The sequence below is a fragment of the Leifsonia sp. Y878 genome (genome assembly GCF_057669685.1).
The window spans coordinates 457,023-684,370 of sequence record NZ_JBYHFS010000001.1; the positions used below are offsets into that span (position 1 = coordinate 457,023).

Here is a 227,348-nt window from a genome sequence, read left to right on the forward strand (position 1 = left end):
GGCGGCAGGTTCTCCCGGTGTTTGGGAGCCGGGCACCTCACGGTATTGCACGACGAATGGCGAGACACGCACGCCGCTGATTTCGCTGTGCTGCACTCCAGAGAGATAGGCATCGACATCCGACTTTGGTGCGATACCGATGAAGATTTCCTGGTTTGGCTCGGTTGATGTTGCCTCGAGGCGCAGCGTGGCAATGTCGAACGGCGCTCCGGAGCCAGACTTCAGGTTTCCGGCAACGTCGAGATTCGGCGACGTGAGCGCATACGATCCCACGGAGAAGTTTGCCGATGGTGACCTGAAGAAGCCGTCGTCCCGCTGCAAAGCGCTGGCTGCCGTGAACACGACGCCCGCCGCGAAGAGTCCTGTTCCGATCAGCCCTAATATCGTGCCGATAATCAGCAGGACGATGCCTCCCGGCTTCAGCCGCACTGGCTGGCCGACGGGCGGCGGAGGGCTTCCGTCATATCCGGTTGTGGTCACAGTCGCACCATCCTCCGTTGCGTGTCCGGTCCCTTGTCGGCTGGGTGGCTCGCTTCACGCCACCCTCCTCGTGGTGGCGCCTGTGCGCAAGGGGGTGGGCGAAGTCCCGCTACACGGGATACGAGGCCGCGAAACGGCGGCACGGGGGCACACTGAGCTTTGACGGGCCGGCAGGTGTGGACCACGTCCGGCCAGACAACGAGAAGGAGGGCCATCATTGTGATCACTATCCGAAGCGCGATCGATGCGATCCGACCATGACAGCACACCGCACCGCTATCCGTCCCACCATGAAGGCGGCCGTCTACCGCAGATTCGGCTCTCCAGACGTCGTCCACGTCGAACAGATGACCAGACCCATTCCGAAAGCCGACGAAGTGCTCATCAAGGTTTACGCCAGCACGGTGAGCGTCGCAGACCATCGGGCTCGCAGCCGCAACGTCCCCCGTGGGTTGGGGATGCTCGCCGCACTCGGGCTCGGCTTCTTTCGACCCCGGCACCATATTCTCGGCATGGATGCCGCTGGCGTCGTTGACGCGGTGGGTGCAAACGTGACCGCATTCGCCCCCGGCGACGAGGTAATCGCACTACGCGGTGGCGACTTCGGCGGCCACGCGGAGTATGTCTGCACCCCGCAGGATGGCGCCATCACCGCTGCGCCCCGCACGATGACCTTGGAAGAGGCGGTGACTCTCGTATTCGGTGGCAGCACGGCGCGAGGTTTCCTGAATCAGGTCGCGATCAAGCCGGGGGACAGCATGCTCGTCAACGGTGCATCCGGTGCCGTGGGATGCGCGATGGTGCAGCTCGCAAAGCACCTGGGCGCCGACGTCACCGCAGTGACCAGCTCACCCAACCGGGAGTTGGTCGCCGCCCTCGGCGCCGACCGGATGATCGACTACACCGCGGAGGACTTCGCTGCTGAGGGTCGCACCTACGACGTCATCGTCGACTGTGTCGGCAACGCTCCATTCGAGCGGGTCGAGGCAATCATCAAGCCCGGCGGGGCACTCCTGCTGGTTATCAGTGATCTCAAGGGGATGATGCGGGCCTCGAGGCAGAGCAGGAAGAGCAAGAAGCTGGTCACGGCCAACGTCGGCAAGCATCGAGCCGAGGACCTGGCCTTCCTCGTCAGCCTTGCAGATTCCAGCAGGTATCAGGCAGTCATCGACCGCACGTACGACCTCGCGGAGATCGTCGAAGCGCACCGCTACGTCGACACCGGACGCAAGAAGGGCAACGTCGTGCTGCGCGTCAGGGCCCCGATGGACTCGCCGCCGGACGTCGAGCCGTAACAGCTGAAGGACCGGCGAAACGCTCAATGAAGGAGAATGTCATCGGGCAGATCGGGGTCATTGGACCGCGGGCTGTTTCAGTGCAGGCCCACCCTGCCGCCCCGGGCTGCTTCCGGCTGTCGACTCGCGCACGACGAGGCGATGGCCGGCTACGTAACCTGCCGCTGGCGCGTCTGGGTTGTCGATACGCCGCTGGATAGCCTCGACGGAGTGCCGGGCAATCGCCTGCATGTCAGGTGCGACTGTCGTGAGTGTGGGGGAGGAGAAGCCGCCTTCTGGAGTGTTGTCCCAGCCCACCACGGCCACATCCTCGGGAACGCGGATGCCGCTGAGATGGAATCGCCGGAGCACGCCGACGGCGAGCAGGTCGTTTGCGCAGACGATGGCGTCGATATCGTCGATGGTCGACAGCATCTGCTCGGCGCGAGCGAATCCCTCTTCGCGTGAGTAGTCGCTCTCAGCACCTACCGCGAATTCGAGGGGCGCGGCGTCGTCTGGGGAGCCCATGATCAGCCGTGATTCTTCTCGTAGGCCCGCGGCTTGAAGCGCTTGCCGGTATCCCTCGAGCCTCAGGTCTGCTGTTCCGAGAGACCCCTGCGACAGGTAGCCGAGGAAGGCGATCTTCTTATGGCCGAGATCAATCAAGTGCTGCGTCGCTTCGCGCGTCGAACCCACGTTGTCGACGGAGACGTGGTCGATTTTCGAGTTGAGGGTGTGCTCGCCCAGGAGCACGAGAGGCGTCGTGTCACGCATTGCGACTATCGCATCCACCCCGAGCGAGAGCGGGCTGAAGATGATCCCATCTGAGAGCACGTTGCGATACCCGCGCGCCACCTTCTCTTCCAGCTCGGGGAGACCTCGAGTCTCGTTCACCAAGACGGTGAACCCGCGCTCCTCTGCGGCCTCGACGACGGCATGGGCGAGACTGGCGAAGTACGGGTGCGCGAGATAGGGCACGGCAAGCGTCACCAGATTGCTGCGACCGCTCCGAAGCTGCCGCGCGGCAAGCTGCGGGCGATAGCCCAGCTCGGCGATCGCCGCCTCCACCTTCGCTTTCGTTTCAGCCTTGAGGTAGTGATGCCCGTGGATGACGTTGGACACCGTTCGCCATGACACGCCGGCGAGAGCGGCCACATCCTTGATGCTGGGCCGCTTGGACTTCCCTGCCGCCTCGCCGTCGCCCTCGCTCATGGCCCCAGTCTATAGACGAGATGACCCAAATGTTCCCACGTTGCAATTTTTCTGGGCGTCTGGTTTAGTACCTAACTAGCAGTTTGTTTCCACGTTGCAACATTGGGGCTGCCCTGTTGCGGACACGCAGCGTTTACGCGTGTCATGTGGCGACTTCGCACACGATGAACGTCTCAGAGAAGAGGATGCAATGACGCACACGTCCATGAGGGCACCCCGGCGGTATCGCCGGTCGATCGGCGCACTCGCCATGTCGACCGCGGCCGCGCTGGTGCTCGTAGGCTGCAGCGGCGGCGGAACCACGACCAGCACCGACGGCGGCGGAATCGGCACGGCCGAGAACCCCGTCGAGATTCGAGTTCTCGCAAACGAAGCGTTTGCGAAAGCGTGGCAAGACCAGCTCGTCCCAGAGTTCAACAAGGATTTTCCCTACATCAAGGTTGATGTCGACGGGGTTCCGTACTCAAATCTCCTGGCCAAAGGCGTACTCGACTTGACCGGTGCATCGCCTGAGCACGACATCCTGATCACCGACGACCCCTGGACTCCGCAACTTGCTGCGACGGGTGGCCTGCTCGACCTCGAGGCCGAAGCCGCAGACTGGACTGACGCGAACTACGACTGGGACGACTTCTACGACGCGGCGCTGGCTGCGAGCCAGTGGGACGACAAGCAGTACGGCGTTCCGCTGCGGTCGAATCTTCTCCTGATGTTCTACAACAAGACCCTGTACCAGGATGCCGGCGTGGCCGAACCGACCCCAGAGCTGTCGTGGGACACCTTCATCGAGCAGGCACCCCAGTTGGTGCAGGACACCGATGGGGACGGCGCGACCGACTCGTGGGCCAACGCAATGACGTGGGCGCGCGATCCGCTCTCGCCCACGATCTGGCAGACGATTCTCGACTCAAACGGTGGAGAACTCTTCGATGACGAAATGAACCCCACGTTCGACAACAAAGCCGGCATCGAGGCGCTGCAGACGCAGGTTGACCTGCTCGAATACGCCCCTGCCGGCGCGACGAACTATAACTACAACGAGCCGCTTGACGCCTTCCGCCAAGGGAAGGTCGCGAGTGTCTTCACCTGGGGGAGTGCGTTCAAGAGCGCAGCGGTAGACCCCGATGTGACGACTCTCACTCCAGATCAGGTCGGCATCCAGACCATGCCAGCCGGCAGCGAGTCCGCCAGCACGCACCGCGGCATCTGGAGCGGATCCGTCGTGAAGAAGAGCGAAAACCCGGAAGCGGCATGGGCATTGCTGCAGTGGATGAGCTCGAAGAAGGGTGAATCCTGGGCCGTCAACAACCTCGGCTCGTTCCCTGCTCGTGAATCAACCCTGTCCACCGCGCCAGAGCAGGAGTGGATGGTTCCCGTGTTCGCCGCTATTCAAGAGGGATTTGTGGCGGCGGAAGCTGGCGACATGTGGCGTCCGAGGTCACCACAGTCCAACGCGATCCAGGAGATTCTCGCCGACCAGACCAGCGCCGCTGTGAATGGCCAGGTCAGCGCAGAAGACGCGCTGAAGAAGGCAAGCGACCAAATCAAGAAGTTGCTGAAGTAGCGCCATGGGTTCACAGATCGTTCGCAATAAGGCTCCCGAACAGAGACGGGAGGAACGCGAAAGGCGCCGAGCGCTGAAACGGCCCTTCTCGGCCGGTCGCGCACGAGCGGCGGACTTCGGAAGTCGGTGGGCGTTCTTAACCCCCGCAACACTGCTTCTGGCCGCGGTTCTCGCGTACCCGTTGTTCTATACGATCCAGATCAGTTTCTCCGAACTGGATCTGGCCACCTTCACTCCGTCGGAGTGGGTCGGTGTAGACAACTACACGAGTGTGTTCGAGAACGAGAACTTCGGAAACTCTCTCGTGATCACCGGCATCTACCTGGTGCTCGCGCTTCCGCTCCAGATGGTGTTGGGCTTCGGCATCGCTTTCCTGATGAACGCAGCATGGAGAGGGCGCGGCGTCGTTCGCGCCCTCTTCCTCATCCCCATGGTGGTGGCACCAGTGGTGTCAGGCGGAATCTGGAAGATGATGCTCGACCCGCTGTGGGGCGTGATCAGCTGGTTCCTCGGTTTGTTCGGTATTCCCCCGTTGGATTGGTTCGGAGATCCGGCACTGGCAATGATCAGCATCGTCGGAATCGACACGTGGCGATCAACGCCGTTTGTCGCACTCATCGCGTCGGCGGCACTTCTCGGACTGCCGAAAGACATCTTCGAGGCGGCGAGGGTTGACGGGGCCAACTGGTGGCAGACGCTGCGGTCGGTCACGCTTCCGCTGCTCGCTCCCATCATCGCCGCCACCTTCGTCGTTCGCTGGCTCGGTGCGGTCAAGATGTTCGACATCGTGCTCACGACAACGAACGGCGGGCCAGGCCAAGCCACCAACGTGGTCAACCTGTACATCTACCAACAGGCATTCCAGTCACTGAAGTTCAGCGAGGCATCCGCAATGGCCGTCATTGTTCTCATTCTGACCATGGCGCTCACCTTTGTATTCCTGTCTGTAAGCAAGAAAATGGAGGATCGCCTGTGAGCGCTTCACTAGCCGCACCGCAGCGCCGCCGACGGAAGATCGGTCGGTCAGTTCACATCTGGTCCGGTGTCGTGGTGTGCGCACTGTTCCTCTTCCCGGTGTTCTGGATGGTGCTCACCTCGCTCAAGAAGCAGCGTGACATCTTCACCACGCCTCCGACCTTCTTCTTCGACGTCACGTTCCAGCAGTATTTTGCGCCGCTCGCCAATGCCGATATTCCAGAGCGGATGCTCAACACCGTCATCATTGCCGGCGGCGCGAGCATCATCTCGCTACTGGTCGGCTCGATGGCGGGGTACGCACTGGCACGGTTGAAGATCCGAGGTGCAGCCACGATCGGTGTGCTGATCCTCGCCTCGCGTGGTGTTCCGTCGATCGCCCTGGCGGTGCCGCTGTTCATCGTGGCCCGCAATCTCGGTGTGCTCGATCAGCACCTCACGCTGATCCTCGCTTACTGCACCTTCATGATTCCGTACGTGATGTGGCTGATGCGTGGCTTCTTCCTTGCGCTTCCGCGAGAACTCGAAGAGGCGGCCATGATCGACGGATGCTCGAGGCTGGGAACGTTCTTCAGGATCATCGTTCCCATTTCGGTTCCCGGGCTCATCTCGACGTTCATCTTCAGTCTCATTCTCGGCTGGGAAGAGCTGCTCTTCGCACTCGTTTTGACGGGGCAGAAGGCCTCGACGATTCCGGTGGCTGTCCTGGGTATGGCGGCAGATACCGACAACGGAGCGAACTGGGGAGCTCTGGCAGCCGCCGGAACCCTCACCGTCATTCCGATGGTGCTGTTCGCCTTGCTCGTTCAGAAGTGGTTGATCAGGGGCCTCGCCGAAGGCGCCACGAAAGGTTGATGTACGACGTGGTTTCACCCGAATTGAATCCGAATCCGTTTCGTCGAGAGCGCGAGATCACTGAGCCAGTGGACCTGTGTCTGTCAGACGGTTCGCTGAACCCCGCCGCTGTGGGGTGGACCCGCCGTCCACTCCATCGCACGAATCTGCGGGGCTGGGGGCGTAACAAAAGATTTGAGTACTGGGCGATCACGACGCCCGACCACATTCTGGCGCTCAACATCTCGCAGCATGACTATCGAGCGAATGTCTCTGTAACGGTGATGGATCGCGTGAGATTCGACGAAATACGTCAGGGAGGCAACCGTTGGCTCCCGCGCAGAGGCGGACTGCAGGATCCGAGCGGTGCATCGGTTGCGCGCGGACGACGCGGAAGTACCGTGGTTGAGCTGACCGCCAACAGTCGCGGCACAGCCCTGCATGCGAGATCCGAGCGAATCCAGGTGGACGTGCAGGTGCTCGAACCGAAGGACCACCAGTCAATGGGTGTCGTTGTGCCGTGGAGCAGGCGCACATTCCAGTACACGCGCAAGAACAATTGCCTGCGAGTGGAAGGCACCATGGTGATAGACGGCGTGAAATATCGGCTCGAGCCAGACACAACCAGTGCCACCCACGATCACGGGCGCGGTCGCTGGCCGTATCGCACGTTCTGGAACTGGGGCTCGGGGAGTGGCTCGAGCCTCGGCCACGACATCGGTCTCCAGTTCGGCGGTAAATGGACAGATGGCACGGGGTCGACCGAGAACTGGTTGCGGCGGGACGGCGAGCTCCACAAGATCAGTGACGACCTGGAATGGACCTACGATCCGTCACACTGGCTCGAACCCTGGAGCATCACCGGGCCGACGGTGAACGTGACGTTCACACCGGTCCACCACTTCAGGAACATGTTCAATCGCTGGATCATCATGGCCAGAGCGGATACCTGCTACGGACATTTCTCGGGCGACATCACGCTGGAGAGCGGAGAGGTCGTGTCGTTCGACAACGTCTACGGGCACGTGGAGGACGTCGCGCGTCGCTGGTGACCCGGCATCCGTCCGTTGATCTGGATGGCCAGGCAGATCTGGATGGCCAGGCTCACCTCGTGGCTTAACGCGAACGGGGAAGGCAACTTTCGGTTGCCCTCCCCCGTTCGCGTTCATGCTTTAGAGCGTGTCGTTCCGCTCGGCCGTCTCGACGCGGGCGCCCGTTGCCGGGTCAACGCCGCTCCGGTTGGTGACAACTGAGCGTCGCTTTCGGGTGAGGAGGGCCAGACCAATGATGACGACGACGAGGCCAGCACCCATGAGGATGTACCCGATCAAGTCGAGGTCCACCCATTCGACCGAGACATTGACGGCGAACGTGAGGATCGCGCCGACCGCGATCAGGAAGATTCCCAAACCAATACTCATCGTGTTACTCCTCTACTTCAGTGGGGTCATGCTGTGCGATGGGTCATGCTGTTGACTCAGGAATGGCCGGTCATCGCCCACTTTGTCCGCGTGAGCCCGTGACAGGAGTGGCGAGCCGATAATTCCCGTGCCGAGCATAGCCGAGTTGATGCAGCGGCCGTGGCTGACCTGCGCGATGGACGTGCGATGGGGGCAGTGCGACGGCATCTGTCGCCGGGCGTGCAGATGAGCGCCCCGACGCTGTTTACAGGTGTGTCGTCACGTGTTCTTGTTCGTGGGGCGATGAACGATCAGCACCGGACACGCGGAGTGTTCGGCAACCTGTGAGCTGACAGAACCAAGCAACAGGCCAGAAAATCCGCCCAGTCCTCGACTGCCGACGACCAGCAGGTCGGCGGTCGCGCTCCGCGCCACCAGCACATCGGCGGGGGACCCCTGAAGTACCCGCGCTGTGTACCAGCTTGGCCACTCGGGTCCGAGGACTGTGTCGCTGACTTCCTGCAGGGCATGTTGGGCGTCGCGGTCTGGGTGCCAGGTTGTGGGAAGCGGCGCATACGACACCGGAAAGTTCCACACGGACACCGCTTCAACGCTTGACCCGAATTTTTGTGCGATTTCGATGGCGTGCTGCAAGGCCCGCACCGACCCGTCCGATTCGTCGATCCCGACGACGATGCTGGCATACAGGTTCGGTACCTCGTTGGGCAGCTGGAAATCACTCATTGCGTCGCTCCTTCATAACTTGCGGGCGTTTTTTGATCCTACGAATCTCGGAGAGTGTCGCTCAGGGGCGAAAGTTCCGTCGGTCGCCGCGCAGCGGCAGTGGGAGGGGAGCACAGCGTGCGGCCTATCGCCCTGCGATGATTGCGCCGAGGTCGCGGCCCCACCGCTCGGCGCGATCGCGCTCTCCGTCGATGAGTGGACCCTCGTAGCCGTGCACGCGGAATGACTCCTGCTTGATGGCGATGATGAAGCCGAGTTCTCTGAGCTCCTTCTTGGCGGCCTTGGCTGCAGAACCAGGCATCCGGGGCTTGTCCACCCTGGTGTCGAAGGTGGCTGCCGGTATGGCACTGCTGGGCGGGGTCACGTCAACGAGCCACTCCCGGATGCCACGCGTCGGCGCGCGTGGGGCCCCCTGCTGGGCGACAGCGTTCTCTCTCGTAGTGGCTCGCGTCATTGAGAACGCATGGGTGGGCCCGCCAACGACCACGAGATCGTAGGTGTCCACATCCTTCGGCGCAGCATCGGAGTCGACGACTTCAACGTTCATCGCATCGCTCAAGCCGGTGGCGATCGCCCGCGCTACCTGCTCGGTGTTGCCCCACAGCGTTTCGTAGACCACGAGCGCGCGCATGTCTCTCCATTCGTCGGATGTTGCGGTAAGGCTAGGCGGTTGTTCGGCTACAGGGAACCTCTGCGACGCTCGCACCGGGAGCTTTCAGGCGAGACCTGCCACAATCAAAAGCTGGTGATCCGCCGCCAACACCCTCGACGAAAGCCACTTCTCTATGTTCACGAGCATTCCCGGACTTGAAATCCTCGACGCCGACTCGCTTATTCGCTGGTTTGGCCCGTTTGTGCTCCTCGGAGTGGCCAGCATCATCTTCATTGAGACCGGCTTCATCGTGTTGTCGTTCCTGCCTGGCGACTCGTTCCTGTTCACCGTTGGGCTTCTCACCGCGACCGGGTTCGTGGATGTTCCTATCTGGGTAACGGCAGCGGTCGTCTTCATCGCGGCATTTGCCGGCGACCAGCTTGCGTACTACATCGGACGCAAGGCCGGCCCTGCGGTCTTCAAACGCGAATCGGGCCGATTCTTCAACCCGGAGAACGTTGAGCGCACCAATGCCTTCTTCGAGAAGCACGGCGGGAAGGCGCTCATCATGGCGCGCTTCCTGCCGGTGTTCCGTGCCTTTGTGCCGGTTGCTGCCGGCGTGGGCCGGATGCGCTACCTCACCTTCGTCTCGTACAACGTCGTCGGCGCCTTCCTGTGGGGTGTCGGCCTGACTCTCGTCGGATTCTTCCTGGGCCAGATCGACTTCGTCGCCGAGTACGCCGAGTACTTCATCATCGCGATCGTGCTCCTTTCAGGCATCCCGATCCTGCTGGAACTCAGCAAGGCTGCCCTCGCGAGTGTCAAGCGCCGCAAGAACCCCGCCGCCGTTGCCGCAGATGCGGCCGAAGCGGATGCTGTTGCCGCCTCGATCCCTGACCGCGAGCCGGTAAGCTGACCGAAACGGGAGCGTTGTCTTTGCCGGTGTCTCTGGTCTCGCACCCGGCGTAGTGTTCGGCACAGCGCGGTCGTGAAAATCTGAAGTAGCGTTCGCGATCCGTGAAGGAGACATCATGGCATCCGACCGCACGCCGCCAGCTAAAGTCCGGATGACCTCGCTGCGAAAGACTGCGCTTGTCGCGGGCATCCTGTACCTGATCACCTTTGTCTCGATCCCGACTCTCTTTCTCTATGTTCCGGTGCACGACCCGAACTACATCGTCGGTCCGGGCCCTGACACGGCTACCGTTGTCGGGGCGCTTCTCGAAATCATTGTGGCGCTCGCCGGTATCGGCACAGCTGTGGTGCTGTTCCCCGTGGTCAAGAGGCAGAATGAGGCGGTCGCCCTCGGCTTCGTCGGATCACGAATCCTGGAAGCCAGCACCATTTTCGCCGGCGCCGTCAGCCTCCTGTCGCTGGTGACATTGCGGCGGGCAGGGGTCGGAGCGGATGCCCTGATCACCGGGCAATCGCTGGTCGCGCAGTATGAGCGGTTCTTCCTCGGGCAGAGTCTCATGCCGATCGTGAACGCCCTCTTGCTCGGCTCGTTGCTCTACCAGTCGCGCCTTGTGCCACGGTTTCTCCCGATACTGGGATTCGTCGGGGCGGGCGTGCTCTTCGTTGCCCTCATCGCAACGATATTCGGCGTCATCGACCGGGCCTCAGCGTTGGCAGGGCTCGCCGCGCTTCCGATCGCGGCGTGGGAGTTCTCGCTGGGCGTCTACCTGGTCGTCAAAGGCTTCAGGCCGTCCCCGATCACAGCCGGGATGATCGCTACTGGCGCACCACGCGCATTCCGTGACGGCGAGGCCTGACCGGGGATAGCGACCGCCTGAGCGGTCGCAGCGCCTGCGCAAGGAGCAACGACCGGAGTCGTGCTCGTTCTGCGGCGTGCGCCCGGGCGATCGTAGCCCTGGTGCGCACGCGTTGCTAGGCTCCGCGGCATGGACACGCCGCTGGACGACCCGAAAGATCAGCACGTTCCCGCCGCCGACGCCGGGCCGGGGGTGACAGAAAGCTTCCGCGACGAGCTCGACAGCACGCGCTACACAGCGGTCGACGAGGACTGGGCCGGGCATCTCCCTGCGCAATACGGGGTCGCACCTCGAGTGAGGATTGGGCAGGATAAATGGTTCAATCTGCTGTGGTTGATTCCGCTCGGACTGCTCCTCCTGGTCATCGGTATCGCGGTGGCCAGAGGCATCCGTGACCTCCCTGCCGTGCAGGACTTCATGCGGCAGTATCCGGGCGCGTCTCCGCTCCCGGCCGGCGCGCCGGTCGGCTTCCCCGCGTGGCTGGGCTGGCAGCACTTCCTCAACCTGTTCCTGATGATCTTCATCATCCGCTCGGGGGTCACGATCATCGCCGACCACCCGCGGTTCTATTGGACCAGGCACTCCACACCAGGCAAGGACTGGTTTCGCGTGCAGAAGCCTGTGCCGGCCGATCCCCTGTACACGGCGAAGCAGGACTCGATCACCCTCCTCGACGGTGTCGGACTTCCCGGGCGCCGCCACTCCATCGGTCTGGCCCGCTGGTGGCACCTCGGAATCGACACACTGTGGCTGCTCAACGGGATCGTCTTCTACATCCTCATTTTCACGACAGGGCAATGGATGCGACTGGTGCCGCTCAGTTGGGACGTCATCCCGAACTCACTGTCCGTCGCGATCCAGTACCTCTCCCTGGACTGGCCACTGGAATCGGGCTGGGTCAACTACAACAGTCTGCAGTTGATCGCCTATTTCGTGACCGTCTTCATCGCAGCTCCCGCAGCGCTGCTCACCGGGCTCGGAATGTCACCAGCCCTGTCCACCCGCTTCCGCGCGATCAGCTCGGTGTTCAGTATCCAGGTCGCGCGTTCGCTGCATTTCCTCGTGCTGTGCTGGTTCGTCCTGTTCATCGTCATCCACGTTGCCCTGGTGCTGACCACAGGTGCACTGCAGAACCTCAACCACATGTATGCGTCACGGGACGACGAGTCGTGGGTTGGGTTCTGGATATTCGCAGCGTCGATGGTGGTCGTCATCGTTGGTTGGGTAGCCGCAACTCCATTCACGTACCGCCATCCGCGCGTGGTGCAGAGGGCCGGCTCCGCCCTGATCGGGCCGTTCGAGAGGTTGTTTGAGCACATCGATTCCAAACCGGGCCAATACACAGAGAAAGACATCTCCCCGTACTTTTGGCACAACGGCAAATACCCCGAAACCGAAGAATACAAAGAGCTCGAGGCCGGGGCCTTCGCTGACTACACGGTGCGAGTGAACGGTCTGGTCGAGAACCCTGTCGAGCTCAGTCTGGAACAGCTGCGCGCACTTCCGTACCACGAGCAGATCACCCAGCACTTCTGTATCCAGGGCTGGTCGGGGGTCGCGAAGTGGGGAGGGGTTTCGATGCAGTCCATCCTCGATGTCGTCAAGCCCAAGCCAGAAGCCAAGTGGGTCATCTTCTATTCGTTCGCGGTCGGCCCGGATGGCGGCCTCTACTACGACGCGCAGCCCATCGAGCACATGAGCTATGAACTGACGATGCTTGCCTACGACATGAACGACGACGCGCTTTCCTTTGGCCACGGCGCCCCGCTTCGCCTGCGCAACGAGGTGGAGCTCGGGTTCAAAATGGTGAAATGGATCAAGGGCATCGAGTTCGTTGAGCACTTCTCTGAGGTGGGCGGAGGGCTGGGCGGCTACAACAACGACCATGAGTTCTTCGGCTATCGCCAGTCGATCTGACGGTCGGTATTTTTCAGGCCTAGGCCGAATGCGCGTGCGTGACTAGGGTCGCTGTCAGACGGCGTCACGCTCGGGGTTCGCCGATTCCTCGCGCCGTCGCCCGCACGGAAGGGACACGGATCATGACAGCATCCACGGGAAGCGGCGGCTTCGGAACCGACGACGAAACGCCGTCGTACGCACGGCCGGGCGAAGCCACCATCACGTCCAGGCACCGGCTCGAGGCTGAAGGCATGCTGCCGGAAACGGCGTACCAGGTCGTGCACGACCAAACGATGCTCGACGGCAACTCGCGCCTGAATCTCGCGACTTTTGTGACGACGTGGATGGACGACCAGGCCAACAAGCTCTACTCAGAGTCCTACGACAAGAACATGATCGACAAGGACGAGTATCCGCAGACAGCGGCGGTCGAAGAGAACTGTTGGCGCATGGTCGCGAACCTCTGGAACGCGCCAGACGCCGAAGCGGCGATCGGGACATCCACTATTGGATCGTCGGAGGCCTGCATGCTGGGCGGGCTCGCCCTGAAACGGCGTTGGCAGATTGCCAGGCGTGCAGCGGGAGCGTCAACGGACAAGCCCAACATCGTGATGAGTTCGGCCGTGCAGGTGGTCTGGGAGAAGTTCTGCAACTACTTCGAGATCGAGGCTCGCTATGTGCCGGTCAGCGCCGAGCACCAGATGCTCGACGGATTCGAGCTCGACAGGTACGTCGACGAGAACACCATCGGTGTCGTCGCCATCATGGGTGTCACATACACGGGCGTATACGAGCCAGTGCTGAAAATCGCCGCAGCGCTGGACGCCATTCAGAAGCAGACCGGCCTCGATATTCCAATTCATGTCGACGGGGCATCCGGTGCCATGATCGCGCCCTTCCTGCAGCCAGACCTGCTCTGGGACTTTCGCGTCGACCGCGTGCACTCCATCAGTACCTCCGGACACAAATACGGCCTGGTCTACCCGGGACTCGGCTGGGTGGTGTGGCGTGATCGCGCGTACCTCCCTGAGGAACTGATCTTCAACGTCAGCTATCTCGGCGGAACCATGCCGACGCTTGCCCTCAACTTCTCTCGCCCCGGCGCCCAGGTGCTGCTGCAGTATTACCTTTTCCTGCGGCTCGGCATGAAGGGGTTCACGGCCGTCCAGAAGGAGACGCAGGATGTTGCACTGTTCCTCTCCGCCGGCGTCGCGAAGATCGGCGCATTCACGCTGTGGAGCGACGGATCCGACATTCCGGTCTTCGCCTGGCAGCTGAAGCCCGGCCACACAGCCAACTGGAATCTCTACCACCTCTCCGACCGACTGCGGATGAAGGGATGGCAGGTTCCGGCGTATCCGCTGCCCGACAACCTGGCCGACCAGACGGTGCAGCGAATTGTCGTGCGCAACGGACTGAGCATGGACATTGCCGCCGAACTTCTTGCCGACATCGAGAAGGAGACCGCATTCCTCGACGCGTTGTCGAGCCCGATGCCGGCTGAGGGCCAGCGACCCGGGTTCCACCACTAGACAGGCGTTGACTGGTCAGGTGTTGACTGGGCAAGTTTTGACTGGTCAGTTATTGACTGGGCAGGTATCGACCCGTGCGGTCTAGGGTAAGGATGTGCCCGCCGTGAACCTCGGATTGCCCACCCAGCGCGTCAGTGATGCGCCGGCATCCGGTGTGGCTCCAGCCATGGTCGGCAGTGTGGCCCCAACCATGGTTGGCAGACCGGATACCGCGGGGCTGGTTGACCGTTTTGGTCGCGTGGCACGCGACCTGCGGATCTCCCTCACCGAGAAGTGCTCGTTGCGCTGCACGTACTGCATGCCGGCGGAAGGGTTGCCTGCGATTGCGCGCGACGACCTGCTGACCCCCGCCGAGATCGCCCGCCTCGTGAGCATCGGCGTACACGACCTGGGCGTGCGCGAAGTGCGCTTCACCGGCGGGGAGCCCTTGATGCGCGCAGACCTTGCCGAGATCATTCAGTTGTGTGCGGATGCCGCCCCAGGCATCGACCTGTCGCTCACGTCGAACGGCATCGGGCTCGACCACCGCGTCGCCGGACTCGTCGCTGCCGGTCTCACCCGGATCAATGTGTCGCTCGATACTGTCGACCGCGATCACTTCGCATCGCTGACCAGACGCGACCGCCTGCCCGCTGTGATGGCCGGCATCCGGGCCGCACACGCCGCAGGACTCACTCCACTCAAACTGAACGCCGTGCTGATGCGCGAAACGCTTCCCGGCGCCGTCGACCTGCTCGAATGGGCCCTCCTCGAGGGCTGCCAGCTGCGTTTCATCGAACAGATGCCGCTGGATGCCGACCAGAACTGGGCACGCGACAATATGGTCCCCGCGCAGGAACTGCTTGATGTGCTCGGGGAGCGATTCGCCCTGACTGAGGTGGGCAGGGACGACCCGTCGTCGCCCGCCGAGGAATGGCTCGTCGATGGCGGACCTGCAACCGTGGGGATCATCGCATCCGTCACCCGCTCTTTCTGTGCGGCGTGCGACCGCACCCGCATCACCGCTGAGGGCACCGTGCGCTCCTGCCTGTTCAGTGACGACGAGACCGACCTGCGCCCGCTCCTGCGCGGCGGCGGCGATGACGCCGAGATCGCGCGATACTGGCGGGGAGCGATGTGGGGCAAACAAGCCGGACACGGAATCAACGCCAGCGGTTTCGTACCGCCGGAACGGAGCATGGGGGCAATCGGTGGCTGAATCAACGACTGTCAGGGTGCGCTATTTCGCGGCTGCCGCTGAGGCTGCCGGCCGCGAAGAGGAGCAGCTGACGCTGACGGATGCCACGCTTGGCGCGCTCCGCGCTGACCTCGAAGATCGTTATGGCGCTGCAATGGCGCGCGTGATGCGCTCAGGATCGTTCCTCGTGGATACCGTCGTCTGCCGGGATCCATCCCGGGCCATTTCGGCCACGGTCGACGTGCTGCCGCCGTTTGCCGGCGGCTAAGTCTGCTGCGCCCACACCGTGCGACCTCCTGCGTGCAGGAGCCGCAAACAACGTGCCCAACAATCCCTGTCACATCAGCAGTACCAACCAAGCAGTACCAACCAGCACGACTAAGGAGTAGCCAATGAGGGCAACGCCCCCCACCGCTGCGTCACAGGACTTCGCCCTGGACGATTCACCAACGGGCGCACTCGAGTGGCCGACTCGCGTGCCGTGGCGAGCCGTCATCGTCTTCGCGATTCTCGCATGTGGGTTGGCTTGGCTGGTCGTGCTACCCCTCTGGGTCTCCGGAGACGGGCTCAGTAACCCGCTGGCCGGACTGCTGCTGCCGGCCATGATGTTCACACCGCTCCTGGCTACGCTCGTTGTCGTCTTTTTCGTGCAGAAGCCGCGGCCGCGGCCCACCGCCGAATATCTTGGGCTGTGGCCGTTGCGACCGGCCGGTCGCACCATCGGGATGACTGTGGTCGGCATTTTCGGGAGCATCCTTATAGTCGTAGCGGCCGTGTTCCTGGCTGGAGCACTCGGCCTCGTCCAGCTTGATCTCGTTGAGTTCTCCGGGTTCGCGGCATCGTTGGGTGCCGTGAGCGCAGACCCGCTCTCCGTCTCGGTGGGGACAGTGGTACTGCTGCAGCTCCTCCTGGTGCCAATCGCCGCGGTCTTCAATGGGTTGTTCGCACTGGGCGAGGAGATCGGTTGGCGAGGCTGGCTGTTGCCGAGCCTGCTGCCGCTCGGAACCTGGCCAGCCCTCGTGATAACGGGAGCGCTTTGGGGTATCTGGCACAGCCCGCTGATTTTGCTTGGGTACAACTTCAGCCAGCCGAATCTTCTGGGTGTCGCCATGATGATCACAGGGTGCATTTTCTACGGCGTGCTGCTCGGGTGGTTGCGCCTGCGTACGGCCTCCATCTGGCCAGCCGTGTTCGCGCACGGTGCATTCAACGCTGCCGCCGGATTCTTGGCGCTGGTCATTGCCGTGAATTCGAACGCTGACCCTGTCGTGCTCGGACCCCTCGGCTTGGTTGCGTGGATCGTGATGGCCGTCGCAATCGGCTTGTTGGTCGTCACCGGCCAGTTCAAGAAGCAGCCGCACCTCGTGCGAGGGCCGCGTGCGGCGGCGACCGTCGCTCGGTAGCGCACGTTTTTTGACGGGAAACCGGCCGAGCACCTAGAACGGCGGGAGGCTGGTGTCCGGTTCAACCGAGACCAGGGCCGGAACCGGGACCGGAACTGGAACCGGAACTGGAACCGGAACCGGAACCGGAACCAGGATCGGCGCCGAGACCGAAACCGTAGGCAGAGCGGTTGGCCCGATCTCGTTCTCAGGTTCGGTGTCGTACTTGTTACCGGTTGGTGATGTCCAGTGCAGGATTCCGTCGTCTGCCTGGCTGACCTGCCAGCCGATTTCGTGTTTGTCGCGGTGGTTCTTCGCGCAGAGGCAGGCCATATTCGTCAGCCTTGTCTCACCCTGCTGCCCGTTCTCAGCGAACGGCACCGTGTGATCGAAATCGCTCTGCCTGGCCGCCCGATTGCAGCCGGGGAACCGGCAGGTGCCGTCCCGCAACTGCAACACCGTGCGGAGGCCGGCGGGTGGCCGGTAGCGATCCCGCCCCACGGACAGGAACGCTCCTGTCTCGGGGTGGGTGAGGATGCGGAGGAAGCTCGTCGCGTCGCCGACGAGTTCTTTCGCGGTGTCGAGGTCGATCGGTCCGTAGCCTTCCAGCACAGCGGGTTCGTCGCTGCGGCCGAGGAGCGTTAGCGCCGGAACCAGGATGGCGACGTCAGCTTTGATGCCGCGGCTGCCGCCACCGTTACCGTTGCCGGCGTCGAGGACCAGGTCAACGAACACATCAGCCTTCAGCTGGGTGAGAGTGCGGGACTCATCCGAACCCTGCAGGCTCATCGCGAAGTTCGTGATCCGGCTCACGATTGCCTGTCCTTTCGCTGCCGGCAGGAACGCGCTGACCCAGCACATGCCGTCTTTAACGGGTTCGAAGAACACCGCTCGGTCTGCGACGCTGCGCTCATGCCGAGCGGTGATGGATTCTGCATCGAGTCGTTCCCGCACCCGCCGGGTCTTCTGGGCGAACTTCGCCACGGTGAGACGGCCGGCATCGGGCAACACCGCGGCCTCCAAGGCTGCCGTGTTCTCCGGGGACAGCCCGATGCTCTGGTCGACGAGGGTGGTGGCGTGCCGATAGCTGATGTCCCCGGTCTGCAACACGGCCAGTGTCGCGGGCAGTGTGTGCACAAGAGCTTTACTGACGGCGATCGTCGTTTCCATGGTGCGCTCTGGCACTCGGAGCGCGCAGGCCAGTTCGGTGACGAGCAGTCGCTCGTTCGCCCAGGCCTGTTCCGCCTGGGGCACGGTGACCGGGGCGGTGGTCATGGACTCGCTGGTCAGGCGGGCCCGGTCGATCGCGATGGCCTCTTCCGCGGCGATCGTCGCGAGGCTCCGATGTAATCGGGCGGCCTCCTCGACTTCTCTGCCGAGTTGTTTCATGAGGGGGTTCATACCCTGAATTATCCTCGGCACCACTGACATTCTTACTGGCCGGAAACAGGTTCTGATCTGGATATTTGGCTGTGGATAGCTGTCGCGACGGGTGGCCTGTTGAGGAGCCTCTCTGGCGCCGGCTGAGAGGTCTCGAGACGCTCGCTGGCGCTCGCTCCTCGACCGCCGGGGAGGTGGGTTCAGGAGGAGGAAATGTGACACGCCGCGTGCGGGTGGCGCGGGACATGGGTGTGACGCAAAAACGCCTCCTGACGTGACATCGGGCGGCGCGGCGCGGGCTGGGCTGCGGATAGTCGCGGTATCTCAACCTGCGGGGTAGAGCTCCACGTCGTCGGGTGAGAAGCTGAGCGCGATCGGCACTCCCGGTGCCAGGTCGAGGTCGGCAACACGGCTCGGTTGCAAGTCAGCGGACAGCCACTCCGTGCGCACCCGGATAAGGTCGCCGCGCGGCTCAAGATCATGCACCGTGCCGATGATTGTATTGCTGAGGGGATCCTGCTGATGCTCATCGCCGGCCTGATGCTCGGGTACCCGCTCCGCAGCACCACGTGGCTGCATTGAGGGCGGGAACGTTGCGGGTTGTAGCGTCGGTGCGGGCTGTAGCGCTACCGGGGGATTCAGCCTCGCAGGTTGCGGCCGCGACACCCGTACAGCGGTCGGCCGCAGCGCAGCCGCCACCGGTTCTCCCAGCGCTCCGGTGGTGCCGGCGGCCGCGGCGATCTCCACGCCGGCAGCGGTGACAAGACCTCGAGCGGTGCGCCGACCCGTGAGCAAGGTCAAGCCGACCAGCTCCGCGGTGAAGGATTGCTTCGGCCGTTCGAGGACATCGCGCGTGCGCCCCTCCTCGACGATGGCACCGTCGTTCAACACGATGACACGGTCGGCCAGCAGGAACGCATCGAGCGCGTCGTGAGTGACGATGATCGTGGTGCGGGAAGCGGTGACCTGGCGCAGCATCCGTCGCAGTGTCACAGTGGCCGTGACATCGAGCGCCGCGAACGGTTCGTCGAGGAGCAGCAGGCTCGGCTCCGCGGCGAGTGCCCTGGCGATGGCAACGCGCTGCGCCTGCCCGCCGGAGAGTTCGTGCGGACGCCGGTCGGCGAACTCCAGACTGTCGGTCTCCCTCAGCCACCGATCTGCGCTCACGGCCGTGGCAGCGCGGGACTGGCCCGCGCTACGTGGCCCGAACGCGACGTTGGCGTGCACGGAGAGATGCGGAAAGAGCAACGGTTCCTGGGCGAGCAGGGCGACTCCGCGTTTGTGCGGGGCCAGCCAGCGGGTCGCTCCCGCCTGCTGGTCGAAGAGAACGGTGCCGTTGAGGTCGGCTCGTCCCGAATCGGGCCGGAGCAACCCGGCGATGAGTCCGAGCAGCGTGGACTTGCCTGCTCCGTTCGGCCCGAGCACGGCGAGCGTTTCGCCGGGCTGGACCGCCAGGGACATATCGAAGCCGCGGGCGGCGAGGCTGGCTTCAAAGCTGAGACTCATAGCAGGGCGCCTGTTCGTGCTGGTCTGCCGGTGAGGCGCGACCTGCCGGGTTCGGTCGCGCCGTGGGCAACGACCACGACGACCAGGGCCACCACAACGAGCACCAGGGAAAGCGCGACGGCGGCATCCGGATCGGTCTCTCGCTGCAGGTAGATCTCAAGGGGCAGTGTGCGCGTGACGCCTTGCAAGCTGCCTGCGAACGTGAGGGTGGCGCCGAACTCGCCCAGCGCCCTGGCAAACGACAGCACGGCCCCCGACACGAGGGAGGGCATGACCAGGGGCAATGTCACCCGGCGAAGTACGGTGGTCGGGCGCGCGCCGAGCGTGGCCGCGACCGCCTCGTAGCGGGTGCCAGCGGTGCGGAGCGCGCTTTCGAGGCTGAGCACCAGGAACGGCAGCGCGACGAAGGTCTGCGCGAGGATCACGGCGGTCGTCGAAAAGGCGATCTGGATGCCGAGCACCTCGAACGCTCCGCCGAGCAGGCCGCGCCGTCCGAACAGGTACAACAGCGCAAGTCCGCTCACAACGGGCGGCAGCACGAGGGGGAGCAGCGCGAGGGAGCGCACGATGCGCTGGCCGGGGAACACGGTGCGGGCGAGCACCACCGCCATCGGCACGCCGAACACGATGCAGAGCGCGGTCGCCACGAGCGACGTGCGCAGGCTGAGCTGCAACGCGGCAACGGATGACTCAGACGTGATCAGAGGGATGAACTGGGTCCAGTCAACGCGGGTGACCAGAGCCACCAGGGGGAGCAGCACGAAGAGAGCGCCAACGATCGCAACGCCCATGATCCAGCGCGGAACGGTTCTTGGAGTGCTGAGCAGTGCGGTCATGTGTCAGGGCCCTCAGGGAGCGCCGAAGCCCGCCGCGGCGAGAACCGAGCGCCCGGCGGGGCTGGTGACGAAGTCCACGAAGGCGGTAGCAAGCTCGCTATCGACAGCGCCGGCCAGTGAGACGATCGGGTAGGAGTTGACTGCCGTCGACGCCTCGGGGAGATCGACGGAGTCAACGCTGGCGCCTGCAGAGGCGACGTCGGTGATGTAGACGAGGCCGGCATCCGCTTCACCGGACGTCACCTTGCCGAGCACCCCTGACACCGACGATTCTTCGCTGACAGGGGTGAGCGTGACGCCGGTGGCGGTCTCGATCTTCACGGTCGCGGCGCCACACGGAACCTGGGGCGCACAGATGACGGTCTTCACGCCGGGCGCTGCGAGGTCGGCGAAGCTGGTGATCTTCGCCGGATTGCCAGGGGGCACGGCAATGGTGAGCACGTTGGTGGCGAAATTCACTGGAGTGCCGTCGATTAGTGCGGCGTCGATGACCTTGGCCATGTTCGCTGTATCGGCAGACGCAAACACGTCGGCGGGTGCCCCTTCGACGAGCTGGGTGACGAGGTCGGAGGAACCCGCGAAGCTGAATGTGACGTGCGTGCCGGGGTTGGCTTCTTCGAACGCCTCACCCAGAATCGTGAAGGTCGCGGTGAGGGATGCCGCCGCGAAAACGGTGAGGGTGCCGCTGAGCGACGCGGCGGAGCTGGAGCTGGAGGGCGTGGCGCTGTGGGGCGCACCTGCATCGGCGGCGGCGTCGCCGGGATCTGCCGCGCACGCGCTTGCGCCCACGAGGAGCGCGCCGGCCAGGATCACTGCGCCGAGGGCGCGGAGTCGCCGTCCGGATGGCGCGAGAGACGTTGGCATCATGACAGTGTCTTTCCGGTGGGGGTTTCGACGATGACCGTCGTTGCCTTGACCACGGCAATTGCGACGCTGCCGAGTTCGAGGCCGAGTTCCCGCACGGCCTCGCTGCTCATGAGCGACACGACCCGATGCGGACCGCACTGCAGTTCAACCTGTGCCATGACGGTGTCCATCGTGATGCCGGTGACCAAGCCGACGAACTGGTTGCGCGCCGAACGGCCAACCGTTGACGGGTCGTCAGGAAGTGTGGCGTTCTTCTTGGCCAGCTGCGCGAGGGAGAGGCCGTCGACGACGGTGCGACCGGCGTCGTTCTGAGAGCTCTCCAGCAGGCCTGAATCGACCCACCGCCTCACGGTGTCATCGCTAACTCCGAGGTAACGTGCGGCATCCTTTATCCGTATCTGCGGCATAAAGCACATGCTAGGACACTGTTTGCGGTTGCAGGGGAACTTTCTTTGCGGCTAGAGCGCAACCCATTCTGACTGTCCGTCGGTGAAGTGCTGTCGTTTCCAGATTGGCACCTGGGCCTTGATCCGCTCGACGAGCTCGGCGCAGGCGGCGAACGCCTCTGCACGATGTGGAGCGGCGACGGCGGCAACCAAGGCGACATCACCGATGTGGAGCGGGCCAACGCGGTGCATGGCGGCCACGCGGAGACCGAACTCTGTGGCGATCTCGGTGCAGCAGTCGAGCAGGAACCGCTCGGCGTCCGGGTGCGCCTGGTAGTCGAGAGCCGTGACCGAGCGGTCGTCGTCATGGTTGCGCACGATGCCCTGGAAGGTGACGAGCGCACCGTTCTCTGGTGTGGTGACGAAGGTGTCGGCCACGGCCTGGTGGAGCGGCTCGCGTGAGATCTGAGCGAAAACGTCAGGCATGCGGGGCCTCCTCGGTGTGGTCGGTTCCCGCGTGCTGCGTTCCCATGTGCTGGGTTCCCATGTGCTGGGTGCCTGTGTGCTGGGCGGAGTCGGAGACGTGCGGGGCCGGGTCGGAGACGTGCTGGGCCGAGCCGGAGACCTGGTCGACAAGGTGCGGGAGCAGATTGGACAGAACGGCGAGGCCATCGGTGACCCCGCTGGGTGAGCCGGGGAGGTTCACGATCACGGTGCGTCCGGCAACGCCGGCAAGTCCACGGCTGAGGGCTGCCATCGGTGTGGAGTCGAGTCCCCGAGCGCGCAGTGCCTCCGCGACGCCGGGCAACAGTCGGTCGAGGAGAGGCGCGGTCGCCTCCGGGGTGGCGTCGGTGGACGAGACGCCCGTGCCGCCGGTGGTCAGGATGACGGCCGGCTGCGCACGGACGGCGGCCGACAGTGCTGTCTCGATGTCGGCATCTGCTACGACAAGCGCCGGTGCGGTGTCGAAGCCACGCTCGGCCAGCCACGCGGCGATCACCGGGCCGGTGGTATCCGGGCGTTCGCCGGCTGCGCCACGGGTGGATGCGACGATCACGCGGGCGCTGCGCGAGTGCGGCTGGGCTGGCTGCGCGGCAGGCGTGCTCTGTGTGGCGTCGTCCTGCGCCTGCGCCTGCACCGACGCCGACGCCCGCGCCTGGGCCTCGCGCTCAGCCATGGCATTCGCGCGCTGCCACTGCCCGCGCTTGCCACCGTTCTTCTCCTCCAGGCGGATGTCGGTGAGCATGGCTGCTGGGTCGACCGCCTTGACCATGTCGTGCAGGGTGAGCCCGGCAATCGCGACGGCGGTCAGCGCTTCCATCTCGACTCCCGTGCGGCCGGTGGTCTTGGCTGTCGCGGCGATCTCGATGGTCGATTCGCCCAGTTCGAAGTCCACAACGAGCGACGAGAGGGGCAGCGGATGGCACAGCGGGATGAGGTCTGAGGTCTTCTTGCCGCCGGTGATTCCCGCGATGCGGGCGGTGGCGAGCACATCGGCCTTGGGCAGGCCGTCCCCGCGCACCAGGTCGACGACCTCCCGCGTGGTGACGAACCGGCCGCGCGCGAGGGCAATCCGCGTCGTCTCGGCCTTGTCACTCACGTCGACCATGCGGGCGCGGCCGTCGCCGTCGATGTGCGTCAGTTCACTCATGATGTCCACTCACTCGGTGCCACGCGGATGCCACTCACTCGGGCTCGCTCAGGCTTACTCATTTACAAGGCCCACACTCTCACGTCGGCCCCGGCGTCCAGGCTCGTGACGCTGTCGGGGATCTCGATGAGGACATCCGCTCTCGCCATCGCAGCGACCAGGTGTGAGCTCGCCCCTGCCACCTGTTCGACGAGCACGTCATCAATGATGGCGCCGCGCAGGAACTGCCGCTTGCCTGCGATGGACACGATGGGTTTCGCGAGGCGGAAGGAGGCCAGCTGATCGACCGGCCGCCCAGCTGCGCGGTGCAGCAGCGGCCGCACAAACACGACGAATGAGACCTGCGTGCTGACGGGATTGCCGGGGAAGGAGATCACGGGAACGTCGTTGAGCACGGTCGTCGCCTGTGGGCCGCCCGGCTGCATATCGACGTGTCCAACGGATGCGCCGAGCGGCTCGAGCACGTCACGCACGACTTCATAGGCCCCCATCGAGATGCCGCCTGAGGTGAGCACCAGGTCGGATGCGGCGACCGCGTCATCGAGGATGCGCCGAAATGTGGCCGGGTCATCGGTACTTCGAGCCGCATACGAGACAACGGCGCCTGCCTCGGTGACGGCGGCGACAAGAGCTGTCTGGTTGGCGTCGAAGATCTGGCCCGGGGCGGGCTCTGCGCCGTCGCCGACGAGTTCTGCGCCCGTCGTGATGACCGCGACCCGCAGCGTGTGACGAACCAGCGCACTGCCGATTCCGGCGGCGGCCAGGGCGGCGAGGTGCCGGGGAGCCAGGAGCGTGCCAGCGGGCACGAGCTGTTCGCCGGCCTGCAGGTCGCTACCGCGTTCGCGGACGAACTCGCCGACGGTGCGAGAACGGGTGATGGTGATGCGGGGCGAAGGAGCCCGGACTGAATCGCTGGACTGGCCTGGCTCGCTGGACTGGCCTGGCCCGTTGTTCTGGTCTGCCTCGCTGAACTGGCCTGCCTCGGCGGCCCGGGTGTCTTCCACAGGGACGATGGCGTCAGCGCCCGCCGGGATCGGTGCTCCCGTCATGATGCGTGCGGCGGTACCCGGCAGCAACGCATTCGGCACCCCAGGGCCAGCCGGCACCTCGTCGCTGACGCTGAGGGTGACCGGCACGGTGGCGACGTCGGCCGCACGAACCGCAAAGCCGTCCATCTGAGAATTGCGAAACAGCGGCAGGTCGACAGCGGAGTGCACGTCTTCTGCGGCGACCCGCCCGAGGGCGTCACGCAGGGGGACGGACTCCGTGCCGAGGCCGGCCAGGCGAGGCGCCAGCATCCGCTCGACCAGGCGGGCGTGATCGTCAACGGTGGTCATGGACTCAGTATTGCGCGTTCGGGGCCGCTATTTCGGTATCGATACCGGTCAGTAGCGCGCGAGATTCTGGTCGATGTCCCTCGCCCAGACATCGATTCCGCCGGTCAGGGTCATCGTCTGCGGCAGCCCGGCCTGCGCGAGAAGCTGCTGGGCTCGCTCCGCGCGCGGTCCGTGGTGGCAGTACACGATGACCGTGGCGCCCTGGAGGGCCGTTGCGACGCCGGCTGGATCGTCGAAGACGTCTTGCTCGAGCTCGCCGAGAGGCACGAGCGCAGCGCCGTCGATGATGGCCAGCTGCGCTTCCCACGGCTCGCGAACGTCGATCAGGGTGATTGAATCGCCGCGCCTGAGCCGCGCCTGAAGGTCGGGTGCGCTGATGGCGCTCTGTGTGTGAGCGGATGCCACGCCGAATGCGACGCCGGATGCAACGCCGGAGTCCTCGATGGGCGTGATGCCGCAGAACGCGTCGTAGTCGATCAACGCGGTGATGGGTGCGGCAAGCGGATCCCGCGAGTATGCGACCTCGCGGAACGTGCCGCGCAGGCTGTCGTAGGTCGTGACCCGGCCGAGAAGGGGTTCGCCGACGCCTGTTACGAGTTTGATGGCCTCTGAGACCAGGATGCCGCCGATCACGGCGCAGACCGAGGGCAGCACCCCGGCCTCTGCGCAGCTCGGCACCGTGCCGGGTGCCGGCGGCTCGGGGAAGATGTCCCTGTACTGCGGCGCATGGGCAGCCCAGCTCACACCGGCCTGCCCGCCGAACTGGTGCACGGCACCCCACGCCACGGGCAGGCCGGTGAGTGCGGCCGCGTCGTTGGTGAGATAGCGGGTCGGAAAGTTGTCACTTCCGTCGATGATGAGGTCGAAGTCGGAGACGATCGCGAGGGCGTTGGCCGCGTCGAGCCGCGTGTCGAAGGTGATCACGGTGGTGTCGGCATCCAGCGCGCTGATTGTCTCGGCCGCTGATGCCACCTTGGGCCGGCCAAGGTCTGCCGGGGTGTGGATGATCTGGCGCGGCAGGTTGCTGGCCTCAACGCGGTCATCGTCGATGACCCCGATCGTGCCGAATCCCGCGGCCGCGAGGCCGGGAAGCACCGCGCTGCCGAGCCCGCCTGCGCCAACGACGAGCACGCGCGCTGCACGGAGGCGCTGCTGGGCTGCTGGTCCGAATCCAGGCAGCATCTGGGTGCGGGAATACCGCTCTTCGCGGTCAACGGACAGCGGCGCACCCGGTGCGACCAGTGGCGGGATGCTGCGTCGTTCGTCCATGCGAACAGCCTACGTTCGCGGGTGCTGCCTGTGCCGGTGCGTTCCGCGGATTCGTACTGCCGATTCGTGCTGCCGATTCGTGCTGCCGATTCGTGCTGCCAATTCCTCGTGCTGATTCGCGGTCCTGATTCGTGATGCCGATTCGGGCTCGATACGTTCCCCACGTGCGTGTGTACGATGCGTACGCATGACAGAGAAAACTGACTACTTCGCCGGTGACCCGCGTACGAATCGTGAGCGGATGCTGGCGGGCGACCTCTACGTCGCCGACGACCCCGTCAGCATCGCTGAGGCGCAGCGCGCTGTACGGCTGGCCAACCGGTACCTGGCCGTTTACGCCGAGGACCCTGTCGCCGCGCGGCCGATCCTGGCCGATCTGATCGGCAGTCTGGGGGCCGATGTCGAGATCAAGCCGCCGCTGTTCGTTGACTACGGCAGCTACATCACGATCGGCGCCGGCACCTTCATCAACTACAACTTCACCGCGCTCGATGTCGCTCCGATCACGATCGGTCGGGACTGCCAGATCGGCCCGAACGTGCAACTGCTCACGCCAACGCATCCGATTGCGCCCCAGCCCCGCCGCGACAAGCTCGAAGCGGCGCTGCCCATTGTCATCGGCGACAACGTCTGGCTTGGCGGGGGAGCGATCGTGCTTCCCGGTGTGACGATCGGCGACAACAGTGTTATCGGTGCTGGCGCTGTGGTGACGAGGGATGTGCCGGCCAAAGTGGTCGCCGTCGGAAACCCGGCGCGCGTCATCCGTTCGATCTCGTAGCCAGCGGATGCCGGAGGCTCGCCTTCTGCCCGTGCGTCGCCGATAGGTCACAGCTCGGTTACAGCGCTGGTGAGCCTGCCGGAGCGGCCGACGGGTACCGCTACCGTGTGCAGAAGGAACGGCAATGGGGGTTGGCATGTTGACAGGTGCAATTATCGCGTCGGGTGGTGGGCTCGTTGTTGTGATCGTCGTAGTGATTATTCTCGCGATGACTCTGACGCGGCGCCATCGCCTCGACCAGTCGCGTAAAACCGGGCCACAGAGCGCGGAGAGCGCGGAACAGGCTGAGGCGCTGCGCAACGTGCAGGAGCAGATCGAGCGCGGGAGTCGCCTGCTCTAAGCAGAGCGGCAGCGACAGCGAGCCAGCGTGGCGGCAGACGCAGTTCTTGCGTCGCTCTTGTATCTCAGTTGTATTTATCTCACGGTGATCGATCTGCTGTCCAGGCCGGTCGCGCCGTCTGGAACCACGTTGGTGACCTTGGCTGTCTGAACCAGCCCGTTGGCATCCGTCGCTCGAACTCGCAGGCTGTGTGTGCCGGCGGTCGCTGGCCAGACCCATTTCCACTGGCGCCAGGTATCGATGGAGAGCGCGTCGGCCAGGGTGGCGGTGTTCCAATCGCCGTCGTCGACCCGCACTTCGACGGTGCTGATGCCGGTGTGCTGTGACCACGCGACACCGGCGACGACCACGTCCCCGGCGTCGACGGTGCCCCCTGATGGCACGTCGATGCGAGACGACAACTTGATCGGCCCCTGTTCAGACCAGCCCCGATCGGTCCAGTACGACGTGGCGGCATCGAAACGCGTGACCTCGAGTTGCACGACCCACTTGGTGGCGGAGACGTAGCCGTAGAGGCCAGGCACGACCATTCGAACGGGATAACCGTGCTCGAGAGGAAGCGGGGCGCCATTCATGCCAATGGCCAGGATGGCGTTGCGATCGTCGGTGAGCGCCTCGATGGGAGTGCTGGCTGTCCAACCGTCCTGGCTGCGCGACAGGACCATGTCGGCGTCGGCCAGCGGCTTCGCCTGCGCCAGCAGATTCCGAATCGGATAGCCGAGCCAGGTTGCATTCCCAATGAGGTCGCCGCCCACCTCGTTCGACACGCACGTGAGGGTGGTCGTGCTCTCCTCGAGCGGCAGCTTCAGCAGGTCGTCGAACGTGAGCGTGACCTCGTTCTCCACCATGCCGGTGATCTTCAGAGTCCAGTTCGCCGGGTCAATGCCGGGGATCTGCAGCGCCGTGTCAATGCGATAGAAGTCAGCGTTCGGCGTGATGAGGGGAGTGAGGCCAGGCACGTCGAGGGACGCGGCCGGGGGGACAGGCGGAGCAGTGACCGCGGGTTGCGGGAGCGTGAAGATCGCACGGGTGGCGCTTGCCGCGCGGTACCCGGTCGAGATCACCTGTCCAGCGATGAGGGCAAGGATGCCGATTCCCGCGCCGGTCCCTGTCGCGGTGAGAAATCGGCGCCGGGTGAGCGCTTCACGGGGCGTGACTCCGGCGGATGAAACGGATGTCGCCGCCTCATGCTCGAGGTCCCGCAGGCGCCGAGTGAGAAGCTGCAGGAGATACGCGCCAACCAGCACAGCGACGACGGATGGCACGGCATCCATCACCGATGCGCCGGTACGGGTGAGTGCTGCGGCGACGCCGACAGCCCCGCCGAGCAGGATCAGCAGGCGACCAAACGGTGGCCGTCGATACTCCAGGAGGCCGGCGGCAGCCGCTCCGACGAGCAGCACGATTGCGAGTGACACGATGAGCACGGCCTTGTCTGCTGTGCCGAAAGCGGCAATGACGGCGTCCTTGAGCCAGCCCGGCACGAAGTCGATCACGAGAGCCCCGACGACGAGAATCGGGCTGCCGTTCTGCGCGACGAGTGCGCTGACCAGCTCAGCTGCGCCCACTCCGGCGAGTACGGCGGCGCAGCCGGCCGCGACCTGCCACCAGGCGCTGGATGACGGCCGGGCTGCGTCTCGGGGAACCATGTGGCGAGCATACGAACGGATGCTGTGATCCGGTCGAGCGTTGGCCGGTGTGTTCACGCAACGCGCGCTGTGGTCAGCGCGCGGCGGTGCCGGACTTCACGTGACCGAGGGCCGCGACCACGATAGTGATCGCGGCGGCGATGCCGAGGCCCAACGCCATGTCAACGTGCAGCGCTGCGGCGCCGACCAGCGCGCCGAGCCCGATCAGGACCACGGCCCCAGCGCGACGCTTCCACTGCTGGCCGGTATTGCCTGCAAATCGTGAATCCGCGGCCAATCCGGTGAGGGTCGACGTGACGACGACAGTCGTGACGTCCTTCACCGCGATGTGCCTGGCGGTGCCCGCCTGCATGCCCATCGCGAAACCAAGGGTGCCTGTGATCACGAACTGGAGTGCGAGCGGAATCTCACCGGCAAACGGAAGCACGACGACGGCGGCACCGGCGAGGATGGCGCCGACGACACCGAAGAGGGTGGTCGACCTGCCGGTCCAGCCGGAGGGAATCGGACGGAGCACGCGTCCTGCGACGGCGGCGCCGAGCATGAAGCACGCCAGCGCAACCACCGGACCGACGATCGGCAGGTCATCTGCACCGAGCAACCCCATGCCAAGGATGACGACGTTTCCGGTCATGTTGCCGGTGAAGACGCGGTCGAGCCCGAGGTAGCCGACTGCGTCGATCACACCCGTTGAGAACGTCAAAGCCAGCATGAGCATGAGGTGGAGCTTGTCCTGCTCTGCGGTCTTCGACATTGTTCTCCTTGGCGTTACGGCGGTCGGTTGCCGAAAGCAATCAAAGCGTATGTGGCTCGAGTGCGTAAATCCGCGGGTGGTGAGTAGCCCCCCGCTTCAGCTGTGCTTCAGCTGCTCCGGAGTATCGACGTCCCTGCCGTCGCCCAGGTCGCCGCACTCCACCAGAGCGGCCCCAGCCGCGCGGAGATACCCACGCCCGCCGGTGTCGCCAGACAACCCGGCACTGAACTCGGCCCAGTGGTCCCGTCCAACGACCACGGGGTGACCTGGCCGCGCGCCGAACGTCGCCTGGCGCAGGATGGTCGGCGTCACACCCTCGGTGAGGCGGGCCATGACATCGCTGGAGAGGCCCGGCAGGTCGACGAGGGTGATCACCACCGCCGGCGCGGATGGGGCGTGCTCTGACACGGCGGCCATCCCGTCTCGCAGCGATTCGCCCATGCCTGCGCTCCAGCGGGCGCTCACCACCGGCAGGACACGCTCATCATGGGGGAGCAGCTGCCGGGCGGCATCCGCTTCAGCGCCGAGGACCACCACGATCGGATCGCAGCCGGCACCCTGCAGGAGGGCAATCGCGCGGACAAGCCACGGCACGCCATCCGCTCCTCGCACCAGCGCCTTCGGGAGTCCCATGCGGGTCCCTGCACCGGCTGCCAGCAGCAAGCCGGCGCAGGATGGGCCGGCGCAGGATGGGTCAACGTCGCTGGGGCCAGCAGGCTTCGTCATGACCACAGTCAACCGCTAAAGCGCAGCGGATGCACTCACGTCGGCACACAGATGCCGTCGGCCTCTTCAGGTGCGAACAGCATGCGACCCGCCCGGTGCGACCCGCACGGTGCGTGAGCGGCTCCGCGAATCAGTAGCTGGTGCGCGCCGTGTCTGCCAGCCAGGCATCGAACGGCGCTGTGGCGCTCGGCAGCCGGTTGCTGACGAGCTCGGTCGGCCAGGTTGCCCGATCACGCGTGAACAGCTCGTAGAACTCGCGGTCATCGAACCCGCCACGTGCTGCGTCATCGCGATCGGCGGCGAAGACAATGCGGTCGACGCGCGCCCACAGGGCGGCGGACACGCACATCGGGCAGGGCTCGCATGACGTGTACAGCGTCGCTCCGGCCAGTGAGAACGCACCGAGGGCGGCGCACGCAGCGCGGATGGCCTGCACCTCAGCGTGAGCAGTCGGGTCGCTGTCGCGCGTCACGCGGTTCTGGCCGGTGGAGACCAGCTCTCCGTTCAGCGTGATGAGCGCGCCGAAGGGCCCTCCGCCGTCCGCGACATTGGCCACGGCCAAATCGACAGCCTGCTGCAGCCACTCGGCATCGGCTGGCGCAGCACCCCCGCGAACGGCGTCGACGGCGCTCATGCGAGACCTGCCCATACGAAACCTGCCCAAGCGCGAATGCCCACCACGTCGAATTCCTGGTTCATGTGTCCTCCGGAGGTCGACGGTAGCAGCCGCTGATGTCGGACATGTGTCAGGCCATCAGTGGCGCGCGCCCAGCTAGCCGGGAAGTATCGACGTCACCCAGGCCGTGCCGGAACGCTGGTATTCGACGCGAGTGCTCGGCCCCTCTGTATCGCCCCGCCAGAAGGTGATGCGAACGGGAACGACGCGATAACCGATCCAGGTTGCCGGTGCAGCGAGGGTGCCCTCAGGGTGTGCAGCGCTGAATTCCGCCCAGCGTGCGTGGCGGGCGTCTTCGGGCAACGCGGCGACCTCCGGCGTGTTGAGCCATGCGAGCAACTGGAGATACCGGGACGTGTCGGCATAGGCATCCGCTGCCTGTTCGCGGCTGGTCAGTTGGGCATCGCCCTGCAGCGTCACCTGTCGGCCGAGCTCCGGCCACGCGAGCACGAGGGCAACCCGGGGGTTCGCGGCGAGTTCTGTGGCCTTACGCGAGCGGATGTCGGTGTGAAAGTACACCGCAGAGCCATCGAACGCGCTCAGCAGCACACTGCGCGCGTCTGGGTAGCCGTCGTCACCGATTGTGCTGAGTGTCATCACGGGGCGTTGCTCGCTCTCGGAGCCTGGCAGCCACTGGCCGAGAAGCGCGAGGGGATCGACGGCCGTGTTCATGCTGAGGGTGCTGAACCGTGAGCGCCAGAAGCCGCCAAAGTCGTAACGAGAGCCACGAGGTCATCCATGCCGCTCTCGTCAGGCACGATGGTTCCGACGGCGGGGAGCAGCGCAGAGTTGTAATACAGCCCGTCGCAGAGAAGCATGACCGCGCGGGCGACGGTGGGGTCATGCACGTCGAGCTTGATGACCTCCAGATACTGGCTCTGCATAGCCTGCAGCGCCTCCTTGACCTTGGGGTGCGATCCCTGGGCCAGGTGGGTGGCGGCGATGATCCCGCGATCCAGCGGGCTGCCGATCGACACCGACGAGCGAACAAAATAGGCCACGATGCCTTCCGGCGCCGCTCGCATCCGCACAACGTCCTCGGCAACCGCGGCGAGGAGGCGATCGGTCATCCCGTTTGCGAGGGCATCCTTCGACGTGAAGTGGTAGAGCAGGCCGCCCTTGGAGACGCCGGCCTTCGCTGCAACGGCCTCGAGGGTTGCGGCGCGCTCGCCGTCTTGGATGAGGATGTCTTCGAATGCATCCAGCAGTCGATCACGGGTGGTAGGGGTCAATGTCACGTCCACATCGTATCCAGAGAGTCCGGGGCCTGCCGTGTTACTATACCGTCCAGCCGGTACAGTAACGAAATGTTCACCGGCACTGACATCGAGCTAGCTGTCATCGACCTAGCTGACATTGAACTAAGGGGAACCAGCGTGACGACGCCCATCGAAACGGATGCCACGACCACCGTTCGCGGTCGCGGCAGCGTGCCGACAACCGGGCGCGCCCAGCCGACAACAGAGCACGCCCAGCCACGAGCCGGTCGCAAGCAATGGATAGCCCTGGTCGTCCTGATGCTGCCGGTACTTCTGGTGTCCGTCGACAACACGGTGCTCAACGTCGCGCTGCCTGCCATCTCGAAGTCCCTCGAGCCCACTGGTGCCGGGCTGCTCTGGATCGTCGATATCTACCCGCTGGTGCTCGCGGGCCTGCTGGTGTCCATGGGCAGCCTCGCCGATCGCATCGGGCGCCGCCGCTTGCTCATGGTCGGCTCCATCGGGTTCGCGGCCGTGTCGGTGTTCGCCGCCTTCGCGCCCACCACTGAAATGCTGATTCTCGCTCGGGCGCTCCTTGGTGTGTTCGGCGCCATGTTGATGCCGTCAACGCTGTCGCTGCTGCGCAGTATCTTCGTCAACCGCGACCAGCGCCGATTGGCGATTGCCGTGTGGGCGTCTGCCTTTGGCGCAGGGTCCGCACTCGGACCGATCGTCGGGGGAGTGATGCTGGCCAACTGGTGGTGGGGCTCAGTCTTCCTGATTGCCGTTCCGGTGCTGGTGCCGCTTCTGATCCTCACGCCGATCCTCATTCCAGAGTCGAAGGACCCGAAGCCGGGCCGCATCGACGTTCCCAGCATCCTGCTGTCGTTCGCCACCATGGCCCCGGTCGTCTACGGCATCAAATCACTGGCGACTGAGGGGCTGAATCTTGTCGGTGGCCTCACCGTGGTGGCAGGACTTGCGGCTGGCACGTGGTTCGTCCGTCGCCAACTGCGCCGTCCAGATCCCATGCTTGATGTGCGCCTGTTCAGCCGCGCCGCGTTCAGTGGGGCTGTCATGGTCAACCTGCTCAGTGTCATCGCGCTCGTCGGCGGGCTCTTCTTCGTGGCGCAGCACCTCCAGCTGGTACTCGGGCAAGATCCGATCGACGCTGGTCTCACTCTGCTGCCCGGTTCGGTGGCCATGATCGTGGCCGGCCTCGTCATCGTGCCTATTGCCAGGCGGGTGCGGGCGAGCATTGTGGTGCCGGTCGGCCTCCTCATCTCGGCGAGCGGATACGCGGCAGTTGCGATGATGGCCGGCGACCTCAGCGCGGTCACGCTCATGGTCGCCTTCGTCGCCCTTGGTGTCGGCATCGGGGCCGCCGAGACCGTGTCGAACGAGATCATCCTGTCTGCTGCCCCGGCGAACAAGGCTGGGGCGGCATCCGCTATTTCCGAAACGGCCTATGAGTTCGGGGCTGTACTGGGAACGGCGATCCTCGGCACGATGATCACCGTTGCGTACCGCGCGGCGATCGTGCTGCCCTCCGGCTTGTCCGCTGACGAGGCGCGCGCGGCAGGGGAGACCATCGGTGGCGCCGCTGCGGTGGCAGACGGACTGCCGGCCGCCCAGGCCGAGGCGCTGATGGAGTCCGCGCGGCACGCCTTCGACAGTGGTGTGGGCGTGACGGCCTGGATCGGTGTTGCCCTGGTGCTGGCCGCGGCTGTCATTGCCGCGCTGACTCTCGGTCGCTCGAACGAGGACACGACTCAGGTCGAGTAGTCAGCCAGCTCGAGTAGTCGGCCAGCTCGGGTAGTCGGCCAGCTCGAGTAGTCGGCCAGGTCGGGCAACCAGCCCCGATCCAGGATTCGGCTAGATCGAGAGGCTCTCGCCGGGCTGCAGCGGGTGGTATTCGCCACCTGCGCCCTCCGTGGCACTCTTCAGGCGCACGTCCGCGAGATCTTTCCCGATCCGGGACAGCACGATGTCATGGGTGGGGAAGACGCGCTGGGCGCCGACCGCTGTCACAAAATCCATTGACTCACCGATCTTGAGCCAGGGAGCTCCGGCAGGAGCAGCGAGGGTGTTCACCTCGACGCCGTCCGGGATGGTAAAGGAGTCTCCTGGGTAGTACAGCGTGTCGTTGACGAGCACGCCCACGTTGTCGATCACCGGGATCGACGCGTGGATCACGGCGTGCTTCTCTCCGAAGAAGCGCAGGGTGAATGGGTCGATCTCGATGACGTCACCATGGGCGACCACCTCGATGTTGTAGTCGGGTGCGGCCGCAGCAACCCCGGCCGGACCGAAGATCCGAACGTCTGGATTCATCTCGATGACTCGGTCGAGCTGCTCTGGAGTCCAGTGGTCAGCGTGCTCGTGGGTGATGACGACTGCGTCAGTACCCGCCGTGTCTGTGAGGGGTGTGGTGACGTTTCCTGGATCGATTACCAGTTTGTGCGAGCCGATCTGCAGGAGAAGGGCTGCGTGCTCAAGCTTTGTCAGTTCCATAGGGCGAGCTAATACCCAATCGACCGGCGGCGCAACGTGACTAATTGTCACCGCACTCTTCCCTCAGTGCCTGTGCGCCAGATACTGTGGTGGCACCAGCCTCCCCGGCACGTGGAAATCTGCCACCGCGTGCCGCATTTTTACGTGGGTCTTCCTCAATTTGGAAAGCACGTGATCTGTGTGGCATACTCATTGAGTTGCAAAAACGGCCCCATCGTTTAGCGGCCTAGGACATCGCCCTCTCACGGCGGTAACGCGGGTTCGAATCCCGCTGGGGTCACAACTGCCCGATTCCCTTATTTTATAAGGGAATCGGGCTTTTTTCGTTAAGTGTCCTCAACTTCAGTTGACGAAGCGGCAGCGCCGCTCGATTCAGCGAATGCGAATGCGAATGCCGCTGTCAGCCAGCAGGCCCGAGAAGAATCGCGAGCAGTCCCAGCGCGCCCCCGACGATGAACAGCAGGGTGCCGAGCCGCATCGTCCACGTCTTGTTCCGGTCGGCGGTGGGAACGTCGACTTCCAGGATCGGGCAGCCAGACCAGCCGAGCAGTCCAACGCTCAGCGTGACCAGAGCGGATGCCACCCACCACGCGACTTGTCCACTCACTGACAAGACGGCTGGCCGCCACCCGGACGCCAGCAGGAGACCAAGCGCGACGGCGACGCTGCCAACAGCCGCCGCGAACCACACGGTGCCCGTCCACATGATGCGTCGCACATTCTGCTCGGCACTCATCAAGTCCTGAGTCACGGTGCCAGCTAACCACTCCTCAGACGGGATGGTCAGGCCTGTGCCGGCGTACAGTGCTGGTCGGGTAGGCTCTTACGGGTGAAGGGGAGTATCCCTCTGGACTCGATTCGGGTCCTATGCCGTGATCGTCAGTACGGGCCGCATCGTCGGGGTCCCGGGCACGGTGGCATCAGAATCTTGATGCGGGAGAGACTTTCAGATTCCGTGCTGCGTCCAGCACATCCCTTCCTTCGAAAGGTCCTCCGTGGAACTTCAGCTCCCCATCGCATTTGAAGTCGGATCCCTCGTCCTCTTGACGCTGATCCTGGTTGCGGATCTCCTGCTCGTTTTCAAACGCCCGCACATTCCATCGGTCAAAGAGTCAACGCTCTGGGTGGTCTTCTACATTGTGCTCGCGCTCATCTTCGCGGCCTGCATGCTGTACTTCGCCGATGCGGAACATGCCGGGCAATTCCTGGCCGGCTGGCTCACGGAGTACAGCCTGAGCATCGACAACCTGTTCGTGTTCGTGATCATCATGTCCAGGTTCAAGGTGCCGAGGAAGTACCAGCAGGAAGTGCTGATGGTGGGAATCATCATCGCCCTCGTCCTGCGCGGAATCTTCATCCTGCTCGGTGCATCGCTCATTGAGAACTTCAGCTGGATCTTCTACATCTTCGGCGCATTCCTGCTCTACACAGCCGTACACCAGGCTGTGGCCAAGGAAGACGACGGCGACGGCGAGAATGGCTTCATCCGCTTCCTGCGTCGCCACATGAAAATCTCTGAGGGCTACGACGGATCCAAGATTCGCACCGTCATCGACGGTAAGAAGTTCTTTACGCCGATGCTCATCGTCTTCATCGCAATCGGCACGACAGACCTGCTCTTCGCGCTGGATTCCATTCCGGCCATCTTCGGAATCACGACGAGTCCGTTCATCGTCTTCACGGCGAATATCTTCGCCCTGATGGGCCTCCGCCAGCTCTACTTCCTGCTTGGCGGGCTGTTGGAGCGCCTCGAGTACCTTAAGTACGGCATCGCGTTCATCCTCGCCTTTATCGGTGTGAAGCTCGTGCTCCACGCGCTGCACACCAATGAAGTGCCGTTCCTGAACGGTGGCGAAGGCTTCGAATGGGCGCCGGAGATCGGCACCTGGACGTCGCTCGCCGTCATCATCATTTCCATGGCGGTCGCCACAATCGCTAGCCTGATCAAGGCGAGTCATGATGCACGTAAGCGCGGTCACACTCTCGCAGAGGAAATTTCCCACCCGATCGAGGAGTAACCGCACGTGACGCGCACTGGAGAGAGCTACCTGACACTTCCGCTCTCGCGAATTCAGATCCTGTTCAGTGCGCGGAGCGATGTCGGCATGGTTCGCACCGCAAACGAAGACAGCATGATGACCCAGTCGCCGGTCTTCCTGGTGGCAGATGGCATGGGTGGTCACGCCAGGGGAGATGCGGCCAGCCAGACCGTCGTGCGCGTCTTCGATGAGCACATCGCGCAGGGCGAACCGTCAACCCCTGAGCGAATCCTCGACGCCATCCACTCGTCGAACGATGCGGTCAGAGACCTCAGCGCAACGGATGACTTCGGTACGGCAATCTCGGGCACCACGCTCACCGGCGTCGCATTCGTCGACGCCGGTGACGGGCTCGGCTACTTCTGGATGGCGTTCAACGTTGGCGATTCCCGCCTCTACCGCTGGGATGGCCGACACCTGCGGCAGATCAGCGTCGACCACTCTGCCGTGCAGGAACTCGTCGACGCCGGCCTCATCTCGCTCAGCGACGCAGAGCACCACCCTGAGCGGAACGTCATTACCAGGGCGATTGGGGCAGACGAGTTTGTCGATCCTGATGTGTGGATGCTGCCCGTCGGCGCGGAGGATTCCTTCTTGCTCTGTTCAGACGGCCTCACCAAAGAACTCGACGCGCACGACATCGAACGCATAGTTGCCCGGCGCGCTGCCACACCTGAGGCGCGCAGCACCATCGCGGATGCACTCGTCGAGGCCGCGATCTCCCGCGGTGCTCGCGACAATGTGAGCGTCATCTTCATTGACTCGTTCTCCACCACCAGCCTGCCCATCAGCACGCCGGATGAACCCAGCCCCACGCCAGATACTCCGCCAGTCGGTTAGCGCGTCGCACCGGTTGAAGGTGTTAGCCTGAAGCGTGCTGTTCGGTCGACTTCTTCTTCTGTGCCGCGACGAGCCCCAATTTTAAAGGCCATTCTCGTCGCGGAGTTCGTCGTTGGCTGACCACCAATCACTGAGGAAGACGCACCATGACTAACGCAGCATTTGCGAGTGATCGCCCCCGCACCCTGGCCGAGAAGGTCTGGGACAAACATCTGGTCGCCAAGGGCGAAAACGGCACGCCAGACCTGATCTACATTGACCTGCACCTCGTGCACGAGGTCACCAGCCCCCAGGCATTCGACGGCCTGCGCGTGGCCGGTCGCCCCGTTCGGCGTCCAGACCTCACCATCGCAACGGAAGACCACAACACGCCGACGCTGGCCATCGACCGGCCCATCGCCGACCTCACCAGCCGAACGCAGATCGAGACGCTGCGCCGCAACTGCGAGGAATTCGGCATCCGCCTGCACTCGCTGGGAGACATCGAGCAGGGCATCGTGCACGTCGTCGGCCCGCAGCTCGGCCTGACCCAGCCCGGCATCACCGTCGTCTGCGGCGACTCACACACCTCAACCCACGGCGCCTTCGGTGCCATGGCGTTCGGTATCGGTACCAGCGAGGTCGAGCACGTCATGGCCACGCAGACCCTGCCGCTGAAGCCGTTCAAGACCATGGCCATCACCGTTGATGGTGAGCTGCGCCCCGGTGTGACGGCCAAGGACATCATCCTGGCTGTGATCGCGAAGATCGGCACCGGCGGTGGACAGGGCTACGTGCTCGAATACCGTGGCAGCGCCATCCGCTCGCTCTCCATGGAGGGCCGCATGACGATCTGCAACATGTCGATCGAGGCCGGCGCCCGCGCCGGAATGGTCGCACCAGACCAGATCACCTACGACTACCTGCAGGGCCGTGCACACGCGCCGGCCGGCCAGGACTGGGACGACGCTGTCGCCTATTGGGACACGCTCGCCACCGATGAGGGCGCAACGTTCGATGCAGAGGTCATCCTCGACGCGAACACCCTCGAGCCTTTCGTCACCTGGGGGACCAACCCCGGCCAGGGTGTCTCGCTCTCAGAATCGGTTCCGAACCCGGCAGACATCCAGGACGCCAACGAGCGCTCGGCTGCAGAGCGCGCGCTGGAGTACATGGATATCGCCGCCGGAACGCCGATGAAGGATATTCGCGTTGACACCGTTTTCCTCGGCTCATGCACGAACAGCCGTGTCGAAGACCTGCGTGCCGCGGCCGAGATCGTCAAGGGCCAAAAAATGGCAGACGGCGTGCGGATGCTCGTTGTGCCCGGTTCTGCCCGCGTGCGTATCGAAGCAGAGGCTGAAGGCCTCGATAAGATCTTCACCGACTTCGGAGCAGAGTGGCGTTTCGCCGGTTGCTCCATGTGCCTCGGCATGAACCCAGACCAGCTGGCCCCAGGCGAGCGTTGCGCGTCGACCAGTAACCGAAACTTCGAGGGCAGGCAGGGCAAGGGCGGGCGCACGCACCTCGTTTCCCCGCTGGTGGCCGCGGCCACCGCAATCAGGGGTACGCTGTCGAGCCCCTGGGACCTCATCACAGCGTCAGCGTCCACGTCGACCTCGACAGAGCAGGAGGCTCAGTAGCCATGCAGAAATTCACCACTGTCACCGGCGTTGCCGTGCCGCTCCGTCGCTCGAATGTCGACACCGACCAGATCATTCCTGCTGTCTTCCTGAAGCGCGTCACCAAGACCGGCTTCGAAGACGCCCTGTTCTATGGCTGGCGCCAGGACCCAGACTTCATCCTGAACCAGCCCTCGTACCAGGGAGCCCGCGTCCTGGTCGCCGGCGCCGACTTCGGCACTGGTTCCTCCCGTGAGCACGCCGTGTGGGCACTCCGCGACTTCGGTTTCGATGTCGTACTGAGCCCGCGGTTCGGCGACATCTTCCGGGGCAACTCCGGCAAGCAGGGGCTGCTCGCCGGCACCATCAGCGAAGCGGATGCCGAGCTGCTGTGGACGGCAATTGAGGCAGAACCCGGAATAGAACTGACCGTCGATCTGGTTACTAAAACTGCTCGGCTGGGTACGCTCTCAGTTAGCTTCGACATCGACGATTACACTAGATGGCGGCTGCTGGAAGGACTCGATGACATCGGTCTTACCCTGCGTGATGAAGCGCGAATAGCAGAATTCGAATCCCAACGGGAGTCATGGCGACCCCAGACACTCCCCGCAAAGTAGGTAATTAGTGAGCACACTCGGCGAAGACGCGCAGAACCACGGTGCTGCCGTCGGTCTTCTCGGCGACAGGATCACCATCCGCGGCGGTATTCCGCTTGTCGGACGCATCGAACTCAAAGGGGCTAAAAACCTCGTTACGAAGGCGATGGTCGCAGCTCTCCTCGGAGAGAGCCCCAGCATCCTGAAGGATGTCCCCAACATCAGCGATGTGCGCATCGTGCGTGGACTCCTCGAGGTCCACGGTGTGAAGGTGACGGACGGCGCCGAAGAGGGCGACCTCATCCTCGACCCCGTCAACGTTGAGAGCGCGCACTTCGCCGACATCGACGCGCACGCTGGTTCGTCGCGCATCCCGATCCTCTTCTGCGGCCCGCTGCTGCACCGTCTCGGCGAAGCGTTCATTCCAGACCTCGGTGGCTGCCGCATCGGCGACCGCCCCATCGACTACCACCTGGAGGTGCTGCGCAAGTTCGGCGCCGTCGTCGAGAAGCAGCCCAACGGCATCCGCATGTCTGCACCCAACGGCCTCAAGGGCACCAAGGTCGACCTGCCGTACCCGAGCGTCGGAGCCACTGAGCAGGTCCTGCTCACGGCTGTGCGCGCAGAGGGCATCACGGAGCTCAAGGGCGCCGCGATCGAGCCAGAGATCATGGATCTCATCAACATCCTGCAGAAGATGGGCGCCATCATCACGGTCGACACCGACCGCGTGATTCGTATCGAGGGCGTCGAGCGCCTCGAGGGCTACCGTCACCGTGCACTCTTCGACCGCAACGAGGCAGCCAGCTGGGCTGCCGCAGCGCTGGCGACCGACGGCGATATCTTCGTCGGCGGAGCCAAGCAGGCCGAGATGCTCACCTTCCTCAACGTCTTCCGCAAGGTCGGCGGCGCATTCGAGATCCACGATGACGGCATCCGCTTCTACCACCCAGGTGGAGACCTGAAGCCCGTCATCATCGAAACGGATGTTCACCCCGGCTTCATGACCGACTGGCAGCAGCCGCTCGTTGTCGCGCTCACCAAGGCCAAGGGCATGTCGATCGTGCACGAGACCGTGTACGAGCAGCGCTTCGGTTTCACCGACGCCCTGGTCGAGATGGGTGCAACCATCCAGATCCACAAGGAATGCCTCGGCGGACATCCCTGCCGATTCGGCCAGCGCAACTTCAACCACTCGGCCGTCATCCTGGGCCCGGCGAAGCTGCACGGTGCCGACATTGAGGTCCCCGACCTGCGCGGTGGCTTCAGCCACCTGATTGCGGCGCTCTCTGCAGAGGGAACGTCGACGGTCAGTAACGTCGGAATCATCAGCCGCGGCTATGAGAACTTCATCACCAAGCTGGCGTTGCTCGGGGCGGACTTCGATCTCGAAGGATAATGAGTCTGTGACCGCACCGAATTCAGCGCCAGACTCAGCACCCGCTTCCCCTCACCGAACCAGTACCAAGAAAGTTCGCTCTGAGAAGAGCCGTCCGTCGGTGTTCTGGCTGTTGGCCGGTATCGCGCTACCCGTGATGAACCTGGCTGCCAGCTACGACATCAGGGACCGCGACAAGTTCCCGCGCACAGGGGCGTTCGTTTTCGCGCCCAACCACTACAGCGAGATCGATCCCGTTGTGATGGGCGTCGTCGCCTGGAAGCTTGGCCGGTTGCCGCGCTTCATGGCCAAGGGATCACTGTTCAAGATTCCGGTCGTCGGCTACCTCTTGAAGAAATCGGGACAGATTCCGGTTCAGCGTGGTGGGTCTGTGCGCGGCAGCGAGCCGGTGAAGGCCGCGGAGCTTCTGGTCGAAAAGGGCCAGATGGTTGTCGTGTACCCAGAAGGGTCGCTCACGCGCGACCCTGACCTGTGGCCGATGCGCGGCAAGACCGGCGCCGTGCGTGTCGCACTCGAGCAGGGGATTCCCATCATCCCCGCCGCTCACTGGGGCACGCAGGAGCTCATGCCCCGCTATTCCAAGAAGATCAGCATTTTTCCGCGTAAGCGCATCATTGTGAAGATCGGTGATCCTCTCGAACTCACGGAGTTCAGGGGCCGCCCTCTCGACAGCGCAACGCTCACCGAAGCGACGGCCGTTGTCATGGCAGCCATCACCGTGCTCCTGGAAGACATCCGCCAGGAAAAGGCACCCGCAGAGCGCTGGAACCCTGCAGCACACGACCAGAAAGAGACAGGCCGTTTTGAAGCCTAAAGTTCAGCCGCCGACACGAGTCGCAGTACTGGGAGCCGGCAGCTGGGGGACGACCTTCGCGAAAATTCTGGCAGACGGTGGAGCGGATGTCGTGCTGTGGGCCCGGCGTCCTGAGCTCGCCAAAGAGATCTCAGAGGCTCGTCGCAACAGCGACTACCTGCCAGGCATCAACCTGCCGGCAAACCTTCGGGCCACGTCGAGCCTCGAACTCGCGCTGCAGGGCGCAGAGCAGGTCTTCGTGTCTGTGCCGAGCCAGTCCCTGCGCGAAAACCTGATCGCCGCAGAGCCGTTCCTTGCGCCAGATGCCATCATCGTGTCGCTGATGAAGGGCGTCGAGCGCGCCACTGGCTTGCGCATGAGCGAGGTCATCGCCGAGATCCTCCCGATCTCGAGCGATAAGATCGCCGCGATCTCCGGCCCGAACCTGGCGCTGGAAATCGCCAAGGAGCAGCCGACGGCAGCCGTGGTCTCTTCCGCGAGCCTGGAGACCGCCCAGGCGGTTGCTTTGCTGGCCAGCAACCGGTATTTCAGGTCATACGTCAATACCGACGTCATCGGCACCGAGTTCGGCGGCGTGCTGAAGAACCTCATCGCCGTGGCGATCGGCATCGTCGACGGTGTCGGCTACGGCGAGAACACCAAGGCCTCGATCATCACCAGGGGACTCGTCGAAATGACGGACTTCGCCGTGGCATATGGTGCCCAGGCCGAAACACTTGCGGGACTTGCGGGTCTCGGCGACTTGATTGCGACCTGCCAGTCGCCCTTGTCGCGCAACAATACAGCTGGCCGTCTTCTCGGCCAGGGTTACAGCTACAACGACGTGGTGAAGCAGATGCAGCAGACGACAGAGGGACTCGCCTCTGTCGGACCAATTCTGGAGCTCGCCACGGCTCGCGGTGTTGAGATGCCGATCGTGGAGCAGGTGCGCCAGGTCCTGGCCGGCACGCTCGCTCCGCGGGATATCGCGCCTCACCTCACCACCGACTCTGGGCAGCCTCAGGGCGAAAGGACGATTGATGACGGACAAGCTCACGGTAGCGCTGCTCTTTGGGGGGCGTTCAAGCGAACATTCGATCAGCTGCGCCACGGCGGGCGGAGTGCTGGCGGCAATTGACCGCGAGCGTTACGACGTCATTCCCGTCGGGATCACGCGCGACGGCGCGTTCATCCTTGAGGACGACGATTCGGCCAAGTTCACGCTTGATGTCGACGCGTTGCCAGAGATTGTCGACAACGGCACCCGCGTGCGCTTCCCTGAGAGCTCTGCGACGCGCGAGCTGACCGTTGTGGGCGCCGACGGCGTCAGCCGGTCACTCGGTGCGGTCGACCTGGTGTTCCCGATCCTGCACGGACCGTTCGGCGAGGACGGCACGCTCCAGGGCATGCTCGAACTCGTCGGCCTGCCATACGTCGGATCAGGCGTGCTCGCCTCCGCGCTCGGCATGGACAAGCACTTCACCAAGACTGTCTTCGCGCAGGCCGGGATTCCGGTCGCGCCGTGGCGCACCATCACCGCGGCACAGTGGGCCTCCGACGAGGGGCTCGCATACGCGGCAGTGGCCACCCTTGGTCTCCCGGCATTCGTGAAGCCGGCCAGGGCCGGGTCCAGCGTCGGTGTGAGCAAGGTCTCGGCCGTCGAAGACCTCGCGGCCGCGATGGAACTCGCTCTCGCCGAAGACAGCAAGGTGCTCATCGAATCGACGCTCGTCGGCCGCGAAATCGAGGTCGCCGTGCTCCAGGGCCGCCCGGGGGAGCCGACACGGGCATCCGTGGCTGGCGAAGTGGTGGTCACCGGCCGCGACTTCTACGACTTCGAGGCCAAGTACCTCGACGCCCCAGGCATCGACCTGGTGTGCCCGGCGGCACTGACCGATGCAGAGCTCGCCGACATGCAGGCGCTGGCAATCAGGGCATTCGAGGCGATCGACGCGAGCGGACTTGCTCGCGTTGACTTCTTCCTCACGGCCGACGGCTGGGTGATCAACGAGATCAACACGATGCCTGGCTTCACGCCCATCTCCATGTTCCCGAGCTGCTGGCTGGCCAGCGGGTACACGTACCCGGCACTTATCGACGAACTCATCGAGGTTGCGCTGTCACACGCAGCCTGACCTGTTTTCCGGTGGTCGAGGAGGCCGTTCACGGCCGTCTGGTGGGCGATTGGCCTCGTGGATTTCAGTTGGGCGCGCGGAAACGCGTCTGGCGCGCGATAAAGCACGCGCCTGGCGCGTTTTCGCGCGCCAGAATTCGATTGCCGGGAGTGCACGGCCGTTCTCGGCCAGTGCCAGGCCACGCAGCGGAGGCCTCAGCTCGAGACCCGGGGCTTGGCTGACCTGTGCCGCCAGGCTCGTGCCGCCAGCGAGGTGTGGCTACGGGGTCGGAGCGGTGGAGGCGCCATCCGTTGGCAGAATGACGTCCTCTGCACCGACACACTGGCCAGTGGCCGGGATCGACGACACTGCGGAGGCCAGGTCGACGAGTGCTGTCGAGCCGGAGACCTTGTCCGAGTCGATCACGATTTCGACGGCTGGGTCGCGCCCGTACGTCGTGTAGCGGTATGTGGGTGCCTCTGAGTCGTCTTCCAGCCAGTCAATGCCGTTCACGTTCAGGCACGGTGTCGTTGTCGGGCCTGGCACGTCGACGCCGCAGTGCAGCAGGACGGCAGCCGGATCGCCCCATGCTCCGGTGGCCTGCGCGTTCGTTTCGCGTTCGGGCTGGTCAGCGACCGAATCGGGCAGGCGCACAATCACGTCTGCGCACGTGGGGTTGTTGGCATCCGCTGCAGGCTGCAGGGGCACTGCTGCGGTGCAACCGGTGAGGAAGAGGCTGGCGGCGGCAAGGCTGAGCGCGGCGGACAGGCGAATGCGGGCAGATCGGGGAGTCATCCCTTTCAGGCTACCGTTTGAAGCATGACACTTTCTGCGGGCGACGATTCCGTTCTCGATGACGACGAGCTGACCCTGGCCGATCTGAGCGAATCGGAGGTGCTCGCGCGCATCTTTCCTCGGCTGCCGTCGGCACGCGCTGAGCTGCTTGGCCCAGGGGATGACGCGGCAATGGTGGCGGCTCCTGACGGCCGCTACGTCGTCACGACCGACATGATGGTGCACGGCCCTGACTTCCGCCTGGCGTGGTCGAGCCCGACCGATCTCGGCTGGAAAGCCGCCGCCACGAACCTGTCGGATGTTGCCGCCATGGGCGCCACCCCGACCGCGCTGTTGATGGCGATTGCCGCTCCACCGTCCACGCCCGTTTCCGTGCTTGAAGGCATCGCAGACGGACTCAGGGAGTGCTGCGCTGCCCTCGCGCCGGCCTGCGGCGTCGTCGGGGGAGACCTGTCGGCATCCGCTGTCTTGACGCTGGCCGTCACCGCCATCGGCGATCTTGAGGGTCGCGCCCCCGTGCTGCGCTCAGGCGCACGCGCCGGTGACATGATTGCGCTCTCCGGGCGGATGGGCCAGGCGGCCAGGGGGCTCAACCTGCTGTTCACCCACGCTGTCGACGCCGATGGCGTGCCCAACGTGAACTTGGCAGCAGGAGTTTCGGCCAGCTACCCGGCCCTCATCGCCGCCCAGCTGCGGCCTGAACCGCCGGTCAGCGACGGCCCGCGGGCAGCGGATGCCGGTGCAACCTCGATGCTCGACGTCTCAGACGGCCTGGCCATTGACGCCGGCCGCATCGCCCGTGCGAGCGGCGTCGGCTTCGACTTCGATTCGGCGGCGCTCGGCGATGCCCCGGAGATCGCGCTGAACGGCGGCGAGGACCACGCCCTGCTCGCCACCTTCCCTGCAGGCACCGAGCTGCCGGGCGGTTTCGTCCGCATCGGAACGGTGACCGCCGACAGCGGCGTCATCGCTGTGGACGGCAGCCCGCACAGCCAGGGGGGCTGGGACCCGTACCGCGGCTGGGATGGCGCGGCCGCGGGCTAACCGCCTACCGCCCTGCCTGCAGCGCATCGTCCGTTGGTCGAGGAGGCCGCTCGCGGCCGTCTCGAGACCTCGCTGGCGCACCTTGTTTAATCAACGGATGGGTTTCGAGACGCGACCTCGTTCCTCGGGCGCTCCTCAACCAACGGGTCTTCGCGACAGGCGCTGTGACCGCAGCCTGCACCGAGCGCTAGAACGCGACAGGCTCCGCGTACCAGACGGTGGTGTCGCCGTAGTCCTTGCGCTTGGTCATCTGCAACGCTGTGCCCCAGTCTGGCTCCGTCGAGCGTGAGCTGCGCTCAACGACGACGACGGCATCCGGTTCAAGTCGCGGGGAGAGCGCGAGCAGGTTGCCGGCGAGTTCAGCGTCGCTGAGCTCGTATGGCGGGTCGAGGAAGACCAGGTCGAAGCTGGAGGTTCCTGCGGTGAGGAAGGCCTGCACGGCCTGGCTGGAGACCGTGATGGCGGGCGCATCGCGCTTGGGGGCGGCCTTGACCAGCGCGTCGGCGTTCTTCCGGCACATTTGCGCAGCCCCGAAGCTCTTCTCAACGAGGGTGACGGCCTTCGCACCGCGGCTGGCCGCTTCCAGGCCGAGTGCGCCAGACCCCGCATAGAGGTCAAGTACGCGGGTGCCGTGAACGGCATCCTGGGACTCGAGGGCCGAGAAGATCGCTTCCCGCACTCGATCACTGGTCGGCCTCGTACCTGACTTCGGGACGGCGAGGGGGAGGGAGCCGGCGAAACCGGCGACAATTCGAGTCATTATGCATCGAGCCTATCGCCGCGGGCGCAGGGGAGTGTCAGTATGCAAATGTGGACGACGGCGCCTCAATCAGTCAATCTGAACTGGATTCACTCTGGGACTTCAATGACCTGGAGGTGTCCGTCGAGCGTTTCAGGGCAGCAGCAGACGACCCAGAACTCAGCCCGGTGATCAGGGCTGAACTGCTCACACAGGTCGCACGCGCGCTCGGTGCGCAGGGAGAGCGCGAGCAAGCACTGGCGATGCTTGACACTGCGCACGCTGCGCTCACGGAGCCGTCAGACCTGGTCGAGGCCAGGATCGCACTCGAGCGAGCACGGGTTGACGTTGCCAACAAGCGCAACGCGGAGGCCGTGGCCGAACTCCTGACGGCCGTGCGTAAGGCGTCGGCCGCCGGCTCTGCGTTCATCGCACTTGACGCGCTGCACATGCTCGCGCTCGTTGACGAAGGGCACGAGGAGGAGTGGGCGCACGAGGGCATCGACGCCCTTGACTCAGTGACAGACCCACGCACCAGGCGCTGGGGCATCGCATTCCACAACAATCTGGGCTGGCGCCTGCTCTATGCGGGCAATCCAGAGGCGGCGCTCGACCACTTCGAGTCGGCGTGGCACTTCGCCACCGAGGTCGGCACCGAGAACCAACGCTTCATCACGCGCTGGGCAAAAGCCAAGTGCCTGCGGGCGCTCGGACGCACGGATGAGGCGATCGCCATCCAACGTGAGCTGGCCGCAGAACGTCCGTCAGAGTCATCCGTCGCCGTCGAACTCGCAGAAATGACGGGGGGCTCGCCTACCATCTAAGAATGACCGCAACACCCGCTGCCCCGCACTCTGATACCCCCCGCGACCCGGATTCCATCAGAGACGCACACCTCGACGACAAGCTGTCGTCGGTGCTCGGCGGTAAAACGGCCATCGCGCTGCAGAAGGCCTTCGGGTTCCTCACGATCAACGATCTGCTGAGCCACTACCCGCGGCGCTATGCGCGCAGGGGTGAGCTCACGGTGCTCAGCGAGCTGCCGCTCGACGAAGACGTCACGATCGTGGCCGAGGTGCGCCAGGTGGAGAAGCGCGAGATGAAGACCCGCAAGGGCACCATCGTCGAGGTGAAGATCACCGACGGCACCGGCATCCTCACCCTCACGTACTTCAACCAGGCGTGGCGAACCAACGAACTGGTGCCAGGCACACGCGGCATATTCTCCGGAAAGGTCTCTGACTACCGCGGCCACATGCAGCTGACCCATCCCCAGTACAAGCTGTTCACCAGTGCAGCGGATGAGGGCGCAGAGCTCGTTCCGGACGCCGCGGCTGCTGAGTGGGCCACGGCCCCCATCGCCATCTACCCGGCAACGAGCACCGTCAACAGCTGGGACCTGCACAAGTCGATTGACGTCGTCCTGGGCAGCGTCGGCGTCATCCCAGACCCCATTCCGCCGCAGGTGCGCAGGGCTCGCGGACTGCTGACGCACGGCAAGGCGCTCGAGATGCTGCACCGCCCACATACGGATGCCGATTGGCGGAATGCCAGAGACACGCTCCGGTTCACAGAGGCCTTCGTGTTGCAGACGGCGCTGTTGCAGCAGCGCGCCCGCGCACGGCGTACCTCCTCGACGCCGCGGGTTCCGGTTCCTGGCGGATACCTGGAGCGCTTCGACGCTGCCCTCCCGTTCACGCTCACCGGCGACCAGCAGCAGGTGGGCGCCGACATCGCCACCGACTTGGCCGAATCCTGGCCCATGAACCGCCTCGTGCAGGGGGAGGTCGGCTCTGGGAAGACACTCGTCGCCCTGCGCGCGATGCTGGCTGTTGCCGACAGCGGCGGACAGTCTGCGCTGCTCGCTCCCACCGAGGTACTGGCGGCCCAGCACATCCGCTCCATCGTGAAGGTGCTCGGACCAGACCTGGCCGCCGAACTCATGCCGACGCTGCTCACAGGGCAGCTGTCGACGGCCGAACGCCGGAAGGCACTGCTGCGCACGGTGTCCGGCCAGTCCAGGATCGTGATCGGCACGCATGCGCTGCTCGGTGCATCGGTGGAGTTCTTCGACCTTGGTCTGATCGTCGTCGACGAGCAGCACCGATTCGGCGTAGAACAGCGCGAGGCACTGCGAGTGAAGGGCACTACGCCGCCGCACGTGCTGGTGCTCACGGCAACGCCCATCCCTCGTACCGTCGCCATGACGGTCTTCGGAGATCTTGAGATCAGCACCATTGCCGAGCTGCCCGTCGGCCGTATCGGTATCGAGAGTTTCGTCGTCCCGCTCGCCGAGAAACCAATCTGGGAGAGACGCGTGTGGCTGCGTCTGGCCGAGGAGCTGGCGCTTGGCCGGCAGGCATTCGTTGTCGCCCCTGCCATCACGCCGCGCGAGGTGGAGGAGGGTGAATCGCTCGAACCGATTCCAGAGTCATCGGATGCCGCTGTGACCAGGCAGCCAACGGCCGTCGAGACCCTGCTCCCCGAACTCCGACGCAACCCTGCTCTGGCCGACGCCAGGATCGAAGCGCTCCACGGCCGGATGACGAGCGAGGAGAAAGACCGGGTCATGCGTTCGTTCGCGGCGGGTGAGATCGATGTGCTCGTGGCAACAACCGTCATCGAGGTCGGCGTTGACGTGCCGAACGCCTCAGCGATGGTGGTGATGGATGCCGAGCGGTTCGGCGTTTCCCAGCTGCACCAGCTGCGTGGTCGGGTGGGTCGTGGCTCTGTTCCCGGCATCTGCTTGTTGGTCACGAGCGCCGAGTTGGAGACCGTCGCCAGGGAGCGGGTCGAAGCCGTCGCGGCAACACTCGACGGTTTCGAGCTTGCCCAGGTCGACCTGGACCTCCGCAGGGAGGGCAACGTACTGGGGAACACCCAGTCAGGGGTCCGCTCTTCGCTTCGCCTGTTGCGCGTGGCCACCGACGCCGACCTGATCGCTGACGCCAGGGTGGCGGCGGGGGAAGTCCTGGACGACGATCCCCAGCTGTCTTCGATTCCCGCGCTCCATGAAGCCGTCCAGCGGCGGCTCAGCGTCGATGAGCGGGCATCGCTCACTCGCAACTAGGTTCACTGCACCACAGAACCTGCTGATCAACCCGATACCTTCCTGTGTAGTGTCCCTCCGACTTCCCTGTGGCGCTAGGGTGATCCTTATGCGCAGGATCGCCGTTGTCCCTGGTTCGTTCGACCCCGTCACCCTCGGACATCTCGATGTCATCGGGAGGGCTGCGGGGCTCTTCGACGAGCTTCACGTGCTTGTGGTGCACAACCCCGCAAAAACAGCCTTGCTCCCCATCGCCCAACGGGTGTCCCTGCTGGAGCAGGCGATACAGGATGCCGGGCTGCCCGGGAACATCGTGGTGTCGTCGTGGAACGTCGGCCTGCTGGTCGACTACTGCACGGATGTCGGTGCGAGTGTCCTGGTGAAGGGCATCCGCTCGCAGATTGACGTTGCGTACGAGACGCCGATGGCCATCGTCAACCGCAACCTTGCCGGTGTCGAAACCGTCTTCCTGCTTCCAGACCCTGCACACGCACACGTGTCCAGCTCGCTGGTGCGTCAGGTGGCCTCGCTCGGCGGAGACGTTGCGCCCTATGTGCCGGCCGCCGTGGCCACTTACCTCCAGGGAGCACGAGTATGAATGGAGCGCCGACGAAAATGGTTTCAGGACAATCTGTGCCAGGTACGGCGGCGGTCGCTGGAACTGCGCTGTCACCAGCCGACGTGCAGATGTATGGCCAGGCCATCGTCCGCAATATCGAGGCTGTGATCGACGGCAAGTTTGACGCCGTCTTCACCGCGCTGACCGTGCTGCTGGCCGAAGGCCACCTGCTCATCGAAGACGTGCCAGGGGTTGGCAAGACCATGCTGGCCAAGGCGCTGGCGAAATCGGTGGACTGCAGCGTGAGCCGCATCCAGTTCACCCCTGACCTGCTGCCCTCAGACGTCACCGGCGTGTCGATGTTCAACCAGGCGGAGGGCCGATTCGAGTTCAAGCCCGGCGCGGTGTTCGCGAACATCGTCATCGGTGATGAGATCAACCGGGCGAGCCCGAAGACCCAGTCCGCGTTGCTCGAGTGCATGGAAGAGCGCCAGGTCACTGTCGATGGCACCACATACCGTCTTGCATCGCCGTTCACCGTCGTTGCCACGCAGAACCCCATCGAGATGGAAGGCACGTACGCGCTTCCTGAGGCGCAGCGGGACCGCTTCATGGCCCGGATTTCGATGGGTTACCCCGACGCGGAGTCCGAACTCGCCATGCTCGACGCCAGGGATACCCGCAGCCCGCTGTCGGCGATCAACGCCGTCGTGTCCGGCGACCAACTCCGTGCCATGATGACTGCCGCCCGCGGTGTCTTCGCGTCCCCGGCGGTCAAGGAATATGCGGTGAATCTTGTCACGGCGACACGGGACGACAGGGACCTTCGCCTCGGCGCCAGCCCACGGGCGACGCTGCAGCTGGTGCGGGCCGCCAAAGCCCAGGCCGCGTTGCATGGCCGTGAGTACGTGCTGCCCGATGACGTCGACTCCCTGGCGATCCCGGTCCTCGGACACCGGTTGATGCCCACCAGTCGTGCGCTCGGCCATCACCACCAGGACAGCGCGCCCCTCGTCGAAGACATCGTCCGTCGCATCGTGGCAGCGACTCCCGTGCCGCTTGGTGTGCAGAACAGGACGTAATCTCATGAATTCGGGGGGTCGGCGAACGAGCGCATCACGGGCTCCACGACTGACCCTGCGGGGAATCAGCTTCCTTGCCCTCGGCATCGTGGTGTTCGCGGCGGCGTTCATCGCCAGTCGCGTCGACATGTTGTTCATCGCGTGGTTCCTGATGGGCGTGCCGATCGTTGCAATGTTCGCCGTGCTCGCGCATCCCGTCAGGCTACGCGTCACCCGGGTATTCCGACCGGCGATCGTCGTTGCTGGAACGGATGCCGTCGTCTCGATCACCATTCGAAACCTCAGTTCACGTCCGCTCTTCGGCACTCGCTGGCGAGATGTGGTCGACGACGGGCTGTCCAGCCCGCTTGGCACGGAGCTACCGACCCTCGACGGGTACTCTCAGGGCCCGGACGGCGGAGGAGACACCGCAACCCTTGACTACACACTCACGCCTCGTCAGCGCGGCGTCTACGGCGTCGGCCCCCTGGTGATCGTTCGCAGTGATCCGTTCGGGATGGCATCCAGTGAGCGCAGGATTGGCGAGCCGCACGACCTCATCGTCACCCCGAGGATTTCCGCACTGCCAGGCAATGGAATCAGCCTGGCCAGCGGCGATGGGGTCATGCACGAACTTCTGCGCCACATCAACCCGAACTCAGACGAATTGATCGCCAGGGAGTACCGCCCAGGAGATCCGCTGCGACGCGTGAACTGGCCGGCGACGGCCAGGCATGGCGAGATCATGGTGCGGCAGGAGGAGCAGCGGAGCAACCCAGAGGCCCGCATCATCATCGATACAACCCTCAGCGGCTATCAGCCGCAGGGGGAAATGGGATTTGCCCCAGACCCTCTGCACGTTCAGTCCTTCGAAGCGGTGATCGAGATGGTCGCCTCTGTCGGCGTGCACCTGATGTCTGCCGGCTTTGAACTCCAGGTCATTGAAACCGGACGGACGCAGCTTTCCGCTGGCGCTCACGAGCAGGGCGGATTGCGGGGGGCGCCGCCGAGCGTCTTCCAGGCCCCAGGCGGAGACCGGATGCTCCTCGAAGGGCTGGCAAGCGTCGTTCCGGTTGGCAATCCTGCCGATGACGCGACGGGGAACGAATCGGCAGGTGCCGGCGCACGCGGGTCGTCCCGGCCGCTGCCGACCTTCGCGATGCTCGTCGACCTATCGGATGAGGAGGCCGTGCTTCTCGCGTCATTCCGCGTACGCGCAAAGCCAGCGATCGCATTCGTACTCAGCACCATGAAGCCGTCGGCGATCAACATTCTGGAGAATGCCGGCTGGGCCTGCATTCCCCTGCGAACCTTCAGGGACATCCCTGAGGCGTGGGAACGAGTGCAACGGGAGCGGGGTGGCATCGGTGTCTCGTGACACGCTGAGCTCCCGCCAGGCCACTGGTTCGTTCACCGACACTGGCAGTCGCACGATGCCAGCCGCACCGCCAGCCCCGCCGACTCGGCGTCGGCGCCGACCGAGGATGCCTGCGCAGGCATGGTGGCCGATGACCATCGCCCTCATCGTGCTGAGCGCGACCAGCAACGCCGCACTCGGAGCACTGCTGCGCGGCTCCGGGTGGTGGTGGGCGATGACGTTGATCGCTGCGATCGTGCTCGGTGCTGCCGCCTTGTTCCGTCGAGCCGGGTTGTCCAGGGTGCTGACGCCTCTCGCATCCGCTGGCGTGCTTTTGGTGCTCATGACCGTGCTGTTCGGCGGCGGGACCGGCCTCTTGTGGCTGATCCCCATGCCAGGCACGCTCGCTCACTTCGCCGAGCTGGTCGCCGCCGGCACGAATTCCATCGTGCAACAGAGCACCCCTGCCGAACCGATCACCGGCATCATTTTCCTTCTTGTCGGCGGGGCGGGCCTGCTGGCGATCGTGATGGACGTTGCGGCCATCTCCTTGCGGAGCCCGGCCATCGCCGCTATTCCCGCGCTCGTTCCCCTCCTGATTCCCGGGTTCATCATCGACGAGGGCGCCGGACTGGTGCCGCTCGTTGCCACCGCGTGCGCCTACCTGTTCCTGCTCCGCACTGATGCCAGGCTGCGCCGCATAGCCGATCTGCCCCAGGCCAGCTCTGGCACGTCTCCCAGCGGACCGGGCGCGAGGCCCAGGGTCAGCGTCTCCCGTGCGAGTCGGCCGGCCGGCCCGATGTGGAGCGCCCTCTCCGTGGGGGCCGTCTCGGTGACGGTGGCCCTTGTGTTGTCGCTGAGCACGCCGTTGTTATCGACAGGGGACTCGCCGAATGCGCGAAGCAGCGGCCTGCTGTTCGGCGCCGGCGTGAGCCCCATGATCGACCTTGGCCAGGATCTGCGGCGCCCGAAATCGTCGAAGGCGTTGCACTACCGCACGACGGCAGAGTCACCGCCGTACCTGAAGCTCCTGACGCTCGACACGCTCGACGGCACGACGTGGGTGTCCAGCGATGCTGAAGAGGCAGGGAACAGCCTTACATCCATCGCGCCGCCCGACGGGCTGTCCCCGGATATCGCGACATCGGAAAGCCAGACGTCGATCGTGATCGACAACGTGCGCAGCAAGTGGCTGCCGGCACCGGCACAGCCGACACAGGTCGAGGGGCTGGGCGAAGACTGGACGTGGCTGAGCGGCAATCGAACGATCGTCGGAGACAACCCGACTACCCGGGGAGAGTCCTACCAGGTGACGGCGCTTGAGCTGCACCCGACTGAGGCGCAGCTGCGCTCGTCGGGTACTGACTATCCCACTAACATCCTGTTCAACCTGACCCTGCCAGCAGAGATCCCCGACATCGTGACCACGACGGCAGCAGACGTGACAGCCAACGCCGCCTCACGATACGACGCCGCCGTCGCAATCCAGGACTACCTGCGGGGGAGTGAGTTCACCTACGACACGGAATCACCGGTCGAGGCGGGCTATGACGGCGGCAGCCTCGAGGTCATCGCCGCGTTCCTTGACGTCAAGCGCGGTTATTGCGTGCACTTCGCGGCGACGATGGCCGTCATGGCGAGGGATCTCGGCATACCGGCCCGAATTGCCGTCGGCTACCTGCCGGGTGGCAGGGTCACCGACGTCACCCAGGGCTACGGCCAGTACATTGTCGACTCCCACGATCTCCACGCCTGGCCTGAGCTGTATTTCGCCGGCATCGGCTGGCTTCCCTTCGAGCCGACACCCGGTCGCGGTTCGGTTCCCGATTACGCGCGGCCGGAGGACAGCTCGGTCGTTGATCCGACCAGCGCTCCAGTGCAGCCAACGGATGCCGCCGTGCCGACAGATTCCGCGGCCAGGCCGGACTCTGGTGGCGCGGCCGCTGGCCAGAGCGACGCCACAGACAGCGGGTATGCGACCAGGGGAGTCCTCGCCCTGATCGGCGTGTTGTGTCTCCTGCTGCTTCCGGCACTCATTCGATGGATCAGACGGCGTGTGCGCGTGTCGCAGATCCGTGCTGGCCGCGCAGGGCCGAGTACGGCGTGGGCCGAGCTGACCGACACCATTCGCGACCATGGGATGGTCGTGAGTGAGACGTCGACCCTGCGGGAGCAGGCATCCGCTCTCTGTGCGTTGCTTGGTGCCTCGCTGCCGCGTGAGGGGCGCGTGGGTGAGGGGCAAGGGGCGTGGGAGGTCGGAACGGCCGTAGATCGGCTCCTGGTGGCGGAGGAACAGCTGCGGTACAGCCAATCACAGCAACTTCTCAGCCGTGGTTCCGCCGCTGACGGCACCCCGATCGCTGACGACCTGACCCTGTTGCTTCGACGGATCGAGGCCGCTTCGCGGCCGGTAGAGCGAGTGCGGGCGATCCTGGTTCCGGCGTCGCTCTGGCCCACCATGCTCAGCTGGCGGAATAAGGCACGCACGGGCGCGTAGAATTTGGCAACGTGAGCAAGTTCATCAAGACCCCGTACAAGATCGACGTACGCGATGTCATCAATCGACCAGGAATGATGCGAGACGTAAATCTCGACATCGTGGTTCCTGAAGACCTCGGCGAAGCCCTGGTAGCTGTGAAGGCCGGATCTGTTCTAGAGGCAGATGTGCGCCTGGAGTCCATGCACGAGGGCATTTTGGCCTCGGTAGACGTCAATGGAATCGCCCGCGGAGTATGCGGTCGATGCCTGATTGACATCGAGTTGCCTGTCCAAGTCGAGTTTCAGGAGCTTTTCGCGTATTCTCTAGACGAAGCTTTTGAGTTTGAAGTTCAAGATGATCACGTGGATCTTGAACCTCTGATCAGGGATGCGGTTGTGCTTGCACTTCCGTTCCAGCCGGTTTGCCGGCCGGATTGTCCAGGTCTCGACCCGGAGACCGGGGAGAGGCTTGCCGAATTCCCGGAGCTCAAACCGAGAGAAGTGCGTGATCCCCGTTGGTCAGCACTCGCGGAATTTCAAGCTTCCGAAGACAGCAGCTCGGATGAAGACATCCACGTTGAATTAGATAGAGAAGAGAAGTAGTCATGGCAGTTCCGAAGCGGAAGCAGTCACGAAGCAACACCCACGCGCGTCGTTCACAGTGGAAGGCCGAAGCGCCAACCCTGGTCAAGACCGTTGAAAACGGCAAGGTTACATACAGCCTCCCGCACCGCGCCAAGGTCGTTGAGGATTCAGCCGGTACTCCGTTGTTCATGGAGTACAAGGGCCGCAAGGTAGCAGACGTTTAGTCGACGCATCCAGCCAGTCGCGATTTCATGACAGGCCTGGGGACCGACCGGTCGTCATTGCAAACCATTCTCGGCGTCGATATTGACGACGAGCTTCTTGAGCTTGCACTGACGCACCGGTCGTATGCGTACGAACACGGCGGCATTCCCACGAATGAGCGCCTTGAATTTCTCGGTGATTCGATCCTGGGGCAGGCCGTTACGGTCATGCTCTACCGTGAGAATCCCGATCTCGAAGAAGGCGACCTTGCCAAGCGCAGGGCCAGTCTGGTCTCCAGTGCTGCGTTAGCGCAGATTGCACGCGGGATCGGTCTTGGTGATTACCTTCGTCTCGGTCGTGGTGAACTCCTCACAGGAGGCCGCGAAAAGGCGTCGATTCTCGCAGACACGGTCGAAGCGCTCATTGGCGCTGTGTACCTGGATGCGGGCGGCGACGTCGCTACCGACTTCGTGATGCGGTTGATCAGTCCGCTGCTCGCCGATCCGACACGCTTTGGTGCCGCTATGGACCCGAAGACGTCGTTGCAGGAGCTTGCCGCCCACCGTGGCGCCGGCGTACCCGTTTACGCGGTGTCTGAGAGTGGACCTGATCACGCGAAGGTCTTTGTCGCGACGGTCACCGTTGGTACTGCAGTGACGGCATCCGGTGATGGCACGAGCAAGAAACACGCCGAGATGGCAGCTGCTCTCCTCGCGTGGACCGAGCTCTCGGCCCGGTAACCAGATTCGGGTTGTGATGACGCTGGTCGTGATGCATGCCTGAACTTCCTGAGGTTGAGGTCGTCAGAGGCGGTATCGAGCCTGCCGTCGTTGGCGCGACCGTTGCCGGGGTCGAGGTCTTTGATGAGCGATCCCTCAAGCGGCACGACCGCACCAGGGGATCATTCGTCGACCTCTTGGAGGGCCAGCGGATGCTCGGCGCTGTGCGGCGCGGAAAATTCCTCTGGATACCTTTGTCGAGCGGCAATGCCCTCGTCACGCATCTGGGAATGAGCGGACAGGTGCTGCTCCGCGCGCCCGGTGCCGCCGCCGAGAAGCAGCTCCGCATTCGCATCCATCTGGATCAGCCCACATTCGGTGAAGTGTGGCTGAACTTCGTCGACCAACGAATCTTCGGCAGCATGGCCATCGACTCCATGGCACCAACGGCAGACGGCGAAGTCGCCGGGTACTCAGGTGTCGCGCAGACGGCCGGCGGTATCGGAGGTGCCGGAGCAGCAGCAGCGGCGGTCGGAACGGCAGGCGGCAGTGTTCTGCTGCCGACGTGGGCCTACTCGCTTCCCTCGCAGGTCGCCCACATTGCCAGGGATCCGCTCGATCCCGCGTTCTCGGACGCCTCGTTCGCTGACGCGTTGACGCGGAGGAACAGCGGAATCAAGCGAGTGCTGCTGGATCAGTCACTGATCAGCGGCATTGGGAACATCTACGCAGACGAAGCGCTCTTTGCGGCCGGCCTGCACTACAACCAGCCGGCGAACTCACTGTCGGCGGCCGAGGTGTCGACAGTGCTGAGGGCCGTGCGCCTCATCCTGAACAAGGCGCTTGCCGAGGGCGGAACCAGTTTCGACGCCCAGTACGTCAACGTGAATGGTGAGTCTGGCTACTTCTCGCACAGCCTCACGGCGTATGGGCAGCACGGCAAGCCTTGTCAGCGCTGCGGAGCCACCATGGTCAGGGAGCAGTTCATGAACCGGGGTTCACACTTCTGCCCCGTCTGCCAGCAACTGCGCCCGTAGCGCCGCCCGTAGCGCCGCCCGTTGGTCGAGGAGCGAGCGCTAGCGAGCGTCTCGAGACCTCTCAGCCGGCGTCAGACAGGCTCCTCAACAGGCCACCCCTCGCGGCAGTTATCCACAGTGAAATACCCAGATCATGGCATATTTCTGACCCATAAGAATGTCGGTGGTGCCGAGGATAATTCAGGGTATGAACCCCCTCATGAAACAACTCGGCAGAGAAGTCGAGGAGGCCGCCCGATTACATCGGAGCCTCGCGACGATCGCGGCGGAAGAGGCCGTTGCGATCGACCGGGCCCGCCTGACAAGCGAGTCCATGACCACCGCCCCGATCACCGCCCCGCTAGTCGAACAGGCCTGGGCGAACGAGCGCCTGCTCGTCACCGAACTGGCCTGCGCGTTCCGCGTGCCAGAGCGCACCATGGAGACGACGATCGCCGTCAGCAAGATCCTCGTGCACCAGTTGCCCACCACCCTGGCCGTGCTGCAGGCCGGGGACATCAGTTACCGGCACGCCACCACCCTCGTCGACCAGAGCATCGGGCTGTCCCCGGAAAACACGGCAGCCTTGGAGGCCGCGGTGTTGCCCGATGCCGGCCGGCTCACCGTGGCGAAGTTCGCCCAGAAGACCCGGCGAGTGCGGGAACGACTCGATGCAGAATCCATCACCGCTCGGCATGAGCGCAGCGTCGCGGACCGGGCGGTGTTCTTCGAACCCGCCCACGACGGTATGTGCTGGGTCAGCGCATTCCTCCCGGCAGCGAAAGGACAGGCAATCGTGAACCGGGTGACGAACTTCGCGATGAGCCTGCAGGGTTCGGATGAGTCCCGCACGCTGACGCAGTTGAAGGCGGATGTGTTCGTCGACCTGGTCCTCGACGCCGACGGCAGCGGGGACAGCGACGGTGCTGACCCTGGTGCTGGTGGCACAGGCCGCCGGGGCATCAAAGCCGATGTTGTCATCTTGGTTCCGGCCTTGACGCTCCTCGGCCGCAGCGACGAACCCGCCATCCTCGAAGGCTACGGGCCGATCGACCTCGACACCGCCAAGGAAATCGTGGGCACCGCGACGAGCTTTCTGCGCATCCTGACCCACCCAGAGACAGGAGCATTCCTCTCGGTGGGACGCGACCGCTACCGACCACCAGCCGACCTCCGCACAGTGTTGCAGTTGCGGGACGGCACCTGCCGGTTCCCCGGCTGCAACCGGGCGGCCAGGCAGAGCGATATCGATCACACGGTTCCATTCGCGGAGAACGGTTACCAGGGTGAGACGAGGCTGACGAACATGGCCTGCCTCTGCGCGAAGAACCACCGCGACAAACACGAAATCGGCTGGCAGGTCAGCCAGGCAGACGACGGAACCCTCCACTGGACATCACCAACCGGCAACAAGTACGACACCGAACCTGAGAACGAGATCGGGCAACTGATCCCGGCCAGAGTTGCCGCGGTTATCCCTGGACCAGCCGTGGGCTCAGAAGCGGACACCAGCGCCCCGCCGTTCTAGTTGCACGTTCATTCTCAGGACCGCGCGCTCATCTGTGCGCGGTGTGTGCGGCCTGGGCGCGAGATTTCAAGCTTCGCTGATACTGAACAACCGCACGCCAACATGCACGCAACGTGCATATCGCGTCGGATGTGGTCGATAGGCTGCGGGCATGTCCCAGTATGTCAAAGTCCCATTGCCGTCCCCGCGGATGACCGGAGAGTGCTGGCACTACACCAATAGTGCTGGCCTGCTCGGGATAGTGCAGCACGGTGCGTTCTGGGCGTCATCTGCTGCGACAGCGTTGAATGATTTGTCGGAGCTGGAGTACGGCCTCGGGTTGATTCGAAACGTACTTGATGAGTTGACGGAGCAAGAGGGGGTCGAGCGTACCAATCGGCTCCGCTTGGCGCTTTCCCCAATTGCTTTTGGGAACTCGCTGGAGACGGTGTTTGTCTTGTCTGCGAGCAATGATGCCGACTCAGTAAACCAGTGGATGCACTATGGGCGACCGGGTGGCTTTGCGATCGGCCTCGACATGTCGAAACGGCTAAACACGGCTCCAAAACATTCTCTGAAAGAGGGCTTGAACTTGGCCACCGATGTGCTTCCGCGTGCTATTTGGACGGACGTGGTGTACGACGTGGTTGCACAACGTGAAAATGTCAGAACGCTGCTCCTTTCGGAGATTGAGTCAGTGAATACGGACGAGGGGTTCCACGCCATGAGCCTTATTGCGCTTGAGCTGATTTCGAGGATGAAACATCCTTCGTTTCACTCGGAGCGAGAGGTGCGCAACTTATTCGGCGTTCAACCAAAGGATGCGAAATTCAGAGAAGCAGGTGGCCGGCTGGTCATGTACGTAGAGGCCCTATTGGCTGAGGAAGTCCAACCGAGATTACCGATCACGCATGTCCGCTGTGGCCCAGGAGCCGACGAGCGGACCGTTTCTACCGTGAAGGCGTTGCTGCGTGCGCACGGATACGATGTCACGGTTTCCGTCTCGGCCGTACCTCTCGCGTAACAACGTAGCCGTCGGTGGGCGAGTTACTTTCGAGGAAGGACGCGCCTCCAGCCCCCTTCGTAGCCCATCGGCACGAAACCAAGCGCTTCGTTCACGTCGAGCATGTAGCGGTTCTCCTCTGCGTTGAACGTGACGACAGACGGATGCCCAGGCGCGACATCCGCCAGATAACGCAGGTTGGCGAGTTTCACCAGCATGCCAAGGCGGTGCCCCCGGTGTTCGCGAAGAACAAGGGTGTCCTCCTGGGCGACCGCACGCGTGAGTTCGGCAGGCACCGACAACTCTGAGAAGCCGGCGAGGTGCCCGCTCGCCACATGCTCCGCAGCGGCGACCAGGGTGGTTCGCGGCGCCGTCGCGTGCAGGTCCTCGCTCACCAGAAGGCGTTCGACGGTCCAGACGTCTTCTGGCTCCTGAAGGCCGGCCGTCGGAGCATCCGTTGACATGCGCGTATAGAGGGTCGCCATGTCGTCCAGCCACTGGGGCGGAGTCCGATCCGTCCAGAGATGAACGCGATACTCATCACCGGCACACGCCGTGGTCTCTGAGTAGAGAGAATCGAGCATGTCGGGATCTGTGGGAAGAGTCAGCCTGCTGCCCCGCTCCACCTGCTCGAGGCGGTAACCCCGTTTCACCAGGAACGCCGCTCCTGGATCGGCGGCAGGGATCGAGCCGTATCCCGTTGGTGCCGGGATCCGTTCGCCGGGCATCTCCGCCGCCGCTGCGTACACGAGCACGATGCTTCGACCCTCGTAGCGCGCGATTGACTCCACAGCGTCAGTAAGCGCGCTGCCGATCCCGCGGCGCCGATACTCGGGGCGAACCTCCACCGATACCCACGCGACCTCAGCGGATTCCTCTGGTTGCGTCTCGTAGACAGCCCGCGCCACCACGCGCCCGGCGATCCGGGCAACGAGCAACTGCCTCGGCTCGTGCTCCTGGTCCAGCCACCCCGGCAATAATTCCTCTGCCGTGAGCGACAGTTCGTCGCTGCCGTACGCTGCGGCTTCGACCGCATTACGCACGTCAACGGATGCCGCAAAGTCCGCCCAACCTGCAGCGTGGGGTGCAGCGGGAATCGGAATACGGGCGACGGCAAACGCGGGAGCTGTCATCGTCAGAGCGTAGCCGGGGGCCTGTGGCTTCCGATAGGGCGAATCGTCGGCCCCGATCCCTGATTTTCGGCGGAAATCCGGTACCGTTGACCCAGCGTGGCAGCCATAGTCCGCATCGGATCGCGCCACAGCATCCGCCATTTTTCGCCACCCGTTTCGCCACCGACCAGCTGAGAGGGCGGGCCCGTTGTACCTGAAGAGCCTCACCCTGAAGGGCTTCAAGTCGTTCGCGCGCCCGACGACATTCGCATTCGAGCCGGGGGTCACCTGCGTGGTGGGGCCGAACGGGTCCGGCAAGTCGAACGTCGTCGACGCCCTCGCCTGGGTGATGGGTGAACAGGGTGCTAAGACGCTCCGCGGCGGCAAGATGGAAGACGTCATCTTCGCCGGCACCACGACGAAGGGTCCGCTCGGCCGGGCAGAAGTCATCCTGACCATCGACAATTCAGATGGCGCGCTGCCGATCGAGTACTCAGAGGTCACCATCTCGCGCACGTTGTTCCGCAACGGCGGGAGCGAGTATGCGATCAACGGGCAGGCCTGTCGCCTTCTCGATGTGCAGGAATTGCTCAGCGATTCCGGTCTCGGCCGGGAGATGCACGTCATTGTCGGCCAGGGCCAGTTGGATGCCGTCCTGCGCGCTAGCCCTGAAGATCGTCGCGGCTTCATCGAAGAAGCCGCCGGAATCCTGAAGCATCGCAGACGCAAGGAAAAGACGCTGCGGAAGCTCGACGCGATGCAGGCCAACCTCACGCGGCTCAGTGACCTGGCCGGTGAGCTCAGGCGCCAGCTGAAGCCCCTCAGCCGACAGGCGGAGATCGCCCGCGAAGCCCAAACCATAGCCGCCGTCGTGCGCGATGCGCGTGCCCGTCTGCTGGCTGACGAGGTTGTCACGCTCCGACGCGCGCTCGACGTGCACTCTCGTTCAGAAGGCGAGCGCCACGCGGAACGCATGGTGCTGCAGGAACAGCTGGAGCAGAAGCAACTCCGCATCGAGCGCCTTGAGCAGGCGCAGGTCGGGGACGCGGTGGATGTCGCCAGGCAGACCAGCTTCGGCCTTGAGTCAGTGCAGGAACGGCTGCGCGGCCTGTACACGCTCGCCAATCAGCGGCTGGCACTGCTCGGCTCCCAGGCCGACAACATTGAGACCGGCCCGAGCGTCACCCCACAGATGCTGACGGATGCCGCGGACGAGATCGAACGCTTGCGCGCCGCCATCACGACTGCCGAGACTGCCTGGACACACGCGCACGCGGTGACCGTTGCCACGCGAAGCCAGCTCGACGCCATCGACGAAGAGATCGCAGCGCAGGCCGCGCTCGTCTCATCACACGACCTTGAGGTTTCCCAACTTGCCGGCCGAGCAGAAACGGCCGCATCGCGGCTGGCCATGCTGCGCGGCGAAGTGCTTCGCCAGCAGAACGCCATCGATGCCGCCCGCGAACGACGTGACGTGCACGCAGCACGCTTCGCCGAGCTCGAGACGGCGGGCGCTCCGAACGGCGACGAGGCAAGCGCCGACGACGCAGGCGCCGACGATGGCCTCGATCTCGACCAGATCCTGGAACAGGCAGAGGCTCATATCCGCGACACGGAGACAGAGATCGAACGTCTGCGCGACGAGCTGCACACCGCAGAGCGGGAACGCGACGCGCTGGCCGCGAAGTCGGGTGCGCTCTCACTCGCCCTCGACCAGCGTGATGGGTCCAGTGCGCTGGTCGCAGCGGGGATCCCCGGTGTCACCGGTTTGCTCGCAGAACATGTGCGGGTGCAGCCAGGCTACGAGGCGGCTATCGCCGCGGCGCTCGGTTCACTGGCCGACGCTGTACTTGCCGATGACCGCGACGCCGCGTTTGCCGCCATTGAACAGGCGAAGTCAGCCGATCTAGGCCGGGTCGACGTCATCGTGGCCACGCCGGCAACACGCGCAGCCGACGCTCGCACAGCCGATGCCCGTACAGAGCAGGGCGCGGCGTGGGGATCACCACCCGACCTCCCGGGAGTCGTGCCTGCCCACACCGTGGTCGACGCGCCAGGCGGGGTCATCGGGATCCTGCGGCACACCCTCATCGCCGACGATCTGGAAACGGCAAGAAGCGCGTTCCAGGCGCTGGCCGCGCGCGAGAATATTCCGCAGCCCACGCTGATCACGCTGGCCGGGGAAGTGCTGACCGAGTACGTGCTGCGTGGCGGATCTGGGGCCAAGCAGAGCAGGCTCGAGCTCGTCGCAGAACGCGACAGCGCCGCTGAGCGTCTGATTGAGGTCACATCCGTGATCGAACGGGCGCGCTTCGTGCTCGCAGAGCATCGCGCAGACCTGCACACATCGAAAGAGCAGGCGACGAAGGCGAGAGCCGAGATTCGCGCGCAGGAATCCCAACGCGCCAGCCACGCAGAGCAGCTCAACAGGGCGAAGGTGCAGCTGGAAGCATCCGTTGCAGAGTACGACAGGCTCACCGCCGGTCTTGAGCAGGCCACAGACGCCGTGCTCCCAGCGGAACGTGCCGTCGCCGAGTCCGTGGCAGAGCTGGAGACCGCGCGATCCCGGCCACGCCCCCTCCTCGACGTCAGCACCAGGGACGCCGTGTACGCCGAACTCGAATCCGCTCGCGAGGGGGAGATCGAGGCCAGGCTCAGGGTCGAGACGGCCAAAGAGCGCGTTCGCGCCGAGGAGAGCCGCGCTGCAGCGCTGGCAACTCGACAGGAAGCCGAGCGCGCCGCCGCAGAAGAGGCAGCCCGCCTGGCCGTCATCCGCCGCAGGCAGATTGATGCCGCCAGCTCGGTTGCCGAGACGCTTCCCGCAGTGCTGAGCTCCGTGGATGCCTCTGTTGCGGAGGCCAGGCAGCGTCTCGCGGCGGCCGAGGCGGAGCGCGCGACCCAGAACGAAGAACTCCTCGCACTCCGCCGAGAGGAATCTGCGGCCAGACTACGGCTCCAGACCATCACGGAGAGCGTCCACGGACTCGAACTCCAGATCTACGAGAAGCGACTGCACCTGTCGAACCTCCTGGAGCGGGTCGGGAGCGAACTCGGCCTCGTCGAGGAGGTCCTGGTCGCCGAATACGGTCCTGACCAACTCATCCCTCTCGATGTCGTGACCACGGCCGGTGGCCGGAATCAGGATGCCGTGACGGGTGACGCTGCGACCCAGGGCCCCGAATCGGCTGCCGGCATCCCGTTCGACCGTGACGAACAGAAGCTGCGCCTAGCGGCCGCCGAACGAAAGCTCGGGCAGCTGGGCCGTGTCAACCCGCTCGCCCTTGAGGAGTTCGCGGCGTTGGAGCAACGCCATAAATTCCTGACGGAACAGCTGACAGACCTCACGAAGACCCGCTCCGACCTGTTGACGATCATCGAGGAGATCGACGGCAAGATGGAGACGATCTTCTCCAGCGCATTCGCCGATACCCAGGAAGCGTTCGGCAAGGTCTTCCCGGTGCTGTTCCCCGGCGGAACAGGCAGCATCCAGCTCACCAACCCCGACGACATGCTCACAACAGGCATTGAGGTCACGGTGAAGCCGGCCGGCAAGAAGATCGAACGGCTGTCGCTGCTCTCTGGCGGCGAACGGTCGCTGGCCGCCGTTGCGTTGCTCATCGCCATTTTCAAGGCGCGACCGAGCCCGTTCTACATCATGGACGAGGTCGAGGCGGCGCTCGACGACGCCAACCTTGGCCGCCTGCTCACCATCTTCGAAGACCTGCGCGAAACCAGCCAATTGATCGTGATCACTCACCAGAAGCGCACCATGGAGATCGCCGACGCGCTCTACGGTGTGTCCATGCGCCAGGACGGCGTGTCTGCCGTCGTCGGTCAACGGATCGCCGCAGCAGAGGAGAAGGCCTCGTAGGAGGCCTTCTCCCCGGTGCTGGCGCAGCCTACGCGCGGGGGAGCGGCCGGTTGCTGTGCAGGAGGCGCTCAGGGTCGACCGCGATTGAGAGCAGCGAGAGCCGCTCAAGAACCTCAATGCTGTACGCGTCCGACAGGTCCTGCCCGCGGGAGAGCAGCGACGGCACGGAGCGCGGGCTGGTGAGGCCTGCCGTTGCGGCTTCGAGGGGAGCGAAGATCTGCGCCACGTCGAGTTCGATGCCGGGGCCGCCAAAGATGGCCGCAGCGAAGACGAGATAGCCGGCGTCCAGGTGTCCGACGGCGCCCGTGTCATCCAGGCTCGGGTCGGCTTGCGCTCCGCCGAGCGGACGCACCTGCACAAGCGTGAGTCCGTGCTGGCTCCCTGCCTTGAATGCAGCAATAAAGCCGGCAAACCCCGCGTCGCCGAAATCGGTGAGCGCACACGACCAGTCGTGCGTGGCCGACGGCTCCGTCGGTTCCGCAGACACCTCGCCGATCGAGCCAATGCTGAACGGATGCGTGAGATCCATCAGCACCGGCGCCGACGCGAGAATGGGGGCCAGTAACGCCGTGCCGTCCGCGGGCGTCCCGACATAGACCACATCCACGGTGGCGAAGGTGCCTCCCCTGAGTGGTTCAGGAACGAATTCGACGTCGGGCATGTTGATCATGCCGAAGAAGATGCTGAATTCATCAGGCGCGTCCGTCATCACCGCATCGACGCTGGTGAAGACCGCTTCAGCCGCGTCGCCAGGGAAGATGATCTTTCCGCCGAAGAGTTCCGGTGCCGGGTAGAGGTCGATTTCGAGTGTGGTCACGATGCCAAACAGCCCGCAGCCTCCGCGCAGCGCCCACAACAGGTCAGGATCCGAGTCAGCGGTGACTCGGCGGAACGTCCCTGATGCGTCGACCAGTTCGACCGCACGAATCGAGTGGGCGGCCAGCCCTTTCCAGCGGCTGAACCAGGAGTGACCCCCAGAGAGCAGGTAGCCGGCAACGGTGACGTCCGGGTTGGTACCTGAGAGCGGAACGAGTCCCGTGCCATCGAGGAGGGGGAGGACACTGCCCCATTTCACACCAGCGCCGATGCGAGCGATCCGCTTCTCAACGTCGATGCTGATCTCGTCGAAAGCATTCATCCGAACCAGGATGCAGTCGGTCAGTGGATCGTTGGCCCCGTGCCCCCTCGGCTGCACCGCAACCTCGAACTCGCCGGCGAGGGCGGTGGCCAGGATCAGCAGCAGGTCATCGGTCGTGTGTGGCGAAGCCACGGCAACCGGATGCTGGTCGACGGCACGGTTCCAGCCCATGCGTTCCACATCCCAGTCGGTGTCTCCTGGGAGAAGCAACGAGCCGGTCAACGCCGATGCCAACCTCTCAAGCGCTTCCGTGGCTGCATCAGCCCTGGTATCAGGGGAAGCGCTGTGATCGGGGGAGAGTGTCACGGGAGTCGTCCTTTCGAAAGGGTGATGGCGCGCCGGTGACGCGACATCGTCGGGTTGGGACAGAGGGTATCCGGCATATAGGCGCTCTGCCAGCCCCCTCTGGCCGACAGGCGATCGCCCCCGACCGGCCCTAGGCTAGAGGTATGGCTGAACGCACCCCCTGGTCCTTGTCTGGCGCACTGCGCGGCATGTTCACGAAGAAACTCATTGACGACCAGAGCTGGGAAGACCTCGAAGACGCGCTGATACAAGCCGATTTCGGACCCGACCTCACCGACGCCGTCGTCTCTGACCTGCGCGCGAAGGTGGCGAAGTACAACACCACCGATCCGGCAGACCTGCAGCGGATGCTTCGCGAGGGCATCGAAGAACGCCTGGCGGCATACGATCCAACCCTCAAGCTCAGCGAACGCCCGGCCATCGTTCTGGTCGTCGGTGTGAACGGTGTGGGCAAGACCACCACCATCGGCAAATTCGCGAAGTTCCTGCGCACCTACGACCGCACGGTGCTCATCGGCGCGGCTGACACGTTCCGCGCTGCGGCCGTTGAGCAGCTCGCGACCTGGGCAGAGCGCGCTGGGGCCGACATCGTGCGTCCGCAGGCGCACGGCCAGGATCCGGCATCCGTCGCATTCCAGACCGTGGAAAAGGCGATGGCGACGGGCACGGAAATCGTGATCATCGACACCGCCGGGCGTTTGCAGACCAAGGGCGGCCTGATGGACGAACTCACGAAGATTCGTCGTGTCGTCGAAAAGCAGGCGCCGATCTCTGAGGTCCTCCTCGTGCTGGATGCCACAACAGGCCAAAACGGGCTCGCCCAGGCCGAGGCGTTCATCGAGCACGCCGGGGTCACCGGGCTCGTGTTGACGAAACTCGACGGGTCAGCCAAGGGTGGTTTCGTGCTCGCCGTGCAGGAAAAGACGGGCATCCCGATCAAGCTGATCGGGCAGGGTGAGGGAATCAACGACCTCACCGGCTTCACGCCACACGTATTTGCACAGAAGCTCGTGGGCTGAGGCCCGTGAGACATCGATTATTGAGGACAGTATGACCATCGAACACGACTACTTCGGCATTCTCGGCAGCGACGACGACGGCGAGATCTACTGGTCTGACACGACGGAACTCGGTGACCAGAGCGTCGACATTGACGTGACCGCGCCCGACGAGGCTGCCGTTCTCGTCGAATCCCTCGACATTGTCGCCGGCATGATCAACGCCATTGAAGAGCTCGACTCCCAGGTGAGGGAGTCCCTCGTGGCCGACCTCAGCGCCGAAGGCTCGAAGACAATCGAGTACATCACCGCTGTAGTTGACGACATGGATTCCAGCGCACTGGATGACGCAATCATCTGGGACTCAGGCGACAGGCAGATTGACTTCCTGCGCTCGATCCAGGTGCAGCGCGTGACGTTCATGCCGCACAATGCTGGAAACGAAGAGCGCTTCGCGCTGCTGGAGTATTCGATCAGCCCTGAGGACACGGACTACGTACTCATGGTCACAATTGACGTGCACGGCGACACCATCGCCGTGCAGATGGAAAACTAACCGGTTTCACCGGGTTAAACTGGAGCCACAATGGCAACTTTTGGGAACCTTTCAGATCGCCTGGCCGAGACTTTCAAGAATCTCCGCACCAAGGGCAAGCTCTCCGCAGCGGATGTCGATGGCACCGTTCGCGAAATCCGTCGCGCTCTGCTCGATGCAGACGTCTCGCTCGACGTCGTCAAGGAGTTCACGGGCAAGGTCCGTGAGCGCGCGCTCGGCGACGAGGTCAACAAGGCGCTGAACCCTGCCCAGCAGGTCGTTCAGATCGTCAACGAAGAGCTCGTGCAGATCCTTGGTGGGTCGCAGCGTCGACTTGAGTTCGCCAAGAAGCCGCCGACCATCATCATGCTGGCCGGCCTCCAGGGTGCCGGTAAGACCACGCTGGCCGGAAAACTTGCCAAGTGGCTCGCCAAAGACGGCCACACTCCACTTCTCGTCGCTGCCGACTTGCAGCGTCCGAACGCCGTCACCCAGCTGCAGGTTGTCGGTAACCAGGCCGGCGTTCCCGTGTTCGCCCCGGAGCCAGGCAACGGCGTTGGCAACCCGGTCAAGGTCGCCAAGGACGCCATTAAGTTCGCAGAGACGAAGCTCTACGACACCGTGATCGTCGACACCGCTGGTCGCCTCGGTGTGGATGCCGAGCTCATGAAGCAGGCATCAGACATCCGCAAGGCCATCAATCCAGACGAGGTTCTCTTCGTCATCGACGCCATGATCGGGCAAGACGCGGTCGCGACGGCCAAGGCCTTCCAGGAGGGCGTCGACTTCACCGGAGTCGTGCTCACCAAGCTCGACGGCGACGCGCGCGGTGGTGCCGCCCTGTCAGTGGCGTCCATGACCGGTCGCCCGATCATGTTCGCCTCAACCGGTGAATCCCTCGACGACTTCGAGCCGTTCCACCCCGACCGCATGGCCAGCCGCATCCTCGACCTCGGTGACATCCTCACCCTGATCGAGCAGGCACAGTCCTCGTTCGACGAGGAAGAGGCACGGAAGGTCGCGGAGAAGTTCGCGACAGACACCTTCACGCTCGACGACTTCCTCGGCCAGATGCAGCAGCTGCGCAACATGGGTTCGATCAAGAAGATGATGGGCATGCTGCCAGGCGCCGGCGCCATGAAGCAGCAGCTCGAGAACTTCGACGAACGCGAGATTGTGCGTACAGAAGCGATCATCCAGTCGATGACCAAGGCAGAGCGCGTCAACCCCAAGCTCTTGAACGGATCCAGGCGCCTTCGTATCGCCAAGGGCTCCGGCTCGAGTGTCACAGAGGTGAACTCACTGGTGGCACGCTTCGAGCAGGCCGCCAAGATGATGAAGACCGTCGCAAAGGGCGGCATGCCGAACATCCCAGGAATGGGTCCGATCCCCGGAGCCGGCTTCGGCGGTGGCCGCGGCAAGCAGGTCGCGAAGAAGAAGGGCTCCAAGTCGGGCAACCCCGCCAAGCGCGCTGCTGAGAACGCGGCGCTGGCCTCTGGTGTGAAGGCAGCTGGCGATGGTGCAGCAGGCGGCTCAGGGTTCGGTCTCGGTGGCAATAAGGGTGGCGCGCCGACCGAAGAGGAAATGGCGGCGCTCCAGAAGATGCTGGGGCGCTAGAGGCGCGAACCGCTAGGCTCGGGTCAATTCAACTGACTCGTGAGGGGTTTTCAATGCGTCGATTTGTGGCACTCGCCGGTAGCTGTGCTCTTGCTCTCACCCTGCTGTCCGGCTGTGCCGGAACGGCGGGTACCGGCTCGTCTGGTTCAGATCCTGCTGCCGATGACCTCATCGGCACCTGGGTCGTCGACGAGACGTTCGATGTGGATACGCAGCCATACCTGACAATCGACGACGGCGGAGACTGGACGTCATCCGACGGCTGTAACACCGTCAAGGGCACGTGGGAGCTCGGCTCAGACGGTGCGTTGACCACGACGGCCGGCCCGTCGACGTTGATCTACTGCGAGGGAAAGCCCCTGCCAACACTGATGGCAACGGCCAAGTCGGTCTCCGGTGACGGTGACTCACTTGAGCTCAAGGACGCCTCCGGCGATGTCCTGGTTTCGTTGATCCCCGGCACGGCACCCACCCCAGCGAGCTGAGTCGTGGCATCCGCAGACGCACGCCCTGTCCGGCTTGGCGTGCAACTCGCACCCCAACACGCTTCATACGAGAAGATCAGGGAAACTGTTGGCGCGGTCGAGGCGCTCGGCGCTGACATCGCCTTCAATTGGGACCACTTCTTCCCGCTCAGCGGTGACCGAGACGGAATGCACTTCGAGTCGTGGACGATGCTGGCTGCCTGGGCAGAGCAGACGTCGACGATTGAAATCGGGGCGCTCGTCAACTGCAACAGCTATCGGAATGCCGACCTGCAGGCCGACATGGCTCGTACGATCGATCACATCAGTGGCGGCCGCTTCCTGTTCGGAACCGGCTCCGGTTGGTTCGAACGTGACTACGACGAGTACGGCTATGAATTCGGTACGCCGGGTTCTCGGCTCGATGCCCTGGCGGATGCCCTCCCTCGCATCGAGGCACGGTGGGCGAAGCTGAACCCGCCGCCCGTTCGCGACATCCCGATCCTGATCGGCGGGGGAGGCGAGAAGAAGACGCTGCGGATCGTTGCCACCCATGCGGATATCTGGCACTCCTTCTCGAGCCCATCCGTGCTCGAGCACAAGCTGGGCGTGTTGGGCTCGTGGTGTGACCGGGTAGGGCGTGACCTCTCGGCCATCGAGATTTCAACGGAACTCCGGTCGCGTTCCGTGAGCGAAGCCGACGATCTCTACGAGCTAGGAACCCGGTTGTTCACGATCGGTATTTCGGGCCCAGACTACGATCTGGCCGCGGTGAGGGACTGGCTGGCCTGGCGCGATTCGAAGAACGAGGCAACGCCCTAGCTATCGGGTGTGACAGCCGCCCTGCCGGTCTTCAGCTCGTTGCGAAGTGCGGCAACGACGTGAACCAGATCACCGTCATTCAACGCAGCCACTGCCCGCTGGCGCTGGTAACTGGCGCCGGAGTCGAGAATCACAATGAGGTACTCGAGTTCGGCGAGGCAGCCGAGTGTGATGGCGATGGGTGTCAGCGTCTCGACGAGTTCGCGCACGTCATCCGTCACGAGGCGCTCGGTGCCCGCCGCGTCCAGGATGATTTCCGCGTCGAGTCCGTAGCGCGCCGCACGCCATTTGTTCTCGCGTACAAACCACGGCTGCATGGTCGGAATCGTTTCCCCGGCATCGATCCTGCTCGACATCCATTCGACCAGGCACTGGATGAGTGCGGCGATCGCGCCGAGTTCCAGGGCGGTTGAGACGCCGTCGCACACCCGCACCTCGATCGTGCCCCAGCGTGGTGCGGGGCGGATGTCCCAGCGCACCTCCGTGGCATCGGTGATGATTCCGGTCTTGGTCATGTCTGCGACGTACTCTTCCCACGCCGCCCAGTCGGCGAGGCCCCACGGTGCGCCTGCCGTGGGGAGCTGCTGGAACATGAGGGCGCGATTGGACGCATAACCGGTGTCGACGCCGGCCCAGTACGGGCTGGAGGCCGACAGGGCCTGGAGGTGGGGCAGGTAGCAGAGCAGGCCGTTCAGGATCGGCATGACCTTGTTGACGTCTTCAATCCCGACATGAACGTGAATGCCCCAGATCATCATGTTTCGCCCCCACCACTGGGTGCGATCGATGAGACGGTGGTAGCGCTCGTTGTCGGTCACCTGTTGGTCGAACCATTGGCCGAACGGATGCGAGCCACTGCACATAGGGTCGACGCCGAACGGCGCAGCCACCTCGCGAACTTCGTCGAGCTGGCCGGTGATGTCGGTGACGGCGTCAGCCACCGTGTGATGGACGCCGGACACCAATTCAACGGTGTTCAGCAGCAGCTCGCCGGTGATGTGGGCGTGCGGAGAGCCGTCAGGGGAGCGCAGGCCATCGAGAACCTCCGTCGCGATCGACACGAGGTCGCCACTGGTTTGATCGACGAGGGCAAGCTCCCATTCGATGCCGATGGTGGATCGCTCTGAGCGGCTGAAATCGATTTTCACGTAGATTCTCCTGCTGCGGTTGTCCGACGGCGATATTCGATTATCACAATCTTCACCAAGTCTGACAGAATGGTTAGTCGAGTTCTGTTTCGCCCGACCCTCTAATCCGGCGTTCAGAACCCCATTGAGCTTGTGCCGAGTGTGCCCCCACGCTCACGGCCCTCAGTTCGCCAAAAATAAAGAACACACAGGAGAATTGTGGCTGTCAAAATCCGTCTGAAGCGCCTGGGCAAGATCCGCGCGCCGTACTACCGCATCGTTGTCGCTGACGCGCGCACCAAGCGCGATGGTCGCGTCATCGAAGAAATCGGCCAGTACCACCCGACCGAAGAGCCTTCGGTCATCAAGGTCGACTCCGAACGTGCCCTCTACTGGCTGGGCGTTGGCGCTCAGCCGACCGAGCAGGTTGAGGCTCTCCTCAAGCTGACCGGCGACTGGGGCAAGTTCAAGGGCGACAAGAACGCTGTCAGCACCGTCCGCGTCAAGGAGCCGAAGGCTGCTTTCGTCGCTGACGAGAAGAAGAAGCCTGTTCTCAAGCCGAAGGCTGAGAAGGTCGTTGTCAAGGAAGAAGCAGCAGTCGAGGCTCCGGCCGATGACGCTTCGACCGATGCAGCAGCAGAGGACCAGGCGTAATTTTGCTCGCTCCCGCGCTTGAGCACCTCGTCAAGGGGATCGTTGATCACCCTGAGGATGTGCATGTTGCAGCTAAGAACTCACCCCGCGGCGATGTTCTCGAGGTTCGTGTGAACCCCGAGGACCTCGGTCGGGTGATCGGTCGCGCAGGTCGCACCGCCAAGGCATTGCGTACCCTCGTGGCCGCTCTCGCTGACGGCAAGCGCGTGCGTGTCGATGTCGTTGACACTGATTTCTGAGTTGGCAATGAGCTCGGAGAATAACGCAACACCGCCGCACACCCAACTTCGGGTGGGGCGCCTGACGAAGGCTCATGGCCTCAAGGGTGCTATCAAGCTTGAGCTGTTCACGGATGACCCGGGGCGTCGTTTCGTCCCTGGCGCCGTGTTCACGCTTCAGGTTCCATCGGGCTCGGCCTGGCACGGCAAGACGCTTGAACTCGTCGAACTTCGCTGGTACAACGAGCACGCAGTCGGATTCTTCAAGGGCGTGTCAGACCGCACGACCGCAGAAACGCTTGCAAAGGCGATCCTGTGGATCGAGCAGGATGCCGCCGAGCAGTCCGACGAAGAAGATGCCTGGTTCGACCACCAGTTGGTCGGGCTCGACGTCGTCCGTGATGGGGTCACGGTGGGAACGATCTCCCGCCTTGACCACTTCCCGGCGCAAGACCTGCTGATCGTCAAGACCCCGAACGGTGACGTCATGGTCCCGTTCGTCAAGGCCATCGTGCCGACGGTTGACGTGAAGGCCGGCATCGTCACTGTCACTCCGCCGCTGGGGCTCTTTGAAGAGCTTCCTGCTGAGGAAGCAGACGAGTCTGCCGAGGTCGCTGAAACGCCAGCTGAGGAAACTCGCCCGGCCGAATAGCGTTCTCGCTCAGTGCACTCTGGCCCGCCACATCCTGAACAGGGATGAGGCGGGCCACAGTCGTATCTGGGCACAAACTCACATCGCGTCGCGGACGTGCTGAGGCGGAATTTACGGCGGAGAGATCGGAGCGAAACCGGCGGGGACCGTGTCGCTTCTACGCTCGGATTACTGGTTCGAATCGGGGATTACTGGTTCGAATCGGGCCATATTCGTCCGCTGTATTCATCTGGAGGCGCCACGCCATGTCCTATGTGAAACCCGATCAATTCATCGACAGCATCGTGCAGGCCGGCGTTGACAAGTCATCACTCAGCATCGGCCAGCTTCTCGCACGCGGAACCCTCGCAGGGGCGATCCTCGCCTGCGCGACAACGCTCGCGTTTACCGCGACCTCTCAGTCTCAGCTGGGCATCGTCGGGGCCATCATCTTCCCGGTGGGCTTCGTGATGATTGTGTTGCTCGGCCTGGAACTCGTCACTGGGAGTTTTGCACTGATTCCCCTGGCAGTGCTTGAGGGAAAGACCACAGTCAGACGGATGCTCAGGAACTTCCTGTTCGTCATCATCGGACACCTCATCGGGTGCGGACTGTACGCGGCGCTGTATCTGGCCGCCATCACCAAGATGGGCACCGACCAGTCAGATCCTCTCGTCGCCATGATCATCAAGATCGCAGAAACCAAGACCATCGGTTACGAGGCGCTCGGAATATCTGGCCTCGCTCTGGTCTTCATCAAGGCCGTGCTCTGCAACTGGATGGTGACGCTCGGCGCTGTGCTGGCGTTCACATCGACCACCACCGGCGGAAAGATCCTGGCCATGTGGCTTCCCGTCACGATGTTCTTCGCGCTCGGGTTCGAGCATGCCGTCGTAAACATGTTCGTCATCCCCGCCGGCATGCTGCTTGGTGCGCACGTGAGCGTGCTCGACTGGTGGGGCTGGAACCAACTGCCGGTTCTGCTCGGCAACTTTGTCGGGGGAGTCACGCTGACGGCCGCTCTGCTCTACTTCTCGCACCGAACGAAGATTGAACGGGACATCACCCCCGTTCCAGCAATGGACGGGATCCGACAGTAAGCGCGTTCAGACGGTGATTCGGTATCCCCGCTTCACGACGGTGGACACGAGGCCGGGGATGCCGATGATGTTTCTGAGGCGCCCAAGCGACACTTCCATGGCGTGATCATCTGGTGCCTGGCCGAGCGTTGCACTGCCGAGCGCTGCAACTAGCTCGTCCCGTGACACGACAGACCCCTTGGCGGAAACGAGCGTCCTGAGGATCGCAAGGGCAGAGGGCGGCAGTTGAATGCGCTTCTGCGGTCCATCGTTCGGGCTGACGTCCAACACCTGCCCACGGAGTGAGAGCGGTCCAAACGCCGTGTCGAGGCGCACCGCGCCATCCTCGTCGAGGTATTCGCATACCAGTCGGATCAGCGCACCCATCCGGAAGCGTGTCGGCTGGAGCGGGACAATCCCGGCGAGCACCAGGGGAGCTGCAGTGACAGGTCCGACTGCAGCCGCAACCACAGAGGTGCCAAGGGCAGAGATGAGCTGCGGGTAGAGGCCCATACCCTCCGCTGCGGCGAAGAGTGCATGAACGGAAGGGGCGCTGGTGAACGTGACACAGTCGAGCTGCCTGGTGCAGACGGCTTCGATGAGCCCCTGCACCTTTTCGTCAGTGTCGTCGATGGCGATCCACCGGTATGGAGCGACGGTGATCACCTCGCGATGAACTGCCCTGAGTCGATCCAACTGCTGCTCGTCGGTATAGCCGTGCACCTGGATGGCGATCGTGAGATCAGGGGGGTACTCAGCGAGAACTTTGGAAATCAATGACGATGTCGTTTCCTCGTCGCTCATCCCGCGGTCGTTCAGGCCCGCAGCACGGATGCTGCCCCTCGCCTTCGGGCCGCGCACCAGAACGTCGGTGTCGGCCAGCGAATCAATGAGGTCCTGCCCGAGGCCGGCAGCATCTGCTACTTCGAACCAGCGACGAACGCCATACCCGGTGGTGGCGAGCAGAATATCGGGCTTCGCTCTGATCAGGCGTGTGGTGTCTTCAACGAGTGGACCCTCCTGCTGAGAGTTCGCGATGCGAAGTGTGGGAGCGTGAGTGACCTTCGCTCCGCGCCGTTCGAAAGCATCGATGAGATCCCCAGAGCGACGGTCGCTCGTCACTCCGATCCGGAATCCCTCCAACTGGGTGGGATTGAAATGGAGGGTCGGCTGTTCACTCAGATCCATGTGCAGCCATCCCTGTGGCTGAGGCGATATCCGTGTATCGGCTTGCACGCGCCATCAGCTCTTCAGCGGATGCATCAGCGCTGTACGCGAGTGCCACGACCTCTCCGATCACGAGGACCGCCGGTGCAGACACCTTCGCTGCTGCAGCCTCCGCCAAAACGGTGCCCAGGGTAGCGATCGTGGTGCGCTGGTTCTGGCTGAATCCATTCTCAATGATCGCGACGGACATCATCCCAGTCATACCGTGCCTGATCAGTCCCTGGGTCAAGGTCGGCAGTGTCCCGACACCCATGAGTACCACGATGGTGCCGCCAAGCAGGCAGAGAGCCTCCAGCTCGTTGTCGCCCAACGGCGCATGCCCGGAGATGACGGTGAACGCGTGGCTGAGCCCGCGATGGGTCAGCGGAATGCCGGCAGCAGCGGGAACGGAAATGGCACTCGTCACCCCGGAGAGCACCGTGACGGCGATTCCGTGTGCATGACAGGCCATGACCTCTTCGCTGCCGCGACCGAACACATAAGGGTCGCCGCCCTTCAACCGCACAACGTGAGCACCCGTGAGTGCGTGCTTCACAATGAGTGCCTCAATATCCGTTTGGCTGATGGGATGGTTTCCCGGCTGTTTGCCGACGTTGATGAGCTCCGCCGTGGGCGAGAGCTCACCGAGATTGGCGTGGGGGGAGAGGCGATCGTAGAGTACGACGTCTGCTGCCACCAGTGCGTCACGGGCGGCGACGGTGAGCAGCCCGACATCGCCCGGGCCTCCACCGACGAGTGTCACGCGGCCGACCTCTGATTCTTTCTGGTCAGTCATGTGCCCTCATTCTCATTCGCCCCTGATTTCTCATTCGCCCCTGATGGGAATTCGACTCCCACTTAGAAGAACGGTACCGGTATTCGCGCGTTCCTCCGACGTGGCTGGGCGCACTTGATCGCGTTCAGCGACGTGCGCAATGCTCGGGTCTGGCACCGTCGGCGCGTTGACGAACGACCGGAATCGACGCAACCGTTCAGGGTCCGCAAGCGTTGCGGCCCATTCGTCTTCATAGGTGTCGACGTGCTTGTTCATCGCCTCTTCAAGTTCGGTGGCCAGGCCGAGCGAATCCTCGACGACGACCTCTCGCACATGATCAAGCCCGCCCGGCAGGTCTTCGATCCAACGGGCTGTGCGCTGAAGCCGGTCGGCCGTGCGGATGTAGTACATCATGTAGCGATCGATATAGCGGATGAGCGTTTCTTCGTCGAGGTCGGCCGCTAACAGCTGGCCATGGGTCGGCTGGAAACCCCCGTTGCCGCCGACGTAGAGGTTCCAGCCAGACTCCGATGCGATGATGCCGACATCCTTGCCCCTGGCCTCTGCACATTCCCTGGCGCACCCTGACACGCCGAACTTGAACTTGTGTGGGGCGCGCAGTCCCCGAAAACGCAGCTCGAGGCGGATGGCCAGGCCCACGGAATCCTGCACACCGAAGCGGCACCAGGTGGAGCCGACGCACGATTTCACGTTGCGCAGCGCCTTCCCATACGCCTGGCCCGATTCGAAGCCCGCATCGACGAGGATCCGCCAGATGTCGGGAAGCTGCTCAAGCCTGGCGCCGAACATGTCGATGCGCTGCCCTCCGGTGATCTTGGTGTAGAGCCCGTAGTCTGTCGCAACCTGGGCAATGACGGCGAGCTTTGCCGGCGTGATCTCTCCGCCTGGGATCCGAGGAACGACGGAATACGTGCCGTCCTTTTGCATGTTGGCCATGGCCCTGTCGTTGGTGTCCTGCAGGGTGCCCCGGCCGGCGTCGAGGATGTACGCGCCCTGCTGGCTGGCCAGGATGGACGCGACGGCCGGCTTGCACACGTCACAGCCGCGCCCACTGCCGAACCGGGCGAAAATCTCCTCGGCGGAGGCCAACTCCAGCACCCGAACCGATTCGAACAGTTCCTGGCGGCTGAGACTGAAGTGCTCGCACAACGCGCGGGAGACGGCAATGCCCGACTTGGTGAGCTCACTCTCCAGGATCTTCTTGACCAGCGGAACGCACGATCCGCACTGGGTTCCGGCGCGCGTGCATGCCTTGAGCGGACCGAGCTGGGTGCAGGCTTCGGCATGGTCCCCTCGAACAGCGGCACGCACGTCACCGACCGATACGTTGCTGCAGGAGCAGAGGACAGCATCATCGGGGAGTTCGTCACCGCTGGGCGCCTCAGCCCCGGCCGCTGAGAGGTAGCTGGCCGGCTCGTTTGCAAGCTCACGTCCGACGAGCGGGCGAAGGGAGGAATAGGGGCTCGCGTCGCCGACAAAGATTCCGCCGAGGAGTGTTTTCGCGTCATCCGTCACCACGAGCTTTTGGTAGAGGCCCCGTGCAGGGTCAGCGTAGACGATCTCCAATGCACCCGGCGTCGTGGCCAGCGCATCGCCGAAGCTCGCGACGTCGACTCCCGACAACTTGAGCTTTGTCGCGTCGTCAATTGTCGTGAAGGTGGCGTGCCCGCCGTGCAGGCGATCGGCCACGACTTCAGCCATGGCGTTGGCCGGAGCGACCAGGCCGACGCACTGGTCCTCAAAGCTGGCGACCTCGCCGATGGCCCAGATGGACGGGTCGCTGCTTCGGCAGTCAGCGCCGATGGCGATTCCGCCGCGCGCACCGAGTGTGATGCCGGCGGCAGCGGCCAGTTCATCCCTCGGCCGGATGCCGATGGCGAAGACCACTACATCAGCGGGAATCTTCTGTCCATTGCTGAGCCGAACACCGACGACCTGCGTGCCGTCGTCTGTGGTGAGGATGTCCCGCGGCCGTGTCCCCGTATGCAATGTGATCCCCTGGGCGGCAATCAGTCGGCCGAGCGCCTGGCCGCTGCCCTCATCCAGTTGGGCGCTCATCAGCCACGAGCCGGAATGCACGACGGCAGGCTCGGCTCCGAGTACGGCGACTCCGCCGGCCGCTTCCAGGCCGAGAAGACCCCCGCCGGCCACCACGACGCGCGGAGGTCGTCCGAGCGTGCCCGTCAGAGCGGCGATCTCTGCAGCCAGATTCTGGACGTCGTCGATGGTGCGATAGACCCTGGCCAGGCCGGCACCCGGAATCTCAGGCACAGGGGCGCTAGAGCCTGTTGCGAAGACCAACTCGTCGTAGTGGATCTCGTCGCCTCCGGCGAGCGTGACAGAGCGCCGGACCGGATCGACCGCGCTCGCACGTGTTCCGGTGAGCAACGTGATGCGTTCGTCGTCCCAGATCGACGCAGGCTGCAGAGTCAGATCGACGTCGCTGATGAGTCGTTGGCTGAGGGCAACCCTGTCATATGGTTTGTGCGTCTCCTCCGTGATGACGGTGACCGTGAGCATCCCGTCTGCTCTGGAGTTGATCGCATCCGTCAGCCGATGTGCGGCAGGCCCGCCTCCGATGACGACGACGTGCCTCTTCGGTTCACGAGAGGAAGAGAGTGACGGCATCAGGGGTCCTGTTCGTTAGGCATGCGGTGATGCATCCGAGCGTACGAGGAGGCAATTACCCCGGTGTTTCCCCGGCGTATCCCTCGATTACGAAACACGCACAGTCGCACAGAGCCGTTGTGAGGTCGGATTCACGCAGACGAAACACCAGCAGCCATTGGGCGAAACGTGGCCCTCGTACGGTGGCAAGTACCCACCAATCACCCGCCACACCAGGGAGTGCGACATGACTATGACAGCGAATGCAGCAGCAACCGCACCGGCAGGGATCGTGTGGGAACGCGCCTGTGCTGTGACAGATTTGGAGCCGTCGTGGGGTGAGGCCGCCCTGGTGCGCATGAAACAAATCGCGTTGTTCCTCATTTCTCCGCGAGAGATCTACGCCGTTGCGCACCGCGATCCGCACACGGATTCCTACGTCATGGCCAGGGGCATCGTCGGGTCACGGGGAGACCGGCCCACAGTGGCATCGCCGCTCCACAAAGAGGTGTACGACCTGGGAACGGGGGAGTGCTTCACCGATCCATCCCTGTTCCTGCGCACATACAGCACGCGTGTGGTTGGCGGATTTATTGAGGTCGCAGTCGACGCATGACCCTGAACCTCACGACCACAGCTCCCGCGCTCGTGGCCATCTCCCATGGGACCTCGTCGCCTCTCGGTCAGGCTGCCGTCGCCGCCCTGGTCAACGCCGTGGCGCTGCGTCGCCCTGACCTCGATATCGCCGGTGGATTCGTCGACGTGCAACAGCCAGACGTCGCCGCAACACTCGGCGCGCTCGACCCAGGGACGCCAGCCGTGATCGTTCCGCTCCTGCTCTCGGCTGGGTACCACGTGCACGTCGACCTGGCCGTTGAATCAGGACGGCACGAGCGCGAGAGTACGATCTCGGCAGCCCTTGGTCCCGACGCCAGGTTAATCGACATACTCGAGATGCGCCTTCGACGGGCTGGTTACCGGCAGGGCGATTCTGTCGTCCTGGCCGCAGCAGGATCCAGCGATTCCCGTGCAGTTGACGACTGCGTCACGGTCGGGCGGATGCTGTCGGCTCGCCTTTCGGCGTCAGTGACAGTCGGATTCATCTCAGCAGCCTCCCCTCGCCTCGTCGACGCGGTGCACGCAGCGCGAGCCGCGAATCCGACACAGCGGGTGGTCGTAAGCACCTATCTCCTTGCGCCCGGCTACTTCTCGTCCCTCTGCCAGGACGTGGGAGCAGATCTGGTGACCGACCCCATACTGCTTTCGACGGAGCATCCGCCTGAACTGCTCGTCGAACTCGTTCTCGACCGCTATCTGGCCGCGCGCGACGTGCTGTCGCGAGCCGAGGCGTTTCTGCTCTCGTAGAATTCTCTGTATGCGCATTGATATCGTCACGATTTTCCCCGAGTTCTTCGATGTGCTGGACATCTCGCTCCTCGGCAAGGCCCGCCAGTCGGGAATCATCGAGTTGGGCGTGCACAATCTGCGCGACTACACGCACGACAGGCACCGCACGGTCGACGACACGCCATACGGTGGGGGCGCTGGCATGGTCATGAAACCAGAGCCATGGGGCGAGGCCCTCGACGCGATTCTCGAGACGGATGCCGGCGCAGACGATGGTGCCGACGACGCCGGCCCTGTGCTGATCTTCCCCTCGCCTGCTGGGGAGCAGTTCACCCAGGCGATCGCCCGCGAGCTGGCCGACGAGCAGCACCTCGTCTTCGGTTGCGGCCGCTACGAAGGCATCGACCAGCGGGTGTTCGACCACTATGCCTCCCGTGGTCGTGTGCGCCTGCTCAGCCTCGGCGACTACGTCCTGAACGGGGGAGAGGTGGCCGTCATGGCCATGATCGAGGCCGTCGGACGGCTGATCCCCGGTGTCGTTGGCAACCCGCAGAGCCTGGTCGAGGAATCCCACGAGGATGGGCTGCTCGAGTACCCGAGCTACACCAAGCCGGCCGCGTGGCGAGACCTGACGGTTCCCCCTGTCCTGTTGAGCGGAAACCACGGCGCTATCGCTACGTGGCGACACGAACAGCAGGTGGAGCGCACCAGACGCGTGCGTCCTGACCTTCTGGAGCGCACCACCGACGCGTGAGCCCCACAGCGTGAGCCCCACAATGTGATGGGCGAAGCGTGCCGCTCGACACAGGGCGCGCTTCTGCCCCCAGCGAACTCCCGGCCCATTCGCTGGTGCCACGGATATTCTGATTCCGTGGCCCTCCGAAAACTCTTCTTCTACTGGCAGTTCATCGCTGCCGTTGCCCTGCCCCTCTGGCTTGTCGTCGGCTGGCCCATCTTCGGTGCAGGCGGCTGGCAGGTGTTGGGCGTCTTCCTCGGTGCCGTGGTGCTCGGAATCGCGTTGCTCGTGGTTGCACTGCTGATCTACGCCAGGAAGGACGTGCGCGACACCAGGGCGGTGTCGTGGCCGGATGTCGGAGTCCTGACTCTCTGGCACGTCCTGATCATCGGTCTGGGGTTCTATGCCGCAGCGTCTCCGTGGCTCACCGCTCTCGTGATCGCCGTCGGAATCGGCGCCTTCTGGTTCGCGATCTGGGAATTGTTCGACACCGCACGCCGTCGGATGCGGGATGCGCTCGACCAGTTCGACGCAGCTGCGCGCCCCGTCACACCATCGTTCGAAGACCTTCGCGATCCGACGCAGGGTCCCGGATTCACCCGCACCCCCGACCCGACCGTCATCGTCGTGCAGGAAAAGCCCAACGAAAAGTAAGCACCGTTTTGCGGCGCACACCCGTTTAGTGGCAGAATAGGCGTTTGTGCCGCTGCATGCCTCTGCCACAGGGGAGCCAGCAAAACGCGGCCTTTCAATCACACTTACATCCGTAGTCGACCTGTGGCGGTTACAGAGAGCGAATAACCATGCATATTCTCGATCACGTGGACGCCCCATCGCTGAAGAAGGATCTTCCCGACTTCCGCGCCGGCGACACCGTCAAGGTTCACGTCAACATCGTTGAGGGCTCCCGCTCTCGTGTCCAGGTCTTCCAGGGCGTCGTTATCGGCCGCTCCGGCGAAGGCGTGCGCGAAACGTTCTGCGTTCGCAAGGTCAGCTTCCAGGTCGGCGTCGAGCGTACCTTCCCGGTACACTCCCCGGTCATCGAGCAGATCGAAGTTGTCACCCGTGGTGACGTTCGTCGCGCGAAGCTCTACTACCTGCGCAACCTGCGCGGCAAGAAGGCCAAGATCAAGGAAAAGCGCTAGTCAGACATTGCGTCTGATTCAGGCCATCTGTGCCTGAATGCGATTTGACTGAGCTCCTCATCCCATAAGCTGGGTGAGGAGCTCAGGCGGTTAAATGATAGAAAACACCTTGCCAACGCGAACGGATCGCCCGGCAGCAGAACCCCCAAGCAAAAAGCGCGGTGTGGTTCTGTTTTTACGCGACCTCTTGATCATTTTCGTCGTCGCGCTTCTTGTCTCGTTTCTCATCAAGACGTTCCTCATCCGGTCGTTCTACATTCCGTCCGGTTCCATGGAAGAAACGCTCCTGAAGAACGATCGCATCATCGTGAATCAGCTTGAGCCATCGCTCATGCCGATCACGCGCGGAGACGTCGTCGTCTTCGAAGATCCGGGCGGATGGCTGCAGGCCACGATTCCCCCTGAGCAGAACCCCTTCGTCGCGGGCATCGACTGGTTGCTCTCCGTCGTTGGCCTCTCTGCCCCAGACAGCAACGACCACCTCATCAAGCGCGTCATCGGATTGCCGGGCGATCACGTGGAGTGCTGCAACGCCCTCGGGCAGATGAGCGTGAACGGCGTCCCGCTCGACGAGCCATACGTGAAGCTTCCCCCTGGATCAACGAGCGTCTCGAAGGACGACTTCGATGTCATCGTGCCAGAGGACTCGCTCTGGGTGATGGGTGACAACCGCTACAACTCGAAGGACTCGCGCTACAACGGCGACACTCCTGGAACGGGCTTCGTGCCGATCGAGGATGTCGTCGGACGCGCGTTCGTCATTTCCTGGCCTGCCAGCCGATGGTCTTTGCTCGACAACTACCCTGAGGTGTTCCGCGGCGTCGAGGAGGCAGCGGAGTAGTGGCTGTGAGCGATCCGACACTCGATGTCGAACGGGCGATGCTTGCTGCCGGTGCAACCTGCGTCATCGGCTGTGACGAGGTAGGCCGTGGGGCGCTGGCCGGCCCCGTGGCCGTCGGCGTCGCCGTCTTCACCGCATCCACTCAGGCGTTGCCCGCCGGTATCAGGGACTCGAAGATGCTGAGCGAGGTGCGCAGGGAGGCGCTCGCCCCCATCGCGGCCGCGTGGGCACCGCACTCAGCAGTTGGCCTCGCCTCTGCCGCCGAAGTAGACGCGCTCGGCATCATGGCTTCCCTCGGGTTGGCCGGAAAACGTGCTCTCGGGGCACTCTTCGCGGCCGGCGTCGACATCACCTCCAGCGTCGTCCTCCTCGATGGCAGCGACGACTGGCTGAACCGCGCGCTCGACACCCCGCTGAACGTGGTGACCAGGGTCAAGGCCGACCGCGATTGCGGGTCGGTCGCGGCAGCATCCGTTATTGCAAAGGTGCACCGTGATCGCCTGATGATCGAAGCGGATGGCCACGAGCCAGGCTATGGCTGGTCTTCGAACAAGGGATATGGCAGCGCTGGACACATGAGCGCCATCGCTGAACTCGGGCCGAGTGTCCACCATCGCAAGACCTGGCTCAAGTTGACAGCGTAAGATTGGCTCACCATGGAAGAAGACGAATTCGAGGACTACGACCGCGAGGTTGAGCTTGCCCTGTACCGCGAATACCGCGATGTTGTCGGGCAGTTCCAGTATGTGATCGAAACCGAGAGACGCTTCTATCTGGCCAACGAGGTAGAACTCGTACGGCGCGACACCGAGCACGACTTCTACTTCGAATTGACGATGAAGGATGTCTGGGTCTGGGACGTCTACCGCTCAGATCGCTTCGTGAAGTCGGTTCGGGTGTTGACGTTCAAAGACGTCAACGTCGAGGAATTGGCCTCCAAGGAATTCGAGCTGCCCAAGGAACTCGCGCTCGACGAGTAGCGCTTTCTATTTCGAGGTTCCCGCTTCGAGGATCGACACGATCGAGAAGAGCGTGAAGCACACCGCTCCGAGGCCGGTAAGCACGTGCGCGCCGACGAAGAATGAGGGATCTGTTCCGGCAGCTTCGTAGAGGAAAGCGGCGAGGAACAGGCAGGTCAGCGCCGTTCCGATGGGCAGCAGCGGGATGCGATTGGCCAGCGCGAATGTGCGGCGCCAGACGAGCGCGAGCAACAGGACCTTCGACAGGATGCTGAAGCACACGAGTCCGAGGCCCATGAGGACGAACCCAGGGGCTATCCGGTATGGCTCGTCAGAGCTGAGCAGCACGAACAGCCCAAGCAGCAGGTTGATGGTGCCCATCGCGACGACGAGCCAGACCCAGGCGAAACGCTCGCTGTTGCCGTATTCGTTGCGCACCTGGCGCACGATGCTCGCGACGAGCGCGATCAGCGAGGCGCAGATCGCCGACAGGCCGATCATGACGTGTCCTGCAACGAATCCCGGCGTGTCTCCGCGCACCAACAGGCCGATCGCGAGGCAAAAGCCGACGATGGCGACCACGAGAGGAATAGCTATCAGCACAGCTCCAGTGGCGCGAGAGTACGCGCTGGCGGGCGGGCCGCCCTGGGGCTCTAGTTTCTGGGAGGCCTCGATCAAGGTGAACTTGGTGGATGCCGTCGCGACGGTGCTGACGCACGCGGCGATAAAGCCGACGCCAATCACGATGAAGCCCGCCGTGAGGTTCTCAGGGGTGTTGTCCATGTTGGCCAGGACGATGCCCCAAATGATGGCGGCGGCGGCAACCACATAACCGGAGAGCGGCAGAATGATCTGCCAGACGCGCCCGTACTTGTTGATGAGCTGCCGGATGATGGTGGCCGCAGTGGTGAACAGTGCATAACAGATCGCGGTCAGCCCCACATTGACGTGGCCAGCGACGAAGTGATTGGCGTTGGCTGGCCCGGCCAGGATGTAGAGGCCGAAGGCGAGACAGACAGCCCCCATGAGGAGCGGAATCGCCCGGAAAATGATACTCACTGTATGGTTCATGATGCCTCCCCGATCGCGGATCGCGTGGTCATCAACTGCGTGGCCGATCCAGGGTTTTGCCCCCAGTTTGCCCCCGTAGTGCGCAGAGAACAATCGCCGGGCGGATCATGCTGCGGGCGACAGTAGCTCCCTAACAGGGCGGCGAACCGACGTGGATCCCGCACATCCCCGGCGGCTCGGTGCCAACGGCACACCCTGACCCACAGTGGGAGTCGGAGGTGCTCGTGGCACGCAAAGACGAACTCGGCAAGCGGGGCGAGGAATGGGCGGCTGACTACCTGATCCGCGGCGGTTACGCGGTGATCGAACGCAATTGGCGGTGCCGCGAAGGCGAGGTCGATCTCATCGTTGGACGCGGAGACGAAGTGGTGTTTGTGGAGGTGAAGACGCGCTCAGGACTGAGCTTCGGGCATCCGTTCGAAGCCATCACCGTGGCCAAACTGGCCAGGCTGAGGCGGCTGGCCGTTGCGTGGTGTGAACAGAGTGAGCTGCATCCCGGCCGGATCCGCATCGACGTGATCGGAGTGGTGGCGCCCGGTGGCGTCGACCCCGTCATCGAGCACCTGACCGGGGTCTTCTGATGGGACTGGCCCGCACATTCTCGGTTGCCCTGCTCGGCGTCACAGGTTCGCTGGTCGAAGTTGAGGCCGATATCTCTGGCCAGCTTCCCGGCATGTACCTCATCGGCTTGCCAGATGCGGCGCTCTCCGAGGCCACCCAGCGTGTGCGACTCGCGGCCAAGAACTCCGGATGCCCGCTGACCCGCAACCGGCTGACCATCAACCTCTCCCCGGCATCACTGCCCAAGCGTGGGTCGGCCTTCGACCTCGCCATTGCTGTGGCCTGCCTCGCAGCAGACCAGGTCATCTCTGCGACCTCGGTCGCTGCGGTGGTGCACCTCGGCGAGTTGGCACTCGACGGCAGGCTGCGACCGGTTCCTGGCATTCTGCCGGCGGTGGTCGCCGCTGCCCAGCTCGGCCATAAGACGGTGATGGTTCCGACCGGGAACGCGGCCGAAGCCGCCCTGGTGCCGGGCATCAGGGTCGTGGGTATCGCATCGCTTCGTGACGCAGCCATCTGGCATGGTGCAGAACTGGAGGCGATTGTGGTGTCGCCGATCGAGGTACCCACCCTCGGTGCCGATGCGGTTGACGACCTCGACCTGTCCGACGTCATCGGCAACGACGAAGCAGTCACAGCACTGCAGATTGCGGCGGCTGGCAGCCACCACCTGTTCATGCTCGGCCCGCCCGGCGCGGGAAAGACCATGCTCGCGGGCAGGTTGCCTGGGCTCCTGCCTGATCTCGGGCCTGAGGAATCCCTGGCGGTCAGCTCTGTGCGATCGGTGGCCGGGTACGGCATCGGATCGTCGCTCGTGACCCGACCGCCGCTGGAAGCGCCGCACCACACGGCGACGGCCGCAGCGATGGTGGGCGGCGGAAGCGGCATCATCCGGCCGGGTGCCGCAGCCAGGGCGGCGCACGGCGTCCTTTTTCTCGATGAAGCTCCGGAGTTCGCTGCAGCGGTGCTCGACGCGCTGCGGCAACCGCTTGAGTCGGGGCAGATCAGCGTTCATCGCGCCAATGGAGTGGCGCACTTCCCCGGGCGCTTCCAATTGGTGATGGCAGCGAATCCCTGCCCGTGTGGTCAATACGGGGCACGCGATCAGGAGTGCACCTGTCCACCGAATTCGCGGCGCCGCTACTTGGGACGCCTATCAGGTCCATTGCTCGACCGGATCGATATCCAGCTCTCCGTGCGGCGGATCACGGCAGCACAGCTGCAGCTCTCCCAGGATGAACCACGCCTGACCAGCGCTGAAGCCAGAGCGCGGGTTGTCAGCGCCCGCGCCGCTGCGCGCGAGCGCCTGGCCGCGACACCCTGGTCGCTCAACTCCCAGGTGCCAGGCAGCTGGTTGCGAAGCCGCACGGCGAGGCTGCCGCGAGCGGCCACGGTCAGCCTCGACCGCGCTCTGGAACGCGGGGGCCTGACCATGCGTGGTTACGACAAGGTCTTGCGCGTTGCCTGGTCAATCGTTGATTTGTCAGGGGCATCCGTCCCTTCTGCCGATGATGTCGGACAAGCGCTGTACTTGCGGAGAGGAATTGCATCATGACCATATTCGACCTGCCGGAGCGCGATGTCGTGCGGCTGGTGACCAGCATCCGTGGGAGCCTGGTCGACGCGAGACACAGCGATACCAGGGAGAGAGATGACTCAGCTGAGCTCGATGACACAGTGCCCGGTGACACAGTGCCCGGTGACACAGTGCCCGGTGACACAGAGCCAGCTGGCACAGAGCCAGCTGGCACAGAGGGAACTGCCGTGGAGAGTGATATTGCGGAGACGTTTGCCCGTGCGGCCTGGACGTGCATCGCAGAACCGGGTGATGGCGTTGCAGGGGTGTTGATCGGGGCGATCGGCGCAGGGGCTGCCCTCGAATTGGTGATCGGTCACGGCGGCCCTGCTCGGGTGCGAGATGCGCTTGCGTCGCACGGACTGGCCAGCGAGGACGACGATTCGCACACCGTCGACAACATTGTGGGCGGCCTTGAGCGGTGGCGACCGCGGCTGAGGTCGCCAGACATCATCAGGGCCATTGAACAGGCGGCGCGAGTGTCTGCTCGTCTCTTGATACCGGGCGATGAGCTGTGGCCGCGCCAGCTCGATGACCTGGGCGTGCACGGTCCTACCGCGCTGTGGTGGCGGGGGAGCCAGGACTCGCTTCGGATGCTCGACCACTCTGTTGCGCTCGTCGGGGCGCGAGCTGCAACCGGATACGGAGAGCACGTGGCGATGGAGGCTGCGGCAGGACTCGTCGACCGAGGCTTCGCAATAGTGTCAGGAGCCGCGTACGGGATCGACGGCATGGCGCACAGGGCCGCGCTGGCGAGCGGTGGTGTGACCGTCGCCTTTCTGGCCGGGGGAGTCGACAGGTTCTACCCCAGTGGCCACGACGCCCTGCTCACCCGGATCAGTGAGGTCGGCGCCGTCATGTCAGAACTGCCGTGCGGTCAGGCCCCCACCAAATGGCGCTTTTTGCAACGCAACAGATTGATAGCAGCATCGGGAGAGGCGACCGTGGTTGTTGAAGCGGGATGGCGTTCTGGTTCGCTCAACACCGCCGGCCACGCCGCAACGCTCGGCCGACCACTCGGTGCCGTGCCTGGGCCGGTGACGAGTCCATCGTCAGCTGGTTGTCACCGACTCATCAGGGAATACGATGCCGTCTGCGTCACATCTGCTGAAGAGATGGCGGGGCTGGCCAGAGGCGAGGTCGCGGGGGAGTCTGCCGCTCCTCGCGACGCGGAACGCACCAGCGATGAGACTCGGCTGATCGACGCCCTGTCCGCCAGGTCTGCACGGGCCCCCGCTGACGTCGCGCGCCGGTCGGGGCTCTCTGTGCACACAGTCACAAGCACGCTCGGCTCACTCGAACTCGACGGCGTCGTCAGGGAGCGAGACACGGGGTGGGTGCTTGCCCCTGTCGGTGGGGCGAGGTCGGCTCGGTGACGACCGCGAGCCTGTTGACTGTGCGCGCAGTGCGCGGGTATTTGCAAAGGTGAGACGCTCGCGTGTCGACACGTCGATGAGGCTGCAGCCGTTCCGGGGGACGGAATGACGGTGGCAGGTCATAGTGTGGATGCTTGTCGACGAAAGGCGCTTCATGGCAGGGATTCAACTGGGGACTCACGCACCAGCCGTGCGGATCATCGCCCATCTCAGTGACACACATTTCCTGGCAGACGATGCCCTGCTGCACGGGCGCGTAGAAACCGATGGCACCGTGCATCGGGCGATGGAGCAGCTGGAGCGCTCTGGCCTCCGACCCGACGCCCTCGTCATCACCGGTGACATCGCCGACAGGGGTGAGCCTGCCGCTTACCGCAGGGTGAGGGGCATCGTGGAGGCGGCAGCGCACCGCATGGGATCACAGCTCGTGTGGGTGATGGGCAACCACGACGTCAGGGCGGCATTACGGGCAGAGCTGCTCGATGAAGCGCCATCCGCTGGCAATGCTCGGAGCGACCAGGCGGATGCCGAGATGGATGCTCCTGTCGACAGGGTCATCGACTGCGCTGGGCTGCGTATTGTCTCGATCGACACGAGCGTGCCCGGCTACCACCATGGGGCGCTGTCCCAGGAACAACTCGACTGGTTGAGCGGCGTGCTGGCAACGCCTGCCCCACTCGGGACGTTGCTCGCGCTGCACCACCCGCCGATACCGACAGCGCTCCCGCTCATGGGCATCCTGGAGCTGCAGGAGCAGGGCGCGCTCGCCGACGTCGTGCGAGGCAGCGACATTCGAGCGATCCTGGGCGGCCACCTGCACCATGCCTCGACCGGTATGTTCGCCGGCATCCCCGTCTCGGTAGCCGCCGCCACCTGCTACACCATGGACGCCACCGCACCGGTCAGGGAACTCACCGGACTGATCGGCGGACAATCGATCAACCTGGTGCACGTCTACGACGATCAGATCGTGCACTCGGTCGTTCCCCTTGGTCGATTCGACACCGCCAGTCACTTCGACGACGCGTATCTGGCCCGCATGGAAGCGCTGAGCCCGGCGGCCCGCCTCGACGCATTCTCCCGACAGCCGTGAGTGGCCGATGAACGTTGATGCAGCGGTCGACGCGTTTGTCGACGCCCTCGCTCTTGAGCGTGGATTCTCGGAGAACACCATCAGGGCGTATCGCACCGATCTGGGCCAGCTCAGCGCATTCCTCGCCGAACGTTCCATCGACAGCACTAGCCTGCTCACTCTCGATGTGCTGCGCGACTGGCTCTGGGTCGGTACACAGGCGGGGTTGGCGAGAGCCACGCTCGCGCGGCGCTCGTCGTCGGTTCGCGGATTCACGGCCTGGTTGGAACGGACGGGTGTCTCGCCGACAGACCCGGGCGCACGACTGCGCTCGCCGAAGCCAGGGCGCAGTTTGCCGAGGGTCATCAGCCGGGCGCAGATGGATGAGCTCCTGCACTCCTTGAGCGCCCGCGCCGCCACGGCCGACCCGGTCGCACTGCGCGACCTGGCAGTCGTCGAGTTGCTCTACGCCTCCGCGCTTCGAGTGTCGGAGTTGGTCGGATTGGATATCGCCGACGTCGATCTCGATCGCTTGACGGTCAAGGTCCTCGGTAAGGGATCGAAGGAACGCGTCGTCCCCTTCGGCGTACCAGCCCAGTCAGCGATTGTGGACTACGTACGGATCGCCAGACCACAACTCGAACCGACGGCGGATTCCCGCGCGCTATTCGTGGGAGGCAACCACCAGCGACTGGGGGTGCGGTCCGTCTATCGGCTGGTCGCCGGCATCCTGGGCGAGATTCCAGGGAACGGGCCGGCCGGTCCACACGCGCTACGGCACACCGCGGCGACCCACCTCCTCGATGGAGGCGCCGACCTGCGTGCCGTGCAGGAAATGCTCGGTCACGCGAGTCTTGGCACCACACAGATCTACACCCACGTCTCCGCAGAACGGCTCAAGGAGAGCTACCAGCTCTCGCATCCGCGCGCCTGACGTCGCATGGAGTGAGGTGTCGTGTGCCTGCCCGGTGTCAGTCTCATTCGCAGTGCTCTCGTCGGAGCTGCTTCACTCCTGATCGACGGGCAGCAGTATGGCCAACGGAACGCCGCCGAGAAAACGGAGCGGAGAGACGTAACCCCCGTGCAGACGTACGCCGAGATGCAGACAGCGTGCCGAGCAGTGCCCGCCTGATTCGAGTCCACCCGAATCGACCGTGGCGATCACCTGCCCGGCCACGACTCGCTCTCCAGCGGTGACCAGGGGAGTGATGGGCTCCACGCTGGCCAGAAGATCTCCGTCGATTGCCAGTGTGAGCACTCCGCGATCAACCACCCTGCCCGCGAACGAGACCACCCCGGTCGAGGGGGCATAGACGGCTTCGCCTGGCTGGCTCGCGATATCGATCCCTCGATGCCCGGTGGCGTAGGCGGTGAGCGGAGCTTCGAAGCCGCTGACAACGGTGTGGGGTGGCGTCAGCGGCCACACCCACACGGGATTCTGTGTGGTCGATGAGCGGATGGCCGACGCCGATGCAGTTGCAGTTGCAGATGCAGATGCCGATGTATCCCCGGGCGGAACTGCCGGAACTGCCGGAACTGCCGGAACTGCCGGAACTGCCGGAGCTGCCGGGGCAGCCGCGGACGTAGTAGCGGTAACGGTTGCACCAACGGCAACGAGGACAGAAACCAGGACAGGGATCACCTTCATGGCATCAGGGTGCCCTGGCAGGCGTGCCCGACATTGCCAGGGGAGAGACCGGGGGACACTCCGACCGGACGGGCCGATGTGGAGGGGCTGCTGTCGTGGTGCGTCGCACGCGCAGAGTGGCAGCAGAATGGTCTGCGGGGATGCTAAGATTTTCCCTGCAGCGCTCATGCGCTGACTACGCGCGCCCGTTCGTGCACACTTCCATCGGTCCGAGCCTCCCAGGGGCAAGGCGGGGGTGTGTTGGGCGCCAGGTGTGGTGGTCGCTCGATCATCGCAGAAACCGATTGGTGTTTTGCCTGCCATGCAGGAACACCGGATAAGGAGTACGGCTCATGGCCGTCGTAACAATCCGCCAGCTGCTCGACAGCGGCGTCCACTTCGGACACCAGACTCGTCGTTGGAACCCGAAGATGAAGCGCTTCATCCTGACCGAGCGCTCGGGCAGCCACATCATCGACCTGCAGCAGTCCCTCGTGCACATCGACCGCACGTACGACTACGTCAAGGAGACCGTCGCACACGGCGGAACCATCCTCTTCGTTGGTACCAAGAAGCAGGCTCAGGGCGCTATCGCCGAGCAGGCAACCCGCGTGGGCCAGCCCTACGTCAACCAGCGTTGGCTCGGTGGCCTCCTCACGAACTTCCAGACCGTTTCAAAGCGTCTGGCTCGCATGAAGGAACTCGAAGAGGTCGACTTCGACGACACGACTCGCGGTTACACCAAGAAGGAACTCCTCATTCAGAAGCGTGAGCTTGTGAAGCTGCAGAAGAGCCTCGGTGGTATCCGTAACCTGACGAAGACCCCGTCGGCAATCTGGATCGTTGACACCAAGAAGGAGCACCTCGCCATTGACGAGGCGCACAAGCTCGGCATCCCCGTCATTGCAATCCTCGACACGAACTGCGACCCCGACGACGTTCAGTACCCGATCCCGGGCAACGACGACGCCATCCGCTCGGTCGGCCTGCTGACCCGCATCATCGCAGACGCAGCAGCTGAGGGCCTCATCCAGCGCCACCAGAAGCCCGAAGAAGGCGTCGAAGTTGAGCCGCTGGCTGCATGGGAAGCAGAGCTTCTCCAGGCTTCAGAGACCGCAGACGCTGACGCAACTCCTGCACAGTCCTCCGCTGAGACTGAGAAGGTTGCCGACGCAACCGTTGCAGCCGCAGAAGCTGATTTCATTGAGGGCGAAGTTGCTGCAGTAGTTGCAGAGACCGTCGCCGCAGAAGAGACCAAGTAAGGAATCCCGGTATGGCAAACTTCAGCCTCGAAGACGTCAAGGCTCTCCGTGAGCGTCTTGGCACTGGAATGGTCGACACCAAGAACGCTCTCGTCGAAGCCGAGGGCGACATGGAGAAGGCCGTCGAAATCCTTCGCCTCAAGGGTGCAAAGGGCAACGCCAAGCGCGCTGACCGTTCAACCTCTGAAGGACTCGTCGCAGCAAAGCAGAACGGCAACACCGCCACGCTGATCGAACTCGCTTGCGAGACCGACTTCGTTGCAAAGGGTGACAAGTTCGTTGCACTGAGCGAGAAGGTTCTGGATGCGGTTTCCGCAGCCGGCGCCACCACGCTCGACGAAGCACTTGCTGCTCCGGCCGGATCGCAGACTGTTGCAGACCTCATCAACGATGAGGCAGCAATCCTCGGCGAGAAGATCGAACTCCGTCGCGTTGCCTCCGTCACCGGAGAGAACTTCGCGATCTACCTGCACAAGACCAGCAAGGACCTGCCCCCGCAGGTCGGCGTTGTTCTGGGCTACTCAGGTGACGACGCAGAGACCGCTCGCAGCATTGCGCAGCACATCTCGTTCGCAAATCCGGAGTACCTGGCTCGCGAAGACGTTCCTGCTGAGGCCGTTGAGTCTGAGCGCAAGATCGTCACCGAGATCTCGAAGAACGAAGGCAAGCCTGAGGCTGCCCTTCCGAAGATCGTTGAAGGCCGCGTCAACGCGTTCTTCAAGCAGGTCGCACTCCTCGAGCAGGACTACGCAAAGGACAACAAGTTGTCCGTCAGCAAGGTCCTTGCAGACGCAGGCCTGACCGTATCGGGCTTCGCCCGCTTCAAGGTCGGCGCCTAAGTTTCACAATGAAGGAGATCGGATTGCCTCGGCGATCCGGTCTCCTTTTCTGTGCGCGTCACCACTTTTGATCCGGCCACGCCGGTAGTTTGAGCATCAGCAGAACACAGCACCATAGGCAATACACGGACGACAGCCGTACGGGCAGGTCGCAATGGAAGGTTTCGCACCGCATGAATGATTCACCAAAAAAGCGCAGGGTACTTCTCAAACTTTCCGGAGAGGCATTCGGGGGCGGCTCCCTCGGTGTCAACCCAGACGTCGTCGGTGCTCTCGCCCGTGAAATCGCTGAGGCTGCCAAGGTCGTCGAGATCGCAATCGTTGTCGGCGGCGGTAACTTCTTCCGCGGGGCTGAATTGTCGCAGCGCGGCATGGACCGTGGACGTGCCGACTACATGGGAATGCTCGGCACGGTCATGAACGCCCTTGCCCTGCAGGACTTCCTTGAGCAGGCAGGCGCCGAAACGCGTGTGCAGTCTGCCATTGCCATGACCCAGGTCGCCGAGCCGTACATTCCTCGCCGCGCCGAGCGTCACCTTGAGAAGGGCCGCGTCGTCATTTTTGGTGCCGGCGCCGGTCTCCCGTACTTCTCGACCGACACCGTTGCCGCGCAGCGCGCACTCGAGATCGATGCCGATGTCGTGCTCGTTGCCAAGAATGGTGTTGACGGGGTCTACTCAGATGACCCCCGCACCAACCCGGATGCGCACAAGATCGACACGATCACCTACCAGGAAGCGTTGCAGCGCGGCTTGAAGGTCGTCGATTCCACCGCATTCAGCCTGTGCATGGACAACGGCATGCCGATGCAGGTCTTCGGAATGGCGCCCGACGGAAACGTCACGGCCGCGATCCTCGGGTCTGAACTCGGCACTCTCGTCTCCAACTAGAATTAGACACGTCCCAAAACCTAAGGAGTCACCGTGATCGCGGATGTCCTGTCAGACACCAGCACCCGTATGAGCAAAGCGCTCGACGCAGCCAAAGAAGACTTTGGGAGCGTGCGCACGGGTCGTGCAAACCCCCAGATGTTCCAGAAGATCCTGGTGAGCTACTACGGAACGCCCACTCCGCTCGGCCAGCTCGCTTCGCTGCACAACCAGGAAGCACGCACCCTGCTCATCACCCCGTATGACAAGGGTGCGCTGCGCGACATTGAGCAGGCCATTCGCGACACCCCGAACCTGGGTGCGAATGTCGGCAACGATGGAACTGTCATCCGCGCCTCGCTGCCTGAGCTGACCACGGAGCGCCGCAAGGAGTTCGTCAAGATCGTGCGCGGCAAGGCCGAAGACGCCAAGGTGTCTGTCCGTAACATCCGCCGCAAGGCCAAGGATGAACTCGACGCACTCAAGAGCGATGTCGGCGACGACGAGGTTGCTCGCGCCGAGAAGGAGCTGGAGCAGCTGACCAAGAGCAACGTCGACGCAATCGACGATGCTCTGAAGCGCAAGGAAACTGAACTCCTCGAGATCTAGGGGAGTCGAGACACCATGACGCCCACCCCAGAGGAAGATCCGCCGCAGTCTCGCGGCCGAGGTGTCAGTCGCGCCGAATTTCGGGCGCAGGTCAAAACTGCGCGTGCCGATATCGAGCGGCAGATGCAGGCGACGCGTGCCCAGATCGATGCCACAAACGAGCGCATCGTGGCCAAGACAGGCAGGAACCTGATCCTGGCCACCCTGATCGGCCTTGTGCTTGGGCTGGCGATGTTGTTCAGCCTGATCTACATCAAAGAGCTGTTCATGATCGTGGCGGTGGTTGCCGCTGGCTTCACGTCGTTCGAGTTGGCTGAAGCGCTGCGGCGGGCGGGGCGCACGGTGCCGCGCATACCTGTGGTCATCTCTGCGGTGGCCGTGGTGCCGAGTGCGTTCTACCTCGGCGCGACCGGCCAGCTGGTTGCGACATTCGCCGGAATCCTGCTGATTGCCCTTTGGCGCCTCGTGCTGCTCATCTGGCCGCGGCACAGGGGCAGCGTTGCGTCCGTCTGGGGCGACGTTGGCGCCGGCATCCTGACAGAGGTCTACGTCGTCTTCCTGGCCAGCTTCTCAGTTCTGCTGGTTGCCCAGGATGACGGCCAGTGGTGGACGCTCGCGTTCCTGATCCTGGTGATCGCCTCAGACACAGGTGCTTATGCGGCCGGGTTGTCGTTCGGCAAACACCCGATGGCACCCAGCATCTCGCCGAAGAAAACGTGGGAAGGCTTTGCGGGAGCAGCTGCAGCCTGCGTGGTCGCCGGAATCTTGTTGGCCATTTTCATGCTCCAGCAGCCCTGGTGGTTCGGCGTTATCTTCGGCCTCGTGATGCTGCTTACCGCCACCTTCGGTGACCTTGCAGAATCCCTGATCAAGCGGGATATCGGCATCAAGGATATGAGTTCATGGCTGCCGGGTCACGGCGGGTTCCTTGATCGACTTGACTCGATCCTGCCGTCGGCTGCTGCCGCATATGCACTATTCCTGATTTTTGCGTAAGCCGCCCGGCTTTCGACAAGTCGCGTCCCAGTGGGAGAGAATAACTCAGTGAGCACAACGTTTCCCCGATCGGGCAAAAAAGCACTCGGATACGACACCGAGCAGGTTGAGGCTTTCCTCGCCGGCGCGAGACGCGCATATGACGGAGAGGGAGACCTCACCGCGCTGAGCATCAGGCACACCGCATTCTCGATGAAGAAGGGCGGCTACGCGCCTGAACTCGTCGATGCTGCGCTGGAGCGCCTCGAAGACGCCTTCGCCGCCAAAGAGCGTGAGCGCGCCGCGGGCACGATCGGTGAGGCAGCATGGCTCGATGAGGCACGTGCGACGGCCCAGGTTGTGATCAACAGGCTCAGTCGCGAGCCCGGACAGCGTTTCGCCCGCACGAGCTTCCTGACCGTCGGCTACAACAAGGCCGATGTCGACCGATTCGCCAACCGGCTCATCAAGTACTTTCAGGATGGGTTCCCCATCACCGTCGACGACGTTCGTACTGTCGTCTTCCGGCCGGCGCGTGGCGGATATCGCGAGAACCAGGTTGATGCCGTGATGGATGCCGTCGTTGACGTCATGCTGGCGGTGCGTTGAGCAGCGATTTGATGACCACCGGCCCGTTATCGTGCTGTTATGCAATATCTGGGCTAGGGTCTTTCTATCGTGGGTAGACATGCGAACGAAATCCAGCCGGCCAGGGCAGCCTTTGTGCCCGCACGACTGGAGCAGCACGTACCCAAACCAGCCAAGCTCCGAATGCGTCGGCCTGCCTCGCGCAGCAAGACGGTACTCTCCATGTTCGGTTTCACGGCTGCGTTCGCCTTTGTGATGGTCACCGTGGTCGATCCGTACTCCGGTGCCACTGCCTCTCCGTATTTCCAGGTCGCCGGCGATCGCTTTGGTGGCCAGGCTGTGCAGCAGGTGACCGTTGCCGGTGCGTTCACGAACACCGTGACCCGCGACAACTTCACTGTGACAGAGAAGCCGAAGCCCGTCGTGGTTGCGCCCGCAGCCAAGAGCTATGCCGTTGGCGCCGCCGCAATCCCCGATCCGGGATCTGCCCAGGCATACGCGTACTCTGCCGTCGCATCCCGTGGCTGGGGAGAAGAGCAGTACAGCTGCCTCGTGTCGCTGTGGAACCGTGAATCCGGATGGCGCGTCAACGCGGCAAACCCGTCTGGCGCCTATGGCATCCCGCAGGCACTGCCTGGGTCGAAGATGTCCTCTGCGGGAGCTGACTGGGAAACCAACGCCAACACCCAGATCGAATGGGGTCTTGGTTACATCACCGGCCGCTACGGCACGCCATGCGGCGCGTGGGCACACTCCGAAGACGCCGGCTGGTACTAGCCCTAGACTTGACGGATGCCACGCAGTAATCGTCCCCACGGTCGCCGATCCGATGGCTCACGTGACGACGACGAAGACGGCCTGTCACGCATGATTGCCGGCTGGAAGCGCACCGAAAGCCGACGCGATGGAGCGTGGAACGTGCAGCCCATCTCGGCGAAGCAGGCGATCAAGAGCTACTCATGTCCCGGCTGCAACCTGCAGATCGCTCCGGGTGTTGCGCATGTCGTCGCGTGGAAAGCGGATGGCCTGATGGGCGATTCGGCAGACCTCGCCGCGCGTCGGCACTGGCACTCACACTGCTGGAAACTGAAATGACCCAGCCAGAAGCAGGAGTTGTCGTGACCGATACCGTCGAAATCCGAAGCGGGATCGAGCTTGCCGCCGTACGGGAGAACATCGAGCTGGTCACCAGCGATGGCTTGACCCTCGTTGGAGAGCTCGCGCTTCCGGTGAATCGCACCCCGGTCGCCACGCTGGTGACGCTGCATCCGCTGCCCACTCACGGCGGGTATATGGACTCGCACATTCTGCGCAAGGCGTCGAGCCGACTGCCTGCGCTGGCCGATCTCGCGGTCTTGCGGTTCAACACCCGCGGCACGTCCTCGCCACGAGGGACGAGCGAGGGTGAGTTCGGTGACGGCGTCACCGAAGCAGCAGATGTCGAGGCCGCGATGGCCTTCATCGAATCGAGGGGCCTGCCGCGCCCGTGGCTGCTTGGCTGGTCATTTGGAACCGAACTCGCCCTGAAGTACGGTCGCCGCTATCCCATTGAAGGCGTCATCCTGTTGTCGCCCCCGCTGAGACGAACCACGGCCGCTGAGTTGGCTGCGTGGCACGGTGATGAGCGTCGTATGATCGCGCTCATCCCGGAGTTCGACGATTTCCTGCGGCCGGAGGAAGCCGCGATGAAGTTCGCCGCGGTTCCTCACGCCCAGGTCATTGCCGTCGAAGATGGCAAGCACCTGTGGGTGGGGGAGAAGCAGAGCAGGCGGGTCTTGAACGATATCGTCGCCATCGTGAATCCGACAGCCGCGCCGCTACCCACAGAGCTGGCGGCTGACGACCCACGCCTTGCCGTGAGCTGACACGGCACCGCAGGCTGTCGCATCCGCTCGCTGAGTGGTGGCGACAGCCCGAGGTGGAACGGCTGTTACAGCTCGTTCTGGCGCGGTATGACGACTTGCTTGATGATCATGAGGATTGACGCGGCCACCGGAATGGCGACCAGGGCGCCGAGCAGCCCCAGCAGCGAACCGCCGGCAAGCGCGGCGATGACGACGACGGCTCCCGGTACCTGGACGGCCCGGTTCATGATGTTCGGGCTCAGCACATACGCCTCGACCTGCATGTAGATCAGGTAGTAAATCGCGGCGACGAACGCGGTGAGCGTTGAGCTCCCGATTCCGGGAATCAGGCAGGTCAGCACGATGATCACAGAGCCCGTGATCGTTCCGACCAACGGAATGAGCGAGAGGGCGAACGCGAGGAAGGCGAGTACCGCGGGGAACGGTGCCCCGATGATCGTCAGGAAGATGAAGCTCAGGATGCCGTTGCAGGAGGCCAGCGCGGCCTGCCCGACGACGTAGCGCCCGACAGACGTGGTGATCTGTTCGGCGATGTCAGCGAACCGTGCACGCTTTGAGGCGGGAACCAGCTGGTACAGACCACGCTTGATCGAACCGAGCGACGCCGTGAAATACAGGGTGAGGATCAGGATGATCAAACCGCCGAAGATGCCGCTGACCACAGCGATACCCGACTGGATCACCGTTGAGGTGATGTTGGTCAGGTTCTCGCCCAGGAAGTCGGTGACCGACGTCGTGATCTTCGGGACGTCAAGGCCGGGGAACTGCTTCTGGATGTCGTCGAGGATTGTCGACGTATTCACCGCATCCATCAGGCGGGGGATGCTCTCGGCCAACTTGGACACCTGGTCGACGATGATCGGCACAATCGCGAAGACGATGCCGGTCAGCACACCAACGACGGCGACGAGGACGCTCAGTATTGCCGCCCATCGCGGGAACTTCTTCTTCTCCAGCCACGACACAGCTGGATCGAGACCGAGTGAGAGGAACAGGGCGGCGCCGACGTAGGTGATGATCGTCTGCAGCGTGATCACCGATGAGATGATCAGCACGCCGAGGCCTGCGCCCAGCGTTGCAATCAGGCCGAACCGGAACGCATTCTGAATCTTCACTGGAACTCCCCGCGTATTGTGCGATTGCCGCGTGTACGACTACTCCGTGACCCGAGACTACTCATCTATCGATGTCACGCGCTCCGCCTGGGTGAGAACGCCTCGCAGGCTTTCAAAGTATCCCGCGACCGCATCGCGCTCAATCCTAATCTGCGCGAGGCGATCTTCGGCGTCTGCCACCAGGATGTGGGTGCGCTCCTCTGCTTCGTCGAGAAGGTCCTTGGCTGCTGCTCGTGCGTCGTGCACAATCTGCTCTGCCTCGTTCTCCGACTGCGCCTTCAACGTCTTGGCTTCTTCACGGGCACCGAAGTCGAGCGTGTCGTTGAGCTCACGAAGCTCAGCCGTGCGCTTGGTCGTTGCCGTGAGCTGCGCTGTGGCCTCGTCCAGGTACTTCTGGGTTTGCGACACGGCCTCCTGGTGACGGCCCAGCTGGTCCTGCTCTGATTCGTCGCGTCGAGCCTTGAGCTCGACCTCAAGGTCGGCGCGGGTCTGGTCGATCTCGCGCTTCTGCTTGGCTGCCTCATGGGCGCCCCGCTTGCGGGCGGCGGTGAGGTCGTTCTCCAGGTCGATGCGAAGCTGCTCGCTTTCGGCGGCGAAGTCGGCCTTGGCCTGTTCGTTCTCGCGGTCGAGGTCGGCCTTGGTCTGCTCGCGCTCTGCCTCGAGGGCAGCGGCGGCACGTTCGGCCTCCCTGGCAAGTGCCGCACGCTTCTTGGCGATCTCGCGGGCGAGATCGGTTCTCGTCTGCTCGCTCTCGACGGCCAGCTCGCTGCGCGCCTGGTCGAGTTCGCGAGCGAGGTCTGTGCGACCCTGCTCAATTTCCTCGGTCAGCGCTGCGCGGGCCTCTTCGATCTCTGCGGCGAGGTCGATGCGGGCATTCTCGGTTTCGGTGGCGAGGTCAATGCGCGCTTGTTCGGTCTCTGCGGCGAGGTCGATGCGGGCCTGCTCTGTCTCCATGGTGAGATCGGCGCGCTGTTGGTCAAGCTCGTGAGCGACCTCAGCGCGCGTCAGCTCGGTCTCGCTGGTCAGCCCGGCAGCGATCTCGCGTGCCTCAGTGGCTTCTCGCTGTGCGACAACGCGCACCTCTGCGGCTTCACGCTCAGCTTCTGAACGGATGGCTGCGGCTTCACGCTTGACAGTGGCACGCAGCTCAGCGGCCTCCGTGGCGACGGCGCCGCGAATGGCTGCTGCCTCCAGAACGGCTTCCTGGGTGAGGATGGCGTGCTGTTCCTGGGCGCGAACGACATAGTCATCCGCTTCTGCACGTGCGTCGTCAAGAATGCGCGCTGCCTTGATGCTCGCATCGGAGAGGGAGCGCTCTGCGTGCTCTGCTGCGTCCCTCTTAACACGCTGTGCATCGTCGGATGCCGATGCGCGGAGCTTCTCAGCGTCGATGTCGGCCTGGGCTATGACGCGGGTGGACTGCTCTTCTGCCACGCGAAGCGTGTTCTCGAGCTTGGTGCCGAGGCCGGAGAAGGTGGGGCTGCCGACCTCTTCGATCTCAGCGCTCAGGTCGTCGATGCGCGCGTTCAGGCGCTTGACTTCCTTCGTCGCTTCGACGCCCTGGTTGTTCGCCTGGATCAGGTCGCGGCGCAGGCCCTGGATGGCCTTGTCGACCTCATCCTTGTCGTAGCCACGGAATACCTGGGTGAATTCAGCCTCGTCGTTCGGCACAGTCTCTCCTCGTCAATGGGGCGCAGCCCTCGTCAACATGACGGAATGCGATGCGGCGCCACGGTAATTTTAGTCTGCTTGCCGGGGGGTACACCTCACCTCCCTTTCAGGGGGTTTCCGGTGCACGTTCAGCCCGATCGGGTATCGTGGCACATCCGTGTCTGTTGTCCCGTGGGCCAGATGGGGTCCAGATAGAGGCAGGTCTCCAAATCTGCAGTTGCTACGGGCGACGCAGGAGGGTTTATAAGTGCGTTTTGTTTTAGCCATTGTGGCGTTTGTTCTCGCCGCAGTCATGCTGGTATTCGGCATCGCCCAGCGAACCATTTTCCTTGAGCCGTCATCGACGCCGCTCTCAGCGACCATTGAAGACAGTGCACCGTACGCCGTGCTGACCCCTGACGCCCTCAGCGCCCATGAAGGTGCGCAAACCATCACGCTGCATGGTGAGGGAACGGTGTTCATGGCCTACGGGCGAACAGCGGATGTCGAAGCCTGGCTTGGTTCGTCTTCACACGCAGTCGTCTCATACTCGTCAGACGACGGGGAATTCGCGACCACTGTCTCGGAGACCGCGCCGAGCGGAGCTGCTGGCGCGATGACTGACGCCGCAGCCACGCCGGCGGCCACGATCACCGACCCTGCCGGATCTGACCTGTGGCTCGAAGAATTCACGGCAGAAAAGACACTGACCACCACGATCAACGTGCCGGACGATATTTCAGTGATCATCGCAGCAGACGGCACAGCCCCTGCACCAACCGATGTGTCGGTGTCGTGGCCTGTCGACAATTCAACGCCATGGGCCGGACCGCTCATCGTCGGCGGCGCCGCACTGCTGGTTATCGGCCTCGCTCTCTATGCGTTGGCACTCCTGCACATGCGTCGCTCCCGCGGACCTCGTCGTAACCTGCCGCGCGGCCCTCGCATGCCGAAGCTGCCCCGCGCACCCCGGCCGAAGACCATCAAGGCCAGCGAGATCACTCGCGGCCCGAAGTCAATTTCGAAGTCGATGGCCGCGCTCGTGCCTGTGGTCGTGGTTTCCAGCCTCGTTCTCAGCGGATGCTCCGCCGAGTTCTGGCCGCAGGGCAGCGATCCGTCTGACAGTGCAACCAGTTCGTCTGGCGCTGTCGGGGACGCAGATTCTGACCTCAGCACGGCGACGCCTGACCCTGCCGCTGCCGTGGTGGAGCCGGCCGTGACCGTGCCGCAGCTCGAACGCATCGTTGACAAGATCTCCACGCTGACGACGGACGCTGACGCGACGTTGAACGCCGACGCGATCAAAACCCGTTTCACGGGCCCCGCCCTTGAACAGCGCCTCGCCAACTACAAGATTCGCGCCGTTACGCCAGCGTACGCGGCACCCGTCGCGCTCCCAGGCTCGCCGCTCAACCTCACGCTGCCACAGCAGGCGTCTGGCTGGCCGCGCGTTGTCATGACGATGATCATCGACGAGGACGACGCGACGGTTCCGCCGACGGCACTCGTGCTGAGGCAGGAAACCGCTCGGTCCAACTACCAGGTGCAGAGCGCCGTGCAGTTGGAGGCATCCGCTGAAATCACCGGCGGTGTTGCGCCGGCGACCATCGGTGCACCGGTTGTGGCCCCGGAGTCCAAACTGCAGCTGATGGCCCCTGACCAGCTCGCATCCTCGTATGCCGACATCCTGATGAACGGGGAGGCGAGCCAGTTCTACAGCCTCTTCGAGGGTGAAGGCGACTCGCTGCGTGCCCAGATCGGTGTCGACAAGATGAACGAGTGGCGCGCTGCGCTGCCGTCGACCGCGTCGATCGAATTCTCGCGGGCCGCAGGCACCGGTACTCCGGTTGCTCTCGGCACCAACGATGCCGGCGCGATCGTCGCGGTGAGCATGACAGAGACCGAGGTCGTCAAACCCGTTGATAGCGGGGCTACGGTGAGTCCTGAGGGTGGAAGCAAGGCGCTGTCCGGCGTCTCGGCTACGGCCAAGGGCATCCAGAGTAACTATGAAGACCAGCTGCTGTTCCTCGTGCCGCCGGCTGGGTCAACCGACAAAATCGTACTCCTGGGATTCTCCAGGGGACTGATCTCATCTGCGGAGCTGCAATGACCAATATGACCCCTCCTGGCGGCAACCTGCGCGGAGCCGTTGACCTGTCCTCTCTCGTGAACCGGCCGGCCGCTGGCGGCGCGCCGACCGCGGCAGCAGGGGATACCGCAGCAGCTGCGGCCGGTCCCATTCCGGTGCCCAGCCTGATCCTCGATGGCACGGACGCGAACTTCGGTGAGCTCCTTGAGCTATCGAACTTCGTCCCGGTGATCGTTGACCTGTGGGCGGAGTGGAGCGAGCCGTGCAAGCAGCTCACCCCCGTGCTGGAGAAGTTGATCACCGAATACGGTGGGCGTTTCGTGCTTGCGAAGGTCGATGTCGACGGGAACCCGCAGCTCACCCAGGCGTTCCAGGCGCAGTCGATTCCGACAGTTGCCGCCGTCATCAACGGGCAGCCGGTGCAGTTGTTCGCCGGCGCCCTGCCAGAAGGCGAGGTGCGCGACGTGTTCGAGCGTGTGCTCGAGCTGGCAGCCCAGCACGGCGTGACGGGCACCGCGTTCGTGCCTGCGGGTGACAATAGCGCTGAGAACACCTCAGATGCCCCTTCGGAGCCGGTGGAGCCCGAACTGCCCCCGCACCACCGAGAGGCATACGACGCCATCGAGCGCGGCGACTACCCGGCGGCTATCGCTGAGTACAAGTTGGCCATTGCCCAGGACCCGCGCGACACCATGGCCGTTGCCGGTCTTGCCCAGGTCAGCCTGTTGCACCGCCTGCAGGGCAAGACGCTCGACGAGATCCGCTCAGGCGCCGCCGCCGCACCGGACGATCTCGATGCCCAGTTGCTCGTGGCAGACCTCGATCTGTCTGGTGGGCACGTCGAGGACGCATTCGATCGGTTACTCACGCTCTTCCCGAAGCAGGACGCTGCGGGCAAGAACGCGATCCGTGAGCGCATCCTTGAACTCTTCGAGGTCATCGGCCTCGACGACCCGCGCGTTGCACCGACTCGCGCCAGGCTCACCGCGCTGCTCTACTAGCCGTACGGCACTGCTGACGAGCTGCTCGACCCCAGGCCGCACAGCTCTAGGAGCTGAACGGCACTGCGTGTAGCGTCGGGGCATGACTGACCGGCGCGACTTCACGATTGACGTCCCGACCGAGACTCTGGTCAATTTGCGCGAGCGCCTGGAGGGGACGCGTTTCTCGCGTCCGGTCGGTGAGGGCTGGGAAGCGGGCACTGACCCGGACTACCTCGCCGACTTCGTGACGTCCTGGGCGCACGACTTCGACTGGCGTGTCACCGAAGTGTCCGTGAACCAGCTGCCGCAGAAGCTTGTGCGCGTGTCTGGGACCGATATTCATGTGATCCACGTTTCGGCCCAAGCGGATGCAGGTCAACCGCCCGCGATTCCCCTCGTGCTGACGCACGGCTGGCCGAGCTCGTTTTTCGAGTTTCTTCCCGTGATCGGACCGTTGACCGATCCAGCGCGCCACGGTGGCGATGCCGCTGACGCATTCGATGTCGTCATTCCCTCCCTCCCTGGCTTCGGGTTCTCCTCTCGACTAGCGGATGGCCCGACAGAGCCGTCCCGGATCGCCGACCTCTGGGTGGAGCTGATGGACACACTCGGCTACGGACGCTTCGGTGCGTATGGCGGCGACATCGGATCGCATGTCACTAACTTTCTCGGGGCACGGCACGCTGACCGTCTAGTGGGGGTGTTCACCCACCATCCGAATCTGCACCCCGATCTTGACCCTGACGTTCCGCTCTCCGCGGCCGAGCAGCTCTACGTCCAGCAGCGGAGTGCCGATGCCGGTGGCAGGGATGACAGCTACGCAGCGGTACAGGCTGCCAGGCCTAATTCCCTCGCGCCAGGACTGTCAGATTCCCCAGCAGGCCTCGCCGCCTGGCTGATCGAGAAATACCGGGAATGGAGTGATTGCGATGGTCGTCTCGAGTCGGCACTCGACCGCCAGACGTTGATGAACATCGCCACGTTGTACTGGGTCACCAACTCGATCGGCACGTCGTTCCTGCCGTACTACGACGAGGAAGCGACCCCGCCCCTACCACCGGTCACCGCTCCTGCTGGACTGATACTCACCCCGGAGGACGCAAACTACCCGCGCGAGTTCGCAGCCAGAGCCTATCGCGACATCCGTCTCTGGCGAGGTCCTGAGCCCGGCGGCCATTTCCTCGCGCTTGAACAGCCTGAACGTCTCGTTCGCGACCTTCGCGACTTCTACCGGCCATTCCGTGCTCGGTCCGCTCAGGGGTCGAGTGAGTCTTCCGGCGTGTGACTCCCGCTCTTAGCGACGCAGCTTCAACCAGAGGCCACCGAGCGGAGGAAGCGACACACTCGCCGACGCAGGGCGCCCGGCCCACGGCTCGTCTGTAGCGTGCACCACGCCCAGGTTGCCGACGCCAGAACCGCCGTATTCGACGGCATCCGTGTTCAGGATTTCATCCCATTCACCGGCGAACGGCAGGCCGATCCGGTAGTTGAGGTGGGGGTTCCCCGAGAAGTTGAACAGGCAGGCCAGCACTGTGCCGTCATCGTCCTTGCGGAGGAATGTCACGACGTTCTGGCCGGCAGCCCCGCCATCCAGCCATTCGAAGCCGCGCGAATCGTTGTCGAGCTGCCACAGCGCCGGCGTCTCCACGTAGACGCGGTTGAGGCGGCCAACCAGGGTGAAGAGGCCACGATGGGCCGGCTGGTCGAGCATCCACCAGTCGAGGCCGCGCTGCTCGCTCCACTCTGAGCGCTGGCCGAACTCCTGGCCCATGAACAGGAGCTGCTTTCCGGGGTGCGCCCACATAAAGGCCAGGTACACGCGAGTGTTGGCAAGCTGTTGCCAGGAGTCACCCGGCATCTTCGACACCAGCGAGCCCTTGCCGTGCACGACCTCGTCGTGGCTGATGGGCAGCAGGAAGCTCTCGCTGAAGGCGTATGCAAACGAGAACGTGATGTCGTTGTGGTGGTACGAGCGATACATCGGGTCTTGCTGCATGTACTGCAGCGAGTCGTGCATCCAGCCCATGTTCCACTTCAGGCCGAAGCCGAGTCCGCCGCTGTGCGTCGGCGCCGTGACGCCCGGCCAGCTCGTCGACTCTTCCGCGATCATCACCGTCCCTGGGTTGCGCTTGTACGCGGTGGCCGTGACCTCCTGCAACAACGCGATGGCTTCGAGGTTCTCCCGGCCGCCGCGGATATTAGGCTCCCAGCCACCTTCCTCCCGCGAATAGTCGAGGTACAGCATGGAGGCGACGGCGTCGACGCGGAGACCGTCGATGTGAAACTCCTCCAGCCAGTAGAGGGCGTTGGCGACCAGGAAGTTGCGCACCTGGGACTGGCCGAAGTCGAAGACGTACGTGCCCCAGTCCAGCTGTTCGCCGCGCTTGGGGTCTGGATGTTCGTACAGCGGCTGGCCGTCGAAGCGGGCCAGCGCCCACTCGTCCTTGGGGAAGTGGCCAGGCACCCAGTCCATGATCACGCCGATGCCGGCCTGGTGCAGGCGGTCGATCAGGTAGCGCAGGTCGTCAGGGTGCCCGAACCGGCTGGTCGGGGCGTAGTACCCGGTGACCTGGTAGCCCCACGACCCGCCAAACGGATGCTCGGCCAGCGGCATGAACTCGACATGCGTATACGCCAGCTCACCCAGGTACGCGATGAGCTCGTCGGCGAGATCGCGGTAGCCAAGTCCTGGGCGCCAGGACCCGACGTGCATCTCGTACACGCTCATCGGGCGATTGTGCGGATCGGTGTTGCCGCGCTGCTCCAGCCAAGCCGCATCGTCCCAGCTGTACGACGAGGTGCCAATGACGGATGCCGTCGCCGGCGAGACCTCCGTGTAGCGGGCCATCGGGTCGGCACGGCGCACCCACTCGCCCGACTGGGCGAGGATCTCGAACTTATAGTTGCTGCCGGGTTGCAGCCCAGGCACGAACAGTTCCCACACCCCTGTGCTGCCCATATTGCGCATGGCGTGGGTCGCGCCGGCCCAGCCGTTGAAGTCACCGATGACTCGGACGGCCTGTGCGTGCGGCGCCCAGACGGTGAATGATGTGCCGAGTGTCGTGCCGAGAACCCCGGCGTGCTCCCGATAGTGCGCACCGAGCGCGTCCCAGAGGCGCTCGTGCCTGCCCTCTCCGATGAGGTGCAGGTCGAGTTCGCCGATCGATGGCGTGTAGCGGTACGGATCGTCAGCGATCCATGCCGGACCGTTGGCGTAGGTGGTCTCCAGCGTGTAGTCCTGCATGCCGAGTGTGCTGTAGCCCTGCCAGATGCCGTGGCCGATGTGGGCGAGCTCCACCCTGGCACCGGTCGGGAGCACCGCGAAGACCTCAGCCGCCAACGGACGCAGGGCACGGATCACCGTGACGGGGTCGCTGACGCCGGGCATCTCGACGAGATGCTGGCCGAGCACCGCGTGCGGGTTGAAATAGCTGCCGGCGGCAACGGCCTCCACAACTGCGGTCGGCGGAACCGGGATCTGCAGGCGGTCGTCCTTCGCGGGTTGCTTCATCGGCCGATTTCCTTTCGTGGTGCGGCGACTCGCTGGTGGGTGGCTTTCGGTGCGGTGCGTGGGAGGACCTGAAGGATGTGCACGGGCTCCGTGAAGGCATCCAGGCGCACGTAATTGTCGGCGAACCAGGTCCACACAGACCCCGTGACCAGGTCGCGCACCTCGAATGCCTCGCCGGGCTCAATGCCGAACGCCGCCACGTCGAGGTGCACGACGGTTTCGCGCACGGAATGCGGGTCGACGTTCGCAACGATGATGAGGGCATCCGCGTGGCCTGATGGCGTGAACTGTGCGGCCAGGTACTTGCTGTAGACGAGGATGGAGTCGTCTTCGCTTTCGTGCAGGGTGAGATTGCGCAGCTGCCGGAGCGCTGGGTGTTCTGCCCTGATGTGGTTGAGCAGTGTGATGAACGGTGCGAGCGACTGGCCGCGCGCCTCAGCCTTCGCGAAATCACGCGGCCGATACTCGTACTTCTCATTGTCGATGTTCTCTTCTGCACCGGGTCTGGCCACGCTCTCGTACAGCTCGAAGCCGGAGTACACGCCCCAGATCGGGCTGGCCGTCGCGGCCAGGGCTGCCCGGATCTTGAACGCGGCAGGGCCACCGAACTGCAGGTACTCGCTGAGGATGTCCGGCGTGTTCACGAACAGGTTTGGCCGCAGGAAGTCGGCGGTGTCATGGGCAAGCGAATCGAAGAACTCCTCGAGTTCCTCCTTCGTGTTGCGCCACGTGAAGTAGGTGTACGACTGCTGGAAGCCGACCTTGGCGAGCGCGTGCAGCAGTGCTGGCCTGGTGAAGGCCTCTGCGAGGAAGACGACATCGGGGAACTCTGCGTTGACCGTGCCGATCAGCCATTCCCAGAAGTCGAGCGGCTTCGTGTGCGGGTTGTCGACCCGGAAGATCCGAACGCCGGCGACGATCCAGTGCCGCACGATGCGGAGCACCTCTGCCCGGATGCCCTCCGGATCGTTGTCGAAGTTGACCGGGTAGATGTCCTGGTACTTTTTCGGCGGGTTCTCTGCGTATGCGATGGTGCCGTCTGGCAGGGTCGTGAACCACTCAGGGTGCTCGGCGACCCATGGGTGGTCTGGCGAGGCCTGCAGGGCCAGGTCGATGGCCACCTCGATGCCGAGTGACTCTGCCTTGCCGACGAAGTACGTGAAGTCCTTCAGCGTGCCGAGGTCGGGGTGGATGGCGTCGTGCCCGCCGGCCGACGATCCGATCGCCCAAGGCGACCCTGGGTCGTTCGGCCCGGCATCCAGCGAGTTGTTCGGTCCCTTGCGGTATGCCCGGCCGATCGGGTGGATGGGCGGCAGGTAGAGCACGTCGAATCCCATGGCCGCGACGGCCGGCAGTCGGCGAGCGGCAGTGCGGAACGTTCCGCTCGACCAGGTGCCGTCCGGGCCGCGCCTGGCGCCCTCAGAGCGGGGAAAGAACTCGTACCAGGCGCCGACGCCGGCCCTCGTGCGTTCCACGATGACCGTGCGGCTCTCTGACTCGGTGCTGAGGCTGGCGAGCGGATGCCGCGCAATCCACGCCGCGAGCTTCGGGTTCTCCGCGGCGGCCAGTCGTTCGGTGTTGGTCAGTGTCACATCGGCCAGCGTCGCGGCCGCAGCGGCGAATGCGCGCCGTTCTGCTGGTGTGCGTGACGCGTCGTGCGCCGCCCCTGACAGCAGCTCCTCGCCGATGGTGAACATCAGCGGGGCGTCGACACCGGCCGCGATCTTGACCGTGGCGTTGTGCTGCCAGGTGGCGAAGTCATCCGCGTATGCCCGCACTCGATAGGTCCACGCGCCCTGTTCGTGCAACTGCACGTCTGTGCCGAACCTGTCGGTGCCTGGCGCGAGGAGTGACATGGGGTGCGTGGTCGTTGCACCGTTCGGTGCGGTGAGCAGCAGCGTGACACCGATCTGGTCGTGGCCCTCGCGAAACGCCGTCGCGGCGAATGGCACGACCTCCGTGGCGAACGCACGCGCTGGCCAGCGGTTATCGCCGAGCTGCGGCGACAGGTCAAGGATGGGGATGCGCCCGACCTGCGCGGGCGGAACCGGTGGCAGCGGTGTGTGGCTGCGCCCGGAGCCCGTGTGCTCGGTGTGCGTGTGGACATCCGCTGCCGCGAGGGAGCTGCCGGGAACGTTGGTGAGATTCGCTGTCTTAGCCACACCATGACCGTAGCGTGAAACGCCACAAAATCCGGAGTGCCGACGTGTACACATTCCTCCCGCGCCGCCCATAGTGTTAGCACCGTGAAGGCGATCCGGAAATTTACTGTCCGTGCAGTGTTGCCAGAGCCGTTGCTGGCTCTCGAAGAGTTGTGCGGCAATCTTCGATGGTCATGGCATGAGCCGACCAGGCAGCTCTTCGAGCACATCGCCCCAGACCTGTGGCGCGACCTCGGCCACGACCCTGTTGCGCTGCTCGGCGCCGTCGATCCAGCCAGGCTGGCACTTCTGGCGACAGACGCTGACTTCGTCGCTGGGGCCAACGCCGAGCGCGATGAGCTGCGCTCATACCTGAACGAACCGCGTTGGTACCAGGGCCTTGAGGGCCAGAAGCCAGAGCGAATCGCATACTTCTCGCCCGAGTTCGGCATCGCCGCAGCGTTGCCTCAGTACTCCGGCGGTCTCGGCATCCTGGCCGGTGACCATCTGAAGAGCGCCTCAGACCTCGGCGTTCCGCTGGTCGGCGTCGGCCTGTTCTACCGGGCCGGCTACTTCAGCCAGTCGATTTCATCTGACGGCTGGCAGATGGAGAGTTACCCGCTGCTTGACCCGGATGGCCTGCCGTTGTCGGTGCTCCGTCGCCCGGACGGCTCAGATGTTCAGGTGGCCCTTGCCCTGCCCGACGGTCGCACCCTGCACGCCAGGGTCTGGCAGGCGCTGGTTGGCCGGGTAAGCCTGCTGCTGCTCGACACCGACATTCCGGAGAACGACGACGAGCTGCGCCTGGTCACCGACCGCCTGTACGGAGGCGGGGGAGAGCACCGGCTGCTACAGGAGATCCTGCTCGGCATCGGGGGAGCGCGGGCCGTCAAGCTGTGGAGCAAGCTGAACGACCTGCCAGAACCAGAGGTGTTCCACACCAACGAGGGGCACGCAGGATTCCTCGGCCTGGAGCGCATCGGCAGTCTGATCGGGGAAGGCCTCAGCTTCCCGGAGGCACTCCAGGTGGCCAGGGCCGGCACCGTGTTCACCACCCACACTCCCGTCGCCGCCGGGATCGACAGGTTCGACCGGTCTCTCATCCGGCGCTATTTCGAGACCGACCTGCTGCCTGGCGTTGAGGTGGATGACATCCTCGCCCTCGGAGCGGAGGCCGGGCAGGGCGCCTCCCCAGATGTCTTCAACATGGCGACCATGGGGCTGCGCCTCGGTCAGCACGCCAATGGCGTGTCGAAGCTGCACGGCGAAGTCAGCCGGGAGATGTTCAAGGGCCTGTGGCCGGGCTTCGACCCCAGCGAGGTGCCGATCACGTCGATCACCAACGGGGTGCATGCGCCAACGTGGACAGATCCTGCACTGCTGCGCCTCGCCCACAGCCGGCTCGGCGCCGTCGACACCACGACGGCCGACTGGAACTCGCCGAGCATCACAGACGCCGACCTCTGGGCGGTGCGCGGATTCATGCGCCTGCAGTTCGTTGAAGACGCGCGGCGTCGCATCCGCTCTGCCTGGGTTCAGCAGAACCAGGGCGGGGTGCCGCCGGTGTGGATGAGCCATGTTTTCAGCCCTGACGTGCTCACGATCGGCTTCGCCAGGCGCGTGCCGACGTACAAGCGACTGACCCTGATGTTGCACGACCCCGAGCGCCTGCGCGCCCTGCTCACGCACCCGGAACGCCCGATTCAGATCGTCATCGCGGGTAAGTCGCACCCGGCCGACGAAGAGGGCAAGCGGCTCATCCAGCAGATCGTGCACTTCGCGGAGGACCCTGAGCTTCGCACCCGCATCGCGTTCCTGCCCGACTACAACATCGCCATGGCGCAGCTGATGTACCCGGGAACGGATGTCTGGCTGAACAACCCGCTCCGCCCGCTTGAGGCGTGTGGAACATCGGGCATGAAGGCCGCACTGAACGGTGTGCTCAACCTCTCGATCCTCGATGGCTGGTGGCCGGAGTACTACGACGGCAAGAACGGCTGGGCGATTCCCTCTGCCGACTCTGCCGGCGATTCAGCCGAGCGAGACAAGTTGGAGGCTGAGGCGCTCTACGACCTCATCGAGCACCAGGTAGCCCCCAGCTTTTATGAGCGCGACGCTGACGGCATCCCAGAGCGCTGGGTGGGTGCTGTGCGGCACACGCTTTCAGGGCTGTCGCCTGAGCTCAGCTCCGACCGCATGGTTCGGCAGTACGTCGAAGAGCTCTATGTGCCCGCGAGTCGTTACGAAGCCCTACTCAGCGAGGAACACTATCTCGCGGCCAGGGATCTCGCGGCGTGGAAGGACACCGTGCAGTCGGCGTGGCCAGGCGTCGCGGTGAGCCATGTCGAATCCGGAGGAGTCGGCCCTGTGCCGCAGGTGGGCGATGAGCTGCACCTGCGCGCTCACGTGCAGCTGAACGGATTGACGGCCGACGACGTCTCCGTCGAGGTCGTCTACGGGCGCAGCTCAAGCGCAGAGGACCTCTCCGACGTCGAGACCCAGGCGCTGTCACTCGTGGACAACGAGAAGGCAGGGGGAGCGGTGCCTCGCACCGGTGCGCTCTACACGGGAACCGTCAGGCTGAAGCGTGCTGGGAGCTTCGGCTACACCGTGCGGATCGTGCCGAACAACCCGCTGCTGGCCAGTCACGCAGAGATGGGACTGGTGGCGCTCGCCGGGTAGGTGAGGCCTCGCGGGTCTCGCTGGTATCGCGGGCCACGCGCCGTTCGCCGCGCCCGCTGTGGTTCACCGCTACCGCTATAGCGGGCGCGACGAACCACAACGGGCGCGGCCATAAGGAAAATGACCCATGCCACTCGTTGAGGAGCGCCCGAGGAACGAGGACAGGTCAGGGGCGCGCTATGTCCGCGAAGACCGCGTTCGTGGCGCGCTGCAGGTCGGCGGGTGCCAGTTCGATGTCGAAGCCGCGCCGGCCCCCGGAGACGAAGATGGTGTCGTAGAGCAATGCCGTCTCGTCCACCACTGTGGCCAGCGGGGTCTTCTGGCCGATCGGGCTGATGCCGCCGACGATGTAGCCGGTCTTCCGCTCAGCAAGCTTCGGATCGGCCATGACGGCCTTCTTGGCACCGACCGCCGTGGCGAGCGCCTTGAGATCGAGCTGGCCGGTGACGGGAACGACGCCGACGACGAGCGCGGCATCCGCTTCAACCAGCAGCGTCTTGAACACCTGGGCCGGATCGAGACCCAGCTTGTCCGCGGCCTCCTGTCCGTAGTTCACGGCGTTGGACTCATGCGCGTACAGGTGCGGGGTGAACGGGATGCCGGCGGTCGCCAATGCAAGCGTCGCAGGGGTGCCAGCGCCCAGGTCGGGTTTCTTGCCCGCAGCTGTCTTGTTCGCCATCATCCCCGCCTCACTCGCCTGCGCTACTCGCCTGCGTCTCGATATGTCTGCCTCAGTGTGCCCTGAACAGCTGCATCGAGGTACCTGACATGGCAACGGTACCGCCGGGGAGCAACGGCTCCCGATCGGCCCCTAGCTCATCGTGGCTGGAGTCCCAGAGCAGCTCGTACGAGGTGACGCCCTCGTGCGCAGGCAGGGTCACCAGGGTGTCGCTCTCGACAGCATGCACGATCAATAGCACTCGGTTGAATTCCTCGTGCTCAGGCGTGCTCGCAACCAGGTACTGCAGCGTGCGTTGTGTGGGGGAGTTCCAGTCCTCTGGTGACATCGAACTGCCGTCAGTGTCGTACCAGTCCATCTGGCTGGCACCCGGGATGGTCTCGCCGAACCGGCCGTACCGCACCGGGCGGAGCGCCGGGTTCTCGCGGCGCAGCTGGAGCAGGCGCTTGCTCACTCTGAGGAGGTCCTTCTGCCAGTCGTCGAGCGACCAGCCCAGCCAGGTGAGTTCACTGTCGTGGCAATACGGGTTGTTGTTCCCGCGCTGGCTGCGACCGAATTCGTCGCCGGCTGTGATCATCGGAATGCCGGCCGACAGCAACAGGGTCCCAAGCAGGTTGCGCATGGCCTTCCGCCGCGTGGTCAGGATGGAGGCGTCCCTGGTCGGGCCCTCAACGCCGTGATTGTACGAGTTGTTGTTGCTGCTCCCGTCGCGGTTCGACTCCCCGTTGCCGAGGTTGTGCTTCACGTTGTACGCGGTGAGGTCCGCGAGCGTGAACCCGTCGTGCGCCGTGATGAAGTTGAGGGAGGCCAGCGGGCCGCGCTCCTCAGCGAAGGTGTTCGACGAGCCGGCAAGCCGGGTGGCGAACCGACCGATGCCGCTCCCAGCTGAGCCCGTTTCCCTGGCCACCTGGATGTCGGTGAGCCAGAAGTCACGCATCCGGTCGCGGTACCTGTCGTTCCACTCCGACCAGCCGTCCCGGAAGTTGCCGGTCTGCCAGCCGCCCATGCCAACATCCCACGGTTCGGCGATCAGCTTCACGTTCTGCAACTCTGGGTCATCCTGGATGGCCACGAGCAGCGGATGGTCGCGCCGGTAGGTGACGGTCTCATCGCGACCGAGGGCAACGGCGAGGTCAAAGCGGAACCCGTCGATCTGCACCTCGTTGGCCCAGTACTTCAGCGAGTCGAGCACGAGACGGCTGGGCTCAGCCCGACTGAAGTCGAGAGTATTGCCGCAGCCGGTGACGTCGATGTACGCCCCGTTCTCGTCTTGCCGATAGTAGGCGGCGTTGTCGATGCCGCGGAAGCTGTACACCGGGCCGTTGGGGCCCTCCTCAGCTGTGTGGTTGTACACCACATCGAGGATGACCTCGAGGCCCGCCTCGTGCAGCATCTTGACCATGCCCTTGAATTCCCGGAGCACGGCCTCTGGGCCGGCCTGCTGCGCAGCCTTCGTCGCGTAGTCGGCGTGCGGGGTGAAGAAGTTGAGGGTGTTGTACCCCCAGTAGTTGGTCCTGCCCTGCTTGATCAGGCGGTCCTCAGAGGCGAACGCATGCACGGGGAGCAGCTCGATGCTCGTCACGCCGAGCTCTCTGAGGTAGTCAGTGACAGCGGGGTGGGCGAGCCCGGCATACGTGCCGCGCAGCTCCGTCGGTACGTTCTGGTTCTGCATGCTCAGCCCGCGCACATGGGCTTCGTACACCACGGTGTGGTCGAGCGGAATGGCGGGCTTGGCCGAGTCGCCCCAGTCGAAGGTGCCGTCGACGACGACGGACTGCCACTGGCTGGTACCGACACGCACCAGGCCACGCGCATAGGGCTCCACCAGCGTCTTCTCGGGGTGGAACGCGTTCTTGGGCCCAGCGGCGCCATACACGCGGATGCCATACCGGCGCCCGGGGGAGAGCGTGCGGCTCTTGCCGCTCCAGACGTTGTCGGCATCTCTGGTCATCGCCACGGTCTTGATGACCCAGTTGGGGTCGGTGTCGTCAAAGATGCACAACTCCATGGCGTCTGCCGCTTCAGACCAGACGCGAAGCTCCCCTCCGTTGGAGGTCACCCTCACGCCAAGGTTGCGCAGGGAATCAGCCGCTGTCATGCGTTCTAGAGTAGTGAATGTGACGGTTTACCTTGACCATGCAGCAACCACCCCCATGCTCCCCGCAGCAATCTCGGCCTACGCGGAGGCGATGGGCGTCGTCGGAAACCCGGCATCCATCCACAGCCTTGGCCAGAACGCGAAGCGGATGCTGGAAGAAGCCAGAGAGATCGTGGCGGCCAGTGTCGGTTCAGATCCCATCGAGATCGTCTTCACCGGCGGTGGCACAGAGTCTGTGAACCTGGCTATCAAGGGCCTCTGGTGGGCGCGAAGCCCCCGCACACGCATCCTGGTTCCCGGCGGCGAGCACCACGCCACCATGGACACCGTCGAATGGCTGGAGCGACACGAGGGCGCCACCATCGAGTGGATCCCGCTTGACTCCCTCGGACGCATCGACCTGGGCGCCCTTGAACGCGCCATCGAATCCGATCCTGACAGTGTTGCCCTCGTCACCCTGCTGGCCGCAAACAACGAGGTCGGCACCATCCAGCCCATCGAGCAGGTGGCCGCGCTCGCCGCAGCACACGGCATCCCTGTGCACGTCGACGCCATCTCTGCCTACGGCCATGTTCCCATCGACTTCGCCTCCCTGAGCGCCCTCGGCGTCTCGGCCATCAGCATCTCGGCCCACAAGATCGGCGGCCCCGTCGGCATCGGCGCACTCGTACTGTCGCGCACGGCCACGGTCGTGCCGCTCATCCACGGCGGCGGGCAGCAGCGGCAGGTACGAAGCGGAACACAGGATGTCGCAGCTGCCGTCTCGTTCGCTGTGGCGGCATCCGCTGCAATGCAGGCCATGCCCAGCGAAGTCGAGCGGCTGGGCGCGCTTCGTGACCGCCTGGTCGACGGTGTGCTCGCCGCGGTGCCGTCCGCCGTGCTGAACGGCGACCCAGAGCCAGCAGGGCGGATCGCCAGCAACGCGCACTTCACCTTCGCCGGCTGCGAGGGCGACTCACTGCTGTTCCTGCTCGATGCCGCCGGCGTCTCCGTGTCGACGGGCTCAGCCTGCCAGGCCGGTATTCCAGAGCCGTCGCACGTGCTGCGGGCAATGGGCCGCACCGAGATCGAGGCCCGCGGCGCGCTGCGGATCACGCTTGGCCGCACGTCGACCGACGCCGACGTCGACGCCTTCCTCGCTGCCCTGCCTGTGGCCTACGCGCAAGCCTCGCGCGCCGGTCTTGCCGATCGACTGCCAGGAACCGGCGCTTACACTTAAGCCATGAAGGTTTTGGCAGCAATGAGCGGTGGGGTGGATTCCGCCGTCGCCGCAGCACGCGCGGTAGAGGCAGGGCACGAGGTGGTCGGGGTTCACCTGGCACTCAGTCGAATGCCGGGAACACTCCGCACCGGCAGCCGCGGCTGCTGCACCATCGAAGACTCCATGGATGCCCAACGCGCGGCCAACATCATCGGCATCCCGTACTACGTGTGGGACTTCTCAGAGCGATTCAAGCTCGACGTCGTTGACGACTTCATCGCCGAGTACTCGGCCGGACGCACACCGAACCCCTGCATGCGCTGCAACGAGCGCATCAAGTTCGCCGCCTTGCTTGAGAAGGCCATCGCCCTCGGCTTCGACGCTGTCGTGACCGGCCACTACGCGAGCATCGAGACGGATGCCGACGGCAACAAAGAACTGCACCGCGCTGCGGCCTGGGCCAAGGACCAGTCCTACGTGCTCGGTGTGCTCACCGCAGAGCAGATCAATCACTCGATGTTCCCGCTCGGCGCGACGCCGTCCAAGGCCGAGGTGCGCGCTGAGGCCGCAGAACGCGGTTTCTCTGTGGCCAACAAGCCCGACTCCCACGACATCTGCTTCATCCCTGACGGCGACACCCGTGGCTGGCTGGCCGACCGCGTCGGTGCAGAGCAGGGCGCAGTGCTCGACCGCGCAGGCGAGGTCATCGGCAAGCACGAAGGCGCCCACGCCTTCACCGTCGGACAGCGCAAGGGCATCAACATCGGCTACCCGGCAGAAGACGGCAAGCCCCGCTTCGTGCTCGAGGTGCGACCCAAGACCAACGAGGTCGTCGTCGGTCCGCGTGAGGCACTCGACATCGTCGAGATCGCCGGGCAGAAGTTCACCTGGGCAGGGGTCGCTCCGCTGCACCCGGATGTCGCCTTCGACTGCGAGGTTCAGATTCGCGCCCACGCTGACCCGGTTCCCGCCGTCGCACAGGTGGTGCAGGGTGCCGATGGCGTGCTCGAACTGAAGATCATCCCGAACAACCCCCTGAACGGCGTCGCCCCAGGGCAGACGGCCGTGGTGTACGTCGGCACGCGCGTGCTCGGCCAGTGCACCATCGATCGCACGGTGTCTGCGGTACCCGTTCCGCTTCCGGCCCCCGTGCCGGTTACTGCTTAGCAGCGTCGCTTCTTCCCCTGTCGGTGCCCCTGCCTAAACTGGGGGCGTGACAGATATGTACTCCGCAGCAGAACGTGACGCCGCCAGCGAAGAGGTCGCGCAGCTCACCACCCGAATTCTTGAGCTTCGCGACGCCTATTACGAGCAGAACGCGCTCGTCGCCTCCGACGAGGAATACGACGGCCTCATGCACCGGCTCGAAGAGCTGGAGCGCTTGTTCCCAGAGCTGGCCAGCCAGGACAGCCCAACGCAAACCGTCGGCGGGCGTGCGCAGAGCCTGTTCGATCCCGTCGAACACGCAGAGCGGATGCTCAGCCTCGACAACGTGTTCAGCATCGACGAGTTCGAAGCCTGGGCTGCCAAGGCACGGCGTGACGCCGGCCGTCCAGTGCACTATCTCTGCGAGCTCAAGATCGACGGGCTGGCCATCAACCTGCGCTACGAGAACGGCGTGCTCATCACGGCCGCCACTCGCGGAGACGGAGTCGTCGGCGAAGACGTCACGGAGAACATCGCGTTGGTCCCCGGCATACCCCGCCGCCTGCTCGGCACCGGGCATCCGCCGCTCGTCGAAGTGCGCGGAGAGATCTTCTTCCCCGTTGAGTCGTTCGCAGAACTGAATGCACTGCAGAGCGCGTCGGGGGAGCGCGTCTTCGCCAACGCCCGCAACGCGGCCAGCGGATCGCTCCGCCAGAAGTCAGAGAATAAGACCGACGCGCAGTTGAAGCTCATGCGCGCGCGTCTCGGCCGGCTGCGCATGCTCGTGCACGGTATCGGCGCCTGGCCCAATCCGCCCGTGGCCGCGCAGTCTGAGGTGTACGAACTGCTCGCAGGCTGGGGTCTGCCGACCAGCACCCACTACCGGGTGGTTGAGACTGTCGACGCCGTCGATGAGTACATTCGCTACTACGGCGAGCACCGAAACAGCGTCGAGCACGAGCTCGATGGCATCGTGATCAAGCTCGACGAACTCGAACTGCACGCCGAACTCGGTGCGACCAGCCGGGCGCCGCGGTGGGCGATCGCATACAAGTACCCGCCTGAGCAGGTGAACACCAAGTTGCTCGACATCGTGGTGAGCGTCGGTCGCACCGGAAGGGCAACCCCGTTTGCCGTGATGGAAAAGGTGCGCGTTGCCGGCTCAGAGGTGCGCCAGGCCACGCTGCACAACCAGGACGTCGTCAAGGCCAAGGGTGTCATGATCGGTGACACCATCGTGCTGCGGAAGGCCGGAGACGTCATCCCAGAGGTCCTCGGCCCCGTCGTCGAACTGCGCGACGGCAGCGAGCGGGAGTTCGTCATGCCCACTCTCTGCCCGGAGTGCGGCACGCCCCTGGCCCCTGCCAAGGAAGGCGACATCGACCTGCGCTGCCCCAACGCGAAAAGTTGCCCCGCGCAGGTGCGCGGCAGGGTCGAGCACGCCGGTTCACGCGGAGGACTCGACATTGAGGCTCTCGGCGAGGTAGCCGCTGCTGCATTGACCCAGCCGCTTGCGCCCGTTGACCCGCCGCTTCCCACGGAGGCAGGCCTGTTCTCGCTGCGGCTGGAAGACATCTTCCCGGTCACCGTGATTGTGCGGGACAACGAGACCGGGCTGCCGAAACTGACCGAGGATGGTGTCCCCAAGGAAGTCACGCCCTTCCGTCGCAAACGGAAGAAGACCGGCAAGGACGCCGACGCTGCATTCGATCCGGCGGCGCTTGAGTTCGACGGCGATGAAGACTTCGTGCCATCGAAGAACGCCAGGGAGCTGCTCGCGAACCTGGAGCTGGCCAAGACCAAGCCGCTCTGGCGCATCCTGGTGGCGCTCAACATCCGCCATGTCGGGCCGGTAGCCGCTCGTGCGCTGGCCAACCACTTCGGCTCTCTTGACCTGATTCGTGCCGCGAGCCGTGACGAACTGGCCGAGGTTGATGGTGTCGGAGGCATCATCGCCGACGCTGTCATCGACTGGTTCACCGTCGACTGGCACCAGGACATCGTGTCGCAGTGGACAGACGCCGGCGTGCAGTTCTCGACACCCGACCACCCAGGACCTGGCGCCGCGGCGGCCGCAGGCGGTGTCTTGAGCGGACTGACGGTTGTTGCCACTGGATCACTTGAGGGCTTCTCGCGCGAAGGCGCCCAGGAGGCGATCATCGCGGCGGGCGGCAAGGCGGCATCCAGCGTGTCCAAGAACACCGACTTCGTCGCCGCGGGACCCGGTGCCGGCTCAAAACTGGCCAAGGCAGAACAACTGGGCGTTCGGGTGATAGACGCCGATGGCTTCCGACTTCTGCTCGCTGAGGGTCCCTCAGCGCTCCCGGTCTTATAAGCCGTCACGAAAGCCGTCTGGTAAGTGCAGCTGGCCCTTGTCGAACCTCGTTTCGTTTCCGGCTCGTTTCCGCCTGGCTACGCCGGCGTGCCAATTGGGTAATTGACCCCACAAACCCCCCGTAACGGGGGTGGACTGGCCGCCTTTTGGGGTTGCTCCGCCGATAAGCTGAAACCACCAGACAGGTGTTTGGCGCGAGACCACATGTGGTCTTTCGTACGTGAGGGGACGTGCCCTGCTTGCTGTTGGACGTTGCAACAGTTCTCACCGCCTCGCTCGCTCTCATGGGAGTGCGTGAGGACATTGGCGCGCATGCGCAGGTAACAGGGACCGTCGCGGCGTCGGTTGAGGCGCGTGTTTCCGATCGCCCCGGCGATGGTGTGCAGACGGCTCTCTGGCTCAACGTTTCTCCTGGTCTGGGGTCGTCTGTTGAAGTCGATCTGGCGGCCCTTCGCAACGTCTCTGGGCTCACGCTTTTGGCCGGCATGTCGAAGCTGCCACAGAGCGAAATGGCCAGCTTCGTCGGCAAATACCCCGCGCAGGTCGACGCCCTCCTGACGAATCCGCCGGTCGCCGTGCGCGTGAGTGCGCTGTGGAACTCCTTCTCAGCGCGGGAGCGGGCAACGTTGCTCTCGGCGAGCCCTCGCCTGGTCGGCAATCTCGACGGCATCCCGTTGAAAGCACGCGGCGAAGCAAACCTGCGCTACCTCAACGAGAGCATGGCTGGGCTGCAAACCCAGCTGAACGGAACGTTGTCATCGGTAGACCGCTCCAAGGCGACAGGCACGCTGGCTGTCCTGACGCAGGTCCGGCTGGCGCTCACGCCCAGGGAAGACGGTGCCGTTCGCACGTTGGTTCTCCTCGACATCGCTGACGGCGGTCGCGCTGCCATTGCCATCGGCAACCCCGACACTGCGTCGCACGTGAGCTATCTGATTCCCGGAATGAACTTCGGCGTCTACGAGCAGATGGTCAACTGGACGAACATGGCCGAAGACCTCTACGACGAGCAACGCTCTGTTTTGAAAGCGGCAAACGACAAGAAGACCGCAGACCCGGGCAGGAAGAGCGTGTCCACCGTGGCCTGGATCGGCTATGAGACGCCATCACTTTTCACCGTCGGCGGTCTGGACAAGGCCACGAAGGGCGCATCCCTTCTCGAGAATGACTGGCTCGGCCTGCAGGCCTCACGCGGACTCGACCGGCCATTCCTCACCGTCATCGGCCACTCGTACGGGTCGACCGTGTCGCTCGCTGCCCTGGCACAGGGCTCTGTGCGCGCAGATGCCCTGGTTCTTGTCGGCTCACCGGGCAGCCCGGTGCAGAGCGTCGACAGTCTCGACGTGCCGGCCAATAAAGTCTTCGTCGGCGAAGCCGACTGGGACCCAGCGGTCGACAGTGCCTTCTTCGGTGCCGATCCTGGCGATGCCTCCTTCGGCGCCCGCACGCTCGGTGTCTCTGGCGCCACTGACAGGGTGACGGGGGAATACCTCGCCGGTTCCTTCGGCCACAACGACTATTTCACCCCCGGCAGCGAGTCCTTGCACAACATGGCGTTGATCGGAACCGACAACGCGGAACTGGTGACGGCCGGCGACGAATAGAATTGAAGCATCCACCTCGACGAACCGTATGGAGCTTCATGTCTGAAATCACGGCTGAGCAGGTAGCCCACCTGGCCAACCTCGCCCGAATCGACCTCAGTCCAGAGGAAATTCTGGGCATCACCGCAGAACTCGGCCAGATCGTCGACTCCGTGGCCAAAGTAAGCGCTGTTGCCACGCCGGATGTTCCGGCCACCAGCCACCCGGTGCCACTCACCAACGTTTTCAGGGAAGACGTCGTCGTTCCCTCGCTCACCGTTGAGCAGGCCCTGTCGGGCGCTCCTGAGCGCGATGGCGACAAATTCCGTGTTCCCGCAATTCTGGACGAGGACTAACAATGACCGAACTGATCAAGCACTCCGCCTCCGCACTGGCCGGGCTCCTCTCCTCAGGTGAGGTCAGCTCCGTTGAGGCGACCAAGGCACACCTCGACCACATCGAGGCCGTCGACACCGACGTGCACGCTTTCCTGCACATCGCAGGCGACGCAGCCCTCGCCACCGCAGCCCTCGTTGACGCACGCCGTGCCGCTGGTGAGAAGCTCGGCCCGCTCGCGGGCGTGCCGATCGCCATCAAGGACGTCCTGGCGACCAAGGACATGCCGACCACCTCTGGGTCGAAGATCCTTGAAGGCTGGATTCCGCCCTACGACGCCACGGTCGTCGCGCGCCTGCGTGCCGCAAACCTGATTCCCCTCGGCAAGACCAACATGGACGAGTTCGCCATGGGGTCATCCACAGAGCACTCCGCATACGGCCCCACCAGGAACCCCTGGAACCTTGAGCGCATCCCCGGCGGCTCCGGTGGCGGTTCCGCCGCTGCCGTCAGCGCGTTCGAAGCTCCGCTTGCCCTCGGCAGCGACACCGGTGGATCGATCAGGCAGCCCGCAGCCGTCACCGGTTCCGTCGGCGTCAAGCCCAGCTACGGCGGGGTGTCCCGCTACGGCGCCATCGCGCTGGCGTCATCACTCGACCAGGTCGGCCCCGTCTCCCGCACCGTCCTCGACGCTGCCATGCTGCACGATGTCATCGGCGGCCACGACCCGCTCGACTCGACCTCCCTCACCGACGCCTGGCCATCCATGACGGATGCCGCCCTCGCCGGTCTGAAGGACGGCGCGCTGAAGGGCGTGCGCGTCGGTGTCATCAAAGAACTCTCCGGTGCTGGCTTCCAGCCCGGTGTCACCCAGCGCTTCAACGAGACGCTGGCCATGCTGGCCGCTGCAGGCGCAGAGATCACCGAGGTCAGCACCCCTCACGTCGAGTATGCGGTTGCCGCGTACTACCTGATTCTCCCGGCTGAAGCCTCCAGCAACCTGGCGCGCTTCGACTCCGTCAGGTTCGGCATTCGGGTGAACCCCGAAGAGGGCTCACTCACGAGCGAGCGCGTCATGGCTGCGACCCGTGAGGCCGGCTTCGGTCCAGAGGTCAAGCGCCGCATCATCCTCGGTACATACGCACTTTCTGCGGGCTACTACGACGCGTACTACGGCAGCGCCCAGAAGGTTCGCACGCTCATCCAGCGCGACTTCGACGCAGCGTTCGAGAAGGTCGACGTCCTGGTGTCCCCGAGCGCGCCGACGACGGCATTCAAGTTCGGCGAGAAGCTCGAAGACCCGATGGCGATGTACCTGAACGACATCACGACGATTCCCGCGAACCTGGCCGGTATCCCCGGAATGGGACTTCCCATGGGCCTCGCGCCGGAGGACGGCCTGCCCGTCGGCCTGCAGGTCATGGCACCGGTTCGCCAGGACGCGCGTCTCTACACGTTCGGAGCCGCTGTCGAAGCACTGCTTGAGGCGAACTGGGGTCACACCCTGCTCAGCCAGGCGCCGTCACTGACGTCCATTGAAATGTTTGCCAGCGAAGAAGGGGCCCTCTAATGGCGAAGGCTGAATTGATGGACTACGACAAGGCCATCGAGCTGTACGAACCGGTACTCGGGTTCGAAGTACACGTCGAACTCAACACCAAGACCAAGATGTTCTGCGGCTGCGCAAACGAATTCGGCCAGGGTGCGAACACGAACACCTGCCCGACCTGCCTCGGCCTCCCCGGCGGCCTGCCCCAGGTGAACCAGAAGGCCATCGAGTCCAGCATCCGCCTCGGCCTCGCCCTTGGTTGCGAGATCGCGGAGAGCTCGCGGTTCGCACGCAAGAACTACTTCTACCCGGACACCGCGAAGAACTTCCAGACCTCGCAGTACGACGAGCCCATCGCCTTCAACGGATCGCTCACCATCGAACTGGCCAACGGCCGCCAGGTCACCGTCGACATCGAGCGCGCCCACATGGAGGACGACGCAGGCAAGCTCACCCACAAGGGTGGCGCGACGGGTCGCATCCAGGGTGCTGACTACTCGCTCGTCGACTACAACCGCGGCGGCGTTCCGCTCGTTGAGATCGTCACGCGCATGATCGAGGGCGGCGAGGCTGACTCCCCGGAGATCGGCAAGACCTACGTCGCCGCCGTGCGCGAGATCGTCAAGGCACTCGGCGTGTCGAACGCCCGCATGGAAGAGGGAAACGTGCGTTGCGACGCCAACGTCTCCCTGCGCCCGCGCGGTTCCAACGTGCTCGGCACGCGCACGGAGACCAAGAACGTCAACTCGCTTCGTTCCGTCGAGCGTGCGGTTCGCTACGAGATCCAGCGTCAGGCTGCCGTGCTCTCCGCCGGTGGCACCATCACGCAGGAGACCAGGCACTGGCACGAAGACACCGGACGCACGTCGGCCGGTCGTCCGAAGTCGGATGCCGATGACTACCGTTACTTCCCGGAACCAGACCTGCTGCCCGTCGCGCCGTCGCGCGAATGGGTCGAGGAACTGCGCCTGACCCTGCCGGAGCCCCCTGCGGAACGCCGCAAGCGCCTGCAGGCCGACTGGGGCTTCGCAGCACTCGAGTTCCAGGACGTCGTCAACTCCGACCTCCTCGACGTCGTCGAGGCCACCGTCGCCGCTGGTGCCCCAGCGCAGTCCGCACGCAAGTGGTGGACCGGCGAGATCGCCAGGCTCGCCAACGCGCAGGGCGTTACCCCTGATTCCCTCGTCGAGCCGGCGCAGGTTGCCGCGCTCATCGAACTCGTTGAGGCCGGCACGCTGACCGACCGCCTCGCCCGTCAGGTGCTGGAGGGCGTCATCGCCGGAGAGGGCACCCCGACAGAGGTCGTCGCCTCTCGTGGTCTCGCTGTTGTTTCAGACGATGGCGCGTTGATCGCCGCCATTGACGAGGCTCTCGCGAGCCAGCCCGACGTGCTTGCGAAGATCCAGGATGGCAAGGTGCAGGCCGCCGGCGCCGTCATCGGCGCTGTCATGAAGGCTATGAAGGGTCAGGCAGATGCCGCTCGCGTGCGCGAGCTGGTGCTTGAGCGCGCTTCGGCCGCCGTCTAATCATGATCAGGAAGCGCGACAAGTCGGCAGGGTCCGCCGCTGAACCGAACCCCGCAGCAGACGGACAGGAATCGGCATCCGCTGTGGTGTTCGGTGTTGGCGCCCAGGTGATCGTGCGGCTGGACCGGAGTGTATATCCGGATTCGACCGTGCAGGACCCGAGCGCTGTCATCGTGGCTTCGGGCGACATGACCGGCGGTGGGCTGTTCGCTCCGACGTCCATTCGCGACGCTGTCTGGGTGGTTGAATTCGACGAGCCGTTTTACGCGCTCGACGGGTCAGGACCGTTCGAGACGGCACGCGTGGCGTCCAGCTCTCTGTCGGCTGCACCGGAATGGCACGCGCCGTGAATGCAATGTCTGCGCGGTCTCCCTCGAAGTCTGAGATCAGGCGCTGGCGCCGCTACCTGGCCGATGAGCAGGCAGAGGCCGCCGTGTATCGCGATCTTGCCGGTCGCCGCTCAGGTGAAGAACGCGAGATCTTGCTCGCCCTCGCCGAGGCGGAGGGTCGACACGAGGCGCACTGGCGTGAACTGCTCGGCGACCAGGTAGGACCAGAGCGCCCAGGCGCGCTTCGTACCCGCATGCTGGGGTTCCTCGCGCGTCGATTCGGGTCGGTGTTCGTACTGGCTCTTGCCCAGTCGGCAGAATCCCGGTCGCCGTACACGGCTGACGTCGATGCAACGGATGCCATGGCTGCCGACGAGCGCATCCACGAAGAGGTCGTGCGCAGCCTGGCTGCGCGCGGCCGAATGCGGCTCTCAGGCACGTTCCGTGCGGCTGTCTTCGGCGTCAACGACGGACTCGTCAGCAACCTGGCGCTCGTTCTCGGTATTGGGGCGACCGGCGTGCCTGCTGCGACGATCCTGTTCACCGGCATCGCCGGCCTGCTGGCCGGTGCGCTGTCGATGGGTGCGGGGGAGTACGTTTCCGTGCGATCGCAGCGGGAACTTCTGGAGGCATCCACTCCGAACCCAGCGACGAGGGAGATCCTGCCGCACCTCGACCTGGAAGCCAACGAACTCACGCTGGTTTACCGCGCCAGGGGCATGGCCCCAGATGAAGCAGCGAAGCATGCTCGTGAAGTATTGCTCGCGGTCGCCATCCAGACTGGGCCGATCAGCACTGCCGGCCTCGCCTCGCCCGATGAAGATCCCATCGATGAGCACGAAGCGATCGGCAACGGGCTGAGCGCTGCCATCTCCAGCTTCTGCTTCTTCGCCTCCGGCGCCCTGCTGCCCGTGCTGCCGTACCTGTTCGGTCTTGACGGACTCGCAGCCATCGTCGTGGCATCCGTGCTGGTGGGTCTCGCCCTGCTCGCCACCGGTGCTGTCGTCGGAGTGCTCTCCGGTGCCCCGCCGCTCAAGCGCGCCATCCGGCAGTTGCTGATCGGATTTGGTGCAGCGGCCGTCACCTACGTTCTCGGCCTGTTGTTCGGAACGACCGGCATCTAGCGACTGCAGCCCCTGGGTTTCGTGCTCGTCGAGCGTGACGCCCAGGGGCTGTTCATCACCCAGCTGTTTCCATATGCTGTGGCCAGGATGCTTTTGGCCTGCGGCAGAGAGGCAACACTGGTGACAGTTGAGACGCCGGCACTCCGGTTGACGGGACTCACGAAGGCGTTCGGCGCGCTGCAGGCCGTCGATCACCTCGACCTCGACATCGCGGCCGGTGAGTTCTTCTCGATGCTCGGCCCCTCAGGGTCTGGCAAGACCACCGTGCTGCGCCTGATCGCCGGGTTCGAGCAACCGACCAGCGGCACCATCGAGCTGTTCGGCCAGGATGTGACGTCGAACGCGCCGTTTGACCGTGATGTGAACACGGTCTTCCAGGACTATGCGCTTTTCCCACATATGAACGTCGTGGACAACGTTGCCTATGGGCTGCGGGTGCGCGGCGTTGGGAAGAAAGAGCGCAGGGCGCGTGCCATGGAAGCCCTGGAGAAGGTGCGGCTGGGCACATTCGGCGACCGCAAGCCGTCGCAGCTTTCCGGCGGACAGCGCCAGCGGGTCGCCCTGGCGAGGGCAACCGTCGTCGCCCCCAAAGTGCTGTTGCTCGACGAGCCGCTGGGCGCACTTGACCTGAAGCTGCGTGAACAGATGCAGGTCGAGCTCAAGGAGATTCAGCGCGACCTGGGGATCACCTTCGTCTTCGTCACCCATGACCAGGAGGAAGCGCTGACGCTCAGCGACCGGATCGCCGTGTTCAACGACGGGAAGATCGAGCAGCTTGGTACCCCCGCAGAGATCTATGATCGTCCGGCGTCTCCGTTCGTCGCCAGGTTCGTCGGCACGTCAAACATCTTCACCGATGTGATGTCGCAGCAGCTGCTCGGGCGCGCTGGCACTCACTCGGTGCGACCGGAGAAGGTGACCGTCGGCCGGGCTGGGGCAGCCCAGGTGACTGATCGGAGCGCGGCAGGGACCCTCGCAGAAGTCATCTACGTGGGAAGCGGCACGCGGCTCATCATCGACCTCGATGCGGGGCAACGGGTGACCGCTCTTGAGCAGAACGATACCCACCGGGTGGGGGAAGACCAGCGCGGAGAGCGCGTGAATGTGGGGTGGAACGATCGTGACGTCGTGGTCCTGGTGGCCGCCGACATCTCCGAACCTCATTCTGCAACCGAAGCCGTCCCTCCTCCTGCACTGACCCATCAAGAGAACTGACCCATCAAGAGAACTGACCCATCAAGAGAACTGCTGCATCACGAAAACTGACCCATCGAACAATGGAGAACGCAATGAAACGGCACACAGCACACCGCACGTCATCTGCACTCATGAGCGGCCTTGCACTGGCGTCCGTCGCAGCGCTTCTCACCGCCTGCGGTACGTCAGGCGGAACATCGAGCGAAACTGCGGCGATGACGGAGCTCGGCGAGAACGAAGAGTCCGTCTCCATCCTCGCCTGGCCCGGCTACGTCGAAGACGGCAGCAACGATCCCAGCGTCGACTGGGTGAGCGCGTTCGAGGAAGACACGGGATGCGCGGTCACCACCAAGACGTACGGTACCTCCGACGAGGCGTTCAACCTGATGAAGACCGGCGAGTACGACGTTGTCGCCGCATCGGGCGACGCGTCGCTCCGGCTGGTGGCCGCTGGCGACGTCGCACCCGTCAACACCGACCTCATCCCGAACTACGAGGGCATCTACGACTTCCTGAAGATGCAGTCGTGGAACAGTGTTGACGGCGTCTCATACGGCATCCCGCATGGCTACGGAGCCAACCTCCTCATGTACAACACGGAAGTGGTGAGCCCGGCCCCCACCTCGTGGGACGTCGTCTTCGACAAGTCGTCCGACTATGCAGGCAAAGTCACCGCCTATGACTCACCTATCTACATAGCGGATGCCGCCGTCTACCTCATGGCTCACCAGCCAGACCTCGGCATCGAGAACCCGTATGCCCTTGACGAGACGCAGCTCGCCGCAGCAGTTGACCTGCTCAAGCAGCAGCGCCCGAATGTCAGCGAGTACTGGTCTGACTACCTCAAGGCGATCCAGGCATTCGAGACCGGCGATTCCGTCGTCGGCACCACCTGGCAGGTCATCAAGAACTCACTCGCCGAGGGAACGCCGGCTGACGTCGTCCTCCCAGACGAGGGAGTGACGGGGTGGTCTGACACCTGGATGATCGCATCGAAGGCGAAGAGTCCCAACTGCGCCTACGCGTGGCTGAACTACATGGCTAGCCCGGAGGCGAACGCGCAGGCGACGGAGTACTTCGGTGAGGCACCGTCGAACCAGGCGGCCTGCGACTTCACGACGAACCCAGACCAGTGCGAGCTCTTCCACGCCGGCGATGAAGAGTACGCCTCGAAGATCTGGTACTGGTCAACACCCATCGCGGAGTGCCTGGATGGACGAACGGATGTCACGTGCACCGACTACTCCGCATGGACGACGGCCTGGCAGGAGATCAAGGGCTAGCGGGCCAGGCGAGCACAGGCTCATGAGTGCCGATCGGTCCTCCGCCCTGGTCGCGGTTCCTGTGCCACGGGATTCGCTGGCCAGACGGGGATCGATTTTCCTGAGCAAACACCCGCGGGTGCGGTTGACGCTGCTGATCACCGCGCCGCTGTTCTGGCTCGGCCTGGTCTACGTCGTCGCTCTGGCAGCGTTGCTCATCACAGCGCTCTGGACGGTCGACAGTTTCACCGGGCAGATCTCACAGACCTGGACACTCGACAACATCATCACCGTGCTGACCGGGCAGCTGTACCAGGTGGTGACAGTTCGCACGGTGGGTGTCGCGCTCCTCGTGACGCTCATCGACGTGGCGATCGCCCTGCCCATCGCGTTCTTCATGGCGAAGGTGGCCAGTTCGCGCATGCAGCGCATCCTGGTGGTCGCGGTGCTGATGCCGCTCTGGGCCAGCTATCTCGTCAAGGCCTACGCGTGGCGCTCCGTGCTCTCCCAGGACGGCATCTTCGAATGGCTGGTCGCGCCGTTTGGCGGAGAGACCCCTGGCTACGGCCTGACCGCCACCATCATCACGCTGTCGTACCTGTGGCTGCCGTACGTCATTCTGCCGATCTATGCCGGACTGGAACGCGTGCCTGACTCACTGCTTGAGGCGTCGGGCGACCTGGGCGGCAAGACGTGGTCGACGCTCAGGCTGATCGTGCTGCCGATGATCTGGCCGGCCATCATTGCTGGCTCGATCTTCAGTTTCTCGCTGTCGCTCGGCGACTACATCACCGTTAATATCGTCGGCGGCGCCAACCAGATGCTGGGCAATCTCGTCTACTCGAATGTCGGTGCGGCCAACAACCTGCCCCTCGCTGCAGCAATCGCCCTCATCCCGATCGTGATCATCTTCGGGTACCTGGCCCTGGTTCGCCGCACCGGTGCCCTCAACAACCTCTAGGAGACTCTCGTGCGACTCAGCCGTCCGTCCAGGGTCATCCTGGGCGCTGTCACCGTGGTGATCCTCTTAGTCATCTACCTGCCGCTGGCCGTGGTCCTGATCAACTCGTTCAGCACCAGCCAGAACCTCACCTGGCCGCCCCCAGGCCTGACCCTTGAATGGTGGGGCAAGGCGTTCCAGAGCCAGGGTGCACTGGATGCCGTGGTGACGAGCCTGCAGGTCGCGGTGTTGGCGACGGCAGTGTCGCTGGTGCTTGGCACCCTCATCTCCCTCGGCCTGCAACGATTCGAGTTCTTCGGTCGTGATGCCATCAGCCTGCTGGTCATCCTGCCGATCGCGTTGCCGGGAATCATCACTGGTCTCGCGCTCAACAACGGATTTCGTACGATCCTCGGGATTCAGCTGTCGGTCGTCACGGTCGTCATCGCTCACGCCACCTTCTGCATCGTGACGGTGTTCAACAATGTGATCGCGCGCCTTCGCCGGCTGGGTACCAATTTCGAAGACGCCAGCGCCGATTTGGGCGCTGGCCTGTGGACCACGTTCAGGCTGGTGACGTTCCCGCAGCTACGGTCGGCGCTTTTAGCCGGGGGACTGTTGGCGTTCGCCCTCAGCTTCGACGAGATCATCGTGACGACGTTCACCGCCGGTTCAGGGGTCACCACATTGCCAATCTGGATCCTGAACAACCTGTTCAGGCCCAACCAGGCGCCGATCGTGAACGTCATAGCCGTCGTGATGGTCCTGGTCTCCATCATTCCGATCTATGTCGCCCAGCGCCTGGCCGGTGCTGAACGGATGACGCGCTAGCGCTGGCGGTCGTCTAACGCTGGCGGTCGTCTAACTCCGGCGGTCGTCGCGCCCCGTCAGGGCGAGCAGGCGTGACTGGAGCGGGGCATCGTCTGGCAGTGGAATCGGAGAATCGAACAGGCCACTGGCCTCCAGGGTGTCCTTCTGTGGCACGAACACCGACCACACGGCCTCGACGAGCGCGTGGTCGAGCTGTTCATCCGCCCCGCTGGCGCGCGCCAGGTCCCAGCTGTGGATGGTGACATCCGACACCTGTTCGCTCAGGTAGTCCGCAACGCTCACGGTCCCGTATGAGAGCTGAACGTCCGCTTTTAATGGCGTTGACTGCCAGGCCTCCGTGGCCAGCGCAGAGTAGGTGTGCCATTCGGCGCTGAGGTCCGGGCCGAGCGGGCGCAGCTGACGGCGGGCCTCGATGATCGAGGCTCCCGCCAGGAGCGGCGGAATCCACTGTTGCTCCTGCACGACGTGCCGCACCAGGTCGCGCACGGTCCACAGGGTGTCGGGAGTGGGAGCATCCCAGTCGGTTATTGCCGCTACCCGTTTGCTGAACTCTGCGTGGGCCTTCTTCTGCAGTTCGAGCCAGTTGAAATCGGTGATGACGGTCATGTGCTGCTCCTCGTACTCATTCACTGCTGGTGATCCAAAGCTGGTGATGAAGAATGCAAGCGACCGGGCACCCGCACTATTCCGTCAGCATTGCCCATTAAGGTCGGAATGTGAGCAAACAAGACGGCAGAGGCAGACAGGTCTCAGATTCAGCCGTCGACGACAGCACGGCGACGGTTCTCCACATCGATATGGATGCCTTTTTCGCCTCAGTCGAGTTGCTCGCGTACCCAGAGCTTCGAGATAAGCCGGTCATCGTCGGCCACCGTGGCGGTCGTTCCGTTGTCACTGCCGCGAACTACGTGGCCAGGCGATATGGCGTGAACTCCGCCATGCCGATGTCGATGGCGCTCCGTCGCTGCCCGGCCGCTGTCGTGCTCGAACCGCACATGGAGCGGTACAAGGATTACTCCAACCGCGTCATGAAGATCTTCGGCGACATCACCCCGCTCGTCGAACCGCTCAGCATCGACGAGGCATTTCTCAGCGTTGCCGGCTCCCGGCTGGTGCACGGGTCTCCGGCTGAGATCGGTGCGCTCATCCGTCGTCGAGTCGAAGCTGAGACGGGACTGACCTGTTCGGTTGGCGCGGCATCCACTAAATTCGTCGCGAAGCTGGCCTCGAGTATGGCCAAACCCAACGGCTTGCTCGTCGTTCCTCACGACGACACCGTCGCCTTCCTGCATCCGTTGCCTGTTTCAGCGCTGTGGGGAGTCGGGGCTGCAACGGAGCAGTCGCTGACGCGCCTCGGACTCCGCACCGTCGGGGACCTCGCCCAGACGCCGTTGTCAGTGTTGACGTCTGCGGTGGGTGAGGCCTCCGGCAGGAAGCTTCACGACCTGGCGTGGGGGAGGGACCCCCGGTCTGTGACGGTGGAACGCGAAGAGAAGAGCATCGGGCACGAGATCACCTTCGAACACGACGTGACCGACACGGCACGGCTGCGCAGCGAGATTCTGCGCCAGTCCGATGAGGTTGCCGCTCGGCTGCGGCGAGGTGGACTTGTGGCAAGGACGGTCGTGCTCAAACTGCGCTACGCCGATTTCAGTACCGTCACGCGGTCGCGCACGTTGGCGGAGTCGACGAATGTTGGGCGCCGCATCTCTGAGGAAGCGCAGGCCAGCTTCGAGACGCTCGCCGCTCGCGGAATTCGGGTTCGATTGATTGGCGTGCGCGTCGAGCAGCTGTCCGAAGAGGGCAGCCAGGGGTTCAGCCTGTGGGACCCTGATGATGATTGGCGTGAAGCAGAGCTGGCCGTCGATTCGGTCACCGAACGGTTCGGCCGCGGCATGATTCGCCCAGCGTCACAGCTCGGCGGCGGCAACCCCAGAAAAACACCCCCTTCACCGGGGCCTTAGTCGGGGTACCCTTGCCTCATGACGAATCTCGCCTTGAAGCTAGCTGAAAACGCACGCTCGATCGGTGTCTCATCCGCGTATGGAGAGGCCGTGCAGATTGAGGGCGTCACCGTGGTCCCTGTTGCTCTTGTCCAGTACGGATTTGGTGCTGGCGGCCAGGACGCTGGGGACCAGAACTCCGAGAAGGCTGACGGTTTCGGGGGCGGCGGCGGTGGCGGAGTGTCGATCCCGCTCGGTGTCTACATCAAGCACGGTACGTCGGTACGATTCGACCCGAACATCATCGCGTTGCTGGCCGTCGGTATTCCCTTTGTCTGGGTCGCCGGCCGCGGGCTCGCTCGCGTGATCCGCGCTATCAAGCGCTAGCCAGGCGCGTCAGGTCTCCCTGGGCTTGAACATCCGCTGCCGGCGCTGACGGAGCTGTCTTTCGACGAGAACGACCAGAAAACTGGTCGCACCGTCAGAAGGGAAAGCGTCGTGTCCTTCGACTCAACCCGGTCGTCACAGGGCGCGCCAGAGCCTGAGGTTCGCACGACGGCTGGGGTGCTGCGCGGAAGGCGCGAGGCTGGACTGGCTGTCTTCCGCGGCGTCGCGTATGCACAGCCGCCGGTTGGTGCACTTCGATTTGCCGCCCCGCAGCCGGTACGAGGCTGGGCGGGGGTGCGGGCGGCTGTCGAGTACGGTCCACCGCCGCCGCAGCCCGGCGGCCTGTTCGGGACGGACGGGCTCGCGCAATCGGCTGCGGGCGATGACTGGCTTTCGGTCAACGTCTGGTCGCCAGATCCTGGCCGCAATGCTGCCCTGCCCGTGATGGTGTGGATCCCCGGCGGCGGCTACGTGATCGGAGCGTCCAGGTTGCCGGAGTTCGATGGCGCACGGCTGGCCGCTGCCGGCGTCGTCGTGGTGACGCTCAACTATCGCTTGGGTATGGAGGGCTTCGCGCAGATTGACGGTGCGCCGGCCAATCGCGGCCTGCTCGACCAGGTCGCCGCGTTGCAGTGGGTGCACGACAACATCTTCGCCTTCGGCGGGGACCCGGATCGGATAACCATCTTCGGCCAGTCGGCAGGCGGCGGATCGGTCGCCGCCCTGCTGGCTATGCCGCGAGCGGCAGGGCTCTTTCGCCGCGCAATCGCCCAGAGCGTGCCTGGGACGTTCTTCTCGCCGGAACTCGCCGCCGATATCACTGGCGCCTGCGCAGCTGAGCTTGGAGTGCCTCCCACGGTGGCCGGCCTGTCCGCGGTTGCCCCGTCGCGGCTGCCCGCCGCGGGCGAGGCCGTCGCGGCGAAGATCGGCCGATGGCGGGATCGCTGGGGTCCGATCGCCCTCCGGCCCATCCCGTTCGCACCCGTCGTCGACGGCGACGTGCTGCCGGCTACGCCATGGGAGGCGTTGGTCAGCGGTGCCAGCCGGGATGAAGACCTGCTCGTCGGCCACGTCCGCGACGAGCATCGGCTGTTCAGCCTGATTGACGGCGTGCTCGGCCAGGTGACTGAGGAGCAAGCTGAGACTGCCCTGCGCACGCTGGCCCCCGACCCTGACGGCGCCCGCCGCTACCGTGAGGCTTTCCCAGACGCCGGGCCTGAGGAGCTGTATGAACTGGTCAACGGTGACTGGTTGTTCCGCATGCCGACGCTTCACCTCGCCACTGCTCACGCCGTCGCCGGCGGCCGGACCTATCTCTACGAACTGACGTGGGCTTCCCCGGGGATGGGCGCCCTCGGCGCCTGCCATGGCCTCGACGTTCCGCTGGTCTTCGGCAACCTGAGCAGCGGCCAGCCGGCCATGCTGATTGGGGATGCCCCCTCAGTGCAGGTGGAGGCGGAGGCGCTGTCTGCTCGAATCCGCGCCGCCTGGACGGCGTTCGCCACCAATGGCGACTCAGGCTGGCCCACGTACGACACTGAGCATCGGCTCGTTCAACTCCTCGATACCAGCCCGGCCGTCACCGCCTACCCTGAGGAGGCCTCCCGGCTGCTGTGGGAGCATCACAGCTTCCCGGCGCTACCGCTAATCGATCGGTAGCACGTCACAGCGGATGTCTGCTGCTCTCTCGTCACGCGGCACGCCATAACCCCGCGCGGTTACCGGTTTCGGGTTCGTGGGCCGAAGCGTGCCCAGAGGCGACCACGCCATCCGGGTCGTGGCGTCAGGAAGCGTGGCCAGCGCCATGGTCCGCGTACCGGCAGTCCCTTGAGGATTCGACGTCGCCTCAAGGTGAACGCGCGCAGCAGCAGCACCATGAGTCCGGCAAGAACCAGCAGGATCACGGTCACTCGGCAGGCCTCGATCGACGGGCACACTGCTCCACTGCCCGGATTTGTCCCATAGCTCGATTCTAGGCGGGGCTATAATCGAGGTGAACACGGGAGTCCGGTGAGCCGGGCTGAGAGGAAGCTTCTCAAGCTTCGACCGTCGAACCTGATCTGGATCATGCCAGCGCAGGAAGGCTTCTCTAACCCGTGCCCTGTATTAATCTACGGAAAGGGCACGATCAGTGCATTCATCACCCACCCTCCCGGCTGTCCCCGGCGCTAACAAGCCGACGAGAAGCTATCGATGGCGCGTCGTCGACATCGTCGTAGCCAGTGTGATCGGCGTCGCCAGTGGTCTCATCTTCGTGATCTGGAACCAGGCATCCAACCCACTCAGCGGACTCTTGCAACCGGTGCTTCCCGGCCTCCAGGCACTCCTCGGTGGCGGCTGGCTCTTCGCCGGCGTGCTCGGCGGCCTCGTGATTCGCAAACCGGGCGCGGCCATCTACACCGAGCTGCTCGCTGCAGTGGTGTCGACACTCGTCGGCAACCAATGGGCGGCTCTCACGCTCGTCTCCGGCGTCGTGCAGGGACTGGGTGCGGAGCTCGTCTTCGCCCTGTTCCTGTATGCCAACTACCGGGTCTATGTCGCCGTTCTCGCGGGAGCAGGCGCAGGGCTCGCACTCGCCATCAATGACCTGGTGCTGTGGTACCCAGGATCTGCGTCTATCTTCGCCACCATCTACACGGTGTCTGCGATCGTGTCCGGCGCGGTGATCGCCGGCTTCCTGTCCTGGCTGGCCGCCAGAGGCCTGGCTCGCACCGGCGCCCTGAGCCGCTTCGCTTCCGGCAGGGAGGCCGGGAAGTTGGTGTGATGACGAGGTTGAATCACCCCACTGTCAGCGGCGCTGGCGTCTCCGTGCAGGCTAGTGGCTGGGGCTGGCGCCATGCCGGTCGTTCGGCCTGGGCGCTGTCAGGGGTCGACTTCCGCATCGAGCCCGGAGAGAAGGTGCTGCTGCTCGGCACATCCGGTGCCGGTAAGTCGACGCTCATGCAGGCCATGGCCGGTGTGCTGGGCGGCGATGAGGAGGGCGAGGAGCGCGGAGAGCTTCGCCTCGACGGCCTCGACCCTCGGGCACGGCGCGGAGTCGCAGGCCTGGTGCTCCAGGATCCTGATTCCCAGGTGATCCTCGCCCGCGTTGGCGACGACGTTGCGTTCGGCTGCGAGAACCTCGGCGTGGAACGCGACGAGATCTGGCGCAGGGTCAACGACGCCGTAGAGCTGGTCGGGCTCGACCTGCCCTTGTCCCATCCGACGTCACGGCTGTCAGGGGGACAGAAGCAGCGCCTGGCCTTGGCCGGGGTACTCGCCATGCAACCGGGACTCGTCCTGCTCGATGAACCAACGGCCAATCTCGATCCGTCTGGCGTACGTGAGGTGCGTGATTCTGTCGCGCGTGTCGTGGAGCGCACGAACGCCACGCTCATCGTGATCGAGCACAGGGTCTCGGTCTGGCAGGACCTCGTCGACCGGGTGATCGTGCTGGATGCCGGGGCCGGCGTCGTGGCTGATGGCACGCCGGGCGACGTGTTGGGCGCAGAGGGCCAACGCCTCGCGGCCAGCGGCGTCTGGGTGCCCGGCATCCCGCATGCGCGTCTCACCCGTAGTCCTCTCGCAGAACGCGCACGCCGCGAGCCGTTGATGACGTGCGAATCCCTGTCGATCGCGCGCACGAAAGACGCGATCGTTCAAGGCGGAATCGACCTGAGCGTCACCGCCGGTGAAGTGCAGCTGATCACCGGGGAGAACGGCGTCGGCAAGTCGACGCTTGCCCTGACCATTGCCGGACTTTTGAAGCCGGCCGCCGGCCGGGTGCGCGCTTCGTCGTCCTTTGCGGACGGGGCGGGCGCCGAACCGATCAGGTGGTCCTCCACGCAACTGCTCCCGCGGATCGGCACGGTGTTTCAGGATCCGGAACACCAGTTCGTGGCCAGCACGGTGCGTGCGGAGCTCGCCGTCGGTCCGCGCCGGCTGAAGCTCAGCCAGGCACTCATCGACTCACGTGCCGGTGAGCTGTTGGAACGGCTCCGGCTGTCGCACCTCGCGGAGGCGAATCCGTTCACGCTCTCCGGAGGAGAGAAGCGACGGCTTTCTGTCGCGACAGTGCTGGCCAGCCAGCCCCAGCTGCTGGTGCTCGATGAGCCGACCTTCGGGCAGGACTTCCGCACCTGGCAGGAAATCGTGGCGCTGTTGGCCGGCCTGGCCGACGAGGGAACCGGGATCATCGCGGTCTCGCACGACGCCGACCTCATCGAGGCGCTGGCCGATCGCGTCTTCACCCTGGAGAGCACCAGCCCTGCGGCGCGGCCGGACACTGGATCGCCGTTCCCCCTGCGCACTGCGAGGTCGGCGACATGACGGACATCCTCACGCCGGAACGAACTGACCTGGCCATCACCCGGATCAACCCTGTCGCCAAGCTCGCCGCGTCACTGCTTTTGGCCGGTGTGCTCGTGCTGACCATTGATTGGGTCTCCGCCGCGGTCGCACTGGCCTGCGAGGCCGTGCTCTTCTTCTTCGCTGGTGTTTCATTCAAGACATTCATGCTGCGCACGCTGCCCATCTGGATCGCAGCTCCGGCCGCAGCGGTGACGACGCTGCTCTACGGGCAGGCATCCGGCACGCTGTATTGGTCATTCGGATTCGTGCAGGTCACCGACGGCTCGATCGACCTGGCCATCGCGACGCTGCTTCGCATCCTGGCCATCGGCTTGCCCGCTGTCGTGCTCTTCATCACGGTCGACCCAACGGACCTGGCCGACGGCCTTGGCCAGGTCGTCAAGCTCCCCGCCCGATTCGTGCTCGGTGGCCTCGCCGGTCTTCGCCTTGTTGGCCTGTTCCTCGAAGACTGGCGTGCGCTTGAACTGGCCAGGCGGGCACGTGGCGTGGCTGACGGGTGGGCGCTTGCCCGCCTCGGCAGCCAGGCATTTGCCCTGCTGGTGCTCTCGATCAGGCGCGGCAGCAAGCTCGCAACGGCGATGGAAGCGCGCGGGTTCGGGGGAGACACCCCCCGCAGCTGGGCACGTGAATCGACGTTCGGGGCCAGGGAATGGGGCCTGGTCGGAATCGGTGGGCTGGTCGCGGCCATCGCCGTGACGGCCGCAGTCGCGAGCGGAAGCTGGAACTTTGTTCTCGGTTAGAAGTGAGGCTGCCCCGCCCCTGTGGCTCACGCCGTCGGCAACTGTCCGTCGGATTCAGCACGACATTTCGGAGGCAGGGGCGAGTGCCGTCGTTCTCATCGACGGACCAAGCGGGGCAGGCAAGAGCACTCTGGCCGACTATCTGGTCGCGACCTGGCGGGGTGCTGCGGTACCCCAGCTGGTGCGGCTCGATGACATCTACCCTGGCTGGAACGGCCTGGATGCAGCCGCCGAACAGGTGACTGCAAGACTCCTGCGCCCGCGGCGTGCGGGCGAGCCTGCGGGCTGGCAGCGCTGGGACTGGACGACGGGAACCGCAGCGGAGTGGCATCCGGTCGATGCTGCACGGCCGCTGATCGTCGAAGGCTGTGGAGCACTGGCCCGCGCGAATGCGCCTGTCAGCGACATCCGAATTTGGCTCGATGCCGATGAACGCTCACGCAAGGAGCGCGCGTTACTGCGCGACGGGGGCGCTTTCGACGCCTACTGGGACCAGTGGCAGGCAGAGTGGGACACGTACTGCCGCCGCGAGAACCCCACTGATGTGGCGACAGCTCGCCTGTACTCAACGGGTGCAGTCGAGGCCGCTCGGGACTAGGTTGGTGCCATGACAAGTCCTGACTCAGAAGCCACTCGCTACATTGCAGAGTTCATCGACGGTCCGCTTGAAGGGCAGGTTGACTCGCGCGTCTTCCTGCACGGGAAGCACCAACCACGCATCAGCATGATCGCTGCCGTTGAAGGCCTGGAATCCGTGTTCTGGTACGACGAAGTCGACAGCAGGGATGTGCAGGGAGAGCTGCACGTGCGTTACTCCTTCGATGCCAGCGACAGTGACCCTGTGGCCGCTGACGAAGACGAAGAGCTCGAATACCCGTAACGGTGTGCGTAGGCCGCTGTGTGGGCTGCTGTGTGGGCTGACCCCGGCCGGCTCGCCCTAGTTCGAGCGCGAGTCGATGAGCGCACCGATCATCGGGATCGGGTTCAGCAGTCGCCAGCCCAGACCCGGATCGGTCAATGACCCGTCGAGAACCAGGGGAGACGAGACAGTCGTCTCGCCAACGGCGACAGCAATGCGCCCGACACGAGCCCCCGACCGTCCCGTCGCAATCGCATCGACGGCGATATCGGGTGCCGGAGTCGCTGCTGCGAGCCACCCCACCTCGGTCTTGGGCGTTGCGACGACGCCAGACGCCGTTTGGCCCCATGGGGTGTCGAAGGTGACGTATGTCTCGCCCTCCGCGAGGATCGGCAGGGCGCCGACCCCGGCGCGGGCACTGGCCATCAGCGCCGTCAGGTCAGCCGTGAGCGTGTCGTAATCCGGTTCGCCGATGATCGCCCCAGCAAAACTGTACATGGCATCTCCAGCGCCATCAGTGCCAGAGCCGGCCGTCGCCGTGAGGTCGACCGTTCCCGTGAGATCCACCGTGCCGGTGAACAGGAAACAGACGCCGGCGGCATCCGTATAACTGCGTGAAATGCCGGTCACCCCTTCGTCTGCGAGGAATGAGGTGGTGTTCTCCACACCACGCACGCCGGCGAGGGTGGATGCCGGGTTCGCGAGGATGTCGTTGATGAGCGGTTGGGAGGCCGCGAGGGCGGCCAGCCGCGCGAGGTCGGTTCCGGTGCCTGCGCTGTCGTCGTGCAGGCCGTTGGTGTCGACGACGGTGATGCCGGTGAGATCGTGCTCAGCGAGCCAGTCAGCGGCGGCGGCGAGGTATGCGTCGACAGAGCCGAACGCCCACCGTGCGAGCGTGTCGGCGTGGTTGTTGCTAGACCCGAGGATCATGGCCTCAAGAACCTCACGCTCGGTCCAGGTCTCGCCGATGAACAGCGAGACGGTTCTGGCGCCGTCCCTGTTGTACGCGACGTAGTCGGCGAAGTCATCTGGGGTGATCGTGACGGCTGGCCCGTCGTCGCCGACGGTGAGCGGATGGGCGTCCAGCACGACGAGTGCCGTGACGATCTTCGTAGCGGATGCCATGGGCAGCGGCTCACTCTGGCCTCCGACAGCGATGGGCGTCGTCGCGCCAGGAGCGATGACGGCGCTGGTTCCGTTGACAGGTAGTACCGGCGGCGATGGATTGGCCGCTGTCGACGCGGGGGAAACCATGGTCGCGGTGGCTGCGGGCAGCGGGCCGATCAGGGTCGCAGGACCGTAGACACCGAGTGCGAGGATCAGGACTGTTCCGCCCAGGATGCCGAAGAATCGGCCAGGACGGAAGTTGCTCATGGCCTCAGGCTAACAAGGTGCAGGTCAGGCCCGGCCGAGCTCGTGCAGCCTGTCGTCAATGACTCCGGAGAAATGTGACGGCTGAGTGACCCGCGAGTGTTGGTCCCCGCAGACTCAGTCCCTGCGCGAGTCGATGAGCGCACCGACAACCGGGAGCGGGTTCGTCACTCTCCAGCCCAGTCCCGGATCGGTGAGCGTGCTGTCGAGGATCAGGGGGGAGGAGATCTCGTCGTCCCCAATGGTGACGGTCACGCTTCCTACCGGGTCCCCCGGACCGCCGGTGGCGATGTCGTCAAGGGTCACCTCCGGCCTCGGTAACCGGCCCGTGAACCATCCCAGCCGACTTTTGGTCGTGGCCACTACGCCAGAGGCGGTGTCGCCCCATGGGGTGTCGAACGTGACGTAACTGTCGCCCTCGGTGAGAATCGGCACTGTGCCGACCCCGGCGCGCGCGCTGGCCATCAGGGCCGTCAGGTCCACGGTGAGCGCGTCGTAATCCGGTTGGCCGATGATCGCTCCAGCGAAGCTGTACACGCCGTCTCCGTCGCCCACGGGGGTGGTGGATACCGTGGCGGTGAACAGGAAACAGACGCCAGCGGCATCCGTTCGACTGAGTGAAATGCCCGTGACGCCTTCGTTCGCGAGGAACGAGGTCGTGTTCGTCACTCCTGGCATATCGGCGAGGGCTGCCGCCGGGTCCGCGAGCATCTCGGTGATGGCTGGTTCGGATGCGGCGAGACTGGCGAGCCGAGCGAGGTTGGGTGCCGTGCCTGCGCTCTGGTCGTGCAAGCCGTTGGTGTCAACAACGGTGATACCCGTGAGGTCGTGCGCGGCGAGCCACGCTGCCGCCGCGGTGAGATAACCGTCTACGGAGCCGAAAGCCCACCGGGCGAGGAGATCGGCGTGGTTGTTGCTTGAGCCGAGGATCATGGCCTGGAGCATGTCACGCTCGCTCCAGGTTTCGCCGACGATCACGGCGACATTTCTGGCTCCGTCAGCTGCGTAGTAGGCGTAGTCGGCGAAATCCTCTTCGGTGATTGTGATGGCAGGGCCGTCTTCGTCTGGCTCCAGTGGGTGTGCGTCAAGCACGACGAGCGCCGTGACGACCTTTGTGGCGGATGCCATCGGCAGCGGCCCAGGCTGGCCAGCGGATGCGATGGGCGCGAAGGCGCCTGGCGCTATGACAGCGCTGGCTCCCGCGGTCGGCAGCGCGGGCGGCGAGGGGTTGGATGCGGCTGGCACGGGGGACTCCATCGTTGCCGTGGCAGCCGGGAGCGGGCCGATCAGGATGGCCGACCCATAGATGCTGACGGCCAGGACGAGGGTCGAGACGCACAGGATTCCCACGACCCGGCCAAGGTGAAAGCTGCTCATGGCGTCAGGGTAACCCTCAGGGCGACCAGGGGGTCAGGCCCAGCCGAGCTCGTGCAATCTATCGTCATTTATTCCGTAGAAATGACCGATTTCGTGCACCAGGGTGATGTGAATCTGATCGCGCAGTTCACCCAGATCGGCGGACACGTCGAGCAGCGGTTCCCGATAGAGGATGATGCGGTCTGGCATCTCGCCGAACCCATACTGGCCGCGCTCCGTGAGCGCGACACCGTCGTACAGTCCGAGCGTGTCGAGTGTGCCGTCTTCTGGCCGATCCTCGACGACGAAGATGAGGTTGTCGAGTCCGTCGACCATCTCGTCTGGAAGAAGATCGAGCTCATCTACGACGAGTCGTTCGAATTCTTCTGAATCGATCTGCAGCATCCGTTGTCGCCTCCTGATTTATTTCTAAACTTTGGAGACGCTGGACTTCATTGGGGTGAGTAACGGGGATTGAACCCGCGACCTCCTGGACCACAACCAGGCGCTCTGCCAACTGAGCTATACCCACCATGTTTGCTTTCTTCCTCTCGGTCGAAGGCAACTCAAGAATACTATTACAGTTTTTGACCGTACGTGGACACAACCTCGGCTGAGATGGCCTTTGCCTGGTCGCTTGTGGGCCCAGGATCCGCGACAAATACGGCTTTTCGGTAGTAAGCGAGCTCGCGAATTGATTCCAAAATATCTGCGAGAGCTCGGTGTCCGCCGTCTTTTGCGGGCGAGTTGAAGTACGCGCGGGGGTACCAGCGACGCGAAAGTTCTTTGATCGACGACACGTCGACGTTGCGGTAGTGCAGGTGCGAATCAAGGCGCGGCATGTACTGCGCGATGAATCCACGGTCGGTGCCGATCGTGTTCCCGGCCAGGGGAGCCTTCTGCTCTGCAGGAACGAACTTGAGGATGTACTCAATCACGCTGTATTCGGCTTCCGCGACGCTGACGCCATTCGGGATCTCCGTGATCAATCCCGACGTGGTGTGCATGTTGCGCACGAAGTCGCCCATGTTCTCCAGTGCCGAGTCATCCGGCTTGATCACGATGTTGATGCCGGGGTCGAGGATGTTGAGGTCGTAGTCGGTGATGACCACCGCAATCTCCACGAGTTCGTCAGATTTCAGGTCAAGCCCGGTCATCTCACAGTCGATCCAAACCAACCGGTCACTGCTATTTGTCATGGTTGGAGTCTACCGGGGGCCCATGACGCGCCAGCTTCCCGAGCGTATCTAGACTGGAAGGGCCGGTTCATCTTGATCGGTGAAAGCGGATGCGTTGAAAGGATTTCCCGTGGAGCTCACCCTATTTTCGTCGTCGTTCTGCGACCCGTGCATCCAAACGAGGACCGTGCTCGCCGAGGTTGAGCGCCTGGTGCCGAGCGCCCGTGTGCGCGTTGTCGATGTGGCCCTGAATAGCGAGGAATCCGAAGCTGCTGCCATCCGCTCGACGCCGACGGTGATCGTCACGAGCGACGACGGCAGCGAGGTTTTCAGGGCGGTTGGCGTACCGACGCTCGCCCAGGTGCTGGTTGCGGCGGCAAAGGCCGTTTGAGGCCTGCTGAAGTCGTTTCAGGCTGCACCCCCGTGCCTGACTGAGCAATCGGCGGCAGAATGCAGCTCATGGGTGACGTACCGCTCAATCCCGCGCTTCAGCTGACCGCTTCCGACTTTGTCGCAGCGCTCTGGCGGGAACAGTCCGACGCGGAGCGCGCGAAGTACGACAGGTACTTCAAGTTCGGAGCCGGAGAGTATGCAGAGGGTGACGTGTTCATCGGCGTGCGGATGGGCACAGTGTTCGCCCTGGCCACCGAGTATGCCGCGCTGCCTCTCGAGCAGATCGAAGCGTTGCTCGATGAGGACATCCATGAGGCGCGGGCAGGGGCACTGCGCATCATGGCGAACAAAGCCAAGGTGAAGAAGGTCGACGAGGAGACGCGCCTGCATCTCTATGAGCTCTATCTGCGCCGACACGATCGCATCAACAATTGGGATCTCGTCGACCTCGGTGCGTGGGACGTCGTCGGCGGCTGGCTGCGCGATCACCCCCGCGACGTGTTGTACCGCCTGGCCGAATCGGAGTCGCTCTGGGAGCGCCGAACCGCGATGCTCGCCACGCTCGCCTTCGTGCGCGGGGGAGACCTCGACGATGCGTACGCGATAGCCGAGCTGCTGCTTGGCGATTCGCAAGACATGGTGCAGAAGCCCATCGGCGCCGTGCTGCGCGCGGCCGGTGACCACGACAGGCCCCGCCTGCTCGCCTTTCTTGACGACCATGCGGCCACCATGCCGCGCGTGTCGCTGCGCTTTGCCATGGAGCACCTTGACGAGCAGACGCGCACGCACTACCTCGCGGCGCGAACCGGCTGAGGCGCTGGCGCGCGCCAACGAGGTGTGGCGGTGGGACATTCACCGGCATCCGTCTGCATGCGGCGGCCGCACGGTGGAACGACGGTGGAACGCTTGATTGGGTGCCCCCGGCAGGATTCGAACCTGCGACCAAGAGATTAGAAGGCTCCTGCTCTATCCCCTGAGCTACGGAGGCGGCAGGCCAATTCTATTACGAGCGGCCAGTGCGTCTCGCGCAGGGTCGTCCTCGACGGCCGGGGGAGTTTCCGGAGACGCCTGTAACCCGGGCGAGGCAACGGATTGATAGATTCGAGACATGCGAGAACTCCAGGCGCGAATCATCGCGGACCTCAACGTTGCCCCGACCATCGACCCAGCCGCGGAAATCCGTCGCCGGATCGATTTCCTGAAGGACTACGTCGTCACGACGGGCGCCAAGGGGCTCGTGCTGGGGATCAGCGGCGGACAGGACTCCTCGCTGGCTGGGCGGCTGTGCCAGCTGGCCACGGAAGAACTCACTCTTGCAGGCACGCCATGCACGTTCATCGCGGTGCGGCTGCCGTACAACACCCAACACGACGAAGACGACGCGCAGTTGGCGCTGTCGTTCATTCGCCCAGAGCGTTCGATCACGTTCAACATCCAACGCGGCGTCGACGGTATCGACGCCGAGTTCGCTGACGCCACCGGTGAGGAGTTGAGCGACTTCAACAAGGGAAACGTCAAGGCGCGCGCCCGGATGGTCGCCCAGTATGCGATCGCCGGCCAGTACGGCCTGCTCGTGGTCGGCACCGATCATGCCGCAGAAGCCGTGACGGGATTCTTCACCAAGTTCGGTGATGGCGGCGCAGACATCTTGCCGCTGTCCGGTCTGACGAAGCGCCAGGGCAAGCAGCTGTTGATGGAATTGGACTCGCCGGAGCGCCTCTACGTGAAGGTGCCGACGGCCGACCTGCTCGACGGCAACCCTGGCCAGACGGATGAGGCGAACCTCGGCATCACGTACAGCAACATCGACGCCTTCCTCGAGGGGCACGAGATCGACGCCGAGGTGGCGAAGGCCATCGAGCAGCGCTACCTCGCGACCGAACACAAACGCCGCACCCCAGCATCCCCAGCAGATTCCTGGTGGCGCTGACGTACGGCGTCTGTCGTTCGGTCGTACCGTTCGGCAGATGCCGACCGGTACGGCCGCTTCGTTAGTTGCTGGTGAGGGGCGTCGGCTGGGCGTCGGTCTCGGGAGCGGCTGTGGCCACCGGACGAACCTCGAGTGCCTGCACGTCGTCGAGGAGGCGCTGGGTCTCCGTCGATGGGTAGGCAGGGTCACGGGTGAATGCCACCGGTGCGGCGCCAGAGGCCAGCGGAGTCGCGAACTGGTCATGGTGCTGCTTGGCAACCCACGCGTCCTGCTCGGCAACGACCTTGGATTCGGGGATGGCGCTCTGCATCTTCCAGCGGTCAAGGTCGGCCTGGAAGATCTTGCGGGCGCGAGAGGGCTTCAGCTGCCAGTCGAGCAGGCGATCGCGGAATTCGAGCACGGCCGGCTCCAGCTGGTAACCGAAGGTGGCCGAGGTGCGCTTGAACTCCGTGAGCTGGTGGGCAGCCCAGTTGGCGGCAATGCTTGAGCCCTTGATCGGGAGCAGTCGCACCTGGATGTCGGCCTGGCCGACAGCGCGATCGGCCATGACCTGTTCCTGCGGGGTCAGCGAGTTCCACACGGATGCCTCGGTTGCGGCATCGACAAGGGCGCCAATGGCCGCTGCCCGCTGCTCGCGATCGCGCTGGTTGATGAGGCGACGGATCGCTCCGCCCGCGATCCACGCAGACAGGACGCTGGCGACCACGATGGCGATCACAACGATGATCGCGCCATAAAAGACCGGAAGTGTGCTGGCTGCTGTGAGCCAGTCAACGAAATTATTCCACCACTGCATGTGCGGAACTTTACCGGCGTCCACCCCCGTTCACGGGGAGTTTGGGCGGCGCGCCTCCAGACACGAAATTGGCGTGTTGATCAGGAGCGGAAACAGTCGGTGGCGTCGTCAATGCGCCAGAAAGCGCCGAGCTCCATCGTGCGTGCCGCGGTGGTGACGCGCCTGGCGAGGAATCGGTCGCCCCTGGCATCCGCTTGCCGTTCGATGTGGCCGAGGATTGCGCCGGTCGCGTCTGCGACTCGCCATAGACCGTCTTTGACGCGAATCAGCTCGGGGGACGCCGGGTAGCCTCGGCGGGCAGGCGTGCGTGCGCGTGTGGGTGAAACTCTCATGTGGAACCTCCCAATGTCAGCCGGCCGAGTGAATGTGAGTTCAGGCTACGGGCAGCCACTGACAGTGAGAGCGGCGTGTTGCACCGGGGGAGATCCGGTTACGGGAGGGGGCTGTCGTGGGCGCGCCTGTCGTGCAGTGCGAGGTGCTGGCTGGCCAGGTCGAGGTCGACCACTTTGTTGGTCCTGGCCGTCTGCGCGACCACGATGCCGATGAGCACGAGGACGGCCCCGATGGCCTGGACGGAGTTGAGAGTTTCGCCGAGCCACAGAAACGCAAAAGCGAACGCGAAGATCACTTCAGACGCAGAGACGATCCCTGCCGCCGTCGCGGTCAGCCTGCCGAGTGCCATGAACGACAGCAGGTATGGCGCGAACGAGCCGAACACTCCGTTCCAGAGCAGCAGCCCCCAGAGCGGCGCCGTCAGCTCATCAAGGGACCCGCCGAGGGCGATGGGGTGGCCGAGAAGCGCGGGGTCAATCTTCCACCACGAGCTGAAGAGCAACCAGAACCCGCTGGCAAACAGCATCGACCAGAACGACACGACGAGGGGTGATGTCGTGGTGACCTGTCGCTCTCCGACCAGGAAATACACCGCGAGGCACAGCGCCGCCAGGATGCCGAACACCACGCCGAGTCCGTTGAGCGTGCTTGCCCAGACCTGGGCGACGACCGCCATGCCAACGAGCACGGCCGCGATCGCCACCCAGATTCGCGGCTTGACCCGCTCCTTGAACAGGAACCGGGCGGCGATAGCAACCAGCAGGATGCCGGAATACTCGAACATCAGGGCGATGCCAACCGGCAAAAGGCTGATAGCGAGCGCGTAGAACCACTGGATGAGCGCGACCCCGGCAATGCCGAGGAAGGCCATCACCAGGAGCTGCCTGCGGCTGATCCGAAACGCCTGTCGGTTGGTGAACAGCAGGATCGCACCAGACAGGATGGCAATCGTCGTGACCCGCACAAACGTCAACTGGGCAGGAGAGATCCCGGATTCGACAATGAGTTTGGTGGTACTGCCGTTCAGCCCGAACAGGAGAGACGCGAGCAGCGCGTAGAGGTAGCCCACTCGTCAGACTCAGGCCGTGCCGTGCACGGCAAAAGGCTCGATGGCTGTGATCTCATCCACGCTCAGGGCTGGCGAGTTCAGGGCGGCGACGTTCTGCTCGAGCTGGGAGACGCTGCTGGCGCCGATGAGCACAGAGGTGACGGCGCTCTGGCGCAGAATCCAGGTGAGGGCGAGCTGCGCGAGGGACTGGCCGCGCCCTGCCGCGATCTCATTCAGCGCGTTCGCACGCTCCATGTACTCGTCGGTGAGTGCGTTCTCCGACAGGAAGCGGCTGGTCGCGGCACGCGAGTCCGTCGGCACAGAACCGCCGAGGTACCGGTCGGTGAGCAGGCCCTGGGCAAGCGGGGAAAAGACGATGCTGCCGATGCCCAGCTCTTCGAGAACAGCGAAGAGCCCGTCCTCTGGCTGACGCTGGAACATCGAGTAACGCGGCTGGTGAATGAGCAGCGGAATCTTGTGCTCGGCGAGTGCGGCTGCCGCGGCACGTGTCTGCTCAGGGCTGTAGTTCGAGACACCGACATAGAGCGCCTTGCCCTGCTTGACGGCGGTCGCCAGGGCGCCCATGGTCTCTTCGATGGGCGTTTCAGGGTCTGGCCGGTGAGAGTAGAAGATGTCAACGTAGTCAAGGCCGAGGCGGTTCAGACTGGCATCGAGGGACGACAGCACGTGCTTGCGCGAACCCCACTCGCCGTAGGGGCCAGACCACATGTCGTAGCCGGCTTTGCTCGACACGATGATCTCGTCACGGTACGGACGGAAATCTTCGGCGAAGATGCGACCGAAGTTGGTCTCAGCCGATCCGGGAGGGGGACCGTAGTTGTTGGCCAGGTCGAAGTGGGTGACGCCAAGGTCGAAGGCCCTGCGCAGGATGGCGCGCTGGGTTTCGCTGGGTCGTTCGTGGCCGAAGTTGTGCCACAGCCCCAGTGAGAGGGCTGGCAATTTCAGTCCACTACGACCAGTGCGGCGGTACGTCATTGAGTCATAGCGATCTGATGCAGCTTCAAATGTCATGGGGTTACTCTATGACGGTGGAAACTTTTGTCGTTGCAGGCGGGTGCTTCTGGTGTCTCGACGCGGTCTACCGCGTTCTTCGCGGGGTCAGCGATGTCGTCTCCGGGTATACGGGCGGCACCGATCCGAATCCCAGCTACGAGGCGGTGTGCACGGGCCACACCGGCCATGCAGAAGCGGTTGCCGTGACGTTTGATCCGACTGTGATCCCGCCGCGCGTCATCCTCGATGTCTTCTTCACGCTGCACGATCCCACCCAGTTGAATCGACAGGGAGCGGATGTCGGCACGCAGTACCGCTCAGCGATGTTCTACGCCACCGACGAGCAGAGAGAACTCTTCGAGGCTGCGAAGGAACGTGCCGCATCGTGGTGGGACAAGCCCATCGTGACGACCATTGAACCGCTCGGCGAGTTCTATGTTGCCGAGGACTATCACCAGGACTTCTTCGCGAAGAACCCTGGTCAGGGCTACTGCATGGCCGTCGCTGTTCCCAAGGTGAACAAGATCCGTAAGTCGTACTCCGACTACATCGTCGCCTGACGCCGAAACGCTGACCGGCTCCTCAACAGGTGCTCTAATGCGGTCAATTCCACGGATCACCGAGCCGCGAGATTGCGTGCCAACGCGTTGATCGAGACTGCTTGCACGCAGCCCGGGACGACGAAACTGGCACGAGTGGTCGATCCCGGGCTGTGCGCGTGGACATCCGTTTTGCGCGAGGGCGCCGGGTCGAACGATCCGGCAGACACCAGTGCCGGGAGACGCAATGAACGACATGATCACCCTCCGGGGAATAGTGGGTACGCAGCCGGATCACCGGGTGACCGGTGCGGGATTGGCGGTCACCGATTTCAGGCTGGCCTCTGGGCAACGCAGGTTTGATCGCACGACAGGCACCTGGGAGTCGACCGACACGAACTGGTACACCGTCTCGGCATACCGAGACCTGGCGCTCAACATCGTCAATTCCCTCAACAGGGGCGAGCACGTCGTTGTGACCGGCAGAATTCGAATCAAGACCTGGGAGAAAGACGGCCGCAAAGGCACAACTGTCGAAGTGGATGCCGACGCCGTCGGTCACGACCTTCGCTGGTGCACCACGGCCGCGGTGCCCTCCGTGCGGAGCGAACTCGGCTTTGGGAACGGGGCCTCCTCCAATCGCGATGCCGCGGACGCCGCACGGGGAGATTTCGCCGAGTCCCGCGGGTTCGCCGAGTCGCACGAGGTCGGCGGACCACCTGAGTTCGGTGTCGCCGGGGATCCTGATGAGGCGGCCGAGTTCGATGAGACCGCCGCGTTCGATGAGGCTGACGAGGAGACCGATTCAGGCACGCGAGTGGATGGCTTCCTGCCGTCAGGAGCCGGAGGGTTTGCCACCCTAGACTCGTAGGCAGGCTGCAGGGTGTGGCCAGGGGAGGACAAGCGTGCGCCTGCTTCGGAGAGAGAGTCGTCGCCCTCGCACTGGCGCGGGCGGTATAGCCGCCATTGCCATCGCAGCGGCGATCATGCTGACCGGATGCTCGGCCTCCCCAGAGCCGCACGTGCCGACATCCGCCTCGCCATCCGCGACGAAGACACCCGCACCGGTGAAGACTCCGCTGGCGTTTGCCCCCGACAAGAGTGCCGCCGACAACCTGGCGTATTTCACCTCACTCGCCGCACAGGTGGCGGCGGATGATTCGAACGCGGGTGGCCGTGCATTCGTCGATGCGTTGGTCGCAGGCGGATTCGACAAGGCCGCTATGCAGGTCACGCCCGATCGGACCTCCATCGACCTGGCCGCGGACTCGGTGCAATTCTCCGTTCAGCTCAACGGCGAATGCCTCATCGGCCAGTTTGGACCGGCCAGCGACGGCCTGCACACCATGGTTGCGCCCCTCCTCGGAACCGGAACGTGTCTCGTAGGGGCGACGCGCCAAATAGACTGGTAGGCACTATGGCCGAATACATTTATCAGATGGTCCGCGCCCGCAAAGCGGTCGGCGACAAACTCATCCTCGACGACGTCACAATGTCGTTCTTCCCCGGTGCCAAGATCGGCATCGTCGGCCCCAACGGCGCCGGAAAGTCGACCATTCTCAAGATCATGGCCGGCCTTGACACTCCGAGCAACGGTGAGGCAAAACTCACGCCGGGGTTCAGCGTCGGCATCCTGATGCAGGAACCGGAACTCGACGAGACCAAGACCGTGCTCGAGAACGTGCAGGAAGGCGTTGGCCCCATCAAGGCCAAGCTTGACCGGTTCAACGAGATCTCCGCCGCGATGGCAGAGCCCGACGCTGATTTCGACACCCTGCTCGCCGAAATGGGCGTGCTGCAGGAAGAGATCGACCACGCAGACGCATGGGACCTCGACTCGCAGCTTGAGCAGGCCATGGACGCACTTCGTACTCCGCCGGGCGACTACCAGGTGGCAAACCTGTCTGGTGGTGAGAAGCGTCGCGTCGCACTGACCAAGCTCCTCCTGCAGAAGCCCGACCTCCTGCTCCTCGATGAGCCCACTAACCACCTCGACGCCGAAAGCGTGCTGTGGCTCGAGCAGCACCTCTCCAAGTACCCGGGCGCTGTGCTCGCCGTTACTCACGACCGGTACTTCCTCGACCACGTCGCCGAATGGATCGCAGAGGTCGACCGCGGCCACCTGTACCCATACGAGGGCAACTACTCGACGTACCTCGAGAAGAAGCAGGAACGTCTGCAGGTCCAGGGCAAGAAGGACGCCAAGCTGTCCAAGCGCCTCGCAGAGGAACTCGACTGGGTGCGTTCAAACACCAAGGGCCGCCAGGCAAAGTCGAAGGCCCGTCTGGCCCGCTACGAAGAGATGGTCACCGAAGCAGAGCGCACCAGGAAGCTCGACTTCGAAGAGATCGTCATTCCCGTCGGCCCGCGCCTCGGTGCGCAGGTCATCGACGCGAAGAAGCTCAAGAAGCAGTTCGATGACCGCGTGCTCATCGACGGACTCAGCTTCACCCTGCCCCGCAACGGCATCGTGGGCGTCATCGGCCCGAACGGTGTGGGTAAGACCACGCTGTTCAAGTCGATCGTCGGACTCGAACCGCTCGACGGCGGTGAGCTCAAGATCGGTGAAACGGTCGAGATCTCCTATGTCGACCAGAGTCGTGGCGGCATCGACCCGAACAAGTCCCTGTGGGAAGTCGTGTCAGACGGCCAGGACTACATCCAGGTCGGCCGCACCGAGATCCCGTCGCGTGCCTACGTCTCGACCTTCGGCTTCAAGGGCCCAGACCAGCAGAAGAAGGCTGGCGTCCTCTCCGGTGGAGAGCGCAACCGACTGAACCTGGCCCTCACCCTGAAGCAGGGCGGCAACCTGTTGCTGCTCGACGAACCGACTAACGACCTCGACGTCGAAACCCTGGGCTCGCTGGAAAACGCGCTTCTTGAGTTCCCCGGTTGTGCCGTGGTCATCACTCACGACCGGTGGTTCCTCGACCGCATCGCGACGCACATCCTCTCGTACGAAGGCACCGAAGAAAACCCGGGCAACTGGTACTGGTTCGAGGGCAACTTCGAGGCGTACGAGGAGAACAAGATCGAACGCCTCGGTCCGGATGCAGCAAAGCCGAGCCGTTCCACGTACCGCAAGCTGACGCGCGACTAAGCAGCCTGCCGATGAAACTGCACGTGCCCATTCGGCTTCGCTGGTCTGACCTCGATGCCTATGGGCACGTCAACAATGCTGAGATGCTGCGCCTCCTCGAGGAGGCGCGCATCCAGGCATTCTGGTTGACGGACGAAGAGAACGGTTCTGTTTTCTTCGACACCGGTGACCGCCCAGGAATCGCTGAGAGAACGGCCGTCGGCGCCAGCACTGCTGTGCTCGACGGCCGTCCGGGCGCCGATACGCTCACGCTGATCGCACGCCAGGAGATCGAGTACCTGGCGCCGGTGCCCTATCTTCGGCAGCCGATCGACATCCGGTTGTGGCTCGGCAAGCTGGGCGGTGCCAGCCTCGATGTTTGCTACGAGGTCTGGTCGCCGGTTGGTGTTGAACCTGCCGTGAAATACGCCAGGGCAAACACCACGATCGTGCTGGTCGATGCCGCCAGTGCGCGTCCGCGCAGGATCAGCGAGACGGAACGGGCGGCTTGGACGCCGTACCTTGACGAACCGATCGAGTTCAAGCGGCACTAGTAGGGCTGCGCTTGCGCCTGCATTCGTGGTCGATACTCGCCGACATCGCAAGCGACACCGATCAGCCGGCGACGACGTCCTCACCGTTGACGCTGACAGGCACGGCCGGCAGCGGAGACGTGGCAGGGCCGTTGATGACTTCTCCGGTCATCGCATTGAAGCGCGAACCGTGGCACGGGCAGTCGAGCCCCTTCGCGGCGGGCGCCACCTTGCAGCCCAGATGCGTGCAGATGGCGCTGAAGGCAACGACGGTGCCCGCGGTGGGCTGCGAGATGATGATGGGTTCCCGGTCGAGCTCTGCAGCAACGGAACCCCCAACCGGAATGTCGGAGAGTTTCGCGATGGCGGCGCCGGAAGGCTCGCCCGTTGCGCTGTCTGAGGCGCTGGGCGGTGTCGTGGCTGTGGCGGTTTCCGAGCCAGCGTTACTACCGGCACCGCTGCCAGTACCTGACCCGGGGCTCGTCCCTGGACTCGGCTCAGGGCTCGCGCAGGCGGCCAGAGCAATGGCCGCCCCGACGCCGGTGCCGAGCAGGACGGTGCGTCGATGAATCTGTGTCGCGTCGGTCATGGCTTCTCCTGATTGGTCGGCACCCTGATCATGCCCTCCTGGGCGACCGAGGCGAGCAGAACGCCATCCTTGCTGTAGATGCGTCCCGTCGCAAGACCGCGGCCACCCTGGGCCGACGGCGAATCCTGCACGTAGAGCATCCACTCATCAACCCGGCCGAACCTGTGCCACCACATGGCGTGGTCGAGACTCGCGACCTTGAGGCCGCGCGCGGCCCACGGCACACCGTGGCGGCGCATGATCGGCTCCATGATCGAGTAATCGCTCGCATAGGCGAGGGCAGCACGGTGCAGGTCGGGGTCGTCCGGCATGGGGCCGATGGTCTTCATCCACACGGCCTGGCGAGCAGTGCGCTCACCATCGACAGCCAGGTAGATCGGCGACGGCACGTGACGGATGTCGAAGGGACGTTCCGTTGCCCAATACCGGGCGATGGAGTGGTCCACCTGCGACAGGGTCTCTGCGGCGGTCGGCAGGGATTCTGGATCGGGAAGGTCTGCGGGCATCTCGATCTGGTGCTCGAGGCCTTCGTCGTCATCCTGGAATGACGCGATCATCGACAGGATCGGCACACCGTTTTGGTACGCCTGGGTGCGACGAGTGGCGAACGAACGACCGTCGTGAATGCGATCCACCGAAAATGTGATCGGGTGGTTGACGTCGCCAGGACGCAGGAAATAGCCGTGCATGGAGTGAACGTGCCGGTCGTCTGGCACCGTTCGCATGGCTGCGATGAGCGACTGGGCGAGCACCTGGCCGCCGAAAACGCGCCCCAGAGGCATCCACTGGGAGGGCCCGGTGAAGATATCCTCGCTGGTTCGGGCGCCGGTATCCGTGAGGTCAAGGGCGGCAAGCAGGGCGTCGAGCGGTTCGTGCATGGTGTCTCCTCAGGCGTGCGCAGTCGACGCTGCGCGAACGCCAACTTTACCTTGGTAGTTTAGAACCAGATGAGCCAGTCATTTTCTCTTACAGATTCCCTCTCCCTCCGTGACCTTCAGGTATACCTGTCGCGTGCCAGCCGAGTCGAGGACGGTTCGGTGCGCCTGATTTCGGCCGCCGGCGTGCTCGCCGTCTACACGGCGATCCTGTATCCGCGCGGCCTGCTCGACACGAGCCCCACCGTTCTCGGCCTGCGCACCTTCGCGCTGAGCGAGCCGGTTGACCTCGACGTCGTTGTACCGGTGCGGTCCCTGCTCGACAGGGTCGCCCGTCTGCAGACCATCGACGGCGAGGAATCGAACGAGCCTGTCACCATCTCCGTTCCCCTGCAGGTGAACACGGTGACCTGGGCCGGCATCTCGCCGCCCAGGGGCGGCTGGAAGCCACTCGGCCAAGCGGATGCCGCGACGCTCGAAGCCGCAGCACGCGCTGGAATCGACGAGGTCGCCAACGCGATCCCCGCCGGAACGGGCGAGCAGCTCGTGCAGCGGGTGCGCTCAGACGTGTGGAGCCGGCCCATCGACACGCTCGACCACGTTCCGGCCGGCGCAGGGTTTGCCGCATTCAGCCTGGGATTCCTGGCGGACGACGACCCCGTTCAACTTTTCGACACCGGTACCTGGACCAGGCTCAGCACGAGTCGCGGCCACATCCTGGTGAAGCGTAAGGCGTGGTCGCTGAACTCCTAGCGTGCCGTGGTGCTGACGCGCTCAGGCGCGTCAGCACGCACGCCGCTCGCGTGCACCGCCGCTTTGCCTACACCGCCGCGGCGACGGCTCGACCTGCCGTGCGGCCCGAGAACAGGCATCCGCCGAGGAATGTGCCCTCCAGCGACCGGTAGCCGTGGACACCGCCGCCGCCGAAGCCGCTCGCTTCTCCCGCCGCGTAGAGACCGGGAACCGGACGGCCGTCAGCGCCGAGTGCGCGCGCTGACAGGTCGGTCTGAATGCCGCCGAGGCTCTTCCGGGTGAGGATGTGCAGCTTGACGGCGATGAGCGGACCGGCCTTCGGATCGAGCAATTTGTGCGGGGTCGCCACACGAATGAGCTTGTCGCCGCGATAGTGCCTGGCCTGCCTGATCGCATTGATCTGGGCATCCTTGCAGAAGTCGTTGTCGAGCTCACGATCACGCCCGCGAATCTCCTGTTCGACCCGTGCGGCATCGATTACGACGTCGGGGGAGAGACGCTGCATGCCAGCCAGGAGCTCTGGGAGGGTGTCGGCCACCACGAAGTCCGCACCGTTGCGCTTGAAGGCTTCTACCGGCCCTGGAGCGCCAGGGGTGACCCGTTTGGCGAGCAGCTTCAGGTCCTTGCCGGTCAGATCGGGGTTCTGCTCGCTGCCCGAGAGCGCGAACTCCTTCTCGATGATCTTCTGCGTCAGCACGAACCAGCTGTAATCGTGCCCGGTCTGCTGGATGTGCTCAAGCGTGCCGAGGGTGTCGAACCCTGGAAAGAGCGGCACCGGCAGTCGCTTACCGGTCGCATCCAGCCACAGCGACGACGGGCCGGGCAAGATACGGATACCGTGTGCGGCCCACACCGGATCCCAGTTCGTGATGCCCTCCGTGTAGTGCCACATCCGGTCGCCGTTGATGAGGCGAGCGCCCGCTCCCTCCGCTATGCCGAGCATGCGGCCGTCGACATGGGCTGGAACGCCGGAGAGCATGGTTTTCGGGGGAGTGCCCAGCCGTTCCGGCCACTGCTTCCGCACGAGATCGTGGTTGCCGCCGATACCGCCACTGGTGACGATCGTGGCCGCCGCGCGGAGCTCGAAGTCGGCGATGACATCGCGGGAACTCGCGGCTCCCCGCACCGCAGTGCTCGGCGCGAGGACGCTGCCGCGCACACCCACAACGGTGCCGTCGTCGACGAGGAGTCCATCGACGCGGTGGCGGTGCCGGATGGTGACGAGCCCGGCCGTGACGCCGTCGCGCACCTCGGCGATGAACGGTGCAAGGACGCCGGGACCGGTGCCCCAGGTGATGTGGAAGCGCGGGACTGAATTGCCGTGCTCGAGGGCAGAGTAGCCGCCCCGCTCGGCCCAGCCGACGACCGGAAAGAACCGGACGCCTTTCTCGTGCAGCCAGGCGCGCTTCTCTCCGGCGGCGAAGTTGAGGTAGGCCTCCGCCCAGCGCTTGGGCCATGCATCCTCTTCGCGATCGAAGCCGGCGCTGGCGAACCAGTCCTGGGTGGCCAGTGCCAGCGAGTCGCGAACATTCATGCGGCGCTGCTCTGGTGAATCGATCAGGAAGAGCCCGCCGAACGACCACCAGGCCTGACCGCCGAGTGAGGCTGCCGGTTCCTGTTCCACCACGATCACGCGTTTGCCGGCTCGAATGAGTTCGGCTGTCGCGACAAGGCCGGCCAGGCCTGCGCCAACGACGATGACATCTGCTTCGGTTACGGGTGTACTCAATGCGACTCCTTTGTCGGCAATGGTTGGTGCGTGCGGTGGTGGGCGGTGCGGTGGTGCGGCGCCCTTGCGGTGCTCTAGCTCTCGAACGAATTCAACATGGCGTGTGCAGCCCTGTCGAGATAATCCCACAAGACTTCACGTTGCAGTGGAGGGAGGTCCATCGTGTCGAGAGCGTTCTTCATGTGTCCGAGCCAGCGGTCGCGGGCATCGGGGTTCACCGTGAACGGTTGGTGACGCATCCGCAGCCTGGGGTGCCCGCGCTGTTCGCTGTACGTGCCTGGGCCGCCCCAGTACTGTTCGAGGAACATCGTGAAGCGCTCAGCCGCCGGACCGAGGTCGTCTTCCGGATACATCGGCTTCAGGACGGGATCGCCGGCGACACCCTCGTAGAAGCGAGCGACGAGCTGTTCGAAGAACGCTCGACCGCCTACCTGCTCGTAGAAGCTCGGCGTGACGGCCGCGCCGTTCTCACCGTCTCGAAGGTGAACTCCGGATTTCTCACTCATCGCTGGCCTTCGTGTTTCGTGGGGTGGATTCGGCATCGCTCGGCGTCGCCGTGGTGCGTGGCGGGTTCGTCGGAGATGCTGTCGTGGGTGACGCCGTTGTCTGACGCGATGAGGGTGCCGCGCCGGAGTTCTTGATCGTGGTGATGCTGCGGGCATCCTTCGGAGGCGTGGTGGCAGCTTTGGCAGGCGTGGCAGGCGTGGCAGGCGTGGCAGGGGCCGCGCGCGTGGCGGGGGCGGCAGCCTGGCCAGGCGTGGCGGCCTTGCGGGGCGTTACAGGGGCAGCGGATACCGCAGCGGCCTTCGCGGCTCGCGAGTTCGCGCGCGCCTTCTTGCCGGTGGCGACAGGCTCTTCGGCGACGGGAATCGGGCGGGTGCGCGGCGGCTTGGCGCCCATGACGCTGCCGGCATTGTCGAAGCCGCTGAGCACGACGGTATTGAGCGACGGCAGCTGGATGCCCAGCTCGTCCAACCCCTTCTTGAGCCGGAGGCGCAGTTCGCGGCTCACGTCGTCCTTGGCAGACGTGCGGGTCTTGACGACGAGACGGATGACCAGCGCCTCAGCCGAGATTGATTCCAGGCCCCAGACCTCCGGGCGTTCGAGGATGCGGGAGCGCCACTTGGAGCTGGATGCCATCTCAAGGGCGATGCGCGAGATCGCGTCCTGCACCTCGTCGACATCGGAGTCGTACGGCACGGCGAGGTCGATGATGACGCGAGCCCATCCCTGCGACATGTTGCCGACGCGGAGGATCTCACCGTTCCGAACGAACCAGAGCGTGCCATTCACATCGCGCACCTGCGTGATGCGGATACCCACGGATTCGACGACACCGGTTGCGGGTCCGAGGTCGACGACGTCACCGACACCGACCTGGTCCTCCATCACCATGAACAGCCCGTTCAGGACGTCTTTGACGATGTTCTGGGCGCCGAAACCGAGACCGGCACCGATTGCGGCCGTGAGGAGCGCCAGTGAACCCAGGATGCTCGGGTCGATTGTGTTGACGATCAGAATAAGCGTGACGACCAGCAGGATGACGTTGACGATGTTGCTGAGCACCGTGCCGAGCGTGCGTGTGCGCTGCACCAGGCGGACTGCGGCCAGTGGGGAGACCAACAGCGATTGGGTGTCCTGGACGTTCTGCTTCTTCTTGGCGCCGGACACGATCTGTTTGACGACGCGGTCGATCGCCAGGTGCAGTATCCACCGCAGGGCAAAGGCGATGACCACGATGATGACGATGCTGACGAGGGGGCCGAGAACGGGTGTGTCGAAGAAGGCGTCGACAGATTTCCAGAATGAGGTCCAGTCCATAACTCCGCCAGTCTACTGAGCGTGGTTTGTGCGAAGGCTGAACTGATCAGACCTCAGCACTTCGGGCGTGAGGTCGGAGCGTGAGGTCGGCTGAGTGGCAGGGCAGCGCATCCGCTCGCCGAGAATCGCCGTTACGGCCGAGAATCGCCGTTGTAACGGCGACTCTCGGCACAAACGGCGACACTCGACGGATGCCGTGAGCAGCGCGGTGCCGGATCCTGGCGGGCAGAGAACACAGGTGAAACCAGACAGGCCAGCCGCCGGACGGGGTCCGAGGGCTGGCCTGTGTGTGGTTTCGAGACGGCCCTAGCGGGCCTCCTCAACCACCGGGGTGGGGGTGGTGTTACGTGCTACTTCGCGTCGCGCTCCTGTGCGGCCAGTGCGCGCTCGACGCCGGCCAGGTTCTCCACGATCAGGCGGCGGAGTGCTGCGGGCTCAGCAGCGTTCGCGTCGAGCCAGGTGCGCGTCGCGTCGACGAGCTCCTGGTTCACCAGCGGCGACGGGTAGAGGCCGTCGATGAGCTTCTCAGCGATCGAGTAGCTGCGGTTCTCCCAGACGGTCTGCACCATTGCGAAGTACTTCTCCACGTACGGGGAGAGCAACGCGGTGTCATTCGCGCGCAGGAAGCCTGCTGCGGTGACACGCACGATGGTGTTCGGCGCGGTGTCGACATCGATGAGCGACGACCAGGCGGCGAGCTTGCCCTCCGCGGTGGGAATCGCGGCACGAGCCTGCGCCGCCGCCTGCGCACCGGTTGCGGTGTTGTCCGCCGCCAGTGCAGCATCGATCTCAGCGGCCCCTGCAACGCCACCGGCGACGAGGGCGATGAGAAGCTCCCAGGCCAGGTCGGTGTCGATCTCGAGTCCATCGAGCTTCTCTGCACCACTCAGCAGGGCTGACACGGCGGCCAGCTGCGAAGGGGTTGAGGCAACGGATGCGAAGAACTTGACGAACTGGAACTGCGCGTCGCTGCCGGCCTCTGCGCCGCGTGCCAGCGCGAGAAGCGCATCGCCGACCTCGGTCACGGTCGCGTCGCGGTGCTCAGGCGTCACGTAGCTCGTCGCGGTCAGGATCAGCTGGCCGAGCACGGTGCGCAGGGTCGTCGACTCTGATTCTGTGGCGATGTTGTTCAGCACCAGGCGAACGAAGTCGCGCGGGGCCGTCTCTGCATCGCGGGTCGAGTCCCAGACCGAACCCCACACGAGCGAGCGCGCGAGCGGGCTCTCGATAGCGGCAAGGTTCTCGATGGCAACGTACAGCGACGTCTCGTCGAGACGGATCTTGGCGTATGCCAGGTCGTCGTCGTTGAGGAGTACGAGTGCCGGACGAGCGAGACCGAGGAGCTCCGCGACATTCGTTCGCTCGCCGTCGACGTCAAGCTCGACGCGGTTGGTGCGAACGAGCTTGCCGTCGAGCAGCTCGTACAGGCCGATGGCCAGACGGTGCGGGCGGATTGTCGGGTAGTCGGCAGCTGCGGTCTGCAGTACGGAGAAACCGGTGATGATTCCGGCGTCGTCGATGGTGATCTCGGGGCGCAGCGTGTTGACGCCGGCCGTCTCGAGCCACAGCTTGGTCCATTCAGACAGGTCGCGTCCGCTGGCAGCCTCGAGCTCGACCATCAGGTCGGAAAGCTCGGTGTTGCCCCAGGCGTGCTTCTTGAAGTACGCGCCTACACCGGCGAAGAATGCGTCGATGCCGACCCAGGCGACGAGCTGCTTGAGGACGGAGCCACCCTTGGCGTACGTGATGCCGTCGAAGTTGACGAGAACGTCTTCCAGGTCGTTGATCGTGGCAACGATGGGGTGGGTTGAGGGCAGCTGGTCCTGCTTGTATGCCCAGCTCTTCTCCATGGAGGCGAAGGTGGTCCAGGCTTCGGTCCACTCGGTGGCCTCAGCCGTCGCGATGGTCGATGCCCATTCGGCAAAAGACTCGTTCAGCCACAGGTCGTTCCACCACTTCATGGTGACGAGGTCGCCGAACCACATGTGTGCCAGCTCGTGCAGGATCGTGACGACGCGGCGTTCCTTGATGGCATCCGTCACCTTGGAGCGGAAGACGTAGGTCTCCGTGAACGTCACGGCTCCGGCGTTCTCCATGGCTCCGGCGTTGAACTCCGGTACGAACAGCTGGTCGTACTTGTCGAACGGGTACGCGAAGTCGAACTTCTCCTCGAAGTACGCGAAGCCCTGGCGGGTCTTCTCGAAGATGTAGTCGGCGTCGAGGAACTCAGACAGGCTCTTGCGGCTGAAGACACCGAGCGGGATGGTGCGGCCATCGCGTGAGGTGAGCTCACTGCGAACCACGGCGTACGGGCCGGCGACGAGCGCGGTGATGTAGCTGGACATGGTGTGCGTTGGAGCGAACACCCAGGTCTTGCGAGCTGCGCCGTCGGCCGTTGGGGTTGCGTCGGTGGGCACGGGGGTCGGCGAGTTGGACACGACCTCCCACTCGGCAGGTGCAGTCACGGTGAACGCGAAGGTGGCCTTGAGGTCAGGCTGCTCGAAGACCGCGAACATGCGACGCGAGTCTGGCACCTCGAACTGGCTGTAGAGGTAGACCTCCTGGTCGACGGGGTCGACGAAGCGGTGCAGTCCCTCACCGGTGTTCGTGTACAGCGCGTCGGCGACGACGGTGAGCATGTTCTCAGCGGCGAGGTCGTTCAGCTGAATACGGATGCCATCGCTCACGACGGCGGGGTCGAGGGCAATTCCGTTCAGGGTGACTGAGTGCACAGTCTTGGTGATGGCGTCGATGAAGGTCGATGCGCCGGGGGTGGCGGTGAATGTCACCGTGGTGGTGCTGGCGAACGACTCAGGCCCGGTGGTCAGGTCAAGGGTTACGTCATAATTCTGGACGGCGACGAGCGCGGCACGCTCTTGGGCTTCGACCCTGGTCAGGTTTTCTCCGGGCAACGATTTCTCCAATTCGATCAACGACTCACCAGCGCTCGTGGCGTCAGTGCACGAGTGTCAAGCCTAGCCATGATCGACGGCGTAGAACGGGTGCTCAGTGATACCGGTTGTTCGCTCTCCGCGCTCTGCACTCTGACGCGCCTGTGCACTGATGATCCGCATGGCGGAGCGCAGCGCAGCACGCAGCCCCGCAGGGTTACTCTGCTGGCAGGGAGGGTGCTCCGGATGAAGGTCAGCATGGATCCACGCGTCGCGACAGCAGAGCGGTATCGCGTCTTCGCGGAGGTGGAGGCTCGCGGGATGAGCGAGTGTTACGAAGCCTGGGCGCGTGGAGTCGCGTCAGACCCGGCAACACTCGAATTGATCAATCGGTTGCCCGCCGCCAAACGCCAGCCCAACCTCGTTTTCAGTGCCGCCCGCCTGCATGGCGCTGAAGCCGGCGGGTACGCGGACTTCGCAGCCTGGCTCGCCGAGCACTGGGATGCAGTCGAGGAGACATGCCTGTCCCATTCCACCCAGACCAATGAGGCAGGGCGGTGTGCCCCGCTGCTGCCAGCGCTCGCCGGGCTCCCCGGGCCGCTTGCGCTGATCGAGGTGGGGGCATCCGCTGGTCTCTGCCTCTACCCCGACCGATACAGCTACCGCTATCGGGATGCCAGAGGCGGGGTGCGCACGATCGATCCCGCAGACGGTCCCAGCCCCGTGCTGCTGGAGTGCGAGGTCAGCGGCCCTGTTCCCCTCCCAGACCGACTGCCGGAGGTGGTGTGGCGTGCCGGAATCGACCTCAACCCGCTCGATGTGCACAGTGAAGCGGATGTCGCCTGGCTGAACGCCCTCATCTGGCCTGAGCACGAGGACCGTCGGGTGAGGCTGGCGGCTGCAGTGCAGGTGGCCAGGCGAGAGCCGGTGCAGATCGTGCGGGGCGACCTGAACCAGTTGATCGAGGAATGTGTGGGGCAGGCACCCAGCGGCGCCACCGTCGTGGTCTTCCACACTGTGGTGCTTGCCTACCTCGATGATGCTGCCAGGGCGCGATTTGCCGCGACGATGGCGCGGCTCCCGGTGACCTGGCTGGCCAACGAGGGGCGGAAGGTCGTGCCGGGCGTCGTGGAGCAGCTGCGTGAACTGCCAACGGTGACGAGCGACTTCGTGCTGTCGCAGGATGGCACGCCCGTGGCCTTCACGCAGCCGCATGGTCGGACGGTGCGCTGGTTGCTGAGCTAGTGGGTGCTCAGCAATAGACGGGACGCTCGCTAGTCGACGAACTCGGTCTGGGTCGAGATGAAGTGCTGGTCCTCTGGTGTCAGCACGATGGTGTCGTCATCGATGGCGTCCACATCACACAGCGTGGTGATCTCCGTGACGATCCGCACCGGAACAGGCTCATCGAGATGGGCGACCAGCCATTGCTTGGCCGGGATATCGAGGTGCGGCCACCACCGTTCGACGGAGGGAAGGGCAGATGGGTTGGGCATGACGACTCCTTGGCTGAGGCCTCTGGTGTGCAATCTCAACGATACGCGCCCCGCCCGATGAAGGGCAGGGGTAGCGGGCAGGGGCAGCGGGCAAGGCCAGCGTGCAGGGTCGCGCGGCGCTACCAGGTGCCTGGCTTGTAGTCCTTGAGGAAGACGCCTGAGAGGTCTTCGCCCGCTTCGCCGCGCACGATCGGGTCGTACACGCGGGCCGCGCCATCGACGAGGTCGAGGGGGGCGTGGAAGCCCTCTTCGGCCAGGCGCACCTTGGTGGGGTGGGGGCGCTCGTCGGTGATCCAGCCGGTGTCAACGCTGGTCATGAGGATGCCGTCAGACAGCATCTCCTTCGCGCTCGTGCGGGTGAGCATGTTGACGGCGGCCTTGGCCATGTTCGTGTGCGGGTGCCCTGGTCCCTTGTAGCCGCGACCGAAAACGCCTTCCATGGCCGACACGTTCACGATATAGGTGCGGCGCGCACTGGACGACGCCATCGAGGCACGGAGGCGGCTCACGAGGAGGAACGGCGCTGTGGTGTTGCAGAGCTGCACCTCCAGCATCTCCAGCGGATCGACGTCTTCGACGTTGGCCGTCCAGCTGTTCTCCTTGTGCAGGTCTGGCACGAGGCCACCGGCGTCGATGGCTGTTCCGGCCGCGAGTCGCTCAAGCGACGAGGAGCCGGGCGCAAGGGCAAGGGCCGTGAGGTCGTCTGCCGTGAGTGCGCCGGTCCCCGAGATAGCCGCAGCGGCCAGGATCGGGTGGCTGGCCACCGATGCGGCAAGGGCAAGCGGATGCGCGTCGTTCGTGTGCCCGAAGCTCACGATCTCCGGCATCGGGCCGTCAGGCAGCGGAGAGGACTCAGCTTCGACGAGGGGCGAGTACGACCCAGCGGAGCGGCGAACCGTCTGCGCAGCGTTGTTGATCAGGATGTCGAGGGGCCCCTGGGCTGCGACATCGTCAGCGAGGCCGATGACCTGGGCGGGGTCGCGGAGGTCGATGCCGACCACGCGCAGGCGGTGCAGCCAGTCGGCTGAATCCGGCATGGCGGAAAAGCGGCGCACAGCGTCGCGGGGGAAGCGCGTGGTGATGGTGGTGTGTGCGCCATCGCGCAGGAGGCGAAGCGCAATGTACATGCCGATCTTCGCGCGACCGCCGGTGAGCAGGGCGCGCTTACCGGTGAGGTCGGTTCGGGCGTCGCGCTTTTCGTGGCTGAGGGTTGCGCAGCTGGGGCAGAGCTGGTGGTAGAAGGCGTCGACGAGCGTGTAGCGCTGCTTACAGATGTAGCAGGGGCGTGCGACGAGCAATTCGCCGGCTGTGGGGGCATCCGTTCCCCGAGTGAGCTGTGCGCCGCGGGTCTCGTCGTCGATACGAGTGGGGGCGCCTGTAGCCGTCGCGGCGATGACGTCGCGGTCGGCCTCTGCGATGGCGTGGCGCTTCTCTGCCCGGCGAACGACCTTTACCGACTTGAACATCTTGGCCGTGGCCTGTCGAACTGTTGTGTAGTCAGGGTCATCTGGGTCAATGGTGCTGAGCGAGGCCAGGACGCGGAGTGTGACCTCGAGATCATTCGGGTCAATGCGCGGCGCCGATTCAGGGGAGGAAAGCTCAGAGGTCATCAGAGAATTCTACGCTGAGCAGCCTGAAGGCCTGCCGAGATGGGACGCGCGGCGCATTTAGGGTGGGGGAATGACTGATTCTGTTGACTTCTGGTTTGACCCGTCGTGCCCCTGGGCCTGGATGACCTCCCGGTGGGTGGATGAGGTAGCACGCCAGCGTGACCTCGACGTCACCTGGCACGTGATGAGCCTGGCCGTGCTCAACGAGGACAAGGACGTGAGCGACGAATACAAGGCATTCTTCCCGCGCGCCCTGAAGTACACCCGCCTGGTGACTGCGGCCAACGAACTGCACGGCCAGGAAGTCGTCAAGCCGCTCTATGACGCACTGGGCACGCGCATTCACCCCGGTGGCAACCTGAACCCGGACGAGGTGATTCCCGCGGCGCTCGCCGAAGCAGGTTTGCCGGAGGGCCTGGCCGCCTATGCAGACAGCGACGAATTCGATGCTGAGATGCGGGCAAGCCACAACGACGGCATCAACCGCGTTGGCCAGGAGGTCGGCACCCCGGTTATCTCGGTCAACGGCGTGGCCTTCTTCGGCCCTGTCATCTCGCCGGCCCCGACCGGCGAAGAAGCCGTCAAACTGTGGGACGGCGTTGTGGCCGTCGCCAGCTACGACGGATTCTTCGAGATCAAGCGCACCAGAACCCGAGGACCTGTCTTCAACTAGGGATGCCAGGTCGCCCGTCAGTGACGACAGCTGACCGACGACAGCTGACCGACGACAGCTGACCAGTGGCATGTGCGGGGCCTCGAGCGCGGGGCCCTGCACATCCTCAATAGACTGTTTTCATGCGCATCCATATCGCCACCGACCACGCGGGGCTGGATTTCAGCCAGCACCTCATCTCTCACCTCACCGCAGGCGGTCACGACGTGATCGACCACGGACCGACGAGCTATGACGCGCTCGACGATTACCCGGCGTTCTGCATCAACGCGGCGCAGGCTGTCGTCAATGACCAGGCAGCGGGCATCCAGGCGCTCGGCGTCGTCTTCGGTGGCTCTGGCAATGGGGAGCAGATCGCGGCCAACAAGGTGACCGGTGTTCGCGCAGCCCTCGTCTGGAACCTGAGCACCGCGAAGCTGGCCCGCGAGCACAACGATGCCAACGTCATTTCGATCGGTGCGCGCCAGCACTCGATCGAGGAAGCCACAAGCTTCATCGACGCATTCATCGCAGAGCCGTTCTCCGGCGATGAGCGCCACGCCCGCCGCATCGCGCAGCTCGCCGAGTACGAACGCACCGGCGACATCGCCGGCAAAGGCATCGACCACTAGCCGTGCCTGAGGGACATTCCGTTCATCGAATCGCCCGGCAATTCGCCCGCAACTTTGTGGGCAAGCGGGTTTCGCTGTCGTCGCCGCAGGGCAGGTTCGCCGCGGGCGCGGCCGAACTTGACGGTCATGTCATGACCGATGCCAAGGCTGTCGGCAAGCAGATGTTCCTCGAATTCGACAACGGCCTCTGGCTGCGCGTGCATCTCGGCCTCTACGGGGCATGGGACTTCGCCGGTGAGATCCAGATGGATGCCACGATCGCCTCTGCGAACGGCCGAATGGGTCAGACGAACCAGCGCGGGACGGTGCTGGATGCGGCATCCGCTTCCCAGGGTGTTGCTGCTGGCGCTGGTGATACTCGCGCTGCCATTTTCGACGCGGACGGCGAGAACTCGCTGCACAGCATCGGGGCGCCCAGGCGCACCAGGGTGCGGATGTCTGAGCAGGAGAAGGAAACGGGCGAGATCGACACCTTCCCGCCTGAGCCGGTCGGCCAGGTGCGGGTGCGGCTGCTGACCGACACCGTGTGCGCAGACCTGCGCGGCCCGACAGCGTGCGAGGTGCTGCAGCCGGAAGAGGTTGAGGCCGTGTTGGCGCGGCTCGGACCCGATCCGCTGCTCGACTCCAGCAAGGCTGCCGAAGACAGGTTCACCGCCGTCGTGCGGAAGAAGGCCACATCGATCGGCTTGTTGCTGATGGACCAGTCTGTGGTCAGCGGCATCGGCAATGTGTACAGGGCAGAGATGCTCTACCGGGCCAGGGTCGATCCGCACACGCCCGGCAAGCTCGTGCCAGAAGAGATCGTCAGGGGACTGTGGCGCGATTGGGCGCACCTGCTCGAGATCGGCGTCACCACCGGCCAGATGATGACCATGGACCAGCTGTCGCCGGAGGACTACGTGAAGGCGATGGGCAGTCGCGCCGACCGACACTGGGTCTACAAGCGCGAGGGGCTGCCGTGTCGTGTCTGCGGCGTGCACATCACGCTGGAAGACATGGGCGCCAGAAAGCTCTACTGGTGCCCGAATTGCCAGCGGTAGCGGGAGGCGCCGTGAGCCTGATCCTGCGCGACGCCCGCCTGCCGGGTAGCGACGATGTCGTCGATATTGAGATTCTTAAGACAGCGGATGGCACGGCCACCGTTGGGCGCATGGGTTACATCGGCCGCGCCGAGGGCCGGGCTGCTGCAGACGAGCTCGACCTCGGTGGACGTTTCGTGGTGCCGGGGCTCTGGGACAACCACGTGCACTTCACGCAGTGGGCGCAGACGTCCAGGCGCCTTGACGTGTCGCACGCGGCATCCGCTCTCGGCGTTGCAGGGCTTGTTGCGCATCGCCTCAGCAGGTCGCTGCCGGGGGAGACCCTGGTCGGTTTCGGGTTCAGAGACGGGCTTTGGCCAGACGCGCCGTCGCGAGCGACGCTCGATGCGGCATCCGGCACGGTTCCCGTGGTGCTGGTCAGCGGTGACCTGCATTGCTGCTGGCTGAACTCGGCGGCGCTGGCCGTGCACGGCCACGGTGACCACCCGACGGGCCTGTTGCGCGAGGACGACGCGTTCGCGGTGCTGGTGGCCATCGGGATGGTCGACGACGATGTGATGGACGTCTGGGCTGCCGACGCCGCGCGACAGGCCGCCGCGCGCGGAGTCGTCGGCATCGTCGACCTGGAGATGGACTGGAATTTGGACGTCTGGATGCGTCGCATTGCCGCAGGGGCCACAGACCTCCGGGTTGACTTCGGTATCTACACACACGATCTCGATCGCGCGATCGGACTCGGCCTCCGCACCGACCAGATCGTTGACGGTACGCAAGGCCTGCTATCCGTCGGGCCGTACAAGGTCATCACCGACGGCTCGCTCAACACGCGCACGGCGTTCTGCTTCGCCGAGTATCCCGACCTTGCCGGCCAGCCGAACGCACACGGGCTGTTGACCGTGCCGCAAGGGGAACTGGTCGAGTGGATGCGGAAAGCGGATGCCGCCGGCCTCCGCCCCGCCGTGCATGCCATCGGCGATCACGCCAACAGCCTCGCACTCGATGCATTCGCCGAGGTCGGCTGCCGCGGCAGCATCGAACACGCCCAACTGCTCACCGATCGCGACATCGCCCGGTTCGCAGAGCTCGGCGTGGTGGCGAGCATGCAGCCGGAACACGCCATGGACGACCGCGATGTCGCCGAACGATTCTGGGCTGGGCGCACCGACCACGCATTCATGCTGGCCAGCCTGCGCGCAGCCGGTGTCGAGCTGGCCCTCGGATCCGATGCTCCCGTCGCGCCCCTCGACCCGTGGGTGAGTATGGCCGCAGCTGTCGGCCGCACCAGGGATGGCCGGGAGCCGTGGCACCTCGAACAGGCGATCTCACGCCAGGCGGCTCTGGCCGCCAGCGCGCGCGGCAGACACACGGTTGCCAGTGGTGATGTCGCAGACCTAACGGTGTGCGAGATCGACCCGTTCGTGGCATCCGTTGCAGACCTCAGGCGGATGCCGGTGGCCGCGACGATGCTGAACGGCCGGTTCACGCACCTCGCGCTGTAGCGACCGCACCTGGCTGCCCTCTCATGGCGCGCATCGCGTATTCGCGACAATCCCGCTGGTCGAGGAGCGAGCGCCAGCGAGTGTCTCGAGACCACCTCACCGGTTTCTGCAGGCCTGGCGGAGGGGTCTCGAGACGGCCGTGAGCGGCCTCCTCGACCAACGGGGGCGTGGTTAGTCGCGCTGCGTCTCCGAGTCTGTCCCGTGTTCCGGCTCTGCCGGCTGCAGGGGCTCCACCGGCGCTGCCGCGTCTGCCATGTGACGCTCCTCCCGGTGCGAGATCACCTTCTTCACGACGAAGACGAGCAGCAGGAAAACCGCGATGATTCCCACGAAGATGTAGCCGGCGAAGTGCAGGCGCTCTGACATCTCCCGGTAGCTGCCAGCGGCGGCAGATGCCACAGACACGTAGGCGATCGCCCAGATCACGCACGCCGGGATAGTCCAGGCGATGAACCGGCGATAGCGCATCGGGCTCATACCAACGGTCAAGGGGATCAGTGAGTGCAACACGGGCAGGAACCGCGAGATGAATACGGCGATGCCCCCGCGCTTACGCAGGTAATTCTCAGCCCTGTGCCAGTTCTTCTCGCCGATCTTGCGACCGAACCAGCTGCGTCGGATCACCGGCCCGAACGCCCGACCGAGGGCGAAGCCGATGGTCTCACCGATCAGCGCCCCGAGGATCGCGGCGACGATGAGCGCGACGTACTCGACCGGGTTCGCCACGGCGGTGCTTGCCACGATGAGGACTGTGTCCCCAGGGACGACCAGACCAATCAGGATTGACGTCTCGAGCATGATTGCGACGCCGGCGAGCACCGTGCGCAGCACTGGATCGACACTTGAGACGGTGTCGAGTATCCAGCTGAGAATGTCATTCATCCGACTCAGCCTAAACGGTCAGAGCGGTGCACCCTAGGCTGGGCAGGTGCCCTCCTCCATTCGACGTATTCCACTCCGGGAATGGAGCGATCCAGAGCGTGCATTCGTGGCACTTTTCGGCCAGTCGGGACACGCATTCTGGCTCGACGCAGGCGTCAACGCCACGACAGGGATGAGTTACCTCGGGGCCGCGAGCCTCGGCACCCGGTGTGTGACGGCATCCGTCGACCCTGCTTCTGACCGCGAAACCCTCACCGTGACCCGGCCGGCAGACCCGACGGTCGGTGATGAGCGTTTCGAGGGCTCGATCTTCGAGTTCCTGGCGCGTGAGCTGCCGCGTGTCGACGCGGTCAACGCGGTCAACGGGGTCAACCGGGACGCAGCAGCAGCCCACTCGTTGCAGCAGAGTGAGCGGATGCCAAAGCTGACGCTCGGCTGGGTGGGCTGGTTCGGCTACGAGCTCGGCGCCAGAACGCTCGGGCTCCCAGCCCACCGGTCTCGGTTTCCGGATGCCGCCTGGCTGCAGGCCGATCGCGTTCTCGCCTTCGATCACGCTGCACGCACCGTCACGCTGATCGTCGATGCCGGACAGACGCAGGATCCTACAGAACTCGACGACTGGGTCACCTGGGCGGCGGCGCAGCTGCGCGCCATGAATGCCCACGCCGATGCCGATGCCGATGTCAATGCCGCTGACGCCCACCCTGCGGTGCCACCGGCATCCACTCCCACTCCCACATCCACACCCACCCCCACCCTGGCCTGGCGCCACAGCGCCACCGAATACGCCGAACTCCTCCGTCGCTGCCAGGAGGAGATTCGGGCCGGCAACGCCTACCAGCTGTGCCTGACCAACGAAATCCGGGTGGATGCCACCCCAGACCCGGTGGCGGCGTACCTGACACTGCGGCGGGGGAGTCCGAGCCATCACGGCGGACTCCTCAGGTTCGGCGACCACTCGCTGCTCAGCGCGACGCCGGAGCAGTTCCTCACGGTGACACCGGAGGGCCGGATGCGAACCAAGCCGATCAAGGGCACCCGGCCGCGGTCGGCGAATCCCGCTGAGGACGCGCGACTGGCTGCCGAACTCCTGGCCAGCGACAAGGAGCGGGCAGAGAACCTGATGATCGTCGATCTGATGCGTAACGACCTGGGGAGGGTTGCCGCGCTCGGGTCTGTGCAGGTCACTGATCTGCTGGCCGTCGAAAGCTATGAACATGTGCACCAGCTGGTGAGCACGGTCAGCGCCACCCTGGCCGACGGCCTCAGTGCGCTCGATGCCATCGCATCCGCTTTCCCGGCAGGGTCTATGACGGGGGCTCCCAAGATGCGCGCCATGAGTATCCTCGACGAACTGGAGGCCGGGCCGCGCGGCGTGTACGCAGGGGCCTTCGGCTACCTCGGCGTTGACGGCTCTGTAGACCTGGCCATGGTCATTCGCAGCATCCTGCTTGACCCGAGCGGGGCATCCGTTGGCACGGGCGGGGGAATCACGGCGCTGTCGGATCCAGCCGATGAAATCGAGGAGACTCTCGTGAAGGCGCGAGCCCTGGCGGTCGTGCTTGGGGTACCCGAATCAGACTTAGCCGCGGCATTGGGTCAGGGTTTAGTAACCTAGGAGCTTGGATGGCGCCACGCTGGCGCTGCATTGGGGTGCTTTCCCCATCACCGCACTGAATGAGAGTCACGTGGCACACGAGCACGACACCGCATCGAACGGACCTGAGAGCGACGAAGAGGTCTACGACTTCGCTGCCATCCAGGCCAAGTGGCAGCCGATCTGGGAGGAGCTTGACCCGTTCAATACGAACAACCCAGACGACACCCGCCCGCGCAAGTACGTGCTCGACATGTTCCCGTACCCCTCAGGCGACCTGCACATGGGCCACGCAGAGGTCTACGCGCTCGGTGACATCGTGGCCCGTTACTGGCGCCACCAGGGCTTCAACGTGCTGCACCCCATTGGCTGGGACTCCTTCGGCCTGCCGGCTGAGAACGCCGCCATCAAGCGCGGCATCGACCCGCGCGGCTGGACCTACGACAACATCGCGCAGCAGAAGAAGAGCATGAAGCTCTACGCGGCCTCCTTCGACTGGTCGCGAGAGATTCACACCAGCGACCCTGAGTACTACAAGTGGAACCAGTGGCTGTTCCTGCAGATGTACAAGAAGGGCCTGGCGTACCGCAAGGACAGCTGGGTCAACTGGGACCCGGTAGACCAGACCGTGCTCGCCAACGAGCAGGTGCTGGCCGACGGCACGAGTGAGCGCAGCGGCGCCGTTGTCGTGAAGAAGAAGCTCACGCAGTGGTACTTCAAGATCACCGACTACGCCGACCGCCTGCTCGACGACCTCAACCAGCTTGAGGGCAGCTGGCCGACCAAGGTGCTGCAGATGCAGCGCAACTGGATCGGCCGTTCCATCGGAGCCGACGTCGACTTCGTCATCGAAGGCCGCGACGAGCCCGTCAGCGTCTTCACCACCCGCCCAGACACCCTGCACGGCGCCACGTTCATGGTCGTTGCACCGGATGCCGACCTCGCGGCTGAGCTCGTCGCCGACTCGTCAGACGAGATCAAGACGGCATTCGCCAGCTACCTCGTCCAGGTGCAGAACAGCACCGAGATCGAGCGCCAGGCCACCGACCGTGAGAAGACCGGTGTCTTCCTCGGCCGCTATGCCATCAACCCGGTCAACGGCGAACGCCTGCCGATCTGGGCCGCAGACTACGTGCTGGCCGACTACGGTCACGGCGCCGTCATGGCCGTGCCTGCGCACGACCAGCGCGACCTCGACTTCGCCCGTAAGTTCGACCTCCCCGTTCGCGTCGTCGTCGACACGCTGGCTCCGGTCACCGGGGTCATCCCCGTTGTCACCGAGGCCATGCTGTCCGGCGACGAAGAACTGCCGCCGCTCGACCCGGCATCCACCGGCATCGCCTTGGCCGGCGAAGGCCGCCTGATCAACTCAGGCGCGCTCAACGGCATGAGCAAGAACACCGCGATCAAGCGCATCATTGAGCAGCTTGAGGCAGCCGGAACCGGCCGCGCAGCCAAGAACTACCGTCTGCGCGACTGGTTGATCTCCCGCCAGCGTTACTGGGGCACCCCGATCCCGATCATCCACGGCGAAGACGGCACCGAGATTCCGGTTCCAGAAGACCAGCTGCCCGTGCTGCTGCCGCCGACCGAAGGTCTCGACCTCAAGCCGAAGGGTACATCGCCGCTCGGTGGCGCGACCGACTGGGTCAACGTCACCAACCCGATCGATGGCACCCCGGCCAAGCGCGACGCCGACACGATGGACACCTTCGTCGACAGCTCGTGGTACTTCCTGCGCTTCCTGAACCCGACGGACGACACCAAGGCGTTCGACCCGAAGGAAGCCGAGAAGTGGGCGCCCGTCGACCAGTACGTGGGCGGCGTTGAACACGCAATCCTGCACCTGCTCTACGCGCGCTTCATCACAAAGGTGCTGTTCGACCTCGGCTACGTCTCCTTCACCGAGCCGTTCACCGCCCTGCTCAACCAGGGCATGGTCATCCTCGACGGCGCCAAGATGTCGAAGAGCAAGGGCAACCTCGTGTACTTCACCGAGGAAGTCGACCGTCACGGTGTTGACGCCATCCGCCTCACCATGGCGTTCGCCGGCCCGCCTGAGGACGACATCGACTGGGCTGACGTGTCCCCGGTTGGCTCTGCGAAGTTCCTCGCCCGCGCTTGGCGCGTTGCGCGTGACGTGACAAGCGCTCCCGACGTCGAGTGGAAGACCGGAGATGTGTCGCTTCGCCGCGTCACCCACCGCTTCCTCGCTGACGCGCCGAGCCTCGTAGAGTCCTTCAAGTTCAACGTGGTGGTTGCCCGTCTCATGGAGCTCGTCAACGCGACCCGCAAGGTCATCGACACCGGTGCAGGTGCTGCGGATGCCGCGGTGCGCGAAGCCGCTGAGGTCACGGCCATGACCCTCAACCTGTTCGCGCCGTACGCGGCTGAAGACATGTGGGAGCACCTCGGCTACGAGGCGACGGTGGCACTCGTGCCGTGGCGGAAGCCAGACCAGACCCTGCTCGTCGAAGAATCCGTGACCGCAGTGGTCCAGGTTGACGGCAAGGTTCGTGACCGCCTGGAGGTCTCCCCGAAGATCTCCGGCGACGAGCTGGAGAAGCTGGCCCGTGAGTCGGCATCCGTCATCCGCTCTGTCGGCGACCGCAGCATCGTGAAGGTGATTGTGCGGGAGCCCCGCATGGTCAGTATCGTGACGGCGCCCGCCGCCTAGTCACCCGCTCCCAGCGATAACGCGCCCGCCCGGCTGCTGTCATGCAGTCGGGCGGGCGCGTTTGTGTTGGGGCGTTCACCCGCTCGAACGGCCTAGCACCCCTTCATCGCTGCGACGTTCTCGCTGAGTGCGTTGGGGCCACCGAGCAGCGTCACGGCCGGCGTGCTGTACGCCACCAGGTCGGCGCGAATCGCCGGCGGAATGCAGCCGGGCTGCACAACGTAGAGCGGTGATTTCCGTGCGCCGGCGAGTGCCGCGCCAGCGAGTGCGTCGGGGAATGCAATCCCGGTGGCGAGATACACGTGGCTGGCGCTGGAGAACGCAGCCTTGTTCAGCTTCTGCGACGTGTCGAATCTGTCGGTTCCACTGATGCGGGCAACCGTCCCAACGGCAGACAGCGACCGGGAGACTCCGTCTGACACGGCATTCGGGCCGCCGACGATGGTGAGTGAGGTGATCTTCCGGGCGGCCAGCATGGTCGTGGTGGCGCTGTCAACGGATGCTGCGCCTCCATCAACGAGGACGACGGGAATTCCCGCTGTGCCTGCTGCAGCAGAGGCAGACAGCGCATCGGGGAAGTTCAATCCCGTGGCAACGTAGGCTGCGCCGACGGCGCCAGGGAAGGCGTGCCCGACGACAAGCCGTGAGGTCTCGAAGCGGTCGGCACCTGACAGCCGGATCGTGTTCGGTACCAGCGCTTTGATCTGGGACAGGGCGACGTCTGACACTGCGTTCGGTCCACCGACCACGACGATCTTTCCCGGCTTCAGTCGTCGGATCTCGGTGGCCACGACGTCGGGGAGCTTGCCTGGCTGGACCAGCAGCAGCGGGCCGCCCTCCTTCGTTGCTGCCGGTGCCGCTCCGAGAGCGTCAGGATAGTTCTCACCCGTCGCGATGTAGACGACAGACGCGGTGCCGGGATATGCGGCTTTCGAAATGCTCACGGCCGTTGTGTAGCGGTCGTCGCCCCAGAGCCGATCGACCGACGGCTTCCAGGCGCCGAACGAGAGCGTCACCGCCGCGGTTGCCCCGAGCGACGTGACACTGATTGACAGGCCACCGGATGCCATCGTCAGGGATTCGGACGCGCGAAGCGCGAAGTGGCGACCGCCCACGCCCGCGCTGTTTGGCACCGTCAGCACCGCCGACGAGGTGTCAGCGCGCAGGCGGAGCACTCGAACGCCGGTGTGCAGCGTCGGAATGGTTCTGGATGACGCATAGATCGAGCCGGCGTCAATCCCGGTGCCTGAGCGATACTCGATGAAGTAGGCCTCTCCGGTGCGTGGATCGATCACGCGCAGCCCGCGCAGGCCGGAGGTCGCAGAGGCGGGGTTCACCGCGAAGGACTGCGTGCTCGTCCCTGTGCCGACCGCACTGGTCACCGTCGGCAGCTCGCTGGGGCTGAGCGCACCCAGCTGGCTCTTCTGGGTGACGTTCAACGCCGTTATCTGGGCGTTGAAGAGCGCCGGGGTACCGAAGGTTGCACCCATGACGTCGTATGGGTCGAAGTACTCCTCGTCGAAGCATCCGTTGGAGAACGTGCCGTTGCCCAGGTTGGCGCCTTCAACGGTCATGTCGGGGCAGAAGTGGCCGTTGGAGTGGTTCAGCCCGAGGTTGTGGCCGAATTCGTGAGCCAGGAGCTCTGCTGCCGCGTAGTCGACATATGTGCCCCAGATGACTCCGCCAGAGTTCAGCGTTCCGACCGTGCCCCAGCCGATACCGTCTCCGTTTGCGCAGGAATCCGGCACGATCACCATGAGGTGCCGACCTGTGTCGGCGAAGTAGCTGTCCTGGCTGGGGTCGCCGAATGCGGTTGCGGCCACCTCCCACGCCAGATCGGGGTCGCAGGCGTCGGCATCGACAAGTCGCTTGACGGGGAGTGGCTTCGCAATGCTCGCAACCTGACCGGCTGACTGTGTCGCCCAGTAGCCGCTCAGCGTCTGGAGGAGCGTGGAGACGACGGAGTCTGCAACTACGATGTCTCCGCCGGCTTCGGTGACGATTGCGACGTCGACGGTGTGGGCAAGCGGAGCAACAAGGGCCGCGGCCAGCGGGGCTGTAATGCTGCCGGCCGTAACGGTGAGAGTGGTCTCCAGGCTTTCTGCTGCGGCCAGGATCTCCTGGCCGAGGTCTGAGGTGCTCTCGACGGGAGCCTCACTCAGCTCTGCATCGGGAAGTTCAAGGCGCACTGCGTCTGCGATCTCCGGTGCGTCGCTGGCGGGGATCGCCACGGTGCCGACGAATGTGCTGCCGCTGACGACGCCATCGGTCAGCGCGCCGTCAATCAAGACGGACTGACCGTCTGTGGTGCGCAGCCTGATGATGTCGGGCAGCAGGGATTCTGCTCCTGCACCTGGCGTCAGGTCACGACCGGAGTAGATGACAATTGTGCCTTCAACGTCCACCGATGTTGAGGAGTCCACGGCCGGGGAGTCGGCGGGTACATCGAGCGTCGCGGCCGAAGCTGGAGTAAGCGATGTGCCGATGAGAACCAGCGCCAGCGAGAGCGCGGCAACCCCTCCGCCTGCTGCTAACCTGCGCGGTGACGTGAATGCGTCGTTCTGCATGAATTCCCCCGAATACCGGCCATGTGACGTGCGCAGGTTCGGCGACGGCGCCGATACGCACACTCCGCATCGGCTAAATGAGTGAGTGCCCCTGGAATGTACTGAGCCCCTTGAATGTACTGAGGAGCACGGGCTGGCGCGAGGAATCGGTCACCCCCCAATCGGGGAGCGTGCCCTCGCCCCTCCACAGAATGTGCCCGGTGACGGCAGTCCACAGGCGCGACGACCGGCGCGGGGACCGGGTTCGGCGACCGTAGCCTGCTGGAATGGAGCACCCCGCGGCACCGGAAGATCCATTCGCCCGTCTGGCGCCCGGCCGGGGTGCCAGCCATGGTGCACGGTGGCGCTGGGGCATCGGCGCGGCGATCGTGGTGTTGGTGGTCGCTCTCGCTGCGTCAGTGGTGATCTCTGCCGTCGGTGCGCAGAGCAATCGTTCAACGATCATGCCGGCGACCGACGAGTCGACGGCGCAGGCGGAAGCGGATGCGACGGGTCAGGCTGGCGAAGATGGCGGGCGCACGGATGCCGGTGGCCAGCCGCAGGTATTCGTGCACATCCTCGGCGCGGTGGCGAACCCGGGCCTCTTCGAACTGGGCGAGGGCGCTCGGGTGATCGATGTCATCGCGGCGGCAGGCGGCCTCGCCGGGAACGCGGACCCGGCTGGCGTCAACCTCGCCCGCCTGGTGTCCGACGGCGAACAACTGTACGTCCCGGCAGTCGGGGAAGTAGTGGCCGGCCAGGCCGGGGGAGCCGGCGGGTCGGGTGCAGCGGGCGCAGCAGGCACGGGCGGCGCGAGTGGCGGCAAGGTCAATCTCAACACTGCGACGAGTACTGAACTGCAGACGTTGCCGCGCATCGGTGAAGCCATGGCGCAACGCATCATCGACTATCGGGATGCCAACGGCCGCTTCTCCAGCATCGACGACCTGCGGAACATCACGGGTATCGGCGACAAGACCTTCGAAGCGCTGAAAGACCTGGTCATGCTGTGACGCGCTGCGACGACGCGAGGTCGGCTTGACTTGGAGCGCACTCCAAGTCTTAGGCTCGCGGCATGACAGCAAATGAAACGCTCGGACGACATGAAGCGAGCCTGACCATCGCACAGGTCTCTGAGCTCACTCGGCTCTCGGCAGACACGCTGCGCTACTACGAGAAGGCGGGCCTGATTGAGCGCGTCGGACGGACGACGGGCAATCAGCGCCGATACTCATCCGCAGATCTAGCGTGGCTGGAATTCTTGCTGCGCCTCCGCGAGACCGGAATGTCCATCGCTGATATGCAACGTTTCGCTCGTCTGAGAGCGGCGGGCGACCCGTCGATCCCCGAGCGGATTGCGATGCTCCGAACTCATGCGGACGGGCTTGCCGACCACATCCGAATCCTCCAACAGAACGCGCTCGCTCTCGGCGAGAAGATCGCCCACTACGAGCAACTGCAGAACGCAGAGCAAGTGCAGAACGCACAGCAACTGCAGAACGCACAGGGAGCAGAGGACCGATCATGAATCAAGACCACGGCACGACAGCAGCTCGAACCGCCCGCGAGGCGGCGTTCGCCCGCGGAATGCGAACGTTGACGGCAATCGACGGCGCAGCCGGGCAGAACGTCATCGATTCGTTGCAAGATATTTCACCCGAACTCGGTCATCAGGTCGTGGCGTGGGCGTTTGGCGAGATGTACGAGCGACCGGCTCTTGCCCCACGTGACCGTCAACTGGTGACACTCGGAATGCTGACTGCACTCGGCGGATGCGAACCCCAGCTCGAGGTGCACATCAACGCAGCGCTCAATGTCGGGCTCAGCCCAGATGAGATCGTCGAAGCGCTGCTTCACTCGTCCGTCTATTGCGGCATGCCCAAAGCGTTGAACGCCACTTTCGTCGCCAAGAAGGTCTTCGGCGAACGCGGCCTGCTCCGATCCCAGGGGTCGGACTGAGTTGTAGCCGAGCTGGGTCGTACCTGCACTCAGCGGTAGCTGAACCGCAGAGTCCCCCGGTTCCCGCCTCCTGCTTCTCCGCAGGCGGAGTTCGACGCGAGGTCTGCACAGGTCTCTGGCGGTCGGGGGTGAGTATGCGCCCCGACTTAGCCTGCGGGGATGGAGCATCCGGCATCGCAAGGTCTCGCCAAAAGACCCAATGTCGCTGTGTCCGCCAGGGTTGACGCGCGGCTGGCTCTCCCGGCGTGTGCATGCTGGCTGGTCGCGGCGCTGTTGGTTGGCCTCCCTGACTGGGCGGCGCCCGCTGCGCTCCCCGGCAGAATCCCCGAGGATTGGCCAGCGGGTTAGAGGTCGATCCACTGGCCCGCATTGTGGATCCCAATGCCTATCGCTGCCTCAACCAACGCGCGCAGCCCTGAGGGTTCGGTCTCGAGCGCCTTGAGCCTTTGTACAAGCGCTTCGAGCTGATACGCGACGTGCCAATCCGCGCTCGTTGTTCGAACGGTGCGATCTGTCACGACGCTGGCAATGAGATTCGAGTTCTCTCTGACCTGCTCGTCAGAGAGGTCGCGAAACGTAGTCTTCGGACCAAGGGGTCCGGGAATGGCAGCGGTTAGTGCAAGGACGTCTCGAAGAACCGGTCCGGACCTTAACGCTAAGTCTCCCCAGGAGGACTTTTCGGTGTCTGACAGGGCTCCCGGAAGGAGTCGAGACCGTTGGATGAGCGTGTCGCGAAGCCAGCCGTCCCAGACCCGTCGTACTTCTACGGGTTCGACTTGCTCAAGGTTGTAGGCCAGCGCGTCAAAAAAACTCGCCAATCCACAATTCGCGTCGCTGGCTAATCTTGCGATGAGGCCTGGTTTGTTGACTGAGCTAGCTGTGGAATGAACGACAATCGAAGCAAGAACGTTCCAATGTTGGCCGTCGACCATCGATCCGGCGCGGCCTTGAACGGTGACGTCTGCGTTGACCAACAGGTCCCAAAAGCCGTCATCAAGCATGCGGTCGTCAAGGCGTGGCCGGTAAAGGAAGCTGGTCCAAGCTTGAGACGCGCGTTCGTCGATCTCGCTGTTGAAACGAGGGAATACGTCCTTGATCGCGTATCCAGGATCTGCCGCGTGTAGAAAATAGACCTCTCCTGCAAGGACGGCGAGTGGACCTTGGCCGGCGGTGGACGTCGTGTGGAGCATGACGCTGAGCGTTCTCTGCTCGTTCCCCGTAAGCCCCTGCCAATCGTCCCGACTGGCGCGCCACCGGAGACGGATACGGTTTATCCAGTACTGCGCAATGAATCCGGGCCAAGTGTTCAGAGCCAGGAATGTCCAGTCGTCTGACTCCGGGTGCTTGAACTCGGGAGCGTGGCGATCCCATATCTGTTGTGCCATGCCGTCAAGTTGTGCGAGTTGCTCGGGTGTTCGGGAATCGACTTTCCGATGCACGGCGCCCAACATAAGCTCGGCAAGTGCCCGCACGAGGTTGGGGTCCTCCACCAGGTGCACAACGTGGTCGGTTATCGTCGAGAGCAGTGAGTCACTAAGAGTGCTTTGAGCCCATCCTCGAAGGACGGCAGAGACGATGTCGGTCTGTCCATCGCCATCGGCCACCACCAGAAGTCCCTCGCCCAACTCTGGGTTAGCCTCGACCACCTGGCGGATCAGGGACAAGGCATCGTCCCAGACGGGCTGATCGAAGTCTCGCTCTGAGTAGTCTCGATTGTTCAGATCGCTGAGTGCTCTGCCTGCGCCTTGAGCCCGGATTAATTCGGCGAACTCCTCGACCTCGAATGGCAACTTGCTGCCCCACACTCCTGATGTCATGTATACGTCAAAATCCGGGTGTGGACGCGTGCCCATATCCGATTCCTGGGCGCGGATTTTGTCCAGTGCAGTATCGAGATCCGGCCAGTCTTTGACGAACCGAGACATCCATTCCAGGATGTCGAATATGCACCGGCGGTGAAGACGTTGTTCCGTGACGATGTCAAAATCCGGTGGACCTTCAAGCACGCGCTGGAGCAGTCGTGCTCGACGGTTGACGTCCAGCTCGGCCGCAGTCTGGCCGAGGAGCCTGAACACCTCGTGTTTGGTGCGGTGGTCGTAGATGTGCCCGGTTGAAAGCAGCAGGTCAATCTTCAAGTTTGCCCCGCGTTCTGTGTCCTCTGTCAGGCCGTGAATTGCCAGGCGTCTGAACAGTGCGAATGGGTCCGCTAGCCACCGATGCGTGTCAGACGGATCGCTGGAGTTGAGCAAGACGCTAGCGTCCCGTAGCCCATCAACTAGGGTGCTTTCAAAGGTGCGAGATTTGTCCTGCTCGTGTTCTTCGATGGCGGACCGCCCAAACGACCAGCTGTCCCACTTCGAATCAGGATTGAAGCGATGAAGGATTTCGTACGCGTCGCGAAGCGCTTGCTCGAAGGTATGAAGGACGCTGACGGCAATCGAAGCTAAGCCGGTTTGCGCGGTCTTCCACATCATCTCGAGATCAGATTCACTGCCCGACCAAGCAATTTTGGCGTCGATTTTCGGCGGGATCTCTGCGTCCTCTTCTGCGAACCAGGGCTTGCTTGCGCTTAGTACGAGGCGAGGCCGAACAACACGACGTAGAAATGGCATCACCGAGGCAGCATCAATCGCCGAGCCATGCAGGATCATCCACCCCTCTTCCGGTTCGACGGCATCGGATCGCAAACAAGCCGCTATGAGCGTCGCCAGTTTGATTGAGAGTTCTCGGTTGGAGGATCGGAGACGATAGGCTCCCCGCGCTAGCGCCCGCATCAAATCGTGGCTCGCCACGGGTCCAAGTCTGGCAATGACGCCCAGGGCGAGATCCGCAGAATCGTCGTCTAGGAGATAGAACTCGGCGAACCACTGGACAAGCTGGATTGACGAGTCGGAGTTGAGGCTTCCCGCCGTGAACATCGCGATGAACGCGGGCTGTTGTTCAGCCCACGCGAGCCACTCTCGGTCGCGAGCTACTTCCGCGAATGCGCGCACGCCAACTGGCGTTGTTATTGCATGACGAATGTAGTCATCGTCGACGGGGGTCTTCGGGGGTCCGCCCTGCACAATGGACTTCACGCGCGCGCCGTGGCCAAGCTGTCCCATAGCGAGACGGTTCGCCCATTCGTCAAGAACCTCAGTAAGCGCAGCGTGGCTATTGTCTGGCGGATAGCTCACAGGTGTGATGTGAAGGTCAGACCACTTCGTCTCGTCGGGCATATGAGTCAAAACGAACCGATTTGTGGAGGTTGGAAGGCCCCGGGCAAGGTATTTCATTACGGTGTCGTCGTGTGAGTAGCCGACGAACAGCACGACGCTATTTAGAAAGAGTTCCTGAACGAATCGGCGCGCCCAACCATCGGTGAGATAGGCCCGCCCAAAATCACCGTCGGTCAGAACTAGTTCAGTTGCTGGGCGAGAGGTAGAGCCGTGCAGGTGGACCAATCCCGAGAAATCTCTGGCTAGTGGCACAGCGGGTCCATTGAAGCGATCGCCGAGTGTGATGCCAGCGAGAGCGGCGGCGGCGGTGAGGTGCTCATCGAAGTTGGTTGTTACAAGCCTTGTCGTGGCGGAATGACGGGCAAGGCGCACGATCGCATTGTGGTTCGCGTTGGGCAGTGAGCCGGGTGATCCAATGATGTTCTTAGCCTGTTCGCGAACCACTGGCACTCGGTCTATGAGTCGGCCGAGGTACGCGTCCGCTGGCTCTTTCTCGAAGTAGGTTTCGCCGTTCAAGCGTGCGAGTTTCTCTGCAAGCCCGTTGAAGAGCGGAAGGTTCGACGGCGCGTTCAAGGAGACTCCGGCGCCCACAAAGAGCACAAGCGTGCCATCAAGCGCGGCTGAAATGAGCAGTTCTGGCACGTCAACATCTGGGGTGAGTCTCACATGTCCATTCCACACCACGAATGTTTGAGTCAATGGCTCGGCGCTCGTCTCATGCGAGCGGTCTTGGCTTCGTCCTCCCCCCAAAGGAGGGCACACGCTGAGCCGGAGCGCTCACACTAACCAAGCCAACTGAAATCGAATCATCACCAATATCGGCGTAAAACTGCAGCTGCATCCCTTGAGATGCCGTAGGTTCAGGAGAATGTCCTGATAGCGGCTTAGCCGCGTCGTGTATCTGTAGGTTGTGGGCCTTCGTCAGGATCTTCATTGAACATCCGATACCTTCAGAATCATGCTCACTCACAACGTCGCCAGTTTCGCCGGAGGACTGAGCGCGAAGCTCGCCACACGATCGCGGCACGTATGCACGTTCTTCGGAGCTGGCACTTCTAAAGCGTGCGGCCTGCCCGATGTCGTCCTGCTGACGGCGAACATCTCGGCCGGGCTGGAAGGCGAACAGCTCGAATCCTTCGAGCGCCTCACATCGTCCCGCAATCTTGAGCAGGCCCTTAGCCGGCTGAGACGGATCCAGGCGGTCGTTGACGAAGACGACGTGGTTGACGGCCTCACTTTGGAGCAAGCGAAAGAGCTCGATCTGGCAATTTGCAGACTGATCATCGAAGAGTTATCCGCGGTCGATGCTGATATGGAACCCGTCAACAAGCTGGCGGCTTGGGTCGCTCGTGCGGACTACTTGCGGCCAATCGAGCTGTTCACCGTCAACTACGACTGCGTGCTAGAGGCAGCGTTGGAAGCGAGAGGCGTTCCTTACTTCGACGGGTTTGTTGGGACGTGGAAAGCACGGTTCCGGACAGACATGGTCGAGGCAACCCAGAGCGACTCAGAAGTCCTCTTGCCGCCCTTCTTCGCAAGACTCTGGAAGCTGCATGGTTCGGTGAACTGGACCTGGGATCAGACTCATCCAGCGGGTGAGGTCCTGCGGCTGGGTGCCACCGTTCCCCACGATGAGGTCGCTGCCATTTTTCCCTCAGACGCAAAATACGAGGAATCCCGCCGCATGCCCTTCGTCGTGCTTCAGGACCGACTCCGGCGCGCACTCAACGAACCCGAAAGTCTGTTCCTCGTATCGGGCTATTCGTGGGCTGATGATCACCTGAACGAGCTCTTCTTCGATGCAGCGGCTCGCCGACCGCGTTCGGAGTTCATTGCATTCTGTTATTCGGCTATCCCAGGCAACCTTGCAGAAAAGGCGATGCAGACGCCGAATCTTCAGGTGATCACCCAAACTGAGGCCATCATCGGTGGTCTTCGTGCCCCCTGGGAAGGTCCCGGTGAGGGCGTGACTCTTCCCGATGACATCTGGAACGGGACTGCTTGCGGGCTTGGAGACTTCCGCAACCTGGCCAGCTTCTTGTCGCGTAGTTCCTCGGACTCCAGCTTGGACAGCCAGAGTCGACAAGTTGGGGTCTCGAATGCCGGATAGGGACGAGACCTATGTCGGTCGCGTGAGACACGTTCTTGGCTCGCAAATAACAGTGGAACTGGATCCTGGCCTTGCCGGAATCGCGCCCATCTACCGCGGGCAGCTGCAGCAAATCGGACAAATCGGTTCTCTTGTTCGAATGCCTCAGGGAATGGTAGATCTCATCGCCACCGTCACCCTCGTAGGCATATCAGAGCTGACTGCTGGCCTAGGACCTCGCGAGAGTTCCTCGGCGGGCGAGAGATGGCTGCAAGTGCAACTCCTCGGTGAGGTCGATAGGGGAACGAGGCAATTTCGACGCGGCGTAGGTTCCTATCCAGGTCTTGACGATCCCGTCCATTTCGCCCGGAGGGAGGAGCTGGAAGCCGTTTATCCTCCTGCATCGACCTCGCACATTCGCATTGGTCGGTTGTCAGCTGCGGAGACAGTTCCTATCGCCCTCGATGTCAACAAACTCGTCGTTCGCCATTCGGCCGTCGTTGGCTCTACAGGTTCTGGAAAGACAAGCGCAGTCGCGTCACTCCTGCAGAGCTTTGCCAATGGGCACTGGCCTGCAGCCAACATCGTGGTCATCGACAGCCATGGCGAATACTCTCATGCGCTGTATGGACATGCGTCCGTTAGATCAGTCCTTGGCCCAGAAAATGGCCGGCTACACGTACCGTACTGGGCGCTCCCAGCGGAGGACATCTTGCGGGCCTTCACCGGGTCCACCGGAGGTCCGACGACGCAGAAAACGTGGGCGACCCTGGTCGCTGAAGAGCGACGCAAATTCGTGAATGCGGCTTCTTGGCTCCACCTCGATCCACACGCCATTACTGCAGACACACCAGTGCCGTTTGATATCCGCGAGGCATGGCTGCAGCTGGACTCTGAGAACAAAGAAACTCGGCAAGCCAAAGCAAATCCAGATTCAATCTGCTTGGAAGTCGCGGGAGACGCGTCAACCCTGACGTCGGCGACTTACACCCCCCACGGGCCCGCCGGAAGTCCTCCCATGCAGGGTCCTTTTTTCGGTGTACACGGGAGCACCCCGGAACTCCTCCGCCTCGGTCTCCTTGACCCTCGCTTGGCATTCATGTTGGAGCCAGCTGGGACTGTCGACGGGCCCGACCCACTCGTCGACGCTGTCAACTCCTGGATCGGGGGGACAATGCCAGTATCAGTCCTCGACTTCAATGGCGTACCTGATTCGGCCGCCGAATTGGCCATCGGCGTCATTCTAAAACTGCTTTTCGACGTCGCGATACGAACGCCAAGTGGAATCGAGGGTATCGGTCGCCCAAGTCCTATTCTCATCGTGCTTGAGGAAGCCCACCGTTACTTAGGCGACAAGGCGGCACCCATTGCACGAGATGCCGCCAATCGAATAGCTCGGGAAGGCCGAAAGTACGGTGTCGGACTTATGCTCGTGACTCAGCGGCCGTCCGACCTGCCAGACACGGCATTGGCGCAGTGTGGGACCATCATTGCCCTGCGTCTGAGTAACAGCGCTGACCAAGGCAGAATTCGGACAGCTCTACCCGACAGTGTCGCCGGGCTTGCGGAAACACTCCCTTCCCTTAGAACGGGCGAGGCAATCATCAGTGGCGAAGCACTCGTATTACCAACTCGCGTTGTCCTCGACCGACCGAATCCCCTCCCACTGGCCGAGGATCCTTCTCTCGAGCCGTGGCGCACCAACGCTGGAACGCGAGACGTGAGTGGTGCGTTGGCTCGGTGGCGGGGCATTTATGAACAGGAGAGAAAATGACAATTGACTGGCGACCAGTTGCATCAGCCCGTATCGTCGCTGAAGCGTACGACGCGGAAACAGAAACTATTTACGTGGAGTTCCCGAAGGGCGGCGTCCAGTGGTGGTATACCGCTTGCCCGCCTGACGTCTGGGAACAATTCACAGCAGCTGGGCAGTCTAGAGGCCAGTTCATCCATCAGGTCCTTGATGGAAAACCGAACGGTCGGTTGGCTTAGCATCGAGTGCGGAAAGCGACCGAAGCGAGCAAAGTCCGGATGTCGGCGTTTAGGTGTCGTTAAAGTGAAAGGTGGCGCTGTGAGCGAGGATGGCAGTTTCGACTTCGGGCCAGCGAGCTACGCGTATCGCACGTGCCCCGAGTGCGGCCGCGCCCGAGCCTTTCTCGACTGACCGAGGCGAGATGTACGAGCGACCTGTCCTTGCCCCACGTGACCGTCAACTGGTGACAATCGGAATACTCACCGCGCACGGCGGATGCGAACCCCAACTCGAGGTGCACCTCAACGCAGCGCTCAATGTCGGGCTCAGCCCAGATCAGATCGTCGAAGCGGTGCTTCACGCTTCCGTTTATTGCGGCATGCCGAAGGCTCTGAACGCTACTTTCGTCGCCAAGAAGGTCTTCGGCGAACGCGGCCTGCTTCTGTCCCAGCCGTCAGAGTGAGCGGAAGCTGAACTGCAGCGGTTTGGGATCCACCACCCTCGAACCCTCCTGCTTCTCCACATGCGGTGTTCGACGCGAGGTCTACACAGGTGTCTGCGCGGTCGAGGGCCGGTACCCGCCTCGACTTAGCCTGCTGAGATGGTGCACCCAGCACGTCACAAGGTCCATTCGCTGAAAGCCCCGGGGTCCCTGTGACGGCCAGGGTCGACGCGCGGCTTGCTGTCCCGGCGGCAGCGTGCTGGCTGGTGGCGGCGCTGTTGATTGGCTTCCCCGGCGGGGCGGCGTCTGCTGCGATCGCGTTCGGGACTGCGGCCGCAGTGACTGCCACGCTGCTCGCAGTCTCGGCGCGCGGACCCCGGCGCGCCCTCCCGCGGCCATCCCGCCGTCACCGCCACTCGGGTACGCGGTCAGCTCGCGGACTCGCCATGATCGCTGTACTCGGCGTGAGCCTCGCGGGAGCGGGGCTCGTGGCGTCCGTTGTTGCTGTGAGAGGACCCACTCGTATGCCGGCCGTGGTGGCCCAGGTGATCGAGACTCATGGCAGCCCGAGCGTGGAGATCGTACTTCAGTCGGTGCCCGTGGCGAGTGGCACGATGGGTGGCGGCCAGTTTGGCGCAGGTGGCGTCCAACTCAGAGCTCGGGGCACGATCGTCAGCCTGACACGGAACGGTGGTCACGGCGCGGGCGGCGACGGTCACAGCGTGCACGCAGTCGCCGTGCCGGCGGTGATCTTCTTCGAAGCGGGCGAACCGGCTTCCCGCTACGAGCTCGGGGCAACCCTCTCGCTGACCGGCACCCTGAAGGCGACCACGCCGGGCGATGCAGCCGCTGTGTTGCTTTTCGGTACGAACCCGCCAGAGGCGCGCGCGCCGCCAGCCTGGTGGCTCGCGTGGGCCAACGGCCTGCGCTCCGGGTTCTCCGCGGCCGCCGCAACGCTGGGCGGTGACGGTAGCGCGCTGTTGCCCGGTCTGTCGATCGGGGATACATCGGCGGTGACGGATGACCTCGACGCGGCCATGAAGCAGAGTTCACTCAGTCATTTAACGGCTGTATCCGGTGCGAATTGCGCATTGGTGATCGCCATCATCATGGTCTGCGGGGGCTACCTGCGCCTGCGTCGGGGGCTGCGCATCGCGCTCTCGTTGCTGGTGCTGGTTGGGTTCGTTGTCCTCGTCACACCGGAGGCGAGTGTGTTGCGGGCTGCGGTCATGGCGACGATCGTGATGCTCTCACTGGGTGCCGGCCGGCCGGGCAGAGGAGTGCCTGCCCTGCTCCTGGCCGTCATCATCCTGCTCATCTCAGACCCCTGGCTCAGCCGCAACTACGGCTTTGCGCTGTCGGTGCTGGCGACCGCGGGTCTGTTGGTGCTCGCAGCGCCGCTGGCACACGCGCTCGGGCGCTGGATGCCGCAGGGACTGGCAGCACTCCTTGCGCTGCCTCTGGCGGCGCAGCTGGCGTGCCAGCCGGTGCTCGTTCTTCTCAGCCCCACCGTCGCCCTGTATGGGGTTCCGGCGAATCTGCTCGCGGCGCCGGCCGCTCCAGTGGCCACAATGCTCGGTCTCCTCGCCTGTCTGCTCCTGCCGTTCCTGCCCGGTGTGGCCAACGCGGTGTTGCATGTTGCGTGGTGGCCGTCGTCGTGGATTGCGGCGACGGCCAGGTTCACGGCAGAGCTTCCGGGCAGCAGGCTGCCGTGGGTGGGCGGCGTGGTTGGTGTCATATCGCTGATAGTTCTGACGGCGTTGGCGCTGGCGCTCCTCCTGACACGGACTGCCGGTGTCGGGCGTCGGACGACGCAGATAGCGAGGGCGGCGGGGTTCTGCGTGCTGGCCGCCTTCGTCGCCGGGTACGCAGGAACCGGCATCGGCTCGCTCATCGGGCGCACGACGAGTTTCCCCGCTGACTGGCAGATCGCTGCGTGCGACATCGGGCAGGGCGATGCCGTACTCGTGCGTGACGGAAGCCAGATCGCGCTCGTCGACGTTGGACCAGACCCTGCGCTGCTCGACGACTGCCTGGTCGAACTTGGTATCACGCGCATCGACCTCCTGGTGCTGACCCACTACGACCAGGACCACGTCGGCGGGCTCGACGCCGTGCTCGGGATGGTCGACACGGCGCTGGTGGGCGAGCCGGCCTCAGCCACCGACGAGCGCGTGCAAGCCCGCCTGCGCGCCGGTGCGGCTGACGTGCGGGAGGCGGCGAAGGGTGACGCCGGCCAACTCGGCGAACTGTGGTGGGAGGTGCTCTGGCCGCTGCCTGATTCGTCGTTTGAGACGGGGAACGACGGAAGCGTTGTTGTCACGTTCGAGGGGCGCGGCATCCGCTCAATCTTTCTTGGCGACCTGGGAGAGGAGGCTCAGGATGCGCTCTGGACGGCGTCGCACCCGGCCCCTGTTGATGTGGTCAAGGTCGCCCACCACGGTTCCGGCGACCAGAGTGCCCTGCTCTACCAGCGGCTGCGCGCGCGAGTCGGGGTGATCTCGGTTGGTCGTGATAACGGATACGGGCATCCGACGCCGCGCCTGCTTGACCTGCTGGAGAGCACGCGCACCACCGAGTTCCGCACGGACGAGCGGGGGTTGGTCGTGATCGCGCCCGCCGACGATCCCGATCCCGATCCCGATCCCGATCCCGACTCTGATCCCGACGAGGACGGCGATGCCCTCACCATCTGGACGGAGCGGTTGGCAGGTAGCAGCAGCAGCGGTCGCTAGCTGGGCGGGGCTGGCTGTGCACGGCAAGCTGGGAATGGATGACAGTGGTCACGGCTAGGCTGGAAAGCACGAGAAAGAGGAGCCGAGTGGCGACACGACCTGCAGCATCAAGCCGCGCAAAGTCCTCAGTGGCAATCCCGCAGCTCAGCTGGAATCAGGTGCGCCCAGCCCCGATCGTGCTTGTATCGGGTACGGAGGCCTTCCTGGCCGAGCGTGCGACGCGTCAACTGCGCGACTTCCTAAAGCTCGAAGACCCCAGCATTGAAGTCAGCGATATCCAGGCCGACAGCTATGCGCCTGGCGAACTCCTGACTCTCGCGAGCCCGTCGCTGTTCAATGAGCCCCGGCTCATTCGCGTGGCATCCGTTGAGAAGTGCAGCGACACGTTCCTTGCGGAAATCCTCGAGTACATCACGAACCCGGCTGAAGACACCTACGTGATTCTTCGGCACGGCGGGGGAGTGCGTGGCAAGAAGTTGCTCGACACCCTGCGGAGCGGCGTCGGCGGCGCTGTCGAGGTCGTCTGCGCCGAACTGAAGAAAGACGCCGAGAAGTACGAGTTCGCGTCGACGGAGTTCAAGGTCGCCGGCAAGCGGGTCACGGCCAGCGCGCTGCGCTCCCTCGTCGCTGCCTTCTCCGACGACCTCGCCGAGTTGTCTGCCGCCTGCCAGCAGCTGATTGCGGATGCAACGTCAGAGATCACCGAGACCACAGTCGACCGGTACTACGGCGGTCGCATCGAAACGAACGCGTTCAAGGTGGCAGATTCGGCGATCGCGGGCCGCCGCGGCGAGGCACTCATCACCCTGCGTCACGCCCTGTCGTCCGGTGCCGATCCCGTTCCGATCGTCGCTGCGTTCGCGAGCAAGATCCGCACCATGGCGAAGCTCTACGGCGTGCGCGGCGGCAGCGGGCAGCTCGCCTCGCAATTCGGGCTCGCGCCGTGGCAGGTCGAACGAGCCCAGCGCGACCTGCGCGGCTGGACCGACGAAGGTCTCGCCCGCTCCATCCAGGTCCTGGCCGAAACGGATGCCAGCATCAAGGGTGCAGGACGCGACCCGGTCTTCGCACTCGAGCGTCTGATCGGCGTCATCGCCCAGCGCGGCGACAGCTAACTCCTACCCGCCCCCTGCGCGCTTTGCTAGGGCCCCGGCCGCACCCCGCCGCATCCCGGTCTGTGGTCGAACCGGTTCCCGTAGGCCTGCGCGATTCACCACCTCGGTGGTCGAGGAGCGAGCGCCAGCGAGCGTCTCGAGACCTCGCAGGCCGTCCTTCAGAACCCCTGGGCCACGCATCCGCTTCGCTGAGATCGCCGTTACGACCGAGAATCGCCGTTGCAACAGCGATTCTCGGCGGAAACGGCGACTCTCGGCGGGAATGAGGCGGAAAGAGGGCCGTGACCGACCATATGGTTGCCCCGCGGTTGAGGCGTCACGTGCTCGACTAGGCATGCGGAGCGTCGCGAAGCAGCGGATGCCGAGAGGCGACCTGTCACGGATGCCGCGCGGTCGCGAGAACAGGACGAATCGTCCTCGTGTCATCGAAAACAGGACGGATCGCGCTCTCTGGGAGAGGACTTCCTGTTTTGGCGACGGTCGTACGCAAAAATCCGCGTGGCAAAACCCGCCGCACCGAACCCCGCCCGTTTACGCACCGACCGCCGCGTCAAAGCCCCGCCCCATAACGCACAAAACCCCCGCCTCGAAAGACGGGGGTATTGAAATCGCCCGAAGGCGAGAGTGCTATTTAGAGGGAAGCAACTGCCTTGGCAATTGCCGACTTCTTGTTAGCAGCCTGGTTCTTGTGAATGACGCCCTTGCTGACGGCCTTGTCAAGCTTCTTCGAAGCGAGGGCCAGGCTGGCTACAGCCTTGTCCTTGTCGCCTGCGGTTACAGCTGCGCGGGTCGTGCGGACGGCGGTCCTGACCTCGCTCTTGACGGCCTTGTTGCGGTCCTGGGCCTTCTTGTTGGTGCCAATACGCTTGATCTGCGACTTGATGTTTGCCACGTTTATACGCTCTCGTTCGGTTCTAATTGGATGTGCCGCTAGACGGTAGAGGGGCGTTTCGCGGCGAAAGTCGTGTGGGGTGGGACCCATCACGCAAGTCAACAAGCAACGTTATCAGTTATTTGGCCTTGCCGACAATCGAGGGCGCCGGATCCTGACGGATCGACACGTCGAGTTCCGCCGCGATGCGGCGCAGGGCTGCCGTGAAGCGTTCCGGCTGCGACAGGCTGGCCAGGTGAGACGCCCCGTCGACGATCACCAGGCGCGCGCGGGGGTTGGCCGCCAGGAAGCGTCGCTCGTGCAGCCGGAAGTGGTCGAATTGCCCGTTGAGCAGCCACACCGGCCCTGGATACGCGGCAAGATCACCCAGCGGATCGAGCGCTCCGGTCGCCGACAGCCCTGCAGCCATCACGTCGAGGGCCACCCCGCCGGCCAGCACATCGGCCGCGGCTTCGGCGGGCAGCGTGCGTTTCACGATCGTGGTGTGCAGCCAGAGCCCCTTATCCGGCATCCGGTGAATGAGATCGGCCAGCGCGAGGTAACCCCGGAGCGGCAACCCAAGGGGCAACGCGGCGCAGTCCGCGGCGACGAGCCCGCGTACGCGCTCAGGGTGGGTGGCGGCGTACGCCGTGGAGAAGTATCCGCCGAGTGAGAGGCCCACCAGCATCACGGGTTCGCCTGGCTCTGCGACGGCGTCGATGCCGGCATCGATGGCGTCAAGGGCGGCATCCACTGAGAACTCAGCCTCGAGGTTGATGCCGTGGCCCGGCAGGTCGATTGCCAGCACGCGATAGCCGGCCTTGTGCAGCGCGTCGACCTGGTGCCGCCACATGGTCGAAGAGGCACGGATGCCGTGCACGAGCACAATCGGAATGCTGTCTGTCATCTGCACACCTTTCAGCCGGTGGTCATGAGGTGCCGGCGAGGTGGCACCCTCTGTGCAGGCTACTGCGGGTTCCTGATCGTGCCGAGGGCCCTGGCCTGCACGACGGCGGCCGTGCGCGAGCTCACGCCGAGCTTGGTGAAAATGTGTACGAGGTGCGACTTGACGGTGGCTTCGGAGAGGAACAGTTCCTGCCCGATCTGTCGGTTTGAAAGCCCGCCCGCCACCAGCGTCAGCACCTCCGTTTCGCGCAGGGTCAGCTGCGTCTCCGGCTCCCTGGTGCTCGGATCGAGCCGGGAGGCGATGGCGGGCGCGAGTGCGCTCTCGCCGGCAGCGGCAGCGCGAACGGCTGCGACGAGTTCGGCAGGGGGCGCGTCCTTCAGCAGGTATCCGCTGGCACCGGCCTCGACGGCGCCCAGGATGTCGGCGTCCGTGTCGTAGTTGGTCAGCACGAGCACGTGCGGTGGTTGGGGGAGTGCCCGCACGCGCCGGGTGGCTTCAGCGCCCTGTAGGGTTCCGCCGAACTGTAGGTCCATCAGCACGACGTCGATGTCGAGCTCTGCGGCCAGTTCGACGGCATGTTCTGCTGTCGATGCCTCGGCGACGATGTCCATGTCGGGCTCGGCGGAGAACAGCGCCCGCAGGCCGGCGCGCACGACAGGGTGATCATCGGCGATGAGCAGGCGGATCATGAGGGCTCCGTGTTGAGTGGGGTGGCGGCTGGTGGCGCGTCGACAGGTGGCATGGACAGGTCGGCCGGCGCGTCAGTGAGCGGCGCGTCAGTGAGCGGCGCGTCAGCGAGTGGCGTGTGGATCGACTCGTCGAGCGGGAACGTGACGGCGATGGCGGTTCCGCTGCCCGGTGCCGACTCCAGCACGAAGGTGCCGCCGAGCTGTTCGACCCTGGCGCGAATCGCGCGCAGGCCGAATGAGTCCGGCCGCCCGGCCAGTTGCGGCCCTGCCGGATCGAACCCGACGCCGTTGTCGACGATGTCGAGGGCGATGGAGTCAGGCATATAGCTGAGCGTGAGCTCGGCCCTGTCTGCACGGGCATGCTGGGCCACATTGGCGAGCGAGCCCTGGGCAATGCGCAGCAGCGTGGCTTCGAGGCGCATCGGCAACGGCACCGGTTCGCCGGTGACGTGGACGATGACCGACACCCGGGCTGCTCCAGGCTCGCCGCTCACGGTTGCAGCGGATGCCGACACCCCCTCAGCCAGCCGCGCCAGGGCGGCGGGCAGCGTCTGGGCGTCGAGGGCTGGCGGCGTGAGTTCCCGGATGAAGCGGCGGGCCTCCCGCAAGTTGATCGCCGCGGTCTCCCGCGCAAGTCGCAGGTGTTCGAGCGCCGTGGCATCCGTCACCGTACGCTCAGCGGCGTGCAACAGCAGCTGGATGCTCGACAGACCCTGGGCCACCGTGTCGTGGATCTCCCGCGCCAGGCGCTCCCGCTCTGCGGCGGTGCCTGATGCCCTGGCCGTCGCGGCCAGCTCCGCCCGTGTATCGATGAGGTCGGCAATGAGCGCTTGCCGCTCGACGGCCTCGTGCAGGAGGGCGCGATAGCCGAGGCCAACCGCCACCGCGGCACCGGCGCCAATGAGAGGCCCGAGCGTTGCACCGAGGTTCCAGCCCAGGTGCCAGGTGAGCGCCCAGATCGCCAGGATCACGCTGACGCCAACGGCCGGGATCGCCCAGCGCAGCGGAAGAACGTGGAGTTGCAGGAAGAAGAGGGGGAAGACGATGTACGCGGCATCGGAGGCCAGCAACGTGAGCGCCAGCCATTCGATCATCAAAACCAGCAGCCACACCGGTACGATCCAGCGGTCGGCGCGCACCGTGAGGAGGACATTGCCACCGACATACGTGGCGAGGAAGACAACTGCGAGCGTGATGACGAGCGCTGGATACGGCCAGACGCCGAACGCCGCGCGCAGAATCACGAATGCGGTGAGCCCAACGATCAGCATGTGCAGCGCAATGCGCAGGCCCGTCAAGACGGGAGTCAAGGCGGAATGCGGCAGCCTGCTGATGAGCATGGCATCTGAGGTGGACATCGCGATCAGCCTAACCAGCGCACGTGTGAGCGAGCATCCATCAAAAGAGTGAAACCCTGTTGCCGGACGCACGTGCAAAGTTCGAAGTGAGGTGCGGCACCGGGAGCCGCCCTCTCATGGGACAATTGGCAGATCATGTCACCGAGAGCTCACACAGCGCTTGAACCGGCCGCAACTGCCCCCGAGTTCATCCGTAACTTCTGCATCATTGCCCACATCGACCACGGCAAGTCCACCCTTGCCGACCGGATGCTGCAGATCACGGGTGTCGTCGACGACCGTTCCATGCGTGCCCAGTACCTGGACCGCATGGACATCGAGCGCGAGCGCGGCATCACGATCAAGAGCCAGGCCGTTCGCATGCCCTGGGAGCTCGACGGCAAGACCTACGCGCTCAACATGATCGACACCCCTGGTCACGTCGACTTCAGCTACGAGGTCTCGCGGAGCCTTGCGGCCTGCGAGGGTGCCATCCTGCTCGTTGACGCAGCGCAGGGCATCGAAGCCCAGACGCTGGCCAACCTGTACCTGGCACTCGAGAACGACCTCACGATCATCCCGGTGCTGAACAAGATCGACCTGCCGGCTGCCGACCCTGAGAAGTACGCCAAAGAGCTGGCCAGCCTCATCGGTGGCAAGCCAGAAGACGTGCTGCGCGTGTCAGGCAAGACCGGCATGGGCGTCAGCGAGCTACTCGACCTGGCCGTCAGCCAGATCCCGGCTCCCGTCGGCGACCCTGACGCACCGGCTCGCGCCATGATTTTCGACTCGGTGTACGACAGCTACCGCGGCGTGGTGACGTATGTGCGCATGATCGACGGTGAACTGAAGCCGCGCGAGAAGATCCAGATGATGTCGACGCGTTCCACGCATGAGATCCTGGAGATCGGTGTGAGCTCGCCTGAGCCCACCCAGAGCAACGGACTCGGCGTCGGCGAGGTCGGCTACCTGATCACCGGTGTGAAGGACGTGCGCCTGTCGAAGGTCGGTGACACCGTCACGACGGCGGCCAGGCCCGCGACCGTTGCCCTTCCCGGCTATACCGAACCGCAGCCCATGGTCTTCTCCGGTCTTTACCCGATCGAGGGCAGTGACTTCCCCGTCCTGCGCGAGGCGCTTGACAAGCTCAAGCTGTCTGATGCGTCTCTCGTCTACGAGCCCGAGACATCCGTTGCCCTCGGGTTCGGATTCCGCTGCGGCTTCCTCGGTCTGCTGCACCTCGAGATCATCACGGAGCGTCTTGAGCGCGAGTTCGACCTCGACTTGATCGCCACGGCGCCGAGCGTGCCGTACGAGGTCACCACCGACGACAAGCGCACCGTCACGGTCACCAACCCGAGCGAGTTCCCGAGCGGCAAGATTTCCAAGGTTGAGGAGCCGGTCGTCAAGGCCGCTATTCTCGCGCCGAAGGACTACGTCGGCGTCATCATGGAGCTCTGCCAGAGCCGCCGAGGCGTTCTGCTCGGCATGGAGTTTCTCGGTGAGGACCGCGTCGAGATTCGCTACACGATGCCGCTCGGTGAAATCGTCTTCGACTTCTTCGACCAGCTGAAGAGCCGTACCGCTGGCTACGCTTCGCTCGACTACGAGCCCACCGGCCAGCAGGAAGCCGACCTGGTCAAGGTCGACATTCTGCTGCAGGGCGAGCAGGTCGACGCGTTTAGCGCCATCGTGCACCGCGACAAGGCATACGCATACGGCGTGCTGATGACTACGCGCCTGCGCGAACTCATCCCTCGCCAGCAGTTCGAGGTTCCGATCCAGGCTGCCATCGGCGCACGCATCATCGCGCGCGAGAGCATTCGCGCCATCCGCAAGGACGTCCTTGCCAAGTGCTACGGCGGCGACATCAGCCGTAAGCGCAAGCTGCTTGAAAAGCAGAAGGAAGGCAAGAAGCGCATGAAGATGGTCGGCCGCGTGGAAGTTCCGCAGGAGGCCTTCGTGGCAGCTCTTACCGGAGACACGGAGAAGAAGGACAAGAAGTAGCAGCTGGTTTTCGGCGGGCTGTCTGGACTGGGTCCAGGCAGCCCATTGTGCTGCGTGCCGGCACACGCGACCAACGCCAAGGGTTCGTCGCATACCCTTGACGTAGTAGTTCAAGCGCAAGCGGGAGTTTTTTCATGAATCAGCAGTTGTCGTTCGTCACGCAGTCGGGCCTCGCCCGTACAGACGGTCGGGACGTACTCTGATGCGCCGCGCAACCTTCACCGATGCATCTGTTACCTACGGTGCGATCGGCGGAACGCTGGCTGCCGACCTCATGACGTTCCCGCCAGCCGGGTACCGTCCGGCCGAAAGCACGGTGAAGCTCGGTAGCGGTAGCGACCGATTCAGGGCGGCAGCGACGTCGCTCATGACCTGGGGCGTGCAGCGCGGAAGCGGCATGGAGGTCACCGACCTTGAAGTCGGCACCGGCGTGCAGTATGCGGGTATCGCGTTCAACGAAGATGGCTCTCCCTCGCGCGACCAGCGGCATCCGGTCAATGAAGCGACCTTTGCCGATGACGGCACCCCATACATCGCCAACGGCATGACGGCGAAGCTGTCCATCAAGGCAGGCCCGTTCAATGTCGTCGCACCGGTTCGCGTGGTCTACGTCATCGACGAGGCCAACAAGATCGGCTTTGCGTACGGAACCATGGCCGGGCACCCGGAGAGCGGCGAAGAGTCATTCGTCGTTGAGAAGCTCGAAGACGACTCCGTCTGGCTGACCATCCGGTCGTTCTCGCAGCCCAGCACGCTGAAGTACAAGCTGGTGGCGCCGATCCTCCGGTACCAGCAGGCAAAAATCACCAAGCAGTACTTGCGGGCGTTGCACCCCGCGTCTGGAGCGTAAACCACGTGCCAAGTGCACTTCCCCTCGGCGACCCCGCACCTCTCGACGGACTCCTTCCGGCATCCGCCGCGGTTGGATCCGCTGAACGCGATTTCGGCGTCTACCTGCACGTGCCGTTCTGCCGGGTGCGCTGTGGCTACTGCGATTTCAACACCTACACGGCCACCGAGCTGCGCGGCGTCAAGCAGAGCGATTATGCCAGCCAGGCCGTGATCGAAGTCGAGTCAGGTGCCCGGATTCTCGCCGAGTCCGGTGTCGCCCCTCGGGAGGCCGCGACCGTTTTCTTCGGCGGTGGCACGCCGACGCTGCTGCCGGTCACTGACCTGGTCAAGATGTTCAACGCCATCCGTTCCAATTTCGGAATCGCCGACGGCGCAGAGGTGACGACAGAAGCCAACCCAGACTCAGTGGATGCCGCCTACCTCGCTTCCCTCGCTGAGGCCGGCTTCACCCGTGTCTCGTTCGGCATGCAGTCTGCGGTGCCGCGCGTGCTCGCCACGCTGGAGCGCACCCACGATCCAGAGCGCATTCCACTCGTCGTGCAGTGGGCCAGGGATGTCGGCCTCGATGTGAGTCTCGACCTCATTTATGGCACGCCGGGGGAGGCGCTCGACGACTGGCGCACGAGTCTTACGCACGCCATCGCGCAGCGCCCAGACCACATCAGCGCATATTCGCTCATCGTCGAGGACGGCACCAAGCTCGCCCGGCAGATCAAGCGCGGCGAAATCGCTCCCGTCGACGAAGATCACCAGGCCGACCTGTACGAAATGGCCGACAGGATGCTTGAGGAGGCCGGCTACGGCTGGTACGAAGTGAGCAACTGGGCAACGGATGTCGACCACAGGTCACGCCACAATCTCTCGTACTGGCGCAGCCAGGACTGGTGGGGCGTTGGCCCCGGCGCCCACAGCCACGTCGGTGGACTGCGCTGGTGGAACGTCAAGCACCCGGCAGCGTACGCAGACCGGGTGCTCGCCGGACACTCGCCAGCTGCCGGCCGTGAGACCCTCGACGACGCAACCCGCGAGGTCGAGCGGGTTCTCCTGACCAGCCGCATCCGTGAGGGTATTCGCATCGACTCGCTGTCGGAGCGAGGCAGGCTCGAGGTCGCAGGACTCATCGCAGACCAGCTGGTCGATCCGCGTGCTGCACTCTCTGGCACGGTTGAGCTGACGCTCACCGGTCGCTTGCTCGCGGATGCCGTGGTGCGCCGCCTGCTCGCTGACGACTAGGGCATCCGGTTCCCGCCAGGGTCTGGTCTGAGTCTGGTCTGCGTCTGGTCTGAGAACCAAAGACGTGACAGTCGGCATCCCTGTCACCGATCCGTGAGTCGACCGACCTGGGCGGCAACAAGATCGGTTTCGTGAGCGAACCGAGCTGAATCCGTACAGCCAAAGCTCACCGCAGACGAGGCACAATAGCCAGAAAGCACCTCTAGTCCCGAAGCAGCTCTCTGATCGGAGGACGCATGACGAACCGCGACAACACCCAGGACGAACCAATTCAGGCCCAGCATTCTCAGCCGGAAGGCGCCAAAGTGGCGGGCATTATCAGGCAGCAGGAGGCTGATTTGGCCGGCCACGACGAGGCCAAAGTCTTGGAAGCGCTGCGTGAGAGATTCGCGAACGGCGGGCACCAGATCAGCGAAGCGGATCTCCAGGAGCACGCGCATCGCATTGCCGGGCTCGAACCGAATAAGTTCTCAGGGGCGTGAGTCACTCCGCAGGCGGCTGGTCCGGGTGAAATCCCACGAGCTTGTGTGAGCCATCGCAGAACGGTTTGATGGTCGATTCGCCGCACCGGCAGAGGGCGATGGTCTTGCGTGTGATGGGCACAGGAGCTCCCCCAGCTCCAACGATGTCGACGCTGCCGCGGATGAGAAGGGGGCCATCGGCGCACACAGTGATGAGCGGATGCAGGCTCTCCCGTCGCTCGTCGCCCGTCGGTTCTGCAGCGGCGTCCTGCATCTCGTCGTTCACGTCAGTGTCCCTGCTGTATGTGTCCCTGCTGTATGTGTGGCAACGCGTTCCCGCAGCTGCCGCAGCGGGGTAGCGGCGCGGCGAAGCCGTCCGGCTCCGTACCGGGGCCCGCCGAGCACGCGAAGGCCAACGGCCAGCCACACGCAGATGGCGCGCTCCAGCATCCAGAGGGGAACCCAGACGGCGCTCGTCCAGGGAAAGACGGATGCTCCGTTGGCTCGCCGCCGGCCCCACTCACCCACGGCACACGCCAGGACGACGCCAACGAGCATCCGCTGGGGTCGTCTGAGCGCCCACAGCGTCAGCGGTAGCAGGGACAACTCTGCAACGAGACGCAGCGGCTGGGCGAAGTCGTCATAGGCCTGGCGGATACGTTGGCCGGCGAAGTGGCCAACGGTGGGCGGAATCCTGCCGACGAACAGGTCGGCAACCTGCGCCTCCCGGCCGCCTGCTGCGGTCACAGTGCGGATCAGTTCCAGGTTCTCGAAGAGGACGTCACCGGCGTATCCGCCGACTGACAGAATGCGGTCGCGCCGCACGGCGAGGGTGCCAGGGTAGTCGGCGCCGAGCGCGCGGTTCACGAGAGTGCGCCCCGTATCCCAGCGGGCGTGCCAGGGGAGGCTGGTGAAGAAGTTCTGCGGTCGCACCACGTCGGCGTGATCCAACGCCGTGACGATTCGGGTGAGGCCAGGCAGGTCGTAGCGAACATCGTCGTCGGCGATGACGACGCGATTGTCGTCGGCCAGATTGGTGTCGGCGAGGCCGAGGCCGGTCATGACGCCGGCGACCTTGCCATTGTTGCCTGGCCACGGATCCGGACGAACGTGCCGAACGAACCCAGACCACCGGTCGTGGTGGGCGTCGAACATGCCGCCGGGCGACCCGTCAACGACGGTGACGTCGATCCACCCGCTGAGTGTGTGCAGGTAGTCGGTGAGCTCGTCTATGCCGCGATCATCTCGCCAGAGAAGCGGCAGTACGTAGTCGGCCGGCAGGGGCGAGCTCATGATGCCGAGGGTGCGGGACGTGCTTGCGGGGCGAGCGGAGTGCGCAGGGAGGACCGCCCAGAGGTCCATGCGTCGAGAACTTCTTGCCCAGCCAATCCGTCTACCGTCAGGCAGGCGCTCGCACCGAAGAAGATGTCCGCCAGCAGTGCCGGCTGGTCCTCTGCGAGGCCACCGGCGAGTTCGCGACCGGCGATTTGTTCGTGCACGGCATCCGCTTCAACGTGCTCGTCGAAATAGTCCGTGACGTTCTTCTCGAAACCCAATCGGCGGAATCCATTGCCGATGAGCCGGTTCGGGATTGACGAGGTCATCTCGAACGCAGCCAGGTGGCCAGCGATGGCGCCACGCAGTCGACGGTTGAGGCCGAACATCGACATCATGTTCATCGACGCCAGGGTGAGCGCGGAAACCTGGTCGACGTACGCGCCGTAGCGAGCATCGAGCCCAAGCTCTGTCATCGTGCGGGCGAAGATTGCGGAGTGCATCCGCTCCGGGCGCCCGCCTCCGTACTCGTCGGCCTGAATCTCGACCAAGGCAGCCTTCGCCTTGCCGGTGAGGCGGGGAATGGCCCACGAGTGCGGGTCGGCCTCCTTGAGTGTGTAGATGGAGCGGTAGATCACGAACTCCACGAGCTGGTCTGCCGATGCGCGCTGCGCAACGAATCGCGCGAGGCTGGGCCCGGATTCCTTGCCCGTCAGCCGAAACAGTGCGGCAGCAACGGACTCGGCGTCCGCCGGCGGCAACGGCGGTATGACCACGGAATTCCGCAGTTGCCGCTCGAACGTCGCCTCGATGCTGGCGCGGGCGGCGAGTGTTGCCGGATGCCATTCCCAGGCATCGTCGACAGCGCCGACGTCTCCATAAAACAGGCCGTAGAGCACGAAGAGCGTCAGCTGCAGGTCGTCGTCGCGGAGGAGGTCGGTGCTGTCCGCCAGCGCGCGTTCCAGCTCCGTCTGGAAATCCGCTAGATCGTCAGTGACGGATGGCGGTTCGGCGAGAGCGACCGCAAGCCGCCCACTGAGTGGGCCGCGTGGTGCGAAGGGGAAGGGGACCGCAGTGGGTAGGGTCTCTGTGGTCTGGCTGCCTGGGGTGTCCATGGGCCCAGAATCCATCCGGCGTCAGCAATGGTCAAGCCCGGCGTTTGCCGTCGTGCCCTGCTTCACGTTGATCGTGCCCTGCTTCACGTCGATCGTGGCCTGCTTCACGTTGATCGTGGCTTGTGGCGCCACTCGACGCGTTGCATGTCAGCTCACTGCGCGCTTCACGAGGGCGCCGATCTTCTTTTCGTCTGCCGCGGTCAGCTCCGCAAGGGCGAAGGCCGTTGGCCACATTGTGCCGTCGTCGAGGGTGGCCACATCATTGAAGCCGAGGGTCGCATACCGCGTCTTGAACTTCTCTGCCGGCTGGAGGAAGCAGACGATCTTGCCGTCTATGGCATACGCGGGCATCCCGTACCAGAGCTTGGGTGCGAGGTCTGGTGCGTTCTCCGTGATGACGGCATGGACTCGCTCTGCGAGGGCACGGTCTGCGTCCGGCATGTCCGCGATCGCTGCGAGAACGGCCTTCTCGTCTTGCGCCTTCTTGTCGGAGTCCTTGCTGCGACGTTTCTCTGCTCTGAGCTCAGCGGCACGCTCCTTGATGGCAGCCCGTTCCTCCTCAGAGAATCCCTCGGCCGGCTCACTTTTCGCCGTGGATGTTGCAGTGGACTTCTGCTTCTCAGCCATCGCGGTGCACTCCTTTTGTTGACACTGTTCTGCGGGTTGATTCGGTTCTGCGTGTTGAACCGGTTCTGCGTGTTGAACCGGTTCTGGGTGGGGCTGCGGGTGCCCCCTGGCTCCACTCGACCACACCGCGGGCCGAACGTAAAGCGTTAGTGGTGGTGCGCAGCGGCATCCGCTAATTTCTGTCTGGAGCGCGATACCGTGTGACCACACAGTCGCCAGCGAGAGGATCGCCTCATGCAGTTCGTTCCCGGACCGATCGAATGGCCGCCGGCACCGTTGTCGTTTGACGACGCTGTTGCAGAGTTCGGCGGCCACGTGTTCACTTTTGCCCCGCAACGTCACTTCGAACATGCGGGTGTCAACGTGGAACGCACGAATAGCGGGATTTCCGCGATCGCGGTGCACTACAGCGTCCTTGTCAATCCGGACGATCGGGATGATCCCGCCAACTTTCTTCGACGCGATGACGCACACAACGGCGGGCATCTGCTGTCTGCCGAGCGCGCGGATGGGCTGCCTGATTGGGTGCGAGAGCGAATGCTGCGCTCCAGGTACCCGATGCTGTGGGAAGCCGTGCGCACCTCGACGACCACGGATGCGCTGTCGTGGGGTTCCTATGCCGCGGCGCTCGCGCAGCACCTCGATCACGTCGGGCGGAATGCCTCTGCTAATGGTTTGGTAGCGGATCCATTTTCGGCTCAGGATGCGACCGATCCGAGCCTCGCTCTGGAGCACTCGATCGAGATCGACGGCAGCCCCGTTGCCGGAATCCGAATTGAGCACCGTGGATACCGGGCGTACGGCGCAGTGCTCGGTGACCGCGTGCTGAGCGTCGTGCTCCCGGATACGCTGCTCATCGAGCCGGACATGCGCTTCGTCTCGGCAGGTTAAGTGAGTCTTCGCGCTTGGTCCCGGTGGTCGAGGAGCGAGGTCTCCGTCGTCCGAGGTCTCCGTCGTCCGAGGTCTCCGTTGGTCGAATCCGTTGGTCGAGGAGCGAGCGCCAGCGAGTGTCTCGAGACCCTTCTCGCCGAATCAGGAGCGGCACGGCGGACTCAGACGACCGCGCAGCCCAATGGGGCATCGGCATCGGCACCGGCACCGGCACCGGCATCGGCATCGGCATCGGGGTACGCGGGTCGAACGCAGCAATGCGCATGTTGTAGCTACCGCGCCGCTGCGTTCGACCCGCGCGGCGGGTCCCACCGGTCACCTCGGCACGTAGCGCGGCCCACGACAGTCAACTGGGCGACGGGCCGTCGTGATTTCATCGGGGCGCGCGAAAACGCGGCTGGCGCGCGATAAACCGCGCGCCAGGCGGGAAAACGCGCGCCAGAGTTCGGCGCGGTGACCGAACGCCTATTCTCGCTCGCACCTCGCACCTCGCACCTCGCACCTCGCGCCTCGCGCCTCGCGCCTCGCGCCTCGCGCCTCGCGCCTCGCACCTCGCACCTCGCACCTCGCACCTCGCACCTCGCACCTCAAGGCCGATAGCGGCCCGCCCTCCGGAAAATCTACCCGAACATACTTCCGACTAATGTCTAGATGCGACTGAGAAAAGCTCGCCTTTCAGTTCTAACGCTGGTAGTATTGAGGCATGCTCACAGTTGAGGAATCCCGCACGGTGAAGAACCTGCTGCAGGATTTCACGGCGGAGTTTTCGGAGGCCAGGCCCTGCGCCACGGTGCGCGTCGACAGTGATGATGACCTGATCGAACGTGCCATCCAGGCGGAGCAGGCCGGGCGGATCATCGACGCGTACCGAGTGTCGTTGGCCGCCGAGATTGACGAGCGGTCGCGGAAGACTCTGGAGGTCTCGGATCGGCTGTCGTCTAAGCGCGGATGCCGCAGCGGCACCGAACTGTTGGAGCGGCTCACAGGCGTGTCGGCGAAGACCATCGCCAAGCGCATCCGGTTGGGCGACCACGTCCGCACCCAGTACGGGTTGGACGGGGCGGCGTTCCCGGCGAAGTTCCCGGCCGTGGCGGTCGGGCTGGCCAGTGGGCTGCTCGGTCGGGACAGTGCCGAAGTGATCATTGCGGCACTTAGCCCGTTGCGTGGCCGGATCGCGGTCGGTGAGATCCAACTCGCCGAGGAAGCCCTCGTCTCAGCGGCGACGGGGCAACCGATCGGGCCGGGCGACGAGGCCACGACCCCGGTGGCTGCGGATGAAACGCTGCTGCAAGCGCAGGTGTGGAAGGCGTTCATTGACCCGGATGGTCTGGAGCCCGATGAGAAGCGGGCGATGTTGAACCGCGGGTTCCGGCTTGGGACCGAGCGCGACGGACTCATCCCCGTGTCGGGAGCGTTGATGCCGGAGACGGCGGCGAAGTTCCAACGGTTGATGGATGCATACATGTCGCCGCGGACCGCGCAGGTCAAGTTCCTGACTGTGGAGGAGCAGGAGCAAGAGATCGACCGGGACGTGCTCGAGCACGACGATCGGACCCGCGACCAGCTGCGCCACGACCTCTTCACGATGATCGTTGACACTGCCGCGCGAAGTGCCGAAGCACCCTCGATTGGCGGGGCCGCCCCGACCGTGCTGGTCAGCGTGCGGCAGGAAGACTTCCTGGCCGGCACGGGTGCCGGTCACATTGATGGGCAGGTGGCACCCATCTCAATGCTGACGGTGGAGCAGATGGCGTGTGCCGGGGGAGTGCAACCGGTGACGATCAATGCGAAGGGCAAGATCATTGAGTTGGGGGTCACCGACCGGTGCTTCACTGGCCAGCAGCGCCGGGCGATCACCCTCCGTGACGGCGGCTGCATCATCCCCGGTTGCCAAAGCCCCGCGGCGTGGGCCGAGATTCACCATGTGATCCCGGATGCGCTCGGTGGGCCGACCGAGGTGAGCAACGGCGTGACACTCTGTTGGTTCCATCACCGCACGATTCACCGATCCGGCTGGCAGATCCGGATGGTCGGTGGCGTCCCGCAGGTGAAAGCCCCGATCTGGATGGACGGGCAGCAACGCTGGCATGTGGCCACGAAGTCACCGACGCGGATGGCAGATCAACTCGCCAATAGACGTGATCAACGTGATCAACGTGATCAACGGCGAACAGGCTGAACCGAACCGTTTGAACCGACCCGGTTGAACCGACGGAGCACACTAGCGCGCCGACGGTTCGCATTGATCTCCGACATCCGCTTAACGGAAGAAGCCGCTCACCAGATCGTGACCTGGTGAGCGGCTTCTTTCGCGTGACCGCCGGTGCGGCCTCACACGAGAGTGCGAGCTAGCTGACGAACTTGATCGACAGCGGGTACACGTACGCCTCGCCCTTGTTGGCAGCGACTGCGGCCATGATGCTGAAGACAATCGTCACGACCCAGACGGCGAAGACGATCAGGATGCCGATGAAGACAGCCGTCAAGATGGCGCCGATGATGTACGCGATCAGCATGGTGAGCTGGAAGTTCAATGCCGCAGCGGTGTGCTGGCGAATGAACGGGCCGCGATCCTTGAGGACCAGGTAACCGATCAGTGCGGGCAGCAGCTCGAAGAAGATTCCGCCGATGTGGATGAGCGTCGCCCAGAGCTTTTCGTCAGCAGGGCTGAGCTGGCTGGGGGACTGGTACGGGTTGGCGGGAGGGGGTGGAGGTGCATCAGACATGGTGTCTCCTTTGGCGCTGGGATCGTATGGCGCTGGATCGCGCACGGGGCGGGCAATGATGACGTGAGGTGAAACGCGGACATGCGGAAAACGCGGTGATGTCCAGTCAATACAGTACAGACAGAGCGAGACGCAATTGGGGACGAATACGCGTGTCTGGCGTGGCTACGTCATCCGCGGGCTCCGTGACCACTGTTTGGTCAAGCCCGTATTGGTCAAGCCCGTATTGGTCAAGCCCGTATTTGGTAAAGCCGGCTATCCGATGAAGCGGATGGCGTACGGGTAGCGATAGTGGTACCCATCCTTCGCCTTCATGAAGCCGAGGATGGAAAAGATGACACCGAGGATCCAGAGCACCCAGAACAACAGGCCGATGAACGAGATCAGGCCGAAGGTCACGACGGTGACGATGAAGCTGACGACGTAGATCACCACGTACCCGATCGACAGGGTGATCTGGAAGTTGAGTGCTTCCTTGGCTTCCACGTTGGTGAACGGACCGCGCTGTCTGAAGACAAGCCAGATGATAAGCGAGGGAAGGAACCCGAAAATACCGCCCAGATGGGCCAGCGAGGCCCACTGCCGGTCGTCCATTGTCGACAGGGTGGCATTCGGGTTCGGCGGAACGTAAGACTGCCGGAAGCCGGGCGGCGGCTGTTCCTCGCCGTCTGGCGGTTCTGGGGGAGTCTGTGCATCCGGATCAGTCATGATCGCGCCTTTCAGACGATTGCACGCTCCAGGCGGTCATGCCAATCTCGCGCGCCGTTCTGTATGCCAACGCTACTGCGGTGAAACTCCGGTTGGCAATCAATGAAGGCACAGGTAGACGCGATATGATTGGCACTCAGTCAATGCGAGTGCTAACGCGAAGAGTATGCGGGCGCCGACCTAAACGCCGAGTGAAGAGGGGACTGTAACTGCATGGTTTCCGAACGCAGCCTTGAAGTCTTGCGCGTCATCGTTCAGGACTACGTCGCCTCTCGCGAGCCGGTCGGATCGAAATCGATCGTTGACAGGCATTCCTTTGGTGTGTCGGCCGCGACGATTCGCAATGACATGGCGCTGCTCGAAGAAGAAGAGCTGATCGCCGCCCCGCACACCTCGTCGGGGCGCATCCCCACCGACAAGGGCTACCGGCTTTTCGTCGATCACCTCGCCAATGTGCGCCCGCTGACTCCGGCTGCGCGCCAGGCGATCGAAACCTTCCTCGGTCAGTCCTCCGACCTCGACGAGGTGCTGGCTCGCAGCGTACGACTTTTGTCACAGCTGACGAAGCAGGTTGCCCTCGTGCAGTACCCGTCACTGTCCCGAGCCCGCGTTCGCCACGTCGAACTCGTGCCGCTGACTGATCACCGAGTGTTGTCCGTGCTGATCACCGACTCCGGTCGGGTTGAACAGCGCGTCATCGACCTGCCCCGTGCTGTCGATGAGCAGCAGCTTGCCTCGATCCGTGCCCGGCTCAACCAGTCTGTCGGTGGGTCGACCATGACAGAGGCAGCCAAAACGCTGACGGATGCCGGCGACTTCGGCCCTGCCGTCGAAGCCGATCTGCTCGGCGTGATCGTGTCCACCCTCATCGAACAGGTCGGGGCGAACCGCCACGACCGCCTGGTGATGGCAGGAGCTGCGAACCTGGTGCGCACTGAGGAAGACTTCAGTGGCAGTATCTACCCCGTGCTCGAAGCGATTGAGGAGCAGGTTGTCCTGCTTCGCCTCTTCGGTGAGATGGTGGCCGACCAGCACGGTGTCTCGGTGAGCATCGGACGTGAGAATGCGTCATTCGGGCTGGGGGAGACATCCGTTCTCACCAGTGGATACACCTCAGCCGGCGGCGACCTGGCCAGGCTGGGTGTGCTCGGTCCGACTCGCATGGACTACTCGAACAACATGGCTGCGGTACGCGCTGTTGCCAGATACCTCTCCCGTCATCTCGGTGAGAACTAGCTTTTATATCCACTTTCCCGCACACAGATCAACAAGGAGAGCCGCTTTTGGCTGACCACTACGAAGTCCTGGGCGTTTCCAAAGACGCAACGATCGATGAGATCAAGAAGGCGTACCGTCGCCTTGCCAGGCAGCTCCACCCCGATGTGAATCCTGGTGCTGAAGCATCGGAACAGTTCAAACTCGTCACGCACGCCTACGACGTCCTGAGCGACCCGAAGCAGCGCCAGCAATATGACATGGGCGGCCAGGGCGGTGGCGGATTCGACGGCGGCAACTTCGGAAACTTCGGCGACATCTTCGAGACGTTCTTCGGTGGCGGCGGTGGCGGCGGCAGTCGCGGACCCCGCTCACGTCGTGAACGCGGCCAGGATGCACTCATCCGCGTCGAGGTTGACCTCGAAGAGGTCATCTTCGGCACGCACCGCGACCTCGAGGTCGACACGGCCATCGTCTGTGAGACCTGCAACGGCAGCTGCTGCCAGCCGGGCACGTCGCCCGTCACCTGCGACATCTGCCACGGCACCGGAAGCATCCAGCGCGCAGTGCGCTCCCTGCTCGGCAACGTGATGACGTCAAGCCCCTGTGGCACCTGCCGCGGCTACGGCACCATCATCGCAACGCCGTGCGTCACCTGCCAGGGACAGGGCCGTGTTCGCGCCCGTCGCACCGTGGCCGTCGACATCCCCGCCGGCGTCGACACCGGTCTCCGCCTGCAGATGCCAGGCAGTGGAGAGGCCGGCCCCGCTGGCGGCCCGAACGGTGACCTGTACCTCGAGATGAAGGTACGTCACCACGACATCTTCAGCCGCAACGGCGACGACCTGCTCTGCACGCTCGAAGTGCAAATGGCGGATGCCATCCTCGGCACGACCACGACGCTCAAGGGTCTCGACGGCGACATCGAGATCGACCTGAAGCCCGGCACCCAGAGCGCCGAGATCCTCACCATCAAGGACCGCGGCATCACCAAGCTGCGCGGCAGCGGCCGAGGAGACCTGAAGATCGGCATCCAGGTCGTCACCCCGACGAAGCTCGATCACAAGGAGAAGGAACTCATCCAGCAGTTCGCGGCCAGGCACAAGGGGCACGCCCCAGAGCTCAGCCAGTTCCAGCAGGGCCTGTTCTCCAAGCTGCGCGATCGCTTCCTCGGCTAGATCCTGATGGCCCATTTCTACCTGGACGAATCGCTGCGCCCTGAAGACTGTTCCGCCGGTGCCATCGTGCGCATCGGCGGCAGCGAAGCCAAGCACGCGGTGACGGTCAGCCGGGTTCGCCCCGGCGAGTCGCTGCTGCTCGGAAACGGTCATGGCCTGGTGCTCTCCGGCACCGTGGTCACGGCCGAGTCCGGCGAGCTGACGCTGCGCGTCGACGAAGCGACGCTGCACGCGGCGGCGACCCCTCGCATCCGTTTGGTGCAGGCCCTCGCCAAGGGTGACCGTGACGAACTGGCCATCCAGGCGGCGACAGAGCTCGGTGTCGACGGGGTCATTCCGTGGGCAGCCGCCCGCTCGATCTCGCGCTGGGACGGCGCGAAGGTCGCAAAGGGCAGGGAACGCTGGGCCGCCATCGTGCGCGAGGCGAGCAAGCAGTCGATTCGCCCGTGGCTGCCTGATGTCGCCGACCTCGTGACCACCAAACAGCTGGTGAAACTCGCGGCCGAGACGCGGATGCTGCTGCTGGAGCCGACCGCGTCACTCCGACTCACTGAATTCAGCGTCGGCGACAGTGCCAGTGACGACAGTGCCAGTGACGGCAGTGCACCCGACGACAGGGACATCGTGCTCGTCGTCGGACCAGAGGGCGGCATCGCCCCCTCTGAGCTGTCGATGCTCGAGGCGGCAGGGGCAACCCAGGTTCGCCTGGGCGAGACGGTCCTCCGCACGTCGACAGCAGGACCGGCCGCCCTGGCGATCCTGAACGCAACGCTTCACCGTTGGTAAGCGCCGCTTAAGATAGAGATATGTCTTCTTCAAGCGCGGGTCATACCGAGAGTGCAGCACCGTCGATCTTCAGCCGCATCATCGCGCGCGAGATCCCGGCCACCATCGTGGCCGAAACCGATCGCGTCATCGCGTTCGAGGACATCGCCCCACAGGCACCGGTTCACATCGTGATCACGGTGAAGACGGAGGCATACCGAAACGTGGCTGAGCTTGCCGCCGGTGATCCTGCACTGCTTGCCGAACTCGTCGCTGTCGCGAACGAGATCGCTGTCGAACGCACGAACGGACAGTTCCGCCTGGTGTTCAATACCGGGGCGGATGCCGGTCAGACGGTATTCCACGTGCACGCGCACCTGCTCGGCGGCCACCTCGCTGAGGGATCCCTTGGCGGACGCTAACGAGGGGCCGGCCGTGAATGCGGATCCGGCAGTGAATCCGGCGCCGGTGAACCCGGCGGTCGTGAACCCGGCGCCCGTGGATGTGGCCGAGGCACGAATCCACATTGACGGTATCGCCATGGTGCGCCTCCTGGGGCCGCAGGACAGGTTCCTGACCACCATTGAAAAGCAGTACCCCAGCGTGAGCGTGCATGTGCGCGGTAACGAAATCACGCTGACCGGCCCCGCCGTGCAGGTGGAAGCCGTCAGACGTCTGATGGAGGAGTTGCAGTTGATGATCCACAACGGCCAGGACCTCGGGGAGACCGAGGTGACGACCTCGGCGAAGATCCTGAACGACGACAGCACACGCAGCCCGTCAGAGATGCTCGGCCAGGCGATTCTCACGTCGCGCGGCAAGAGCATCCGCCCAAAGACCCTGGGCCAGAAGGACTACGTCGACGCGATCGACGAGCACACGATCGTGTTCGGCATCGGACCGGCCGGAACCGGCAAGACGTACCTCGCGATGGCCAAGGCCGTCCAGGCACTGCAGCGCAAAGAAGTCGAACGGATCATCCTCACCCGACCGGCCGTCGAGGCCGGCGAGCGACTCGGATTCCTGCCAGGAACCCTCACCGACAAGATCGACCCGTACCTGCGCCCCCTCTACGACGCACTGAACGAGATGATGGACCCTGAGCTGGTTCCCAAGCTTCTCGCGGCAGGAACCATCGAGGTCGCCCCGCTGGCCTACATGCGCGGACGCACCCTGAACTCCTCGTTCGTCGTGCTCGATGAAGCGCAGAACACCACGCCAGAGCAGATGAAGATGTTCCTCACCCGCCTCGGGTTCGGGTCGAAGATGGTCGTCACCGGCGACATCACCCAGGTCGACCTCCCAGCCGGATCCAGCGGCCTGCGTCTCGTGACCCGCGTCCTCGACAACATCGATGACATCCATTTTTCCCGCCTGACCAGTGCTGACGTTGTGCGTCACTCGCTCGTTGGCCGCATCGTCGATGCGTACACCGAGTACGACGCCCACAAGCAGGCGCAGCGCTACGAAAGCGAACAAGCCCGCGATTTCGCCAACCGAGCCGAGCGTCGCTCCGGTTCTGTGCGCGATCGCATCCCGAAACGGAGACAGAGTTGAGCATCGAAATCAACAACGAGTCGGCGATTCCCGTCGACGAGGCCGCCATCCTGCGGTTGGCCGCATTCGCACTCGATGCGATGCACGTGCACGCGGATGCCGACCTTGCCATCGTCCTGGTGGACGAGGGCGCCATGGAGCAGCTGCACGTGCAGTGGATGGATGAGCCTGGCCCCACCGACGTCCTGAGCTTCCCCATGGACGAGCTGCGTCCTGGCACCGCAGAGGTTGAGACGCCCCCGGGGCTGCTCGGTGACATCGTGCTGTGCCCGCAGGTCGCAGAGGAACAGGCCATTGCGGCCAATCACAGCACCCTCGACGAACTGTTGTTGCTCACGACCCACGGCATCCTGCATCTGCTGGGCTTCGACCACGCAGAGCCAGACGAAGAGAAGGAGATGTTCGGCATTCAGCGCGACATCCTCCTGGCCTTCAACCTGCAGGAAAAGCGCGTTTGATCATGTTCATCGGCTGGTTCGTCGCTCTCGCCATCATCCTCGTCGCCTTCGGCGGGTTGATGGCGGCAGTCGACGCTGCCATCACGGCCCAATCCAGGGCAGACATCATCGAGCTCGCAGAGGACTCCCGAGCGAAGCGCTCACTCCTGGCGATCGCCGGTGAAACGGGCGCGCACCTGAACGCCCTCAACTTCATGCGAATCATCGCAGAGACCACCGCGGCCGTTCTCGTGACCCTGGTGTTCGCCACGACGATCGATCAAATCTGGCTCGCTCTGTTGCTCTCAGCGCTGATCATGACGGGTGTGTCGTTCGTGCTTGTCGGCGCGAGCCCTCGCAGCGTTGGCCGCGCGCATCCGGCCGGCCTGGTGACGGCCACTGCCCCGCTCGTGCACTTCCTGCGTGTGCTGCTCGGCCCCATCGCCAACGCCCTCGTCTCGCTCGGCAACCGGGTGACGCCAGGGCGCGGCCGCCTGAACACCTTCACCTCTGAAGACCAGCTGCTCAGCATGGTCGACGAGGCCACAGAACTCGACGTCCTCGAAGAAGACGATCGTGAACTCATCCACTCGATTTTCGAGTTCAACGAGACAGTGGTGCGCGAGGTCATGATCCCGCGCACAGACATGGTCACGATCGACGCGGATACGTCGGTGGGCGCCGGCATGGGTTTGTTCCTGAGCAAGGGCTTCTCCCGGGTGCCCGTCGTCGACGGTGAAGTCGATGACGTCACCGGCATCCTGTACCTCAGGGACGTCGCCAGGCTCATTTACGAACGCCCTGACAACGTCGATTCGCTCACGGTGGCCGAATTGGCACGTCCAGCGGTCTTCGTGCCCGAATCGAAGAAGGCAGACGCTCTGCTGCGGCAGATGCAGCTGGAGTCCAACCACTTGGCCATGGTCGTCGACGAGTACGGCGGTATTGCCGGCCTCGTCAGCCTGGAAGACTTGATCGAAGAGCTCGTCGGTGACATCTCAGACGAGTACGACCGCGATGTCGTCGAGGTCGAGGAGCTGGGATCCGGGCAATACCGGGTCAGCGCCCGTCTTCCTGTCGACGAGCTCGGTGAGCTTTTCGGCCTTGAACTGGAAGACGATGACGTGGATTCCGTCGGGGGATTGCTCGCCAAGGCATTGGGTCGGCTGCCAGCAGCTGGTTCGATTGCCACCGTGAGCGGACTGGTTTTGACTGCCGAACGAACAGAGGGTCGGCGAAAACACATCAGCACGGTGCTGGTGGAGCGTGACAAGGCCTTGATCGACGCGCAAACCGCGTTTGTCACAGAGCCTGAAGATGAAGGAGCACATGGTCGTGGCTAACGATGACTACCGAGCAGGATTCGTATCATTCGTGGGGCGCCCCAACGTGGGCAAATCCACCCTTACCAACGCACTGGTGGGGGAAAAAGTTGCGATCACCTCGTCGAAGCCGCAGACCACCAGGCGTGCGATTCGAGGAATCGTTCACCAGAAGAACGGCCAGTTGATCCTGGTCGACACCCCCGGCATCCACCGCCCGCGCACCCTGCTGGGGGAGCGCCTCAACAGCCTGGTGCAGGCCACGCTCGGCGACGTCGACGTGATCGGACTGTGCATCCCGGCCAACGAGCCGATCGGCCCGGGCGACAAATTCATCAACGAGCAGCTCGACGCGTTCCCGCGCGCCAAGAAGGTGGCGATCGTCACCAAGATCGATGCCGCCTCAAAGACGAGTGTTGCCGCCCAGCTGCTTGCCGTTTCGCAGCTGCGCGACTGGGAGGCCATCGTGCCGATCTCGTCCACCAGCCACATCCAGCTCGACACCCTCGCCGGTGAGCTGCTGCGCCTGCTGCCGAAGTCCGAGGCTCCGTTGTACCCAGCGGATGCCATCACCGACGAAAGTCTGGAATCCCGCATCTCCGAGTACATCCGCGAGGCTGCGCTTGAGGGTGTCACCGATGAACTGCCGCACTCCATCGCCGTGACGATCGACGACATGATCGAGCGCGACGACCAGGACCTCGTTGAGATCTACGCGAACCTCTTCGTCGAGCGCGACAGCCAAAAGGGCATCATCATCGGCAAGTCGGGCAGCCGCCTGAAGGACGTCGGTATGCGTGCCCGCAAGCAGATCGAACCGCTCGTCGGCAAGCGCGTCTTCCTGTCCCTTCGCGTGAAGGTGGCCAAGGAATGGCAGCGCGACCCGAAGCAGCTGGGGCGCCTCGGCTTCTAACGGGTTGGGCTTCTAACGGCTTAGTACCACCAGCACACCAGAGGATCCATGCGTTCAGACGCATGGGTCCTCTGGTGTACACCCAGAGGATGATTTCACTCGCCGCGCGATGGAGATGAGCGGCAGGGTCGGCAACTCCCCATGATCTCGGCCTACTGTAGAACGGTGCCTGGCCTGACTGATTTACTGCGTCGATGGTGGAGTGTGCCCGGCAACGCCCAACGCTCTCGCTGGTTGCTCGAGCCGGCGCTCGGCCTGGTGTTCTTCGTGCTCTGGCTGATCCTGGCGGCACTGACGGGTACCCTCGCAGAGACCAGCGGGGTCCTGCTCCTGACGATGGCGATCGCCGTGTCGCGCGTCAGCCCAGGCGGCGCTCTCGCGTCAGGTGTCCTCGCCCTCATGGTGCTCTTTTCCGGCTCAGCGGATGCCGGGGCGCTGGGGAGCGGCGCATTGGTTGTCGCCAGCGCCGTCGTCTTCTTCGCCGCCAGTGCCTACGGCAGTCGGACGTCCCGCTGGATCGGGCTCACGGGTGCCGTCGTCGTCTCGATCATCGTGTCGGTCACGGTCCTGCCCTTGGGTGGATCGACCGGTTCCGGGTTCATGCCGGGCATCAGCGGAGCAGTGAGTGAGCTGGCACTGTTCCTGGGCTGCGCTCAGCTGGTGGCGGGAGTGCTGTGCGGCTCGTGGGCGATCGGACTCCTGCTCCGACGCCGCGCCCTGAACGGCCACGTGTCGCAGAGCGCCGTGGAGGCGTGGCTGCTCGGTACCGGTGACGGGGTCAACGATCGAGCGGTCATTGCGTCATCCCGCTTCATACGCGAACTCACCCCGCGGCAGTTCATGGTCGACGTCACGATAGCGGTGGTCTTCGTGGCGCTCGACATGGTGACATCGAGCGGGTCATCGGTGCAGGGCACTATCGTTCTGCTCACGCTGGCAGTGGCCGTCGCCTCCCGTCGGTTTGCACCCGGTGTCTCGCTCACGGTGGCGTGGGTTGCAGCCATCCTGCAGATGCTGTGCGGCCTCGACGTTCTCACCGCAGACTTTGCAATCCTGATCGTGCTCTTTGCCAGCGCCGCGTATGGCGGCCGCATCACCAAATGGGCTGGCCTGGCATCCGTTGGCGTTGGTGCGCTCCTGGCGACAGGCTACGTGTCGCTCCGGTCGGGGAGCCTGCTGAACCCAGGCGGCATCGGTGCGGCGGTTGACATCGCTGGTGGCGTTCTCCAACTCGTGGCCACCCTCATCGCATCCATCGGCGTACTGGGCCTCGCGTGGACGCTCGGACTGCTGGTTCGCACCTGGCAGACGGCGCGCGCCAGCAAACGGCTGGCATCGGTCGCGCTCCAGGAGCAGAAGCTCGCCGAACGCACGATTGTCGTCGAACAGGAACGTAACCGCATCGCCCGCGACATGCACGACGTCGTCGCGCATTCTCTCGCTGTCGTCATTGCCCAAGCGGATGGCGCCCGCTATGCACGGGCGAGCGACCCCACCGCCGTCGACGCCGCTCTCATCACCATCTCAAGCACCGCACGGGAAGCCCTCGGCGACGTGCGGCTGTTGCTGGCGCAGCTGAGGCAAGACGAGGCCGTTGGGCCGCAGCCCATGTTGGCCGACCTCGACCGCCTCGTCGACCAGATGCGGAGTGCCGGTCTCGTCATCACCTGGAGTGTCACCGGCGATGTGCTCGCCCTGGGCTCCGGCGCCCAACTGGCGACCTACCGGATCATCCAGGAGGCGCTGACCAACGCGTTGCGCCATGGTGAACCTGGCGGCGAGGTGAGCCTCTGCATCGATTGGGACGCTGAGGGTGTGAGCGTCACCGTGTCGAACGCGATTCGTGACAGCTCAACGGCTACCGCCACGGTGGCAGGGAGCGTTGGTCACGGCCTCCCCGGCATGCGTGAGCGCGCACTTCTGGCCGGGGGAACCCTGCACACCGACGCGCAGGGCGGCCGCTTCACCGTGACCGCGCGCATACCGGCAGGGCGGCTGCAGCACTCATGACAGATCGGGAATCCATGAACTCAGAAATACCGACCCCTCCCCAGCGCATCAGGGTCGCCCTCGTCGATGACCAGTCGCTGTTTCGTGCCGGCATCCGCATGCTCATCTCGTCGCAGGCCGACCTCGAGTTCGTCGGTGAAGCCGGCAACGGCGCAGAGGGGGTGAGCATGGCCGCCCTGACCCATCCAGACGTGATCCTGATGGACATCCGAATGCCGGTCATGGACGGGATCGAAGCGACCCGCCAGATTGTGGCATCTGCGGAAGGCCGTGCGGGCGACGCGCCGCGCATCATTGTGCTCACGACCTTCGACCTTGACGAGAGCGCGACCAGGGCGATCAGGGGCGGGGCCAGTGGTTTCGTACTGAAGGACGCAGACCCTGAGTTCCTGCTGGCTGCCATCCGCACGGTGCACTCCGGTAGCGCCGTGATCGCGGCCTCCGCCACCCGTGAGCTGTTCCAGCACTTCGACGCACGACAGTCGGCAGCACCTGAGGTACCGGAATCGTTCGGCACCCTCACCGCTCGTGAACGCGAGATCTTTGTGCTGGCTGCCAGGGGACTCAGCAACGGCGAGATCGCTGCCGCCGAGTTCCTCTCTGAGGCGACGGTGAAGACCCACATCAGCCGTATCCTGGCGAAGCTGTCGCTCCGCGATCGAGTGCAGCTCGTCGTCTTCGCGTTCGAACACCGCCTTACAGAGTAGGCAACCTCACCCCGCGCCGAATGACCGCTGTGAGTGAGCAGCCTGCGGGCTGAAGGCTCACTCAGAACACGCGTTCCCAACGGCCGCTTTCACCTCCAGGTGTGAGAGTGGTCGAGGAGGACGCAGATGACCGATTCGCTGCTCGACGTGAGTATCGTGGACGGCCCGTTGCCGGCTGTTCTGTACAGCTGTGCGGGTGTCGTTGTACTTGCGCTGTTCGTGGGGCTGGCGCGACGCGGGCACAGGCGAATGGTGCTCATCGGCGTGTCCGTCGCTCTGCTCTCCGGCGCGCTCGGGTACGCCGTGTGCTGGCTGGTGGACGATGTCTGGGATGTCTTCGGGGTGTCGCTGACACCCGTGACGCGGCTCTGGGTCGCCGCTGGCTTTGCTGGCCTTGGATTGGTCACTCTTGCTGCGATAGTCGGCCACTGGGGGCTGCGCATTCTTGCAGTGGTCGCCATCCCGCTGGTCATCGTGACGGCAGCTGCCGGCGTGAATGTGGACTTCGGCCAGTTCCCAACGCTTCGCACAGCACTTGGTCTCCCGGCCTACCAGCCTCTCGAAGCTGCCCTGTCGGACCCTGGCGTGGGGTTTAGCGCCGCCGGCGGCACCCCCGACTCTGCACATGGGGTAGTTGGGACCGTGCCGATCCCTGCCACCGACTCGGGTTTCACGGCGCGCGACGCTCTGATCTACCTGCCACCGGCGGCACGTGTGCACAACCCGCCTCCGCTGCCCGTTGTTGTGATGCTCTCTGGTCAGCCGGGAAGCCCTGCAGACGTGTTCACAGCAGGGGGCCTCGCAGCGATCCTCGACTCGTTCGCAGGGACCCACGCCGGACAGGCACCGATTGTCGTTGTGCCAGATCAACTGGGCGCGGCCGACAAGAACCCGATGTGTGTTGATTCGGCGCTCGGGAACTCGGCGACCTATCTCACCGTTGACGTCCCCAACTGGATCAGGGCGCATCTCCCTGTCGTCGCTGACGCACACGGCTGGACGATCGCGGGTTTTTCGCAGGGTGGAACGTGCTCAGTGCAACTCGGAGCTGCGCACCCTGAGCTATTTGGAAGCATCCTCGATATTTCGGGGGAGCTGGTACCGGCGAACGGTACCCAGGAGAACACGATCGCGACGGGGTTCGCCGGCAGCGCCGACGCCTACGCCGCCGCGGCGCCGGCCGCGATCCTCTCCGCCCACGCGCCGTATGCGGACCTGATGACGATCTTTGCGGTGGGAGCTGACGATTCGCGCTATCTCCCGTGGGCTACGACTCTCTCTGCAGCAGCACGTGCAGCCGGGGCGACCACCCACGTCTTCGTATCCCCCGGAACGGCCCATGACTGGCACACCGTGCAGTACGGCTGGAAACAGGCCCTGCAGCTCATCGCGGTCAGGGGAGGAATAGGGGGAGCAACATGAGTTCGGCCGAAGCTGCAACCAGTTCGCAGCCCACATACAGCCCAGAGCGCGGACCGCGACTGCGGGCCCGCGCCCTGGTCTCATTTCTTGCAACTCAGCCGTTCTCAGTGGGTTACGCAGCCGCCGTCCTGGTTGTTGCGTGTGTCGCAGGCCCCCTGTTCGGAATGCGCCAATCCATCAGGGGTGCTCTCGGAACCGGCTACGACTCCGTTGTAGGTCATGGCCGTTGGTGGTCGCCATTCACGAGCGTGTTCGGTGTGGACAATGGCCTAGATCTCGTCTTGGCGCTTCTGGGGGCGATCATCGTCCTCGGTTACGCTGAACGCCTCGTGGGGACCTGGCGCGTGGCGACAGCCTTCGTCGTGACAAGCCTCGTCGGCCCTGGGCTCGGAATCCTGGTCCAGGCTCTGGGTGTCGCCGACGGTGAGATGTGGTCGCGCGGCGTGCGTGAACTCTTCACGTTCGACCCGTTCACCCCCATGGCCGGCTGCATCATGGCAGCCAGCTGGTTCGCGAGTCCACTGTGGAAGCGCCGAATACGCGTGGTGACCCTGACGGTGCTGCTGACTCTGCTGCTCTATTCCGGACAGCCGTCCGACGTGTATCGGCTGATTGCCGCCGGTGCGGGGCTCGCGCTTGGCCTCGCTTTCCGGCCGGTACAGTTCCATTTCACCTGGCACCGCAGCTCAGACCATGAGTCGCGGACACTGCTCGCAGTCGTGGTCGGCGTGCTGGCTGTCGGACCAGTGGCATCGCTGGTCTCGGGCGGACGATTCGGCATTCTGGCACCGCTTGGCACACTGTTCACCCACAACATCCCGGATGCGGCGGATGTCGCAGACCGGTGCCTGGTCGGCAACATCACCCGGCAGTGCGTGCACGAGCTCACCCTGGAGAGAGTGGATGGGATCGGCCCGCTTCTGGTAGGCCTGCTTCCCTTGATCCTCTTGCTCGTCGCGTCATTCGGGCTGGCGCGCGGCAAGCGATTTGCGGCGTGGCTCGCCATTGCAGTCAATCTCGGCCTGGCGGCCCTCGGCGCCTGGTACTACGGAGTCCTGCCGACTTCCGGTCAACCGTTTGTCTGGCACTGGCATGCGACCCCGTACTGGGAGATCGCGCTCATGCTACTGGTGTCAATACTTGTCCCGCTCGCGACGGCCATGATCATCCTGGGCAACCTGCGTCACTTTCCCGTGAAGGTCACGCCGCGCCGGCTGAGGCGCTTTGTCGTCACGACGGTCGTGAATTTTGCCGCCCTGGCTGGGCTATACGTCGGAGTCGGCTGGCTGCTGCGCGGCAGTTTCAGCCCCGCGGTCACGCTGGGGGAGCTCATCACCGACATCCCAGAACGATTCATTCCCGTCGGGTTCCTTCGGCTGGAGCGGGTTGCGTTCCTGCCAACCGATCCGCTCACGACGGCGCTGTATCAGTGGGTGGGGCCGCTGTTCTGGATCATCGCGATCGCAGGTGCCATCGTGTGCCTGCGAGGTTCCCAGGACCCCGCGCTGGCGGATGACGAGGCGCGCCTTCGTGCCCTGCTGGAACGAAGCGGGGGTGAATCGCTGTCGTTCATGTCGACGTGGGACGGTAATACCGTGTGGTTCAACGATGCGGGAACCATCGCGATCGCCTACCGCGTCGTGAACGGCATTGCCATCACGACCGCCGATCCGATCGGTGAAACGGATGCCGACAGTCGCGCTGGTGAGGTGGACGGCGGGGTGGACGGCGGGGTGATCGACGATGTGGGCAGCGAAGCGGTCAAGGCCGTGGCCGATTTTGCCGTCATGTGTGACGACCGCGGCTGGATTCCTGTCTTCTACAGCGTGCATGCCCGGTGGGTGCCGGTTTTTGTGAGCATGGGCTGGCAGAGCACGACCGTCGCGGAAGAGACGGTGTTGCGGCCCGGATCATGGGAGACGTCGGGAAAGAAGTGGCAAGACATCCGCTCATCGATCAACAGGGCCCATCGCGCAGGGGTCAGAGCGATCTGGTCGAGCTACGACGAACTCCCAGCCGGCGGTGCCGCGCAGATTGCCGAGATCTCGGAGCAATGGGTGCAGGAGAAGGACCTGCCGGAACTCGGCTTCACGCTCGGGGGACTGACAGAGCTCACGGACCCCGCTGTGCGACTCATGCTCGCCATCGATGGTGGCTCCCATGTGCACGCCGTCACCAGCTGGCTGCCGACCTATCGCGACGGCGTCGTGATTGGCTGGACGCTTGACTTCATGCGTCGCAGGCCAGACAGCGTGAATGGCGTGATGGAGTTTCTCATCGCGCAGACGGCGACCATGCTGCGGGAACAGCCCGAGATCGAGTTCCTCAGTCTCTCCGCCGCCCCGCTCGCACAGACGGTGACGGACCGAGGCTCAGACGGGAGCGTAGACACCGCGGCCGGCGACAGCGGTTTCCTGAACCGAATCCTGGCATTCCTGGGCGCGGCTCTCGAGCCGGTGTACGGCTTTCGATCGCTTCTGGCATTCAAACGCAAATTCCAGCCGGAATTCCAGCCGCTGTTTCTGGCCTACCCCGACCCGATCGCGCTCCCGGCGATCGGCCTCGCCCTGGCCAGGGCATACCTGCCGTCGGCATCGGTGCGGGATGTGCTCACCGTTGTGCGTGAACGCCGGTGACCCCTCCCGGCCAGAGGATCGGCCGGCATCCGTTGATTCGTGAAACGATCTGCGATAAACGGTGCTAGCCTGAATCTGTGTTGTTCGGTGCGCTTCTCCTTAGCTGCCGCGACGAGTCCTAATCTGAGGCCTCCCTCGTCGCGGAGTTTGTCGTTGGCTCATCACCATTCGCGAGGAGATTCCAGATTATGAAAAACAACCAGTCTGCATCGGCAATGCCCGTGCACAAGTACCGTCCGTACCACGAGCAGTTCGTTGTCAACCTGCCGGATCGCACGTGGCCAGACAACCGCATCACCGTCGCGCCGCGCTGGTGCGCCGTCGACCTGCGTGATGGCAACCAGGCGCTGATCGACCCGATGAGCCCTGAGCGCAAGCGCATCATGTTCGACCTGCTGGTGCGCATGGGCTACAAGGAGATCGAGGTCGGCTTCCCGTCGGCGAGCCAGACGGACTTCGACTTCGTGCGCAGCCTGATCGAAGAGAACGCCATCCCCGATGACGTCACCATCCAGGTTTTGACGCAGGCGCGTGAGCACCTCATCCGTCGCACGTATGAATCGCTGGCCGGCGCCAAGCAGGCCATCGTTCACCTCTACAACTCCACGAGCGTGCTGCAGCGCGATGTGGTGTTCCGCGAAGACAAGCAGGGCATCATCGACCTCGCCCTGAACGGCGCCCGCATCTGCCGTTCGCTGGAATCCACGCTGCCAGACACCGCGATCTACTACGAGTACTCGCCGGAGAGCTACACCGGTACAGAGCTCGAGTTTGCGCTCGACATCTGCAACCAGGTCGTTGCCATCTTCGAGCCGACGCCGGAGCGCAAGGTCATCATCAACCTGCCGTCCACCGTCGAAATGTCGACGCCGAACATCTACGCAGACTCGATCGAGTGGATGAGTCGCAACCTGGCCCAGCGCGAGAACATCATCATCTCGCTGCACCCGCACAACGACCGCGGCACAGCCATCGCCGCAGCTGAGCTCGGCTACCTGGCCGGCGCAGACCGCATCGAAGGCTGCCTCTTCGGCAACGGAGAGCGCACCGGAAACGTCGACCTGGTCGCACTCGGCATCAACCTGTTCACGCAGGGCATCGACCCCCAGATCGACTTCAGTAACATCGACGAGGTCAAGCGCACAGCAGAGCACTGCAACCAGCTGCCCGTCCCAGAGCGCAGCCCGTGGGCCGGCGACCTCGTCTTCACCGCCTTCAGCGGCTCGCACCAGGACGCCATCAAGAAGGGCTTCGAGGCCATGGCCGTTGAGGCTGAGGCCGCGGGTAAGAGCGTCGACGATCTGGTCTGGGCTGTGCCGTACCTGCCCATCGACCCGAAGGACCTCGGTCGCAGCTACGAGGCTGTCATCCGCGTGAACTCACAGTCCGGCAAGGGCGGCGTCGCGTACCTGTTGAAGACCGACCACGCCCTCGACCTGCCGCGCAAGCTGCAGATCGAGTTCTCCGGCGTCGTGCAGGCCAAAACGGATGCCGAGGGTGGCGAGGTCACCAGCGAGCAGATCTGGGAGATCTTCAACGACGAGTACCTGCCGGCCAAGCACGACAACACCGAAGCCAAGTGGGGCCGCTTTGAGCTGTTCTCCACCCGCACGTCGAGTGACCTGGCTGGTTCGGTGAACCTTGAGGTCGAGCTGCGCGACGGCGACACGGTGTCTGGTGCGACGGCATCCGGCAACGGTCCCATTGCCGCATTCCTCAGCGTGATGGCGGATCGCGGTATCGACGTGACGCTCTACGACTACGTTGAGCACGCGATGTCGGCCGGTGGCGACGCGTTCGCCGCTGCATACGTCGACCTCGACGTCAACGGCAAGCGCTACTGGGGCGTCGGCATCGACGCCGACATCTCGACGGCGTCGCTGAAGGCCGTCGTCTCAGCGGTCAACCGTGGCATCCGCGTTGAGACGGGCGACCGCGAGTTCGCGAACGCCTAGCTCGTCGCCACCTGTATTCGTCGCACCTGTAGCTGTCGCACCCGAGAATCGCCGTTTCCGCCCAGAATCGCCGCTCCAACGGCGATTCTTGGTCGGAGCGGCGATTCTCGGTGAACGGATGCCGCATCCACTGCCTCAGGGCGCCGGTTGCGCCCGTCGCGCCGGCAGCGGCCCAACCTGTAGCGAAAACAGGATGAATCGAGCAACTGTCACCGAATACAGGACGGATCGCGCTCTCTGCGGCGACCTTTCCGGTTTTCGCGACATCCGCTGGGTGAGGTGCGCGACACCGCAGGGGTAGGCGCCGCACGCCCGCTAGTCGTGCTTGCGGCGCCTCAGCACAATCGCGGGTCGCCGCCAGCGCGGCCAGCTGCCGAGTGCGCGCTGCTGGGGCAGGCTCCAGCCGAACTTGGCGGCCAGGATCCGGATGACCGTCGTCGCCAGCGTGCAGATGACTGCCGCCACAATGACCGGCACGCCGAATCGGATGAAGACGACCATCAAGCCGCAGCCAACGCCGGCGGCGACCGCATAGAGCGAGCCGACGTGCATGACGGCGATCGGGATGTTCAGCATGACGTCACGGATGATCGACCCGCCGACAGCAGAGACCACACCCACGAACATGGCCGGTATTTCAGGCAGCCCGAAGGCGAGCGCCTTGGTGGTTCCGATGACGCCGAACAAGCCGATGGTGACGGCGTCGAGCACGATGATGAGCGGACCCAGTCGGTCGAACGCACTCTGCAGCAGCATGCCGAGCAGCGCGAACACCGTCGCAACCGGCAGGTACCAGTTCGACTGCAGGGCAGCGGGGCTGATACCCAGCAGGATGTCACGCAGAATACCGCCGCCGAGTCCGACGACGATCCCGATCAGGGCGATGCCGAGCAGGTCGAAGCGCCTGTCTTTGAAGCGACCGGCGAACATCGCACCCTGGATGGCACCGATCGCGACTGCTACGAGGTCGATCCAGAGGGGGATGGTGAAAAGCGTCTCGGTCACCTACTACTAGTACCACGCGAAGGGTGCCGGTGCGCGCTACCCGACCCGTGAACCCCGTTCGGCGATGAACTCTGCAAAGGTGCGGCGACCATACGGCTCTCCAGGAACCAGGATGTTGCCCGCTGCGAAGCCCGTGAAGATCTTGCCGGGCATTCTGAGGGGCCAGATCGGGCGTCGAGTACCGGTTGAGGCGGCCCAGATCGCCTCGAATTCGCGGACGGGGCGGCGCTCTGGCCCGCCGATGTCTGCGACCCGGCCGGCGGCATCCGCTCCCACCAGCTCAACCAGGCGGGTGGCGACCTCGACGGGGTGGATCGGCTGCGCCCTGAATGATGGTGCCCACAGCACGGGGGAGAGACGCTGCGCTGTGCAGATTCGCTCGATGAGCTGGTGGAACTGGGTGGAGCGCAGGATGGTGAACGGCATGGCGGATGTCGACACCAGGGTCTCAATGGCCAGCTTGTCGCGGTAGTACGGCAGCGGAATGTTGTCGATGCCCACGATCGAGATTTGGACGACGTGCCGCACCCCAGCCGCGCGTGCGGCTGTCACGAGGTTGGATGCCGCTTCAACGTCGTCTTTTCCCGTCGCGAGGTGCACGACAGTGTCGACGCCGGCGACCGCCGACGCGAGCCCGATGCCCGTCAACAGATTTCCGGTGGTGAGCCCAGGCCCGCTGCTGCGGCTGAGAGCCCGCACGTCATATCCGCCGCTGCGCAACTGGGCAACGGTGGGCGTACCGAGCGTTCCGGTTGCACCGGTGACCAGCACGGTGGTCACGGTTCCTGGCCTGTCATCATGAATCCATTGTGCGGCAACTGTCGATATAAACGGTCGATAATAGAAGAGTGCCTGTTTACCGAGATGAAGCCGTTGTGCTGCGTACCCACAAGTTGGGCGAGGCCGACCGTATCGTCACGATGCTCACCAGGGAACATGGCAAGGTTCGCGCAGTAGCCAAGGGCGTGCGCAGGACAACGTCGAAGTTCGGGGCACGGCTCGAACCATTCATGGTCGCCGACGTGCAGCTCTACGAGGGCAGAAGCCTCGACATCATTACCCAGGCAGAGTCACTCGGGTCATACGGCGCGCTCATCACCTCCGACTACGCGAGCTACACCGCGGCTAGTGCGATGGTGGAGACCGCCGACAAACTGACGGAGTCTGAGGGGTCGCTGCAGCAGTACCTGCTGCTCGTTGGGGCGTTGCGTTCCCTCTCCAAGCGCGAGCACGGCGCGGCTCTCACCCTCGATTCCTACCTGCTGCGTGCATTGTCGATGGCGGGCTGGGCTCCAAGCTTCCAGGACTGCTCCCGGTGCGGAGCTGTCGGCGAGCATTCCGTTGTGGTGGTGCAACTGGGCGGCATCGTCTGCGACGACTGTGCTCCTCCCGGATCCGCGCGCCTCGACGCCGCCACCATTGCGCTGCTCGGCGCGCTGCTCACGGGCGACTGGGCGCAGGCCGAAGCTGCTGAGGCACGAACTCAGGGGCAGGCGACCGGCGTCGTCGCCGCGTACACGCAGTGGCACCTGGAACGATCGTTGAAATCCCTGCAACACGTCAGCAAGTGACACACGTCAGCAAGTGAGACACGTCAGCAAGTGAGCCACGTCAGCAAGTGAGCCACGTCAGCAAGTGAGCCACGTCAGCAAGTGAGAGAGAGTCGATGAGTCCGAAGCAGTTCACCCACAAGGACGCGGTGGAGTACAAGCCACTCGATTGGACGGGGCTCTACCCTCCTGCGCTGCCGGCCAAGGTCGTACCAGACCACGTCGCAGTCGTTATGGACGGCAACGGTCGTTGGGCGAACGCGCGTGGGCTCACTCGAATCGAGGGGCACAAGGCTGGGGAGGCGTCGCTCCTGGATGTCGTCGCCGGCGCCATCCAGATCGGCGTCAAGCACCTGAGCGTGTACGCGTTCTCCACCGAGAACTGGAAGCGCTCTCCCGACGAGGTGCGTTTTCTCATGGGCTTCAACCGGGATGTTCTGCACCGCAGGCGCGACCAGCTGAATGAGTGGGGAGTGCGCGTGCGCTGGGCCGGACGACGGCCGAAGCTCTGGGCATCCGTCATCAACGAACTGCAGTATGCAGAGGAGCTGACGAAGGACAACAGCACCCTCACCCTCACCATGTGCGTCAACTACGGCGGGCGAAACGAGATCACGGATGCCGTGCGCCAGATCGCAGAAGACGTCGCGGCCGGCCGGATGAAGCCGTCGGCAGTCTCGGAGAAGTCGATCCAGCGTCGCCTCTACGTTCCTGACCTGCCTGACGTCGACCTGTTCGTGCGGAGCTCAGGGGAGCAGCGCACCAGTAACTTCATGCTGTGGCAAAGCGCCTATGCGGAGATGGTGTTCCTCGACACGCTGTGGCCGGACTTCACTCGCGTCGACCTGTGGCGGGCCATCGAACTCTACGCGTCGCGCAATCGGCGCTACGGCGGAGCCATCGACAAGCCGACGGAGTCAACCGGCCTGTAATCAGCCGGCCTGTAGTCGCCGTGCCCGCCGGCCGGGAGACCGGCGAATCGGGAATACCGGGGAGGGGTGTCGTGTTTGGCCAACCGTGAGTGAAACTATCAAAGTAGACATCTGGTCAGACATCCAGTGCCCCTGGTGCTATATCGGCAAGCGCAAGTTCGAAGCTGGCGCAGCCCAGTTCGGCGGCGATGTCGAGGTGGAGTACCACAGCTATGAACTCTCGCCCGATACCCCCGTTGATTTCGCCGGTACCCCTACCGAGTACCTCAGCCAGCGCAAGGGCATGCCCCTTGAGCAGGTCGAGCAGATGCTCCAGAACGTGACCGACATCGCCAAGAGCGTCGGTCTCGACTACGACTACGGCTCTGTGCACCAGACCAACACGGTCAAGGCACACGAGCTCATTCACTACGCGAAGTCGAAGGGCCGCCAGCTTGACATGAAGGAGCGCCTGCTCAAGGCGTACTTCGTTGATGGCGCCCACGTCGGACGCATCGAAGACCTCGCCGACCTCGCAGCAGAGATCGGTTTCGACCGTGCAGACGTGGTGCGCGCCCTCACCGAGAACGAATTCCTAGCCGACGTGAAAGCGGATGTCGCGCTGGCCCAGGAATACGGCATCCAGGGTGTGCCGTTCTTCGTCATCGACGGTAAGTACGGCGTCTCTGGCGCGCAGGACGCGTCAACGTTTGCCCAGGTACTTGAGCAAGTACGATCAGAGAAGTCAGAGTCAGCTGCAGTGCTGACCCCCAGCGCATCGACCCCCAGCGCATCGACCGAGGAGTAGACCACATGAGCGACACCGTCACCACCGAAGAAGCCACCGTCGTCGACGCTGGCGCACGCCCGACCATCGAACTGCTCGGCCAGGCTGAGGCCGGCGGATGCTGCGGTGGCGGCGCCTGCGGCGTCTAGGGTCTCGAGACGGCCCTGGCGGGCCTCGTCGACCACCGGTTTTTCGTTGGTTGAGGAGCGCCAGAGGAACGAGGTCGCGTCTCGAAATCAGCCTCCGTGACCAGCTCGCTACTCAGCGTCCGAGATGTCGGCCACTGTCGCATCGAGGGCCCGGATCAGCGCATCGGCATCCACGAATGCGCTGTAGCCGTGTTCGCCGGCTCCCATCGCCACCTCGCGACCGACCAGGCTGGCGTCGGCGAACACCGGCCACGCCGTCGTGCTCCCGAGTGGAGTGATTGTTCCCCGCTCGTATCCGGTCGCCTCCAGCGCCAAAGATTCGTGGGGGAGCGAGAGCTTGTTCACGCCAACCAGGGTGCGCAGCTTTGCCCAGGAGATCTTGCGGCCGCCCGGAATCAGCGCGAACACGTAGTCGCCGTCGTGACGCTTCACCACGAGCGTCTTGACGATGTCGCCCGGCTCGATTCCCATCAGCGCGGCGGCTTCCGCCAGGCTGCCGGCGGCAGGACGCGCGACGATACGAACGTCGAGGCCGCGCGCTGCGGCATCCGTCAGAACGCGCTCTTGACCGACTATCTCAGCACCGGTCTCAGCGCTCTCATTGGCAGCATTCATGAAACGCCCTGTCTTTCTGGGAGAATTGAAGGTAATGACTCCTGTATCCACGATAAGCCAGCCAGCACCGTTGACGATCGGACCCCTGAAGCTCGACGTTCCCGTCGTGCTTGCGCCGATGGCCGGCATCACGAACACGGCCTACCGCAGGCTCTGCCGCGAATTCGGTGCCGGACTCTACGTGAGCGAAATGATCACGTCGCGGGCCCTCGTCGAACGCACGCCGGAGTCCATGCGCCTGATCACCCACCACGAGAGCGAGAAGACTCGCTCCATCCAGCTCTACGGGGTCGACCCGAAGACCGTGGCGGATGCCGTGACCCTGCTGGTCGCAGAGGATCGCGCCGACCACATCGACCTGAACTTCGGCTGCCCTGTGCCCAAGGTCACCCGGAAGGGCGGCGGCTCAGCACTGCCATGGAAGAGCACCCTGTTCCGTCAGATCGTCGAAGCCGCCGTCAAGGCAGCCGGCCCGCTGCCGCTCACGGTCAAGATGCGCAAGGGCATCGACTCAGATCACCTCACCTACATCGAAGCCGGCAAGGCCGCTGAGGGCGCCGGCGTCGCCGCCATCGCGCTGCACGGCCGCACGGCCGCCGAGTTCTACTCCGGCCAGGCCGACTGGTCTGCGATCGCGGCCCTGAAGAGCGCGATCACCTCTGTGCCTGTGCTCGGCAACGGCGACATCTGGTCGGCCGACGATGCCCTGCGCATGATGAGCGAGACCGGATGCGACGGCGTCGTCGTCGGCCGCGGCTGCCTGGGCCGCCCGTGGCTGTTCGGCGACCTCGCCGCAGCGTTCGACCCTGAGGCGCATCCAGGGGAGGGCTTGATC

Annotated in this window: 214 protein-coding genes, 3 tRNA genes and 1 riboswitch (2 of these 218 cut by a window edge); of the genes, 144 read left to right on the forward strand and 73 right to left on the reverse strand. The window is 64.2% G+C overall.

Annotated features, from left to right (window positions below; all coding sequences use genetic code 11):
- On the reverse strand, positions 1-480 hold the start of the coding sequence (locus AC25Y4_RS02115; RefSeq protein WP_488118715.1) for a DUF4389 domain-containing protein. 1,014 nt of this gene lie to the left of the window's left edge; 480 of the gene's 1,494 nt are visible here — the first part of the coding sequence; the start codon lies at positions 478-480; the stop codon falls past the left edge of the window.
- A gap of 257 nt (positions 481-737) precedes the next feature.
- Between AC25Y4_RS02115 and AC25Y4_RS02120 the strand changes: the two genes are divergently transcribed.
- On the forward strand, positions 738-1,775 hold the full coding sequence (locus AC25Y4_RS02120; RefSeq protein WP_488118716.1) for an NAD(P)-dependent alcohol dehydrogenase: 1,038 nt from the start codon (positions 738-740) through the stop codon (positions 1,773-1,775).
- 57 nt (positions 1,776-1,832) lie between these two features.
- On the opposite strand, the gene AC25Y4_RS02125 is transcribed toward AC25Y4_RS02120, so the two are convergent.
- Positions 1,833-2,966: a LacI family DNA-binding transcriptional regulator gene (locus tag AC25Y4_RS02125; RefSeq protein ID WP_488118717.1), complete on the reverse strand. Its 1,134-nt coding sequence runs from the start codon at positions 2,964-2,966 to the stop codon at positions 1,833-1,835.
- A 190-nt stretch (positions 2,967-3,156) separates the two neighbouring features.
- On the opposite strand from AC25Y4_RS02125, the gene AC25Y4_RS02130 reads away from it, so the two are divergent.
- The 4 genes from AC25Y4_RS02130 to AC25Y4_RS02145 all read left to right on the forward strand — a co-directional run bounded on the left by AC25Y4_RS02130 (position 3,157) and on the right by AC25Y4_RS02145 (position 7,391).
- Positions 3,157-4,530: an ABC transporter substrate-binding protein gene (locus AC25Y4_RS02130; protein ID WP_488118718.1), complete on the forward strand. Its 1,374-nt coding sequence runs from the start codon at positions 3,157-3,159 to the stop codon at positions 4,528-4,530.
- Positions 4,531-4,711: 181 nt separating this feature from the next.
- Positions 4,712-5,506, forward strand: a complete 795-nt coding sequence (locus AC25Y4_RS02135; protein ID WP_488118719.1) for a carbohydrate ABC transporter permease — start codon at positions 4,712-4,714, stop codon at positions 5,504-5,506.
- On the forward strand, positions 5,503-6,360 hold the full coding sequence (locus AC25Y4_RS02140) for a carbohydrate ABC transporter permease (RefSeq protein WP_488118720.1): 858 nt from the start codon (positions 5,503-5,505) through the stop codon (positions 6,358-6,360). The genes AC25Y4_RS02135 and AC25Y4_RS02140 overlap by 4 nt, the downstream gene beginning before the upstream one ends.
- Positions 6,360-7,391 (forward strand): DUF2804 domain-containing protein, encoded by a 1,032-nt coding sequence (locus AC25Y4_RS02145; protein WP_488118721.1) that lies wholly within the window; start codon positions 6,360-6,362, stop codon positions 7,389-7,391. Before AC25Y4_RS02140 ends, AC25Y4_RS02145 begins: the two co-directional genes overlap by 1 nt.
- 120 nt (positions 7,392-7,511) lie before the next feature.
- On the opposite strand, the gene AC25Y4_RS02150 is transcribed toward AC25Y4_RS02145, so the two are convergent.
- The 3 genes from AC25Y4_RS02150 to AC25Y4_RS02160 all read right to left on the reverse strand — a co-directional run bounded on the left by AC25Y4_RS02150 (position 7,512) and on the right by AC25Y4_RS02160 (position 9,114).
- Positions 7,512-7,760: a DUF6458 family protein gene (locus AC25Y4_RS02150; protein WP_488118722.1), complete on the reverse strand. Its 249-nt coding sequence runs from the start codon at positions 7,758-7,760 to the stop codon at positions 7,512-7,514.
- 258 nt (positions 7,761-8,018) lie between these two features.
- A complete protein-coding gene (locus AC25Y4_RS02155) occupies positions 8,019-8,483 on the reverse strand; it encodes a universal stress protein (RefSeq protein ID WP_488118723.1) in 465 nt (154 codons plus the stop codon).
- 124 nt (positions 8,484-8,607) lie between these two features.
- A complete protein-coding gene (locus AC25Y4_RS02160; protein ID WP_488118724.1) occupies positions 8,608-9,114 on the reverse strand; it encodes a flavodoxin family protein in 507 nt (168 codons plus the stop codon).
- Positions 9,115-9,268: 154 nt separating this feature from the next.
- Here AC25Y4_RS02160 and AC25Y4_RS02165 point away from each other — a divergent pair, with 154 nt between their 5' ends.
- The 7 genes from AC25Y4_RS02165 (at position 9,269) to AC25Y4_RS02195 (ending at position 16,858) form a co-directional block, all read left to right on the forward strand.
- Positions 9,269-9,991 carry a DedA family protein gene (locus AC25Y4_RS02165; RefSeq protein ID WP_488118725.1) on the forward strand — a complete coding sequence of 241 codons (723 nt, stop codon included), beginning with the start codon at positions 9,269-9,271 and terminating at the stop codon, positions 9,989-9,991.
- A gap of 115 nt (positions 9,992-10,106) precedes the next feature.
- A complete protein-coding gene (locus AC25Y4_RS02170) occupies positions 10,107-10,847 on the forward strand; it encodes a DUF4386 domain-containing protein (protein ID WP_488118726.1) in 741 nt (246 codons plus the stop codon).
- A gap of 129 nt (positions 10,848-10,976) precedes the next feature.
- Positions 10,977-12,764, forward strand: coding sequence for a molybdopterin-dependent oxidoreductase (locus AC25Y4_RS02175; RefSeq protein ID WP_488118727.1), 1,788 nt, complete (start codon positions 10,977-10,979; stop codon positions 12,762-12,764).
- A gap of 122 nt (positions 12,765-12,886) precedes the next feature.
- Positions 12,887-14,278 carry a glutamate decarboxylase gene (gene gad / locus AC25Y4_RS02180; protein WP_488118728.1) on the forward strand — a complete coding sequence of 464 codons (1,392 nt, stop codon included), beginning with the start codon at positions 12,887-12,889 and terminating at the stop codon, positions 14,276-14,278.
- Positions 14,279-14,372: 94 nt separating this feature from the next.
- Positions 14,373-15,476, forward strand: a complete 1,104-nt coding sequence (moaA, locus tag AC25Y4_RS02185) for a GTP 3',8-cyclase MoaA (protein ID WP_488118729.1) — start codon at positions 14,373-14,375, stop codon at positions 15,474-15,476.
- Positions 15,469-15,723, forward strand: a complete 255-nt coding sequence (locus AC25Y4_RS02190; protein WP_488118730.1) for a MoaD/ThiS family protein — start codon at positions 15,469-15,471, stop codon at positions 15,721-15,723. Before moaA ends, AC25Y4_RS02190 begins: the two co-directional genes overlap by 8 nt.
- A 124-nt stretch (positions 15,724-15,847) precedes the next feature.
- On the forward strand, positions 15,848-16,858 hold the full coding sequence (locus AC25Y4_RS02195; RefSeq protein ID WP_488118731.1) for a CPBP family intramembrane glutamic endopeptidase: 1,011 nt from the start codon (positions 15,848-15,850) through the stop codon (positions 16,856-16,858).
- 33 nt (positions 16,859-16,891) lie between these two features.
- Here the strand turns inward: AC25Y4_RS02195 and AC25Y4_RS02200 are convergent, their stop codons facing one another.
- The 9 genes from AC25Y4_RS02200 to AC25Y4_RS02240 all read right to left on the reverse strand — a co-directional run bounded on the left by AC25Y4_RS02200 (position 16,892) and on the right by AC25Y4_RS02240 (position 26,069).
- Positions 16,892-18,238, reverse strand: a complete 1,347-nt coding sequence (locus tag AC25Y4_RS02200) for an HNH endonuclease signature motif containing protein (protein WP_488118732.1) — start codon at positions 18,236-18,238, stop codon at positions 16,892-16,894.
- Positions 18,239-18,541: 303 nt separating this feature from the next.
- The gene (locus AC25Y4_RS02205; protein WP_488118733.1) at positions 18,542-19,723 is read right to left on the reverse strand and encodes a sulfate/molybdate ABC transporter ATP-binding protein; all 1,182 of its coding nucleotides are present in this window, start codon (positions 19,721-19,723) and stop codon (positions 18,542-18,544) included.
- On the reverse strand, positions 19,720-20,559 hold the full coding sequence (locus tag AC25Y4_RS02210) for an ABC transporter permease (RefSeq protein WP_488118734.1): 840 nt from the start codon (positions 20,557-20,559) through the stop codon (positions 19,720-19,722). Before AC25Y4_RS02210 ends, AC25Y4_RS02205 begins: the two co-directional genes overlap by 4 nt.
- A 12-nt stretch (positions 20,560-20,571) precedes the next feature.
- Positions 20,572-21,426 carry a molybdate ABC transporter substrate-binding protein gene (gene modA / locus AC25Y4_RS02215; protein WP_488118735.1) on the reverse strand — a complete coding sequence of 285 codons (855 nt, stop codon included), beginning with the start codon at positions 21,424-21,426 and terminating at the stop codon, positions 20,572-20,574.
- Positions 21,423-21,833: a TOBE domain-containing protein gene (locus AC25Y4_RS02220; RefSeq protein ID WP_488118736.1), complete on the reverse strand. Its 411-nt coding sequence runs from the start codon at positions 21,831-21,833 to the stop codon at positions 21,423-21,425. Before AC25Y4_RS02220 ends, modA begins: the two co-directional genes overlap by 4 nt.
- Positions 21,834-21,884: 51 nt before the next feature.
- Positions 21,885-22,298 (reverse strand): molybdenum cofactor biosynthesis protein MoaE, encoded by a 414-nt coding sequence (locus AC25Y4_RS02225; protein WP_488118737.1) that lies wholly within the window; start codon positions 22,296-22,298, stop codon positions 21,885-21,887.
- Positions 22,291-23,463, reverse strand: a complete 1,173-nt coding sequence (gene moaCB / locus AC25Y4_RS02230) for a bifunctional molybdenum cofactor biosynthesis protein MoaC/MoaB (protein ID WP_488118738.1) — start codon at positions 23,461-23,463, stop codon at positions 22,291-22,293. Before moaCB ends, AC25Y4_RS02225 begins: the two co-directional genes overlap by 8 nt.
- Positions 23,464-23,525: 62 nt before the next feature.
- Entirely contained in the window at positions 23,526-24,800 is a 1,275-nt protein-coding gene (locus AC25Y4_RS02235; RefSeq protein WP_488118739.1) for a molybdopterin molybdotransferase MoeA, read from the reverse strand.
- A gap of 48 nt (positions 24,801-24,848) precedes the next feature.
- Entirely contained in the window at positions 24,849-26,069 is a 1,221-nt protein-coding gene (locus tag AC25Y4_RS02240) for a ThiF family adenylyltransferase (protein ID WP_488118740.1), read from the reverse strand.
- 187 nt (positions 26,070-26,256) lie between these two features.
- On the opposite strand from AC25Y4_RS02240, the gene AC25Y4_RS02245 reads away from it, so the two are divergent.
- Positions 26,257-26,847, forward strand: a complete 591-nt coding sequence (locus AC25Y4_RS02245; protein WP_488118741.1) for a sugar O-acetyltransferase — start codon at positions 26,257-26,259, stop codon at positions 26,845-26,847.
- 124 nt (positions 26,848-26,971) lie between these two features.
- Complete coding sequence (locus tag AC25Y4_RS02250; protein ID WP_488118742.1) at positions 26,972-27,187, forward strand: hypothetical protein; 216 nt, start codon at positions 26,972-26,974, stop codon at positions 27,185-27,187.
- Positions 27,188-27,261: 74 nt separating this feature from the next.
- Here the strand turns inward: AC25Y4_RS02250 and AC25Y4_RS02255 are convergent, their stop codons facing one another.
- The 6 genes from AC25Y4_RS02255 to AC25Y4_RS02280 all read right to left on the reverse strand — a co-directional run bounded on the left by AC25Y4_RS02255 (position 27,262) and on the right by AC25Y4_RS02280 (position 32,230).
- The gene (locus AC25Y4_RS02255) at positions 27,262-28,836 is read right to left on the reverse strand and encodes a molybdopterin-dependent oxidoreductase (protein WP_488118743.1); all 1,575 of its coding nucleotides are present in this window, start codon (positions 28,834-28,836) and stop codon (positions 27,262-27,264) included.
- Between the two features lie 73 nt (positions 28,837-28,909).
- Positions 28,910-29,590: a YoaK family protein gene (locus AC25Y4_RS02260; protein ID WP_488118744.1), complete on the reverse strand. Its 681-nt coding sequence runs from the start codon at positions 29,588-29,590 to the stop codon at positions 28,910-28,912.
- A 96-nt stretch (positions 29,591-29,686) separates the two neighbouring features.
- Positions 29,687-30,316 (reverse strand): nucleotidyltransferase family protein, encoded by a 630-nt coding sequence (locus AC25Y4_RS02265; RefSeq protein ID WP_488118745.1) that lies wholly within the window; start codon positions 30,314-30,316, stop codon positions 29,687-29,689.
- A gap of 130 nt (positions 30,317-30,446) precedes the next feature.
- On the reverse strand, positions 30,447-30,950 hold the full coding sequence (locus tag AC25Y4_RS02270) for a nucleoside deaminase (protein ID WP_488118746.1): 504 nt from the start codon (positions 30,948-30,950) through the stop codon (positions 30,447-30,449).
- Positions 30,951-31,088: 138 nt separating this feature from the next.
- On the reverse strand, positions 31,089-31,664 hold the full coding sequence (locus AC25Y4_RS02275) for a pyridoxine/pyridoxamine 5'-phosphate oxidase (RefSeq protein WP_488118747.1): 576 nt from the start codon (positions 31,662-31,664) through the stop codon (positions 31,089-31,091).
- Positions 31,661-32,230, reverse strand: a complete 570-nt coding sequence (locus AC25Y4_RS02280; protein ID WP_488118748.1) for a TetR/AcrR family transcriptional regulator — start codon at positions 32,228-32,230, stop codon at positions 31,661-31,663. The genes AC25Y4_RS02275 and AC25Y4_RS02280 overlap by 4 nt, the downstream gene beginning before the upstream one ends.
- 69 nt (positions 32,231-32,299) lie before the next feature.
- Here AC25Y4_RS02280 and AC25Y4_RS02285 point away from each other — a divergent pair, with 69 nt between their 5' ends.
- Positions 32,300-33,976 carry an MFS transporter gene (locus AC25Y4_RS02285; RefSeq protein ID WP_488118749.1) on the forward strand — a complete coding sequence of 559 codons (1,677 nt, stop codon included), beginning with the start codon at positions 32,300-32,302 and terminating at the stop codon, positions 33,974-33,976.
- Positions 33,977-34,066: 90 nt separating this feature from the next.
- Here AC25Y4_RS02285 and AC25Y4_RS02290 read toward each other — a convergent pair whose 3' ends face one another.
- On the reverse strand, positions 34,067-34,705 hold the full coding sequence (locus tag AC25Y4_RS02290) for an MBL fold metallo-hydrolase (RefSeq protein ID WP_488118750.1): 639 nt from the start codon (positions 34,703-34,705) through the stop codon (positions 34,067-34,069).
- Positions 34,706-34,912: 207 nt separating this feature from the next.
- On the opposite strand from AC25Y4_RS02290, the gene AC25Y4_RS02295 reads away from it, so the two are divergent.
- Positions 34,913-34,985, forward strand: a tRNA-Glu gene (locus tag AC25Y4_RS02295).
- 120 nt (positions 34,986-35,105) lie between these two features.
- Here the strand turns inward: AC25Y4_RS02295 and AC25Y4_RS02300 are convergent.
- Positions 35,106-35,456, reverse strand: a complete 351-nt coding sequence (locus AC25Y4_RS02300; protein WP_488118751.1) for a hypothetical protein — start codon at positions 35,454-35,456, stop codon at positions 35,106-35,108.
- A 244-nt stretch (positions 35,457-35,700) separates the two neighbouring features.
- Here AC25Y4_RS02300 and AC25Y4_RS02305 point away from each other — a divergent pair, with 244 nt between their 5' ends.
- The 8 genes from AC25Y4_RS02305 to AC25Y4_RS02340 all read left to right on the forward strand — a co-directional run bounded on the left by AC25Y4_RS02305 (position 35,701) and on the right by AC25Y4_RS02340 (position 44,111).
- The gene (locus AC25Y4_RS02305; RefSeq protein WP_488118752.1) at positions 35,701-36,723 is read left to right on the forward strand and encodes a TerC family protein; all 1,023 of its coding nucleotides are present in this window, start codon (positions 35,701-35,703) and stop codon (positions 36,721-36,723) included.
- Between the two features lie 6 nt (positions 36,724-36,729).
- Entirely contained in the window at positions 36,730-37,584 is an 855-nt protein-coding gene (locus AC25Y4_RS02310) for a PP2C family protein-serine/threonine phosphatase (RefSeq protein WP_488118753.1), read from the forward strand.
- Between the two features lie 146 nt (positions 37,585-37,730).
- Positions 37,731-39,206 (forward strand): 3-isopropylmalate dehydratase large subunit, encoded by a 1,476-nt coding sequence (leuC, locus tag AC25Y4_RS02315; protein WP_488118754.1) that lies wholly within the window; start codon positions 37,731-37,733, stop codon positions 39,204-39,206.
- A gap of 2 nt (positions 39,207-39,208) precedes the next feature.
- A complete protein-coding gene (leuD, locus tag AC25Y4_RS02320; RefSeq protein WP_488118755.1) occupies positions 39,209-39,805 on the forward strand; it encodes a 3-isopropylmalate dehydratase small subunit in 597 nt (198 codons plus the stop codon).
- 7 nt (positions 39,806-39,812) lie between these two features.
- Positions 39,813-41,183, forward strand: a complete 1,371-nt coding sequence (gene murA / locus AC25Y4_RS02325) for a UDP-N-acetylglucosamine 1-carboxyvinyltransferase (RefSeq protein WP_488118756.1) — start codon at positions 39,813-39,815, stop codon at positions 41,181-41,183.
- 7 nt (positions 41,184-41,190) lie between these two features.
- A complete protein-coding gene (locus AC25Y4_RS02330; protein ID WP_488118757.1) occupies positions 41,191-41,997 on the forward strand; it encodes a lysophospholipid acyltransferase family protein in 807 nt (268 codons plus the stop codon).
- Positions 41,987-43,114 carry an NAD(P)H-dependent glycerol-3-phosphate dehydrogenase gene (locus AC25Y4_RS02335; RefSeq protein ID WP_488118758.1) on the forward strand — a complete coding sequence of 376 codons (1,128 nt, stop codon included), beginning with the start codon at positions 41,987-41,989 and terminating at the stop codon, positions 43,112-43,114. Before AC25Y4_RS02330 ends, AC25Y4_RS02335 begins: the two co-directional genes overlap by 11 nt.
- Positions 43,017-44,111: a D-alanine--D-alanine ligase family protein gene (locus tag AC25Y4_RS02340; RefSeq protein WP_488118759.1), complete on the forward strand. Its 1,095-nt coding sequence runs from the start codon at positions 43,017-43,019 to the stop codon at positions 44,109-44,111. The genes AC25Y4_RS02335 and AC25Y4_RS02340 overlap by 98 nt, the downstream gene beginning before the upstream one ends.
- Positions 44,112-44,369: 258 nt before the next feature.
- Here the strand turns inward: AC25Y4_RS02340 and AC25Y4_RS02345 are convergent, their stop codons facing one another.
- Positions 44,370-44,885: a DUF3515 domain-containing protein gene (locus AC25Y4_RS02345; protein WP_488118760.1), complete on the reverse strand. Its 516-nt coding sequence runs from the start codon at positions 44,883-44,885 to the stop codon at positions 44,370-44,372.
- A 24-nt stretch (positions 44,886-44,909) separates the two neighbouring features.
- On the opposite strand from AC25Y4_RS02345, the gene thiL reads away from it, so the two are divergent.
- Positions 44,910-45,929 (forward strand): thiamine-phosphate kinase, encoded by a 1,020-nt coding sequence (thiL, locus tag AC25Y4_RS02350; RefSeq protein WP_488118761.1) that lies wholly within the window; start codon positions 44,910-44,912, stop codon positions 45,927-45,929.
- A gap of 187 nt (positions 45,930-46,116) precedes the next feature.
- Here the strand turns inward: thiL and rsmD are convergent, their stop codons facing one another.
- Positions 46,117-46,689, reverse strand: a complete 573-nt coding sequence (gene rsmD / locus AC25Y4_RS02355; RefSeq protein WP_488118762.1) for a 16S rRNA (guanine(966)-N(2))-methyltransferase RsmD — start codon at positions 46,687-46,689, stop codon at positions 46,117-46,119.
- 50 nt (positions 46,690-46,739) lie between these two features.
- On the opposite strand from rsmD, the gene AC25Y4_RS02360 reads away from it, so the two are divergent.
- From AC25Y4_RS02360 to AC25Y4_RS02415, 12 genes are all read left to right on the forward strand, one after another.
- Entirely contained in the window at positions 46,740-47,492 is a 753-nt protein-coding gene (locus AC25Y4_RS02360) for a tetratricopeptide repeat protein (protein WP_488118763.1), read from the forward strand.
- A 2-nt stretch (positions 47,493-47,494) separates the two neighbouring features.
- Positions 47,495-49,738 carry an ATP-dependent DNA helicase RecG gene (locus AC25Y4_RS02365; RefSeq protein ID WP_488118764.1) on the forward strand — a complete coding sequence of 748 codons (2,244 nt, stop codon included), beginning with the start codon at positions 47,495-47,497 and terminating at the stop codon, positions 49,736-49,738.
- Positions 49,739-49,826: 88 nt separating this feature from the next.
- A complete protein-coding gene (gene coaD / locus AC25Y4_RS02370) occupies positions 49,827-50,315 on the forward strand; it encodes a pantetheine-phosphate adenylyltransferase (RefSeq protein WP_488118765.1) in 489 nt (162 codons plus the stop codon).
- Between the two features lie 89 nt (positions 50,316-50,404).
- Entirely contained in the window at positions 50,405-51,358 is a 954-nt protein-coding gene (locus AC25Y4_RS02375) for an AAA family ATPase (protein WP_488119510.1), read from the forward strand.
- A gap of 4 nt (positions 51,359-51,362) precedes the next feature.
- Complete coding sequence (locus AC25Y4_RS02380) at positions 51,363-52,715, forward strand: DUF58 domain-containing protein (protein ID WP_488118766.1); 1,353 nt, start codon at positions 51,363-51,365, stop codon at positions 52,713-52,715.
- A 130-nt stretch (positions 52,716-52,845) separates the two neighbouring features.
- On the forward strand, positions 52,846-55,191 hold the full coding sequence (locus tag AC25Y4_RS02385) for a transglutaminase TgpA family protein (protein WP_488118767.1): 2,346 nt from the start codon (positions 52,846-52,848) through the stop codon (positions 55,189-55,191).
- Positions 55,192-55,202: 11 nt separating this feature from the next.
- Entirely contained in the window at positions 55,203-55,775 is a 573-nt protein-coding gene (locus AC25Y4_RS02390) for a YceD family protein (RefSeq protein ID WP_488118768.1), read from the forward strand.
- A 2-nt stretch (positions 55,776-55,777) separates the two neighbouring features.
- Entirely contained in the window at positions 55,778-55,981 is a 204-nt protein-coding gene (rpmF, locus tag AC25Y4_RS02395; protein WP_488118769.1) for a 50S ribosomal protein L32, read from the forward strand.
- Between the two features lie 27 nt (positions 55,982-56,008).
- The gene (gene rnc / locus AC25Y4_RS02400; RefSeq protein WP_488118770.1) at positions 56,009-56,701 is read left to right on the forward strand and encodes a ribonuclease III; all 693 of its coding nucleotides are present in this window, start codon (positions 56,009-56,011) and stop codon (positions 56,699-56,701) included.
- Between the two features lie 35 nt (positions 56,702-56,736).
- Positions 56,737-57,717 carry an Fpg/Nei family DNA glycosylase gene (locus tag AC25Y4_RS02405; protein ID WP_488118771.1) on the forward strand — a complete coding sequence of 327 codons (981 nt, stop codon included), beginning with the start codon at positions 56,737-56,739 and terminating at the stop codon, positions 57,715-57,717.
- Positions 57,718-57,904: 187 nt separating this feature from the next.
- Complete coding sequence (locus tag AC25Y4_RS02410; RefSeq protein ID WP_488118772.1) at positions 57,905-59,224, forward strand: HNH endonuclease signature motif containing protein; 1,320 nt, start codon at positions 57,905-57,907, stop codon at positions 59,222-59,224.
- Between the two features lie 151 nt (positions 59,225-59,375).
- On the forward strand, positions 59,376-60,227 hold the full coding sequence (locus tag AC25Y4_RS02415; protein WP_488118773.1) for a DUF2971 domain-containing protein: 852 nt from the start codon (positions 59,376-59,378) through the stop codon (positions 60,225-60,227).
- Between the two features lie 23 nt (positions 60,228-60,250).
- Here the strand turns inward: AC25Y4_RS02415 and AC25Y4_RS02420 are convergent, their stop codons facing one another.
- Positions 60,251-61,339: a GNAT family N-acetyltransferase gene (locus tag AC25Y4_RS02420; RefSeq protein WP_488118774.1), complete on the reverse strand. Its 1,089-nt coding sequence runs from the start codon at positions 61,337-61,339 to the stop codon at positions 60,251-60,253.
- A gap of 187 nt (positions 61,340-61,526) precedes the next feature.
- On the opposite strand from AC25Y4_RS02420, the gene smc reads away from it, so the two are divergent.
- A complete protein-coding gene (gene smc, locus AC25Y4_RS02425; protein ID WP_488118775.1) occupies positions 61,527-65,189 on the forward strand; it encodes a chromosome segregation protein SMC in 3,663 nt (1,220 codons plus the stop codon).
- A gap of 28 nt (positions 65,190-65,217) precedes the next feature.
- On the opposite strand, the gene AC25Y4_RS02430 is transcribed toward smc, so the two are convergent.
- Positions 65,218-66,633, reverse strand: coding sequence for an FAD-binding oxidoreductase (locus AC25Y4_RS02430; protein WP_488118776.1), 1,416 nt, complete (start codon positions 66,631-66,633; stop codon positions 65,218-65,220).
- Between the two features lie 143 nt (positions 66,634-66,776).
- On the opposite strand from AC25Y4_RS02430, the gene ftsY reads away from it, so the two are divergent.
- Genes ftsY through AC25Y4_RS02455 form a run of 5 tightly spaced genes read left to right on the forward strand, consistent with a single transcriptional unit; the run spans position 66,777 to position 71,069 of the window.
- Complete coding sequence (gene ftsY / locus AC25Y4_RS02435) at positions 66,777-67,652, forward strand: signal recognition particle-docking protein FtsY (protein ID WP_488118777.1); 876 nt, start codon at positions 66,777-66,779, stop codon at positions 67,650-67,652.
- 31 nt (positions 67,653-67,683) lie between these two features.
- On the forward strand, positions 67,684-68,187 hold the full coding sequence (locus AC25Y4_RS02440) for a DUF2004 domain-containing protein (protein ID WP_488118778.1): 504 nt from the start codon (positions 67,684-67,686) through the stop codon (positions 68,185-68,187).
- Between the two features lie 30 nt (positions 68,188-68,217).
- A complete protein-coding gene (gene ffh, locus AC25Y4_RS02445; protein WP_488118779.1) occupies positions 68,218-69,783 on the forward strand; it encodes a signal recognition particle protein in 1,566 nt (521 codons plus the stop codon).
- 53 nt (positions 69,784-69,836) lie between these two features.
- Positions 69,837-70,268, forward strand: coding sequence for an META domain-containing protein (locus AC25Y4_RS02450; protein ID WP_488118780.1), 432 nt, complete (start codon positions 69,837-69,839; stop codon positions 70,266-70,268).
- Between the two features lie 3 nt (positions 70,269-70,271).
- Positions 70,272-71,069 (forward strand): LLM class F420-dependent oxidoreductase, encoded by a 798-nt coding sequence (locus AC25Y4_RS02455; protein ID WP_488118781.1) that lies wholly within the window; start codon positions 70,272-70,274, stop codon positions 71,067-71,069.
- Here the strand turns inward: AC25Y4_RS02455 and AC25Y4_RS02460 are convergent.
- Complete coding sequence (locus tag AC25Y4_RS02460) at positions 71,066-72,217, reverse strand: glutamate--cysteine ligase (protein WP_488118782.1); 1,152 nt, start codon at positions 72,215-72,217, stop codon at positions 71,066-71,068. The genes AC25Y4_RS02455 and AC25Y4_RS02460 overlap by 4 nt on opposite strands.
- A gap of 198 nt (positions 72,218-72,415) precedes the next feature.
- Between AC25Y4_RS02460 and rpsP the strand changes: the two genes are divergently transcribed.
- The 4 genes from rpsP to AC25Y4_RS02480 all read left to right on the forward strand — a co-directional run bounded on the left by rpsP (position 72,416) and on the right by AC25Y4_RS02480 (position 74,799).
- A complete protein-coding gene (gene rpsP / locus AC25Y4_RS02465) occupies positions 72,416-72,850 on the forward strand; it encodes a 30S ribosomal protein S16 (RefSeq protein ID WP_488118783.1) in 435 nt (144 codons plus the stop codon).
- A 2-nt stretch (positions 72,851-72,852) separates the two neighbouring features.
- Positions 72,853-73,089 carry an RNA-binding protein gene (locus AC25Y4_RS02470; RefSeq protein ID WP_441728429.1) on the forward strand — a complete coding sequence of 79 codons (237 nt, stop codon included), beginning with the start codon at positions 72,853-72,855 and terminating at the stop codon, positions 73,087-73,089.
- 7 nt (positions 73,090-73,096) lie between these two features.
- Positions 73,097-73,720, forward strand: coding sequence for a ribosome maturation factor RimM (rimM, locus tag AC25Y4_RS02475; protein WP_488118784.1), 624 nt, complete (start codon positions 73,097-73,099; stop codon positions 73,718-73,720).
- Between the two features lie 245 nt (positions 73,721-73,965).
- The gene (locus AC25Y4_RS02480) at positions 73,966-74,799 is read left to right on the forward strand and encodes a formate/nitrite transporter family protein (protein ID WP_488118785.1); all 834 of its coding nucleotides are present in this window, start codon (positions 73,966-73,968) and stop codon (positions 74,797-74,799) included.
- Between the two features lie 6 nt (positions 74,800-74,805).
- On the opposite strand, the gene AC25Y4_RS02485 is transcribed toward AC25Y4_RS02480, so the two are convergent.
- The 3 genes from AC25Y4_RS02485 to nirB are packed head-to-tail and all read right to left on the reverse strand — an operon-like array spanning position 74,806 to position 79,408.
- On the reverse strand, positions 74,806-75,966 hold the full coding sequence (locus tag AC25Y4_RS02485) for a uroporphyrinogen-III synthase (RefSeq protein ID WP_488118786.1): 1,161 nt from the start codon (positions 75,964-75,966) through the stop codon (positions 74,806-74,808).
- Complete coding sequence (gene cobA / locus AC25Y4_RS02490) at positions 75,953-76,780, reverse strand: uroporphyrinogen-III C-methyltransferase (RefSeq protein WP_488118787.1); 828 nt, start codon at positions 76,778-76,780, stop codon at positions 75,953-75,955. Before cobA ends, AC25Y4_RS02485 begins: the two co-directional genes overlap by 14 nt.
- A 30-nt stretch (positions 76,781-76,810) precedes the next feature.
- Positions 76,811-79,408, reverse strand: coding sequence for a nitrite reductase large subunit NirB (gene nirB, locus AC25Y4_RS02495; RefSeq protein ID WP_488118788.1), 2,598 nt, complete (start codon positions 79,406-79,408; stop codon positions 76,811-76,813).
- Positions 79,409-79,634: 226 nt separating this feature from the next.
- On the opposite strand from nirB, the gene nirD reads away from it, so the two are divergent.
- From nirD to AC25Y4_RS02535, 8 genes are all read left to right on the forward strand, one after another.
- The gene (gene nirD, locus AC25Y4_RS02500; protein ID WP_488118789.1) at positions 79,635-80,003 is read left to right on the forward strand and encodes a nitrite reductase small subunit NirD; all 369 of its coding nucleotides are present in this window, start codon (positions 79,635-79,637) and stop codon (positions 80,001-80,003) included.
- Positions 80,000-80,752, forward strand: coding sequence for a sirohydrochlorin chelatase (locus AC25Y4_RS02505; RefSeq protein ID WP_488118790.1), 753 nt, complete (start codon positions 80,000-80,002; stop codon positions 80,750-80,752). The genes nirD and AC25Y4_RS02505 overlap by 4 nt, the downstream gene beginning before the upstream one ends.
- 10 nt (positions 80,753-80,762) lie before the next feature.
- On the forward strand, positions 80,763-81,488 hold the full coding sequence (gene trmD / locus AC25Y4_RS02510) for a tRNA (guanosine(37)-N1)-methyltransferase TrmD (RefSeq protein ID WP_488118791.1): 726 nt from the start codon (positions 80,763-80,765) through the stop codon (positions 81,486-81,488).
- A 117-nt stretch (positions 81,489-81,605) separates the two neighbouring features.
- Positions 81,606-82,124: a hypothetical protein gene (locus AC25Y4_RS02515; protein ID WP_488118792.1), complete on the forward strand. Its 519-nt coding sequence runs from the start codon at positions 81,606-81,608 to the stop codon at positions 82,122-82,124.
- 149 nt (positions 82,125-82,273) lie between these two features.
- Complete coding sequence (rplS, locus tag AC25Y4_RS02520) at positions 82,274-82,615, forward strand: 50S ribosomal protein L19 (RefSeq protein ID WP_488118793.1); 342 nt, start codon at positions 82,274-82,276, stop codon at positions 82,613-82,615.
- Between the two features lie 94 nt (positions 82,616-82,709).
- Positions 82,710-83,456 (forward strand): signal peptidase I, encoded by a 747-nt coding sequence (gene lepB, locus AC25Y4_RS02525; protein WP_488118794.1) that lies wholly within the window; start codon positions 82,710-82,712, stop codon positions 83,454-83,456.
- Between the two features lie 5 nt (positions 83,457-83,461).
- Entirely contained in the window at positions 83,462-84,100 is a 639-nt protein-coding gene (rnhB, locus tag AC25Y4_RS02530) for a ribonuclease HII (RefSeq protein ID WP_488118795.1), read from the forward strand.
- 12 nt (positions 84,101-84,112) lie between these two features.
- Positions 84,113-84,436: a DUF2469 family protein gene (locus AC25Y4_RS02535; protein WP_488118796.1), complete on the forward strand. Its 324-nt coding sequence runs from the start codon at positions 84,113-84,115 to the stop codon at positions 84,434-84,436.
- 6 nt (positions 84,437-84,442) lie between these two features.
- Here AC25Y4_RS02535 and AC25Y4_RS02540 read toward each other — a convergent pair whose 3' ends face one another.
- The gene (locus AC25Y4_RS02540) at positions 84,443-85,474 is read right to left on the reverse strand and encodes a DUF2776 family protein (protein WP_488118797.1); all 1,032 of its coding nucleotides are present in this window, start codon (positions 85,472-85,474) and stop codon (positions 84,443-84,445) included.
- A gap of 236 nt (positions 85,475-85,710) precedes the next feature.
- Between AC25Y4_RS02540 and AC25Y4_RS02545 the strand changes: the two genes are divergently transcribed.
- From AC25Y4_RS02545 to AC25Y4_RS02565, 5 genes are all read left to right on the forward strand, one after another.
- A complete protein-coding gene (locus AC25Y4_RS02545) occupies positions 85,711-86,067 on the forward strand; it encodes a YraN family protein (RefSeq protein ID WP_488118798.1) in 357 nt (118 codons plus the stop codon).
- Positions 86,067-87,602 carry a YifB family Mg chelatase-like AAA ATPase gene (locus AC25Y4_RS02550; protein ID WP_488118799.1) on the forward strand — a complete coding sequence of 512 codons (1,536 nt, stop codon included), beginning with the start codon at positions 86,067-86,069 and terminating at the stop codon, positions 87,600-87,602. Before AC25Y4_RS02545 ends, AC25Y4_RS02550 begins: the two co-directional genes overlap by 1 nt.
- Complete coding sequence (gene dprA / locus AC25Y4_RS02555) at positions 87,599-88,999, forward strand: DNA-processing protein DprA (protein WP_488118800.1); 1,401 nt, start codon at positions 87,599-87,601, stop codon at positions 88,997-88,999. The genes AC25Y4_RS02550 and dprA overlap by 4 nt, the downstream gene beginning before the upstream one ends.
- A gap of 154 nt (positions 89,000-89,153) precedes the next feature.
- On the forward strand, positions 89,154-90,092 hold the full coding sequence (locus AC25Y4_RS02560; RefSeq protein WP_488118801.1) for a phosphodiesterase: 939 nt from the start codon (positions 89,154-89,156) through the stop codon (positions 90,090-90,092).
- Between the two features lie 7 nt (positions 90,093-90,099).
- Positions 90,100-91,005, forward strand: coding sequence for a tyrosine recombinase XerC (locus AC25Y4_RS02565; RefSeq protein ID WP_488118802.1), 906 nt, complete (start codon positions 90,100-90,102; stop codon positions 91,003-91,005).
- A gap of 72 nt (positions 91,006-91,077) precedes the next feature.
- Here AC25Y4_RS02565 and AC25Y4_RS02570 read toward each other — a convergent pair whose 3' ends face one another.
- Positions 91,078-91,497, reverse strand: a complete 420-nt coding sequence (locus AC25Y4_RS02570) for a murein hydrolase activator EnvC family protein (protein ID WP_488118803.1) — start codon at positions 91,495-91,497, stop codon at positions 91,078-91,080.
- Between the two features lie 554 nt (positions 91,498-92,051).
- Here AC25Y4_RS02570 and rpsB point away from each other — a divergent pair.
- The 9 genes from rpsB to AC25Y4_RS02615 all read left to right on the forward strand — a co-directional run bounded on the left by rpsB (position 92,052) and on the right by AC25Y4_RS02615 (position 98,705).
- Positions 92,052-92,960 carry a 30S ribosomal protein S2 gene (gene rpsB, locus AC25Y4_RS02575; protein WP_488118804.1) on the forward strand — a complete coding sequence of 303 codons (909 nt, stop codon included), beginning with the start codon at positions 92,052-92,054 and terminating at the stop codon, positions 92,958-92,960.
- Positions 92,961-92,971: 11 nt separating this feature from the next.
- The gene (gene tsf / locus AC25Y4_RS02580) at positions 92,972-93,799 is read left to right on the forward strand and encodes a translation elongation factor Ts (RefSeq protein ID WP_488118805.1); all 828 of its coding nucleotides are present in this window, start codon (positions 92,972-92,974) and stop codon (positions 93,797-93,799) included.
- Positions 93,800-93,972: 173 nt separating this feature from the next.
- A complete protein-coding gene (gene pyrH / locus AC25Y4_RS02585) occupies positions 93,973-94,689 on the forward strand; it encodes a UMP kinase (protein WP_488118806.1) in 717 nt (238 codons plus the stop codon).
- Positions 94,690-94,722: 33 nt separating this feature from the next.
- Positions 94,723-95,277 carry a ribosome recycling factor gene (gene frr / locus AC25Y4_RS02590; protein WP_488118807.1) on the forward strand — a complete coding sequence of 185 codons (555 nt, stop codon included), beginning with the start codon at positions 94,723-94,725 and terminating at the stop codon, positions 95,275-95,277.
- Between the two features lie 15 nt (positions 95,278-95,292).
- Positions 95,293-96,273: a phosphatidate cytidylyltransferase gene (locus AC25Y4_RS02595; RefSeq protein ID WP_488118808.1), complete on the forward strand. Its 981-nt coding sequence runs from the start codon at positions 95,293-95,295 to the stop codon at positions 96,271-96,273.
- Positions 96,274-96,321: 48 nt separating this feature from the next.
- Complete coding sequence (locus AC25Y4_RS02600) at positions 96,322-96,861, forward strand: DivIVA domain-containing protein (RefSeq protein WP_488118809.1); 540 nt, start codon at positions 96,322-96,324, stop codon at positions 96,859-96,861.
- 69 nt (positions 96,862-96,930) lie between these two features.
- Positions 96,931-97,617: an aggregation-promoting factor C-terminal-like domain-containing protein gene (locus AC25Y4_RS02605; RefSeq protein WP_488118810.1), complete on the forward strand. Its 687-nt coding sequence runs from the start codon at positions 96,931-96,933 to the stop codon at positions 97,615-97,617.
- A gap of 15 nt (positions 97,618-97,632) precedes the next feature.
- Complete coding sequence (locus AC25Y4_RS02610; RefSeq protein WP_488118811.1) at positions 97,633-97,935, forward strand: hypothetical protein; 303 nt, start codon at positions 97,633-97,635, stop codon at positions 97,933-97,935.
- Positions 97,932-98,705, forward strand: a complete 774-nt coding sequence (locus AC25Y4_RS02615; RefSeq protein ID WP_488118812.1) for an alpha/beta hydrolase — start codon at positions 97,932-97,934, stop codon at positions 98,703-98,705. Before AC25Y4_RS02610 ends, AC25Y4_RS02615 begins: the two co-directional genes overlap by 4 nt.
- 65 nt (positions 98,706-98,770) lie before the next feature.
- On the opposite strand, the gene AC25Y4_RS02620 is transcribed toward AC25Y4_RS02615, so the two are convergent.
- Both AC25Y4_RS02620 and AC25Y4_RS02625 read right to left on the reverse strand, forming a co-directional pair.
- The gene (locus AC25Y4_RS02620; protein ID WP_488118813.1) at positions 98,771-99,820 is read right to left on the reverse strand and encodes an AI-2E family transporter; all 1,050 of its coding nucleotides are present in this window, start codon (positions 99,818-99,820) and stop codon (positions 98,771-98,773) included.
- A 57-nt stretch (positions 99,821-99,877) separates the two neighbouring features.
- Entirely contained in the window at positions 99,878-101,491 is a 1,614-nt protein-coding gene (locus tag AC25Y4_RS02625) for a DivIVA domain-containing protein (RefSeq protein WP_488118814.1), read from the reverse strand.
- A 247-nt stretch (positions 101,492-101,738) separates the two neighbouring features.
- On the opposite strand from AC25Y4_RS02625, the gene AC25Y4_RS02630 reads away from it, so the two are divergent.
- From AC25Y4_RS02630 to AC25Y4_RS02640, 3 genes are all read left to right on the forward strand, one after another.
- Positions 101,739-103,580 carry a DUF8094 domain-containing protein gene (locus AC25Y4_RS02630; RefSeq protein WP_488118815.1) on the forward strand — a complete coding sequence of 614 codons (1,842 nt, stop codon included), beginning with the start codon at positions 101,739-101,741 and terminating at the stop codon, positions 103,578-103,580.
- Positions 103,577-104,560: a tetratricopeptide repeat protein gene (locus tag AC25Y4_RS02635; RefSeq protein WP_488118816.1), complete on the forward strand. Its 984-nt coding sequence runs from the start codon at positions 103,577-103,579 to the stop codon at positions 104,558-104,560. Before AC25Y4_RS02630 ends, AC25Y4_RS02635 begins: the two co-directional genes overlap by 4 nt.
- A gap of 82 nt (positions 104,561-104,642) precedes the next feature.
- On the forward strand, positions 104,643-105,827 hold the full coding sequence (locus tag AC25Y4_RS02640; RefSeq protein ID WP_488118817.1) for an epoxide hydrolase family protein: 1,185 nt from the start codon (positions 104,643-104,645) through the stop codon (positions 105,825-105,827).
- 9 nt (positions 105,828-105,836) lie between these two features.
- On the opposite strand, the gene glgB is transcribed toward AC25Y4_RS02640, so the two are convergent.
- Positions 105,837-108,053, reverse strand: a complete 2,217-nt coding sequence (gene glgB, locus AC25Y4_RS02645) for a 1,4-alpha-glucan branching protein GlgB (RefSeq protein WP_488118818.1) — start codon at positions 108,051-108,053, stop codon at positions 105,837-105,839.
- Positions 108,050-110,269, reverse strand: coding sequence for an alpha-1,4-glucan--maltose-1-phosphate maltosyltransferase (locus AC25Y4_RS02650; RefSeq protein WP_488118819.1), 2,220 nt, complete (start codon positions 110,267-110,269; stop codon positions 108,050-108,052). Before AC25Y4_RS02650 ends, glgB begins: the two co-directional genes overlap by 4 nt.
- Before the next feature lie 30 nt (positions 110,270-110,299).
- Between AC25Y4_RS02650 and glgP the strand changes: the two genes are divergently transcribed.
- Entirely contained in the window at positions 110,300-112,876 is a 2,577-nt protein-coding gene (gene glgP, locus AC25Y4_RS02655; protein WP_488118820.1) for an alpha-glucan family phosphorylase, read from the forward strand.
- A gap of 166 nt (positions 112,877-113,042) precedes the next feature.
- Here the strand turns inward: glgP and ybaK are convergent, their stop codons facing one another.
- Positions 113,043-113,555, reverse strand: coding sequence for a Cys-tRNA(Pro) deacylase (gene ybaK / locus AC25Y4_RS02660; RefSeq protein ID WP_488118821.1), 513 nt, complete (start codon positions 113,553-113,555; stop codon positions 113,043-113,045).
- Positions 113,556-113,607: 52 nt separating this feature from the next.
- Positions 113,608-115,653, reverse strand: a complete 2,046-nt coding sequence (gene glgX / locus AC25Y4_RS02665; RefSeq protein ID WP_488118822.1) for a glycogen debranching protein GlgX — start codon at positions 115,651-115,653, stop codon at positions 113,608-113,610.
- Between the two features lie 19 nt (positions 115,654-115,672).
- Between glgX and AC25Y4_RS02670 the strand changes: the two genes are divergently transcribed.
- From AC25Y4_RS02670 to AC25Y4_RS02730, 13 genes are all read left to right on the forward strand, one after another.
- Positions 115,673-116,872, forward strand: a complete 1,200-nt coding sequence (locus AC25Y4_RS02670; RefSeq protein ID WP_488118823.1) for a cysteine desulfurase family protein — start codon at positions 115,673-115,675, stop codon at positions 116,870-116,872.
- A 3-nt stretch (positions 116,873-116,875) separates the two neighbouring features.
- A complete protein-coding gene (mnmA, locus tag AC25Y4_RS02675; protein WP_488118824.1) occupies positions 116,876-118,021 on the forward strand; it encodes a tRNA 2-thiouridine(34) synthase MnmA in 1,146 nt (381 codons plus the stop codon).
- A 55-nt stretch (positions 118,022-118,076) separates the two neighbouring features.
- A complete protein-coding gene (ligA, locus tag AC25Y4_RS02680; protein WP_488119511.1) occupies positions 118,077-120,335 on the forward strand; it encodes an NAD-dependent DNA ligase LigA in 2,259 nt (752 codons plus the stop codon).
- 239 nt (positions 120,336-120,574) lie between these two features.
- Positions 120,575-121,939: an alpha/beta hydrolase gene (locus AC25Y4_RS02685; RefSeq protein WP_488118825.1), complete on the forward strand. Its 1,365-nt coding sequence runs from the start codon at positions 120,575-120,577 to the stop codon at positions 121,937-121,939.
- Between the two features lie 38 nt (positions 121,940-121,977).
- Positions 121,978-122,274: an Asp-tRNA(Asn)/Glu-tRNA(Gln) amidotransferase subunit GatC gene (gatC, locus tag AC25Y4_RS02690; RefSeq protein ID WP_488118826.1), complete on the forward strand. Its 297-nt coding sequence runs from the start codon at positions 121,978-121,980 to the stop codon at positions 122,272-122,274.
- A gap of 2 nt (positions 122,275-122,276) precedes the next feature.
- Entirely contained in the window at positions 122,277-123,824 is a 1,548-nt protein-coding gene (gatA, locus tag AC25Y4_RS02695) for an Asp-tRNA(Asn)/Glu-tRNA(Gln) amidotransferase subunit GatA (protein WP_488118827.1), read from the forward strand.
- Entirely contained in the window at positions 123,824-125,329 is a 1,506-nt protein-coding gene (gene gatB, locus AC25Y4_RS02700; protein WP_488118828.1) for an Asp-tRNA(Asn)/Glu-tRNA(Gln) amidotransferase subunit GatB, read from the forward strand. Before gatA ends, gatB begins: the two co-directional genes overlap by 1 nt.
- A 2-nt stretch (positions 125,330-125,331) precedes the next feature.
- On the forward strand, positions 125,332-125,679 hold the full coding sequence (locus AC25Y4_RS02705) for a hypothetical protein (RefSeq protein WP_488118829.1): 348 nt from the start codon (positions 125,332-125,334) through the stop codon (positions 125,677-125,679).
- Positions 125,680-125,684: 5 nt separating this feature from the next.
- Positions 125,685-126,782, forward strand: coding sequence for a VIT1/CCC1 transporter family protein (locus tag AC25Y4_RS02710; protein WP_488119512.1), 1,098 nt, complete (start codon positions 125,685-125,687; stop codon positions 126,780-126,782).
- 120 nt (positions 126,783-126,902) lie between these two features.
- Complete coding sequence (locus tag AC25Y4_RS02715) at positions 126,903-127,997, forward strand: ABC transporter ATP-binding protein (RefSeq protein WP_488118830.1); 1,095 nt, start codon at positions 126,903-126,905, stop codon at positions 127,995-127,997.
- A gap of 74 nt (positions 127,998-128,071) precedes the next feature.
- The gene (locus AC25Y4_RS02720; protein ID WP_488118831.1) at positions 128,072-129,262 is read left to right on the forward strand and encodes an ABC transporter substrate-binding protein; all 1,191 of its coding nucleotides are present in this window, start codon (positions 128,072-128,074) and stop codon (positions 129,260-129,262) included.
- Between the two features lie 22 nt (positions 129,263-129,284).
- Positions 129,285-130,202 (forward strand): ABC transporter permease, encoded by a 918-nt coding sequence (locus AC25Y4_RS02725; RefSeq protein ID WP_488118832.1) that lies wholly within the window; start codon positions 129,285-129,287, stop codon positions 130,200-130,202.
- 9 nt (positions 130,203-130,211) lie between these two features.
- Complete coding sequence (locus tag AC25Y4_RS02730; RefSeq protein WP_488118833.1) at positions 130,212-131,012, forward strand: ABC transporter permease; 801 nt, start codon at positions 130,212-130,214, stop codon at positions 131,010-131,012.
- Positions 131,013-131,042: 30 nt separating this feature from the next.
- Here the strand turns inward: AC25Y4_RS02730 and AC25Y4_RS02735 are convergent, their stop codons facing one another.
- Complete coding sequence (locus AC25Y4_RS02735) at positions 131,043-131,618, reverse strand: TIGR03086 family metal-binding protein (RefSeq protein WP_488118834.1); 576 nt, start codon at positions 131,616-131,618, stop codon at positions 131,043-131,045.
- Between the two features lie 110 nt (positions 131,619-131,728).
- Here AC25Y4_RS02735 and AC25Y4_RS02740 point away from each other — a divergent pair, with 110 nt between their 5' ends.
- The 8 genes from AC25Y4_RS02740 to AC25Y4_RS02775 all read left to right on the forward strand — a co-directional run bounded on the left by AC25Y4_RS02740 (position 131,729) and on the right by AC25Y4_RS02775 (position 139,312).
- Entirely contained in the window at positions 131,729-132,976 is a 1,248-nt protein-coding gene (locus AC25Y4_RS02740; protein ID WP_488118835.1) for a DNA polymerase IV, read from the forward strand.
- 18 nt (positions 132,977-132,994) lie between these two features.
- Positions 132,995-133,342, forward strand: a complete 348-nt coding sequence (locus AC25Y4_RS02745) for a spore germination protein GerW family protein (RefSeq protein WP_488118836.1) — start codon at positions 132,995-132,997, stop codon at positions 133,340-133,342.
- Positions 133,343-133,453: 111 nt separating this feature from the next.
- On the forward strand, positions 133,454-135,001 hold the full coding sequence (locus AC25Y4_RS02750) for a carboxylesterase/lipase family protein (RefSeq protein ID WP_488118837.1): 1,548 nt from the start codon (positions 133,454-133,456) through the stop codon (positions 134,999-135,001).
- Positions 135,002-135,340: 339 nt separating this feature from the next.
- A riboswitch (TPP riboswitch) is annotated at positions 135,341-135,441 on the forward strand.
- A 32-nt stretch (positions 135,442-135,473) separates the two neighbouring features.
- A complete protein-coding gene (locus tag AC25Y4_RS02755; RefSeq protein ID WP_488118838.1) occupies positions 135,474-136,106 on the forward strand; it encodes an ECF transporter S component in 633 nt (210 codons plus the stop codon).
- Complete coding sequence (locus tag AC25Y4_RS02760; protein WP_488118839.1) at positions 136,106-137,650, forward strand: ABC transporter ATP-binding protein; 1,545 nt, start codon at positions 136,106-136,108, stop codon at positions 137,648-137,650. Before AC25Y4_RS02755 ends, AC25Y4_RS02760 begins: the two co-directional genes overlap by 1 nt.
- Entirely contained in the window at positions 137,647-138,432 is a 786-nt protein-coding gene (locus AC25Y4_RS02765) for an energy-coupling factor transporter transmembrane component T family protein (protein ID WP_488118840.1), read from the forward strand. The genes AC25Y4_RS02760 and AC25Y4_RS02765 overlap by 4 nt, the downstream gene beginning before the upstream one ends.
- Positions 138,419-139,030, forward strand: a complete 612-nt coding sequence (locus AC25Y4_RS02770) for an AAA family ATPase (RefSeq protein ID WP_488118841.1) — start codon at positions 138,419-138,421, stop codon at positions 139,028-139,030. Before AC25Y4_RS02765 ends, AC25Y4_RS02770 begins: the two co-directional genes overlap by 14 nt.
- A 9-nt stretch (positions 139,031-139,039) precedes the next feature.
- On the forward strand, positions 139,040-139,312 hold the full coding sequence (locus AC25Y4_RS02775; RefSeq protein WP_488118842.1) for a hypothetical protein: 273 nt from the start codon (positions 139,040-139,042) through the stop codon (positions 139,310-139,312).
- Between the two features lie 57 nt (positions 139,313-139,369).
- Here AC25Y4_RS02775 and AC25Y4_RS02780 read toward each other — a convergent pair whose 3' ends face one another.
- The 5 genes from AC25Y4_RS02780 to orn form a co-directional block, all read right to left on the reverse strand.
- Positions 139,370-140,665, reverse strand: coding sequence for a D-alanyl-D-alanine carboxypeptidase family protein (locus AC25Y4_RS02780; RefSeq protein ID WP_488118843.1), 1,296 nt, complete (start codon positions 140,663-140,665; stop codon positions 139,370-139,372).
- Between the two features lie 114 nt (positions 140,666-140,779).
- Positions 140,780-142,039 (reverse strand): D-alanyl-D-alanine carboxypeptidase family protein, encoded by a 1,260-nt coding sequence (locus AC25Y4_RS02785; RefSeq protein ID WP_488118844.1) that lies wholly within the window; start codon positions 142,037-142,039, stop codon positions 140,780-140,782.
- 33 nt (positions 142,040-142,072) lie between these two features.
- Complete coding sequence (locus tag AC25Y4_RS02790) at positions 142,073-142,423, reverse strand: metallopeptidase family protein (RefSeq protein WP_488118845.1); 351 nt, start codon at positions 142,421-142,423, stop codon at positions 142,073-142,075.
- A 51-nt stretch (positions 142,424-142,474) separates the two neighbouring features.
- Positions 142,475-142,550: transfer RNA gene (locus AC25Y4_RS02795), tRNA-His, on the reverse strand.
- A gap of 46 nt (positions 142,551-142,596) precedes the next feature.
- On the reverse strand, positions 142,597-143,217 hold the full coding sequence (gene orn, locus AC25Y4_RS02800; RefSeq protein ID WP_488118846.1) for an oligoribonuclease: 621 nt from the start codon (positions 143,215-143,217) through the stop codon (positions 142,597-142,599).
- Between the two features lie 109 nt (positions 143,218-143,326).
- Here orn and AC25Y4_RS02805 point away from each other — a divergent pair, with 109 nt between their 5' ends.
- Positions 143,327-143,587, forward strand: a complete 261-nt coding sequence (locus AC25Y4_RS02805) for a thioredoxin fold domain-containing protein (protein ID WP_488118847.1) — start codon at positions 143,327-143,329, stop codon at positions 143,585-143,587.
- Positions 143,588-143,655: 68 nt separating this feature from the next.
- Positions 143,656-144,402 (forward strand): DNA alkylation repair protein, encoded by a 747-nt coding sequence (locus tag AC25Y4_RS02810; protein ID WP_488118848.1) that lies wholly within the window; start codon positions 143,656-143,658, stop codon positions 144,400-144,402.
- Between the two features lie 102 nt (positions 144,403-144,504).
- On the opposite strand, the gene AC25Y4_RS02815 is transcribed toward AC25Y4_RS02810, so the two are convergent.
- Positions 144,505-144,577 (reverse strand) — tRNA-Arg (locus AC25Y4_RS02815).
- Positions 144,578-144,697: 120 nt separating this feature from the next.
- On the opposite strand from AC25Y4_RS02815, the gene nadE reads away from it, so the two are divergent.
- Complete coding sequence (gene nadE / locus AC25Y4_RS02820; RefSeq protein ID WP_488118849.1) at positions 144,698-145,519, forward strand: NAD(+) synthase; 822 nt, start codon at positions 144,698-144,700, stop codon at positions 145,517-145,519.
- 61 nt (positions 145,520-145,580) lie between these two features.
- On the opposite strand, the gene AC25Y4_RS02825 is transcribed toward nadE, so the two are convergent.
- From AC25Y4_RS02825 to mgrA, 4 genes are all read right to left on the reverse strand, one after another.
- On the reverse strand, positions 145,581-146,315 hold the full coding sequence (locus tag AC25Y4_RS02825; protein WP_488118850.1) for a hypothetical protein: 735 nt from the start codon (positions 146,313-146,315) through the stop codon (positions 145,581-145,583).
- 80 nt (positions 146,316-146,395) lie between these two features.
- Positions 146,396-146,647: a hypothetical protein gene (locus AC25Y4_RS02830; protein WP_488118851.1), complete on the reverse strand. Its 252-nt coding sequence runs from the start codon at positions 146,645-146,647 to the stop codon at positions 146,396-146,398.
- Positions 146,648-146,745: 98 nt separating this feature from the next.
- The gene (locus AC25Y4_RS02835; protein WP_488118852.1) at positions 146,746-147,717 is read right to left on the reverse strand and encodes a DMT family transporter; all 972 of its coding nucleotides are present in this window, start codon (positions 147,715-147,717) and stop codon (positions 146,746-146,748) included.
- 9 nt (positions 147,718-147,726) lie between these two features.
- Entirely contained in the window at positions 147,727-148,728 is a 1,002-nt protein-coding gene (mgrA, locus tag AC25Y4_RS02840) for an L-glyceraldehyde 3-phosphate reductase (RefSeq protein WP_488118853.1), read from the reverse strand.
- A 17-nt stretch (positions 148,729-148,745) separates the two neighbouring features.
- On the opposite strand from mgrA, the gene msrA reads away from it, so the two are divergent.
- From msrA to AC25Y4_RS02865, 5 genes are all read left to right on the forward strand, one after another.
- A complete protein-coding gene (msrA, locus tag AC25Y4_RS02845) occupies positions 148,746-149,270 on the forward strand; it encodes a peptide-methionine (S)-S-oxide reductase MsrA (protein WP_488118854.1) in 525 nt (174 codons plus the stop codon).
- A 226-nt stretch (positions 149,271-149,496) separates the two neighbouring features.
- Positions 149,497-150,120 carry a single-stranded DNA-binding protein gene (gene ssb / locus AC25Y4_RS02850; protein ID WP_488118855.1) on the forward strand — a complete coding sequence of 208 codons (624 nt, stop codon included), beginning with the start codon at positions 149,497-149,499 and terminating at the stop codon, positions 150,118-150,120.
- A gap of 34 nt (positions 150,121-150,154) precedes the next feature.
- Positions 150,155-150,661, forward strand: a complete 507-nt coding sequence (locus AC25Y4_RS02855; protein WP_488118856.1) for a DUF6993 domain-containing protein — start codon at positions 150,155-150,157, stop codon at positions 150,659-150,661.
- Between the two features lie 5 nt (positions 150,662-150,666).
- A complete protein-coding gene (ettA, locus tag AC25Y4_RS02860) occupies positions 150,667-152,349 on the forward strand; it encodes an energy-dependent translational throttle protein EttA (RefSeq protein ID WP_488118857.1) in 1,683 nt (560 codons plus the stop codon).
- 11 nt (positions 152,350-152,360) lie between these two features.
- Complete coding sequence (locus tag AC25Y4_RS02865) at positions 152,361-152,882, forward strand: acyl-CoA thioesterase (protein ID WP_488118858.1); 522 nt, start codon at positions 152,361-152,363, stop codon at positions 152,880-152,882.
- Between the two features lie 61 nt (positions 152,883-152,943).
- Here AC25Y4_RS02865 and AC25Y4_RS02870 read toward each other — a convergent pair whose 3' ends face one another.
- Positions 152,944-153,450, reverse strand: a complete 507-nt coding sequence (locus AC25Y4_RS02870; protein ID WP_488118859.1) for a QcrA and Rieske domain-containing protein — start codon at positions 153,448-153,450, stop codon at positions 152,944-152,946.
- The gene (locus AC25Y4_RS02875; protein ID WP_488118860.1) at positions 153,447-154,328 is read right to left on the reverse strand and encodes an acyl-CoA thioesterase; all 882 of its coding nucleotides are present in this window, start codon (positions 154,326-154,328) and stop codon (positions 153,447-153,449) included. The genes AC25Y4_RS02870 and AC25Y4_RS02875 overlap by 4 nt, the downstream gene beginning before the upstream one ends.
- 69 nt (positions 154,329-154,397) lie before the next feature.
- Between AC25Y4_RS02875 and AC25Y4_RS02880 the strand changes: the two genes are divergently transcribed.
- Positions 154,398-155,078 carry a DUF8185 domain-containing protein gene (locus tag AC25Y4_RS02880; RefSeq protein ID WP_488118861.1) on the forward strand — a complete coding sequence of 227 codons (681 nt, stop codon included), beginning with the start codon at positions 154,398-154,400 and terminating at the stop codon, positions 155,076-155,078.
- Positions 155,079-155,145: 67 nt separating this feature from the next.
- Here the strand turns inward: AC25Y4_RS02880 and AC25Y4_RS02885 are convergent, their stop codons facing one another.
- The 4 genes from AC25Y4_RS02885 to pepN all read right to left on the reverse strand — a co-directional run bounded on the left by AC25Y4_RS02885 (position 155,146) and on the right by pepN (position 161,540).
- A complete protein-coding gene (locus AC25Y4_RS02885) occupies positions 155,146-156,807 on the reverse strand; it encodes an FAD-binding dehydrogenase (RefSeq protein WP_488118862.1) in 1,662 nt (553 codons plus the stop codon).
- 74 nt (positions 156,808-156,881) lie between these two features.
- The gene (locus AC25Y4_RS02890) at positions 156,882-157,313 is read right to left on the reverse strand and encodes a globin (RefSeq protein WP_488118863.1); all 432 of its coding nucleotides are present in this window, start codon (positions 157,311-157,313) and stop codon (positions 156,882-156,884) included.
- On the reverse strand, positions 157,306-158,628 hold the full coding sequence (locus tag AC25Y4_RS02895) for a mechanosensitive ion channel family protein (RefSeq protein WP_488118864.1): 1,323 nt from the start codon (positions 158,626-158,628) through the stop codon (positions 157,306-157,308). The genes AC25Y4_RS02890 and AC25Y4_RS02895 overlap by 8 nt, the downstream gene beginning before the upstream one ends.
- Before the next feature lie 350 nt (positions 158,629-158,978).
- Positions 158,979-161,540 (reverse strand): aminopeptidase N, encoded by a 2,562-nt coding sequence (gene pepN, locus AC25Y4_RS02900; RefSeq protein WP_488118865.1) that lies wholly within the window; start codon positions 161,538-161,540, stop codon positions 158,979-158,981.
- Positions 161,541-161,777: 237 nt separating this feature from the next.
- Here pepN and AC25Y4_RS02905 point away from each other — a divergent pair, with 237 nt between their 5' ends.
- A complete protein-coding gene (locus tag AC25Y4_RS02905) occupies positions 161,778-162,764 on the forward strand; it encodes a DUF2332 domain-containing protein (RefSeq protein WP_488118866.1) in 987 nt (328 codons plus the stop codon).
- Positions 162,765-162,793: 29 nt separating this feature from the next.
- Here the strand turns inward: AC25Y4_RS02905 and AC25Y4_RS02910 are convergent, their stop codons facing one another.
- Both AC25Y4_RS02910 and AC25Y4_RS02915 read right to left on the reverse strand, forming a co-directional pair.
- On the reverse strand, positions 162,794-163,015 hold the full coding sequence (locus tag AC25Y4_RS02910; RefSeq protein ID WP_488118867.1) for a hypothetical protein: 222 nt from the start codon (positions 163,013-163,015) through the stop codon (positions 162,794-162,796).
- A 119-nt stretch (positions 163,016-163,134) separates the two neighbouring features.
- Positions 163,135-164,625, reverse strand: coding sequence for an SDR family NAD(P)-dependent oxidoreductase (locus tag AC25Y4_RS02915; protein ID WP_488118868.1), 1,491 nt, complete (start codon positions 164,623-164,625; stop codon positions 163,135-163,137).
- 70 nt (positions 164,626-164,695) lie between these two features.
- Between AC25Y4_RS02915 and AC25Y4_RS02920 the strand changes: the two genes are divergently transcribed.
- The 4 genes from AC25Y4_RS02920 (at position 164,696) to AC25Y4_RS02935 (ending at position 168,448) form a co-directional block, all read left to right on the forward strand.
- Positions 164,696-165,298 carry a mycothiol-dependent nitroreductase Rv2466c family protein gene (locus tag AC25Y4_RS02920; protein WP_488118869.1) on the forward strand — a complete coding sequence of 201 codons (603 nt, stop codon included), beginning with the start codon at positions 164,696-164,698 and terminating at the stop codon, positions 165,296-165,298.
- 122 nt (positions 165,299-165,420) lie between these two features.
- The gene (locus AC25Y4_RS02925; RefSeq protein ID WP_488118870.1) at positions 165,421-165,909 is read left to right on the forward strand and encodes a ribose-5-phosphate isomerase; all 489 of its coding nucleotides are present in this window, start codon (positions 165,421-165,423) and stop codon (positions 165,907-165,909) included.
- A gap of 2 nt (positions 165,910-165,911) precedes the next feature.
- Positions 165,912-166,949, forward strand: coding sequence for an Fpg/Nei family DNA glycosylase (locus AC25Y4_RS02930; protein ID WP_488118871.1), 1,038 nt, complete (start codon positions 165,912-165,914; stop codon positions 166,947-166,949).
- Complete coding sequence (locus tag AC25Y4_RS02935; RefSeq protein ID WP_488118872.1) at positions 166,928-168,448, forward strand: amidohydrolase; 1,521 nt, start codon at positions 166,928-166,930, stop codon at positions 168,446-168,448. The genes AC25Y4_RS02930 and AC25Y4_RS02935 overlap by 22 nt, the downstream gene beginning before the upstream one ends.
- 171 nt (positions 168,449-168,619) lie before the next feature.
- Here the strand turns inward: AC25Y4_RS02935 and AC25Y4_RS02940 are convergent, their stop codons facing one another.
- The gene (locus AC25Y4_RS02940) at positions 168,620-169,330 is read right to left on the reverse strand and encodes a DedA family protein (RefSeq protein WP_488118873.1); all 711 of its coding nucleotides are present in this window, start codon (positions 169,328-169,330) and stop codon (positions 168,620-168,622) included.
- A gap of 46 nt (positions 169,331-169,376) precedes the next feature.
- Here AC25Y4_RS02940 and pabB point away from each other — a divergent pair, with 46 nt between their 5' ends.
- On the forward strand, positions 169,377-170,948 hold the full coding sequence (gene pabB, locus AC25Y4_RS02945; protein WP_488118874.1) for an aminodeoxychorismate synthase component I: 1,572 nt from the start codon (positions 169,377-169,379) through the stop codon (positions 170,946-170,948).
- A 70-nt stretch (positions 170,949-171,018) separates the two neighbouring features.
- Complete coding sequence (leuS, locus tag AC25Y4_RS02950; protein WP_488119513.1) at positions 171,019-173,604, forward strand: leucine--tRNA ligase; 2,586 nt, start codon at positions 171,019-171,021, stop codon at positions 173,602-173,604.
- A 92-nt stretch (positions 173,605-173,696) separates the two neighbouring features.
- On the opposite strand, the gene AC25Y4_RS02955 is transcribed toward leuS, so the two are convergent.
- Positions 173,697-176,171, reverse strand: a complete 2,475-nt coding sequence (locus AC25Y4_RS02955; RefSeq protein WP_488118875.1) for a cell wall-binding repeat-containing protein — start codon at positions 176,169-176,171, stop codon at positions 173,697-173,699.
- Positions 176,172-176,437: 266 nt separating this feature from the next.
- Here AC25Y4_RS02955 and AC25Y4_RS02960 point away from each other — a divergent pair, with 266 nt between their 5' ends.
- From AC25Y4_RS02960 to AC25Y4_RS02970, 3 genes are all read left to right on the forward strand, one after another.
- On the forward strand, positions 176,438-177,163 hold the full coding sequence (locus AC25Y4_RS02960; RefSeq protein ID WP_488118876.1) for a ComEA family DNA-binding protein: 726 nt from the start codon (positions 176,438-176,440) through the stop codon (positions 177,161-177,163).
- Positions 177,164-177,225: 62 nt separating this feature from the next.
- Entirely contained in the window at positions 177,226-177,678 is a 453-nt protein-coding gene (locus AC25Y4_RS02965) for a MerR family transcriptional regulator (protein WP_488118877.1), read from the forward strand.
- Complete coding sequence (locus AC25Y4_RS02970) at positions 177,675-178,109, forward strand: carboxymuconolactone decarboxylase family protein (protein WP_488118878.1); 435 nt, start codon at positions 177,675-177,677, stop codon at positions 178,107-178,109. The genes AC25Y4_RS02965 and AC25Y4_RS02970 overlap by 4 nt, the downstream gene beginning before the upstream one ends.
- A gap of 344 nt (positions 178,110-178,453) precedes the next feature.
- Here the strand turns inward: AC25Y4_RS02970 and AC25Y4_RS02975 are convergent, their stop codons facing one another.
- On the reverse strand, positions 178,454-181,969 hold the full coding sequence (locus tag AC25Y4_RS02975; RefSeq protein WP_488118879.1) for an SIR2 family protein: 3,516 nt from the start codon (positions 181,967-181,969) through the stop codon (positions 178,454-178,456).
- Between the two features lie 316 nt (positions 181,970-182,285).
- Here AC25Y4_RS02975 and AC25Y4_RS02980 point away from each other — a divergent pair, with 316 nt between their 5' ends.
- The 6 genes from AC25Y4_RS02980 (at position 182,286) to holA (ending at position 189,680) form a co-directional block, all read left to right on the forward strand.
- Complete coding sequence (locus tag AC25Y4_RS02980; RefSeq protein WP_488118880.1) at positions 182,286-183,437, forward strand: SIR2 family protein; 1,152 nt, start codon at positions 182,286-182,288, stop codon at positions 183,435-183,437.
- 151 nt (positions 183,438-183,588) lie between these two features.
- Positions 183,589-185,190 carry an ATP-binding protein gene (locus tag AC25Y4_RS02985; protein WP_488119514.1) on the forward strand — a complete coding sequence of 534 codons (1,602 nt, stop codon included), beginning with the start codon at positions 183,589-183,591 and terminating at the stop codon, positions 185,188-185,190.
- A complete protein-coding gene (locus AC25Y4_RS02990) occupies positions 185,187-185,408 on the forward strand; it encodes a KTSC domain-containing protein (protein WP_488118881.1) in 222 nt (73 codons plus the stop codon). The genes AC25Y4_RS02985 and AC25Y4_RS02990 overlap by 4 nt, the downstream gene beginning before the upstream one ends.
- A 182-nt stretch (positions 185,409-185,590) precedes the next feature.
- Positions 185,591-185,851, forward strand: a complete 261-nt coding sequence (locus AC25Y4_RS02995; protein WP_488118882.1) for a carboxymuconolactone decarboxylase family protein — start codon at positions 185,591-185,593, stop codon at positions 185,849-185,851.
- A gap of 425 nt (positions 185,852-186,276) precedes the next feature.
- Complete coding sequence (locus AC25Y4_RS03000) at positions 186,277-188,565, forward strand: ComEC/Rec2 family competence protein (protein ID WP_488118883.1); 2,289 nt, start codon at positions 186,277-186,279, stop codon at positions 188,563-188,565.
- A gap of 86 nt (positions 188,566-188,651) precedes the next feature.
- Positions 188,652-189,680, forward strand: a complete 1,029-nt coding sequence (holA, locus tag AC25Y4_RS03005) for a DNA polymerase III subunit delta (protein ID WP_488118884.1) — start codon at positions 188,652-188,654, stop codon at positions 189,678-189,680.
- A 631-nt stretch (positions 189,681-190,311) separates the two neighbouring features.
- Here holA and rpsT read toward each other — a convergent pair.
- From rpsT to AC25Y4_RS03025, 4 genes are all read right to left on the reverse strand, one after another.
- Positions 190,312-190,572: a 30S ribosomal protein S20 gene (rpsT, locus tag AC25Y4_RS03010; protein WP_488118885.1), complete on the reverse strand. Its 261-nt coding sequence runs from the start codon at positions 190,570-190,572 to the stop codon at positions 190,312-190,314.
- 118 nt (positions 190,573-190,690) lie between these two features.
- Positions 190,691-191,458: an alpha/beta fold hydrolase gene (locus AC25Y4_RS03015; RefSeq protein WP_488118886.1), complete on the reverse strand. Its 768-nt coding sequence runs from the start codon at positions 191,456-191,458 to the stop codon at positions 190,691-190,693.
- 59 nt (positions 191,459-191,517) lie between these two features.
- The gene (locus AC25Y4_RS03020; protein ID WP_488118887.1) at positions 191,518-192,147 is read right to left on the reverse strand and encodes a response regulator; all 630 of its coding nucleotides are present in this window, start codon (positions 192,145-192,147) and stop codon (positions 191,518-191,520) included.
- Positions 192,144-193,505 carry a sensor histidine kinase gene (locus AC25Y4_RS03025; RefSeq protein WP_488118888.1) on the reverse strand — a complete coding sequence of 454 codons (1,362 nt, stop codon included), beginning with the start codon at positions 193,503-193,505 and terminating at the stop codon, positions 192,144-192,146. The genes AC25Y4_RS03020 and AC25Y4_RS03025 overlap by 4 nt, the downstream gene beginning before the upstream one ends.
- Positions 193,506-193,640: 135 nt before the next feature.
- On the opposite strand from AC25Y4_RS03025, the gene lepA reads away from it, so the two are divergent.
- The 4 genes from lepA (at position 193,641) to AC25Y4_RS03045 (ending at position 198,058) form a co-directional block, all read left to right on the forward strand.
- Positions 193,641-195,491 carry a translation elongation factor 4 gene (lepA, locus tag AC25Y4_RS03030; RefSeq protein ID WP_488118889.1) on the forward strand — a complete coding sequence of 617 codons (1,851 nt, stop codon included), beginning with the start codon at positions 193,641-193,643 and terminating at the stop codon, positions 195,489-195,491.
- Between the two features lie 202 nt (positions 195,492-195,693).
- Entirely contained in the window at positions 195,694-196,341 is a 648-nt protein-coding gene (locus AC25Y4_RS03035) for a DUF1990 domain-containing protein (RefSeq protein WP_488118890.1), read from the forward strand.
- Between the two features lie 5 nt (positions 196,342-196,346).
- The gene (gene hemW / locus AC25Y4_RS03040) at positions 196,347-197,576 is read left to right on the forward strand and encodes a radical SAM family heme chaperone HemW (RefSeq protein WP_488118891.1); all 1,230 of its coding nucleotides are present in this window, start codon (positions 196,347-196,349) and stop codon (positions 197,574-197,576) included.
- A gap of 236 nt (positions 197,577-197,812) precedes the next feature.
- Positions 197,813-198,058: a hypothetical protein gene (locus tag AC25Y4_RS03045; protein ID WP_488118892.1), complete on the forward strand. Its 246-nt coding sequence runs from the start codon at positions 197,813-197,815 to the stop codon at positions 198,056-198,058.
- 1 nt (position 198,059) lies between these two features.
- On the opposite strand, the gene AC25Y4_RS03050 is transcribed toward AC25Y4_RS03045, so the two are convergent.
- The 4 genes from AC25Y4_RS03050 to AC25Y4_RS03065 form a co-directional block, all read right to left on the reverse strand.
- Positions 198,060-198,323 (reverse strand): CDGSH iron-sulfur domain-containing protein, encoded by a 264-nt coding sequence (locus AC25Y4_RS03050; RefSeq protein ID WP_488118893.1) that lies wholly within the window; start codon positions 198,321-198,323, stop codon positions 198,060-198,062.
- On the reverse strand, positions 198,320-199,330 hold the full coding sequence (locus AC25Y4_RS03055; protein WP_488118894.1) for a glycosyltransferase family 2 protein: 1,011 nt from the start codon (positions 199,328-199,330) through the stop codon (positions 198,320-198,322). Before AC25Y4_RS03055 ends, AC25Y4_RS03050 begins: the two co-directional genes overlap by 4 nt.
- A complete protein-coding gene (locus AC25Y4_RS03060) occupies positions 199,327-200,427 on the reverse strand; it encodes an iron-containing redox enzyme family protein (protein ID WP_488118895.1) in 1,101 nt (366 codons plus the stop codon). Before AC25Y4_RS03060 ends, AC25Y4_RS03055 begins: the two co-directional genes overlap by 4 nt.
- A 147-nt stretch (positions 200,428-200,574) precedes the next feature.
- On the reverse strand, positions 200,575-201,054 hold the full coding sequence (locus AC25Y4_RS03065; RefSeq protein WP_488118896.1) for an iron chaperone: 480 nt from the start codon (positions 201,052-201,054) through the stop codon (positions 200,575-200,577).
- A gap of 234 nt (positions 201,055-201,288) precedes the next feature.
- On the opposite strand from AC25Y4_RS03065, the gene AC25Y4_RS03070 reads away from it, so the two are divergent.
- The 3 genes from AC25Y4_RS03070 (at position 201,289) to AC25Y4_RS03080 (ending at position 204,124) form a co-directional block, all read left to right on the forward strand.
- A complete protein-coding gene (locus AC25Y4_RS03070) occupies positions 201,289-201,945 on the forward strand; it encodes a hypothetical protein (RefSeq protein ID WP_488118897.1) in 657 nt (218 codons plus the stop codon).
- Positions 201,946-202,061: 116 nt separating this feature from the next.
- A complete protein-coding gene (locus tag AC25Y4_RS03075) occupies positions 202,062-202,217 on the forward strand; it encodes a hypothetical protein (RefSeq protein WP_488118898.1) in 156 nt (51 codons plus the stop codon).
- 431 nt (positions 202,218-202,648) lie between these two features.
- A complete protein-coding gene (locus AC25Y4_RS03080; RefSeq protein WP_488118899.1) occupies positions 202,649-204,124 on the forward strand; it encodes an HNH endonuclease signature motif containing protein in 1,476 nt (491 codons plus the stop codon).
- A 169-nt stretch (positions 204,125-204,293) separates the two neighbouring features.
- On the opposite strand, the gene AC25Y4_RS03085 is transcribed toward AC25Y4_RS03080, so the two are convergent.
- Entirely contained in the window at positions 204,294-204,671 is a 378-nt protein-coding gene (locus AC25Y4_RS03085) for a DUF4870 domain-containing protein (protein ID WP_488118900.1), read from the reverse strand.
- 255 nt (positions 204,672-204,926) lie between these two features.
- The gene (locus AC25Y4_RS03090; protein WP_488118901.1) at positions 204,927-205,379 is read right to left on the reverse strand and encodes a DUF4870 domain-containing protein; all 453 of its coding nucleotides are present in this window, start codon (positions 205,377-205,379) and stop codon (positions 204,927-204,929) included.
- Positions 205,380-205,592: 213 nt separating this feature from the next.
- On the opposite strand from AC25Y4_RS03090, the gene hrcA reads away from it, so the two are divergent.
- The 13 genes from hrcA (at position 205,593) to leuA (ending at position 221,496) form a co-directional block, all read left to right on the forward strand.
- A complete protein-coding gene (gene hrcA / locus AC25Y4_RS03095; protein ID WP_488118902.1) occupies positions 205,593-206,615 on the forward strand; it encodes a heat-inducible transcriptional repressor HrcA in 1,023 nt (340 codons plus the stop codon).
- A gap of 47 nt (positions 206,616-206,662) precedes the next feature.
- On the forward strand, positions 206,663-207,772 hold the full coding sequence (gene dnaJ, locus AC25Y4_RS03100; protein ID WP_488118903.1) for a molecular chaperone DnaJ: 1,110 nt from the start codon (positions 206,663-206,665) through the stop codon (positions 207,770-207,772).
- 6 nt (positions 207,773-207,778) lie between these two features.
- Positions 207,779-208,558, forward strand: coding sequence for a 16S rRNA (uracil(1498)-N(3))-methyltransferase (locus tag AC25Y4_RS03105; protein ID WP_488118904.1), 780 nt, complete (start codon positions 207,779-207,781; stop codon positions 208,556-208,558).
- Between the two features lie 20 nt (positions 208,559-208,578).
- Positions 208,579-208,959, forward strand: coding sequence for a histidine triad nucleotide-binding protein (locus AC25Y4_RS03110; protein WP_488118905.1), 381 nt, complete (start codon positions 208,579-208,581; stop codon positions 208,957-208,959).
- Positions 208,960-209,077: 118 nt separating this feature from the next.
- Entirely contained in the window at positions 209,078-210,094 is a 1,017-nt protein-coding gene (locus AC25Y4_RS03115; RefSeq protein ID WP_488119515.1) for a PhoH family protein, read from the forward strand.
- Entirely contained in the window at positions 210,091-210,552 is a 462-nt protein-coding gene (ybeY, locus tag AC25Y4_RS03120; RefSeq protein WP_488118906.1) for an rRNA maturation RNase YbeY, read from the forward strand. Before AC25Y4_RS03115 ends, ybeY begins: the two co-directional genes overlap by 4 nt.
- 2 nt (positions 210,553-210,554) lie before the next feature.
- Positions 210,555-211,874, forward strand: a complete 1,320-nt coding sequence (locus AC25Y4_RS03125) for a hemolysin family protein (protein ID WP_488118907.1) — start codon at positions 210,555-210,557, stop codon at positions 211,872-211,874.
- On the forward strand, positions 211,867-212,766 hold the full coding sequence (era, locus tag AC25Y4_RS03130) for a GTPase Era (RefSeq protein WP_488118908.1): 900 nt from the start codon (positions 211,867-211,869) through the stop codon (positions 212,764-212,766). Before AC25Y4_RS03125 ends, era begins: the two co-directional genes overlap by 8 nt.
- A 165-nt stretch (positions 212,767-212,931) precedes the next feature.
- Entirely contained in the window at positions 212,932-214,776 is a 1,845-nt protein-coding gene (locus tag AC25Y4_RS03135) for a sensor histidine kinase (protein WP_488118909.1), read from the forward strand.
- Between the two features lie 14 nt (positions 214,777-214,790).
- Positions 214,791-215,483 (forward strand): response regulator, encoded by a 693-nt coding sequence (locus AC25Y4_RS03140; RefSeq protein WP_488118910.1) that lies wholly within the window; start codon positions 214,791-214,793, stop codon positions 215,481-215,483.
- A 126-nt stretch (positions 215,484-215,609) separates the two neighbouring features.
- Positions 215,610-216,905 (forward strand): alpha/beta hydrolase, encoded by a 1,296-nt coding sequence (locus AC25Y4_RS03145; protein ID WP_488118911.1) that lies wholly within the window; start codon positions 215,610-215,612, stop codon positions 216,903-216,905.
- On the forward strand, positions 216,902-219,541 hold the full coding sequence (locus AC25Y4_RS03150) for a bifunctional lysylphosphatidylglycerol flippase/synthetase MprF (RefSeq protein WP_488118912.1): 2,640 nt from the start codon (positions 216,902-216,904) through the stop codon (positions 219,539-219,541). The genes AC25Y4_RS03145 and AC25Y4_RS03150 overlap by 4 nt, the downstream gene beginning before the upstream one ends.
- A 188-nt stretch (positions 219,542-219,729) precedes the next feature.
- Positions 219,730-221,496, forward strand: coding sequence for a 2-isopropylmalate synthase (gene leuA, locus AC25Y4_RS03155; protein WP_488118913.1), 1,767 nt, complete (start codon positions 219,730-219,732; stop codon positions 221,494-221,496).
- Between the two features lie 315 nt (positions 221,497-221,811).
- On the opposite strand, the gene AC25Y4_RS03160 is transcribed toward leuA, so the two are convergent.
- Together AC25Y4_RS03160 and AC25Y4_RS03165 are read right to left on the reverse strand one after the other, a co-directional pair.
- The gene (locus AC25Y4_RS03160) at positions 221,812-222,501 is read right to left on the reverse strand and encodes a trimeric intracellular cation channel family protein (RefSeq protein ID WP_488118914.1); all 690 of its coding nucleotides are present in this window, start codon (positions 222,499-222,501) and stop codon (positions 221,812-221,814) included.
- Positions 222,502-222,537: 36 nt separating this feature from the next.
- Entirely contained in the window at positions 222,538-223,281 is a 744-nt protein-coding gene (locus AC25Y4_RS03165) for an SDR family oxidoreductase (protein WP_488118915.1), read from the reverse strand.
- A 68-nt stretch (positions 223,282-223,349) separates the two neighbouring features.
- Here AC25Y4_RS03165 and recO point away from each other — a divergent pair, with 68 nt between their 5' ends.
- From recO to AC25Y4_RS03185, 4 genes are all read left to right on the forward strand, one after another.
- A complete protein-coding gene (gene recO, locus AC25Y4_RS03170; protein ID WP_488118916.1) occupies positions 223,350-224,072 on the forward strand; it encodes a DNA repair protein RecO in 723 nt (240 codons plus the stop codon).
- Positions 224,073-224,167: 95 nt separating this feature from the next.
- A complete protein-coding gene (locus AC25Y4_RS03175; protein WP_488118917.1) occupies positions 224,168-224,983 on the forward strand; it encodes an isoprenyl transferase in 816 nt (271 codons plus the stop codon).
- An 85-nt stretch (positions 224,984-225,068) separates the two neighbouring features.
- Entirely contained in the window at positions 225,069-225,770 is a 702-nt protein-coding gene (locus AC25Y4_RS03180) for a DsbA family oxidoreductase (RefSeq protein WP_488118918.1), read from the forward strand.
- Positions 225,771-225,775: 5 nt separating this feature from the next.
- Positions 225,776-225,898: a hypothetical protein gene (locus tag AC25Y4_RS03185; RefSeq protein ID WP_488118919.1), complete on the forward strand. Its 123-nt coding sequence runs from the start codon at positions 225,776-225,778 to the stop codon at positions 225,896-225,898.
- Positions 225,899-226,006: 108 nt separating this feature from the next.
- Here AC25Y4_RS03185 and AC25Y4_RS03190 read toward each other — a convergent pair whose 3' ends face one another.
- Positions 226,007-226,513, reverse strand: a complete 507-nt coding sequence (locus tag AC25Y4_RS03190; RefSeq protein ID WP_488118920.1) for an aminoacyl-tRNA deacylase — start codon at positions 226,511-226,513, stop codon at positions 226,007-226,009.
- A 34-nt stretch (positions 226,514-226,547) separates the two neighbouring features.
- Between AC25Y4_RS03190 and dusB the strand changes: the two genes are divergently transcribed.
- Positions 226,548-227,348, forward strand: partial view of a tRNA dihydrouridine synthase DusB gene (dusB, locus tag AC25Y4_RS03195; RefSeq protein WP_488118921.1) — the 5' portion only. 372 nt of this gene lie beyond the right edge of the window; only the first 801 of its 1,173 coding nucleotides appear in the window; the start codon lies at positions 226,548-226,550; its stop codon lies off the right edge, out of view.

What these genes read in the sequence shown, in the direction of transcription:
- AC25Y4_RS02120 (WP_488118716.1), top strand. Translation starts at nt 738, where the DNA reads ATGACAGCACACCGCACCGCTATCCGTCCCACCATGAAGGCGGCCGTC.
- AC25Y4_RS02125 (WP_488118717.1), bottom strand. Translation starts at nt 2,966, where the DNA reads ATGAGCGAGGGCGACGGCGAGGCGGCAGGGAAGTCCAAGCGGCCCAGC.
- AC25Y4_RS02130 (WP_488118718.1), top strand. Translation starts at nt 3,157, where the DNA reads ATGACGCACACGTCCATGAGGGCACCCCGGCGGTATCGCCGGTCGATC.
- AC25Y4_RS02145 (WP_488118721.1), top strand. Translation starts at nt 6,360, where the DNA reads ATGTACGACGTGGTTTCACCCGAATTGAATCCGAATCCGTTTCGTCGA.
- AC25Y4_RS02150 (WP_488118722.1), bottom strand. Translation starts at nt 7,760, where the DNA reads ATGAGTATTGGTTTGGGAATCTTCCTGATCGCGGTCGGCGCGATCCTC.
- AC25Y4_RS02155 (WP_488118723.1), bottom strand. Translation starts at nt 8,483, where the DNA reads ATGAGTGATTTCCAGCTGCCCAACGAGGTACCGAACCTGTATGCCAGC.
- AC25Y4_RS02160 (WP_488118724.1), bottom strand. Translation starts at nt 9,114, where the DNA reads ATGCGCGCGCTCGTGGTCTACGAAACGCTGTGGGGCAACACCGAGCAG.
- AC25Y4_RS02165 (WP_488118725.1), top strand. Translation starts at nt 9,269, where the DNA reads ATGTTCACGAGCATTCCCGGACTTGAAATCCTCGACGCCGACTCGCTT.
- AC25Y4_RS02170 (WP_488118726.1), top strand. Translation starts at nt 10,107, where the DNA reads ATGGCATCCGACCGCACGCCGCCAGCTAAAGTCCGGATGACCTCGCTG.
- AC25Y4_RS02175 (WP_488118727.1), top strand. Translation starts at nt 10,977, where the DNA reads ATGGACACGCCGCTGGACGACCCGAAAGATCAGCACGTTCCCGCCGCC.
- gad (WP_488118728.1), top strand. Translation starts at nt 12,887, where the DNA reads ATGACAGCATCCACGGGAAGCGGCGGCTTCGGAACCGACGACGAAACG.
- AC25Y4_RS02195 (WP_488118731.1), top strand. Translation starts at nt 15,848, where the DNA reads ATGAGGGCAACGCCCCCCACCGCTGCGTCACAGGACTTCGCCCTGGAC.
- AC25Y4_RS02200 (WP_488118732.1), bottom strand. Translation starts at nt 18,238, where the DNA reads ATGAACCCCCTCATGAAACAACTCGGCAGAGAAGTCGAGGAGGCCGCC.
- AC25Y4_RS02205 (WP_488118733.1), bottom strand. Translation starts at nt 19,723, where the DNA reads ATGAGTCTCAGCTTTGAAGCCAGCCTCGCCGCCCGCGGCTTCGATATG.
- AC25Y4_RS02210 (WP_488118734.1), bottom strand. Translation starts at nt 20,559, where the DNA reads ATGACCGCACTGCTCAGCACTCCAAGAACCGTTCCGCGCTGGATCATG.
- modA (WP_488118735.1), bottom strand. Translation starts at nt 21,426, where the DNA reads ATGATGCCAACGTCTCTCGCGCCATCCGGACGGCGACTCCGCGCCCTC.
- AC25Y4_RS02220 (WP_488118736.1), bottom strand. Translation starts at nt 21,833, where the DNA reads ATGCCGCAGATACGGATAAAGGATGCCGCACGTTACCTCGGAGTTAGC.
- AC25Y4_RS02225 (WP_488118737.1), bottom strand. Translation starts at nt 22,298, where the DNA reads ATGCCTGACGTTTTCGCTCAGATCTCACGCGAGCCGCTCCACCAGGCC.
- moaCB (WP_488118738.1), bottom strand. Translation starts at nt 23,463, where the DNA reads ATGAGTGAACTGACGCACATCGACGGCGACGGCCGCGCCCGCATGGTC.
- AC25Y4_RS02235 (WP_488118739.1), bottom strand. Translation starts at nt 24,800, where the DNA reads ATGACCACCGTTGACGATCACGCCCGCCTGGTCGAGCGGATGCTGGCG.
- AC25Y4_RS02240 (WP_488118740.1), bottom strand. Translation starts at nt 26,069, where the DNA reads ATGGACGAACGACGCAGCATCCCGCCACTGGTCGCACCGGGTGCGCCG.
- AC25Y4_RS02245 (WP_488118741.1), top strand. Translation starts at nt 26,257, where the DNA reads ATGACAGAGAAAACTGACTACTTCGCCGGTGACCCGCGTACGAATCGT.
- AC25Y4_RS02250 (WP_488118742.1), top strand. Translation starts at nt 26,972, where the DNA reads ATGGGGGTTGGCATGTTGACAGGTGCAATTATCGCGTCGGGTGGTGGG.
- AC25Y4_RS02255 (WP_488118743.1), bottom strand. Translation starts at nt 28,836, where the DNA reads ATGGTTCCCCGAGACGCAGCCCGGCCGTCATCCAGCGCCTGGTGGCAG.
- AC25Y4_RS02260 (WP_488118744.1), bottom strand. Translation starts at nt 29,590, where the DNA reads ATGTCGAAGACCGCAGAGCAGGACAAGCTCCACCTCATGCTCATGCTG.
- AC25Y4_RS02265 (WP_488118745.1), bottom strand. Translation starts at nt 30,316, where the DNA reads ATGACGAAGCCTGCTGGCCCCAGCGACGTTGACCCATCCTGCGCCGGC.
- AC25Y4_RS02270 (WP_488118746.1), bottom strand. Translation starts at nt 30,950, where the DNA reads ATGAGCGCCGTCGACGCCGTTCGCGGGGGTGCTGCGCCAGCCGATGCC.
- AC25Y4_RS02275 (WP_488118747.1), bottom strand. Translation starts at nt 31,664, where the DNA reads ATGAACACGGCCGTCGATCCCCTCGCGCTTCTCGGCCAGTGGCTGCCA.
- AC25Y4_RS02285 (WP_488118749.1), top strand. Translation starts at nt 32,300, where the DNA reads ATGTTCACCGGCACTGACATCGAGCTAGCTGTCATCGACCTAGCTGAC.
- AC25Y4_RS02290 (WP_488118750.1), bottom strand. Translation starts at nt 34,705, where the DNA reads ATGGAACTGACAAAGCTTGAGCACGCAGCCCTTCTCCTGCAGATCGGC.
- leuC (WP_488118754.1), top strand. Translation starts at nt 37,731, where the DNA reads ATGACTAACGCAGCATTTGCGAGTGATCGCCCCCGCACCCTGGCCGAG.
- leuD (WP_488118755.1), top strand. Translation starts at nt 39,209, where the DNA reads ATGCAGAAATTCACCACTGTCACCGGCGTTGCCGTGCCGCTCCGTCGC.
- AC25Y4_RS02340 (WP_488118759.1), top strand. Translation starts at nt 43,017, where the DNA reads ATGACGGACAAGCTCACGGTAGCGCTGCTCTTTGGGGGGCGTTCAAGC.
- AC25Y4_RS02345 (WP_488118760.1), bottom strand. Translation starts at nt 44,885, where the DNA reads ATGACTCCCCGATCTGCCCGCATTCGCCTGTCCGCCGCGCTCAGCCTT.
- thiL (WP_488118761.1), top strand. Translation starts at nt 44,910, where the DNA reads ATGACACTTTCTGCGGGCGACGATTCCGTTCTCGATGACGACGAGCTG.
- rsmD (WP_488118762.1), bottom strand. Translation starts at nt 46,689, where the DNA reads ATGACTCGAATTGTCGCCGGTTTCGCCGGCTCCCTCCCCCTCGCCGTC.
- AC25Y4_RS02365 (WP_488118764.1), top strand. Translation starts at nt 47,495, where the DNA reads ATGACCGCAACACCCGCTGCCCCGCACTCTGATACCCCCCGCGACCCG.
- coaD (WP_488118765.1), top strand. Translation starts at nt 49,827, where the DNA reads ATGCGCAGGATCGCCGTTGTCCCTGGTTCGTTCGACCCCGTCACCCTC.
- AC25Y4_RS02375 (WP_488119510.1), top strand. Translation starts at nt 50,405, where the DNA reads ATGTATGGCCAGGCCATCGTCCGCAATATCGAGGCTGTGATCGACGGC.
- AC25Y4_RS02380 (WP_488118766.1), top strand. Translation starts at nt 51,363, where the DNA reads ATGAATTCGGGGGGTCGGCGAACGAGCGCATCACGGGCTCCACGACTG.
- AC25Y4_RS02385 (WP_488118767.1), top strand. Translation starts at nt 52,846, where the DNA reads ATGACCATCGCCCTCATCGTGCTGAGCGCGACCAGCAACGCCGCACTC.
- rpmF (WP_488118769.1), top strand. Translation starts at nt 55,778, where the DNA reads ATGGCAGTTCCGAAGCGGAAGCAGTCACGAAGCAACACCCACGCGCGT.
- rnc (WP_488118770.1), top strand. Translation starts at nt 56,009, where the DNA reads ATGACAGGCCTGGGGACCGACCGGTCGTCATTGCAAACCATTCTCGGC.
- AC25Y4_RS02405 (WP_488118771.1), top strand. Translation starts at nt 56,737, where the DNA reads ATGCCTGAACTTCCTGAGGTTGAGGTCGTCAGAGGCGGTATCGAGCCT.
- AC25Y4_RS02410 (WP_488118772.1), top strand. Translation starts at nt 57,905, where the DNA reads ATGAACCCCCTCATGAAACAACTCGGCAGAGAAGTCGAGGAGGCCGCC.
- AC25Y4_RS02415 (WP_488118773.1), top strand. Translation starts at nt 59,376, where the DNA reads ATGTCCCAGTATGTCAAAGTCCCATTGCCGTCCCCGCGGATGACCGGA.
- AC25Y4_RS02420 (WP_488118774.1), bottom strand. Translation starts at nt 61,339, where the DNA reads ATGACAGCTCCCGCGTTTGCCGTCGCCCGTATTCCGATTCCCGCTGCA.
- ftsY (WP_488118777.1), top strand. Translation starts at nt 66,777, where the DNA reads ATGGCTGAACGCACCCCCTGGTCCTTGTCTGGCGCACTGCGCGGCATG.
- AC25Y4_RS02440 (WP_488118778.1), top strand. Translation starts at nt 67,684, where the DNA reads ATGACCATCGAACACGACTACTTCGGCATTCTCGGCAGCGACGACGAC.
- ffh (WP_488118779.1), top strand. Translation starts at nt 68,218, where the DNA reads ATGGCAACTTTTGGGAACCTTTCAGATCGCCTGGCCGAGACTTTCAAG.
- AC25Y4_RS02450 (WP_488118780.1), top strand. Translation starts at nt 69,837, where the DNA reads ATGCGTCGATTTGTGGCACTCGCCGGTAGCTGTGCTCTTGCTCTCACC.
- rimM (WP_488118784.1), top strand. Translation starts at nt 73,097, where the DNA reads ATGAGCTCGGAGAATAACGCAACACCGCCGCACACCCAACTTCGGGTG.
- AC25Y4_RS02480 (WP_488118785.1), top strand. Translation starts at nt 73,966, where the DNA reads ATGTCCTATGTGAAACCCGATCAATTCATCGACAGCATCGTGCAGGCC.
- AC25Y4_RS02485 (WP_488118786.1), bottom strand. Translation starts at nt 75,966, where the DNA reads ATGGATCTGAGTGAACAGCCGACCCTCCATTTCAATCCCACCCAGTTG.
- cobA (WP_488118787.1), bottom strand. Translation starts at nt 76,780, where the DNA reads ATGACTGACCAGAAAGAATCAGAGGTCGGCCGCGTGACACTCGTCGGT.
- nirB (WP_488118788.1), bottom strand. Translation starts at nt 79,408, where the DNA reads ATGCCGTCACTCTCTTCCTCTCGTGAACCGAAGAGGCACGTCGTCGTC.
- nirD (WP_488118789.1), top strand. Translation starts at nt 79,635, where the DNA reads ATGACTATGACAGCGAATGCAGCAGCAACCGCACCGGCAGGGATCGTG.
- AC25Y4_RS02505 (WP_488118790.1), top strand. Translation starts at nt 80,000, where the DNA reads ATGACCCTGAACCTCACGACCACAGCTCCCGCGCTCGTGGCCATCTCC.
- trmD (WP_488118791.1), top strand. Translation starts at nt 80,763, where the DNA reads ATGCGCATTGATATCGTCACGATTTTCCCCGAGTTCTTCGATGTGCTG.
- rplS (WP_488118793.1), top strand. Translation starts at nt 82,274, where the DNA reads ATGCATATTCTCGATCACGTGGACGCCCCATCGCTGAAGAAGGATCTT.
- lepB (WP_488118794.1), top strand. Translation starts at nt 82,710, where the DNA reads ATGATAGAAAACACCTTGCCAACGCGAACGGATCGCCCGGCAGCAGAA.
- AC25Y4_RS02535 (WP_488118796.1), top strand. Translation starts at nt 84,113, where the DNA reads ATGGAAGAAGACGAATTCGAGGACTACGACCGCGAGGTTGAGCTTGCC.
- AC25Y4_RS02550 (WP_488118799.1), top strand. Translation starts at nt 86,067, where the DNA reads ATGGGACTGGCCCGCACATTCTCGGTTGCCCTGCTCGGCGTCACAGGT.
- dprA (WP_488118800.1), top strand. Translation starts at nt 87,599, where the DNA reads ATGACCATATTCGACCTGCCGGAGCGCGATGTCGTGCGGCTGGTGACC.
- AC25Y4_RS02560 (WP_488118801.1), top strand. Translation starts at nt 89,154, where the DNA reads ATGGCAGGGATTCAACTGGGGACTCACGCACCAGCCGTGCGGATCATC.
- AC25Y4_RS02565 (WP_488118802.1), top strand. Translation starts at nt 90,100, where the DNA reads ATGAACGTTGATGCAGCGGTCGACGCGTTTGTCGACGCCCTCGCTCTT.
- rpsB (WP_488118804.1), top strand. Translation starts at nt 92,052, where the DNA reads ATGGCCGTCGTAACAATCCGCCAGCTGCTCGACAGCGGCGTCCACTTC.
- tsf (WP_488118805.1), top strand. Translation starts at nt 92,972, where the DNA reads ATGGCAAACTTCAGCCTCGAAGACGTCAAGGCTCTCCGTGAGCGTCTT.
- pyrH (WP_488118806.1), top strand. Translation starts at nt 93,973, where the DNA reads ATGAATGATTCACCAAAAAAGCGCAGGGTACTTCTCAAACTTTCCGGA.
- AC25Y4_RS02595 (WP_488118808.1), top strand. Translation starts at nt 95,293, where the DNA reads ATGACGCCCACCCCAGAGGAAGATCCGCCGCAGTCTCGCGGCCGAGGT.
- AC25Y4_RS02610 (WP_488118811.1), top strand. Translation starts at nt 97,633, where the DNA reads ATGCCACGCAGTAATCGTCCCCACGGTCGCCGATCCGATGGCTCACGT.
- AC25Y4_RS02615 (WP_488118812.1), top strand. Translation starts at nt 97,932, where the DNA reads ATGACCCAGCCAGAAGCAGGAGTTGTCGTGACCGATACCGTCGAAATC.
- AC25Y4_RS02635 (WP_488118816.1), top strand. Translation starts at nt 103,577, where the DNA reads ATGACCAATATGACCCCTCCTGGCGGCAACCTGCGCGGAGCCGTTGAC.
- AC25Y4_RS02640 (WP_488118817.1), top strand. Translation starts at nt 104,643, where the DNA reads ATGACTGACCGGCGCGACTTCACGATTGACGTCCCGACCGAGACTCTG.
- glgB (WP_488118818.1), bottom strand. Translation starts at nt 108,053, where the DNA reads ATGAAGCAACCCGCGAAGGACGACCGCCTGCAGATCCCGGTTCCGCCG.
- AC25Y4_RS02650 (WP_488118819.1), bottom strand. Translation starts at nt 110,269, where the DNA reads ATGTGTACACGTCGGCACTCCGGATTTTGTGGCGTTTCACGCTACGGT.
- ybaK (WP_488118821.1), bottom strand. Translation starts at nt 113,555, where the DNA reads ATGGCGAACAAGACAGCTGCGGGCAAGAAACCCGACCTGGGCGCTGGC.
- glgX (WP_488118822.1), bottom strand. Translation starts at nt 115,653, where the DNA reads ATGACAGCGGCTGATTCCCTGCGCAACCTTGGCGTGAGGGTGACCTCC.
- mnmA (WP_488118824.1), top strand. Translation starts at nt 116,876, where the DNA reads ATGAAGGTTTTGGCAGCAATGAGCGGTGGGGTGGATTCCGCCGTCGCC.
- ligA (WP_488119511.1), top strand. Translation starts at nt 118,077, where the DNA reads ATGTACTCCGCAGCAGAACGTGACGCCGCCAGCGAAGAGGTCGCGCAG.
- gatC (WP_488118826.1), top strand. Translation starts at nt 121,978, where the DNA reads ATGTCTGAAATCACGGCTGAGCAGGTAGCCCACCTGGCCAACCTCGCC.
- gatA (WP_488118827.1), top strand. Translation starts at nt 122,277, where the DNA reads ATGACCGAACTGATCAAGCACTCCGCCTCCGCACTGGCCGGGCTCCTC.
- gatB (WP_488118828.1), top strand. Translation starts at nt 123,824, where the DNA reads ATGGCGAAGGCTGAATTGATGGACTACGACAAGGCCATCGAGCTGTAC.
- AC25Y4_RS02705 (WP_488118829.1), top strand. Translation starts at nt 125,332, where the DNA reads ATGATCAGGAAGCGCGACAAGTCGGCAGGGTCCGCCGCTGAACCGAAC.
- AC25Y4_RS02710 (WP_488119512.1), top strand. Translation starts at nt 125,685, where the DNA reads ATGTCTGCGCGGTCTCCCTCGAAGTCTGAGATCAGGCGCTGGCGCCGC.
- AC25Y4_RS02720 (WP_488118831.1), top strand. Translation starts at nt 128,072, where the DNA reads ATGAAACGGCACACAGCACACCGCACGTCATCTGCACTCATGAGCGGC.
- AC25Y4_RS02725 (WP_488118832.1), top strand. Translation starts at nt 129,285, where the DNA reads ATGAGTGCCGATCGGTCCTCCGCCCTGGTCGCGGTTCCTGTGCCACGG.
- AC25Y4_RS02735 (WP_488118834.1), bottom strand. Translation starts at nt 131,618, where the DNA reads ATGACCGTCATCACCGATTTCAACTGGCTCGAACTGCAGAAGAAGGCC.
- AC25Y4_RS02745 (WP_488118836.1), top strand. Translation starts at nt 132,995, where the DNA reads ATGACGAATCTCGCCTTGAAGCTAGCTGAAAACGCACGCTCGATCGGT.
- AC25Y4_RS02760 (WP_488118839.1), top strand. Translation starts at nt 136,106, where the DNA reads ATGACGAGGTTGAATCACCCCACTGTCAGCGGCGCTGGCGTCTCCGTG.
- AC25Y4_RS02765 (WP_488118840.1), top strand. Translation starts at nt 137,647, where the DNA reads ATGACGGACATCCTCACGCCGGAACGAACTGACCTGGCCATCACCCGG.
- AC25Y4_RS02775 (WP_488118842.1), top strand. Translation starts at nt 139,040, where the DNA reads ATGACAAGTCCTGACTCAGAAGCCACTCGCTACATTGCAGAGTTCATC.
- AC25Y4_RS02780 (WP_488118843.1), bottom strand. Translation starts at nt 140,665, where the DNA reads ATGAGCAACTTCCGTCCTGGCCGATTCTTCGGCATCCTGGGCGGAACA.
- AC25Y4_RS02785 (WP_488118844.1), bottom strand. Translation starts at nt 142,039, where the DNA reads ATGAGCAGCTTTCACCTTGGCCGGGTCGTGGGAATCCTGTGCGTCTCG.
- AC25Y4_RS02790 (WP_488118845.1), bottom strand. Translation starts at nt 142,423, where the DNA reads ATGCTGCAGATCGATTCAGAAGAATTCGAACGACTCGTCGTAGATGAG.
- orn (WP_488118846.1), bottom strand. Translation starts at nt 143,217, where the DNA reads ATGACAAATAGCAGTGACCGGTTGGTTTGGATCGACTGTGAGATGACC.
- AC25Y4_RS02810 (WP_488118848.1), top strand. Translation starts at nt 143,656, where the DNA reads ATGGGTGACGTACCGCTCAATCCCGCGCTTCAGCTGACCGCTTCCGAC.
- nadE (WP_488118849.1), top strand. Translation starts at nt 144,698, where the DNA reads ATGCGAGAACTCCAGGCGCGAATCATCGCGGACCTCAACGTTGCCCCG.
- AC25Y4_RS02825 (WP_488118850.1), bottom strand. Translation starts at nt 146,315, where the DNA reads ATGCAGTGGTGGAATAATTTCGTTGACTGGCTCACAGCAGCCAGCACA.
- AC25Y4_RS02830 (WP_488118851.1), bottom strand. Translation starts at nt 146,647, where the DNA reads ATGAGAGTTTCACCCACACGCGCACGCACGCCTGCCCGCCGAGGCTAC.
- mgrA (WP_488118853.1), bottom strand. Translation starts at nt 148,728, where the DNA reads ATGACATTTGAAGCTGCATCAGATCGCTATGACTCAATGACGTACCGC.
- ssb (WP_488118855.1), top strand. Translation starts at nt 149,497, where the DNA reads ATGAACGACATGATCACCCTCCGGGGAATAGTGGGTACGCAGCCGGAT.
- ettA (WP_488118857.1), top strand. Translation starts at nt 150,667, where the DNA reads ATGGCCGAATACATTTATCAGATGGTCCGCGCCCGCAAAGCGGTCGGC.
- AC25Y4_RS02865 (WP_488118858.1), top strand. Translation starts at nt 152,361, where the DNA reads ATGAAACTGCACGTGCCCATTCGGCTTCGCTGGTCTGACCTCGATGCC.
- AC25Y4_RS02870 (WP_488118859.1), bottom strand. Translation starts at nt 153,450, where the DNA reads ATGACCGACGCGACACAGATTCATCGACGCACCGTCCTGCTCGGCACC.
- AC25Y4_RS02875 (WP_488118860.1), bottom strand. Translation starts at nt 154,328, where the DNA reads ATGCACGAACCGCTCGACGCCCTGCTTGCCGCCCTTGACCTCACGGAT.
- AC25Y4_RS02880 (WP_488118861.1), top strand. Translation starts at nt 154,398, where the DNA reads ATGAGCCAGTCATTTTCTCTTACAGATTCCCTCTCCCTCCGTGACCTT.
- AC25Y4_RS02890 (WP_488118863.1), bottom strand. Translation starts at nt 157,313, where the DNA reads ATGAGTGAGAAATCCGGAGTTCACCTTCGAGACGGTGAGAACGGCGCG.
- AC25Y4_RS02895 (WP_488118864.1), bottom strand. Translation starts at nt 158,628, where the DNA reads ATGGACTGGACCTCATTCTGGAAATCTGTCGACGCCTTCTTCGACACA.
- AC25Y4_RS02905 (WP_488118866.1), top strand. Translation starts at nt 161,778, where the DNA reads ATGGATCCACGCGTCGCGACAGCAGAGCGGTATCGCGTCTTCGCGGAG.
- AC25Y4_RS02910 (WP_488118867.1), bottom strand. Translation starts at nt 163,015, where the DNA reads ATGCCCAACCCATCTGCCCTTCCCTCCGTCGAACGGTGGTGGCCGCAC.
- AC25Y4_RS02915 (WP_488118868.1), bottom strand. Translation starts at nt 164,625, where the DNA reads ATGACCTCTGAGCTTTCCTCCCCTGAATCGGCGCCGCGCATTGACCCG.
- AC25Y4_RS02920 (WP_488118869.1), top strand. Translation starts at nt 164,696, where the DNA reads ATGACTGATTCTGTTGACTTCTGGTTTGACCCGTCGTGCCCCTGGGCC.
- AC25Y4_RS02925 (WP_488118870.1), top strand. Translation starts at nt 165,421, where the DNA reads ATGCGCATCCATATCGCCACCGACCACGCGGGGCTGGATTTCAGCCAG.
- AC25Y4_RS02940 (WP_488118873.1), bottom strand. Translation starts at nt 169,330, where the DNA reads ATGAATGACATTCTCAGCTGGATACTCGACACCGTCTCAAGTGTCGAT.
- AC25Y4_RS02955 (WP_488118875.1), bottom strand. Translation starts at nt 176,171, where the DNA reads ATGCAGAACGACGCATTCACGTCACCGCGCAGGTTAGCAGCAGGCGGA.
- AC25Y4_RS02960 (WP_488118876.1), top strand. Translation starts at nt 176,438, where the DNA reads ATGGAGCACCCCGCGGCACCGGAAGATCCATTCGCCCGTCTGGCGCCC.
- AC25Y4_RS02965 (WP_488118877.1), top strand. Translation starts at nt 177,226, where the DNA reads ATGACAGCAAATGAAACGCTCGGACGACATGAAGCGAGCCTGACCATC.
- AC25Y4_RS02970 (WP_488118878.1), top strand. Translation starts at nt 177,675, where the DNA reads ATGAATCAAGACCACGGCACGACAGCAGCTCGAACCGCCCGCGAGGCG.
- AC25Y4_RS02980 (WP_488118880.1), top strand. Translation starts at nt 182,286, where the DNA reads ATGCTCACTCACAACGTCGCCAGTTTCGCCGGAGGACTGAGCGCGAAG.
- AC25Y4_RS02985 (WP_488119514.1), top strand. Translation starts at nt 183,589, where the DNA reads ATGGTAGATCTCATCGCCACCGTCACCCTCGTAGGCATATCAGAGCTG.
- AC25Y4_RS02990 (WP_488118881.1), top strand. Translation starts at nt 185,187, where the DNA reads ATGACAATTGACTGGCGACCAGTTGCATCAGCCCGTATCGTCGCTGAA.
- AC25Y4_RS02995 (WP_488118882.1), top strand. Translation starts at nt 185,591, where the DNA reads ATGTACGAGCGACCTGTCCTTGCCCCACGTGACCGTCAACTGGTGACA.
- AC25Y4_RS03000 (WP_488118883.1), top strand. Translation starts at nt 186,277, where the DNA reads ATGATCGCTGTACTCGGCGTGAGCCTCGCGGGAGCGGGGCTCGTGGCG.
- AC25Y4_RS03015 (WP_488118886.1), bottom strand. Translation starts at nt 191,458, where the DNA reads ATGACAGACAGCATTCCGATTGTGCTCGTGCACGGCATCCGTGCCTCT.
- AC25Y4_RS03020 (WP_488118887.1), bottom strand. Translation starts at nt 192,147, where the DNA reads ATGATCCGCCTGCTCATCGCCGATGATCACCCTGTCGTGCGCGCCGGC.
- AC25Y4_RS03025 (WP_488118888.1), bottom strand. Translation starts at nt 193,505, where the DNA reads ATGTCCACCTCAGATGCCATGCTCATCAGCAGGCTGCCGCATTCCGCC.
- lepA (WP_488118889.1), top strand. Translation starts at nt 193,641, where the DNA reads ATGTCACCGAGAGCTCACACAGCGCTTGAACCGGCCGCAACTGCCCCC.
- AC25Y4_RS03035 (WP_488118890.1), top strand. Translation starts at nt 195,694, where the DNA reads ATGCGCCGCGCAACCTTCACCGATGCATCTGTTACCTACGGTGCGATC.
- AC25Y4_RS03045 (WP_488118892.1), top strand. Translation starts at nt 197,813, where the DNA reads ATGACGAACCGCGACAACACCCAGGACGAACCAATTCAGGCCCAGCAT.
- AC25Y4_RS03055 (WP_488118894.1), bottom strand. Translation starts at nt 199,330, where the DNA reads ATGAGCTCGCCCCTGCCGGCCGACTACGTACTGCCGCTTCTCTGGCGA.
- AC25Y4_RS03060 (WP_488118895.1), bottom strand. Translation starts at nt 200,427, where the DNA reads ATGGACACCCCAGGCAGCCAGACCACAGAGACCCTACCCACTGCGGTC.
- AC25Y4_RS03065 (WP_488118896.1), bottom strand. Translation starts at nt 201,054, where the DNA reads ATGGCTGAGAAGCAGAAGTCCACTGCAACATCCACGGCGAAAAGTGAG.
- AC25Y4_RS03070 (WP_488118897.1), top strand. Translation starts at nt 201,289, where the DNA reads ATGCAGTTCGTTCCCGGACCGATCGAATGGCCGCCGGCACCGTTGTCG.
- AC25Y4_RS03080 (WP_488118899.1), top strand. Translation starts at nt 202,649, where the DNA reads ATGCTCACAGTTGAGGAATCCCGCACGGTGAAGAACCTGCTGCAGGAT.
- AC25Y4_RS03085 (WP_488118900.1), bottom strand. Translation starts at nt 204,671, where the DNA reads ATGTCTGATGCACCTCCACCCCCTCCCGCCAACCCGTACCAGTCCCCC.
- AC25Y4_RS03090 (WP_488118901.1), bottom strand. Translation starts at nt 205,379, where the DNA reads ATGACTGATCCGGATGCACAGACTCCCCCAGAACCGCCAGACGGCGAG.
- hrcA (WP_488118902.1), top strand. Translation starts at nt 205,593, where the DNA reads ATGGTTTCCGAACGCAGCCTTGAAGTCTTGCGCGTCATCGTTCAGGAC.
- AC25Y4_RS03105 (WP_488118904.1), top strand. Translation starts at nt 207,779, where the DNA reads ATGGCCCATTTCTACCTGGACGAATCGCTGCGCCCTGAAGACTGTTCC.
- AC25Y4_RS03110 (WP_488118905.1), top strand. Translation starts at nt 208,579, where the DNA reads ATGTCTTCTTCAAGCGCGGGTCATACCGAGAGTGCAGCACCGTCGATC.
- AC25Y4_RS03115 (WP_488119515.1), top strand. Translation starts at nt 209,078, where the DNA reads ATGGTGCGCCTCCTGGGGCCGCAGGACAGGTTCCTGACCACCATTGAA.
- AC25Y4_RS03125 (WP_488118907.1), top strand. Translation starts at nt 210,555, where the DNA reads ATGTTCATCGGCTGGTTCGTCGCTCTCGCCATCATCCTCGTCGCCTTC.
- AC25Y4_RS03140 (WP_488118910.1), top strand. Translation starts at nt 214,791, where the DNA reads ATGAACTCAGAAATACCGACCCCTCCCCAGCGCATCAGGGTCGCCCTC.
- AC25Y4_RS03145 (WP_488118911.1), top strand. Translation starts at nt 215,610, where the DNA reads ATGACCGATTCGCTGCTCGACGTGAGTATCGTGGACGGCCCGTTGCCG.
- AC25Y4_RS03150 (WP_488118912.1), top strand. Translation starts at nt 216,902, where the DNA reads ATGAGTTCGGCCGAAGCTGCAACCAGTTCGCAGCCCACATACAGCCCA.
- leuA (WP_488118913.1), top strand. Translation starts at nt 219,730, where the DNA reads ATGAAAAACAACCAGTCTGCATCGGCAATGCCCGTGCACAAGTACCGT.
- AC25Y4_RS03175 (WP_488118917.1), top strand. Translation starts at nt 224,168, where the DNA reads ATGAGTCCGAAGCAGTTCACCCACAAGGACGCGGTGGAGTACAAGCCA.
- AC25Y4_RS03185 (WP_488118919.1), top strand. Translation starts at nt 225,776, where the DNA reads ATGAGCGACACCGTCACCACCGAAGAAGCCACCGTCGTCGACGCTGGC.
- AC25Y4_RS03190 (WP_488118920.1), bottom strand. Translation starts at nt 226,513, where the DNA reads ATGAATGCTGCCAATGAGAGCGCTGAGACCGGTGCTGAGATAGTCGGT.